This is a genomic window from Butyrivibrio fibrisolvens, from assembly GCF_023206215.1.
Lineage (GTDB): Bacteria > Bacillota > Clostridia > Lachnospirales > Lachnospiraceae > Butyrivibrio > Butyrivibrio fibrisolvens_C.
Genome location: NZ_CP065800.1, coordinates 57,672 through 288,357, shown reverse-complemented (window position 1 = coordinate 288,357; position 230,686 = coordinate 57,672). Strand labels below are relative to the sequence as shown.

Sequence of the window (230,686 nt, the reverse complement as noted above, 5' to 3'; positions counted from 1 at the left end):
TTCTCGTACACCTAAAAGCGCTCCGGGAGAAGTTATTTCAAGTCTGTCCGGAAAAATATTTATCTCAATTTGAGTACCATGCATATAGTAGTTTCTGTGTCCGATAGCATTGACTACACCTTCTGTGACAGCTCTGGCGGGATATGCTATATATGGCACAGTTTTGGTATCCACTTTTCTAAATCCATTTGCTGAATGTGAGTTAATGAAACTGATCGCTTTTTCAAGTACGGATAGTATATTGCCAGTGTACTCTTCTGAAGCTGTGACGATAGAGCCACCCTTGGTTAATCCGGGCCAGACAGTAGCAACAAGTTTTGTTCTTAAACCATCATAATCATCTGCAAAAAGTTGCATGCCTTTAGATACTATCTTGGTTTCTGTAATAGCACCTTTGGATATAAGCTCTTTTTCTGTAATCTTGGATTTTCGTTCCTCGGCAACTAAATGAAGCTTTTTATAATTGTTCTCAATATAAGGGATACCTGTTGAAGCAGTGTCGAAAGGGGTATTATCGCTCATAAGGATAAGATCTTTAATCTGCTCAGATGTGGCAATATCGGTGCGCCCATAATTTCGTACATATATACCAAGCAGTCCGTATTCGTGTAGTGACACTGGTAAATTCTTACTCTTTTCTACTGTCACTTCTATAATGTATCTTGGTTCGCTGCCAGTTACTGCATTGATTCCTTTTATATCATAAGGAATTTCCGGATCGATTCGTTCTTTTATCTGGCGATGTATCATCAAGATGATCTTATCAGCAGTTTTTTTGTCCAAGGCTACAATTTTATGTGTGTCATCCTCAACGCCAATGATTAATTTACCACCTTCAGTGTTTGCAAATGCCACAATTGTCTTGAGCCAACCTATTTCAAGATTTTTTCCTTTATCACTTTTTCCTTCTTTGATTATCCCTTTATATTCAGTATTTTTATCTTCTAAACCATATTCTGGAAATAGCTCTTCTATGCGCATATTGGAAGCCTCCCAAATGTCTTTATATCTAAATTATAAAAAAATACAGTGAAGTTGTAAACAAAAACTTCACAGCACTTCACTAAAAACTACACTATACTTCACTAAAAACTTCACAGTGCTTCACTACAAAATACACTACACTTCATTAGATAATTCACTTACTTCATTCCACAAATTGCAACTATACTTCTACAGAGTTATAATATAATTATACTTCCAGAGAAGTATAGGAGATGTTTATGGAAAAGATCATTTTATATCACGGTTCAGAGAAAATTATTAAAAAGCCCGTTTTAACAGGTGGGAAGATAAGCAATGATTATGGACAGGGTTTTTATTGCACAAAGCATTTAGAACTTGCCAAAGAATGGGCTGTAGATGATGAAAGGCCTGGTTTTGTCAATTCTTATGAAATAGATATTGATGGACTTAGGATTCTGGATCTTAACAGTAAGGATTATTCTATTTTGCATTGGCTGACTGTATTGTTGGAGCATCGTAACGTTAATATTAATAGTCCTATTGCTCAAGATGGTCTTGATTATTTAAAGAACCATTATCATGTGGATTTAGAAGATTATGATCTTATATTGGGATATAGGGCAGATGATTCTTATTTTTCTTTTGCCAGAGCATTCATCTCAAATACTATCAGTATAGCTCAGTTAGAAAAAGCAATGTACCTTGGCGAACTTGGAACACAATACTTTATTAAGAGTAAAAAAGCTTTTTCTAAATTAAAGTTTATTGAAGCTATTCAGGTTGATAATGCCTCTTATTATCCCAAGAAAATGTCCAGAGATAAAAGTGCTAGGGATAGTTTTTACAATATTTCAAATACTATTGATAGAGATGGCGTATATCTGGTAGATCTGATGAGAAGGGAGAAATAGATTTATGCATGCATATGATCAACTGTATCTAAGTGATGCGATGATGAATCTGGCAGATGCATTTGATGTAGCGGTGAATGATTACGGATTTGAGATCGATTTTTTCATGCATCTATTTATTAATTCAGGTATAGCGGCTCAGTTTGAAGTGGGTAATCCAAGGTATGTTGCAGGTAAATCAGGCACAGAGCTGGTTGAATGTGTTGTTTCAAAGATATATGGAGATGATAGTCTGAAAAAAATCGATCTGTCATATTCAGAACCAACAAAAGAATACTGGACGGGATGGGTGCTTGCTTATTATCAATGGGAATCTGGTAAAACATTTAAAGAAATCCAGAGAATCATTACGCCTGCGCAGCTGCGAATGAAATATCATCCCTATCATGAAATGGATGAGGAAAAAGTTGTTGAATATATAAACGAAAAGGCTAAAAATATGGCTTCGGTCAGACGGATTCAGGCATATAGAAAGCTTCTTGGGATGTCTCAAAGCCAGCTTGCAAGTGAATCCGGAGTTAATCTAAGGACTCTGCAGCAGTATGAGATAGGAGCAAAGGATATAAATAAGGCGTCCGTTGCAACTGTTTTAGCTCTTAGCAGAGTTTTGAAATGTGATGTGAAAGATTTGTGCGAGATGTAACCTTTACAAAAACATTTTAAAAAAATCGAAATCAGGTTGTTGACCTGATTTCTTTTTTGTGATAATATCCTACTAAGTCGATAGGAAATATAGTTTAAACATCAAAAAGCTATAAAACAGCCGTTAATAAAAGGAGGACAAATATTATGAAGAAGAATCTATTTAACAAAGTAACTGGACTTGCTCTTGTGAGCGCACTTGCAATGACAGGACTTACAGCTTGCTCATCTACAAGCGCAGCAGGTAGTGATGCAGCTAATAATACAGTTTCAGCAGATACAGATAATACAGAGAGTTCTTCAGATGGATATAGAACACTTGACCAGATCAAGGAGAGTGGTGTGATCAACATCGGTGTATTCTCAGACAAGAGCCCATTTGGATATGTTGATGAAAATGGTGATTATGCAGGCTATGATGTATACCTTGCAGAGAGACTGGGTCAGGATCTTGGAGTTGAGATTAATTATGTATCTACAGAAGCAGCTAACAGAATTGAGTATCTTCAGACAGGTAAGGTTGATATAATCCTTGCTAACTTCACTGTTACAGAAGAGAGAGCACAGGAAGTTGATTTTGCTCTTCCATACATGAATGTAGCTCTTGGTGTTGTATCACCTGAGGGTGCTGTAGTAGACAGTCTTGATAGTATAGGCGTTGATGATCAGGTTATCGTTATCTCCGGAACCACAGCAGAGACATATCTTACCAAGAACTATCCTGATATCAAGCTTCAGAAGTATGATGCATATGCAGAAGCTAAGACAGCATTTGAGAACGGCAACGGTGTTGCATGGGCTAATGATAATACAGAGGTTATAGCTTTTTCTCTTGAGAACGAAGGCTATGTTGTAGGTATACCTTCACTTGGTGATCAGGATACAATCGCACCTGCTGTTACTAAGGGTAATGAAACTCTCCTTGCATGGCTTAACGACGAGCTTGTAGCACTTGGCAGTGAGAACTTCTTCCATGCAGATTATGAAGCTACACTTCTTGATACATATGGCGCAGATTATGAAGATACACTCGTACTTGAACCTTCCAAACAATAATAGACATTTGCTTTAAAATATGAATTTTTGCATGACACTTTAAAATTAGTGATCAATAGTGCATTAGAACCAAAGATGAACGAAAAACCATAAAGGGAAACTGAGTAATGGACTATGCGGTTATAGAAAGCTATCTTCCTTTATATAAGGATGCGCTTCTCCTTACTCTTAAGATAGGATGGCAGGGCATCGCCTTGAGCCTTTTGATAGGCCTTGCGGGCGCTGCCATCTTACATTTTAAGGTGAGGATTTTAAAAAATATAATAGGAATATATATCGAGCTTTTTAGGAACACACCACTTCTGGTACAGCTTTTCTTCTTGTATTTTGCTCTGCCCAAGGTAGGAATAAAGATTACAGCCCAGACCTGCGGAGTTCTGGGACTTGGACTTTTGGGTGGTGCTTATATGATAGAAAGTTTTAGAAGCGGTCTTGAGTCGATCGCTGTTATCCAGACAGAGAGTGCACTTAGTCTTGGTATGTCCAAAGAGCAGACATTTTTCTATGTAATCCTGCCTCAGGCAGTATCCATAAGCATTCCCGGACTTCTTGCAAATGTCATCTTTTTGTTAAAAGAGACATCGGTTTTTTCAACCATAAGCCTTATGGACCTGATGTTTACAGCCAAGGACCTTATCGGAATGTATGCCAAAACTATAGAATGCTTATTCCTTCTGGTAGTCTTCTATCTGATAATGCTGCTTCCGGTATCCATTCTTGGTTCTGCTTTGGAAAGGAGGCTTCGCTATGCAGGATTTGGGGATTGATGTTTTATTTAAAGGAACCAACTTCCTTCGCCTTCTCCAGGGTTTGTGGGTATCAGCCAGGATCAGCCTTATATCAGTTGTGATCAGCATACTGCTTGGTCTATTAGTTGGAATTTTGATGACTTTAAAAAATCCTGTTCTTCGCGCAGTTTTAAAAGTTTATCTTGAGATAGTCAGGATCATGCCACAGATGGTTCTTTTGTTTATAGTATACTTTGGAACCACCAGAGTCTTTGGCTGGGACTTATCTGCAGAATCGTCAGCTATATTCGTGTTCTGCTTCTGGGGAACTGCAGAGATGGGTGATCTGGTACGAGGATCTATCAAAAGTATAAATAAGATACAATTCGAATCATCCTTTGCACTTGGTATGAGTAAGCTCCAGACATACCTATATGTAATACTGCCTCAGACGATCAGAAGGCTGATTCCTCTTTCTATAAATCTCATAACCAGAATGATCAAGACGACATCGCTTGTGATGATGATAGGAATCGTAGAGGTATTAAAGGTTGCCCAGCAGATAATCGAGGCCAACAGGAAGGCATCGCCAAATGCGGCATTTGGAGTATTTGCAGTTGTCTTTTTGCTTTATTTTCTTGTTTGCTGGCCTATCAGCAGACTGTCAGTATATTTAGAGAAGAGGTGGGCTCTGTGAGCGAAGTATTAAAGGTCAAGAATTTACATAAAGAGTTTGGCGCAAATGTTGTATTAAAAGATATAAATCTCTCGGTGGATAAGGGAGAGGTTGTCGTGATCATAGGCCCGAGCGGATGTGGTAAAAGTACCTTCCTGCGCTGCCTTAACGGCCTTGAAGAGATTCAGGGCGGCGTCATCACTGTGGACGGACTCCCTGTAGAATCCGGCAAAAAAGAGATCACGAAGCTTCGCCAGAAGATAGGAATGGTGTTTCAGTCCTATGAACTTTTTCCTCATCTGTCTGTGATCGATAACCTGACGCTGGCTCCTACCAAGGTTCAGAAGAGAAAAAAGGAAGATGTAGTCAAGGAAGCTACAGAGCTTTTAGACAGAGTTGGATTACTTGACAAAAAAGACTACTTCCCCCGCCAGTTATCAGGCGGTCAGAAACAGCGAGTTGCAATAGTCAGAGCGCTTCTTATGCATCCGGAAGTTCTGCTGTTTGACGAGGTTACAGCGGCTCTTGATCCTGAGATGGTTCACGAGGTACTTGAAACAATGCTAAGACTGGCCAAGTCAGGCTCTACAATGCTTATAGTAACTCATGAGATGAGCTTTGCAGAGGCTGTTGCAGACAGGATCCTTTTCTTCGATAACGGGGAGATCGTTGAAGAGGCAGAGGATGTTAAGGGATTTTTTAAAGAGCCTAAGACAGAGCGTGCAAGGAAGTTCTTAAGAACGTTTGAGTATGACAGCGCGCTTTATATATAAAAGACAATATATTTTAAGCGGCAGATGAACTGATCTGCCGCTTTGTTGTGGTGTGCAAATTCTTTGTGGATGCTGGTCCGTCCAAGCGGGGAGTTTTAGTATATAATTGATATTAATAACTCAAACATTACCGCAATGTTGCGAAGCTTGAGCAAAAAAGACTAGAATATGGGGGAGATCAAGATGGGTTTTATGTATGAGGTTCCGGATTATAAGAAGCTGAGAGTTATCGTGGATACAGATGCTGCTTGCGAAGCAGATGATCCTTTTGCTATAGCGCATGCGCTTATAAGCCCTAAGCTCATGGTCAAGGGGATCATAGCAGAGCACTTTAAGGAAGCAGGGTCTATGGAGCGCAGCTATAAGGAGATTGAGACAATTCTTGAAGCTATGGACCTTAACGTTCCGATATTTAAAGGTCAGGACGGACCATTATCTGAGGATGAGAGCGTATCAGATGCAGTAAGATTTATAATAGATGAAGCCTTAAAAGAGGATGACCATAAACTTTTCATACTCTGTCAGGGAGCTATAACCAATGTAGCCAAGGCTATAAGTGTAGAACCAAGGATCAAAGATAAGATCACCGTGATATGGATAGGAACACACGGTGAAGCTCCTTGCAAAGCGCCGTTTACAGAATTCAACTCAGTCAATGACATCCCAGCTGCTAACCTCGTACTTAGCAGCGGCATAGACCTATGGCTTGTACCATCACATGTATATATTACAGTTAATATAGGACTTGCAGAGATACAGCGTAGGATCAGACCCTGCGGCAAGATAGGAGAGCATTTGTTTAAAAATATGACAGATTATAACATCTCCCCCTACGCCTGCTGGACCCAGGGCGAAAGCTGGTCACTGGGAGACTCCCCAGCGATAGCTATTGCGATCAACCAAGGATGCGGTCACTATCACTACGCCAGGGCCCCATACGTAGCCGATGACACTTCATCTGTTATCAAAGAAGATAACCCTCAGATTCGCATATATACCGACATCGATTCACGATATGTACTGGAAGATTTTATATCCAAACTTGAGATTTCATACGGAGACAACTAATCCTTATCGATCTCCCACCTGCTACATTGCGTTTATGGAAGAACCGTAATCTCACATTCGATCTGGGGCAAACACGAATCAAAATGAATTATAATTAAACCAAACTTCCCACCCTAGTGGTGCAGTATTAAAAAAGGCTTTGACGGGGCTGGCAGAATATAAATCATTTCCGCGCTTTTTAATTGATTTATAAAATTCATGAGCGTGATAGATGGAGTTTTTTATTCTGCCCGGGGTCTGCATGTCTGAGCGAAGCGAGTTTCAGACCCCAGAATAAAAAGCTCCAGATATCATGCCATGAATTTATAAATCAATTAACAGCGCGGAAATGATTTATATTCTGCCAGACTCGCCAAAGCCTTTTTTAATACTGCACCGCTAGGGTGGGAAGATTCCGCGACACATAAACAGTAGGAGTTATCATGGATTATATTTTAAGCGATCTTAGGAATCACTTTAGTTATTCTTATATGACAAGTTCGGGATATATTGCCATATGTATTATGGTAGTATTTTTTCTTGCTGTGATACTCCTGATCCCCGGACGGAAGATGCATGACAGAGTACTGCTTGCACTATTTTTCGGATTCATGTTCGGAGTATATTCTCTTACAGTCCTCATGCGAGGTTCCAGAGCGATAGGAAGATCAGTTTCCCTTATGCCATTCAATTGGTATACTGTACTTAAGAATACAGGCAATCCCAATCTTGCCTGGCTTGCTCTTGAGAACTGCCTGATGCTCATGTTCCCGGCTTTTCTCCTAGGTATTATAATAAGAAACGTAAGACCTTTTAGAAGGATCATGATGGTCACACTTATCATGGCAGCTTTTTCACTTACTATAGAATACACTCAGCTGGGGCTGAATATCGGTGTATTTGAGATGGATGATTTCTTGTGCAATACATTGGGCGCTTTTGTAGGAGTACTTATAGCCATGTGCGTTACAGCTACACCTGCATTTAAAAGTATGGACAGAAGAGTTCCATTTCCAAGGTGATCTTTTTGTATGGCGGATAGCCCATTAAGTATACGAGGTTTATTATGAATATAGCACTTATCATAGCCGGTGGAAGCGGCGAGAGGATGCATCAGGATATCCCTAAGCAGTTCCTTTCTATAAACGACAGACCGGTAATAGTATATACACTTGAAGCTTTCGAGCATCATCCTGAGATAGATGAGATAGCAGTTGTCTGTATAGAAGGCTGGGAACAGGTTCTTATGGCCTATGCAAGGCAGTTTGGTATCACTAAGCTTAAAAGCGTGATCCCAGGCGGCGACTGCGGACAGGCATCTATAAGAAATGGCGTCTATGCTCTGGAGAAGAGCCATGCTAAGGATGACATAATCCTGATCCATGATGCCATAAGGCCTCTTGTATCAGCTGAGATAATATCAGACTGCATCAGAGTTACAAGCATGTATGGCAATGCTATAGCTGTTATCCCCTGTGCAGAAGCTATGCTCACAACTGACGATGAGAAGGTATCTACAGGTTCATATCCAAGGGATGGACTTAAGAGAACACAGACTCCTCAGGGCTTTAGGCTTGGAGATATATGCGATCTTCATAGAAGAGCTCTTGACAAGGGCATTACCGGTTCTATAGCATCATGTACCCTTATGATAGAAATGGGGCAGCAGGTTCATTTTTCCATAGGTTCTGAAAAAAATGTAAAGCTGACAACACTTGAAGATATAGATATATTCAAGGCTCTTTTGTCAGCAAAACGTAGTGAATGGCTCAAGCAGTGATAGCAGGGAATATTTATGAATCTATATAAAAGCGATCTATATATGTCAGATCTTGATCTTATCATAGAGCATACAGATGTGCTTAAGGATATGAAGGGAACATCTGTCCTTATCGTAGGTGCAAGAGGTATGGTATGCTCTGCTATAGCTGATCTTCTTTTTAGATATAATGAAAAAGAAAATGCAGGTATTCATATCTATCTTGCAGGGCGTGATGATAAGGCGCTGCTAGAGCGGTTTTCCAAATATGCAGAGTCTGAATACTGTACAGCTGTTGAGTTTGACAGTAGTAAGAAGGGGAGTCTTATAGATAAGCTTCCTGATAATATTTCTTATATCATAGATGGGATAGGACCGTCAGCTCCGTCGGATATTGGCACTCATCCAATTGATTCTTTGTATTATAATATGGGCCTTCTTAGAGAGCTTTTGGAATATGCAGATGCTAATAAGACTATCTCAACCTTATATATATCATCATCAGAAGTGTATGGCATAAGCGAAAAAGGCGGACCATTTAAAGAGGATGACTACGGTTACATTGATATATTAAATCCAAGATCTTCATATTCCTGCGGTAAAAGAAGCTGTGAGACACTTTGCGCATGCTATGCTTTTGATAGGAAAATAAAAACTGTAATAGCAAGACCCGGGCATGTATATGGGCCTACTGCAAGACCCGGAGATGATCATATCGCAGCGCAGTTTGCAATAGATGCTGCACATGGCCGTGAACTCAAGATGAAAAGCCAAGGCTTGCAACGAAGGTCATACTGTTATATGCTTGATTGTGCGTCTGCGATTCTGACGATACTACTTCGCGGTAATAGCGCAGATGCTTATAATATCTCAAATCCCGAGTCTGTGCTTACTCTTAGGAGTATGATGAGCCATATTGCAAGTGCAGGTGGTGTCAGATTATCTATAGCAGATAATGATATCTCACAGGATAGTAGCGAGGCTTTGGCTTTGGACAATACAATGTACGGTTCAAGTCTTAATGCGGGTAAGGTTTCTGATAATCCAATGCCTGATTCAAGTCTTGACTCTGATAAATTGTTGTCTCTTGGCTGGAGAGGACTATTTGATGCAAGACAAGGCGCCGATCACACGATCCGTATCATAAAACAGGCCGGTGATTAACGCAGGGGTTAATACATTTGTTAATGTAGTAAGTCTTTAACTGCTCTTATCTGCACCGGGACGCAGATAGAGAAGTTTAGGTATTAAGTTTTATTTAAGTGTTTTTGTTTTAGTATTTTAGTTAGAGGTTTTAGTTTTGGAATTACGTACAGATTTACATACGCATACTCTGTATTCAAGACATGCGTATTCGACCATTGAAGAGAATGTAAGAGCAGCATGTGCTCAGAATCTTGAGCTTTTAGGAGTTACAGATCATTTTAGTGCTATGCTTTTTCCTGATTATATGGAAAGCAAGCATTATCAGTATTTTTATAATCTGAACTGTCTTCCAAGACAGTGGTATGGTGTCAGGCTTCTTCGCGGATGCGAAGCTGACATAGTGGATCTTGAAGGTAATCTTTTTGGACACGATATAAATGCTGAAAAAGGAGTTATCGACAAGAATATAAGTGAAGCAGATTCTTTATACGGACGGGTTGCCAGAAGACTTGATTATATCATCGCATCTGTTCATAATAAGGATTTTACAGATAATGTTTCAAAGAGCCGGATCACAGATATGTATATCAAGGCTCTTTCCAATTCCAAGGTTATTATTCTTGGTCATATCGGAAGATCTGGTCTTGACTTTGATATAGACAGTGTTGTCAAAGCTGCTCGTGATATGCACAAGCTCATTGAGATCAATGAACACAGCTTTGGCTGGGATGATATGATTTACGATAGATGCAAACAAATACTTGTGCGCTGCGCGCAGCTGGGCGCTCCTATCTGCGTTTCAACAGATGCACATGTTTCATATGATGTTGGAAGATTTGATAATGTAGTTAAGCTCCTTGAAAGTGTAGATTTCCCGATGGAGCTTGTAGCTAACAGGGACGAGAAGTCATTTATGTCATATCTTCCTTCATAAGAGGATACATAAATGTCGTCACTTACGGACCTTTTATTTATTTTTAGATTCGTTCCGTGTTTTATTCTTATATATTATATAGTACCTGCTGCTATGCGCATGTGGGTACTATTTTTCGGAAGCTTTATTTTTTATACCCTTGGAGAACCAAAATGGTGCCTTGTGCTTTTGGGCGCTACTGTGATCAATTATCTGATCGCAGCTAAGACTAGTCTTGGTGATAAGAAGTTCCTTGCACTGGCTGTTTTATTGGATGCCGGTCTATTAATGTTATTCAAGATGCTGGGACTATTTATCTCCATGGATTATCTTCCTATTGGTATAAGCTTCTATGTCTTTAAGATGATATCTTATCAGGCAGATCTGTATACGGGCAAGCTTAAAGAGCGCCTTGATTTTAAGACAACTGCCTCCTACTTTTATTTTTTCCCACAGATATTGCAAGGGCCTATCATGCGTGCCGATGACATGTACAGTAGTGCGATTCTCATAGACAAGGACATATCATCAAGAAAAGAGAGGGTAGGCATATATCTAAGCAATATAGAAGATGGTCTTAAATACTTCATAGCAGGAATGTCTATGAAGATACTTATAGCTGACCATCTGGCTATACTTTGGAGAGATCTTAATACGATAGGATATGAGAGTATCTCGGCCCCTCTTTCCTGGATAGGAGCTTTTTCCTATTCACTTGACCTGTACTTTGATTTCTGGGGATATTCACTCATGGCAGCAGGTCTTGGCGTAGCTTTGGGATTTCCGTTTATTAAGAACTTTGATCACCCGTATGCTGCAAAAGGCGTCAGGGATTTTTACAGAAGATGGCACATGAGCCTTGGAACCTGGTTTAGGGACTATATCTATATACCCCTGGGAGGAAGCCGTAAGGGCGATATTCGCAGCATCGTCAACCTGTTTGTGGTATGGCTTGTGACAGGTATCTGGCATGGGGTTACTCCCAACTTTATTATCTGGGGGATGTTGTTATTCGTAATAATTCTTTCAGAAAAGTATATAATATCATTAAGTGATAAACTATTTAACGTAGTATCAAGGTTGAATGTAATCATACTGATCCCTGTTTCGTGGGTTATTTTTGCAATAAGTGATATGGACAGGCTCAAGGTATATATGACAAGGCTATTCCCGTTTTTTGGAAATAGTGCATATGTCAATTCCTCTGATTATATCAAGTATCTGGGCTTATATTGGCCGTATATATTGCCGGGACTTGTCCTTCTTATACCATGTGTATTTGATTTTTGTGAAAAGAAAAGAAAGCATCCGCTTTCTATTGTTGTCCTTTTTGCACTGTTCTGGCTTTGTATCTTTAGTATTGCAAATACAGCAGGTAATCCGCTTATGTATCTGAGATTCTAGTGTACTGACTCGTTCAAATTTAATCAAATATGAATGAGCCAGCATACTAGTGTTACTTGCTTATTTACATTTAATCCAATTACTTGTCTATGAATTTACATAACATGGGCTAATGATGATCATGAGGTCAAACATGAGCGAAGAAAACAAAAAATGGTATAACTTAATACATGCTCCACTCTTAACAGCAGTAGTTACATCGTCGCTTATCGTGACGTTTATTTCAGCATATCAAAAAGACGGTATATACTCATACTATAATTATGACTATAAGACCCCTTTGTTATCTCTTGCCATGAGAGGGATAGCTGATGGTGCCACACCATTTTATGTGACAGATGATTTTATAGAGATGACTCAGACTCACGATGCTGAGTATTATCTTGATGTTACAAGAGGTAGTATCAAGGACGGCGGCTCGGATTCTGCCGGATTGTCAAATGATAATGCAAATGGTGGTAGCGGCGGTAACAACAAGCTGGTACCTGGCAGCGGCAGTTCATCTGAAGATGATAAAAAGAATAGTGCAGATAAGGGTTCTTCCAAAGAAAATGCTGCAAATAATACAGTAGCTGGGGGATCTTCTGAAGCAGCTTCTAATACAGCTTCAAATGCAGCTTCTAATAAAGCTTCTGATGCAGGCACTGAAGGCCAGAGCCAAGATGATTCTTCTGAGGGTGATTTAAGTTCTGCTACAGGTAAGGCTGATGCTTCTACGAAAGATGCATCCGGAACTATGGATAGTAGTGAAGAAGCGCCTGTAGAGAAGTTTCCATATATGACTACTACAGGGACTGTCGATGCTGACTACTTTGCAGATGCCCTTTTTATAGGGGATTCAAGGACTGTGGGACTTTCTGAGTACTGCGAGGAGCTGGATGCACAGGCAACCTTCTATGGTAAGGTTTCACTTTCTATCTATGAAGCCAATAACAAAGCCTTTGTAAAGTCCGGTGGGAGCAAACTTACGCTTGATCAGGCTCTTGCAGGCAAGGACTTTAAGAAAGTCTATATCATGGTAGGTATCAATGAGATAGGATATGGATCAACAGATGGATGGCTCAATAATTATATAGAAGTTATCGGCAAGATACAGGCAGCATGTCCTGATGCTATTATCTATCTTCAGGCTATCATGCATGTTACGGCAGAGTATGATAACACCAAGGCACCGAATGACTCTATCAATGGAGTTATCAATACTCGAAGTGAAGCTCTAAAGACTTTGGCTGATAACAGACGGATCTTCTATCTTGATATCAATGAAGCATTTGATGATGAGTATGGCAATCTTCAGGCTGATATATCTTTTGACGGAGTCCATCTCAAAGCGGCTGCCTATACTATGTGGTATGAATATCTCAAGACCCATGCTGCTGTAGCTGCGCAGTAAAGTATATAGATTCAGAATAGAAGCGCCTCTGACAGGCCTTTATTATAATAATAAACAATGCAAATATGAACGATCGATTATAAAGATTTGACAAAAAATGTAATAACTATTATAATACGACGTTATGAAAGCAACGAAATTTAAAAAATGTTCCAAATTAAATAAAAAGGTTATCGTTATACCGGTTACAATACTTTCGGCTTTGACATTATCACTGATTTCTTATGGATCTTATGTATCTTATAAGGAATCTGCCAATGTAAGATATGCAGAAGCTGCTACTCTTGATCTGGCTTCTTATAAGGCATCTATCGAAGACTCATCAGCTGATGTGCTTTCTGAAGATAGTGCTGATAACGGCGAGCTTGAAGATACACTTCTTCTGTCAGGACGTGTAGACCAGGAAGAAGAGGAAGAGACTTATACTGTGACATGGTATGATGATGCGATACCGCTTTATGCCAACAATAATGTTAACGTAAGACTTGGCCCTGATACATCCTATGATGTAGTCACAACTCTAGCTTACGGCACACAGGTTGTTGCAACAGGTCAGACTGATAACGGCTGGTATGCACTTGATTATGACGGTCAGACTGTATATGTTATTGATGCATATATGCAGGATACAGAGCCGGAGCCGCTTGTTATAGACACAGCTCCTGTGGAATCTTCATCTGATATCATATTTGTAGGCGATTCCAGAACCGTAGGTATGGAATATGCAGTTAAGAATGGTGATTATACCTGGCTGTGCGAAGTCGGCAAGGGCTATTATTGGCTCAAGGACAATATAGATTCTATTGACGATTATGCACATGAAGGTACCAAAGTTATCATCAATCTTGGTGTCAACGATCTTGGCAATGCTTCTAAATATATAGAGCTTATCAATTCCTATATAGACCTTTGGGAAAGTAAAGGAATGGAAGTGTATTACTCAGCGGTAACACCTGTTGGCGATACAACAGTTACCAATGAGCAGATAGAGACATTTAACAGTGCACTTAAGTCGGGACTTGATTCCAGGATCAAATGGATAGACAGCTATAATTATCTTATGCAAAACGGCTTCTCATCTTCTGACGGCCTGCACTATAACAATGCTACATATACAAGCCTTTATAATTATTATATTTCAGTGATCGATTAAGATTATTTGATGGACGTATTAAGGACATGTATAGAAATACAAGGATGTATTTCTATGTCCCATTGTGTATAATAAAATATAAGAGTAAAAGTGCCACATGTTACTGCTGGCACTTTTTTTATGGCAACTCAGACTTGTTGCACAGCCTGGGGTACTGGCTTGTTCATTTTTGATCAAATAATAACAAGCCAGTACACTGGTGGTAAGTTTGAGCCTATAATAATACCGCAAGGCGGTAAATAAAAACGGGGGATATAGTTATGGCTAAGCTTTATTTCAGGTACGGCGCTATGGGCAGCTCCAAAACAGCTAATGCTCTCATGGTTCATCACAATTATCTTGAAAAAGGACAGAATGCAATCTTGTTAAAACCTAAAACCGATACTCGTGATGGCGAAAGAATCATAAAATCCAGAATGGGTCTTTCAAAAGAGTGTGATTTTGTGGAAGAGTTTTTAGAAGAAGCTGATAAATGGATAAAAGGAGAAAAAGACGACTGGAAGAATCTTGACTGTGTCATCATAGATGAAGCCCAGTTCCTTACCAAAGAGCAGGTGGACAAGTTCGCTCTTTTGGTTGATTCTTATGATCTTCCCGTTATGTGCTATGGCCTTAGAACAGATTTTATGAGCAATCTCTTCCCGGGATCTAAGCGTCTTATGGAGATAGCTGATAAGATCGAAGAGGTTCCTACTGTATGCTGGTGCGGAAGAAGAGCGCACTTTAATGCAAGAGTAGTAGGTGGCAGGATCGTAAGAGAAGGAGAGCAGGTCATGCTGGGCGGAGATGAAGCCTATGTATCAGTCTGCAGACGTCACTTTAGAAGCGGCGAAGTTACAGGCGCCAGAGAACGCGACATTGATTATAAAAAATAAAAATAAAAAATTATTATAAAATGAGATTTACACTAGAGATATTCATATTCAAAGTGGAAAGCATTTAAAGCAAACGAAACACAAAAGTACCCCCAGCGCAGAGTCTGTACTGAGGGTACCTTTTTTGTCGGATATAAAATCCTTGATCAAAATTCATCGCAGATAAGGTATATCACGGATGAATCTTAGTCTTTGATATTATTTGGACCATACGCTGAGCATCTTAACGAGCTTTTCTTTGTCCTTGTTGCTAAGTTTTGATACGATCGTGTTGATCTTCTTATCAATTGCGGACTGCTTGTAAGCGGGCTCAAGTTCACCAACAAGTGAATCAAGTGTCTGGCCTGTAAGCTGAGCGAAATAGATCAGGATATGGAGAGACATCGCTGTACGATTGTTCTCAACATTGCTGATATAGCCTGGAGTTACGCCAAGAGCCTTAGCAAGGTCACTCTGTGTAAGACCACAGGACTGACGCAGCTCTTTAACTCTCTTGCCGTACTGCTCTTTAGCCATCTTTCTGTCAGCTACGGATACGGACTTCAAAGGATCAGCTACAAGAACCTTCTTGTCGACAGCCTTCTTGGTAGCAGGCTTTTTAACAGTTGTAACCTTCTTAGCGGTAGCTTTCTTAGCTGCTGCGATCTTCTTTGCAGGAGCTTTCTTAGCAGCTGCAACCTTCTTGGTTACAGTCTTCTTAGCAGCCTTCTTGATAGAAGTTACTTTCTTAGCTACAGGCTTTTTAGCTACAGCCTTCTTAGCTGTTGTAACCTTCTTTGCAGGAGCTTTCTTAGCAGCTGCAACCTTCTTAGCTACAGTCTTCTTGGTAGCAGCCTTCTTGATAGCAGTCTTCTTAGCTACGGTCTTCTTGGTTGCGGGCTTTTTAGCTACTGTCTTTGTAGCGGCTTTCTTTGCTACAACCTTCTTAGCAGGTGTAGCCTTTGCAGCTGTCTTCTTAGTAGCAGTTTTCTTAGCTTCAGCTTTTTTTGCAGCGGGCTTCTTAGCTTCGGTCTTCTTAGCTTCAGCTTTTACTGCTGCAGTCTTTTTTGCAGCCGGCTTCTTGGCAGCTACTGCCTTTTTGGCCGTTACAGGTTTCTTTGCAGCTTTTGCTGCAGGACTTGCTTTTGCCATGATTTTTCTCCTTTTTTCAAAAAATCTTTAAGGCGCCCTGAAAAATCAGGACACAAAGTTAACGAAAAAACGGTTCCAAATCATATTTCGCCAAAAATATTAAAAATATTAGGGTTTACCAAAAAAATATTTAAAATAATATAAAAACAATGACTATTAAGATACTTTTTTACTAATTCTATGCTTTTGATAATACAGTATTATTCACGCTTTTTATGATGTATCTTCGAAAATCGAAAATAAATATTGGATTAGTAACAATATCTATCCAATTAATAATTATTATATTCTTTTGTTTACTAGCGGTAAACGATATAACGTATACACCTTTTAGCATGGGATACTACTATAATGTAACCGAACAATATATTAGATCAGTAAATCACTAAATGTATCAGATTAGTAAATCATAAAATGAGATATCGGATCAGTAAATTACAAAATAAGATAATGGATGAATGCCTTGTGGCAAAAGATGCTTTGATAATTGCAAAAAGAAACCAGTCATAGATATAACCTACATGTGGCAGTAGGGCCCGGGTTGAGTTTTTATAGGAATACAGTTATTATATGTAGGGTTTAGTTTTATTTTTGGATATTTAGGACTTGAATCAATATAGTCATAAGGAGTATGCAAGATGGTCCGGTGATTCTATTGATTCAGGCCCTAAACGAACTACAAAGGAGGAACAATCATGCCTTGTACTACAATACTTGTAGGTAAGAAAGCTTCTTACGATGGCTCGACTATGATGGCTAGAAACGATGATTCCGGTGCCGGTGGATACACTCCCAAGAAATTCACTGTAGTAAAGCCTAAGGAGCAGCCTAGAAAATATAAATCAGTTATTTCAAATGCCAAGATAGATCTTCCTGATGATCCTATGCAGTATACCTGCGTACCCAATGCTGTAGAAGGAGAAGGAATATGGGCAGCAAGTGGTATCAATGCCGCAGGAGTAGCTATGACAGCTACAGAGACTATAACTTCTAACGAGAGAGTTCAGGGACTTGATCCTTGTCTTGATGCGTCACTTAAAAAAGGCGGAATCGGTGAAGAGGATCTTGTGGTTCTGACACTGCCTTATATAAAGAGTGCAAGAGAAGGTGTAGTGCGTCTTGGATCACTTCTTGAAAAATATGGTACCTATGAGATGAACGGTATCGGATTTGCAGATAAGGATGAAGTGTGGTGGCTTGAGACAATAGGCGGACATCACTGGATCGCAAGAAGAGTTCCGGATGAAGCTTATGTTGTAATGCCCAACCAGATGGGTATAGATATGTTTGACCTTGATGATGCTCTCGGCGCTCAGAAAGAACATATGTGCTCATCTGATATGAGAGAATTTATAGAAAAAGGTCATCTTGATCTGTCGATTTCTGAAGGCTTTAATGCAAGATATGCTTTTGGTTCACATGAAGATGCAGATCATGTATATAACACACCAAGAGCATGGTATATGGAGAGATACTTAAATCCTCATACCTATTATTGGGACGGACCTACAGCAGACTATAGACCTGATTCTAATGATATACCATGGTCACTTATTCCTGAGAAGAAGATCACAGAAGAGGATGTTAAGTATCTTCTGTCAAGCCACTTCCAGGGAACACCGTATGATCCATATGCAAGTTACGGGGATCCTTCTATGAGAGGAGCATTCCGTTCTATAGGAGTTAACCGTACAGACTTTATGTCACTTCTTCAGATAAGACCTGATGCTCCTGCAATCCAGTGGGTTGCATTCGGATCCAATGTATTTAACGTAATGGTTCCTATGTACGTTAATATAAATGAAGTGCCCAAGTTCCTTGGAACCTGTGATGCGGACGTATCCACTGATTCTTTCTACTGGAACAGCAGACTTATAGGTGCTCTTGCCAATGCTTCATATAAGACAAGTCTTAATCTTATAGAGCGTTATCAGCTCAAGGTTCATGGAAAGTGTCATGAGATCATTAACCGTTATGATGAAGAGCTTAAAAATGCCAAAGCCGGAGCAGCTGTTAAGATAAGCGAGAAAGCCAATAATGAAACTGCTAAGATGGTTCAGGAAGAGACTCGCAAGGTTCTGAACCAGGTTCTCAAAGAAGCCAGCAATGTTATGAAGAATTCTTATGCCAGATCTGATGCATAAGTAAAAGAGGTTTATTATGAATATAGTTGTATTATGTGGAGGTCTTTCCACAGAACGTGAGATTTCTTTTATCTCAGGAACCAAGGTGTGTGGAGCACTCAGAAGAAAAGGTCACAGAGCAGTTCTTGTAGATATGTATATGGGTCTTGAAGAGATGGGAGAGGATGTTATTGCAGATCCCGGACAGCTCTTTGATAATCTTCCTGAGCTTAAGGAGGTGTCTTTTGACGGTCTTACACCTGATCTTGAGAGGGTAAGATCTGAGCGTAAGTTCAAGAGTCCTTCACTTTTTGGAAGAGGAGTTCTTGAAATATGTACTAAGGCAGATGTTGTATTTGTAGCTCTTCACGGACTTAATGGTGAAGACGGACGTCTTCAGGCAACTTTCGATCTTCTGGGAATACCTTATACAGGATCAGGACACCTTGGAGCAGCTATCGGTATGGACAAGATCATGACTAAACAGATGGTTGCGCCTCAGGGAGTTAATACTCCTAAGTGGAATTCCTACACAGGTGTAACAGAAGCAGACATCCCGCGTATGATGGAAGAGAACGATGTTCCATGCGTAGTTAAGACTCCTACCGGCGGATCGTCAGTTGGTGTATATATCATCAAAGATAAGAATGAGTTTGAGAGCGCACTTAGAAATGTTCTTGAATATGGCAGTGATGTTCTTATAGAGCAGTTCATCGAGGGAAGAGAATTTACCAATGCAGTACTTAAAGGAAAAGCACTTCCAAGCGTAGAGATCGTTCCTGTAGAAGGCGGATACGACTACAAGAATAAGTACAATGCTGACGGAGCTGATCATATATGTCCCGGCAGACTTTCAGATGATCTTGCAAAGAAGATGGGTGAGATGGCTCTTAAAGTTCATGAGACTCTTGAACTTAGGACCTATTCCCGTTCGGATTTTATAGTAGATGCTAATGACAATATATACTTCCTTGAAGTAAATACACTTCCCGGCATGACTCCTACAAGCCTTGTGCCTCAGGAAGCAGGTGTTGTAGGTATCGAATATGATGATCTGTGTCAGCTTATAGTTGAGGATGCGCTTGATAAGTGGCGCCGCAGATATACAACAGATAGTGATATACAAAGTACAAAATAAAAACATAGTAGGTGTCAAAAGAATCTTTTGGCGCCTTCTTTGTTTATATAACGATTAATAATAATCACAATTACCAATATTTCGTATATAATAAATGATATAGATAGTATTTGTATTGTTAGTGAAAGATGAGTATAAGTTTGAAAGTGTTTCACTTTCAAACCCAAATTGGTGTCGCGAGCTCCACCAATTTGAACCATTAGTCACTCGCTTTGCTCGCGACATGAGGTTAAGGATAAGCATGGAGAATATTACTCTTAAAGAAATTATTGAATCTACAAATGGTAAACTTTTAACTCCCGATATTCCGGAGGATACAATTGTAAGACGCGTCATATCCGATAACAGAAAGGCGCAGGCAGGTGATCTGTTTATAGCTATAGTTGGCGAAAAAATGGACGGTCACAAGTTTGTAAATCCGGCTCTTAATGCGGGAGCAGTCGGAGCTATAGTATCCAAAGAGCCTGAAGAGATGATCCCTGGCAAGTTCTATGTACTTGTTCCTGATACTCTTCTTGCAGTAGGAGATCTTGCAAGCTACTATCGCATGCAGTTCCAGATTCCTGTAATTGCAGTTACAGGCAGTGTTGGTAAGACAACAATGAAGGATATGATAGCATCCGTACTTTCAGAGAAGTACAAAGTAGTAGCTACTGAAGGTAACTATAATAATAATATAGGTGTTCCCAGAACTCTTTTTAGAATAGATAGAGATACTGAAGTGGCAGTAGTTGAGATGGGGATGAATCATGAAGGTGAGATCAGATATCTTACTCACATGGCGCATCCTACTATGGCTGTCATAACCAATATAGGTGATGCTCATATCGGTAATCTTGGATCAAGAGAGAACATCTTCAAGGCTAAGTGTGAGATATTTGAAGGACTGTCTCTTGGCGGTCTTGCTGTCATGAATGCTGACGACGAGTATCTTGTTAAACTCAAAGATGATGAGCAGATGATGTCTGATTATAAGTTCAAATGGGTCGGTGAAGATGAAGATGCAGACTTTGGTGCTCTGAGTATTGATGATACCATTCAGGACGGTCTTGAATTCACTATGATAGTCAGAAGAACCCGTTCAGGAATTGATGAAAGAGATACTATCAAGGTTCCTGCAAGAGGAAGACATATGATATATCCTGTTCTTACTGCGACAGCTATTGCTAAGAAGCTGGATATGTCTTATGAAGAGATATTCGCCGGAATAAAGCACTATAAGCCCACAGCCATGAGAATGGAGACCTGGAAACTCGGAAACGGTATCATAATCTATAATGATACCTATAATGCAAATCCTCAGTCTATGAAAGCAGGTCTTCATACACTTGCCAATACAGATGCAACGAAGCGCATAGCTGTTCTTGGAGATATGCTGGAACTTGGTGATCTCGAAGAAGATCTTCACAGAAGTGTTGGCAAAAAAGCTGCTGAGTTGTCTATAGATACTCTCATAACTATAGGTAAGAGAGCAAGGTATATAGCTGATGAAGCAAGGCGCGGCGGTCTTACGGATATTACAAGCTATGATGATGCCGAGAGCGCCAAGGATCAGTTAAATAACCTTCTTACTGATGGAGCAGTTCTTTATTTCAAGGCATCTCATGCCATGGCACTTGAGAAATTAGCCCAGTTTTGTAAAGATAATGCATAAATTTAACGCTTTGACTTGACAAAGTGTAAAAGTGTGACATAATAAAAAATAAGATTTTGAGTATATTGTATACAAGGATACAAGTCTTGTTTCGTTCCCATATACTAAAATTAAGGAGGATTTATTATGAAAAAGAAACTGTTAGGCATATCTATGTGCGCAGTTATGGCACTTTCACTTCTGTCAGGCTGCGGATCAAATTCAGGCTCTGGCTCCGGCTCAGAAGGCGGATCTTCGGATGTATTTAAGATTGGTGCTATAGGACCTCTTACAGGCGGCGCAGCAGCTTATGGTAATGCAGTTGCCTGGGGCGCACAGATCGCAGTAGATGAGATCAATGCCGAAGGTGGTATCAATGGATATAAGATTGAATACAAGGCCGAAGATGACGAGCTTGATAACCAGAAGTCAGTTAATGCTTACAATACATTAAAAGACTGGGGCGCTCAGTTTATAGTAGGTTCTACAACAAGTGGATGCTGTATTGCAGTTGCTGATGAGTCTCACAATGACAACCTTTTCCAGATAACTCCTTCAGGATCAGCAGTTGACTGTGTTAAATATGACAATGCATTCCGTGTATGTTTCTCAGATCCGGCACAGGGAACAGCTTCCGCTCAGTATATTGGAACCAACAAACTTGCTACTAAGATCGCGATCATCTATGACAGCTCTGATGTTTACTCATCAGGTATCACAGAGACTTTCGTAGCAGAAGCTGCTAACCAGGGTCTTGAGATCGTATCTCAGGAAGCTTTCACATCAGATTCCAAGACTGACTTCTCAGTTCAGATTCAGAAAGCAATCGATGGCAAGGCAGAGCTTATCTTCCTTCCTATCTATTATTCAGAGGCAGCACTTATCCTCCAGCAGGCATCCACTATGGGCGTAACTGCTACATTCTTTGGATGCGATGGTATGGATGGTATCCTTGGAGTTGAGAACTTTGATACATCTCTTGCAGAAGGACTTATGCTTCTTACTCCTTTCTCAGCAGATGCTACTGATGATCTGACACAGAGCTTTGTTAAGAAATTCCAGGAAGCACATAATATCGTTCCGAACCAGTTTGCAGCGGATGCTTATGACGCTGTATATGCTATCAAGGCAGCAGCTGAGAAGGCCGGTGTTACACCTTCTATGAGCGTATCTGATATCTGTGATGCTATGAAGACTGCAATGACACAGGTAACAGTTGATGGTCTTACATCTTCAGGTATGACATGGTCAGCAGAGGGCGAGCCTACCAAGGAGCCTAAGGCTGTTGTTATCAAAAACGGTGAGTATGTACTTGCAGAATAATTAATTGTATCCGTATATATACAGATAATATTGCAGGCAGTCCGGTTCGGGCATAGAAGTCCGTACCGGATGCCTTTTTTAAAATACTAAATCAAGTTGAAAACTTGATGTTTTTTAAGCTTTATTTGATGCATATCTCTAGAAAGAAGCGTTTTATTAAGGTAAAATTAATAGTACATAGAAGTGCATCCATGCACTTCTGGGCATGTACAGTAGAAGTGCATCCTAAATAAAAAAGGGGTTATAGTTATGAATTTCCTGACTTATCTTATCAGTGGCATAAGCCTTGGAAGTGTTTATGCTATCATAGCTCTTGGCTATACTATGGTATATGGAATTGCCAAGATGCTCAATTTCGCGCATGGCGATTTCATTATGGTTGGATGCTATGCTATCTTTACAATCGTTGGAGCTTTCAGTGGCTCAGGTCTTGGTATGGTGATAGGCGTGATAGCTGCTACAGTTATATGTACAGCTGTCGGTGTTCTTACAGAGCGTATTGCGTACAGACCTTTAAGGGAGGCCGGTTCGCCTCTTGCTGTTCTGATAACCGCTATCGGTGTCAGCTATCTTCTTGAAAATCTCGCTCTTCTTATATTTGGATCAGATCCTAAGTCCTTTTCATCGATCATTAAATGGGAAGGTATTACTATCGCATCTCTTAAGATTCCGGGCGTTACTATAGTTACTATATGTGTCAGTATCATTGTCCTTGTTTTATTACAACTTTTTATACATAAGACCAAAGACGGACAGGCAATGCTTGCTGCTTCTCAGGACAGAGGTGCTGCAACTCTTATGGGTATTAATGTTAATAGAACTATTTCTCTTACTTTTGCTATAGGTTCTTTCCTTGCGGCAATTGCAGGAGCGCTCCTTTGCTCAGCATATCCGACTCTTAATCCTTATACAGGTGCTATGCCGGGTATCAAGGCATTTGTAGCGGCAGTTCTTGGTGGTATCGGTTCTATTCCCGGAGCTATGATAGGTGGTATCGTGCTTGGAGTTATCGAGATCCTTGGAAGAAGCTATGTGTCATCACAGCTTTCTGATGCTATTGTATTTGCAGTACTTATCATAGTACTTCTGGTTAAGCCTACAGGTCTTCTTGGCAAGCAGATTCAGGAGAAGGTGTAAGGCGATAGAAAAAATATATTTTTTCTATCGCAGGGCATTGTGGCGAAGCCACAATGTCCGGGGGCTAAAACTTAGGGAAGGAAAGATTTATGAAGAAAATTTTAAAGCTAAATGGAGATCTTACTACATATCTTATAGTAATAGCAGCATATATTATTTTTGAGATTCTTATATTAACAGGATCTCTTTCAAGCCATATGCAGGGACTTTTGGTTCCTATGGTATACTATGCTATCGCAGCTGTTGGTCTTAATCTTTGTGTTGGTATACTTGGCGAGCTCTCTATAGGACATGCGGGTTTTATGTGTGTTGGAGCTTTTTCAAGTGCTATTTTTTCAAATACCTTTGCAGATACTATCCCAGGAGGGATCCGCTTCTTCCTTGCTTTTGTAGTAGGAATTTTAGTTTCTGCTTTATTTGGTTTTTTAATTGGTATACCTGTTCTTCGTCTTAACGGAGACTATCTTGCCATCGTAACTCTTGCATTCGGCGAGATCATAAAGACTATTATCAATGCTATGTATGTAGGCGTTGATGCAAATGGTCTTCATATGTCTCTTACAAGTGCAAGTGATATGAATATGGAAGCCGGCGGGCGGACTATCATTTCAGGACCTATGGGTATAACAGGTACACCTCGTGATGCGAACTTTACAATTGCTATAGTTGTTCTTCTGATATCCCTGTTCATAGTTCAGAATCTTGTAAAGTCCCGTGATGGACGTGCGATCATGGCTATAAGAGATAACCGTATCGCAGCAGAATCTGTAGGTATTAATATTACAAGGTTCAAGATCCTTGCTTTTACAATATCAGCCGCAATAGCAGGAGCAGCAGGTGTTCTTTTTGGTCATAACATATCATCACTTCAGGCTACCAGTGGCAACTTTGGTTATAATATCTCAATCCTTATACTTGTATATGTGGTTCTGGGCGGAATAGGCAATATCAAGGGAAGTGTCATCGCAGCAGCGATCCTGTATATGCTTCCTGAGATGCTCAGAGGACTTAATACATACAGAATGCTTATATACTCCATCGTTCTTATAGCGATGATGCTTTTTAACTGGGCACCATCTGCAAGAGACTGGCGTGCCAAGGTGTTATCAAAGTTTTCCGGTATGAGAAAAACAGGAAGGAGCAGTAAATAATGGCGCTTCTTGATGTAAATAATCTTTCAATTTCATTTGGCGGTCTTAGAGCAGTTGACGACCTTACTTTTTCTATAGAAAAGGGAGAACTTTATGGTCTCATAGGTCCTAACGGCGCAGGCAAGACTACGGTATTCAATCTTCTGACAGGTGTATATAAGCCTACAGAAGGTCTTATAAAGCTGGATGGCACGGATATAACAGGTCATACGACTATAGATATCAATCAGGTAGGAATAGCAAGAACATTTCAGAATATCCGCCTTTTTAAGAAGATGTCTGTGATAGACAATGTCAAAGTAGGTCTTCAGAATGATAAGGAGCTTTCATATTCTACTTTGGACGGCATCCTTCATACTCCCAAGTACAGGAGGATAGAGAAGGAGATAGAACAAAGAGCGCTGTCTCTTCTTGCAGTCTTCGGTCTTGATGAGGAAAAAGATGTTCTTGCATCCAATCTTCCTTATGGTAAGCAGAGAAAGCTTGAGATAGCAAGAGCGATGGCAACAAAGCCCAAACTCCTTCTACTGGACGAGCCTGCTGCAGGTATGAATCCAAATGAAACAGCTGAGCTTATGGAGACTATACAGCTAATAAGAGACAAGTTCGAAATGACTATACTTTTGATAGAGCATGATATGAAGCTTGTCGGAGGTATCTGCGAAAGGCTTACAGTTCTTAATTTCGGACGTGTATTAAGACAAGGAAGTACCAAAGAGGTATTAAGCGATCCGGAAGTTATCAAGGCGTATATCGGAGAATAATAATAAAAGGGCAGGTAAGATGAATATGGCACTTTTAGAAGTTAAGGATTTAAATGTATACTATGGAGTGATACAGGCCCTTAAAGGGATAAGTTTCCATGTAGATAAGGGTGAGATCGTTGCTTTGATAGGAGCTAACGGCGCAGGTAAGACCACTACGCTTCATACTATAGCAGGTCTTATAAAGGCAGGAAGCGGTGGTGTTTATTATAAAGGCAATGATATAACCACTATTCCCGGACATAAGATAGTTAAGATGGGTATGGCTCAGGTTCCGGAGGGCAGGAGAGTCTTTGCAGATATGACAGTTGCTCAGAACCTGGCACTTGGAGCTTATACAAGGAAGAATAAAGCTGAGGTAGAAGACACTATCGAAAAAGTATATGAACGCTTTCCAAGACTTCGTGAAAGGAAAGGGCAGTTTGCCGGAACCCTGTCAGGAGGAGAGCAGCAGATGCTGGCAATGGGAAGAGCACTTATGTCTCATCCTGATATCATACTTATGGATGAACCTTCCATGGGGCTGTCACCTCTTCTTGTAAATGAGATATTCGATATCATAAGAAGTGTACATGAAGACGGCGTAACAGTACTACTTGTAGAACAGAATGCCAAGAAGGCTCTTTCAATAGCTGACAGAGCCTACGTTCTGGAGACGGGAGAGATCAAGATGGAAGGAAAGGCATCAGACCTTCTCAATGATGAACGTGTACGTAAGGCATATCTTGGTGAATGACATGATGTAAGGGTCAAAAGAATCTTTTGACATCTACCTTATAACACATGATTGGAGGCTTTAAATGAAAAAAGTCGTAGTTACGATCGAAAGGCAATATGGCAGCGGCGGACGTACAGTCGGAGAGATGCTGGCAAATGAACTTGGCATACATTATTATGACAAGGAGCTTGTGAAGCTGGCGGCAGATGAAAGCGGTATAAGCGAAGCTCTTTTTGTAGAAGCAGATGAAAGTATACGTCAGGGAAGGGCTCCTCTTCTTCGCAGGATGAAAAAAAATGTCTATAAAGGAGAACTTATATCTCCCGGAGATAATGATTTTACTTCCATGCAGAACCTGTTTAATTATCAGGCAGACGTTATCAAAAAGCTGGCTGAGACAAAGCCTTGCGTTATAGTTGGAAGATGTGCCAATTATGTACTTAGAGATTATGATAACGTAGTGAGCGTCTTCGTGCATGCTCCTTCGGATTTCCTAATGGAGCAGGCAGCTCTTAAACAGCCTATGCGAGGCAAGGAACTTGAGAAGTTTATCAAAAATACTGATAAGTACAGAGCTGATTATTACAAATACTATACCGGTGAGAGATGGGAAGATGCTTATAACTATGATCTGTGTCTAAATTCAGGAAGGCTTGGATTTGAGAAGTGCGTAGAAGCTATCAAAGAGTATATGAAGGTTAGATTTGGAGAGGATGTATTTGAACAATAAAAAGGACATATAAAGTATCTTATGGCATAAGGGACAAAAGGAACTTTTGACACCTGCCTCAACTCATAAAAAAATCCAATTGGTAGAAGTTATATTCACAAAATCTTTATGAATATAGTTCTGACCAATTGGAAAGTTAAACATTCTAAATATGAATGAGCAGTTGTACTAGATCATTTGGTCTTTACAAATGTTCCGAATCCAAGATCTATAGAAGAGGCATCACTATAGTAGAAGTAGTTGTTCTCACAGTATGAGTTATAGAAACTTCCGGAGTACAGATCCAAGGTATAGAAAGTTACAAGTGTCTGTTCGCCGTCAAGATATATAACATATGGATAAGACTCGGTAGTATCACCATTTACATAAGTTGCAGTTCCATTATCAAAAGAAAGTGTTACATCAGGGTCTTCTTCATTTTGATAAGTTCCTGAAGGACCTGTAGAGTAATCTTCTGTTCTTTTGAAAATATACTCTTCATAAGTGACCCAGTCGAACTGTTCATTGTATTGGATCACGATATCTGAAGCGGATTCTTTTGTTTTTTCAAGCTGAGCATCGATATCGGCATCATCCGGGTTTTGAGATTTATATAAATCTACGAACTCGTCAGAGAAAGTGAGATTGTCTACATCGAGCTTAACATAGCCATCTTCAAGAGTGTAATTAAAAATCATTCCTGATATGTTAACTGTATCAGCTGTAAATATCATGGATTCGCTTCCGTTGGTATATACGCCTTCAGGCACAGATGTAAGTGTAGAATCTGTAGAGTCGCTGTCATCAGAAGAGATTGTTCCTGATATTTCATCTGTTATTATGGATGCAGCCAGGGAAGGATCAAGCTCGTTTGACGATTGCTCGGTCTGGGAATTGAATTTATAATAGGCAGAAGCTCCGATCAGTATGATGGATATGACTACTACTGATGCGATGATTATTATGTTTCTTTTCATTAAGAGTTGGCCTCCAAAAATTTAAAAATTAAAGCAAGTACATAATTAAAGCAGTTATAAAATAATTGCAAGTATAAATATAAAAAGACAGATTGCAATTATTAAATAGACTCACAAATATTTATACTATCACACTTTTTGGATGAAAATGTGATCAAAATGTTAATGTTATGTTATTATAAATAAAAAATCTAATATAGTAAACCAATAACCAAATTATCATAAATGACTTGTGTAAAGCCGCAAGGGAGGAAAAAATGTTACAACAGGTTTCAATCTATGCAGAAAACAAAAAAGGGGTGTACAGAGATATTACAGGACTGTTATCCAAAAACGATATCAATATCCTTGGCTCTGTAACCAATGACAGCGCAGAATACGGTATGGTACGAATGGTAGTATCTGATTCTGACAAGGCCATCAAAGTGCTTAGCGGTGCCGGATACATGTGCAAGACCACTCCTGTTCTTGGAATTGAGACAGAAGATAAGGTCGGAGCACTTAACAACCTTCTGGATGCTCTGTATGATGCCAACATTAATGTAGATTATATCTACCTTTCTTTTAACAGAGAATCAGGTAAGCCTATTATGGTACTTCATACAGAAGGAATCTACCAGGTTGAGAACATCCTTACCAATAAGGGATTTACTTCAGTCTAAAGCTTAAACAAAGCAGAGGCGTAGCCTTGTGACTATAGTATTGTGATGTCTGCTTATAAATCTATAATTGAATATAAATAGAGCCGGCTGATCTAAGCCGGCTCAACTTTTTGAAAACCTTTTGAGGATTATAGCAATGATGCATTAATCTTCTTACTCATTGACAGTAGTAAGATCGAAACCGAAGTAACGAACTGCGTTGTTGTAAGAAATGTCTCTTACTATGCTTCCAAGATATTCATAGTCTTCAGGAAGCTGTCCGTCATCAACCCAGCTGCCAAGGAGCCTGCAGAGGATCCTGCGGAAGTACTCGTGACGAGCATAGGAGATGAAGCTTCTGGAATCTGTAAGCATACCTACGAAGTTACCAAGAAGACCAAGGTTAGCAAGGTCTGTAAGCTGATCTGTCATTCCCTTGAAGTGATCATTGAACCACCATCCGGAACCAAGCTGGATCTTGCCTATAGCATCATCATTCTGGAAGCATCCAAGGATAGTTCCAAGTGCGGAATTATCGTTAGGATTAAGAGAATAAAGGATTGTCTTAGGTACGTCTCCTGTAGCACTAAGCGCATTGAAGAAGTTAGCAACAGCTGCTGTAGAAACCTGATCACCGATGCAGTCAAAACCTGTATCAGGACCGAGCTTTTTGAACATTGCAGCATTGTTGTCACGCTTGCATCCAAAGTGGAGCTGCATTACCCAGTTCTTTTTCTTATATTCCCTGGCAAGGAAAAGAAGGAACTCGTATTTGTACTTATCTACTTCAAGATCTGTAAGCTCTTCTCCTGCAAGTTTCTTGGACATGATCTGTTCGATCTCTTCGTCTGTAGAAGGAGCATATGGAACATAATCAATACCGTGATCAGATACGTTAGCACCATGCTGGATGAAGAATTCCATTCTGATCTTGATAGCTTCCTTAAGAGAAGCAAATGAATTTATAGTAACACCAGAAACCTTGGAAAGTGTCTCAAGATAATCTGCATAGTCAGGCTTGTTGATATTGGTAGCCTTGTCAGGTCTCCATGCTGGAAGAACCTTAACATCGAATGTAGGATCAGCTGCGATCTTCTCATGCCATTCAAGACTGTCAGCAGGATCATCTGTTGTGCAGATAAGAGTTACGCCTGAATCCTTGATGAGCTGTCTGCATGATGTATGTGCAAGCTTCTCATTACAGATATCCCATACCTCTTTACAGGTCTTAGAATTAAGAACGCCGTGATATCCAAAATATCTCTGAAGCTCAAGATGACTCCAGTGGTAAAGAGGGTTGCCGATTGCTCTTTCAAGAGTAGCTGCCCACTTTTCAAACTTCTCATAATCTGAAGCATCGCCTGTGATGTACTTCTCAGGTACGCCGTTAGAACGCATCTGTCTCCACTTGTAGTGATCTCCGCCGAGCCAGAGCTGTGTGATATTCTCGAATTTACGATCCTGTGCGATTTCCATCGGACTGATGTGGCAGTGATAATCAAGTATTGGCATCTTTTCAGCATAGCCATGGTATAACTTCTTGGCCGCGTCTGTGTTAAGAAGGAAATCTTCATCCATAAACTTTGTCATAGTTTCCTCATTTCTGCGCTTCAAATAAAGGTTGGTTTTAAAAAATAAAAAATATCTTCAATACTACAGCAGTGAGCGCTACTGCTATGGTATATTAAAACATATGTGACACACGAAGTGATTAAAGCCAAAACTTCTTTGCGATTATTGCAAAGTAAGTAATCAGTTTTGAAATGTGCAGTCTTTTTGATAAGAAATGCATACAAAAATGATTGATGGACAATGTGTCATATCGTTTTGACATAAGTGTAAGCGATGTAATGATATTTTGTGTAAGAGCTTACAAAAATACTATATTCGATTGGACAGATAATTTCAAGACATTGCATTGCCCAAATAAATTCGATTTTTATGGGCAAAATTAATAGAAAATAGTATATTTTTTTTTTGGTTGTACAGGTGTTTGATTTAATATATAATGTTAGCGATATGTAAGTATTTACAGACATGTAAATATTTATATATGACAAGTGGCCGTTAGAGTGATCCATAGGCCTTCTTGTGTCCAATGATGGGGTTATCCAGGAAATGAGGTTTTTGTAAATGGCAGTAACTATTTATGACATAGCAAGATTATCGGGGGTGTCAATAGCTACAATATCCCGTGTTGTTAACGGTAATCCAAGTGTCAGTGATAAGACCAGAGAGAAGGTTCTTGCTGTTATGAAGGAGTACGACTATACTCCCAATCCCTTTGCAAGAAGTCTTCAGTTCAATTCTATGAAAATGGTTGGAATATCATGCGCAGATATCAAAGATGATTATATGGCCCGCATGGTTTCTATCCTTGAGAAAAAGCTTCATGAATACGGCTATGATTACATGCTCCTGTGCAGTGGTTATGATCTTGAATCCAGAGAGCATGCAGTAGATCTTCTTCTTAAGAAGAAGGTAGATGCACTTATCCTTATAGGTTCGCAGTTCCTTGGTAATTGCGAGAAGGATGAGGTTGCATACCTTCACAGAGATGCTGAGCAGGTTCCGGTATTCATACTAAACGGATATCTTGAGAACGAGAATATATACGGAGTACTGGGAGATGATCGCAATGCCATGTACAATGCGACAGAATCCCTTATAAAGGCAGGAAGGAAGAAGATCCTCTTCCTCTATGATTCCGAGTCTTACTCTTCCAATCAGAAGATGGCAGGCTATGAAGATGCCCTTAGAGATAATGGAATCCCGGTAGATGGCAATCTCAAGCTCAAGATCACATGTTCACTTCATGAAGAAAGAGATCTCCTTCTTATGAGAAAAGATCTTGAGTTCGATGCAGCAGTCGCTACAACTGATGAACTCGCAGTAGGAGTACTTAAGTACGCTAAGGCAAGAATGCTCCAGGTTCCTAAGGATATAAGCGTAATCGGATATAATAACTCTCCACTTGCTGATTTCGTAGAACCTGAACTTACATCAGTAGATACCTCTATCAAGGACATGGCTCATGTCGCTGTAGACAAGATGATGGAATGTCTTCAGGGCAAGAAGGTTGAACACAAGACCGTGATAGAGTCAAGACTTGTAAAGCGCTGCACTACAGACTTTTAATATAAGATCCCGCTTACTTCCTTTATCTGGGAATAAGCGGGATTATTTATTGCGTACTGGTACATTCATATTTAATTATTTATCTATGAATTTATCTACTGTGACATAAAAGCGTGACAATGCTAGCGGCGAATGCTTGTAAATCTAGCAGTAGGCTCTAGTGTATGAATATCCTTCCATCCTGCAAAAAGATCTGGATGAATGTGAGGTCCAAAAGTACAGTTTTCAAAAACTGCTGCGCCGTCAGGGCGCCAGGGACGTGCAAGATATACAGATCCGTCTGGGCACCTGTCGGTTATAAAATTGCAATCTATAAAATGTAAACCGGATTCTCCATTTGGAGTATTGGGAGCACATACGAATCCCTGAACAGCCTGCTCAACATATGTAGCGGGCTGTTCTTTTGATATAGTAGTCATATCACGAAGAGGAGCCCTGTATAGTGATACTATAGTGCAGTTCTTAAAAGTGGCATTGGCTCCGCCGAATATAAAATCAACATCACCTTCTATAATACAGTCTTCGTAGTACTGGGTGGTCATAAGACGGGGGCAGTCCTTTCTTGGTCCTGTGAAGCCGCCCTTCTCCCTTTCTTCAAGAGGAAGAGGAGACATGAACAGAGTATCCTGATGCCCTTTTAAATGAACACGTCTGCATATAACATTCGTAGCATCTGCATAAAGGGCGATAGCTTGTCCTCTAAGACGTCCATCTCCCGCGGTATTCTCAATAGTAAGATCTTCGATGATAGCTTCCTTGCCCGATACGAACATGGTATAGCTTCTAAATGTGCCAAGCTTGATACTGCCATCATCCGGCGCCTTGTCAAATCCCCCATCAGACCATGATATAGTAGTAGCATCCATCCCAGCGCCCTTTATATGGAGCGATGCATCAGAGTCACCATTCTCCTTAAAATACTCCGAATCATAATATAGCTTCTTATAATATGTTCCCTTATCAAAAAAAATCTCTTTCATAGTGCCTCTTTTTCTTTTTGGTGATAGATTGATCGTTAGTTTTAAAGTTTGCGATATGTTTGTTATATACTCATGAAAAGAGTCTATATATTATTCTATTACAAAAGCTATATAGACAAAAGTCTGATTGCAACACAGGAGCCTTGTATAATAGGGCAGATTTCGAGAGGCAATGGTGTGGAGCGGGTTACAAAGGATTTCCGCGTTTTTTGAGCGTGTTATTAAATTCAAGAGCGTGATAGATGGCTCCTTCTATTCTGCATTGGGGGCCGCATGCCCCCGCGTAAGCGAGTTTCGGCCCCCAGAATAGAAGGAGCCAGATATCATGCCTTGAATTATAACACGCTCAATAACGCGGAAATCCTTTGTAACCCGCTCCACGCCAGTGCCTCTCGAAATCTGCCCTATTTTACAAGGCTCCGGCACAACCTATCGGCCCGATTTCTCGCATCATTTGACTACATGTCCGTTTTGTGGTAAGGTTCGAACGTATGTGGGTGTTTGCTACAATTATCCGATTGCAGCAAACCTAACAGGGAACCGGGCGAGCTTCCCGGACAGTGCCGCTACTGTGTTGGAACAAAGGCTGCGCTTAACTGCCGGATACAGTTAAGAGGGCGCCATCAAAATGTGTTCCTAAGCCAGATACCTGCCCTCATATTGGCACAGATTCTACGGGACCATAGATAAGTGCCGGTCAAATATTTTGCATTTATGCCCTTTTGTCCGGTGTTCTTATAAAATTCCCTATGTGTCAACATATGTGTTCCTGATAGCGAAGCACTATCAAGAATACAAATCTGATTCGATTTGCTTCAGAATGGAGAATATTATGAAAAAGAAACTGTTATCAGTAATGATGGCTACAACATTGTCATTTACAATGCTTGTAGGATGTGCATCTTCAGATTCCAAGAAAGAAGATGAAGCTGTATCAGAAAATTCAGATGATGCTGCCAGTAAGGCAAGCGATGAAGCAGATACTGCTGCATCGAACGCTCAAGAGGAGTCATCTGAGGAAGAGACTGCTGCAGTAGAAGCTATAGTACTGAGTGAAGCTCCTGCTACAGATCTTGCAGGCAATGAGATCACTGTACCTACAGAGATTGATGCTATCGTTAGTATGTCACCTTCATCAACACGCCTTCTTATCGACCTTGGACTTTCAGATTATATCGTAGCATGCGATACATATTCTTATGAATATTATGGCGATGATCTTGTAGCAGATGTTCCTCAGTATGATATGATGGCTCCTGATCAGGAATCAATCGTAGCTCTTAATCCTGATATCATATTCACAACAGGCATGAGCTATGCTACAGGTAGTGATGTATATGCCTCTGTTCGTGAAGCCGGCATCTGCGTTGCTGATATCCCAAGCGCATCATCACTTGATGAGATCGGTGAGAGCATCACATTCATCGGAGCATGCACAGGTACATCTGAAGAAGCAGAACTTATATTAGAGGAGATGAATGATACTCTTGCTCAGATTGAAGAGCTTGCATCTACAATCTCAGATGATGAGAAGAAGACAGTCCTTTATGAGACCAACACTCCTACAGCTGACTATCCTACAATCTATTCTGCAGGTTCAGACACATACATTGGCGAGATGATCGAGAAGCTGGGCGCTATCAATGCTACAGGAGATCAGGAAGGCTGGCCTTCACTTACAGAAGAGGATGCTATTGCTATAAATCCTGATGTTATCATCTCTACAGATATGTTCACTCCTGATGCAGTAGATACTCATCTTGCTCTTTCAGGTTGGGAGAATGTAACAGCTGTTGCTAACGGCGATGTATATCTTATGGAACTTTCAAATGAGCTCAATCAGCCCAACCAGCACGTAGTAAGTGCTATGGTAGAGATGGCTAAGTACATCTATCCTGATGTATTTGCAGATCTTGAAGATCCATTTGCAGTAATAGCTCGCTAATATATCATAGTAAACGACTTAAGAAAAGCACTTTGCCAGTCATCAGATGCCTTATATGCCAGCATTAGATAACTGGCATAAGGCATTTTATAAAGTCTTTTACTATAGATTTATATATGCAGTCGGGGACTTAACAATATCATTGATATGCGTAGTTTCCCGGCTGCTATTTTTTCACCAATTGAAACCATTAGCTATTAGTGACATGGGGTTAGTATATGAGTAAAGAAAAAAGCTTTGGAAAAAATACTCTTGAAGTCATAACGATTCTGGTATGTCTTATAATTCTCGGAATATGCATGGGAATAGGAAGTGTAGATATCCCTTTAAAGGATGCCATGACAATCCTTGGAGGTAAGATCTTCGGAACATATATTCCGGATGAACTTGCTGCAACTACGTCTATTCTGTGGACTATAAGACTTCCCAGAGCCATGACTGCATTCCTTGTAGGAGGAGCACTTGCCTTGTCAGGTGCCATCATGCAGTCTGTACTTCAGAACCCTCTTGCATCGTCGTATACTCTTGGCGTATCAAGTGGAGCATCCCTTGGAGCATCTATAATCATAGTGACCCAGTTCACTATTCCTGCACTTGGAAGCTTCCTTCTTCCGACCTTTGGATTTGCATTTGGTTTTGCTACAGTTCTTCTTGTAATAGCTATCGCTTCAAGATTTGATAATACACTTCATTCCAATACGGTTATACTTATTGGAATGGTTGTATCCCTTTTTACCAATGCGGTTATGACTCTTGTAAGCTCTTTTGCCAGAGCACATTCACAGCAGCTTCTGTTATGGACGATGGGGTCATTTTCAGGCAAAAGGTGGTATCACGTGCAGGTACTCCTTCCGCTGTGTATATTCGGAATGATCGTGACACTGTATCATGCAAGATCTATGGATATCATGTCATTTGGTGATGAGCAGGCATACGCAATGGGAGTTAATGTAAGAACAAGGAAAAAAATACTCCTTCTCCTTGCATCTCTTCTTACAGGAGCATCAGTCTGCTTTTCAGGAACGATAGGATTTGTGGATCTGATCGCTCCGCATGCAGTCAGGATTGTTTTTGGATCATCTCATAAGAGAGTCGTACCTATGTCATTTTTTGTAGGAGGCGCTTTTATGGCGTTTTGCGATATGGTCGCAAGAACAGCAGTAGAGTCAGAGCTTCCGGTAGGAGCAGTTACGGGAGTTATAGGTGCGCCATTTTTTGTATGGTTGTATCTTCGCGGTAGTAAAGAGTCATAGGTATGAAATAAAGAGTCATGAGGTTAACTATGAAAGCAATATCTGTTTCGAATCTGTCAGCCGGATATGGAAGTGATCCTGTAATAAGTGATATAAGTTTCGACCTTGAATGCGGGCATAATCTCTCTATTATGGGGGCTAACGGAAGCGGCAAGACTACCCTTCTAAGAAGTCTTACAGGACTTATTGGATATAAGGGCAATATCAGCATATTGGGTCAAGATCTTGGATCTTTAAAAAGGCGTCAGATAGCAGGTATGATGGCCATGATGTCACAGCTGTCTCCTGTATACTTTTCGTATAGTGTCAGAGAGACTGTAGAGCTTGGAAGATATGCAAGACGTGATAATGAAAGACATCAAAAGGGTGCTTCATTTCTGAATATGCAGCTAAGTCATCAAAGCCTTGTACATGACAGAGAAGTGGTTGATAAATGTCTAGAAATGACAGGTCTTAAGGATATTGAGAAAAAGCAGATAAGTGCTCTTTCGGGAGGCCAGCTTCAAAGAGTCTTTCTTGCAAGGTGTTTTGCACAGGAGACTCCCATAATACTTCTTGATGAACCGACTAATCACCTTGATCTTAAATACCAGGCAGAGCTTATGGAGCATCTTGAGACCTGGTCTAAGGGAGAGACAGCTTTATATGATGGAACTGTGGTTCCTAATACATTAATCGGAGTTTTTCATGATATAAGTCTTGCAGTGGAAGTATCAAGTGATATGATATTTATTAAAAGCGGTAAAGTGCTTTGCAAGGGGGAAAAAGACAAAGTTCTGACCGCAGACGTACTTGAAGAAGCGTATGGAATGGACGTTGCCGGGTATATGAACAGGCAGCGCAGAATATGGGGGACGCTTACATAATGTATTAAACAACATGATACATTGTCTAAAGTTGTTTGATACATGTTACGAAATATGTACACATGCTCCTTCCATATACTAAAAATGAGTATCTTAATGGGAGGACTAAATGAATACAGACAAGATAAGTATACTAAAAGACAACATTGGCAAAGTAATTGTGGGCAAGGACCGTGTAGTGGAACTTGCCCTTTGTGCATTAATTGCAAATGGGCATGTACTTCTTGAAGATGTGCCCGGAACCGGCAAGACTGTCCTTGCCAAGTCTATTGCTGCATCAGCAGGAATTGATTTTGAGAGGATTCAGTTCACTCCGGATCTTCTTCCGACAGATATCACAGGTCTAAATGTCGTAAATGTTCAAAACGGCGAATTTACTTTTCACAAAGGACCGGTATTCACATCTATACTTCTTGCAGATGAGATCAACAGGGCTACTCCAAGGACACAGGCAGGACTTCTTGAATGTATGGAAGAGCGCCAGGTGACAGTAGATGGTGTTACCAGAAAGCTTCCGGATCCCTTCTTCGTAATCGCAACCCAGAACCCTATAGAGACAGCAGGAACCTTCCCTCTTCCGGAGGCTCAGCTGGACAGATTCATGATGAAGCTCTCCATGGGCTTTCCTTCTCAGGATGAGGAGAAAAAAATCCTCGAAAGAGCTCTTACAGGTGACAGATTAAAGGTTCTTGAAGCTGTAGTAACAGGTGAAGATATCCTGGCATGGAGACAGGAAGCAAGTAGTGTCAGTGTCCACAAAGAGCTGATAGCTTATATAACTGATATAGTCAAAGCTACAAGAAACAGGTCAGATGTGGCGGCAGGAGTAAGCCCAAGAGGCAGTATAGCACTTCTTCGCTGCGCCCAGGCACTTGCCTTCATAAGAGGAAGAGAGTACGTGGTTCCTGAAGATATCAAGGAACTGGCTGTTCCTGTGCTTGCCCACAGACTTGTGATCCCCCACACTTTTGGAAAGAGCTCTTCTTGTGAAGATATAATCCTTAAGATCCTTGATGAAGTACCGGTCCCCACAGAAGAGTTCAGATGATGATCAAAGGATAACAACTTTAGATAAAATCAGGATGCTTCGGAGGGATGAAGTGCAGACAATACTGATAATACCTATAGCATTTTTTATATTCTATTTATATAGATCCTATTTTAAGATGAAGTGGTCTGAGAATCTAAGCGCTACACTGACATTTGGGAGTGACATAGTAGAGGGCGGAGATACAGTACTTAAGGAAGTTATATCTAATCGCAAGAGACTTGGTATCCCTTTTCTTGAAGTACGTTTTCAGGTCGGTAAGGGACTTGAAGTAGAAAACGGTCAGAACGTAACTGTATCTGACAGGACCAATATCACGGATATATTCAGCTTAAGACGCTATGAGAAGATAACAAGGACACTTCCTGTCCATGGAGCAAGGAGAGGATATTATGAAGTCTTGTCAACAAGCCTTGTAGGCTATGACATGATAGGAGCGGTAGAACATTATGCTCTTAGAGATCAGAATACCTCTTTGTATGTATATCCTATGGTACTTCCAAATGACAGATTCGATGTTTCTTTTTCTAAGATGCTGGGAGATGTAGTTACTAGAAGGTTCCTTCAGGAGGATGTCTTCACATTCAGGGGGATAAGAGATTATACAACGCAGGATACTGTATCTTCGATCAACTGGAAGGCGAGCGCGGCAAGTGCAGGTCTAAAGGTCAATCTTCATGATCCTACATCATCACAGGAGATAGTACTGCTTCTAAATGTTGAGGATCCGTCTGTATTGTATGATTCAGAGCTTTTGGAAGACAGTATCAGACTTGTCATGTCACTTACGACATTTTTCATCTCCAAACATATACCGATAAGACTCATATCCAATGCAAGAGATATAATATCCGGCGATGAGATAGAAGAAAACAGCGGTAACTCCGATGATCACAGGCACCGCATAGCTATGGATCTTGCAAGGATAGATCTGACCAGGGATGTGCGCCCTATGTCAGAGATACTCCTTGACAGAGTGATACCAAAGGCAAAGCTTGGATCTTCGCAAAGTGATGTGACGTATATGCTTATATCAAGCTGCCAGAGAGATGATATTATCAGGGCAGCAGGTGAACTTGCAGATATAAACGGAAGCCTTATATGGCTAAGCCCCCTTACTCCATCCATGGAAGTAAGAGTGCCTGAAGGCAGGATACAGTTCCATAAAGTCAAACACGAATGAGGAAAAGAAAGAGACTTAGTATGATAGCAGAAACTGAAGGAATGACTGTTATACGCATAATCAATAACTGCATGGTGGCACTTAGCATAGTGCTTCTGATTCAGGGGGTCTATGTAGATATGTCATATATGACGCTAATGGCTGATCTTATAATATGCGCGGATGTGGTTGTACTTCACTTTATACTTGCATACCTAAGAAGACTGGTGCCATTTGCTGCAGGAGGTCTTGGACTTATAGGACTTAATTATCTTGTCTTGATGCAGGGATTCAAGGCAGGGAATTATAGCTATGTACCGGTCTTGGTAGTACTTATAGGTGCACTCCTTGTGGCAACATATGCACATCTTAACGAAGTTTGTGTGATACAGCCTACCTACTGGATACTGGTGTACCTTGGAGGATATCTGCTTCTTGCAACATTTATGAAAAGTAATATGCCTCTGCAGTTTGGAGAACTATATACTATATGTATCATAGTATTCTCATTCATATACTCGGTTCTGCATAGGCAAGATAGAAGATTAAGGCTATCCAGTGACAGAACTTATGTACCTTCCGAGAGAATCAGATCTGCCAATTTCATACTTATGTCATTTGGAAGCGGTATAGTATTTTTTATAGGGATAGTATTCCTTATGATAGGGCATGGAGAGAAGATAATAAATGCAATATGGAATGCGATACTTGGATTCTTGAGATATCTGTTTGCAGGACTTGATTATGAAGCACAGGAAGAGGTGGCAGTAACCGGAAGTCAAGGCGCAGGCGCCATAGATTTTGGAGAACTTGCCCCGCAAGAAGAAAACCTATTCCTTGATAAGCTGTGGGAGATATTGTCATATGTAATGTCGATTGCTGTAATACTGCTGTGCATATATATCATTGTGTCACTTATAATAAGTTTCTATAAACGCTTTCAGCAAACAGCGGCGGTCAAAGAAAGAGACAAAGTCGAGTACCTAAAACCAAAGGAAAACATATCTTCTATTCATAAAGAAGATAGCAGTCATATAAGCTTCGCAGACCGCTCCCCTAAAGCAAAGATAAGAAGAAAGTACAAAAAGTTCATCAAAAAATCTCCCGGCTTTAATGACATAGAGGATGTCATGACTCCCGAAGAACTAGAAAATACCGCATATAAAGACACATATGAAAACAAGCAGAAAATCCACGAACTCTACGAAAAAGCCCGCTATAGTAATACACCTGTAAGTGGAAAAGACGTAGCAGAATTCGAAAGATTGTTTTTTTAAGTAATAGAGATTTCGCTTAAAGTTAAGCGTAGTTGGTACTTTGGCTTTATTCTGAATCCATGATTCGAAAATTTATACCTTCTGTAAACATAAAACTATCACCCCTTGCGGTCTATGTATATACAGACGCAAGGGGCGGCATATTTTTATCATATAGCGATTTTATGAAAAACCGAAGAATCTGTTGGCGGCGTTGTAGCACAGGATCTGGCATTTTCTTCCAAAGCGTGTATGAAGACAAAGCGCAGGGCCGAATATACCATGCATAAACTTTTTATAGAAATAGTTGTGGTTTTCTTTTAACCATGCAAAAAGCTCTTTTTTCTTGGCAAGGTTTTCAGGCGTACCTGACTTTATAAGAAGAATCGAGGATATTACAGTTATGATCTCAGCATAGTTGTACATGTACTTGCGAAGATGAGCATCCTCGACCTTTCTAAGATCAGTGCCATCGAGCATCATCTTGTTAACTCTTATCTGCTGATCGATCCTAGATATCATGACCTTCTCATTAACAGACTGATCTTCGCGGCCTATAAAATAGTGGTACAGATCTGTATCTGTATAGTAGAGCTTCTTGACATAGGGAAGAGGCTTATATACAAAGAGATTGTCTACATAGAATGTGTGCTCAGGAAGATCAAGACCACTGTCTCTAAGTACCTGAGTACGGTATATTGCAGAATGCATCAGTATGTACTGACCCTTTTTGAAATGTCTTGCATGATCCCAGCCTATTACCTGATCGGTGGGAAGAGCGTGTGTATAGCGGATAACCTTCTTCCTGCGTGATCCGACCTTATCATAGATATAGTTGGCAAGAAGGAGGTCAACTTCTTTACCGGTTGTTATAAAGCCGTCAAGCAGTTGTAATATGTGATGGAAGGCTTCTACTCCTACCCAGTCGTCAGAATCTACAACCTTAAAATATGGTGCAGTAGCTTCTCTTATTCCAGTCATGACAGCTCCGCCATGCCCCTTGTTTTCCTGATGTATTGCGCGGACAATCCCCGGATTGGCCTTTTCAAGTTCCTTGGCAATCTTGAGAGTATCATCTTTGGAACCATCATCTATTATAAGGATTTCTACTTTGTCCCCGCCAGACAGAAGAGTTTCAACGCAGTGACGCATATAGTCCTGAGAATTGTAGCAAGGTATTGCTACGCTCAATATCTTTTTCATGATTAGTTATTGTCCTTGGATTTACTTAAATAATAGGGAATTTCAAACCCTGTAAGACATTTTATCACATTAAGTCAAACGTTGCTAAAAATAGTGATAAAAGGTATATTATCAAGGATAAACTGCAAAAAAGCTGCCGCATGAGTCTGCGGCAGCACTAAAAGCTATTATTAGTAAAAGATATGCATATCTGGCGATCACATCTTAATGAACTGACGTGTATCTTCGTTAAGCTGTTCGGTTACGCCGTTATTGGTAGTCATAGCTTCGCTGATACCGGATATCTGATCTACGATATCCTGAGAATTCTCAGCTGAGAGGTTGATGGCATCGGAAGCTTCCTGAACAGAATCTGTGATGGATGATATGGAATCAGCCATCTCGTTCATGTAGCTGTTAAGATTCTGAGTCTGACCTTCCATGGAGCTTAGCATGTCGGTTAAGAATTCTGCGGTCTGCTCATACTTCTCACCTGTTTCTACGAAGGAATCATAGTCGCTTAGAACTGTAGTATTGATGAAGTCAAGAACCTGCATAGCATTGTCTGCAAGAGACTTAACTGCATCTGTAACTTCATTACTGATATTCTGGATATTGCCTGCTGTCTGACGGGAGTTCTCAGCAAGGGAGCTGATCTCTTCAGCAACGACTGCAAATCCTTTACCGGCTTCGCCTGCTCTTGCAGCTTCTATTGAGGCATTAAGTGCAAGGAGATTGGTCTGGGATGCTATATCAAGGATTACATTTGTAAGCTCATTGATCTGGGCAACCTTTTCACTATCCTTGACGGACTGCTCTAGTACACTGGAGAGTTCTTCCATACGGGAGCCTGTATTGTCTTTTTTGTTCTGGGCATCTTTCTTGATATCGATAGCTTCAGTCTTGATCTCGCCTGCTTTGGTGGTTCCATTCTTGATACCGTCATTGATGGTGCCTGTGGCACTCTTGACATCTTCAAGTTTGCCATTGATGGTGCTGGCAGTATCTGATACGTTCTGCATGCTGGCAGAGAGTTCTTCAAGGGCAGCAGATGTATTGGTAACATTGTCGCTTGCAAGCTGGATCTTGCCTGTTATGTTAGAGGATGAATCTGTAAGTGTATCAGTACTATTTTTGACATTTCTTAATATTCCCTGAAGTGATTCGATGAATTCGTTGAAGCCGTCTTTTATATATATAAGTTCAGAAGATGTATGAGTTGTGATCCTTGCAGTCAAGTCGCCTTTGCGATCTCTTATATCTGAGATTATAGAATTGATCTCGCTTGCAATCTGTTTAACTTTGCGTCCTACCAACATATAGTTGAACATAATGGATATAGCTACTGCAAAAAGGAATATAACAAACATTACATTGACTTTGGTGATAGCACTTTTTTCCTGAGACTCAACTACGTTTGTAAGGATCTCTCTTAGATGGAGAATCTGTTCATCGAGAATTGTGAGTTGCTCTTTCATTGTAGCAAGCTGAGTAGAAGCATCTCCGAATACTACTCCGGTTATAGTATCTACATCAGCATTCTTTGATGCGGCTATTATATTAGTATATCCTTCTTTGTAACCTGAATAGTTTTCTTTTAATATACTGACTGCATTATTGGCTTCGTCAGAACCCTGAGAACCATGTGATGCCATTGATGTAAATGTGCTTTCGATCGTTTCAAGAGCTGCATCCATCTCGCTTAGGCAAGTTTCCATCTCGGTGTTCTTGCTATCAACCTGACCTATAGAAACGAGGGTATCATACATAGTAGCAAGAGCAAATCCATCATTGTCAAGTATACGCATATCAACTTCAAATATACGCATGCTGTCCATGACATTTTCAGCCATAGCTGTAGTACCGGTTGATGTGGTAGCGATATTTATCATCTGAGAAGTTACTATAGCAATTGATATAATATATACGATAAGTAAGAAAAAATATGTGACACCGGACATTCCGGAGACAGTTTTTATAAATGGAACTTTTCTGGTATGTGATGATGAAGTCATATTACTACTGTTTTCCTTGGTTAGAACGTCCTTATTCTTGGCCATGATATCCTCGCTTTCTGATGCTAAGTCATCTTATAAAAATATTTTTGATTTACGTATTTGACGAATTGACTTTTTCACAAGTCCCTTACGTCATGAATGTAAAGTCAAAACAACTACTACGTATCTTATATCGTATATAACCATCAAATAGTTAATAGAAAGAATAAATGATGTTAAATAAATACATGTACGGTTATTGAAGCGCAAAAAATACTGCATAAGTTTTCCATTGGATAAACTTGAAAATCCCCGGCAATCGTAATGCCGAGGATTTTGCAGGTAGGATTACCTATGCAGTAGTCAACAATTGTCTGATATATGATATTATAGTATAGACGGATACGATTGTCCGTTTTGATTTCACTTATGTTCCTAATTTATGTACCAATATAGCACTATCAGGAATTAATAGCTCCTTTTATAGCTTTCATAAGATCATCATAGTTTTCAAAAGCTGGAAGATCAGGATTGTCAGCCTTGATCTTGTCTGTGGACTTGAACAGAAAGCCTGCTTTGCTTGCTTTGATCATCTCAAGGTCATTGTAGCTGTCGCCGCTTGCGATGGTCTCAAAACCGATGGACTGGAGGGCTTTGACAGTAGAGAGCTTACTATGATCACATCTCATCTTGAAGCCTGTAATCTCGCCATCTTCTGCAACTTCAAGGCTGTTACAGAAGATTGTAGGCATTCCAAGCTTTTTCATAAGAGGACTTGCAAATTCCTGGAAAGTATCAGATATGATGATAACCTGTGTAAAAGAGCGAAGTTCATCAAGGAACTCTTTGGCACCGGGCATGGGATCGATAGTTGCGATTGTTTCCTGGATCTCTTTAAGGCCAAGACCGTGTTCTTTTAGTATACCAAGTCTCCACTTCATGAGCTTGTCATAATCAGGCTCATCTCTGGTTGTTTTGGAAAGCTCCGGAATACCGCTTGCTTTAGAGAATGCGATCCAGATTTCGGGAACAAGAACACCTTCAAGATCTAAACATGTAACGAACATTTAAAATTCCTCCTGAAAAACTTTTACTATAGATTGCTGTAAACAGTATAACAGCTTTTGTATTTTTATACACTAAAATATTAACGCGATAATTTATAAAATTCCTAAGATAGGGAAATGAAACGGAGATTATCTAATGGTTTGGAATGTTTATTTTGAAATAGCAGCTCTTATGATATCGGTGGTACTCATGCTTTCGGATCTTTGGAAGAAGCATCTTCCTTTCAGATCCTGGAACTATTTTGCATGGATTTTGAGCTTGCAGATCATATGCTGTATATTTGATATTATTTCATGTGGTATGGCTATAAGACCGTACAGGTATTCAATACGAATACATTATCTTATCAACATCGTATATTATATTTCTTATATAATGGAGATATGGTCGTTTGCTATATTCACTATAGCTATGACAGGTAAGAGTAAGAGCATAAGAAGGACAACCTGGTTTGTAATTGCGCTTCCTTATCTTGTATCTTTTATATCTGTTCTGATCACGCCTTTTACCCATATGTTCTTCTATATAGACAGTGAAGGCGTATATCACAGAGGCTGGGCATATTACTATACCTGGCTTACATTCCTTGCCTTTTATATCCTGCTACCAGTGGCATATGCCTGGTTCTACAAGGTTCAAATGGCGCCTTACAGGATGATGTATACTATAGGCTTTTGGGCATTGTCACTTACTGGTATGCTGTTGCAGGGATTTATTTTTACAGACGTACTTCTGGAAGGATTATTCAATACGGCAGCTATACTTATAATATACCTAAATATCCAGAATCCATCCCAGTTTACTGATGCGGATACAGGTCTGTATAACCAGTGGGCACTTGGAGAAGTTATTGATGAAAAGCTTGAGTATGGTGATCCTATCGATATAAGCGTCATCGGCATTGAGAACTTCCCTGTACTAGAGAGTATATATGGTCGAAGGAAACTCATGAGAGTTCTTCATAGTATAGCAGACGAGATCACAGAACAGGTCAAGGGAGTCAACCTTTTCTATATGCACAGGGGAAGGTTTGCACTTCTTTTTAATAAAAATACCAATCATAAGCAGATAGAGCATGCTATAAGAAGGCGATTTGAGATGCCTTGGGGCGAAGAGGATGGCAAGGTTACTTTCAAAATACATATAACCCACCTCGATGAAGATGTGCCCAAGATGAGTATCCGCGAGATATTCGATTCACTTGAAGAGGGACTTCGTAATGCTGAGATGAAGGATAACGAAGTGACCGAGATCATCAGTGCGCAGAGGATAGAGGAGATAAGAGACGGTATCAAAGTAGAGCACGCTGTCAGCAAAGCTATCAGGGAGCGAAGGATACAAGTTGCCTTCCAGCCTATTTATTCTACCAAAAAAGAAAGGATCATATCAGTAGAAGCGCTGGCAAGACTTGTGGATGACGAGCTTGGGATAATAGAACCTGACGTATTTATTCCTATTGCAGAAAAGAACGGAACTATAGGATTTATAGGATCTCAGGTATTTGAGCAGGTATGCTCTTTTATCAGAGAAAGGGATATGGAGGACCTTGGCGTCAGATTCATAGAGGTCAATTTATCACCTATACAGTGTAAGTCGGGTGAACTTGTATCAGACCTTTTCAATCTTATGGACAGATACGAGATCGACCCCAGACAGATCAATTTCGAGATAACAGAATCAGCTATGACAGACGGCAAGATCCTCAACGAGATGATGACTAAGATCATCCAGAGGGGCAGCACCTTCTCTTTGGACGATTATGGAACTGGTTATTCCAATCTTGTTGAGCTTCTGGATCTTCCTTTTAAGATAGTCAAGATAGATAAGTCTCTTGTATGGTCTTATTTTAACGGGACTTCAGATGTACTTCCTGATATTGTCAAGACCTTTAGCAAAAGAGGTTATGAGATTGTAGCAGAGGGAGTTGAGACTCATAATATGGCAGAAAAGCTTCGTGACATGGGCTGTGATTATCTTCAGGGGTTCTATTTCTCCAAGGCTCTTCCTGCAGATCAGCTTGTATCATATGTATACAACAACCGTCGTCTTCGTATCATGGAGGAGATGAGGCTTTGATTTATAATTTGTGTATAAACAATCTGAAAAAAGTATAAAAACCGTATATTTGTGAAAAAAGTGTGTATACTTATAAAAGACTGATTTGGCTCTATTATATAGCGTCAAATAGTTAAAGGGTTTATCATGGGCAGATTGCGAAAAAGTCTGGCTAATTATTTGCTCTATGAAAGGATAAGTGACTAATGGGTGCTAAGATCAAAAAGAAGACTTGGAAGCGGTTTATCAAGTGGGGAGTTATTGCTGCCGTAATAGTGGCAGTTGTACTTTATTTTAGAAATGCTGCAGGCAATGTAGCGCAGTCTTTGTACAACGAAGATAAGGCCAGTCTTCGTGACATACAGACGTATCACACATTCACAGGTACTACAGAACCTGTAGATTCTCTGGATGTGATCCCTTCTGTGACAGGTGTTAAGGTTACTGAGGTTATGGTAGAAGTTGGCGATGAAGTTAAGTCCGGCGATGTACTGATGACCCTTGATACCTACAATATCCAGAATCAGATAGATCAGTTATCGGCCAGTATGGACGTATCTGATACTCAGAGTGCCATAAGTATAGCTCAGGCACAAAAATCCTATGATGATCTTAAATATGAAATAGATAACGGACTTAATACTCAGCTTCAGAATGCATTAAACGGCATAGATACAGCTTTTGCCAGTCTTGTGACAGCGCAGGAGAATTATAATAACGAAGTTGAGCTCAATAACAGGCAGCTGTCCGATAAGATAAGCACTGCTATCCATAATGTTGATACCGCATACAGCACTGTATCAAATGCTCAGACGTCTCTTTCAAGAGCCCAAGAAGATCTGTCCAAGGCTGAGGATAACGGCCTTAGCGGAGATTCTCTTACTCAGTATAAAAGAGCTGTTGAGGATGCGCAGACTTCTGTAGACAGCGCATGGGATAGTTATAATTATGCAGTTTCGATGTACGAAGCTGCCAAGATGAAGGAAGAGGATTCACTTACATCTCTATATGACAATCTCATAACAGCTCAGATAAATTATTTAAATGCAATAGATTCATATAATGCAGCTGTTTTGTCTGTCAATCAGGAGCTTGAAGGCTATCAGCTTACGATTCAGTCAGCAGTAGCCGGCAGCAATGACTCTGTCAATCAGCTTAAGCTTGCTGATCTTCAGAAGCAGCTTTCTGACTGTACTATAACTGCTCCTATGGATGGCATAGTTTCTAAACTTCCGGCAGAAGAAGGCTCATATGTTCAGGCGGCAGGAAGCGTTGCAACAGTAACTGATTATAGTCAGATGAAGATAGCAGTTAAGATAGGAGAGTACGATATCCTTGGCGTTGATGAAGGCGACAGTGTCATAGTATCAATAGATGCTCTTGATGCTACTTATGACGGCACTATCAAAAAGATCGCCAGAGATGCTACAGTTCAGGGCGGCGTATCATATTTTGAAGCTGAAGTTGAGATAGAGGCTGATGAAGTAGTAAGAAGCGGTATGAGCGCTGAAGTTAAGCTCATAATAGAAGATGTGAAGCAGGTTGTATCTGTGCCTAGCGCTGCTGTAGTAGCTGATTCAAATGGTGAATACTTTGTATATGTCAAAGACCCGGCTGACCCTAAGAATACTACTCCTGTCCAGATCCCTGTAACTATAGGCGTCACAGATGGATCATATACACAGATAACACAGGGACTTAGCGAAGGTGATGATATACTGGTTCCAAAAACTGACTCTATGGCACTTTTGATGCAGGAGATGTCAGACAGGAGGGATGGCGCATCTTCTAGTGATGGAGGCGCCAATGAGTGATAAGGTTACGGATAATATAGTTAATCCTAATGATATAGTTGATACTGATAATATAGTTGAAACTGATAGTTCTGATAAAAAAGTTGAACCTGATAATACAGTTGAAACTGAAAATACAGTTAATACTGAAAATACAGTTGATACTAATAATATTATTGTTCCTAATACTATAGAAAAACAGACTAATGATATAGCCAATGATAACGCTGATAAGATCCTTATCATGCGCGGTATCTGCAAAGATTATAAGATGGCAGGAGAGACTCTCCATGTACTTAAGAATATAGATCTGTCAGTTAAGAGAGGACAGTTCCTTGCAATACTGGGGCCATCAGGATCAGGTAAGTCTACTCTTATGAATATCATAGGTTGTCTTGACGTACCTACAAGCGGTGAATATGAGCTTTCAGGACGTGTTATAGCAGATGAAGATGAAGCGTCTCTTGCCAATATCAGAAACAAAGAGATTGGTTTTATCTTTCAGTCATTTTATCTATTGCAGAGACAGACAGCATTTGAGAATGTGGAACTTCCTCTTATATATGCAGGCATGCCGGAGAAAAGGCGCAGAGAAAGAGTAGAGGAAGTCCTTGAAAAAGTAGGCCTTGCCGACAAGATGTACAATCTTCCCAATCAGCTATCCGGTGGTCAGCAGCAAAGAGTAGCTATAGCAAGAGCTGTATCTACTAATCCGACTATCCTACTTGCAGATGAGCCAACAGGTGCTCTTGACCAAAAGACAGGAGCTGCTGTTATGGACCTGTTCCATTCCCTTAACGAAGAGGGAAGGACCATCATCATGATCACTCATGACAGGAAGATAGCAGGACATGCTAGACGTATTGTCAAGATCCTTGACGGAGTTATAAGTGAAGGAGATGTCGAAGATGCGTAAGTTTATAGGAATGATCAAAGAAAGCATCAAGATGTCTGTTCAGAATATCAAGAGCAATAAGATGCGTTCTTTTCTTACAATGCTTGGAATCATGATAGGTGTAGCATCTGTAATAGGACTTATCACGATAGTACAGACTGCGTCTGATTATGTTATGGGACAGTTCTCAGAACTTGGTGCAGGCACGATAACGGTTATGACTCCAGGAACAGCCCTAAAGAACGGCCTTACAGAAAAAGATGTAGAGGGACTTAGAAATATCGAGGGTGTAGACGGGATAGCACCGTCTGTATCAGCTACTGTAAGTGCTGTAAGCGAGGGCGAGATATATGATAATGTAACCATGGATGGGGTGGACGTTAGCTTTTTTGCCCATAATGATATCATCGAAGAAGGGAGATCCTTCAGAGAATTTGAAGCAGATGGCTATACGCAGGTATGCATTGTTGACAGGACTTTTATAAGTAAAGTCCTAAAAAGCGGTGATGTTATAGGACAGACTGTACATATCGGCGGATACGATTATCTTATTATCGGTATACAAGGAGAAAGTACTAATCTATCTGCTGCATATTCAGATACCAGTAACTCGGATGGCAATGTCATAGTTCCTTACAGGAATGTCATGAGGATGACGTTTGCAAGTAATATCACAAACTTTAATGTATATGTAAAAGACGGAACTTCGACAAGTGATGTTGAGACATCGCTCAGACAGGAACTTGATCGTATCTATAATGAAGCTGACAATGCCTTTTCTGTGATCAATCTGGAAGCCCTTGTTAATGTTATGGGATCTGTTCAGTCCATGCTGACATCTATGCTTGGAGGCATAGCATCTATAGCGCTTCTTGTAGGCGGAATAGGTATTATGAACATGATGCTGACTTCAGTATCAGAAAGAACCAGAGAGATAGGCCTTCGTAAAGCTCTTGGCGCCCAGCCGTCAAGGATACAGGTTCAGTTCCTGATGGAGTCCATAATACTTTCACTTATGGGCGGATTTATAGGAATAATCCTGGGACTTATCATAGCATATGTAGGATCGAATCTTATGGATGTTGCTTTCAAGATATCCTGGGGAGCTGTGGCTCTTGGCGTAGGATTCTCTGCAGCTGTTGGCATCATCTTTGGATGGATGCCTGCAAGACGTGCCAGCGAGCTCAATCCTATCGATGCACTTAGATCGGAATAATAGATTAGGAAAAGAGGTTGAAAATCATGAAAAGATTGTCTGTAAAGATGGTGTCAAAGACTTGTGCATTTGTACTTACAGGTTTTATCGCTGCATCAGTTCTATTTAGTCCTATCACTGCAAGCGCAGGACCTGCGTATGATAGTGATTTTACCAAGACATATGTATTTGAAACACTTATAAAACCTGCACTTACCAATCCTTATACAGATGATAACGGGATATATGAACAGCTGGAACTGTGTTTCCGTTATCGTGTTATGACTATGGGCGAAGTTCTGGATATGTATGATCATGGATATACGGTGCCTGTTACAGTCCTTGAAAGGCTCTATAAGGCTGGATGGATCAACAGCTACGTATATCACAGGGCAGCAGGACTTGTTCCTACACCTGAAGATATGAGCGATGTATTTGATTATGTATATTATTACAATGCTAATCCTGATCTTCAGGCAGTATTTGGACTTAACGAAGAGGCTCTTTTCCAGCACTTCCTTCTGTGTGGAATGGCTGAGGGGAGACGAGCAAGCGTTAACTTTGACCCTGTATATTTTAAGAACAGATATCCTGATATAGCGGCTGAACTTGGTGATGACATGGCCGAGTATTATATCCATTACATAATCCATGCAGTAGAGCAGGGAAGAGTGGGAAGCCCTGAGGATCAGGCCGAGAAGATAGACCATCTTAACGATTATGCCAACGAGAATGATCCAAGGTACTAATGGTGTTTTTGCTTATAAGTTTTTGGGTGAAGAAATCCTCTTTTTTTTCCGATAATATTCTAGAGCCTGTTTTGTTTGTGTTTTGGAGGATCTTCTGTATATGGCGCTTTTTGACTTTAAGTTTAAGCCCGGCAAAGCCTTAAAAAAGGGAATTCAATACAGATCTGTCTGGAAAGATTTTGAGGATGGTTCATCTGCGGCGCTTCTGTCATACGTCGGAGATATGTTTAAGTGCGACCGTGTGATAGTACTTCTAAGAACGCCTGAAGATACATATAGATGCACTGATGAGTGGTGCGGAGAAGGAATAAGCTCTGTACGAGATCAGCTTCAAGAACTGACCTGGCTGGATATGATGCCGTGGCTTGACGTCGTTGAAGACGGCAGAGTCACCATAATAGAAGATGTCAGCAGTATCAAAGATACTAATAATGAATTATATCTAAAGCTTGAGAAGTACGGATCCAAAGCTGTTATTATGGGTCAGCTCTCGCATATGGGCGAGGATCTGGGCTTTTGGCTTGTTGTAAATCCGACCTTGGAAAATATACAGAATATTTCTGCGATTTTCCAGGGCATTTTTTATCTGGTAGGGAATCTGTATCACAGTCAGGGTACAATCGAGCAGCTCAAGGATATAGGCTTTATGGACAAGCTGACAGGTGCTGCTAACCGTAATGCTCTTACAAGAGATATAGAGCAGTTCAGAGTGGGTGTGCCTCTTGCTATCCTGTTTGCAGATCTTAATGGCATGAAGGAGATCAATGATACAGAAGGTCACGAAGCAGGTGACAGACTCCTTATTAATGCCTGCGATGCTATAAGGGAGGTGTTCCCACCTGATAGCCTGTATAGAATAGGTGGTGACGAGTTCCTTGTTATTCTCTCTGACATTGATAAAAGAGAATTCGATGAAAAGACGCTGCAAGTTAGAGAAAGCTTCAAGAATAGAGAAGTTCAGGTTGCCATAGGCGCTGTATACGCAGAAAGCTACCAGAGGAATTTTGACGAGCTCAAATCTCAGGCTGATGACCTTATGTACAAGGACAAAAAGTCGTCTTATAAGACTTTTGAAGAAGGCGAAGAGACAAGCAGCAGGCCTGATGAAGTTATGGAAGTCTATCCTCAGGAAAATGGCTACAGAGTCATATACTGTGTGCCACATAAATATGAGGATAGAGGCGGACGTGAGAAGACAGGTATTTTTTCAGTCAAGCTTAATTCAATAGCGGATAATCAGATCCATCCAAGCGATAAGCTCAAGTATCTGGACTTTTGGAATGTGTCATCTCTTATTACTAATCTTGAAAAAAGGCACAGAGAAGATGCGGCTATCATCAAGTATCGTGCACGTACTGTGGACGGTTTCTGGTGCTGGGTAGAAGAGCAGATCACAATGCTAAGGCGAGATAACAATAAGATAGTCCTTATTAGCTCGCTTAGAGATATAAGTGATCAGCGTGAAAGAGAGCCGGTATCAGAGAATCTTACAAGTAGTTCTGAAGATTTCGTGGCTCAGAAGCAGCTCTATCTTAACAAGAAATTCACTGCTCAGGCAGAGGAGTGGCTTGCGGGACGCAAAGAAGGCGAGAATGTCTGCACTATAGCTATTAATCTGGGTCACCTAAGGCTTTATAATGATACTTTTGGAAGGAATGCCGGAGATCAGCTTATAACACTGGCTACAGATGTTGTATCTCAGGCTGCATTTATGCTGCACGGACTATCTGCGTATCTTGGCGGAGACAATTTCTGTGTTATAGGTCTTGCGGTTGATTTTAAAGATGCAGAGAATCTGGCAGATTATATCAGGAAGAATCTAAGAGATTATCATATGGACGGCGGCTTTGCTCCGGCTGTAGGAATCTATACTACTATTGACAGAAAAGAGACCTTTGCGACTATGCATGATAGAGCTCTGATAGCTCTGTCCAGTGTCAAAGACAATTATAATGAGCATGTACATGTGTATAGTACAGAAGACTTCAGGACTGAGACCGAGAGTAAAAGGCTCCATGTTCAGGAGATACAGCTTGCCCTTATACAGAATGAATTCAGATGCTATATGCAGCCTGCAGTAGAAGTTGATACAGGTAAGATAGTCGGTGCCGAGGCTCTTATCAGGTGGCAGAGAGGGATCAATCTGCTGCGTGCAGAGAGCTTTATCGATATCTTAGAAGAAAGCGGATATATCCTGTCTCTTGATATCAAGATGTGGAGACGACTGTTTGAATGGATGAGAGAGTCAAAAGAAAGGGGTATAACGCCTCTGCCATGCTCTATTAATATATCCCATGTGGATTTCCATTATATAAAAGTGGCTGAGACTTTAATAAAGCTCCTTAATGAATATTCTATCGAATCCAAGTACCTCATAATAGAACTTTCAGAACAGACATATGCAGATGATCCTGAGAATATCAGTAGACAGGTCGATGTCATGCGTAATGCTGGTATAAGGGTATTTATGGATGATAGCGGATGCGGGTTCGACAGCTTCAGGATGCTGTATGGAACTACTCTTGATGGCATCAAGATGAACCAGAGCTATCTAAGTATGCTGCCTATGGCAAGCAAGGCTTTTAATCCTGTTAAGATGATGCTGGATGTGGGTAGAGAAAGTGATATCCCGGTCATCTCAGAAGGAGCAGAGACACGTGAGCAGGTAGAGAACCTTAAACAGATAGGTTGCAGATTCATCCAGGGCAATTGCTACTATCGCCCTATGACGCTTGCGGATTATGAGAAGCTCCTTATCAAGAAAGGTTATGGCAGTTTGCCGCTGACCGTGTGAAAAAAAATTTGACAGATATATTTAAAACATCCCACTTGGATGGGGGCAGTATCGCCAAAGAATTTTCAGAGACGGGCAGTATATAGATTCTTGCCATGCTGTTAATCGTTTTAAACTTCATGGCACGATAGATGTCGCTTTTCATTCCGGGGTCCAAAACTCGCTTCGCTCAGACAGTTGGACCCCAGACAGAATGAAAGACTCCATCTATCATGCTCATGAAGTTAATAAAACGATTAAAAGCATGGCAAGAATCTATATACTGCCCGTCTCTGAAAATCCTTTTGCGATACTGCCTCGTTCAAGTGGGATGTTTGAGCTTGATATATTATATTGGCGTCTAGATGACCTTTTCTAATATATGTAATAACATAAAGATGGTAATATTACTTGGCGTATTGCTGGATGTCGATATCGCCGTATTCGTCTGCAAGATATTTGTCATAAAGTTGTTGGAGGTCTTCTACATTTTCTTCAGAGAGGTTCTCCTGAACATACTCGGCAGCGCTTTCCATGTCTCCGTTTGATACATAGGAGGTTATGGTTGATACGGCTTCTTGGTCGACATTTTCTTCTATTATGGTGTTGAGAGTTTCCTGATCTTCCGGGTCCATTGAATTAAGGACTTCTTCAACTTCCTTGGATGTTACAGATACGCCGGATGATGCGGCTACCTGTTCTATTACGTTGGATACGGCGTAGTTGACGGCTTTCTTCTTGAGCATGGAATCCCATACTGCGATTTTAAATATGAATATGACAAGGCCGAGTATTACCAGTATAAGCAGGAACTGAATAAGTTTTGCTCCTGTATTCTTCTTTCTTCTGCGATTAGACATTTTTGGGTCTCCTTCGGTTATATAGGTGGTTGTTTGGGGCGCCCTTGCATGACAGTATCCGTGCAGGGCGAGAAGTTTTAGTTAATTATAGAACAGATGATGGGGCGTGTACAAGATAGAGTAGAGGGAGCAGATATACATAATATAGAGGTGTATACTAAAGGTAGAGCTATTATCTAAGAGGCTGCGGGAGGAGGATTAAAACTATGAAGAGTAATACAAGTATTAAAAGTATTATAAGTATGATAATAGTAATATCAGTTCTTGCGACCGGATGTGGCAAAGGCAGTGAAAGCGTTTTAACAGATGATGGAAATACTTCAGAAAGCGTTGACACTAAGACTTATAAAGAGGATGAAATAGAAAGTACTACGCCGGGAAAGAGCGAATATTCGAATAATGAGTCTAATGAAGAAGCTGGTAATAAGGCTTCCTCAGAGGCATGGACTGATAGTTCTGAAGATAATAGCGTAGATACTGTATATGATTCAAGTTCTGCGGGTGTGTCTACAGATAATGACGATACTAAGGGCGCTTCTGATAATGATAAGATAGAAGATACTAACCAGAATAAAGAGGAAAAGGCAGATATGGATAGTACTATAAGCAGTGAAGATTTCTATATATCAGAAATCACTGATGAACTTTTTAACAGGATGAAGGGGAAGTCTTATAAGGATGACTGTAATGTTCCCAGAGAGGATCTTAGATATATCCATATACTTCATAAGGATCTTGAAGGGGATACCTGCGAAGGCGAGATGGTATGTCATAAGATCATAGCTCAGGACCTTTTGGAGATATTTGAAGAGCTATATCTTAACGACTATCCTATAGAACACATGGTACTTATAGATGAATACGGTGCTGATGACGAGACTTCTATGACAGCCAACAATTCATCCTGCTTTAACTATAGAGTTATATCTCATACTACCAAGATATCCAAGCACGGCCTTGGAATAGCTGTTGATATTAACCCTTTATACAATCCGTATACCAAGATAGTAGACGGAACGAGAATAGTCGAGCCGGCAGCAGGTGAGCCTTATCTTGACAGAGAAGCAGACTTTCCCTACAAGATAGATGAAGATGACCTGTGCTATAAACTCTTTATAGAACATGGATTTGAATGGGGAGGCAGTTGGACCAGTGCCAAAGACTACCAGCACTTCGAAATGCCTGATTCAGTTGCAGATGAGCTTCGTGCTATTTACTAAAGAGATTGATTATTGAAAAGACACTGTTTAAACTACCATCTCGGGAAGTGCGATATCCCCAAAAAACTTCAAGGATATCGCACTTCCCACGAGGGCAGCATGAATCTATATGTTAGCCTAATAGAGTTGATGCAATCAGTGAATAGGCCATGATGTATATGCAGACGATTGCAAACAGGATGGAACCGGAGTTCTTGAAGGCTGCGCCGGAGAGCATTTTGTGAGGTACTTCGTTTGGCGCTTTTTCAAAATGTACATCTTTTTTGATGATGGTATATATTATGGATACGATTCCAAGTCCTATCATCACATATATGAAATAGGTATATACTACCGGCATATAAGGTGCCATTATCGCTGATGATGAGTTTACTATCATATGCATCACAATTGTCATAAGGATATTACCTGTTCTGACATATACATATCCAAATATCAGGCCAAGTGCAAATGCATAGAAGAACTGGTATATATTGCAGTGGAACAGTCCAAATGCAAGTGCGGAGTAGGTAATAGCTGTAAGCTCGCCGTAACGCCTTGTCCTGTCTATTATTAGCTTTCTATAGATCAGCTCTTCAAATATAGGTGCGAGTACGGATACCATTATCATAGACAGGATGTTATCGCCTGATATAAGTGTATTGATCATGGAATTCTCAGCTTCACCACCTGACAGAAGCGCAGCAAGATAATTACTAAAGTTGGCGAGTAACACTGTCACAGGGAACATGATGCATATTGCTCTTATGTACTGATTCTTGGAGATAGTGCCTTTTACAACATATTTAGAACCATTGGAGAGCTTTGCAACAAGCGCGCATAAAGGGCAGGCTATACCATATATGCTGACGATATTAGTTAGTGCTAAAAATGTTGTATCAGTATATATATCTGTGAGTTCCAAGTGGCTTTTTGCAGAGATTATCTTGGCAAGGACATCTCCTATTATGCCTCCGATCGCATTAGCTGCGAGCATGAATGTAAGGATAGCAAAGCCTATGATTGTATAGGCTTTTTTGGCATTATCAAGGTTTCCATACATTAAGGCTTTAGAAGATCTGCTATCCTGAGATTCCAGGACTTCATTAAGACCATCTTCTTTGTTTTTGACTTTGCCTGTTATTGCACCAGCGATTTCTGCAAAGATTCCTTTTGTACCTTTTTTGAATAACCTGTTCTTATAAACTCTTCCAGTAAGGATTGCAAGTAGTACTGTAAAAAGAAGAAGGAGAGCCAGATACAATACAAACGGTATAAATCCTATCCTTGCAGATACTATATCACCAGGCAGGACAAAAGCTGATGTGAAAGGAATGATTCTGATGATAGTCATTCCGATAGGGTCATTCTCTGTAAAAAGAGGTACATACAAGGAAGCAAGGAACCCTACCAGCATAGTCATAACTGATATGGATGTTGTCTGTGATAACTCTTCTGCAGTTGCAGCAAATGATGCAAAAAGGGCTGATACAAAGCAGTAGAATAAAAACGCACATAACAGGGCTATAACAGCTAATACCAAAAGGACATAGAAGTTTGCAGATACACCATTTTCCGGTAACATATCCATAAATAAAGAGATGATGTCAACGCGGCTAATTCCGATGATGTCGGTTATAACAACATTACTTACCACAAGACCTGTGACAGCGCATGCTATCCATACGGCTGTCTGGATCACTGCTTCACAGAAGATAGCAGTAACTTTACCAAATATAATGGCAGAAGGACTTGAAAGTGTCAGGATATATTCCATGAGTTTGGAAGTTTTCTCCATACTTACTATCTGACCGATGCTCTGACCATAGAATATCACAAGGAAATATAAGACCATCATAACGAGCATGGGAGCAAAATAAGAAATAAAAGAATAATCCTCTTCTTCTGAAGGCTCGTTGATTGTGATCTCATTTATATTTAGATCACTTACTGCCATATTGATCTTATCTGCAGATACATCTGTGCTGCTTATCTTCGCATTCTTGACTGTTTCAGAAAAGTCTCTGGCAAAGTCCTTGGCATCGCCACTTCCTACTGTGCTTTCTTTTGGGATATAAATGGTTAGATCGCAGCTTTCTTCACTTTCTTTTATGTTAAGTACTATAGAAGTATCTTCGTTGTCTCCGAGTGCTGTGACATCCTTGGCAGCTTCTTCGGCGCTTAATCCGGATACTTCACTGATCGTAAGATATGGATAGTCTTTTTGATGTTTCTGTTCAAAACTATCTATATCCAAAGAAAGATCTGTCTCGTTAACTATATATACAGCTTTTAGGTCGCTTGCCTTATCCTTGTCATCAAGAGCTCCTGATATAAGGATGTTGGAAACAACAGCTATTATCAAAAATGCTATACCTACAAAGACTGTAGAGCCAATAAATTTTTTGCCTTTAATGGCTTGTTTTAGTGTGAATTTACATATTTTAAGCCAGTTTTTCATACAACCACCTGTTTTTTCATGAGTTTGATAACGTCTTTAGCTTTGAGTCTCTTGCCCTGGAACAGGAGCATGGATTCATAAACTGCCGAAGATAGAATGAAGATGATAACTGCGGCTATGACTATTACTATAAGAGCTATAAGTCCTGTCAGGATGCTGATCTTACCTGTAAGTATAAGGGCAGGTGTGATGAATGCACCGGTAAAAGGACATATTGCTATATAATTCTTAAAAGCTTCAGTTCCGCTCATGTTAAGCATCATGATAATAAGAGCCATGTCTGCATAAGTGCAGATGATAAGAAGGAAGCTGAATGTCTTATACGCATCCTGGAGCTCATCGAGCTTGGATACACTTGCACCTGTCAAAGCTCCTATTATTGAATACAGGCACAATCCTGCAAGGAAGTATAAAACAGTTATTACAAGCTTTGAAAGCGTGATATTCTCCCATATTGAAGAGACTACAACTACACTTCCTGAAGATGCGCTTGAAACTATGTTCTGCGCATTTATGATTATGCACAGAAGCTGTGATAGGAAGAAGCATCCGTAAGCAGCAAAAGTTGTGATCAAAGTCTCTAAAAGTCTTGCACAGATTTTGCCGGACAGTAGTGCAAGGGGCCTTGTTCCTGTAAGGAGATATTCGATAACCCTTGAAGACTTCTCTGTTGCTATAGAAGTTGCTACATTTCCAACAGACATGTTTATGAACATGAATACTATCATAAGACCTGCCAGCATTACGAAGTAATCGCCGGATGAGATACTTCCTGTATCTTCGAAGAAGTTACCCTCTTTATCAGTTTTCATAACTGTCACGTCGAATTCTTTGGACAGATATTCATAATCTTCTTCGCTTACGCCAAGGTTTTTAAGGACTCCTTCTCTGTAAAAAGATACATAGGCATCTTCAAAATCAGAAAGCTCAGAATCTTTTATCTTAGACCCTGGAGAACGTGTAATATAAACATCAAATCCTTTTTGCTTATCATACTCTGTTTTAATGATAAGACTATAAATGTCTGTGTCCTTATCAAAACTGTCTATAGCTTCATCGTATGACTTTTCGGAGTCTGTTATGAATGAAACATTCTTGTAGACTTCATTATCTATAAAAGAATCAAAGTCTATCTCAAGACCTGAATTATCATAAATATATACTGATTCAATAGAAGATATTGCCTGAGTATTCTTGCCTGAATCGTCACTATTTTTGATATTACTTATGATAAGCATTAAGGGCATATAACAGAAGGAAAGAGTGCATATTATAGCCAGGAATACCTTGAAGCCTGTTTTCTTGATGCCTGTCATGAATTCAAACATAAAGACTTGCTTGAATCCTCTTAGATCATTTTTATTCACTTATGTTTTCCTCCGCTTTGTTATCTGCGTTATTCTGATCGTTATCTAAAGCACTTTCTCCGACGCTTTCAATGAAGATCTCGTGAAGTGAAGGCTCTCTGAGTTCGAATCTTACGATGGTCCTTGATTCATCGCTAAGGCGCTTTAGAAGGGATTTGGCTTCAGATTCATCCTTGACCTTGAGCTGTATGCCGGCAGGTGTGTTATTAACGACCTTGATGCCGAGTGTGCTGATAGTATCTGAGATATCTTCATCACACTTAACAAAGAGATTGACACGACCGTAGGATTTTTTTATCTGGTTGAGATTGCCGGATACTACAGCTTTGCCCCTGTTAAGGATAGTGATATCTTCGCAGAACTCTTCAATAACAGGCATCTGGTGGGATGACATGATGATATATTTGTTCCTGGCGATCTCTTCACGGATAACGCTTTTGAAAAGGTCTGTATTAACCGGGTCAAGGCCTGAAAGCGGCTCGTCAAGAATCAGAAACTGAGGGTCTGATATAAGAGCAGCCATAAGCTGGATCTTCTGCTGGTTACCTTTGGACAGCTGATCTGCAAGAGTTGGTTTGAATTTCTTACCCTTTTTTCTCTCAGGAAAAAGATACTCTGTGACCTTGAGCCTGTCTCCCCAATACTTGATCCTGTCCATTGCGGTGTCTGCGGATAAGCCCTTTAAAGATGCGAAGTATAAGAGCTGATCCATGATAGGATATTTGGGATACAGACCTCTTTCTTCTGCAAGGTATCCGACGTTGACTTTACGTGTATCAAAGTTCTCTCCGCCAAAGAGAACTTCGCCGTTATCTCTTTCGAGTATTCCAAGCATCATACGAATGGAAGTTGACTTGCCTGCGCCATTGGTTCCAAGAAGCGCATATACTCCGGGCTCTTTAAGCTCAAATGAAAGATCTTCGACTGCCTGTTTATCTCCAAATTTTTTCTGCAAATGTTTAACTTCAAATGCCATGTGATATCTCCTCAATATATCAATTCAATAATTTTAACATCTTTAAAATTGTAACAAAAAAGATAAGAAACTCCAATATCCGAAGCTTAATTCAAGCTTAAAATAAGTCAAAATTAGGAGAAACTAATTCAGTGAAAAACAGTATTAGAGTTTTTTTATAAAAATAATTCAAAAAGTAAATATTGGTTACGGTATCGTTTGATTGTAATTTTGGGCGTTTAAAAGTGGATGAAATATGGTACAATAATTACACTTAAAAATATTAAACTATTGTAATTGGTAAAACCATACTATAAACTTAACTATAAGTTTTTTGTAATAAGATAAACGGTGTAATGGGCTTGGCATTGTACCTTGGCTGGTGTGGTCATAGCCTTATCATCGAAGGAGTTTTTATGGAATCAGGATATGTTATCAGTTGTTGTTCGACAGTAGATCTTCCAAAGGATTTTTTTGAAAAAAAGAATATCAGATATATTTGCTTTCATTATCAGCTGGATGGAGTAGACTATCTGGATGATCTGGGTCAGACGATACCTTTTGACGAGTTTTATAAGAAGATGGAGGACGGAGCTGATACCAAGACTTCACAGATCAATGTAGAAGAGTACGAAGAGTATTTTGAAAGTATAGTAAAGGAAGGTAAGGATATCATTCACCTGACTCTTTCTTCAGGAATATCAGGTACTATCAATTCTGCCAATATTGCCAAGGATATGGTGCTGGACAAATATCCTGACAGAAAGATAGAGATAATTGATTCACTTGCAGCTTCATCTGGATATGGACTTCTTATGGATATACTTGCAGATAAAAGAGATCAGGGACTTAGCTTTGAAGATCTTTGCGCATTTGCTCTTGATATAAGAAATAAAGTGCAGCACTGGTTCTTCTCAACCGATCTTACATTCTATATAAAAGGAGGCAGAGTATCCAAAACAGCAGGATTTGTAGGATCTATGCTCAATATCTGTCCTCTTCTTAATGTGAATATAGAAGGTAAGCTTATCCCGAGAGAGAAGATAAGAACCAAGAAGAAGGTATCACAAAGAGTTGTCGATATCATGGAAGAAAGGGCACTTGGCGGCAAAGACTATAGTGGCAAGTGCTTCATATCCCAGTCTGCATGCAGAGAAGATGCAGAGTATGTTGCAAGCCTTATAGAAGAGAGATTCCCTAAGCTTAAAGGCAAAGTGATGATCAACGATATAGGTACCACCATCGGAAGCCATACAGGCCCGGGAACTGTAGCGGTATTCTACATAGGCGATCAAAAAGATGATTAAAAAAGTCCCTTGATTCTTGGTACGAATGATATGCACCAGAATCAAGGGATTATTTTAGTAGTAGCTAATTCGTATATACCAAAAGGACTGTCAATTGATGAAATTAAGAACAATAGATCAAGGTGAATTGATTTTGGGGCTGTTTGCGCAACAGCCCCTTCTGCATCTTCTGAGGAAGTCTATCCGTGAATATTACTTTGACCTTAGTTTGTTTTGTCCATCTGTTCTAGCATAAATTCTTTTACTGCCTTGGTGACAAGCTCAAGATGGTGGTCATAGCAGTGAGTATCCCCGGGGATAGTTACCAATTTACAGTTCTTGTACAGCTTGGAGAACTTAACTGAAGAGTCATAAGGTACAGTTTCGTCCTGATCTCCGTGTACGATAAGCACAGGCTTTTGATATTTGTCTATATAGTCTTCAACTTTTATGGTCTGAGCAACTCTGACATAGTTACCCTTAAGCTTTCTGCCATCCCAGGCTTCCAATTCGTCAGGAATATTCTCAGGATCAAATTTAAGTCCGAGGAGTTCTCCGGTTCTGGCAATTTCAGGGATCATTGCAGCAGGTGATAATGGAATAAGCGCCTTGATAATATCTCTTTCCATTGCTGCAGCAAGCATTACAGAGAGTCCGCCCTGAGAATGTCCTGCCATGTAGATGTCTGTGACAAAGCTAAGCTTTTTGGCATAGTCAACTACTGCAAGAATATTTGTGAGCCACTTAAAAAGCGTGTGATTTTCAAACTTACCATCACTCTTGCCATGTCCGTACATATCAGCGCGAAGTGTTGCTACTCCGATTTCGTTTAGAGCTTCCTGAACAGCAACAATGTGCCTTTCCTCGCTATGACCTGTAAAACCATGGATTATGATGCACAATGGGCATTTTTCCGGATTTTCTTTTGGCATGTCCAGATATGCGTTTAATTTTATACCGTCACAATCAATATACATTTTGTCCCTCCCAATATTATTTAAAAATACATTAATTCTAAGCTGAGATGCTATAAACGGCGTGTTAAAGACTATTATAATCTATATGAGTATTATTGTGCACAAATTTGCAGCATCCTTATCGAGCGGTATATGGCCTATATCATAAAAAATGACCCGACGTGGTCCGCATCATAATGAGAGGCGTGTCGGGTTCTGTTGAAGAGATTATATGGTTAAAGTAAGTTTTCGTCAATAGATAGGCGTAATTGCTTGCATGAATGTTATTCTTTATTAAGACCTTTTTTTAGTACCATAAGACATATAAAGCACATCGTAATCTGGATGATTGTTGAGCAGGGGGTGGCCAGTCCTATGTGAAAAAGGGATACAGGATCCTGCTTACTCATGAAGTATGAAACAGGAATCCTGACCCAAAAAGCTCCAACAATGCCTTGTATCATCACAAATCTCGTATATTCCATACCATTAAAAAATCCAATAAAGCAGAATAGGAAACATGTGAAGAGGCAATCAATTGCATATGCCCTCAGATAATCCCATGATGCGGCTATGACATCTGCATCATTGGCAAAAATTCCTGATAGCATATCTCCATGGAAAAATGCTGAATAGAACATCAAAACTGCAAATATAAGCGAAACTCCAATCGCATATTTTAATCCTTTGAATGCCCTATCATATTTACAAGCTCCTCTATTCTGAGAAACAAAGGCTGACATAGATTGAGCAAAAGCTGATGGGATCAACATAATAAATCCACATACTTTTTCTGCAACGCCTACACCGGCAGAAGCTATAACCCCAAGACTATTAACAATAGCAAGAATTACAAGAAATGAGATTCCAACAAGCAGATCCTGAAGTGCTACAGGAGCGCCAATAAATATTATTTTTTTTATGATTTCTCTATTAAATTTAAAACAAGACTTATCAAGCTTAAATGGCAATGTCTTCTTACTGATCAGTACCAGAGATATTATGACGCTTATAAACTGTGCAGCAACAGTTGCAAGTGCAGCTCCAGTTGTGCCCATTTTGAATCCTGCAACCAGAGCAAGGTCGCCAATAATATTGAAAATACAAGCAATTAAAACTGTTACTAAAGGGGTGATTGAATCTCCAAGTCCTCTGAATATACTTCCAATAAGATTATAGGAAATTATAATAATAGCTCCAGTACCACATATTCTGACGTAAGAAACAGTCATATCATAAGCTTCTTCAGGAGCATTCATAATGCTGGCAAGTAATCCTGAGCAAGCTGATATAAAAATAGTTAATACAATGCCTATAATAAAAAATAAGATTATACCGTTTGCAACAATTTTGCCGCCTTCTGCCGCCTTATTTTCACCAATCTTTTGTCCTAGAAATACTGTCATTCCCATTGATAATGAACTGACAAGATTGGTCAAAGTCATCATTATCTGAGATCCTGTAGATACTCCTGACACATCTGCCGGTTCAGCAAATTTTCCAACAATCATAAGATCCACTGCACCATATAGTGATTGCAGAAACAGCGCAAATAGTACTGGTAGAGCAAATTGTAAAAGCGGTCCTAATATTTTCCCTTCAGTAAAATTCTTTTGAGCTTTCACAAGTCATATTTCCTTTCCCATCGAAAAAAGCTGGATAAGTATAACTGGTGTTTCAACCAGTCATCTTATCCAGCTTGTTATTTCAAGAATAACTCACCCTCCGATGAACATTCACATATTTGATTTACTAAATGGAATTCTACATCTTTATAGTTTGAAAATCAATAAGAGATTATTTTTCGACAATGTCAAAAATATTGTCAAAAAAACAGATAGTTTTAGACCTGTTTTGTCAAAAATACAAAAAATAGTGTGAGCATACGATTCGATAAAAAAAGAGATGATCATGTGATCATCTCTTTACGCGAGCGATAGACGGGTCGCACGAGGTCCGGGGGACCTCGGTCCTGCGACGACCGGAGCGAAGCGGAGATACGAATCCTGCACCACGTGTGAGCGGCTCCTCTGCCGCTCACTAAAACAAAAAGCACATCCTTTAGGATGTGCTTTTCGTTTTATGCGAGCGATAGACGGGGCTCGAACCCGCGGTCTCGACCTTGGCAAGGTCGCGCGTTACCAACTACGCCACTATCGCATTTATTAAGTTTTGTCGGCTGCGTGTTTCGCAGCGACAAAAAGTATATTACCGCAATTGGAATTGAGTGTCAACACTAAAATTTAAAAAATCCAGATTTTTTAAATTTTTTATCAGCCCCTTATGGAAGCCTGTAGCTTGCTGAAATGTCAAAAGAGTTTATGCTTAAAAGCCATCATCATTTCAGCAGTAAGACTTACGTGCTCTTTGTCTTCTTCAAGGTCATCCCTATGTACCCACTCGGCGGTCTTAAGTTCGGAAGCATCCATTGTAATAGTACCGTCGCCATCAAGCTGGCAGTAGTAGCCAAGCAGAAGATCTGATTCAAAGCCCCAGGGCTGACTTTTGTAATAGCGGATATTCTTGACTTTAAGTCCGACTTCTTCCATGACTTCACGAGCTACAGTTTCTTCTGCGGTCTCACCGATCTCGCAGAAACCTGCTATAAGAGCAAGGCCTTTATATTCACGTCCTGCATATCTTGTGACAACTATCTTGTCACCATCTGTTACAGCTATGATGACAGCAGGAGATATGCGGGGATATATGATGTTACCACAATCAGGGCATTTTAGAGCTCTTTCTTTGTTATATATAATAGTCTTAGAGCCGCATCTTCCGCAGAAGCGGTTATTGGTATACCAGGTATGAAGGTGATAAGCTGTCATGCCGGCGAAGGCAAGGAGCTTATTATCAGTACGCCTGAGGCTTTTTAAATCTGTATAGTAGAAGCCTTCCGGAGAGATATCTTCATCACCAAGATACAGGTAGTTGTATTTATTGTTGATAGTGAAGAGAAACTGAAGCTTGTCATTCCCGATATCGGATACTTTGGGGCATGTAATACTATCTCCATCATCTCTTACAAGGATCTGCCTGTTTTTGAAAATAAAGACGTAATCATCCGGCGAAGGTTCTCTAACTACATATTCATTATGAAAAATTGATGGTGCTATATCCTGTATCATATATTAACCTCATGTCGCGAGCATAGAAAGTGGCTGATAGTTCAAATTGGTGGAGCTCGCGGCGCCAATTCGTTTTGATAAGTTTGAAAATGGACTATCCGATAAAAAGTTAGTAGAATAGTTGTGTAAAAAAGAAGTTTGAGTATAGTATTATAGTCCAATTCTTTTGTTTAATATAGCACAGAAAGGTTTAACATGAGTAATACAATTTCCATATCAGATGCAAAGATTATTTTGAAAAAAGGCGAGGGCCGCACTATTAAAGCAGGAGGACTTTGGGTTTTTGATAATGAGATAGCCAAGGTTACAGGAAGCTATGAAAATGGTGATATTGTTGAAGTTCACGATTTTGATGATTTCTTCCTTGGATATGGTTTTATCAATGATATATCCAAGATAAGAGTCCGCCTGATGTCAAGAAAGAAGGACAACAAGGTTGATGAAGCTCTTATAAGAACCAGGGTTCAGAATGCATGGAATTATAGAAAGGCCATATACGGATTTGATGGCAAGCTCTTTAGATACGAAGGTGTGACTTCTGATTCCTGCCGTCTTATATTTGGCGAGGCAGATTTCCTTCCCGGGATCACAATTGATAAGTTTAACGATTGTCTTGTTATAGAGTCTCTTGCACTTGGTACTGACAAGATGAAAGATATGATAATAGATCTGTGCAAAGAAGTTCTTGAAAAAGACGGCATCAAGATCCGCGGAGTATATGAAAGAAGTGATGCCAAGGTTAGAGAACTTGAGGGACTTGAGCGTACCAAGGGTTTTATCGGAGCTGAGTTTGATACAAATGTTGAGATAGTAGAGAATGATATCAAATACATAGTTGATGTTAAAGACGGCCAGAAGACAGGATTTTTCCTTGACCAGAAGCTCAATCGTATGTCTATAAGAACTCTTTGTAAGAATGCAAGGGTTCTTGACTGCTTCACGCATACAGGTTCATTTGGCCTTAATGCTATGGCAGGAGGTGCTAAGTCTATATTATCAGTAGATGCCTCAGACCTTGCCATAGATCAGGCTATGGAGAATGCGCGTCTTAACGGATTTGATGCAAGAAAGTATGAAGGTGACAGCGTCCCTTTAGAAGACGAAAGCGGCGTTGCAGGATACAAGTGCGCAGATATATTTGACCTTCTGCCTTCTCTTGAAAGAAGCGGAGAGCTCTATGACGTAGTAATCCTTGATCCTCCTGCATTCACCAAGTCACGCGCTTCTATCAAAAAGGCTGTAACAGGATACAGAGAGATCAATATAAGAGGTATGCGCCTTGTAAGAAACGGTGGATATCTTGCAACATGTTCCTGTTCTCACTTCATGGACGAAGATCTATTCCTTAAGACTATCAAGGAAGCAGCAAGAGATGCTCACAAGCGCCTTCGCCAGATAGAGTTCCGCCAGCAGGGGCCTGACCATCCGATACTGTGGGCCAATGATACATCATATTATCTTAAGTTCGTGATCTTCCAGGTAGTAGACGAGATCTGATAGTGCCGTATAAATATAAAGTGAGTTTTTGAACACCAGATCAAACTTAAGGCAATTGTTATAAGAAAAATATATAACGGATATAATTTTTTAACAGGATAGATGCTGCAACCCCCGCATTTATCCTGTTTTTTAGCGTTTGGCGCTTTATCCGATAGGCGCGTTGATGCATAAATTGTTTAAAGTGATAAAGTTTTTGTTGACATATGTATGTTTATGCGCTTAGTATGATTAATAATCATCAATTGTATACATGTATATAATCTTAAAAGGGAGGAAGAATTATGAAAAAAAAGTTATTGTCTGTAGTTCTTGCGTCTACGCTTGCGCTTAGCATGATCGGATGCGGAAGCTCTGCAGTTAATGGCGTAACAGAATCAGAAAATTCAGGTAATACAGATGCAGCTCAGACTGGTGGTACAACAGCATCAGGAGATGGCTCATCAGATCTTAATATCATGCTGGAGACTCCTGTTGAATCACTGGATCCACAGCAGGCAACAGATGGTACTTCTTTTGAGGTTATTGCAGACTATACAGATGGTCTTATGCAGATGGATGCAGATGGACAGGCAGTTTATGCGATAGCTGAAAGCGTAGATGTATCTGATGATGGTCTTACATATACATTCCATCTTCGTGACGATGCAAACTGGAGCAATGGAGAGGCTGTAACTGCAGCAGATTTCGTATTTGCATGGCAAAGGGCCGTTGATCCTGAGATTGCTTCTGAATATTCTTATATGCTTAGCGATATCGGACAGATCGTTAATGCGCAGGATATCATTGACGGAACCAAGGACAAGTCAGAACTTGGCGTAACAGCTGTTGATGACAAGACTCTTGAAGTTAAACTCAATGTTCCTGTAAGTTATTTCCTTAGTCTTATGTATTTCCCAACATTCTATCCTATAAATCAGGCTTTCTTTGAAAGCTGTGCGGATACTTTTGCTACAAGCCCTGAGACAACACTCTCAAATGGTGCTTTCATTCTTGATGACTACCAGCCTGCAGCAACAACTATCCACCTTACCAAGAACCCTGATTATTACGGAGCAGACTCAGTTAAGCTTGCTGGTCTTAACTATCAGGTTATCCAGGATTCACAGCAGGCTCTTATGAGCTATCAGAGCGGCGACCTTGATACAACACTTGTTAACGGTGAGCAGGTTGATCAGGTCAAGGATGATCCTGCATTTACAGCAATCGGTGCCGGATACCTCTGGTATATCAGCCCTAACATTCAGGAAGTAAAAGAGCTTCAGAACGTAAATATCCGTTATGCATTCACAATGGCACTTAACCGTGAAGCTATCACAACAGACGTCCTTAAAGATGGATCGGCTCCAACTTATACAGCAGTTCCTATGGACTTCGCAGCAGGTCCTGATGGATCAGACTTCTCTGCTGATCAGGAGAAGTTCTCAGATGTCTGCAGATTTGATGCTGATGCAGCACTTGAGTACTGGAACAAGGGACTTGAGGAACTTGGCGTATCCGAGATTACTATCACATTGATCCACGATGCAGATGATGCTCCAATTAAGGTAGCACAGGTAGTAAAAGAGCAGCTTGAAACAACTCTTCCCGGTCTTACAGTTGAACTTCAGCAGATGCCTAAGAAGGAAAGAGTACAGCGTATGCAGGATGGCGACTTCGAACTTGGTCTTACACGTTGGGGGCCTGACTATGCAGATCCTATGACATACCTTGGAATGTGGGTTACTAACAACTCTAACAACTACGGTTTCTGGAGTAATTCAGAGTACGATGCAATAATCGCTGAGTGCACAACAGGTGAGACTGCTATGGATGCTGAGGCCCGCTGGGCAGCTCTTTACGATGCTGAGAAGATCGTAATGGATGAGGCAGTTATTTTCCCTCTTTATACACAGTGCAACGCAGAACTTATTTCTACTAATGTTTCAGGAATTGAGTTCCACCCTGTAGCTCTTAACAGAGTTTATAAGAACGCAACTAAAAACTAAAATATTAGATTAAAAAAATTGCTGCGCGAGGAAGGGTAGTGATTAATTACTTTTTCTCGCGCTTTTTATCTTATGGGACAACTATGAAAAAATACGTATTAAAACGAGTAATCACAGCAGTTTTCACATTGCTGGCCATAACACTTATTCTTTTCATACTGATGCAGCTTATGCCTGGCTCTCCATTTAATGATGAGAAGCTCAACGAATCACAAAGGGCTGCTCTATATGCAAAATATGGCCTGGATAAGCCCATTGTTATTCAGTTCTTTCAATATGTTATCAATATGTTTAAAGGCGACCTTGGGGTTAGTTATAAGATTTCCAAAAACACACCTATTACGCAGCTTATTGCGTCAAGACTTCCCATTTCAATTGGAGTTGGATTTGCTGCGGTTTTGATCGGTGCAGTTGTAGGTCTTTTATTGGGACTTCTGGCTGCATTTAAAAGAGATACAGTATGGGATACTCTTGCAACCGTTATTTCAGTAATCGGTGTATCAGTTCCTTCATATGTATTTGCCTTGGCGCTTTCCTATCAGTTTGGATTTAAGCTTGGATGGTTTCCAATGCTCTTTTCAGCAAAAGATGTTGTAGGCTCAAGCGTACTTCCTTCCGTATCACTTTCAATGTTTACCATGGCTTCCATAGCCAGATTCACAAGAGCGGAGATGATCGAAGTACTTGGTTCAGACTACATGCTTCTTGCAGAGTCCAAGGGTCTTTCTGGCAATAAGCTGGTATTTGCCCATGCCCTCAGAAATGCTCTTATTCCGATTATCACAGTATTAGCACCACTTGTTGTTGATCTTATGACAGGCTCACTTGTTGTAGAAAAGATTTTTTCAATACCTGGAGTTGGATCACTTCTTGTAAACGCAATCCAGTCTAATGACTATAACGTCGTTATAGCCCTTAGCTTTATATATTCAGCAATGTACATAGGTATCATGTTGGTTGTAGATATTCTCTACGGCGTAATAGATCCTAGAATCCGTGTGGCAAAGGAGGGCGACTGATATGTCAGAAATTTCAGCATTAAAAAAAGAGCCCTACGTATCAGAAGGACTTAAAGTGGTTGAAAATAAGCCCTACGTCCCAGTTGAATCTGATTTCAGATTAAAGGGAAAAACAGCAGATGATTTTGTGGATACAAACTTTGCATCACAGAATTTCTGGAAAGAAGTAGTTGCAAGATTCAAACGCAAAAAGAGCGCTGTATTTGGTCTTATCTTCGTTCTTGTTATTATCTTTTTTGCATTCGTAGGACCTGTAATGAATGAGTACACATACTCAGGACAGAATCTTGAACTCAAAAACCTTGCGCCAAGAATCCCTATTGTTGAGTACACAGGCTTTTTTGACGGACATGAGAATATCAAGACTACATCAGGAACCAAGACAGTTAACTACTATTTTGAAAAAAAGCTTCCGGATACTTTCTATTGGTTTGGAAGTGACAATTTCGGAAGAGATATCTGGACAAGGACATGGTCCGGTGCCCAGGTTTCACTCATAATCGCAGTAGCAGCTGCGATCATCGATATGATCATTGGAATGAGTTATGGCCTTATCTCAGGATACTTTGGCGGCAAAGTGGATATGGTGATGCAGAGAATACTTGAGATAGCCAATGGTATTCCAAGGCTGGTAATCGTAACACTTCTTCTTTTGGTATTTAAGCCAGGTATGATCACGATCATCGTAGCCTTGATGCTGACTGAATGGGTTGGCATGAGCCGAATTGCCAGAGCTGAGATGCTAAAACTCAAGGAGCAGGAGTTTGTACTGGCATCAAGAACCCTTGGAGCAGGTAACCTCCACATAATCTTTAGTGAGGTACTTCCTAACATAATCGGACCTATCATCACACAGGTTATGTTCTCAATTCCTACAGCTATTTTCACAGAGGCATTCCTGTCATTCGTCGGACTTGGAATTCCTGTACCAAGATGTTCACTGGGATCACTTATCTCTGAAGGATTCAACAGTTTTACAACTCATCCTTATCAGATCATCCCGCCTATTGTTGTGATGGCACTTCTGATGCTGAGCTTTAACCTGGTGGCTGATGGACTCAGAGAAGCTCTTGATCCTAAGTTAAAGGAGATGTAACTGCGACATGAGTGAAGAAAAGAAACGAGAAAAAATACTTGATGTCAAAAATCTTGACATCACCTTTAAGACAACCGCTGGAGATGTACATGCTATCCGCGGTGTGAATATAGATCTGTATCAGGGGGAGACTGTTGCTATCGTTGGTGAGTCGGGTTCTGGTAAGTCAGTAACCATGCGCGCTGCCATGGGAATCCTTGCCAAGAATGCAGTAGTTAACTCTGGAGAGATCATCTACAGATACCGCGATAATAAAGGCGGGATCGACTATAATCCTGACAAAGATGAGACAGCAAAGTGGATAGAAGCTGACATTCTTAAGAAGGATAAAAAGTGGATCAGAAAGCACATCAATGGCCGCAGGATAGCCATGGTATTCCAGGATCCTATGACCAGTCTTGATCCAACCATGACAATTGGTAAGCAGATCATGGAAGGAATGCTCTGGCACTACAAGATCGACAAGAAGGATGCTTATAAAAGAGCAGTTGAGCTTTTAAAAGAAGTTGGTATAGAAGATGCCGAAAAGAGAATGAAGCAGTATCCTCATCAGCTCTCCGGTGGTATGAGACAGAGGGTCGTTATTGCTATAGCGCTTTCCTGTAACCCGGATCTTCTTATCTGTGATGAGCCAACTACAGCTCTTGATGTTAATATTCAGGCCAAGATCCTTGAGCTTATCAAGAAGGTTCAAAAGGAGAGAGATATTGCAGTTATCTACATCACACATGACCTTGGCGTAGTAGCCAAAGTTGCTGATTATGTCAACGTTATGTATGCAGGTAAGATCGTAGAAGTTGGTAATATCAACGAGATCTTCTATGATCCAAGACACCCGTATACATGGGGACTCTTATCAGCTATGCCTGACCTTGGCACAGATGATGACAGACTTTATACAATTCCTGGTTCACCTCCAAATCTTCTTCATGAAAAAGAGGGTGATGCCTTTGCGCCAAGAAATGCCTATGCTCTTGAGATAGATGATAAGCTTGAGCCGCCTATGTTCAAGATTACAGAAACACATTCAGCAGCTACATGGCTTCTTGACAAGAGAGCTCCAAAGGTTGAGATGCCGCAGGAGCTTAAGGCTAGAATAGAAAGAATGAAAAAGGAGGCCAAGGCACATGTCAGCTAATTATAATGCAGCGCCTCTTCTTGAAGTAGAGGGACTTAGACAGTATTTCCCCGTAAGCTCTACATATACAGTCAAGGCTGTTGAGAATGTAAGCTTTAAGGTATATCCTGGCGAAACATATGGACTTGTTGGTGAGTCAGGTTCAGGTAAGTCTACAATAGGAAGAAGTATCATAAGGCTATATGATCCCACAGAAGGTAAGATAAACTTCTGCGGAATGGATATATCCGGAAAGATGAATAGGCATACCAAAGAAAATCTCCGTGTTCAGATGCAGATGATCTTCCAGGATCCTATGGCTTCTCTTAATCCAAGAAAGAAGATCAAGGACATCATCGGTGAAGCTCTTGATATTCATCACGTATGTAAGAGTAAGTTAGAAAGAGATAAGAAAGTAGAAGCGATCCTTCAAAAGGTAGGCCTTGCCAAAGAACATGCAGACCGCTACCCTCATCAGTTTTCTGGTGGTCAGAGACAAAGAGTTGGAATTGCAAGAGCACTTATCTTAAATCCAAAGCTTGTAATTGCGGATGAGTGTATATCAGCTCTTGACGTATCTATCCAGGCTCAGGTTGTAAACCTTATGAAAGATATTCAGGAAGAGCTCGGAACAGCATATCTGTTCATAGCTCATGACCTTTCAATGGTTAAGTATATATCTGACAGGATAGGAGTACTGCATCTGGGACACCTCTTAGAGACAGGTACTACTGACGAGATATTTAATAACCCTGTTCACCCTTATACAAAGAGTCTTCTGTCTGCGATTCCTATTCCAAACCCTGAGCTTGAAAAGAACCGCGAAGCTATAAGCTATGACTACAAGACATCGGGAATAGATTATAACAAGGGTACAGAGCATCTGGTAAGCGGAACTCACTTTGTTAAGTGTACGGATGATGAGTTTAAGGCATGGACTAAGGGATAATAGTGCATATTCGTAGTTTATGACATAATATCATCAATAAGCTTATCAAAAAGTGGATATAAGATCATGACCCACAATCATATGATTTTCAGAAGATTTTATATCCACTTTTACTAAAAAAGTGCTTGACACTGCATACATACTTGTTGTATGATTCTAAATGCTGTTGAGATGGATGTTTTTTGAATTGTCTATGATTTTTATTTGATTTATTGATGTCTCAGCAATACCGAAAGGATTTCAAAGCGGGCTTCATGTACTTCGGATGATTTACAGATGCGCTGCAGCACGATTTATATTGTTCCACCCTTTCAGTGCAGTATCCTTTCGTTTATATATAGCGTGGTATCGCTCGTATATCAGAGCGTTGTATATAAATCTATATTTTATCTATCGGGGTGTGGCTCAGTTTGGTAGAGCGCTACGTTCGGGACGTAGAGGCCGCAGGTTCGAATCCTGTCACCCCGATTTTTTCATGCTCAAATTTCTCTTTTTTATCCACGGATTGATTTAAGCCTTAGATCGCTGACATATTGATAAAGACTGTAATATGTACATTGTAGGTATATATTACAGTCTTTTGTGTTTCTTACATTTTCTTTACAGTTGAGCTATATACAATTTTGAAAAATACCAAAGATAAGATAAATGAGACTACTTCAGATATAGGGAAGGCGAGCCATACTGCATTAAGATTGCCTGTAAGTGATAGCAGATATGCAACAGGTATAAGTACCACCAGCTGTCTGCCTATGGATACGAACAGTGAATAAATGCTCTTGGCAAAGGCCTGGAATATGGAGCCCATAACAATTGAGGCAGCAGCAACCGGGAAGTGTACGGCTATGATCCTAAGTGCCGGTATTCCTATTGCAAGCATATCATCTGATGCATCAAACATTTTTAGTAGTGCCCCCGGGATGAGCTCAAATACTATGGTTCCGACAATCATGATAGTAATAGCAAGAGCAAATGCAAATTTTAAAGAATCATCAATTCTCTTTTTGTTTTTGGCTCCATAGTTGTAAGCAAGAACAGGTATGACACCATTGTTCATACCAAAGATAGGCATGAAGAAGAAACTCTGAAGTTTGAAATATACGCCAAATACAGCAGCTGCTGTTGTTGAAAATGCAATCAGAATCTGATTCATAAGATAAGTCATGATTGATCCTATTGACATCATGAGGATGGAAGGAACTCCTACCATATAAATCTGTCCTATGATTTCAGCTTTGGGTTTAAATATATTAGAAAGTTTGATCTTGATATCATGGTTGTATTTGATATTAAGTATAAGTCCTACAACAGCTGCTATGCTTTGACCCAGTACTGTTGCATATGCTGCACCTGCAACTCCGAGCTTGGGACATCCAAGAAGACCGAAGATCATGATAGGGTCGAAGATGATGTTGATAACAGCGCCTGTCAGCTGAGAGATCATACTATATACTGTTCTTCCTGTTGATTGAAGGAGCCTTTCAAATGTAACCTGACAGAAGAGTCCAAGTGACAGGGTAGCAACTATTCCAAGGTATGCTGCGCCGTCTTCGATGATGGCAGTGTCGCTTGTCTGTGAAGCGATAAAAGCTCTGGAACCGAAAATACCTATAATAAGGAATACAACGAAGTTCATGATAGTAAGTAGTATTCCGGTATTAGCGGCAGCATCAGATCTGTCATATTTTTTTTCACCAAGTGATCTTGATAATAATGAATTGATACCAACACCTGTTCCTGATGCAAGTGCTATCATCAGGTTCTGCATAGGGAATGCAAGTGTTACAGCTGTAAGAGCATTCTCACTGATCTTAGCAACGAAGATGCTGTCTACAACATTGTAAAGAGCCTGCACCAGCATAGATACCATCATGGGCAGGGACATTGAGATAATGAGCTGTTTGACAGGCATTACGCCCATCTTGTTTTCTTTTCTTTGTTCTGACATGTTTTTTACTCTCCTTAATAACCTAGACAGTATAACATGATTTTGTTCAGATGGCATATAAAGAATCGATATAAAACCCAAAACATTCTTAGTGGAAATAATAAAAGGACGGAGTTAGCGGATTTCTTGCATTGCAAGAAATGAACCGCTGACTCCGTCCCTTGGTGTTATTTTAGTGTACAGAAGTTTCTATTGTTGTTCCGATTGATCCGCTACCCTGAACGCCGAATTCTATGCTACTTCCTTCCGGAATAGTGGAGTTCCATTCTACGGGAGTGATCACATAGTAGTCACCCTGTTCTTCGATATTAACATTCCAGCTTGCTGTGATATTAACATCGCTCTTTTTTACAACTACTGTCCATGTATTAACTGTGCTTCCTGTGTTAGATACCTTGAAGTTGACCTGGTATCCGCTGCCCCAGTTGTTGATGGAATATTCAACGCTAAGGCCTGTAGCTGCAGGCTGTTCCTGCTCCGGAACTGCAGGAGTTTCGGAAGGAGTTTCTGCAGGAGTTTCTGAAGGTGTTTCGGCTGGTGTCTGAGAGCTGCCGTTATTTACCTTCTCAAACTGCCACTGCTGATTGGATCCGCCGTTGTATGTCCACTGGCATACATTTGTGCCATCATCTGTTTTCTTTTCGTATACATCAAGATATTTTGCAGCATCAGAACACTTGGTTCCGATTGTATATACGCCGCTTACATCAGTGTTCTTGACTATAAACTGCTGAGCTGTTCCGCCGTATGCACTGTAGATACCTACATTGGTTCCGTCATCGTTCTCACCGTTAGCTACGTCGAGCATTACATTGCCAAGCTTGTTTGTAAGAGTGATATATCCGTCTGAAGTATTAGTAACATACCATTTCTGACCATCAACTCCTGAACCTGTCTTGATGACAACGTTCTTCCAACCATCTGCGTTATCAGCATCTACTGTAAGATATTTCTGGGAAAGTGTGTTTTTGATATAGTACCATCCGTCTTCAATAGTAGCTGTCTGGTTGTTATTTGAAGGTGTAGGTGTTGGAGTAGGGGATGGCGTTGAAGATCCCTGTCCTATTACTTCTTTGTATGCCTGGATAACCTTGGAGTATGCAGGCTTAGCATTACCTGGTGTGTAGAAAAGAAGAGGAGCTGCATTGCTTATCCATGTTGTCTTGTCGGAAAGTCCCCACCATGTAACACCGGAGATATTACCACCGCTTTTCTTGATGCTGTTGATGTTCTTGAAAAGGTTGTATGCGTAGTTTGCAAGATCTGTATCACCTTTGTTGGTGATATCAAGCTCTGTTATCTGAACTTCAAAACCTGCATTTACAAAAGACTTAAGTGCAGCTGTATAGTAATCAACTGATGGGAAATTAGTTCCCAGGTGAGACTGCATTCCGACACCTGCGCAGACTTTTCTGCCATCATTGATATAGTTAACAAGTTTGATTACGTCGTTGACTTCCATGTACGTATTGTAATCATTATAAAAAAGCTTAACTGAATCTGTAAGTTTGAAGTATGAAAGTGTGTCATAAGCATAATTGAAAGCTTTCTTGACATAAGAAGCGTTGGTCTTGTTGCTGCCATAGACTGCTTCCCATCCTGAGTTAGAAGCGTGAAGGATCTCGTTGGCAACGTCCCATGCATATACAACGCTTCCGTACTGGTTTGTATATACGTGATTCATTACTGTCTTAACATACATCTCAAGACGGGCATCCATTGTGGATGAGTTAACAAAACCAGATCCTGCATTGAAACCATTCCTGAAGAACCATGAAGGAGTCTGGGAGTGCCATACAAGAGTATGAGCTCTCATCTTAAGACCATTGTTGTAGCAGATCTTCATAACTTCATCTACTGTATTGAAGTTGATCCTTGGAACATAGCTTTCTTTGTAGTTGTCAGGGATGTAGTAACCTTGGCTTTTGGCCTGTGATACTGAGATAAGAGTAGGTGATCCGCCAAGAAGAGCATCCGGCTTCATCTCGTTTTCAAGAGTGATACTGTTATAATCTTTTTTTAATGTAGCAAGTGTATTCGCATCTTTGAGCTGGTAGAGATTGATACATGTTCCGGAATAACCGTAAGTGGCTCCGTAAGTGCTTAAAAGAGAATCCTGTGCTGCATATGCACTTATCGTGGATACAGAAGCTGTCGCACATACCAGAATCAGCATGAGCATGATCTTTGCAACGATGCTGTATAACTTATTAGCTGCTTTTTGCATTTTGTAATCCCCCTCCTGTTTGATTTGGAGTTGTAAAAAGAAGTGTCAGGCGTATATAACAGATGCATCTGTAATAAGGCCTGAATTTAGAATGTTACTGTGCTCGAGCACCCTCATTCTAGCAACAATCAATGCTTCGAACTTCCTAAAAATTGCGCTCTTGTTTCTACATATTGCGATTAATGTAATATAGATATTGACAATTTGAACATTTGCAACAAAACGTGTAATATGATTTTGAATATGTTGCACAAAAGCATTTGAGAATATGGGGTAAAACGGCGTGAAATAAGGGATTTTGCGCTATTGTGGAAGTATACTAAAAATATACATGGTTGTTTGTGAAAAAACGACAATATTAAGAACAATGTAAAAGTTTGTAAAAACAAATCGATTTATGTATGGTTGCAAGAGCAAAATGATCTTTGGGTGCGAAGAAATGCCCTCTGGTGACGGAGGTAAGGAACCATTTTTGTGTCCTAAAATGGTCTCTTACCTCCGTCACCAGGGGGCATCGTAGCTTAAGAGAACTCTTTTCTTAGCCACAGATCTGCAGGACCTGCGGTCATAAGTATTATAAGATAACCTTCACTTAGATGAGTTTTGATATTTGCTGACAGGTCATCATCAAGCTCGGCTATTTGTGCTTTATCTTTGACGTTAAGATCATCTATGAATTCGCTTGGGGTTATTATCCTTAAGGATTCATCCTCTCTTGTGAGATATGTGGGGAGCCAGTAAACTTTATCTGCCCCGTCAAAAGCGTCCTTGTACAGATGGCGAACTTCATGCTGACGGGTATTCTGGTGAGGCTGATATACTACTACAACGCCTTTTTTGCCGGTTTTAGCAGCTTCCTCTATGGCTATCTGAATTGTTGACTTAACTTCTTCAGGATGATGAGCATAGTCTGTATATACACCATCTGTAATACGTTCGAAACGTCTTCCAACGCCCGGGAAGCTGTTTAGTACATCAGCAATCTTCTCATCAGGAACATTTTTGCCAGTAGCTTTAAGCATTCTCTTTATTGCTTCAAAAGCTGTTGTAGCATCCTCACGTCTTGCATTTCCAGAAATAGTTATATTTTTATTAATGCCTTTGATGATATTTAATGCCTTGCTAGCTTTCTCAAAATGATCAATAGCATGTCTTGCAGCATCCGGCGTTCCAAAGATGACTTCAGATGACTGATCTTCAAATCTTAAAAAAGCATCTTCGTAGTCTTCTCTTGTCTTGTAGATGTCAGGATGATCATATGAAACGAATGTTATAAGAGACAGCCATGGATCAAAGTTAAGGAAATTCCTGTCATATTCATCAGCTTCATAGATAAAGAATTCATCCCCTTCCTTATAAGAACCAGAGGGAGCAAATCCCAGTGTTGTTCCCACAAGGTATGAAGATGGAAGGATAGGGTGGTTATTGTCATCTACAAGCTTATTAACAGCCCATACAAGCATTGATGTAGTAGTAGTTTTGCCATGTGTTCCGGCAACGGCTACCATTTTAAGACCAAGGTCATTGACGAGTTTTGCGATAAGTTCATCTCTTTTGGATACTTTTATGCCGCTTTCTATAGCAGCAACAAGTTCTGGGTGATCTTTTGGAAGTGCAGAAGTATAGATGAACCAGTCGATTCCCACTTCATTCATCTTTTGCTTAAAATATGTTCCATCCTGCTCACCGACATAGTATTCTATGTTTGCTTTTTCAAGTTCGGGTGCAATAGCACCATAGCTTCTATCTGAGCCATAGACATTAATACCGGCTCTGCGGGCCATAAGTGCAAGAGGCCCCATGCCTGTTCCGGAGATTCCGGCTATATATATATTCATAAAGATATCCTTCTTTCGAAATATTATTGCGTATATGAAAATATCGCTTCAAAAATCATATCATATCTGGAAAGTTTGTCCACCATCTGACCTGATACGTATCATAACGCCGGTAAGTCTATCACCTGGAAAACGCTAGTTGCATCAGAACTTTATAAGGCAAAAAATTTGAAGCAAGCTTGAATTAAAGAATAGAGTCTTTTATGATAAGAAGAAAAAGATTAATAAAGGAGTGTATAACCTTGGCTTTTTTAACATTTGTCGATGGCAGTGCCAATCTTCCTAAGGAATTACTTGAGGGCATAAATGTCCTGCCCTGTGACTATCTTGTTAACGGAGAATCCAAAACATATACAGGAGATCTGGAATCTTTTGATGCACATGCATACTATGAGGGATTAAAAAAAGGCGATAAGATTCAGACCAGCCTTCTAAATACAGCAACTTTCCTTGAGCACTTCACACCTCTTGTCAAAGAGGGCCACGATATCATATATATAAGCATGAGCTCCGGAATAAGCGGAACTTATAACGCTGCTATAAATGCCGCTGATGAACTTATGGAGGAGTATCCGGAGAGATTTGTTCATATTGTTGACTCCCAGGGATGCGGTTTTGGTAGTGGAATTCTAGCCATGAAAGCGGCAGATTTGAGCCGTCAGGGCGTGGATGTAAGGGAAGCTGCCAGGATAGTTGACGAGGCAGTGCCTCATGCCTGTCAGTATTTTACTGTGGATGATCTTAACTTCCTCAAAAATACCGGACGTGTCAGCGGTGTAACAGCAAGTATCGGAACTGTTCTTAATATCAAGCCTATCCTCTTTGGAGACAAGACAGGACATATCATATCCTGTTCCAAAGTTCGAGGTCGCAACAGTTCTATATCTGCAATTGCAAAAAAATATCAGGAAAAGAGAATGGATACTCCCGATCAGACTGTATGTATCTCTCATGGTGACTGCCTTGAAGATGCCAAGACTCTCGAAAGACTTGTTAAGGAAATAAATCCTGCTGCAAAAGTTACTATAGCATCACACGAACCATTCTCAGGCGCTCATGTAGGCCCGGGAATGCTGGGACTTTTCTTCTGGGGTACAGAGAGATAAGGTGACGGAGTTGCCAAAGGACAGCAAAACCTTAAAAAGCCGTCCAAGTGGGAAGTCTGAGTTAGAACTTATAAAAACATAGTATAAAAAACTCTTGTATTAATTAACGAATTGTTGTAGAATACAATCCGCAACAACGACAGTTCATTTGTACCTTCCTGTCGATAAACAAAACCAGGACTACGTTAGGATAAGTTGGAAATAAAGCCGTTTTTATAGCATGTTTTAATAAGAGTTATGACATACTCTTATATTAGAACAAAGATGCGATAATATATGTCCTATAAGTGGTTCTGCATATATGCAGGGCCACTTTTTTAGTGCGCCTAGCGGCGCACGCTTTTTTTCCAAAAAAGTTTTATGCGTTATCCAAGCGCGATGAGAGGTTTATTTTGAAGAAGATTATTATTGACTGCGATCCCGGAATTGATGATTCACTTGCTATAATGTTGGCTTTGCAAAGCCCTGAGGTAGAAGTTGTCGGTATTACGATAGTTGCCGGTAACGCTCCTTCAAAGATGGGATTTGAGAATGCCAAGAAAGTATTGAACTTCCTTGGAAGGCTGGATGTGCCTGTGTATGTAGGCGCCGACAAGCCTAGAGTCAGAGACTATGTCAATGCTCTTGATACTCACGGAAGTGACGGACTTGGCGAGAGTTTCCTGCCGGAAGTTGAAGGACAGTCTATTCCTTCTAAGAGCGCAGTAGATTTTCTTAAAGAGACCTTGAGAAAAGGGAATGTATCTGTTGTGGCACTTGGTCCTTTGACCAATCTGGCACAGCTGATCGATGAAGATCTTGATGCTTTTCTTGCTATAGAAAGACTTGTGTCTATGGGAGGCAATTTTAGAAGCCATGGCAATTGCTCTCCTGTTGCAGAGTACAACTATTGGGAAGACCCTGACAGTGCTAAGGTTGTGTATAACACTCTCTATGAAAATGGACGCATGATCGAAATGGTCGGTCTTGATGTTACAAGGAAGATAGTGCTTACACCAAATATCCTTGAAGATATGAAAAAGGCAAATCCTAAAGTCGGAGACTTTATAGAGAAGATTACCTGGTTTTATTTTAAATTCCACTGGGAATGGGAGCACATTAGGGGATGTGTGATAAATGATCCTTTGGCTGTTGCGCAGTTTATAGATCCCGGAATTTTAAAAGGTATTGAAGCTTATACAGATGTAGAGACCGGTGGCATAAGCCTTGGACAGACCGTAGTGGATTCTATGGGCTTTTATCGTAAGACAAGCAATGCACTTGTCTATACAGATGTGGACGTTGATGCTTTCTGGGATATGTTTCTTAACAGGATACTTTCTTTATATTAAAGTTTGAAAGTGTTCCACTTTCAAACCCAAATTGATGGCGCGAGCTCCATCAATTTGAACCATTAGCCACTCGCTTAGCTCGTGACATGAGGTTAAAAATGGAGCGTATGAAAATGAAATACAACGTAAAAAAACTGACAATTATCGCTGCAGCTGTAGCGATCAACATCGTAGGAAGCAAGATAGCTCTTGTGCTAAGCCTTCCTATATTCCTTGACAGCATAGGAACAATGCTTGCAGCATTTACACTTGGACCAGTAGCAGGCGGTCTTACAGCACTTGTAGGAGGACTTATATGCGGCGTTACAGGAGATGTATATGCTATATACTTCTCACTTAGCGGTGTGCTTATGGGTGTGATCGCAGGATTTTTGTTCAGAAACAAGAAAAAAGATCCGGTTTCGATTCTTTGGAAGACTTTTTTTGTAGTGCTGCCTGCATCTATGCTTTCAGCATGCATTGAGACATTTCTTTTTGGAATTACATCAGCTGTATTCACTACATTTGTAGTACAGGCTCTGTCACAGACAGCACTCAAACTATTTGGAGGTGCATTCCTTACACAGCTTGTAACTGACTATGTAGATAAACTTGTTGCTAATTTCCTTGTAGCTGCATGTGTAAAAGTACTCCCAAGCGGATTTATAGATTACAAAACAAGAACAGCAGAATAAGAGAAGGTTTTTATAAGTATATCGGCACATCCATAAATGTAGATGGATGTGCCGATTTTTTTACCAGATAAAATTAGATTTTAGCTGTTCACCGTTGTCGATAAGAAGGTCCTGACCTGTCATACTTTTGTTGACATTGGTGAGATAGTAAGCAAGTTCTGCGATCTCGTCAGCCGATGCCCAGCGGTGCAGGAGAGTCTCATTAAGGCACTGCTCCATAAGATCCGGATCATCCATGATATGAGAATTGAGTGGAGTATATACTCCTCCTGCGGATATACTGTTAGATGTAGCTCCGTACTTGGCCAGCCTTAGTGCGGTATTTTTCATGTAAGTAACCACGCCGCCTTTACTGGCAGCATATTCAGGGAATTCCGCACCGTTTGATGCACTTGACGAAGCCATGAATAGGACAGAATGTATGCTGTTTGTAAAAGCATATTTTTCTGTAACTGCTATCGTAGCTTTTAGATTGGTATCAATCACACCTGGGCCGTCCTGAATTCCAGCGTTATTGATAAGAACCTCCACATTGTCTATGTCAGGAAGTTCGCTTGTGATATCAACTATCATATGAGTATAATAGCTGTCCTTAAAATCTGTATCCTGTATGTCAAAACCTATAACTTCATGTCCCATTGAAACATACTTCCTGGCACATGCAAGGCCTATTCCCTGACTGGTTCCCGTAATCAGTATTCTCATAAATTAACCTCATGTCGCGAGCAAAGCAAGTGACTGATTTGCTTCTATTATTACAATCTTTGTCTTCTTGACTTATAAGCAGGAAGACTGAGTTATATATTTTATAATAAGTAAAAAATGATCCGGAAGCAATTGCTATAAGATATCAGGAAGTTTCAAACTGATAGGTATACTATTTTTGGCTAAAAAATTGTATGGGTATATAATGAGGTAGGTGTCAAAAGTTCCTTTGGACCCTTACAAATACTTTAATATAGAAAGGATGGAATAGTATATGAAAAAGAAAATGTTAAGTAGTATTGCAATGTGTCTGTCAGTGGCACTCGTCCTTCCGGGGTGCTCTGGTTCTAAAGGTCAAGAGGATGCTGGTGTTTTGGCTTCTGAAAATGCCGTGACTGATAATTCTGCTGAAGATAATAATTCATCTGCAAGCGACGCTACTAATGAAACTGATGATAGCTCTTATGATCCTTCATCGTTCAATGTATCTGATGTATATGAGGCTCCATCACAGGAATCTTCCGTGGATATATCAGGCTGTGATACCTTCACTCAGATAGTAGATAAGCTTGAAGATGGTAAGGGATATGCTAATGTAACTATAGGTGATGCTGATGTACTACTTGTGTCGAGCGGAACTTATGAATGGGAAGAGGGAATTTATGCGGCTATAGACGCAGACATTTTTATCTATAAAGATGGAGCCCCTCAATATCTTGGAAGTGTATGCGCAGGTGGAACTGCATATCCGTTAGAAGTAGCGGATGGCAATCTGTACGTTGGCGGCAACCATTTTATGACCAAGTATACAATTGATAGCGAAAATATGGTCGAGCTTGAAGAGACATATGTCAGCTATGACACAGATGGCAACGACACATATTATTATAAGACCTGCAACAGTCAGTTTGAGGATTATGATGAGGAAACTGCTAAGAGCCGCTTTGACGAGCTTTTTGCAGAACTTGATAATGTAGAGGTTATAGAATTCCAGCCTGTAGGAGGCGCGTCTTCAAGCAGCCAAGTGCCGGCTTATGAATATCCGGGACCGGAACTTTTTTATACTGTACTGTATGATTATATGATCGATGAACTGTCTAAGGGCTATTCAGATTATGACGTATGCATCCCTTGCCCTGTTATCATATCAGAAGATGAATCTGATAAGGATGATATCAAGGTTTATGGCAACTTCTGGATCTTCAATTATAATCTTAATGGAGACGTGCTTGAGTGTACATCAGGTGGTTCATATCCGGGATGTATACATCTTAAGAGCACCGATGAAGGTTATGAAGTTATATCTATGGATATAGTAGAAGATGGCGCTGACTTTGATGAGAGTGCCAAGAAGATATTTGGCGATCTGTATGATACATTTATAAAAGACGGCGAAGATGAAAATGTAAGAGAAGAGATAAGAGCTCAGATAATCGCTAACTATGTGGCTGCAAATGGCCTTAATATCACATCTTATCAGGATTACGGATGGGATCCGGTAGCGCTTCCTGAAGAAAACATAGATTCATTTTATAGTACTCTGGACTAAGCTTTGATAAAGAAATAAAAACTTCTCACTTGCCAAACTGACTCCATCTTCTGGAGCTGTTTTTGTCATAGTGGGAAGTTTTTGATTTAGGAAAAATATTTATGGCTTAATGAACTTATGCAGCATTATCTGTAGCTTTTTTCTGAAGAAAAGCCTCTGTACGCTTTTGGACATTCTCCTGAAGATTTACAAAAAACAGGAAATTGTCATATAGGTGAAGACTTCCTTCCGGGAAAATAGAAAGTACCGGAGGATATTCATTTACATCTATATCAGTTACAATAAGAGTCCCCCTTACAGGATCGATGTAGGCCCCGTATCTGCCTTGATCTACTGAGAGGATAGCACCTGTTTTACTGTCCTGAGTTACGCTGCCCTTATTGAGTGACCTGTCGGCAGGAGCTGTATCTGTGCTCCAGGTAAGAGGATTTATAGAGATCGCTTTTGTGCCATTAGGGACTATTATCGTATCTGTAACGCCGAATGCTTCGCAGTCATAGCTTACTACAACGCCGGTATCTGTCTCGCCTGTAGCGGGGACTATCTGAGGATACTTCAAGATCATATCCTCTGTCATGCACCAGCCGATAGCGTATACAGCTATAAGGTTATCTCTAAGATAGGATGCTCTTTCACCTGATCCGCCGTAATACTCTTCAAGTATCCTGTAACACATGTCTGCACCTTGAGAGAAACCGGCCAGAATCAGTGGACGTCCGTTGTTTTTGTGCTCCAGATAGTATCTGAATGCTGCAGAGACATCCATGTAAGCATTGTTCATAACTGTATCTCTTGCAGCGCTATCCTCCATAGAATATACATTTATAGAAGCCTGCCTGTAATAAGGAGCATAGATTCTTGCAGTATTAGCATATATGGCTTGTTGCTGATTCATTGCATTTCTGAAGATCTTTTTAAAAGCCGGAGTGATCGCAGAATTGGTCTCACTTTTGGTATCAACAGTAGGAGCAACTATGAATACATCTACGCTGTTTTCGGGATAGGCTCCATCGTATAGCCAGTTATCCTGTCTGGAATAGTCAAGAGAACTTGTAAATGGAAGGACATTGACGGCATATGCGTTGATAGCTATGTGCGGATAGATAGTAAATAATACGATCAGTGATAACAGAATCAGTGATATTTTTTTCTTCATAAAATACCTGCCTTTCGTATATTTGAAAAAAGTCATACTAACTAAATACATGGTAGTGGTTTTAGTACTAATAATAAAAAATATACTGATAATATAAAGTGTACCATATTTTGGATATAAAATATCAATAAACAAACAATATAATGACAACTATTTAGATGCCGATAATCATTGCATTATGATATCATTAGCAGTAGTGAGTTGTTGATGAATTGCGAGGAAAGATAATGATTAAAGTTGATCTCATAACCGGATTCCTTGGTTCGGGCAAAACAACATTTATAAAAAAGTATGTCAGATTTTTGAATGATCAGGGGATCAAGATATGCATACTTGAAAATGATTACGGTGCTGTTAATGTAGATGTAGCGCTGCTTGAAGACATAAGAAGCGACATGTGCGGCGTTGAGATGATAGTCGGAGGTGACGGACGAGAAGCTCACCAAAGAAGACTTAAGACCAAGCTCATAACGCTTGCTATGTCAGGATATCAAAGAGTTATCATTGAGCCTTCCGGGATATTTGATATGGATGAATTTTTTGATACCCTTTATGAATCTCCCCTTGATAACTGGTATGAGATAGGCAGTGTCATAGCGATAGCATCTGCAGATCTTGAAGATAACCTCTCTGAAGATGCAGATTATGTCCTTGCATCTGAAATAGCTGATGCGGGAATAGTAGTATTGTCCAAAACAGAAGATGTATCGGATGAGCAGATCACAAAAGTCAAAGAGCATATCAGAACTGCCTTACTTGGAATAGGCGTTAAGAGGCAGGATATATTCAGATCAGCTGAAGCTTTTGATAACTTTTTTATTAATAAAAAGGCAGATGGGCTATCAGATGATGACTTTAGAAGGATAGCTTCGGCAGGCTATGTACATGGAGATTATGAAAAAAAGCAGCTGTCCATGACAGGCTCCGGTGCTTTAGGAAATGATGGCGGTTCATTTTCAAATCTGTATCTGTTTGGAGTCACGCTTACAAAAGATGAGCTTATAAGTAGTATTGATAAAGCTATTAATGATCCCAAATGCGGACACATCATCAGGATCAAAGGCTTCGCCAAAGATGGTGCTGAAGGATATATAGAAGTTAATGCAACAAGAGAAAAGCTAAGTATAAATCATATCTCTAATGCCCAGGAAGTAATCATAGTCATAGGAGAGAATCTAAGCTCTGATAAGATAAACAATTACTTTCCTACAGCAGATTTTGAAAATTTGCTAAAATAAGTGCGAAGTTTGATGTCTAATTTAATAATCGCTTCTTCTACTTACAAAAAATACACCAGCCCTTGCGGCCTTGGAGATTCAGAAAAAACTATTTTTTTTGAATCGCCATGGCTGCAAGGGTTTCTACACATTTTTTATGAAATTTTGGCCTATATAGCAGATGTGATACAATATAATATAGGATTTTGACATAAATGCAAGTTGCACATGTCGGCTCTATCCTAAATACAACTTGGGAGACGCTCTATATATTATGAAATTCCTATTTGTTTCGAATTATATCAATCATCACCAGATCCCTCTGTGCGAAGCTATTATGAGGATAATTGGTGATGAGAATTTTATATTTGTTCAGACCCAGCCTATGGAAGAGGAAAGAGTTCGCATGGGATGGGGTGTTGATGTGTCATCTCTGACTTATCTTAAGATCTATGATAATGACAAGATATTCACTCTTAATGCAATTAATGATTTTGATGTAGTAATGCTTGGATGGACTGAGAATGATGAAGTAAGGGAAGCTTGTCTTAAAAGAGCTGATAGCGGAAAACTCCTACTTCGGATGAGCGAAAGGATATATAGAGAAGGTCAGTGGAAGGCAATATCCCCTAAAGGCCTTATCTCAAAATACAAAGAACATATCAGATTTAGAAATAAAAAAGTATATATGCTTTGTAACGGAGCCTATGTTGCCTCTGATTTTGCTCTTATAGGTGCATATCCTAATAAAATGTTTAGATGGGGATATTTTCCTGAATACAGAGAATATACCAAAGAGCAGATGAGGAATATGAAAAGGATGGAGGACAACAAGACACCACGTATCCTGTGGGCCGGAAGGTTCATGGACGGTGTCAAGCATCCGGAATTTGCCCTTGAACTTGCTGCATATTTAAAGGAGAAAAACTATTCATTTCATATAGATGTGGTTGGAGACGGAGAGATGGGGGATGATCTTCACTACTATGTCGATGAGAACAGACTTACTGATGTTGTGACCTTCCACGGCTTTCTCCCTCCGGGCAGAGTAAGACAGATGATGGAAGAGGCTCATATATATCTGTTTACAAGTAACAACCTTGAGGGCTGGGGCGCTGTTGTTAATGAAGCTATGAATGCAGGCTGTGCTGTTGTAGCAGGCTCCATGGCAGGCGCAGTCCCATATCTTATCAAAGATGGAGAGAACGGCTACATCTACAATGCAGAAGACCTCCAAAGCTTCCTGAATAAGGCAGAAGATCTGGTCAGACACCCATCCAAACAACAGAAGTTTGGCAATAACGCCTACAATACGATCAAGGACCTGTGGAATAGCAACATTGCCGCCAGACGCCTTATAGACTTCTGCACAGCAATTCTCAAAGATAAAGAATACATAGCCCCAAACGAAGGCCCCATGAGCTACGCCCCAATAATAAAACCATACATCAATCCCGAAAAATAGATATAGCTACTATCTACCTTGACGGTTCAGCACACCCATGTAAAGACCTTGTGTATGCTGAACCGTCTATGCGGCTCTTATCGTGCTCCCTGCCTTACTGATGGAGGAACCATCCAGCCGGCAAACTTCATGATGGAACGGCTCTGAGTTGCAACAACTTTCTTGCGCCAGTCTCTTGGCGCTTCTCCAAAATCTTCCAGAAAATGACGATTAAAACTTGATAATGAGTGAAAACCTACTTCATCAGAAATGTTGAGAATAGGCATCTCTGTTGTGCGTAGAAGAACAGATGCCTTCTGAACTCTGATGTGATTAAGGTATCTAAGTGGTCCGTCCCCGACTATAGCAGTGAACAAGCGCCTGAAGTGAGTTGGTGACAAGGAACACATGGCTGCCAGATCTTCCATTACAAAATCTTCCATGTAATGCTCCTGGATATAGTCGATAGCAGGTGCGATAACAAGGGCATTCTCGTGAGGATGCTCGCTTGCTGTTAGTTCATACTCTTTGTATATAGGGAAAAGCTTGACTATGAGCGCCATAAGTAAACCTCTTACTGAGAACTCATAGTTGCTGCCTTTTCTTCTAAGTTCGCAGATCGCGGCTGTTACAAGGTTGTAGATATCGGGATATTCTGACCTTGGAAGTATCCCATAATAGTTGTGGATCATCTTGTTGAGCTCTGCTGAGTGCTCCAGAGCGCTTAAAGGGAATAAAGGCTCAAGAAGAGACTGTATATCAACAAATATATAGGACCATTTGCTGGCACATCCCGGATCTGAATATGTGGTATGGGATATGTTGTTGGCTACGATGGTGACATCTCCCGCGTGAAATGAACGCTTCTCACCCATAAATTCCATGGTACCGCTGTCTGTCTCGCATAGTCCTATTTCAAGGCAGTTATGAAAATGAAGAGTACCTGAAGGAATATCAGAGATCCTCCACTGTTCTCCTGAAAGAAGTAATACCGGAAAATATTCCGGTAGATCATAGCTTCTGAATTCTATTGTTTGCTGCTTTGATTTGGGCATATTGTCTAATACCTCCATGTGAATTCACTATCAAGTATATAATATGACGGAAAATAAAGTAAAGTTTCGATAATGCATTTCTGACCGAAAAAATGAACGAAAATCAAAATAATTTATTGTATATTAAATTAAAAATGCAGGTAAAAACATGATAATCAACAAAAATCACTAACAAATTTAGTAAATAATAGACAATGGTTGGTGATTTTGATTTTATTATGGTTGAAAATGCATAGTTTTTGTGGATGAAATGAAGTGAATAAATGACCATATAACCATACAATTGAAAATGTAATAAATGTTCGTCTGATCCAGCATGATCTAGCTGGAATGATATAATAGCTATTTGATATAAAATTATACAATTAGTATATTGGTTTCTGATATTCTTGGAGGAGGTTTCATAATGGGTAAAGGTAATAAGGCGGTAGCAAAGACTGTACCGCAAGTAAAGACAAGCTGGAAAAAAGCGTTTAAAAGAGACTGGCAGCTATATCTGCTATTGATTTTTCCGCTTGCCATGGTTTTTCTATTCAACTATGCAGCGTATCCGGGACTGAGAATGGTATTCATGAACTATAAAGTCATGAAGGGATACAGCGGAAGTGACTGGGTAGGCATGAAGAACTTCGTGGATCTGTTCACCGGAACTTCAAGTGCAAGGTTCTTCATGGCTCTTAGGAATTCAATAGTATTTAACCTTCTGGATCTTGCTCTTGGATTCCCGATGCCAATAATACTTGCAGTCATGCTCAATGAGCTAAGATTTCCAAAATACAAAAAGGTAACACAGACAATTCTCTATCTGCCACATTTCCTTTCATGGGCAGTTATCGGTTCCATCGCACTTACGATGTTCCGTACCAATACCGGTCTTATCAACATGACACTTACAAGTCTTGGTTGGATAGACCAGGGTATTCCTTTCCTTACTGAGAAGTTTCACTGGGCTGTAACTTATCTGCTCATCGGTGTATGGCAGGGAATGGGATGGGGATCTATCCTGTATCTTGCAGCAATAACAGGTATAAGCGGTGACTTGTATGAAGCAGCTATGATCGATGGCGCAAACCGCTGGCAGAGAATATGGCATATCACACTTCCCGGAATCCGTCCTACAATCGTAACTCTTCTTATCATGAACCTTGGACGTCTTATGGGATCGAACCTTGAAAGACTTGTAGCACTTGACAATGCTCTTGTAAGAGATTTCCAGTATCAGCTGGCGGTATACATATATGATTACGGTTTTTCCGGTCAGCACTATTCTATAGGTACTGCAGCTAATCTGTTCCAGTCACTTGTCGGTCTTGCAATGGTACTGATCGCAGACAGAGTTGCCAAAGCTCTTGGCGAAACAGGACTTTTATAAAGGAGGACCAAGATGGATACAGCGGTTTTTAAGGGAGGCAAGGTAATGGCCGGCAAAAGAAAAGATAAAGAAAATGATATCTCTGCAGGTGGAAGCAGGGCTATCAGCAAGCTTCACATAAGTGATGTTGTAATAGTACTGATAATAGGAATCTTATCACTCACATGTCTGCTTCCATTCTGGCATGTAGCAGTAAAGTCTATATCATCCAATGCTGCAGTTGCTGCAAAGTCTGTATATCTGTGGCCCATAGATGTAACTTTAGATGCATACAGATCCATCGTTGAAGATGGAAGTATGACTCATTCAATGATCTATAGTGTAGAAGTTACTGCAATCTTCACATTGCTTGGTATGATCGTATGTACCTGCGCAGCATATCCTCTTTCCAAGAAGAGACTTAAGGGAAGAGCAGTTATAACATTTTTACTGATGGTTCCTATGTACTTTGGTGCAGGTAATCTTCCTACATACCTTTTGTATAGTGACCTTCATCTTCTTAACACAATGTGGGTTCTTATATGGCCACTTATATACTCAGCTTACAATATGCTGATCATGAAGAACTATTTTATATCAAATATACCGGATGAGCTTGAGGAGTCAGCATTCCTGGATGGAGCTTCAAACTTACAGATCCTGTTCAAGATAGTGCTTCCTCTTTCTAAGCCAATCCTTGCAACACTGACTCTCTTCTATGCAGTAGGTCGTTGGAATGCTTACGGCGACAACATGTACTATATCAGAAGTAATGAACTTAAGATGGCTCAGTACAAGCTCTACGAGATGATCTTAAATGCTCAGGAAGCAGCTTCTACAGCTCTTACAGAGGCAACCAATGTGACATCTACACCTGAAGTACTTCAGGCAGCATCGGTTATGTTCGTAACAATACCGATCATCATTATCTATCCTTTCGTTCAGAAATACTTCGTAAAAGGAACTATGGTTGGTGCGGTAAAAGGTTGATTTTTAATGGCATAATCACCATCCATGGTGATTATGTACAGCCATTAAAAAGTCAACTGTGCTCCAAGCACGAAGGTTAAAAAGTAAATAATAAAGTCTTTATTAAAAGGAGGATTTTATATGAAAAAGAAAATGCTAAACAGAAGCCTTGCTATTGCAATGAGTAGTGCAATGGTAATGGGCGCACTTGTTGGATGTTCCAGTTCAACAGGGGAGAGCGGAACAGACACACAGACATCACAGGACACGACTCAGAAGGAAGCTGATAACTCAGCTACTACAGCTGAAGGCGGAGAGCAGGCAGCAGAAGGCTCAGGTATTGACTCCTGGCAGCCATTTGCAGATAACGTAACTATTCAGATCCCTGTATATGACAGAGGCGGAGAAGTAGATGTTACTAACAACTACTGGACACAGTGGGTACAGACCAATTTTGGTGACAAGTACAACATCACAGTTGAGTTCGTAGCAATCCCTCGTGGAGACGTTCTCAATGCATATGCTAACCTTGCTAACGCTCAGGATCTTCCTACAATCCTTATGGAATACGACTTCCCTAAGCAGGCACAGTGGGCTGATGACGGATATCTTCAGGAACTTGATCTTGAGAAGTTCAAGACTGTAGCTCCTAATTACTATGCAATGATGGAAGAGCAGGGCAACCTTGACTACACAGATCTTAACGACACAACATATTTTGCCCTTGCAGAAAGACCTTATTCACAGAACACATACAACTATGTAACATTCTATCGTCAGGACTGGCTTGATCAGATCGGCATGGAATATCCTACAACTTGGGATGATACTCTTAAAGTTTACGAAGCTATCAAGGAAGCAGGACTTTCTGAATATCCTGCAGGTGGAACCAAGATCTCTGGTGCAGGTGTAGACCAGAACTATGGCTATAGAAAGAACCCTCAGGATGAATATGAGTGGGCTACAACAGGTGATTATGCTATCCCTGCTCTTTCTACAGAGGCTCAGAAGAACCTTCTTAAGAGAAGAAACGAACTTTACAACCTTGGATATTTCAATCCTGACTTTACACAGAGAGAAGCTACAGATGGCGAAGCTGACTTCATCGCAGGCAATGCATTTACATACTCAGCTTATATCGCTCCTTCAATCTCAGTTCTTGATTCCTTCTATGAGACCAATCCTGACGCACACCTTTCAATCGCTGTATGTCCTGGTCTTGTTGAGGATACAGGTTCTGATGGAATCTCAACAACCAATGCATATCGTCCTAACAACAACTTCGGTATGATGATCGGCTTCTCAGCCCTTGCTTCTGAAGATCAGATCACAGCAGCTATGATGTACATGGAATGGATGCTCGCAGGTGAAGTTGATGGAACAAGTGCTCTTTTCACAATGCAGTATGGTATCGAAGGTGAGACTTTCGAATATGATGAGAACGGATATCCTGTAATTACTAACAACACAGAAGGCGAGTATGCTATGGCCAATAACAACAAGGATTACTGGTGCGTAGCAGTTGAGTCCAAGACACTTGGTTCTATCGAAGATGATATCAAGCTCAACATGCCAGTTAACTATCCTGATTCTGATGAGTGGTATCAGCAGATCCTTGATAACTACAACGGAATGGAAGCAATGGTTGATAGCGGTGTCATCCAGCCTGACTGTAACTTCGCTGTAACTCTTACATCTGTAACAGATAACCAGGAGACACTCCTTGGCCTTTATGAAGAGTTTGCTTCTAAGCTTGTAGTTGCATCAGAAGATGAGTTCGATACTCTCTATGAGCAGTTCAAGCAGGAGTACCTTGATGCCGGATATCAGGCTATCATCGATGAAAGAGGTGAAGCTTACAATAACGGCATGACCTCCAAGATGAAATAATATGTTTTCATACTTACCCTTTCTTAAATAAATAAACAGCTCCATCTTTGTGACAATCACATTTCTAAAAAGAAGATCCTCGGGCTAAATCTTGGAGCGGCCCGGGGATCACTTTAAAAAGAGTAAACGAAGTGTAAATGCTAAGTGTGTGAATTTAATTGTTATGATATATCTTTTCTTTATGTTTTAAATAATGACTATAAATACAAAATCAAATAATAGCGTTAAGTAATAAGTGTAAAGTTTGAAAGTGTTCCACTTTCAAACCCAAATTGATGACGCGAGCTCCATCAATTTGAAACATTAGTCACTCGCTTTGCTCGCGACATGAGGTTAATGATGAATAAAAACAGTGATTTTCAGCTGGTTAATGGAACCTACAGCTGAATGTGCTGTAAAAGGTAACTTTCGGAATCTTCTTTTTTATAGTCATTATTTAAAAAATAAAAAATGATATTTGATTCAGAATTACATATAGCGGTATTACTACCTGAGAGGAGAATGATGACATCACTTGAATTCGACCAAAAGATCGTAGAGGATACGATCGATCATATAGTTGACAAAACAATGAGCATGGACCTTACATGGGACTGGCCCTGCGGAGTAGCATATTACGGAATTGCCAAAGCCTATGAAGTTACTAAGAAAAAAGAATATCTTGATGTATTAAAAGACAGAATAGATGAATATGTAGATGAGCTTGGACTTCCTAAGGTATGGACAGTCAATACCTGTGCTATGGGACACTGCCTTATAACGTTATACGATGCGACAGGTGACGAGAGATACTGGGACATCGTAATGAGTAAGGTAGATTATCTCGAAAATGAAGCTCTTAGATTTGGTGATAATGTTCTTCAGCATACAGTATCAGCCAATAATGATTTCCCGGAGCAGTGCTGGGCAGATACTCTTTTCATGGCAGCTTTTTTCTTATTAAGAGTCGGAGTTCATGAAAAGGATGAAGATCTTATAAATGATGCGCTGAATCAGTACTACTGGCATATAAAGTATCTGCAGGACAAGGATACAGGCTTTTATTATCACGGATATAACAATATCACCAAGGATCATATGTCAGGATTCTATTGGGGAAGAGCCAATGCTTGGGCTGCATTTACTATGTCGCAGGTAGGTCACATCCTTCCGGAAGCATATCTGTATCCGCAGTTTCTGGACATAGTAGGATCACTCAATGAACAGTTATCAGCTCTTAAAACGGTTCAGACTGAGAACGGTCTATGGCGTACTATCTTGGATGATCCTGAGTCATATGAAGAGATATCAGCATCTGCTGGAATAGCTGCAGCAATGCTTTCTAAAGGTAATCCACTTCATATCAAATATATAAATAAATCGATCAAAGGTATACTTGCAAACATATCACCTCAGGGCCGTGTTATGAATGTGTCCGGTGGAACAGCTGTGATGAAAGACAGGGATGGATATAGGAATATAAGCCGCGACTGGATGCAGGGATGGGGACAGGGACTTGCACTTGCATTTCTGGCAGGCCTTTTGGAATACGGCAATCTTAGAAGTGACGGAGCACTTTGATCTTAAAACCGGAAGTTTCTGCTGCAAGGGAGAGACTTATCATCATAAAACGACGAGGATAGATAGTTATGACCAATAAGCTGAAGGGGAGTTTTACATTACCGGGTGAATCCGGATACGAAGATCTTACTCTTAAGATGGCACAAAAATGGGGAGCAGATGTTATAAGAGACAGTGATGGAACGCAGCTGTCCCCGGAAATATTAGAAGCAGGATATGACATATATTCTACAGTTTGTATCATAAGAGACCATAACGACTGGATCAGAAAACATCCATCCAACATGCAGCAGACTTTTTTGCAGAGTATGCCCAAGATCGCCGAGGGTGATTTTCTGTCAATACATCTTCTTGACGGCTATTTTACACAGCAGTTTGAAGTCAACCAGAGTAAGGAATCTGTAGAGCTGTGGCAGGTTTTTGACAGGACTACGAATATGGAAGTTCCAAAGCGGTTGTGGAATTATGAGAAGGAGCTTGATCATGTGGTGATCAAGACTACAGAGCCTTTTCATGAATATACAGTTAACTTCCTTGCATATCGTAAGTGGGAAGAGATCAACATGTACAATCATGTGACCAATAACTGGACATCAGATCATCTTATACCTGTTGACCCAAGATCTGATGAAGCGCAGGAATACCTCTACAAGTGGATGGACAACTGGTGCAAAGAGCATCCTCTTACCAATGTAGTCCGCTTCACCTCTATGTTCTATAACTTTGTATGGATCTGGGGATCTGATGAAAGAGACAGAAACCTCTATACTGACTGGGGCAGCTATGACTTCACTGTAAGCCCCCTTGCACTTGAGCAGTTCAAGAAGCAGTACGGATATGAACTTACATCAGAAGATTTTATAAATAAGGGAAGCAATCATCCGACTCACATGCCGCCTACAAAAAAGCTTCTCGACTACATGGATTTTACCAATCAGTTTGTAGTATCTTATGGCAAAAAACTCGTAGACCTGGTTCACTCTTATGGCAAAAAAGCCTATGTCTTTTATGATGACAGCTGGATAGGAGTTGAACCCTATTCTAAGAGATTTGAAGAATTCGGATTTGACGGACTTATCAAGTGTGTCTTTAACGGATATGAGGCAAGACTTTGTGCAGGAGCTAAGGCTAATACTCATGAGCTTCGCCTGCATCCATATCTTTTCCCGACAGGTCTTGGCGGAGCACCTACATTCTCAGAAGGCGGTGATCCTGCAAGGGATGCTGCAGTGTACTGGAACAGGGTAAGGCGTGCACTTCTACGTGAACCTGTAGACAGGATAGGTCTTGGAGGGTACCTGCATCTTGTAGAAGATCAGCCTGAGTTTAATGATTACATAGAGAAGGTTGCAGATGAATTCAGACTTATAAAGTCTTTCCATGCAGAGGGAAAACCTTATACTCTTCCCTACAAGGTTGCTGTGCTTCATAGCTGGGGACATCTTCGCAGCTGGACTTTGTCAGGACATTTCCATGAGACATATATGCATGACCTTATCCATATCAATGAGGCCTTAGCGGGGCTTCCTGTGGATGTTAAGTTTATAAACTTTGATGATGTCATTGATGGAGCTTTAGATGATGTTGATATCCTTATCAATGCAGGTCGGGCCGGAGATGCCTGGAGCGGTGGTGACAACTGGGAAGATGACAGAGTGATATCACTTATATTCAGATGGGCAGGCGAAGGCGGAATTCTTATTGGTGTCAATGAGCCTTCTGCGCTTAATGGATACAAGAATTTCCTAAGGCTTGCTCCTGTTCTTGGAATCGATATAGACAGAGGCTCCAAGGTATGTCACGGAAGGTGGCAGTTTACTGTAGAGACAGTGGATGGGCTTATCCCTGAAGGCGCAGGAGTCAAAGGCAAGGATCATGTCTTTATCACAGATGGTAAGGCTCATATTCTTGCAGAAGAAGGCGGACTTCCCACTATATCAATACATGATTTTGGTAAAGGAAAAGGCATCTACCTTTCAAGTTTCCAGGTAAATAATGAAAATACAAGGCTTCTTCTAAATCTCATGCTCTATGCCAAGGGAGATCTTGGAAAAGCTCTGTATCTTACAGATAATGCAGATACAGAATGCGCATACTATCCAAATGCTAAGAGACTTGTAGTAATGAATGAGACTGACAGGGATGCCGAAACCAGTATTAAGACAAGTGATGGCGATATCCATGTGGCTTTAAAGCCTTTTGAAACACAGATACATGAGCTTTCTTGATGAAGTTAAAGTTTTAATAGCCAGCCCGGCAGTGGTATATGTAGTAAACGATTTAAGAAAATCCACGCTTGAGGCTGGCTTTTTTTCATGAAAATAATAGGAGGCGGGTATGGAAAGACATAGTTTTTCTTTTGAGATCAAAGAAGGCAAGGTTGGAGACTTCCTTAAAATATTTGGAAGTAACTGGGACAGCGTGCGCGCAGAAATTAAAGAAAGCGGAGTAACTAATTTTAGTCTATGGAACTGTGATACTTTTTTCTTTGGGTATTATGAGTCTGGTGACAAAGAGCCTTCAACTTCGAAAATCCTGGGGCCTGTGCTTGATACCTTAGAAGATCTTATTAAGTGGAAGAGTGATTTTGAAAAAGGTATGGCTCTTATGTATGAAGATTTTGGCATTGTAAGAGAAGATAAATCCATGATAAGGCACAGGGTCTTTATGACTCACCTGTTAAAAGGAGATACAGCAGAATACAAGCGCCGCCATGATGAACTTGCAAGTGCCAGAACTAGTGTTACAAAAGGCCCTGATTCCAATTTTTCAATATGGAACGCAGGAGACTTCATCTTTGGCTATGACGAGATAGATACCTCTATGGAACATGAGATGACAGCAGAAGAAAAGGAGTCTACAATTAGATGGGAAAAGCATATGCTGGATATCATGGAATGGATAACAGATGATGTAGACTGGATCACGGATATGCATCACAGCCATGTTAAGAGAATCGCATATAAATGAAGGAATAAGTTTGAAAGTGTTCCACTTTCAAAACCAAATTGATGGCGCGAGCTCCATCAATTTGAACCATTAGCCACTCGCATAGCTCGTGACATGAGGTTATAAAATGAAAACAATTTTTACAGCAGTTGGTGGAACAAAGCATGGAATGGAGGCTATACTGCATATTCACTTGCAGGATCTTAGCGACAATTTTGCCTGGAGAGTAAGACCTATGGTAATAGTATGTCCCGGCGGGGCATATGCTTATACTTCAGACAGAGAGGCAGATCCTGTAGCTATGCAGTTTCTGGCTATGGGATATAATGCAGCGGTTCTTCGCTATTCATGTGCACCTGCAAGATATCCTGATGCTCTGATACAGCTTGGAAGAGCTTATCTGTATCTTAGAAGACATGCTAAGGAGTTCAAGATAGATCCTGATGCTATATATACAGTAGGATTCTCTGCAGGTGGTCACCTTGTATGTAATTATTGCGAGAGATGGTCGGAAGACTTTGTAAGGCAACAGCTTGAATATGATATAGCTCATAGTATGGCCAAGGAAGATAAGCATGTTGATGTAGAAGAGCTTCGCCCAAACGGAATGATGCTGGGCTATCCTGTTATCACATCCGGTGAATATGCACACACTGGATCTATTGAAAATCTCATAGGGACTGCAGCAGATTATGAATCAGAAGATAGGTACAGGCAGATGCTTGATGATATATCTTTGGAGAAACATGTTAATAAGGATGTCCCACCTGCATTTATCTGGGGGACTGCAGAAGATGGTAGTGTTCACCCTATGAACTCGGTGCTTCTTGTAGAGGCTTTGATGAGGGAAAATATCCCCGTAGAATATCATCTCTTCCGTAAGGGAGGGCATGGACTTTCACTTGGAGATGAGAGGACTATATCGGCGATGCCGGAAAGTGCTCTAAATGACGGCGGCAATATCAATTTTCAGGCAGCCAAGGAATACGTGCCCTCGACATCGGCATGGGTATCCATGGCAGCTACATGGATACGCGGACTCCACTGAAAACATAAAATAAGTAGAGAGGATAAAGGTGATATGGAATTGCATAGTCTGGTTACAGATAGTGATATAACCATATGGTGGGATAAGGAGGGTGTGAACGTCTCTGAATACGAAGTCAGTATAAATGGGGAGACTTCTAATACAGCTAAGACTCATTATACATGGGAGGATTTAGAACCTGATACAGAATACCATGTTGAAGTTAAAGCTTTATTGGCGGATAGCAATATAGTAGACACAGCAAATGAAGAAAACAAAGCAAAAACCTCTATAGCTAAAGTCAGAACACTTAAGACCAAACGAAGAATTGATGTTACCAAAGCTCCATACAATGCCGTTGGCGATGGTAAGACCATGAATACATCAGTGATCCAGAAGGCTTTCGATGACTGCGGTAAAGGCGATCAGATCTTTTTCCCAAAAGGGGATTATATGACTGGGGCACTGCGTCTTCATTCGGATATGGAGATATATCTTGATGAGGGTGCTATACTCCATGGAACAGCAGACTTTCATGACTATCTTCCTATTATAAAAAGCAGGTTCGAAGGAATTGAGAATATGAGCTATTCATCACTTCTAAATGCCGGAGAGCTCGATCATAACAGCGGGCCTAACTGTAGTAATATCCTCATAAGAGGTAAGGGCGAGATACGATCCGGTGGTCAGAAGCTGGGAATGGCCATTATAGAAGATGAAACTCATAAACAGAAAGAATATCTTGAATCTCTTGGAGATAAGATCAAGGAATATGAGACAGATCATACTATTCAGGGAAGAGTACGTCCGCGTCTTATAAATCTTAGTAACTGTTCTAATGTAAGAATCACAGGAGTGACCCTAAGTGATGGTGCATGCTGGAATGTACACATGATATATTGCGATGATATAGTCACAGATCATGTTACTATTAATTCATATGGCGTGTGGAATGGAGATGGCTGGGATCCTGACTCATCTACTAACTGCACGCTTTTTGCTACTGTATTTAATACAGGGGATGACGGCGTTGCCATAAAATCCGGCAAAAATCCTGAGGGTAATATAGTGAATCGTCCCTCGGAGCATATCAGAGTATTTGACTGCGTATCCAAGATGGGACACGGCATATGTATAGGTTCTGAGATGAGCGGCGGCGTATCTGATGTCAGGATATGGGACTGCGACCTGTCAGATTCATGGTGCGGAATTGAGATCAAGGGTACTAAGAAAAGAGGCGCATATGTAAGAGATATTCATGTATCAGACTGCCATACTTCCAGAATCCTTATGCATTCTGTACTCTACAATGATGATGGAGAGAGGGTATCACCTCATCCTCCTGTTTTTGAAAACTGCTTATTTGAAAGAGTATACATTCAGGGACATTATACAGATCAGCATGATTTTGAAGGTGGCGGTATCAAGGAATCACCTGCAATAGAACTGTATGGATTCGATGAAGAGGGATATGAGATCAAGAATCTTAAATTCAAGGATATAGTGATAGAAGACCGTAAGGTTCAGTCGATCTGCATGCAGCACTGCAAGGGCATCAGTTTTGAGAATATAAGTTTTGGATGATTGACAGACTTTGCATATGAACTATTGACCGTCTATGTATTTTGCATGGGGGTGAAAAAAAGTTGTACTGTCATTTCAGAAAAATATACAAGGGCTGAATTCTGACAGAACGCCATTTTTGTACGATGAAACGTCAAAATGACGGGTTTTCAATATTATATTACTATGATATAATGTCAAGCGTCTGTGGATAACAAGGATATTCAGTAACTTTTTATTACAGAGTATAAACTATTTAACGTAGCATTTTAGGGAGGGAATTTTTATGAAATGCACTAATTGCGGCGCAGAGATACAAGAGGGTACTCTCTTTTGTAGCGAATGCGGAACCAAAGTAATTCTTCCTGAAAGCCAGGCTCCTGCAGCAAATGAATTTGCGCAGAACGGTGCTCAGGATAATTTCCAGAACAATTTTGGACAGCCGGCAGACGGCGCACAGTTCCAGAACGCTAATTTCCAGCAGTCTGAGAACATCTATGCAGGAGTACCTGATCCGGCAGCTTCTGTAAACGATGGCAAAAAGGGTGGAAAGGGTGTTAAGAAGATCCTTATTCCTATCATCATCCTTCTTGTTTTAGTAGTAGCTGCTGTAGGTGGAGTAGTATTCTACCTTAAGTCTCGTCCTATCGAAGTAGACCTTAACGAATATGTAAAGGTTACATTTGATGGTTATGACACACTTGGTACAGCTACTGTTGATTTTGATGAAAAAAAGTTCAAAAAAGACTATGGCGACAAGATCAAGTATCACGGCGATGACAAGGATATGAAGGACGAGAGCTCTAAGAAGCTCATCGCTGAGTACCTTGACGAAGCTGTATCTCTTGATAAGACAGAGAAGCTTACTAACGGTGATAAGGTTACTGTTAAGTTCAAATATGATGCTGATGCTCTTTTAGAAGATCTCAACATCAAGACAACAACAGACGGTATGTCATTTAGCGTAAAGGGTCTTGAGGAAGTTCCTACATTCGATCCTTTCGAAGGTCTTGAGATCACATATTCTGGTACAGCACCTAATGCATATGCATCACTTGATGATACTAATGTTAATAATGAGTATTTTGATGAGTCTGCTTATTGGTTTGATTATGATTATGAACAGCTTCAGGATCTTTCAAACGGAGATGTGATCACTATCACAATCAAATATGATGATACTCAGTCTGACGAAGAGTACATTGCATACTTTGTAGAGACCTATGGTGCTATGCCTACTCAGATTACTAAGGATTTCACAGTAGAAGGTCTTCAGGTATCTATTACTACTAAGGACCAGATTACAGATGACGTTCTTAGCCAGATGCAGAGCTTCCTTGAGGACGAGGGTAGCATCTATACTAAAGATGATATCGGAACAAGCGTTCTTGATGATGGTTCTGTAACAATCTCTAATGTTGAGTACTATGGAATGTACATTGGAGAGCCTAAGAAAGATAGCTACTATGATAGTGTTCAGGCTTATATGACATATAAGTTAACACTTAAGTACAAGAAGGAAGAGTATTCTTACTATTTCGTAGTAGAAATGAGTGATCTTGTACTTGATGGAGAAGGCAATCTTGTTACAGAAAAGGTAAGCACAGATTATTACAACTATGATTATCTTACACATGATTTCAAGGATGGCATGACCATCTATGGAATGCATGGATTTGAAACAACAGCTGATATTGAGGATGATGTATCTTACTATTCTTCATACTTTAACTTCAGCTGGGTTCTTGCAGGTGAGACTGGATCAAGCGATTCTTCTACAAGCGATTCTTCTTCAAGCGACTCTTCTACAACAGAGACTTCTACAGATGAAGAGAGCACTGATACAGAAGAGACAACAGATACAGAGGAAACTTCAGAAGAAGAGTCTGATTCAGCTTCTGAAGAGGCAAGCGAAGAGTAATCTTTACTACAGTATCACTTAAGCCCTTGACAATTTATGTCATATGGTTTTATAGTAATTGCAAATGAATATTAAAAGCTATGACGAAGACAGTAGCGATTCGCTCAAAGATTCAGAGAGCTGCCGGTTGGTGCAAGGCAGATCGAGTAGGCAATTTGTGAAAATCACTTCCAAGCTGCGAGGCTGAAGGTTATATCAGTAGGCCGAGCCGGTATCTTACCGTTATTAAGAGCCATATTCAACTGTGTTTTTTAACGCGGCGCGTATGTGTAAACAGGTGGTACAACGAGATTTTAATGCTCTCGTCCTTTTTACAGGGACGAGAGCTTATTTTTTTATCAAGAAAGAAGGAGCAAGCAGATGTATAAGAAGGTTGATAACAGCATGAACTTCGTAGAACGTGAAGCACAGGTTGTTGATTTCTGGAAAGACAATGACATCTTTAATAAGAGTGTTTCAGGTAAAGACGGAAACGAGATCTACATGTTCTATGATGGCCCCCCAACAGCTAATGGTAAGCCTCATATCGGACACGTTCTGACACGTGCCATCAAGGATATGATCCCTCGTTACAGAACTATGAAAGGATATCAGGTTCCTCGTAAAGCGGGCTGGGATACTCATGGTCTTCCGGTTGAGCTTGAAGTTGAGAAGGAGATAGGTATCGAAGGCAAGGACCAGATCGAAGAGTATGGTATCGAGCCTTTCATCAAGAAGTGTAAAGAGTCTGTATGGACATACAAGGGAATGTGGGAGCAGTTCTCCGGCAAAGTCGGATTCTGGGCTGACATGGATAACCCGTATGTAACATATTATGATGATTATATCGAGTCTGAGTGGTGGGCTCTTAAAGAGATCTGGAACAAGGGTCTTCTTTATAAGGGATTCAAGGTTGTTCCTTACTGTCCTTCATGCGGAACACCTCTTTCATCTCACGAGGTTGCTCAGGGATATAAGGTTATCAAGGATCGCACAGCTGTTGTTCGCTTCAAGGTTGCAAATGAAGATGCATATTTCCTTGCATGGACAACAACACCATGGACACTTCCATCTAATATCGGTCTGTGTGTGAACCCTGATGAAGAGTACGCTAAGGTTAAGTGCGTAGATGGCAATACATATTACATGGCATCAGCTCTTCTTGATAAGGTTATAGGACCTCTTGCTAAGGATGAGAAGGTTAATCCTGATGGAAAGCCAGCTTATGAAGTCCTTGAAACCTATAAGGGCAAAGACCTTGAGTACAAGGAATATGAGCCTCTCTATGAGTGTGCTAAGGCAGAAGCAGACAAGCAGCACAAGAAGGCATTCTTCGTGTATTGCGATAACTATGTAACTATGGAAGATGGTACTGGTATCGTACATATCGCTCCTGCATTTGGTGATGATGATGCCAGAGTTGGTCGTAAGTATGATGCTCCATTTGTACAGATGGTAGATGCAAGCGGTCGTCTTAAGCCTGAGACAGGCAAGTTTGCAGGTATGCGCTGCAAGCCTACAGCCAAGGAAGTAGAGCAGGGTGCTGTATCAGCAGATCCGGAAGTACTTAAAGATCTTGCAGAAAGAGGAATCCTCTTCTCATCACCTAAGGCTGAGCATGACTATCCTCACTGCTGGAGATGTGATACTCCTCTTATCTACTATGCTCGTGAGTCATGGTTTATCAAAGTTACAGATATCAAGGATGACCTTGTAAGAAATAATAAAGAGATCAACTGGATCCCTGAGTCAATCGGTGAAGGTAGATTCGGTAAGTGGCTTGAGAACATTCAGGACTGGGCTGTATCTCGTGACAGATATTGGGGAACTCCTCTTAACATCTGGGAATGCCCTGACTGTGGCAAGAAGATCGCCGTAGGTTCTAAGAAAGAGCTTGCTGAGCTTTCAGGAGACGAGTCAGCTCTTACATCTGAGCTTCATCGTCCTTATGTTGATAAGTATCTTATCAAGTGTTCAGAATGCGGCGGCTCTATGAAGCGTGTTCCTGAAGTTATCGACTGCTGGTTTGATTCAGGTGCTGCTCCATATGCTGAGCTTCACTATCCTTTTGAGAACAAGGAGCTTTTTGAAAAACAGTTCCCTGCACAGTTCATCTCAGAAGCAGTAGACCAGACTCGTGGATGGTTCTATTCACTTCATGCAGAGGCTACTCTTCTTTTCAATAAGCCTGCATTTAAGAATGTTATCGTTCTGGGTCTTGTACAGGATGAGAACGGACAGAAGATGAGTAAGTCCAAGGGCAATGCTGTAGATCCTATGGAAGCACTTAATCAGTATGGCGCAGATGCTATCAGATGGTACTTCTATACAAACTCAGCACCATGGCTTCCTTCAAGATTCTATGGCAAGGCAGTTCAGGAAGGACAGCGTAAGTTCCTTGGAACACTTTGGAACACATATGCATTCTTCGTACTGTATGCTAATATTGATGGATTTGATGCTTCTAACTACAAGCTTGAGAAAGATAAGCTTACAGTAATGGATAAGTGGATTCTGTCACGTCTGTATTCAACAATTGCAGAAGCTGACAAGAATCTTGAGAATTATAAGATCCCTGAAGCAGCTAAGGCTCTGGACAAGTTCGTTGACGATCTGTCCAACTGGTATGTTCGTCGTAGCCGTGAGCGTTTCTGGGCTAAGGGCATGGAACAGGACAAGATCTCTGCATATATGACACTTTATACATGTCTTGTTGAGATCTGTAAGGCAGCAGCTCCTATGGTTCCTTTCATGACAGAAGAGATCTATCAGAATCTTGTCAGAGAGAACTTTAAGGATGCACCTGAGTCAATCCACCTGTGCGACTATCCTGTAGTTAATGCAGAGTATGTTGATAAGCAGCTTGAAGAGGATATGGAAGAGGTTCTTGATATAGTAGTACTCGGCCGTGCTTGCAGAAACGCCTGCAACATGAAGAACCGTCAGCCTCTCGGACAGATGTATGTCAAGAATGATAAGGCAGAAGGTAAGACTCTTAGTGATTTCTATCAGGATATCGTAAGAGACGAGCTCAATGTTAAGTCTGTTACATTCACAGATGATGTACGTGACTTCACAAGCTACACATTCAAGCCACAGCTCAAGACAGTAGGTCCTAAGTATGGTAAGATGCTTGGTGGTATCAAGCAGTATCTTGCAGAACTTGATGGCAATGCTGCTATGGATACACTTAATGCAGAAGGATCTATCAAGTTTGAAGTTTCAGGTGAAGCTGTAGAGCTTACCAAGGAAGATCTCCTTATCGACATGACTCAGAAGGAAGGCTTCATGAGCCAGGAAGACTGGGGTATCACAGTAGTCCTTGATACTAACCTTACAGAGGAACTTGTAAACGAAGGTCTCGTAGCAGAAGTTATCTCTAAGATCCAGACAATGCGTAAGGATTCAGGATTCGAAGTTATGGACAGAATCGTAGTATCTCTTACAGGATCTGAGAAGGTAGCTGCAGCTGTTAAGGCTGACGAAGTTGCTCTTTCAACCAAGGTACTTGCTGATTCACTTTCCTATGATCAGGATCTTGATAGTGCCAAGGAGTGGGATATCAACGGCGAAAGCTGCAAGATTGGTGTTAAGAAGGTCTGATGTCATTGACAATTAAAATGATATAGATATTGATAATAATGATAGCTTTAGGATATAACATCTTTTACTAAAAAGAGAAAAGTTATACTAAAGCTATCATTTTTTTATAAATGAGGTGCCGTAAGGTATAGCTTTCGTAATATAAAGATATTGTGATAAAGTAGTTACAAGTAAGGAGATAATAAAGGAAAAATAGAATGAATATAGTCAGAAAAGGTACTACCCAAGTAGTACAACAAAATAAACATGAAAACGAAATGGAATATCTCACATTCCCGTCTATAACTGCTACCGGGATAGTAAGCCATGCGTTCAGTACCAGGATAGGCGGAGCTTCTAAGGGATATTTTGGTGAAGCTAATTATAGCTTTACAAGAGGCGATGTTAGAGAAGATGTGGAAGAGAATTACAGGCGCATGGCTCAGATACTGGGATATGGAAGAAGTCTTGAGCATTTCGTTACAACTTTTCAGACACATACAAGTAATGTCAGGGTCATTACAGCTGATGATATGGGCAAAGGGGTGATCAAAGAAAGAGACTATGTAGATGTAGACGGTATGATCACGAATATTCCGGGTATCATACTTACAACATTCCATGCAGATTGCCCTCCCATATATTTCGTAGATCCTGTCAAGAGGGCTATAGGACTGTCTCATTCCGGATGGAAGGGAACAGTCAGCCGTATAGGTAGGAGCACTGTAGAAGCTATGACCAGAGAATATGGAAGCAATCCTTCAGACATTATCTGCGCTGTAGGTCCTTCCATATGCGTAGACTGTTATGAAGTAAGTAGCGATGTTGCTGATAAATGCATAGATGAATTTGGTATAAAAGACGTGCCGGAGTATATACCAGATGGCGATAGCGCAGGGCATATCGTCTATAGAAAAGCAGGCGGCAAATACCAGCTTAATTTGTGGGAAGCAATAAGGCATACCTTGATAGAAGCCGGAGTTAAACCGGAGAATATCGAGATCACGGACATCTGTACCCATTGTAATCCTGATTATCTCTTCTCTCATAGAACCACCGGAGAGAAGCGAGGGAATCTTGCGGCATTTCTGGTTTTGAATTAAAAATTTAACACGCCGTGAGCAAGTGCAAAGGTTGAGTTAAAATATTATGAGGTAGGTGTCAAAAGTCCCTTTTGACACCTTATGACTAACGGATTGTTCCGTTTCTTCGAAACTCTCACATCTACGTTCCACTCCGGTCGGCGCAAAGCAGACATCCCCCGGATGTCTTGCGCCCTAAAACATTCGCAAATCCGCACTACGTGCTACTTTGCTCATGTTTTGCGGGTCATAAATTCATATTCGATTTCGAGCAAGCTCGAATCGAAATGACTTTTGACCCTTACGTCATATTATGCTACCTAAATGAAATATATAATATATCCGATATAACTGTTGGTATGTGCGTTTGGCTTTGTTCAGCCATACCTCAAACTAATAGAAGGTACGGTATATGAAAAAAAGAATAATAGACTTTTTGCTTGTTCTTAACATGGTAGTATGTATGGCTGGCTTTGGCGTACAGAAAGCTTATGCAGGATCTGTACCTCATAATGGTAATACTGAAGGCCCAGCATCTATAGATGATGTGGCTACTGTATTTTATAATACCAGCCTCTACGAAGAAGAGTGGTACATAGAGGCTCTTAAGGCAGGAACTCTTTCGACAGGTACCAATGGAAGATTTGAATACTTCATAAGAAAACTTCAAAAGGGCAAAAAAGTTACTATAGCATTTATAGGCGGCTCTGTAACAGAGGGCGGCGGAGTCCTTGATCCTGCCCAGTCTTATGGTGATCAGTTTATAGCTTCTCTTGGGGAGAAATATCCTAAAGCCAAGATAGAGTATGTCAATGCCGGAGTAGGCGGGACATCCTCTGCTATCGGAGCCCTAAGATATGACAGGGACGTTACTAAAAAGTGCTCCAAGACTCCTGATCTTGTAGTTGTAGAATTTTCTGTCAATGACCAGGAGGATCCTACAAACGGCCGTGCATATGAAAGCCTTATAAGACAGATCCTTGAAACAGATGATGAGACTGCAGTAGTGCAGATGTTTGCTGTATTTAAGTCAAGGTGGAATACGGAAGATCTCTACAAACCAGTTGGTAATCTGTACGGAACACCTATGGTAAGTGTTAAGGACGGTACTGCAGCAGCCTTTGAAGCAGGGTATCTTAATAATGAATTATACTTTAGTGATGATTATCATCCGACAGCCCTTGGTCATAAGATCATGGCTGATACACTGATGAATCTTGTGAATGAAGTTGATGACGCTGTTGCAGCAGGAACTGCATCAAAGTCTATAGCTCCTGTACCTGCCACATACTTCTATTCACCTGACTTCCTTAATATGAAGCTTGTAAGCAGCAAGGATTCAAATGGTGCCAAGGTTACAAAGGGGAGCTTCTCACAGACTGATACTCAGGTTCATGCTCTCGTTAGAAACGGTGAAGTTACATTCCCTTATAACTGGTCGCATGATGTAAGTAGTAATGAGCCATTTGTATTAGAAGTTACCTGCAAGAATATTCTCTTTGATTATAAGAGATCAATCAGTGATGAATATGGTAAAGCAGAAATCTATGTAGATGGCGAACTTGTGGCTGTCCTTGATGGATACAAGTCAGACGCCTGGAATAACAGCTATATTGAACTGGTTTATGATTCACAGGAAGTAGCCAAGCATAAGCTGGAAGTCAGGATGGCTGAAGAAGACAAGGACAAGAAATTTACAATCCTTGGTATAGCTTATTCTGATAAGAAGATGACCTATACTCAGGATCCGATCGTCCTGGAATATACTACAGGAAGTGAGGATACTGCTTCTTACAACTAGAAATTTGCTATTTTTAACAAAAATAAAGTACAATATATATGTAATTTGTACTATAATCTGTATTATCTATATATATGTGTATGTCGCTATCAGCATCCGCGGCTTAAGTATTCTACTTGTATTGTTTACTTTTTGGAGGTATACATATGGCTAAGACTACTAAGACCAGAGAATCTTTTGACAAAGAATTATTCAAGCGTAGCGTTTTATATAATATCAAAACTCTCTACAGAAGAACTCTCGAAGAAGCAACTCCCCAGCAGATATATCAGGCGGCAAGCCTTGCCATCAAGGATCAGATCATCGATCAGTGGATGGACACGCAGAAAGCCATGGAAGAGCAGGATCCCAAGATCGTGTATTATATGTCCATGGAATTCCTGATGGGGCGAGCATTTGGCAATAACCTCATAAACCTTCGTGCATATGAGGGCGTAGGAGAGGTTATGGATGAACTTGGCGTTGATCTAAACCTCATAGAAGATCAGGAACCGGATCCTGCCCTTGGTAACGGAGGTCTTGGAAGACTTGCTGCATGCTTCCTTGATTCACTTGCATCTCTTAATTATGTGGCATACGGATGCGGAATCCGTTACAAATACGGCATGTTCCGTCAGGAGATACATGACGGATATCAGGTTGAAAAGCCCGATGACTGGCTTGTTAACGGCAATCCATTTGAACTTCGCCGTCAGGAATATGCCAAGGAGATAAAGTTCGGCGGATATGTCAGAATGTATCAGGATGAGAACGGCAGGACTATGTTCAAGCAGGAGGATTATCAGGCTGTAAGAGCTGTTCCTTACGACCTTCCTGTTCTTGGCTATGGCAATGGTGTTGTAGATACTCTGCGTATCTGGGATGCTGAGCCTATTAACAATTTCCAGCTTGACTCTTTTGATAAGGGTGATTATCAGAAGGCTGTAGAGCAGGAGAACCTTGCCAAGCAGATATGTGAAGTATTATATCCCAATGATAATCATATAGCGGGCAAAGAGCTAAGACTCAAACAGCAGTATTTCTTCATCTCCGCTTCAGTTCAGACTGCTGTTCAGAAATACCTTAAGAATCATGATGACATCAAAAAGTTCTACGAGAAGAATGTATTCCAGCTCAATGATACTCATCCTACAGTTGCTGTAGCTGAGCTCATGAGAGTTCTTATGGATGACTATTATCTTGAATGGGATGAAGCATGGGATGTTACTACCAAGACCTGCTGTTATACCAACCATACTATCATGGCAGAAGCTCTTGAGAAGTGGCCTCAGGATTTGTTCCAGAGACTTCTTCCTCGTATATATCAGATAGTTGAGGAGATCAATAGAAGATTTAATATAGAAATAGTAAACAGATATTCAAACGATCATAATGCAAGTGTTGACGAGAAGCTTCGTAAGATGGCTATCCTCTATGATAATCAGGTACGTATGGCTCATCTTGCAATAGTTGGAAGCCACTCAGTTAACGGTGTCGCCAAACTTCATACAGAGATCCTTGAAAAGAGAGAACTTAAGGATTTCTATGAGATGATGCCAGAGAAGTTCAACAATAAGACCAATGGTATCACTCAGAGAAGATTCCTGATGCATGCTAATCCTCTTCTTGCAGACTGGTGTACCAAGAAGGTTGGAGACGGCTGGATAACAGATCTTACAGTATTAAAGGGACTTAAGAAGACTGCTGCTACAGCTAAGGCCGGCAAGGAATTCATGGCTATCAAGAAAAAGAATAAAGAAAGACTTGCCAAATATATCCTGCAGCATAACGGCATCCAGATCGATCCTGATTCTATCTATGACTGCCAGGTAAAAAGACTTCATGAGTATAAAAGGCAGCTCCTTAATATACTCCATGTAATATACCTGTATGACAAGATCAAGTCAGATCCTAAGTTCGATATGCCTAAGGAGACCTTTATCTTTGGTGCTAAAGCTGCGGCAGGATACAGGATTGCAAAGCTTACAATTAAGCTCATCAATTCAGTAGCAGATGTAGTTAATAATGATCCTGATGTTAACGGTCGTATCAAGGTAGTATTCATAGAAGATTACAGGGTATCCAATGCTGAGCTTATCTTTGCGGCAGCAGATGTATCAGAGCAGATATCTACCGCAAGCCGTGAAGCGTCCGGAACAGGTAACATGAAGATGATGCTTAACGGTGCTGTTACCATCGGCACCATGGACGGAGCTAACGTAGAGATAGTAGGAGAAGTTGGCAAGGACAATGCCTTCATTTTCGGTATGTCATCTGATGAAGTCATAGAGCATGAGAGAAAAAATGACTATGATCCTATGAGCATCTATAATAGCGATGCTGTTATAAAAAAGACAGTGGACCATCTCATCGACGGAACCTTCAGTAAGGACAAGGAACTGTTCAGACCACTTTGGAACTCTCTTCTTAATACTAAGGATACAAGTAAGGCAGACACTTATTTTATCCTTAAAGACTTCCATTCCTATGCCGAGGCTCAGGCAAAGGTCAGAAAGGCTTATGAGGACAAGGCCGGCTGGGCCAAGATGGCTATGCTTCAGACAGCATGCTGTGGCAAGTTCTCATCAGACAGGACTATAGAAGAGTATGTTAAGGATATATGGCATCTGGATAAGATCAAGATCTAAGTGATTATGGCATAGTAAGTTTAGGTATTTACAACCTGATCTATATGAATTAGTTTCCCCTTCGCGTTTGCGGAGGGGATTTTTACATAAAATCGCTACATTAGGGATATTAATTTAGTAACTTGATTATATATAGATAAAATTGTATATTTATAAAAGTAAGATTGTATACACGTATATCACAACTTGGAATTATATAATTTCTTTAATGTTTCTTTTATAATTACGCATATAGCCGGCTATGATTTTTTTATCAAGTATAAGAACAAAGGTTTATGATACGGTGATGTCATTAAGTGATTATATGTTCCTTATATTATTGGCAGGAGGTTCAGATGATAACTACTACAAAAACAGGCGCTTATCTTGTAAACGGCACAGATCTTATAGAAGACAGCGCAGATGCTTTAGAGGCCGTAGCAGCTAAAACAGGCAAGACCCCGGATAAGGAAGAAGCTAAAAAGGGTACTATAGCCTATAGCATTCTCAAAGCCCACAATACATCGGGCAATATGGATGATCTTCAGATCAAATTCGATAAACTCACTTCCCATGACATTACATATGTTGGTATCATTCAGACAGCACGTGCGTCAGGTCTTACCAAGTTCCCGATTCCTTATGTTCTGACCAACTGCCATAACTCTCTGTGCGCAGTAGGTGGAACTATCAATGAAGATGATCATATGTTCGGTCTTACTGCAGCCAAGAAATACGGCGGAATGTATGTTCCACCTCACCAGGCTGTAATCCATCAGTTTGCAAGAGAGGTTCTTGCTACAGGTGGTGGCATGATCCTTGGATCTGATTCTCATACAAGGTACGGCGCTCTTGGAACCATGGCAATGGGAGAAGGCGGACCTGAGCTTGTTAAGCAGCTTCTGTCTCAGACTTATGATATCAAGATGCCGGGCGTTATAGCTATATATATGACAGGAGAGCCTGTTAAGGGCGTAGGACCTCAGGACGTAGCTCTTGCTATTATCGGTGAAGTATTCAAGTCAGGATATGTCAAGAACAAGGTTATGGAGTTCGTAGGTCCCGGCGTTGCAAGCCTTTCTGCAGACTTCCGTATAGGCGTTGACGTTATGACTACAGAGACCACCTGTCTTTCATCTATCTGGCAGACAGATGATGAGATAGAGTCCTTCTATGAGATCCATGGAAGAAAAGAAGACTATAAGAAGCTCTCACCTTCTGATGTTGCATATTATGACGGCGTAGTTAAGGTGGATCTTAGCACTATAAGACCTATGATCGCTATGCCTTTCCATCCTTCTATGGCATATGAGATTGATTTTGTAAATGCTAACCTTGAGCAGATGCTCCATGAGACAGAAGAAAGAGCCAAGGTTTCATTTGGAGATAAGATAGAGTACTCTCTTAAGGACAAGATAGTAGATGGTAAGTTCCTTGTAGATCAGGGTATCATCGCAGGCTGCGCCGGAGGCGGATTTGAGAATATCTGCGCCGCAGCTGATATCATGAAGGGCCGCTACATAGGAGCTGATAAGTTCACTATGTCTGTATATCCTGCATCTACACCTATTTATATGGAACTTCTCAAAAACGGCGTTGCAGCTTCACTCCTTGAGACAGGAACAGTCCTTAAGACCGCCTTCTGTGGACCATGTTTTGGCGCAGGAGATACACCTGCCAACAATGCATTCTCTATCCGTCACTCAACACGTAACTTCCCTAACAGAGAAGGTTCCAAGGTTCAGAACGGACAGATATCTTCAGTTGCACTTATGGATGCAAGATCTATCGCAGCTACAGCTGCCAATAAGGGCTTCCTTACACCTGCAACTGAGTTTGATGGAGAATACAATCAGTATACATATCATTTTGATGCCAATATTTATAAGAACAGAGTATTTGATTCACACGGCGTTGCTGATCCGGATGCTCAGATTCAGTTCGGACCTAACATCAAAGACTGGCCTAAGATGGAGGCACTTCCCAAGGATCTTGTACTTAAGGTTGTATCTGAGATCCATGATCCTGTTACAACAACTGACGAGCTTATACCTTCCGGTGAGACATCATCTTACAGATCTAATCCTCAGGGACTTGCAGAGTTTACTCTTTCAAGAAAAGATCCTGAGTATGTAGGTCGTGCCAAGGAGATCCAGAAAGCTGAGACAGCCCTTGTTGCAGGAGATGATCCTTTCAAGGCAGTACCGGAACTTGAAAATGTGGTAGATACTATCAAAAAGTCCGGTGCAGATGTCACAATAGATGTTGAAAGCGTTGGATTTGGTTCAACTATTTTTGCAGTTAAGCCGGGCGATGGATCAGCCCGTGAGCAGGCAGCCTCCTGCCAGAAGGTTCTTGGAGGATGGGCTAATGTAGCCAATGAATATGCTACTAAGCGTTATCGTTCCAATCTCATAAACTGGGGTATGCTTCCGCTTATAATCGAGCAGGGCGACCTTCCATTTAAGAACCTTGATTACATCTTCCTTCCTGATATAAGAAAAGAAGTTGAGGACAAGGCTGATACTATCAAAGCGGTAGCTGTAAGTGGTGACCAGACCAAAGAGTTTACTATGACTCTTGGTGATCTTACAGATCATGAAAGACAGATCATTCTTGATGGATGTCTTATCAATTTCAACAGACAGTAATATAATATAAGTAACATCATAGGTTTTAAAGTCATAATGCCAGGCTCTATACGGCTGGCATTATGGCTTTATGTATTTCTATATATCAATCTACTGAAATTGGGGGACTTCTTTCGTTATGCTATCACATAAGATAAGAGCTACCAGTATTTTGCTATTGACCTGTGTTTTACTCGTTTCAGGGTGCGCAGAATCTGCGCCTTCTATCAATCCCATCACAGATACTATACAAGAGGATTCGCTTACTACGCCGGATCCGGCCCTTTCTACGGCTATAGCTCTTGAAAGCATATCTCCTAAAATTCTGACCGATCAAAACGGCTATAGAACGGGAGCTTCCAAGACAGTTCTTTTTATAAACAAAGATTTAGATACTTCTAAGCTTCCATCAACATTTGAGATCAGAAAAGTAGCGGATGATGCTGCCGTTTTTACAGCTTCAATCACATGGTCTTTGGATAAGGCCGGTGATACAGGCGAATGCATTGGAAGCGGAACATTTACAGACTATCAGACAGATGGTGACTATTATATCTACGCAGAAGGACTGGGGGACTCCTGCTCTTTTTCCATAGGAGATGGTGTATATGACATGCTGTATGAAAGTGCGCTGAGGCAGTACTACCTTAACAGGTGCGGTGTTGCGCTGACGCAGGAATACGCAGGTGACGATGCCAGAGGTATATGCCACTCTGATCTTGCAACTTATAAAAGTGACAGTTCTAAAACCCTTGATATAACAGGCGGATGGCACCTTGATTCTAATGCGGACAGAGACGTTGAGACGGGATGCCTTATAATAGATAACCTTCTGCTTTCGTATGAGATGAATCCTGAGGTATTTACTAAAGATTGCGGGATTCCAGAAAGCGGGGATGATGTTCCGGATGTCCTTGATGAGATAAGATATGAGGCAGACTGGCTTTTGAAGATGCAGGATAAGAGTACAGGAGGAGTATATGCATCTGCTCTGACCAATGCCAAAGCAGGACAGAACCTGTCTATGGCCCAGGTTATAGTAACAGATGTTACGCCTCAGGCTACTATCAGCTTTGCGGCAACCCTTGGCTGGTGCAGTTATGTTTATGGGAATATCGATCCTGATTTTTCCAAAAAGTGTCTGGAAGCTTCCAAGAAGGCTTATGAAGCAGCTTCTTCAATGGGAGCTTTGGGAAGCTGTGATGCTTCGTTTCTTGCAGCTGCGCAGCTTTACAGATTGACGGGGGACAAGACTTATGAGAATTGTCTTTCGACATATTTTAAGAGTAGCTCATTCGAATCAGATTTTATCATGAATGACTGTATCTTCATGGGAGGCATATGCTATCTTAAGACTACTCAGCCTGTTAACAGAGATGTGTGTTCTAAGATAATGGGAGCGCTGATAGGCGAGGCTGAGACCATAAGTGTTGCATCCAAGAAATCAGATTATATGATATCTACAGGAAGTTATGATGATATCACGACGATCCTTCGTAATATGCGCTGCCTTACAGTGACCAACCATATAATATACAGTCAGGAATATGTTGAGATAATAGAAAATCATGCACATTTTCTTCTGGGAAGAGGGCCTTCCGGAGCCAATCTGGCTACAGATACCACAGAATATACCTACAAACAAAACGGCACCAAAACAGGGATCCTGTACGATCCCATCCTGGATGCCGAGTTCCTGATACTGCTTAGTGCGATAATGTAGAGCTTGTATAGAGTCCAACATGATCAGTGAGATCCCCTTAGGATTTGAAGGCGGTGGACATTTATAAATAGTTTTCACATCTTGATAGTTTTATATAATTCAAGGCACAATAGCTGTAGCTTTATATTCTATGGTCCGAAACTCGCTTCGCTCAGACATGCGGACCATAAGAAGAATATAAATCTCCATCTATTATGCTCTTGAATTATTATAAAACTCTCAAAGATGCGAAAACTATTTATAAATGTCCACCGTCTGCAAATCCTAAGGGAATCTCACTAATCATGTGCTAGCTGCTAGCTATTAAAAAGGACACCGCCTGTAAAAGCGATGTCCTTATTTTTTAGTTCTCGTTAAGATTTCTGGTATAAGCTTCCTGCATCATGTTCCTGAAGTACTCATGAACCTGCTTTTGATCTTCCTTAGAGAGGTCGCTGAAGCGAACTGGGGGAAGGTATTCGAGGACTACATGCGTTGACTTAAGGAATGGAAGGTGGTTCTCAAAGATGTCACGTGTATGTGTGACAATCATTGGAACGATAGGGCAGTTGGTACGCTGCGCAGGTTTGAAACTTCCCTTGTGGAATTCCTGAATTGTAACTTCGTCCTTGTTTCTGGTGCCTTCCGGATATATGCAGATGGAGATGCCGCTTTTGATCTTATCAATTGCTGAGAAGATGATCTGAGCGCTCTGCTTGACATCGCTTCTATCCATGAAGAGGCAGTCGAGGAATAGCATCCACCAGGACAGGAACGGAACCTTTAAGAATTCCTTCTTGGCTATATAACCTGTAGGTCTTGGAACTCTGCAATAGGTAAGCACTACGTCGAAGTAGCTTAAGTGGTTACCGATATACAGAACAGCTTCGTCCTTAGGAACATTCTCTTCACCCTTAACAGTGAGCTTGACACCTGATAGGAATGCTACAACTCTAAATGCCCAGGATACGATAGCAAGTGAACTTCTCCTTGATAGATCTTTATTGATAAGACCTATTATAAGTTCGATGATATAGAGCGGAATTGATACTATAAAAAATACAAGTAAAAATATTGCAGTAAGAATGAATCTTATCATTTTGTCTCCTTGTGCTGCGAGTTTTAGTTAGTAATAATTAAGTGGTTTTGCAATATATATTGGACAAAACCACAGATGCAGATTTATTATAATTTAGATGTATATTGTAGGTCAAATCCTTTTGGGACGATGATAATACCTTGGTTTTAAAAGGTAAAGGATTCAATTCTTTTCTCACGAAGAGTTTATTAGCATAAAGATACAAAGGTATAAGGGAGAGCACGATGCTATTAATAAAAAACGGATATGTGATAGACCCTGAATCCGGCAGGGAAGGTAAAGCTGATATCCTTATTAGCGACGATGGCATTATATCTAAGATAAGCGATGCTACCAATGAAAGTAGTACCAATGAATGTGATATCACTGAATGTAGTGGTATAGAAGGCAGTAATGACACAGCTTCTGGTCTTCAGGTTATTGATGCAGACGGACTTATAGTGACAGCAGGTCTTATAGATGGTCATGTACACTTTAGAGATCCCGGCCAGACTTACAAGGAAGATATAATAACAGGGGCCAGTGCTGCAGCAAAGGGCGGATATACAAGTGTCATCATGATGGGCAATACTATCCCTCATATGGACAATCCCGAGACTCTTAAATATGCTCTTGAAAAAGGTGCTACAACAGGAATCCATACCTACGTATGTGCCAACGTGACTATGGGTATGGAAGGGCGAGAGCTTACTGATATGTCTGCGCTTATAAAGGCAGGGGCAGTTCTATTTACAGATGATGGAAAACCTGTAATCGAAGAAAGCCTTATGAAGATTGCGTGTGAGAATGCAGCAAGGCTTAATAAAGTGATAAGTCTTCACGAAGAAAATCCCAAATATATAAAAGAAAATGGAGTAAATTCTGGAAGCGCGGCAGAAAGCCTTGGACTTACAGGATCTGATCGCATGGCAGAAATATCTATGGTTGAACGAGATATAAGGATCGCTGAGGAGACAGGATGCGCGCTTACAATACAGCATATCAGTACTAAAGAGGCAGTCGAACTTATAAGACAGGCAAGGAAAAATGGAGCTAATATCCATGCAGAGGCTACTCCTCATCACTTCACTCTTACAGATGAAGCAGTAAAAAAGCATGGAACCCTTGCCAAGATGAATCCTCCTCTTAGAAAAGAAGATGACAGACTTGCAATAATCAAGGGACTTCAAGATGGGACTATAGATATGATCGCAACAGATCATGCTCCTCATAGTAAGGAAGAAAAGGACAGAGATTTTAAGGATGCTCCAAGTGGAATAATAGGGCTTGAAACAGCTTTTTCCTTAGGACTTAGAGAACTTGTGGAGCCGGGATATCTGACGATAAGAGAACTTCTTGATCGTATGAGCACAGCTACGGCAAGGCTATACGAACTTCCGGGAGGAGCTGTTAAAGAGGGAGCACCGGCGGATCTTATGATATTTGATAAAAATGAAAAGTGGGTTGTTCCGGACAAGTTTGCATCAAAAGCTGTAAATTCTCCATTTATTGGAGAGACAATGCCGGGGGTAATCAAGTATACTATAGCAAGTGGTAAGGTTGTATATAAAACATTCTAAAGGTAGGTAAGTTTGAAAATGTTCCATTTTCAAACCCAAATTGGTGTCGCGAGCTCCACCAATTTGAACCATTAGTCGCTCGTTTCACTCGCGACATGAGGTTATTTATGGCAAAGAAGAAAGTAAGTGCAAAAGTTATATCTCAGAAGATCATTGCTGATGGGATATATGATCTAAGACTTGAAACAGAGATTACAGAGGATGCAGTTCCCGGTCAGTTCGTTGGAGTTTATACAGATGATAAGTCTTCTCTCCTTCCTCGTCCTATCAGTATCTGCGGTGTAGATAAGGAAAAAAATGAATTAAGGCTCGTTTACAGAGTTGTGGGCAAGGGAACAGATCTTTTTTCAAAACTATCAGAGGGTGATCAGGTGGATGTACTGGGACCTCTGGGGAATGGCTATCCTATGGAAGAAGCTGCAGGTAAGACTGCAATCCTTATGGGCGGCGGAATCGGTGTTCCTCCGCTTTTGGAGCTTGCAAAAAGGCTCACAAGACTTTCGGAAGATAAGCGTCCTAAAGATATCAAGATAGTAATGGGATACAGGAATGATCAGACTTTCCTTGCTGATGAATTCAGAAAATATGCTGAGCTGTATATAGCTACAGACGATGGAAGTCTTGGTACGCACGGAACTGTAATAGATGCCCTTAATGAGCAGAACATCGAGGGCGATGTTATCTATACCTGCGGACCTATGCCGATGCTTAGAGGAATCAAAAAGTATGCCGCAGAGCATAACATGAAGGCATATCTGTCTCTTGAAGAGAGGATGGCATGCGGCGTTGGAGCCTGCCTTGGATGCGTTGTAAAAACAAGAGATGTAGATGCACATTCACATGTTAATAACGCAAGGATCTGTACAGATGGGCCTGTATTTGATGCAGAGGATGTAGATATCTGATATTGATTAATTCATGTAAAAATAATGATATCAGTATTTGGATATAAATATCTAAATACTACCTATGTAAGGTCAAGGTATATATAGGCATATAATCATAAAGACTATTGTTATTAAAAGTCATGTAGAGCATGAAATAGGAGATAATGTGAATACTAAGATAAATATCGCAGGTGTAGAATTCAAAAATCCGGTAATGGTTGCATCAGGAACCTTTGGATCTGGCCAGGAGTACGGAGAATTTGTAGATCTTAATAAGCTTGGAGCTGTTGTTACTAAGGGTGTTGCAGACAAGCCCTGGCCTGGCAATCCTGTCCCAAGAGTAGCAGAGACAGCAAGCGGAATGCTCAATGCAATAGGCCTTCAGAATCCGGGAATAGATGTTTTTATAGAAAGAGATCTTCCGTTCCTTCAGAAGTATGACACGAGGATCATCGTCAATGTATGCGGACATTCTGAAGAAGAGTATCTGAATGTAGTAGACAGACTCTCTGATGAGAAAGTTGATATGCTTGAGATCAACGTATCCTGTCCTAATGTCAAGGAAGGTGGTATAGCATTTGGAACCAGGCCTGATGCTCTCTACAATATAACAAATGAGATCAAAAAGCATGCTAAGCAGCCTGTAATCATGAAGCTATCACCTAATGTAACAGATATAGCTGAGATGGCAAGGGCAGCAGAGAGCGCAGGAGCTGATGCTATATCACTTATAAATACCATCACAGGCATGAAGATAGATATTAACAAGAGGAAGTTCGTCCTTGCAAATAAGACAGGCGGACTTTCAGGTCCTGCTATAAAGCCTGTTGCTGTGCGCATGGTATATCAGTGCGCTCAGGCAGTTAAGATCCCGATCATAGGAATGGGCGGAATCGCAACAGGTGAGGATGCAATAGAGTTCATGCTGGCAGGAGCTACAGGTGTTGCTGTAGGCATGATGAACTTCCATGATCCATATGCTACTGAGAAGGTTGTAGATGGAATAGAGAAGTATATGCAGGATCAGAAGCTTGATGATATTGGTGAGATCATCGGCGCTGTGCATGAATGATTGCTTTGTAGTTGTTTGAGTGTATATTATTTGTATATAAAGTCACATTTTTGTCGGTGAAAATCCAATAAATTACCGGAAAAAATGTGACTTGGTTATTTTAAAGGGGGAACACATAATGAAGACAAAAATGAGTTTGATAACGATGGGGTGGCGGGGGTGATAAGATCCCTGGATTCCAGAGCATTGTTTTACAGGGGGAATGGTGCGGCGAAGGAATTCAGAAGAATAGACTTAAACTGAAGAAGCCTGAGTGGTTTGTATTTATTGCAAGAGTGGATGACAAGACAATAATAAGTATCTAATTAAGAATGAGGATTGACTTTGGGGATATTAGACTTTGTGGTCGCCCCAATTGTGACAATGGTAATTTTAATACGAGTGTATTTAGAGAAAAAAGGCGTTTCGTAGCATAATTACGAAATGCCTTTAATATTTTCGGACAAAATAAAAAACGTAAATATTATTGATGAATAGTAAAAAAAAAGAATAAAATAGTAAAAAAGCGTAAATAGTAATATACAAGCGTAAAAAATAGTAAAAAAGCGTAAATATTAATATATAAGCGTAAAAAATAGTAAAAACAAATAAAAAGCGTAAAAAGAAATGCTATAAAATAATAGTAAAAGAGAGGAGCTGTTATGAATGTTAGGATTGATCCCTTTACTCTTACACCAGGAGTGGCAGGTAAACCATATATTGATTGTGGTATAGCAGATGAAATAATTACAAATTTTAAAAGCAGTGAATCGTCAAAATATGTATATAAAATAACAGGACTTAGAGGCTCCGGGAAATCTGTGGAATATGGTAAGGTGTTACAGGCACTTGAGAAAGATAAAAACTGGCTTGTGTATCCATTAGCGGCAGAGGGCAGTGGAGTAACAGCACTTATATCATATCTTAGTCAAGAAGATTTTATTAACGAACAAAAGACAGAAACTTCAGTAAAAACTAATGCAACTGCTGAAGGCGGAATTCCAATTATATCTGGTAAGGGAAGCATAGAAATAACAAAAACCTATGCTGAGAATAATAACTTTTATGATAAAGAGGCTGTATTGGCAAGTATGATTGCTAAAGCGAACAAGAAAAATCTCAATGTCCTTGTTATGATAGATGATATTTCCAGAACGGATAGTACAGTAGAACTCCTTTCTATATTGGGGACTATGTTTAACCGAGGTAAACGCGTATATCTAGTTGTGAGTGGACTTTCAAAAAATATAGAAGAATTTTTTACAACTAGCAGGAACAATCCAAGTAATCAGGCGATTTCCAAAAGTCTGTCATTTTTTAGGCGTGGAGACACGAGAGAAGTGAAGCCACTAGATAAATTTGATATTGCAAATAACTATGAAAAATATCTTGGTGTGGATGCTGCAGAAGCAAAAAAATTATACGACATGACATTGGGCTATGCGTATGCATATCAGGTGCTAGGTTCATTATATTTTAATAAAAAGGAAACAGAAACACTTGAAGATTTGATTCCTGACTATGAGAGAACACTGTTTAAATCTTATAATCTCGATTGGCCTGAGCTGACTGACAAGGAACAGGAATTCATACGAAGTTTTTATAAGGGTAAGACTGGAAAGGCAAAAGATACTAAAGCAAATATGTCTAATCCAGACACTTATAACATGTACAGAGATCGTCTTATTGAAAAGCACTTCTTTTCTGCAAATCAAAGAGGCTACCTTGAAGCACGGCTTCCAAGATTTGATAGATTTATAGAAATATGGTGTAATGATTAACGTATATAAAGGTTAGATTTTGTACTCGCTCCAATTGTGACGATTGTTATTATTACAATGGTGTATCTATAAAAAAGGCGTTTCGTAGCATGACCACGAAACGCCTTTATTAATATTCAGTTATGCCTGTTCTGATACAGACTTCCAGTCTTCGATGCCATATTCTTTGGCTTTTTCATCAAATCCTTTTAGTACTGCATCATAGGTCTTCTGGGAGATCTCAGGGAGTTTGCCGCCCCAAGTCTCTTCGGCCTGTTTGTATCCCTTAAGGAATGCATCACGCATATTTTCAAGCTTAGAAGGATCGCCGCCGGTGATAGCTGTTGCAAAGTCAAGGATTCTCTTGGAAGTCTCTTCTACGCTCCAATAACCACCTTCTGCAATATCAGCCTGAGCCTGTGCCTTGGTCTCTGGATCAACTGTGAAGTCACCCTTTGCAAGGAACTTCCAGATATCATCAGAATCACTTCCAAATACAGAAGTTGCATAAGCTCCGGTCTGTTTACTCATCATCTTGTTGACAATATTGATGAGATTCTGCTTCTGAGCTTCCTGATCAGCCTTTAACTGCTGAACAAGAGCTGTGTTGGGTTTGTAGGTCTTCTTGGAATCATCGACTTTGGCACTATCTGATTTTTCATATACAACGCCGCTGTTTTCAGAAGAAGATTTTACTTCCTCTGCATTCTCCTTTTTAGCTGCAACGGGGGGCGCTTGATAGTTGCCGGTGTTAATAGAAGATACGCTGTTAATTGATTCTACACTCATAATTGGACTCCTTTCCACGAACTCATTGCACCTGCCTGTGCATTACGAGTGCGTATTTTAGATAATACATCTATTCTCTTTGGCATATGCTCTTCCAGCATAGAACATAATACTGCCAAAAAAGGTTATACTCCTACATTCTCATTATCGGATGCAAAAGACTAAAACTTTATAGCTTTTGAGGAAAAATTCAGGCATGGAAGCCGAACTGCGATATTTGTGTTAGAATTGAGGTTGAAAGAAGTATTATTATTCTGTCCTACGGGGTCTATGTACCGCTGTAGAGCCTTCGAGGATACTGCAGTAATCAAGTAGACAGTTAAAGTGGATAATACTAAGTGAAAGTGAGGAAATATGATCACAAGAAAAGCATATGCAAAGATAAATTTAGGTCTTGATGTTACAGGAAGAAGAGAGGATGGATATCATATTGTCCGCATGATAATGCAGAATGTTGATATCTACGACACACTTACGTTTGAAAAAAACGACCTTGGCAAAATAAGACTTACAGCTAATAAAGACACAATCCCAACAGATGAGCACAATCTTATCTATAAGGTATGCGCCCTTTTGATGGAGAAGTATGATATCAAGGAAGGCGTGGATGTGCACCTTGAAAAAAGAATCCCTGTTGCAGCAGGAATGGCTGGCGGAAGTACAGACGGGGCAGCTGCTTTCTATGGTATGAAGGAACTTTTTGATCTTCCTATTACCAAGGAAGAGATGTGCGAGATGGCTGTAAAGCTAGGCGCAGATATTCCATATTGCATCATGGGAGGGACCATGCTCTCTGAAGGTATCGGAGAAGTTCTTACAGCTCTTCCTGATATGCCTGATTGCTACATCCTTGTAGGTAAGCCGGATATTAACGTATCAACCGGTTGGGTATATACAGAGCTTGACAGCAAAGAGATTGAATTCCATCCGGACATAGACGGAATGTGCGATGCTATAGGAAGTGGCGATCTTGGCGGCGTATGCCAGCGACTTTCCAATGTACTTGAACCTGTTACTAAGAGTAAATATGACATTATAGGGAAGATCGAAGCACTTATGGAAGACGGCGGCGCAGTCAGATCCATTATGACAGGAAGCGGCCCTACAGTATTTGGAATCTTCGATGATGAAGCTAAGCTTAAACAAGCTTATGACAAAGTAAAAGAAAGCGGCTATTGCCCGGAACTGTTCATGTCAAAGCCGGTAAATCCCAAATATTAATACTTATTAACTCAAACTACCCCCTTGTAAAGACTTTGTGAATGCTAGTCTGTTCAAGTGGGTAGTTTTGGTTAGTATCTGGAAATTTAGATTGCTGTAAATAATCTATTAAAGATTTCAGGCGTTATCTTATTGGCATTTTCATGCTTGGAAGTGTCCTTTACATAACTTAATAAACTTTTATGAAGGGCATATGCTTCCTTAACATTAGAAGTTATAAGCCTTGGAATATCGGAGGTGCAGACGAGTATATAAGCGTTTGTACCTTCTATTTGTATCTCGTATAATAGTCCTAAGCGGTGACTTCTGCTGGCATTGTCTATAGTAGCGACTATAGGTTCTATGCTTGTATCATCAAGAATAGTAGATCTTGACGCTGTCACGATCTCATACCAGTTAGGCTCAGAGTAGGTGCGTGTATTAAAGGTTTTAAGGGCAGGACTTGTATCATCTATACATAGGCCAAGTGTTCCTACAGCTGCGGGCTTATTCATTCTCTCTGAGATACTCTTGAACATAGGATAGCACCAAAAGTCAGTGCAGTATGTACCGGCAATTGAATTGGTATTTTCCTTATCCTGTAGATATAGAAGGATACTATGACCTTCTCTTACCTTGTTTATAGCAGCTGTCGCGCTGGTTGTAACATATGGGTCATCTGCAAAATCTGTGGCAGCAGATGATATGACGCTTTCCGGTATCTTTGGATATGAATAGAGCGTATATGTATTAGTAGCAAGTATATTATTACTATTATTACAACTTGAGCTGTCTATAAGATATAGTTTGAGTTCATATCTTTCAGGAGTAGAGCTTTCAGGGAAGTTCAATGTGACTTCCGGAAGTGTGATCCTTCCCTGTGAATCAATATGCGGAATCTCAACAATACTACTGTCAATAATTGTGCAGTCAAGAATAGAACTGTCGATAATAGTGTTGTTAATAATAGTACTATTATTGATAGTATTTTTAACAATAGCACTGTCAGAAGTAGTATTATCAATAGTCTTAGTATTTGTTTCGCTTTCATTAGGACAGGAGATGAGTAATACTTTGAGCATCATATCAGGATGTATGTTCTTATCATAATAGGCTATCATCGGCTCGAAGGTGAAGCTTTCATCGGGGGTATGGATATAGCTTCTAAACCTTGCCATCACTACGATATCGTCCCATGACTGTCTGAACTTTTCAGGGGATATAAGGCCTTTATTTTCCATAAGAGAATTAAGGATTCCTATAAGGGCTGTTCCCTGTCCCGTATAGTCCTGAAGATCCAGAAGCTGGGTTCCTGCAAGGTATCTTGATGCAAGTGCATCCTCCATCTCATGCTTATAGCATTGCATAGCAAGTGCTCCGGAATTTTTGAAAAACTTCCCGGCATTTGAAAAAAGCCCCATCCTAATGGCATTATCTTTGAGAGCGGCGATATTGTAGGCTTTGAGAACTCCTGTGTAGTGATCTATCTCATCGTAGTCAGGATAGGTCTCGAACTGACCTGTTTCATGGGAGATGACAGGTATGTGAGGGATCAGTTCCTCCTTTGATGTAAGAGCAACTTCCTTGACAGTAGTACCAAACTGGATGGTGGTTGTAGATGCAGGTTCTGAAATATCAGATTTACCAGTTTCATTGTTTATATTATTTTGGTAAGTGATAAGATCAGGTCTTATATTGGCATCATAAGTATAGTCTGCTCTTGGAGGCATAGTCTGGATATGTCCAGAAGGCCCGTCGCATAGGGCATAGGAACCTCGTATGAGTCTGTCTGTGGAGAAGCGTACTCCTACGAAGAAGTCATCTTCCGGCTGTATGTTGGGTGAGAACTGGAAAGTATTGGAGCCCTGAGTATACAGAAGGTCTGGATTGATCATCTTAAATCCTGCAAGGAGCTTACCAAGAGCCTTTGGATTACCCCAAAGTTCGTTGCCACATCCAAACATGCAAAAAGAAGGGTGGGACGCAAATAAAGATATCATGCGATATCCTTCCATGGTAAGGTACTGCTGCATTGTAGCATCATATCCCTCTTCATCTTCCATGAGCCAGGAACCCCATATCTCCATCTCACTCTGTATCACGATTCCAAGTAGATCGGCAGCAAGAAAGGCTGCATCAGGCGGTGTACAAGAATGGAATCTGTAATGATTGATCCCCCACCTTCTTGATATCATCATGTCATATAGCCATCCACATGCGTTCATAGGAGCAAAACCTGTCATTGGAAAGAGAAGACCGCAGTGCCTTCCTCTTAGGAAAATAGGACGGTTATTTAATAGAAGATCATTGCCATCTGCTTTCAGACTTCTAAGTCCGCATACAGCTTTGGTGCTGTCAAGGACAGATCCGCTTTCATCGCATAGATCTATATCAAAAACATACAGGTAAGGAGTGAATGTATCCCATTCAAATACACCCTTATCTGAAGCAGTAAGGTCAAGCTCATAGGTAAAAGAACATATGTTATCATCTGAGCAATTATCAGAAATACCATCATGGGTATTACCAGAATAATTATCAGAAATACTATCATTGTTATTATCTGAATAAGTTTTTATATAGCTGGTATTTGCATATTTGGCATTTATATACTTAGTATCTGCAAGGCCAAAAGATTTAGAATCAGTATTGGAAGACTCTGTAAATTCCTGAGGTTTAAGAATATCTTCTGTTATCTCAAGATATTCTTTTAATATATCATAATTTGTTCCCTTGGCGGCAATGCTTATATCATCTCTGAACTTCTTAAACTCAGACGGATCAGCGTCCTTATTTAGATACTTGTCCAGAAGCTTACATAAAGAAGTGCGGACTTTGATATTAACCTTATCTGAAGGGAAGTTTTTAGCTACATTTATAGTGAGATATGTTGACTTCTTGTCATAGTCAGTTTTTACGCTTGCAGATACAATATGTGCCTTCCTGGTGCACTTAATATACACATCTCCAAGGATACCGCTCCAGTTGGTCTGAGTATCTTTGGATGTCAGGTGCCCGCCTGGGCATGGATAGTTCTTGTTATCTATTTCTATCTGTATGAGGGTATCTTCTCTTGTGATATATGAAGTGATGTCATATACGTGAGGTGCTATAAGAGAGTCGCGCCTTCCTACAGGCTGTCCGTCTATATAGAGCTTGGTGATACGGCTTCTTTCTATACTAAGAATATATGAATCATATCCTTGTGGTATAGTCATCTGTCTGCTTAGCATTACTGTGCCGCTGTATTCATGCTCATCTGTAAGATTACCTGTATCACGTTCTTGTGTATGCGGCGCTATTTTTGATGCCTGAATTGTCCCCGGAACAGACAGATTGGATGAAGAAATATCTGTTCCTTCAAAAGAGCAGTTAAAGCTGCCATTTAATGAGATTATCATGTTAATGCTCCCCCTGAATGCAATTAGTCTTTGTATGCTGTACCCGCTTCATTTATAATATCATCATGATGTTTAAGATACTATTACTAATAATTCTTTGTACTTAGCAAAAATGACCATTTATGTTAGTGACATGATTTAAACTCGGGAGGAACTTATGGTAGCAAATGAAAACTGGGAAAATGTAAGGATACTTGGAAGGACTCCGGTGACAGATACTGGGCTTGAGCTTATCTGGTCAGGAAGCGGCGTCGAATTTATATTTAGAGGTTTAGAACTTGGGATCGAGATAACAGGAGGAGATTCTGTCTATCAGCCGTGGATAAGCCTTATTATGGACGGTGCCTGGATCATGCATATGCCGGTTCAGGAGGGGACTAATAAAGTCATAATGCTAAAGGGACTGGATCCATCTACAAGCCACAACATCAGAATTATAAAAGAGACGCAGGCAATGCCTGATGATCCTGACTCTTTTGTCATATTAAATTCTCTGTTATATGACGGCGAGGTATTAAAGACACCGGATTATAAGTACAGGATCGAATTTGTCGGAGACAGTATTACAAGTGGCGAAGGCCTTATTGGAGCCCATGATGCTATGGACTGGATAAGTCCTTATTTTAGCACCATCAATCATTACGGTGTTAAGACAGCACATAACCTTAATGCTGAGTACAGGCTTATATCACAGAGCGGATGGGGAGTTTCCTGCGGCTGGGACAATAATATATATAGTACACTTCCTCTTGTATATGAAAGCGACAGGTGTCAAAGGGGCGTATCAGATCATGACTTTAATTCCTGGAAAGCGGACGCTGTAGTTATTAACTTAGGAACCAATGATGAAGGCGCTTTTAGAAGCCCTGAATATACAGACCCTGAGACGCTTGCAGTTTATAAGAAGACACTTAATGATGATGGAAGCTATAGAGATAGTGATATAGATGTTATCAAAAAAAGCGTTATATCTTTTCTCAAAACGCTAAGAAAGGATAATCCGGATGCGCAGCTTGTCTGGGTATACGGGATGATAGGATATGGTCTTGGACAGTATCTTGAAGAAGCAGTAAATGAATATGTAGATGAGACTGGAGATACCAAAGCTTCCTATCTGGCGCTTCCGGATACTGAAGGTGAAGGATTTGGTTCAAGACAACATCCCGGCGCCATTAGTCATGCAAAATCTGCAGAAATAATATCTGCTTATCTCAAGGAAAAAATTTAAAAACCGATATAAGTAGATATAGAGTATTTCTGTATTTGATCATGGCAATTATTTAGCCATATGGTGTCAAAAGGAACTTTTGACACCTACCTCATTTGTATGAATTAAACGGATTTAGAATTCCTTGAAGGAGCTATAATGCCTGATATTAAATGCGTTACAGATAGGAACAATTTTGATTATGATTTCTATACCAAGATATACAAAAGCAGTGAGACTGATCCTTTGACCGGTCTTCTTAGCATCTCATCTTTTAGAAAAATCTCTAAAATTATACTTGGAGAGGTCAGAGAACACGATTCAAGGACTATTGTATTTATATATATAGATATCAGGGATTTTAAGGGCATTAATGAAGAGTTTGGATTTGAACAAGGCGATGAAGTATTAAAGAGCTTTGGAACTATAATAAAAGAAGTTTTCTATGGAAGAACCTGTGGCTATTTTTTTGCCGATCATTTCGTTGTTATGTGCTTTGAGGATGAAGCGCTCAGAGGTATCGAAGAAGTTCAAAGAGTACTTCATGAGATGTACACTTTTAGGGAGATCATGTTCGATGCCGGAATATACAGACTTGAAGATGTTCACGAAAGTGTCATGAATGCCTGTGACAGAGCCAAAGATGCCATGGACGCCATTAAAGGCGTATATTCTCAGAATGTCCGTTTCTATGATGATGAACTGGGATTTAAGATCCGTAGAAAAAGATATATCATAAATGAACTTGATAATGCCATAGCAAATGGCAATATTCAGGCCTGGATTCAACCTATAATGAGAACATTGTCAGGAAGGCTGGCTGGAGTTGAAGTCCTTGCAAGATGGAATGATCCTATATATGGATTTATGAATCCTGCAGAATTCATAGGTATTTTGGAGGAATGCAAGCAGATCTATAAACTTGATATTGCTATTGTAAGAGCTGCCTGCAGGAATTTTAACAGATGGTATTCCCAGTATGGGACTGCGGTGCCTTTTTCAGTTAATCTTAGCAGGATAGATTTCGAGATGTGCGATATCTTCTCTGAGATCAAGAAGGCTGCTTCTGAATATGATGTGGATCCAAAGTACATACGTATAGAGATAACCGAGTCTGTTCTTATGCGCGAACCTGAGTTCATGAAAGAAGTTATAGCCAAATTTCATGAAGCAGGTTATGAAGTGTGGATGGATGATTTTGGAAGCGGCTTCTCTTCATTGAATGTTATGAAGGAGTTTGATTTTGATCTTATCAAGATCGATATGACTTTCCTTCGTACATTTGATGATAAGTCCCATATTATCATCCCGGCTATTATCAACATATCTAAAAAGCTCGGCAAGAAGACCCTTGCAGAAGGTGTTGAGACCAATGAGCATGTAGATGCTCTCCGCGAGTGGGGATGCGACATGATGCAGGGATATCTGTATCATAAGCCTGTACCGCCTGATGATGAATATATTCATATATTCGGCCAGAAGCCTGAGACTGCAGAAACGGATCATGACAGAAAGTTCTATGGTGAAGTCAGCTATGCTAATGTGCTCGACTCGTCTATTTTTTCTAAGATAGTAAGACCTGATGGAACTAAGATGAGGACTTCACGAGCTGTTGCTATCGTAGAACTTAAAGATGATATGTTTAAGCTCATGTATACCAATGAGGCATTTCGATATACGATCAGTCAGGTTGATATAGACAGCGTAGAACTTGCCCAGAAGTATCTTAATGATAACAGAAGACAGTACTATCATAAGATGCGTGAGCTCTTCCACTCACTGTCTCATGATAATGATGTTGTTGCACAGGATTTTATATTATGCGGAGAACTGTTTGTTATCAGAGCCAAATTCATTGCCAGAGACACTGAAGAGGGCAATGACAGAATGATGGGTATCATAACCCTTGAGAATATATCGAGATCTCCTTACCTCAAAGAGCAGAAGATGGTAGACTATGCACTTCGTGATATCGTTAAGATCTTCGAAAGGATAGATCTGTGGCATATAGATGAGAACTATGCAGAGGTCGTATATAACAGTGCGAATTTCTTTGTAGAAGCCGGAAAACCTGCACTTGACTACGGAATGGAGATGTTCATTCAAAAAGAGGTATATCCCAAGGATAGTGCCAGATACAGACAGTTCATGAATTATAAGACCATATTGGACAGGATACATTCAAGCGGGATGGGATTTGTGTCAGAGAACTTCAGGTTCCGTGATAAAAACGACCGTGACAAGTTCATCTGGAAGACCTTCATAATGGTGGATGCCTCTACTACTGATGAAAGAAGGGTCTATGCCTGCATAAGGCCTAGCGATTCACCTGCACGTATGAATGGCTACCAAAGCTTCCTTGAAAATAAGGGCGATACATTGTCATGACCTCATACTTTAGTCCGTGAGCTTTGCTCAAATGAAAGTACCATTACGGACTGATATGTATTACAATAAGATTAAATTTTGGAGATACCCCATTGCCTAAGGTAATGGGGCATTAGCTGTGGATAAAAGTTGGATTTGTAGAAGAATTACCTGTTTACACTAATACTTATAATGGAGTTTATTATGACAAAAGAATCTGTGCTGGATACAAGAGTCAGCATCATAGTCCCTGTTCACAATGCAAGTGATTATATAGAAAGCACTATCAAAATGGTGGAGGCGCAGACCTATACCAACTGGGAGCTTATACTTGTTGATGATGCATCAACAGATGACAGCGTTGAAAAGATAACTAGTGCTATTGAAGAAAGCTCCTTTTCCCAAGAGCATTTTGTACTTATATTAAAAAACAAGAATGAGAAGGCAGCAGCTGCCAGAAATACAGGACTTGACGCAGCTTCAGGACGATATATAGCTTTCCTTGATGCCGATGATGTGTGGCTGCCTGAAAAGCTTGAAAGAGAACTTGAGTTCATGGAAAAAGAAGGTGCCTCTTTTGTATTCATGTCCTATGAATTCGGAGATGAGAATGCAAAGCCTACAGGTAAGATAGTTCATGTTCCTGACAGACTTGATTATAAGCATGCCCTTTCCAGAACTGTTATCTTTACATCAACGACGCTTTTTGATACAAGACACCTTGATAAAAAGCTTATATACATGCCCCTGATAGAAAGCGAAGATACAGCAACCTGGTGGAGTATATTAAAAACGGGTGTTATTGCAAGAGGCCTTGACATGCCACTTATAATATACAGAAGACCGGCCAATTCCCTTTCATCCAACAAGTTTGTGGCGATAAAACGTATATGGGGACTTTATAGAAAGATAGCTCATCTTAATGTGATATCGTCATTTGTACATCTTGTAGGATGGGCTTACAGAGCTACAGTCAGAAGGCTGTGATCTTATAGGTATATGGGAAGATTAGAATTATTGCTTGAGGTTAAAATATGCTTGAATATATCATTAAAATTTTTAACACTATAAAAGATAAAGAGAAAGAGAGTAACGAAGAAGTGGTAATTATTGCAGGACTTGGAAATCCGGAAAAGAAGTATATTGGAACCAGACATAATGTTGGTTTTGCTACAATAGATGCCTTGTGTGACAAGTACGGGATCGAACTTACAGAGACTAAATTTAATGCTGCATATGGTAAAGGTATGATAGAAGGTCATAAAGTCATTCTTATGAAGCCTCTTACATATATGAACAGAAGCGGTGAAGCTATAGGACCTATGTGTCATTTTTATAAAGTAGAACCTGAAAATGATCTCATTGTAATATCAGATGATATCGATCAGAATGTAGGTAATATCAGGGTTCGCCCCAAGGGAAGTGCTGGTGGACACAACGGTCTTAAATCCATAATCGCACATTGCCAGACAGATGGTTTTACCAGAATAAGAGTTGGCGTAGGTCGTAAGCCTGAGGGTATGGACCTTGCTGATCACGTACTTAGCCATTTTAACTCTGAAGAAGAAGTTAATCTCAAAAATGCCATAGATAACGCGATTGCAGCTATACCTGTAATCCTTGATGAAGGATGCGATATAGCTATGACCAGATTTAACCGCAAGGTTGTCTGATATCACGTTTTGAATCATAGATAATGTCGGCATCGTAAAAACGGTATTTAGTATATCCTTTGTTGTTTTATATATAGAGAAAGAGGAATGATATGCGTGCTATAGAGGCGCCACTGCAGGAACTGCCTGCTTTTACCGAACTTGATAAATATCTTGATAATCCATTTGCCTGCGCTGAAGTCATAGGATGCCTTGATTCTGAGAAGCTCCATATGATCAACGGACTTGGAAGCCAGGTCCGCTATCGCATAATTGTGACAGATTCTGATCTTAGAGCCAAAGAGATCTTCGAAGATTATAAGTTCTATGACAGGAATGTTACAGTATATCCTGCCAAGGATCTCATATTCTATCAGGCAGATATCCATTCCAATGATCTTACACGCCAGCGTATAAGGACCATGCGCCGTCTTATAGAAGGCCGCCCTGTTACGGTGGTGACAACCTTTGCTGCTCTTATGAGCCCTCAGATCCCAGCTGAAGTTATCAAAAGCAATATCCTTGCACTTGATAAAAGAAAGCCTGTAGATGAGCAGGATATAGCCAGAAAACTTGTAAACATGGGCTATGAGAAGGTATATCAGGTAGAAGGCCCCGGTCAGTTCTCCGTTAGAGGCGATATCATCGATGTATTCGACCTTACAGAAGAGAATCCTTACAGAATAGAGCTTTTTGGTGATGATATAGAATCCATGAGATCTTTTGACATAATGTCCCAAAGATCTCTTGAAAAGCTTGAATCAATTGAGATATATCCTGCTTCTGAGCTTATCCTTACAAGAGACAGGCTTGAAGAAGGTTTTGATAAAATAACAGCCGAATTCGAATCAAGATATGATCAGCTAAGGAAGGCCTTTAAGACAGAAGAGTCTGCAAGGCTTAAAAAGTATATAGAAGAAAAGAAGGAAGAAGCTTTAGAATATGACAATATGTCAGGTCTTGAGAGCTTCCTTAGATACTTTGTAGATAACCCGTCTACATTCCTTGAACTGTTTAATAGCGGAAGCACTATGATCTTCATAGATGAGCCTTCTCATGTGCAGGCTCAGGCCAAGGCTGTATTTGATGAGTTCAGGGAAAGTATGATAAATAGAGCCGAGCAAGGCTACATACTCCCCGGGCAGATGGATCTTCTTTTTTCAGAAGAAGAGATAATAGCCAGGATGGGCAATGTCAGAAGAGTCCTTCTTGAAGCAATCCCGCTTCCTGCATCCCAGAATCATTATGAGCCCGGAAAGAGCTTTGAGATCCATACTCAGACTATTGCTCCCTATAATAACAGCTTCGATCTTCTGGTCAAAGATCTAAAGAGTTATAAAAAGAGAGGCTACAGAGTCCTCATCCTCTCCGGATCAAGAACAAGAGCTAAGAGAATCGTAGAAGATCTTAGGGACAATGAAGTCAGCGCTTCATATAGTGAGGATCCCGGGCGTGTACTGCAGCCTGGCGAGATCATGACCTATTATGGCCGTATATTAAAGGGATTTGAATATCCTGATATTAAGTTTGCTGTTATATCAGAAAGTGATATCTTCACAGAGCACAAGAAGAAAAAGAGAAAGAAAAAGAAGGGCATGTCCGGAGAGACTATATCCTCAATGGCAGACCTTCATCCGGGCGATTATGTAGTTCATGAAAGCCACGGACTTGGTATCTACAGAGGTATCGAGAAGATAGAGACTGATCACGTAGTCAAGGACTATATCAAGGTCGAGTATGCTGGCGGCGGCAATCTGTACGTGCTGGCTACAGGTCTTGATGTACTTCAAAAGTATGCCTCATCGTCAGAAGATACTACGCATAAGCCCAAGCTCAACAAGCTTGGAAGCCCTGAGTGGAACAGGACCAAGGCCAAAGTTAGAAGCGCAGTTGATGAAGTTGCACAGGATCTGGTGGAACTCTATGCCAAGAGACAGCAGACCAAGGGGTATGAATTTGGACCTGATACTGTATGGCAGCAGGAATTTGAAGATGCATTCCCTTATCAGGAGACTGAGGATCAGGAAGCTGCGATAGAAGCGGTCAAGGCAGATATGAGATCTCCTCGTATCATGGAGAGACTTATCTGCGGAGACGTAGGATTTGGTAAGACTGAGATTGCTATAAGAGCTGCCTTTAAGGCTGTTCAGGACAGCAAGCAGGTAGCAGTACTGGTGCCTACGACTATCCTTGCTCAGCAGCACTATAATACTTTTTCTGAGAGAATGAAGGACTTCCCTGTAAGAGTGGACATGTTGTCCAGATTCAGGACAGCCCGTGAACAGAAGAAGACCGTAGAAGATCTTCGTAAAGGCCTTGTAGATATCGTTATAGGAACACATAGACTGTTGTCCAAGGATGTCCAGTACAAAGACCTTGGACTTCTCATTGTAGATGAGGAGCAGAGATTCGGTGTAACTCATAAAGAGAAGATCAAGAAGATCAAAGAAAGTGTAGACGTACTGACCCTGTCAGCTACGCCTATTCCCCGTACTCTTCACATGAGCCTTGTGGGTATCAGGGATATGAGCATCCTTGAAGAAGCTCCCAATGACCGCCAGCCTATACAGACCTTTGTATGTGAATATAACGAAGAGATGGTAAGAGAAGCTATCGTAAGAGAACTTTCAAGACAAGGCCAGGTATACTATGTCTATAACAGAGTCAATGATATAGCGGATGTAGCTGCAAGGATACAAAAACTGGTACCGGAAGCAAGCGTGGCCTTTGCCCACGGCCAGATGTCTGAGCAGGAACTTGAGAAGATCATGTACGACTTCATAGACGGAGATATAGATGTACTAGTATCTACTACTATCATAGAAACAGGACTTGATATATCCAATGTTAATACAATGATCATCTCTGATGCTGATAAAATGGGTCTGTCACAGCTCTATCAGTTAAGAGGACGAGTAGGAAGATCCAACAGGAATGCCTATGCATTCCTTATGTACAAAAAGAACAAGATGCTCAAGGAAGTTGCAGAAAAAAGACTCTCTGCCATAAGAGAATTCACAGACCTTGGTTCAGGATTTAAGATCGCTATGCGTGATCTCGAGATAAGAGGGGCAGGTTCACTTCTTGGAAGGAAGCAGTCCGGACATATGATGGCAGTAGGCTATGATATGTACTGTAAGATGCTCAATGAAGCCGTTCGCAAGAAGAAGGGTCTTGAGTCAGCATATCCTGAAGACTTTGATACATCAATAGATCTTGACGTAGATGCTTATATTCCTACTAAGTATATCCTTAATGAAGAGCAGAAACTTGAGATATATAAGAGGATCGCTAGTATCGAAAACCTTGGCGAAGCTGATGATATGAGAGATGAGCTTCGTGACAGATTTGGAGAAGTTCCGGACAGCGTAGATAACCTTCTTAGAGTTGCTCTTATGAGAGTTAAAGCTCACAGCCTTTATATGCGCGAAGTTAAAGGCGGAAGTGGTGAGATAACCTTTGAGATACTTAGAGAAGCTAAGATAAAGAGCGAGAATATACCGCTTCTATTAAAACATTACAAAGGGAATCTATCATTTAAGTCTAAAGGTAAGGTTATGTTCATCTATACATATAAAAAAGATGAAAACCAGAAAAAAGCAGAGCAAAATCTGCTATGCGATACAGAAAAGCTCCTGACGGATATGGAGCATGCACTTTTAAATATTTAAATCAGGAGATGAATTAATAGCTCTACAACTGACTGTACCCACGGGCTTGCCCGTGGGTACAGTCAGATTGTTCTACGCCATAGCTACAGACCGTAGCTTTGTTGCCTGCTTCTGTATATACGATAGCGGTATATTATCTGTTCCGAGATTATCAAGATCTGCGCTCAGCTGCGTCAGAAGACCTCGTGCAGCTGTAAGATCATAGTTTTCGATTGAAAGTCCTGCCATAGCAAACATAAGTGTAAGTACGAATACATTTCTTATCTTCTTGTCACGTATGAAGACAATATCAAAGGGAATCTCTCCCAGATCATCACATATGGTATACGTATATTCTCCTTTAATATCTTCAATATCTGTTTCTGACTCAAGTATCATGTACTGATCATATCCTGAAAACAGGATAGTAGAATAAGTCTGAGCATCCTGCTCACCTAAAAAGGCGATAATGTCCATCTGACCATCCAGAGATACTCTGTAAAGAGTTATTGTCTGACCCATGCCTAACCTCCTAACAAAATAAAAAAGCTCTATATTTTAAATCGGCATTTGGTTATGAAAAGTTTATTGTTTTTTGAGAGGATGTAAGCAATAATTAAATAGCAATTACTGCTTTTGAATAATAAAATGTAAAAGCAGAATCGATCATGTGGGAGGAAATCTAACAAATGAGCTATTCTAATCTTCAAAATGGTAGCGATATCCGTGGTATTGCTATGGACAACGAAACAGGTGCTTCTGTAAATCTTACCAACAAGGCTTCCAAAGACCTTGCTGGAGCTTTTGCCAAGTGGCTTTCTAAAAGGAACGATAATAAGAAAGTAAAAATTGCTCTTGGAAGAGATTCAAGACTTACCGGAGAGGCTCTTTTAAAGGCAGCTGCAGCAGGAATTATCGCACAAGGTCACGAGGTATGTGATTTTGGTATAGCATCAACACCTGCTATGTTCATGTCAACGGTTCTTGCTTCCGATGAAGATGATGCAGCTACTTTTGATGGAAGTATCATGATAACTGCAAGTCACCTTCCTTATTATAGGAATGGTCTTAAGTTCTTCACTAAAGAAGGGGGACTTGAAAAGGGTGATATCAAGGAGCTTACAGAGCTTGCTGATAAGATCCTTGCGGAAAATCCCGAAAAGTCCGTAGATACAAGTAGTGCAGATATTAAGAGCATAAACTTTATGGATACATACGCATCCTATCTTCAGAAGAAGATCAGAGACGGCGTAGGTAAGGGCGATAAGCCTCTTGAAGGACTTCATATCATAGTAGATGCAGGTAATGGTGCTGGCGGATTCTATGTTACCAAGGTTTTGGAGCCTCTTGGAGCAGATACGTCGGGAAGCCAGTTCCTTACACCTGACGGAAGATTCCCTAACCACATTCCAAATCCAGAGAACAAAGAGGCAGCAGAGTCTATCAAGAAGGCAACTCTTGATTCAAAGGCAGATCTTGGAATCATATTCGATACAGATGTAGACAGAGCAGGTGCTGTACTTCCAAGCGGCAAGACTCTTACAAGAAACGATCTTATAGCAGTCCTTTCTATGATCGCTCTTTCAGAGCATCCCGGAACTACAATCGTTACTGACTCTGTTACTTCAGACGGTCTTCATGACTTCATCGAAGCACATGGTGGCAAGCACAAGAGATTTAAGCGTGGCTACCGCAATGTTATAGATGAATCCATAAGACTCAACAATGAAGGGATCGATTCTCAGCTTGCTATAGAGACAAGCGGACATGGCGCTTTTAAAGAAAACTACTTCCTTGATGACGGTGCATATCTTATGGTCAAGCTCCTTATCGAGATGGGTAAGGGCAAAAAGCTCGAAGAGATGATCAAAGATCTTTCAGAGCCTTGCGAAAGTGATGAAATAAGATTCCCTGTATATGCAGACAAGATCGAAGGAGGCGACCTTCAGTCCAATGGTGACCGTATTCTTAAAATGCTGGAAGAAGCTGCAGGCAAGGTAGAAGGCTGGTCACTTCCTGAAAGTAACTACGAAGGCGTCAGAGTTAATACTGATAAGGACCACGGCGATGGATGGCTTCTTCTTAGAAAGTCACTTCATGAGCCTATCATGCCCCTTAATATCGAGAGTAACACAAAGGGCGGAAACCTTATTATGGCAACTAAGCTAAAAGAGATATTGGCAGGTGAAGATACACTTGATCAGTCACCTCTTGATGCTTTTATTGGCAAATAAAAACGAAAGGGTCAGATTTTTTTAGGCAATGATCAGGAATGTCCTAAAACGTATTACTGACCCGGCATTATTCAATTTTTGGAGGGAAAAATGCTTTACATTGGAGTTGATTTAGGTACATCTGCAGTTAAGCTTCTGCTGATGGACGAAAAGGGAGACATTAAGAACATAGTTTCAAAAGAGTATGAACTTCTCTTTCCGCATCCGGGCTGGTCTGAGCAGAGACCTCAGGACTGGGTTGGCGCTGTAAAAGAAGGCATTAAGGAACTTGTTAAGGATGCTGACAAGAGTCAGGTTGCAGGTATCGGTGCAGGCGGACAGATGCACGGACTTGTAGTTCTTGATAAGGATGATAACGTACTTAGACCAGCAATTCTTTGGAATGATGGCAGAACTCAGGGCGAGACAGACTATCTTAATAATGAGATCGGTAAGGATAAGCTTTCTGAGTATACAGGCAATATCGCATTTGCAGGCTTCACAGCACCTAAGATCCTGTGGATGAAGAACAATGAGCCTGAGCTTTTTAACAAAATTGCTAAGATCATGCTTCCTAAAGACTATATCAATTATGTACTTACAGGCGTTCACTGCACAGATTATTCTGATGCTTCAGGTATGCTCCTTCTTGATGTTAAGAACAAGAAGTGGAGTAAGGAGATGCTTGATATCTGCAGCGTTACAGAAGATCAGATGCCAAAGCTCTTCGAAAGTTATGAAGTAGTTGGCACTCTTAAAAAAGATGTTGCCGACGAGCTCGGACTTTCTGAGAATGTTAAGGTATGCGCAGGTGCAGGTGATAATGCAGCAGCTGCTATCGGAACAGCTACTGTTGGAGCAGGTGCTTGTAACATATCTCTTGGTACATCAGGAACTATCTTCATCTCATCAGATAAGTTCAGCGTAGATGACGGTAACTCACTCCATGCATTTGACCATGCAGATGGTAAGTTCCACCTTATGGGATGTATGCTCTCAGCTGCTTCCTGCAACAAGTGGTGGATGGAAGAAATCCTTAAGACTCAGGATTTTGCAGGCGAGCAGGCTCCTATCTCTGATGATAAGCTTGGTCACAACCATGTATATTATCTTCCATATCTTATGGGTGAGCGTGCTCCTCACAATGATCCATATGCAAGAAGCTGCTTCCTTGGTATGACTATGGATTCCAGCCGTGCTGATATGACACAGGCAGTTCTTGAAGGCGTTGCATTTGGTATGAGAGATTCTCTTGAAGCTGCCAAAGCTATGGGCATCAAGGTTGAAAAGAGTATGATCTGCGGCGGCGGAGCAAAGAGCCCTCTTTGGAGAAAGATCTTTGCTAACGTTATGAACATAGAACTCACAATTCCTGAAACAGAGCAGGGACCGGGATACGGCGGAGCTATCCTTGCAGCAGTAGGATGCGGCGAGTACGCAAGCGTAGATGAAGCTGTTAAGAAGCTTATCAAAGTTACAGGTTCTACAAAGCCTGAACCAGAGCTTGCAGCTCTTTACGAAGAGAGATATCAGACATATAGAAAACTGTATCCAGCACTTAAGAACCTTTTTACAGAGATGAAGGGATGATTGGAGGTATTGTATGAAGATTTACAGCGTAACAGACAAAGAATTTGCAAAATACGGCAGAATCGTAAACGGAGTAGAGGTAGATCAGATCCTCAAAACTCTTACAGAGAAGACTCCATGTCCTGAGAATGCTCCTGACTATGTAGCAGAAGAGCCCGAGCTTCAGTCTCTTCCTCAGGCCAAGGTACTTGCTGATACACTCTTTGGCGGTATGCCTGCTCAGTTTGGCTGGTGCAACGGCCATAATACTAAGCTTAACTGCTTCGAGTATCACAGAAGCAGTGAGTTCAATCTTGGAACAGAGGATTTCATACTCCTTGTAGCTACAGAGTCTGATATCGATGAGAACTTCCACATCGATTCTGCAAAGACTATGGCATTCAAGGTTCCTGCAGGAGTACTTGTAGAAGTATATGCAACAACACTTCACTATGCACCTTGCCAGGCATACAAGGACAAGGGCTTTAAGGTTCTTGTAGCTCTTCCTCAGATGACCAATGTTGGAAATGCTATACCTAAGGCAGGATGCCCTGAAGACAGACTCCTTTTTGCCCGCAACAAGTGGCTTATCGCTCATCCTGAAGCTGGAGAAGTTAAGGACGGAGCATTTGCTGGTATCGACGGCGAGAACGTTGATATCAAAGATCTTATTGACTAAAAATATAAAAAAACTTGCGCAAATATACTCTATATAAGTTCAATAAGACATTAAGGCCTTCGGTTTTCCGAAGGCCTTTTTTATGATTGGATGTATCGTCTTTTACAATTAAAAGCCTGCCATTCTAAATTTTTTTAGAATGGCAGGTCTAAAAATGTTTTTGTATTTTTTAGCGAAGCTTAAACTTAGCAACAACACCTGCAAGGTTCCTGGCGATAACTGACTGCTTGCTGGACATATCGGTTACATTATCAACAACTTCGGATACTGTGTTGACAGTATCTGTGATCTCAGATGATCTGGATGCTGTATCCTGAGTAGATTCTGTGATATTCTGGATAGCTGAGCTTACTTCGCTCATAGCACCGTGTATAGTTCCGACCATCTCAGCGATGGATGTTGATGTCTGTCCGAAGGAATCAGCATCAGCGCCGTACTGCTGAGCTACATTAACGAAGTTATCATAGTCAGGTGTAACAGTCTCTTTCAGGAAAGTAAGAAGCTCATTGGTTGCACTAAGAAGATTGGAGAAGGCTTCCTGAACACCTGCTACAGTATTCTGGATCTCACCTACAGCTGCGCCTGTATCACCTGCAAGTTTATTGATCTCTGTTGCAACAACTGCAAATCCTTTACCATGTTCACCTGCACGGGCAGCTTCAATAGAAGCATTGAGCGACAGGAGGTTGATCTGATCAGCTATCTCAGCGATAGAGTCAGCAAGTGATCCGATCTGCTGTACGACATCTGCCTGAGAGTTAGCTGTCTCGATATCTGCTTCACGTTCCTGAGCGATCTGGATAGCATGGTCATAAGCTGATTTTGAGCTCTCTTCAATATCTTTGGCTCTCTTCTGGATATCCTCAGCAAGACCTCTGGATTCATCAGCCTGACTTGCAAGAAGCTGAACTGATGCATTTACTTCTTCGACAGAAGCATTAACCTGCTCTGTGGCAGCTGATGCGCTCATCATAGCATCATTAACGCCTGTCATATTGGACTGGATATTCTGGAATTCATTAGTAAGCTGACTAGCCATGCCTTCAAGAGTAGCACTTGCTTCATCAATTTTTTCAGATTCATCCGATACCTGAGTGATGACGCCCTTGTTGCTTTCATACATCGCATTGAGTGATTCTGCCATCTGACCAAGTTCATCGCCGCTCTTATTATTGATCTTACTAACTGTAAAGTCGCCTTCTGCAAGATGACCTGCAAATGTCTTAACATTATTGACACTCTTGGCAATTATATTAACCAGAAGGAGGATAGCAACAGCACAGAAGATTACTGATACTGCACATATAGCCATAAGAAGATTTCTAGTCTCGATTCTGGATGCGTCAAGTTCTGACTGAGCCAAAGTGATACAAAGCTTCCAGTTAACTTCTGGAATAGTATCGTAGAAGTATATATATTCGCCGTCAGATCCTTCAAATCCGCCTACGCCGCTTTCGTTAGCAAGCAAACTTTCTGCAAGATGTGACATTGAAGGATCATCAGCTATATTAAAAGAAGTTGCAGTTTTGGATTCATCAACATCATATAGATATACGCCCTGTGATGACAGGAGTATAGGATGTGATAATGTACCAAGGGACATGGAAGATACCATGTCCTGGATAGAATTAAGAACTGTATCAACTGTAATACATCCTATGCATTCTCCGCTTGCACTGAATATAGGAGCAGAGCATGTAGCCATGATAGTGCCGCTTGCTTCATCATAGTAAGGATCCGTGATCGATGCATCAAGTGTAGTCATGGATACAGCATTTGTATAATATTCCTGGGTAAAATAATCATACTCCGCATTGGAATATTCATCTGTATATACGATGGTATCTCCATCTTTGTACCAGTAGGGGCCGGCATATTCCTGATTTTTATATACGCCTCTTGCAAACCATATACCGGCACCGGATATTACATCATTGCCCTTTATTACATTACCAAAGATTTCTTCATATTGATCAAGATCTGTATATTCGTAGCTTGTACCAACTTCATTGGACAGAACTGTTGCAGTATTGCGCAGAGTTTCCAATGTTACATTTACAGAATTGGCATTGGCTTTAAGTGTCTGCATAGCCTTGTCTGTAGTCAGATTCTGATATGCGGAAGTGAATCTGGTTACACTAATATAAGTTACAAGTATTAGCGCGATCGCAACAATGGGAAGGATTCCGAGAAGCATTTTCATTCTGAGATTCATTTTTCTAAGCATACATACTCCTTTTGCTCGAATAATCAGAGCTTTTAATAAATATTGGATCCGTGTTTCTGATAAAAAATCGTTTCTGAAAAAAACAGTTATGAAAATAAACAATTGGTATTGGCTAAGGAAAACATGACTTATTCCTCGTAACAATACTTTTTCCATAGATGAAAGATTACATCTACAGAAGATTTGGGATCATAAATAGATGGGTGGTCACACCTACAGAATATTCCAGCTATAGATGAAGCGATTATTTTTGATCATGAATATAGCAAATTTATAAACCAAGTCACTAGTTGTATCGGCATAAAAATATCTTTTAATAAGTTTTTTTTTTTTAAAATATATATGTTAATAAATGCTGATTATAGCCGATAAAAATGATGTATGGATTCTTTAGTTCTTTATATTTCAATCTTTTCTATTCCAGGCAAAAAGGAGCCGGAGGTACATTATGAATATCAAAGGATTAATTGCAGCTGACAAAAATAAACTAAAAAATCAGTCAGTAGCTAGCAAAGTATCAGGGATTTTCAGAAATGCAAGTATAAGATTTGCACTTGTAATTGCTTTTATGGTAGTTACAATAGTTACTGCTGTATGGGGAGTCTATTCTATCTATTCAAGAGATCTTGCAGCTGATAATATTCAGGGTGAGATAAGAATAGATATACAGGCTTTGTCCAAACATTTCCTATGGGCATTGTCCGCAACAACAGATGAAGTAAGAACGTCGGAGCTTGAGAAGATATCAGAAGCGTTCTCTGATTTTAACGGATATAAGGAAGAACTATCCAAGGTTTACGATAATGAGACCATGATCAATCAGTTCTATGAGCATCTTGCGGTAGTAGAATCCAATGGTAAGACACTTGAAGGTATGTTCTCGGACGGACATTCTACCAATGAAGATATCTTCGAGTATTTTGACGGAACTTTATATCCTTCTATTAATGATGTAGCATCTGATCTTAAGACTGTATCCAAAGAGATAGCAGAGCATGGTCAGGCTGTATATACAAGGACACTTATTACCACAGGCGTTTCAGCAGCTCTGTCTTTACTTATAATCCTTACAACTGTTCTATTCATTGCAAGCGGTGGAAGTGCTCTTGCAAAGAGTATAGTAGAACCTGTTGATGAAGTAAGGACTGCTGCTCGTGATATGTCAGAAGGTAAACTTGATATCAACATTGAATACAGGGCTGAAGATGAACTTGGAGAACTTGCTCATGATCTTAGAAAGTCTACCAGATACACTGCTTCTATTGTAACAGATATCAGTGAATCCCTTGGCAGGATGGCAACGGGTGATTTTACCAAAGGAACAGATAATCCCAAGCTTTATATAGGCGATTATACTGCTATCAAGGATGCACTGGAGGATATAGCTGACAGACTATCTACCACGTTAACACAGGTAAGAGAGTCCTCTTCACAGGTATCTGCAGGTGCTCAGAATATGTCAGAAGGCGCTACAGCCCTTGCGGAAGGTGCAACTGACCAGGCAGCAGCGATCCAGCAGCTAACAGCATCTGTTTCGACAGTAACTGAGCAGACGAGAAACGTAGCAGATGCAGCTGAGCAGTCCAATGAGATGGCTCAGAAGGTTAAAGAAGATGTTGATACATCTGCACGTAAGATGCATCTTGTTACAGATGCAATGACCAGGATCACAGAAGCTTCCAAGGAGATAGAGCTTGTTACTAATTCTATAGAAGCTATTGCCAAGCAGACACAGCTCCTTGCACTTAACGCTTCTATCGAAGCTGCCCGTGCAGGTGATGCAGGTAAAGGCTTTGCAGTTGTTGCTGGCGAGATAAGTCAGCTGGCCAACCAGTCATCAGAAGCTGCCAAGAACACGCATCAGCTTATAAGCGATACTATGGATGAGATATCCAATGGTAATGAAGTTGTTGATGAGACCAAGGCTGCCCTTGAACTTGTTGTAGAATCTGTAAATCATGTATCAGAGATGATGACAACATCCGGCAACATGGCCAAGGATCAGGTTACAAGCATGGAGCAGATAACAGAAGGTATCGAGCAGATATCCAATGTTGTATCCAGTAACTCTGCTACCGCCGAAGAGTCCAGTGCTGTATCACAGCAGCTCTCCGAAGAGTCCAGTATGCTCAATGATCTTATTGATAAGTTCAAGGTTAAGAACGGATAAGATACAGATTGATACTTCGCACTTGGACGGTGCAGTATCACTGAAGGCTTTGCAGTAACAGGCAGTATATAGATAATTGCCATGCTGTTAATCGTTTTATAATTCATGGCATGATATCTGGAAATTCCCATTCTGGGGTCCAAACTCGCTTCGCTCAGACATGTGGACCCCGGGCAGAATGGAAATCTCCATCTATCACGCTCATGAATTTAATAAAACGATTAAAAAGCATGGCAATTATCTATATACTGCCTGTTCCTGCAAAGCCTTCAGTGATACTGCACCGTCCAAGTGCGAAGTTTAAGTTGCTAAATAATTCCCCTCTTTACATCTGCGCATTAGAGGCAGCTGCAAGGGGCGGCGTTTTTATTTCTTGAAATATAGCAATATTACCTGTGCTTCGTCCTTTTTATTGTTCGCATAGCAGCTTTTTATGAATACATAGTCGTTTTTGAAAACACATATCAAATTATAGTGCATTTATCTACTAAAAAAGCAAAATACAACTTGTTATTCTTCTGCTATCAGCCTTTTTATAATTTTGGAAAGTGATATTATGGTTTTATACTAAAAATATAAGGGGTATCTCTATGACTATAATTTTAAAAATTCTAAGATGGATAATGGCAGCAGTAATGTGGTTTATGGCTTTGGGATCATTAATAAACGGCGGGCTTGGCATAATAGGAGCGATTCTTTTTGTTATCGTTGGCATTTTGATTTCACCTTTGAGCTCAAAGTACATTTTTCCAAAGTTGCCTAATTTGAAAAAATCACACAAGATAACCGGTGTTGCCGTAATATGGCTTGCTGCAAATGTTTTTCTGGGATTGTCACCAGCAGCAACAAAAACAAATAATGCTGACAAAGCAATGTCCACGGCTGCCGTTTCTGAGGCATCTGTAGAGAGTGTCGACAGGTCGATGGCAGATGTTTCAACCGTAGAAGCATCTGAAGAAGATATAGTAGTAGCTGAGGCATCAACAGATGCATCAATTGAGACATCATCAAATAGCTCTATTGAAGAAAAATCTGTAGAATCAGCTGATAAGAATAAGAAGTCTACAGCATCTTCAACTGTAACAACTGCAAAGAGTACGAAAACTACATCTGTTGCTTCAACTGGCTCTACTACTGAAAGTGCAACCACGGAAACGAAAGCCAATTCAGATGCGGAGAAAACGGTTGCAGAACAAAAAGCAGCAGAAGAAGCGGCAGCTCAGCAAGCAGCAGAAGAAGCGGCAGCAGCACAGCAACCTGATAGTTCTACCGTTGCAAATGGAACAGAAAGTGCTAATGCACTAGAAGTGTTACAAATGGGACCAACGACTGGAGATGTTTGCTGGGTTCCAAGAAATGGTGGGACAAAGTATCATACTAAGTCAACTTGCTCGGGTATGGATGATCCAATATGTACAACCGTTGACACAGCAGAGGCGTGTGGGTTTGAACCATGTAAACATTGCCATTAAAATGTTGAGGAAAGAATATGGTAAGACATAAAAAATGGTCTTTTCTTTTTTTAATATTATCTGCATTTGTATTGTTATTACTAGTTGTATTTATATCCTTGAACTCCGGAGCATCGTTTAACGATATAAATGCCATGGCAGCTTCTTCGGATACTAGTGGTTTTACAGCTACCTTTATTGATGTCGGTCAAGGTGATTCTTCGCTGATAACATGTGATGGTCATTCGATGCTTATTGATGGCGGAACATCAGATCAGTCACAAAAACTATACAGTATTCTGAAATCCCAAAATATAAATCAGCTAGATTATGTTGTTTGTACTCATCCTCATGCGGACCATGCGGGAGGCCTTCCTGGAGCACTTGCTTACGCTAAAGTTGGGACTGCTTTTGCTCCAGTGACAACATATGACAACTCATCATTTAATAAATATGTCAAAGCAGTTGAGAAGCAAGGGAAAAGTATTATTGTTCCTGAAGTTGGGAGTATGTATCCTTTAGGTAATGCAATTATTACTGTTCTCGGACCTACAGATGTTGAGCCATCAATGGATCCTAACGATATATCATTGGTACTACGTATCGATTATGGACAAAATTCATTTCTGTTTTCTGGCGATGCCGAACAGGAAGAGCAGCAGCTTCTTATGTGGAATGAATATGATTTGCTGAATGTTGATGTACTCAAAGCTGCACATCATGGAAGCTCTAACGGGGCTTCTTACGCATTCATCAAAGCAGTATCACCTAGTGTAACTGTTATTTCATGTGGAGTAGGAAACAGTTATGGGCATCCGCATGCAGAAGCACTCGAATTACTGCAACAGTATAATAGTGCATTATATAGGACAGACCTGCAGGGAGACATAGTTATATCCAGTGATGGAACGAATATATCCGTGGCAGTATCAAAAAATGAACTTGCAGCTGTTTGGACTCCAGGCGTGGGAGAAACAGCTTCTGATACGACTACAAGGCAAACACCAGTAGTAGAAGATAACTCAGCTACTACTCAGACAGACTCTGGAGCAACGTATATTGTTAATATCAACACGAAAAAATTCCATCTACCTACATGTCCTTCTGTGAAGAAAATGAAGGAATCCAATAAGATGACATTTACTGGAAGTAGAGAAGATCTTATAAATCAAGGATATGATCCTTGTCAAAATTGTAATCCATAACAAATATTTAAATTTAATCTGCCTCTTGCTATTGTGCCTTAATAGGTAATTGCAAGGGGCAGCGTTTGTTCACGACTGTGAAGATTTATGGTATTATCAAAAGATAATAAGCCAAAAGAGGTATGAATAAATGGATAAAAGGGAAAGAGAAAAATTGGAAGATGTTTTGAATAAGATTCAGAATACGCAAAGCGGTATGCTTGGGGGGCTGTACGGGGATTTTTTTGGAAGTGGGAGTAATACAGGATCGAAAAGCTCTTTTGATAGCAGATTAGATTCTTCGCCCGTAAAGACTCAGGGAGGAATGAACATTTCTTCTGGTACTGAGGATCCTCTTGCGGATGCAAAGAACGCACTTAATGAATTCAATACCAAAGTAAATGAAGCCAGTGCTAATGGGGTAAGGCCTGCTACCAAGGACAAGGTTTCTGATTCAGAAGAAGCGGATGTTAAGAACGAAGAGCCCAAAGAGCCTGAAGAAGATCCAATGGAGACTCTTGATAAGCTTATAGGTCTTGATACTATAAAATCAGATGTCAAGGAACTTACTAACTTCGTTAAGATCCAGAAGACAAGAAAAGATGCCGGTCTTAAATCAGTTCCTGTATCTCTCCATCTTGTTTTTACAGGTAATCCCGGAACTGGTAAGACTACTGTTGCCCGTATTATATCAAAACTATATAAGAATATCGGTGTTCTGTCTAAGGGCCAGCTTGTTGAGACAGACCGTTCCGGACTTGTAGCAGGATATGTAGGTCAGACTGCTATTAAGACTCAGGAGCTTATCAAGAAGGCTATGGGCGGAGTCTTGTTTATAGATGAAGCCTATGCTCTGTCACAAAAAGATGACGCCTTCGGCCAGGAAGCTATAGATACTATACTTAAGGCAATGGAAGATCACAGAGATGATCTTGTTGTCATTGTTGCAGGCTATACAGAGCCTATGGAGAAATTCATAAACTCCAACCCGGGTCTTAAGAGCAGGTTCAATAAATATATCGAGTTCCCTGATTATACAATAGATGAGCTTATGGATATATTCGATATGAACTGCAAGAAATATGACTATGTCATAGAAGATGATACCAAGCAGCATGTCAAGGAGCTTATCTCCCAGAGAAAGCTTGCCTCTAACGGTAACTTTGCTAATGCCCGTGAGATACGAAATCTCTTCGAGGAGATCATAACTAATCAGGCATCAAGGATTGCAGGGATAGAAGACCTTAAGCCGGAAGATATGATGAAGATCACTAATGATGATCTTTTTGATAAAACAGGTGATGCCGATAAAAAAGATGAGCCTGCGCCCAGTAAGTCTAATGATGTAAATGATGATATTGATGAAAAAAATGGAAATAATGAAAATAGTAAATGACTTTGAAATGGAGCTGTTTACATGTGGTTTGCGATATTTATTGTTACTATAGTTATCAGTATTGTAGGTGCTGTTTATCTTATTAATGCAGTCAGTAGATTTAGAGCTTTTACAAGATTTGACAGGAAGTGGCAGCAAAAGCTCAATGCTACGCTTGTTGTTATATTGTGTTTTGCGGGATTTGCAGCCTTCATGGGGATGGTTAATGCTATAACTATTCTTATATACGTGATATTCTTTTTCCTGATATCAGGTCTTATAGTAAGAATTGTAGATAAGGTACACGGTACTAAGAGTAGTAGCGTATCTACTGGCAGATCTAAGGTATATCTTCAAGGGTGGCTTGCAATAGCAGTATCCATCGTCTATCTGTCGGGGGCATATTATATGTGCCACAACGTATGGAGGACTGATTATAACCTAAAAACGGACAAGGATATACAGGATCTTCATATTGCGCTTATCGCAGACTCTCATCTTGGAACCACTTTTGACGGAGAGGGATTTGCTGCTTGGCTTGAAGAGATAGAACAGGCATCTCCTGATATGCTCCTTATAGCAGGAGACTTCGTTGACAATGACTCTGTGCGGGCAGATATGGTCAGAGCATGTGAAGCTTTGGGAACGCTTGATCTTAGATATGGTGTGTTCTTCGTATATGGCAATCATGACAAGCATACATTTGGTGGCAGAGATTTTACCGCACAGGATCTTGAAGATGAGCTTATCAAAAATAATGTACAGATTCTGGAAGATGAGATCGTAACTATTGATAATATATGTATTGCAGGCAGGAAAGACTATATTACAGAGCCAAGACTTGATATTGATGACCTGTTACAGGATGTGAGCGATGATAAGTACATAATAGTACTGGATCATGAGCCTACAGATTATGAGAATGAAAGTGCTAGCGCATCGGACCTTGTAGTATCGGGTCATACTCATGGAGGACAGCTTCTTGCCATTAAATATGTAGGCGAACTTACAGGAGTCAATGACAGGACGTATGGATATGAGAGAATCAGCGATACAGATTTCATAGTAACCTCAGGAATATCAGACTGGGCTCTTGATTTTAAAACAGGCACAAGATCTGAATATGTAATGATCAATGTGAATTAGATTAGAAACATCCCACTTGAGTAGACTGCATGCCCTTGTAAAGACTTTGGGGATGCCGGTCCATTCAAGTGGGATGTTTTAGTTATGAATTGTCAGAATATAACGATTCCTCAGATAGGGCTTTGGAGATATTATATCCACGGTCTTGTTTGGGGGATTTTTTTATATGGAGGCATTGTAAAAGAGTTTCTTAGATAATAAGCGGAAATGGCATAAAAGCCATATAACGTTTATAAAAATACGATAACAAGACTATATTTTGTATAAAATGCACTGATGATGTACGATTAACTATTTCTAACTATTATACAAAATCATACAGAAGCTGTTTTGTTCAAGATTAAAAATATAGAAGTAATAATTTACAGAATATCATAAAAACATAACGAAATTGTATAAAAAAATTGTAAAAGAATTAAAGGAAAAACTCATAAATACAAGGATTTGAGTAAATGTTTAAAAATCTTTGTGCAAAACAGCAGAAAAATATAAAAAAACAGTAAAATGTTGTCTATGTTCTTGATTGACATGTAAATAACAAACATGTTAAAATCACGCCGTTGGTTAAAAATATAACAAATAATTCAGCATGGAAATTTCCATGCATGACGGCACTAGAAGGAGTACCTTTATGCGAGAAGAATGGAGAAGTTTCAAAGGAACACACTGGATTGGAGATATCAATGTACGTGACTTCATCCAGAACAACTACACCCAGTATGATGGCGACGAGTCTTTCCTTGCAGGACCGACTCAGGCTACAGATACATTATGGGGCAAGCTTCAGGAGCTTCAGAAGAAAGAACGTGAGAACGGTGGCGTTCTTGAGTGTGAGACAGAAGTAGTTTCTAGTCTTACCGCTTATGGCCCTGGCTACATCGATGAGCAGACTAAGGATCTTGAGCAGATCGTAGGTCTTCAGACAGATAAGCCTCTTAAGAGAGCATTCATGCCATTCGGTGGAATCAAGATGGCAGAGGAAGCTGCTTCAACATATGGTTTTGAAGTAAATCCTAAATTCCACAAGATCTTCACAGAGTATCACAAGACACACAACCAGGCTGTATTTGATGCTTATACACCTGAGATGAGAGCTGCTCGTCACAGCCACATCGTAACAGGTCTTCCGGATACATATGGTCGTGGACGTATCGTAGGCGACTACAGAAGAGTTGCTCTTTACGGTATTGATCACCTCATCGCTAAGAAGATGGAAGATTTTGACAACTGCGGCGATGGTACAATGACAGATAACGTTATCCGTCAGAGAGAAGAGATCTCTGAGCAGGTTCGTGCTCTTAAGGGCATGAAGGCTATGGCTGCTTCTTACGGTTATGATATTTCACAGCCTGCTAAGAACGCTAAGGAAGCTGTTCAGTGGTTATACTTCGGTTACCTTGCAGCTATCAAGACTCAGAATGGTGCTGCTATGTCAGTTGGCCGTGTATCAACATTCCTTGATATCTACATCAACCGTGATCTCGAAGAGGGAACTCTTACAGAGGAGCAGGCACAGGAACTTATCGACCACTTCACAATGAAGCTTCGTATGGTTAAGTTTGCTCGTATCCCTTCATACAACAACCTCTTCTCTGGTGACCCTGTATGGGCTACTCTTGAAGTTGGTGGACTTGGCGGAGACGGACGTCACATGGTTACAAAGAATGACTATCGTTTCCTTCATACTCTTGAGAACATGGGACCTGCTCCGGAGCCGAACCTTACAGTTCTTTACTCCAAGAGACTTCCTGAGAACTTCAAGAAGTATGCAGCTCACATTTCAGTTGTAACATCTTCTATCCAGTATGAGAACGATGATGTTATGCGTCCTATCTGGGGCGATGACTACTCAATCTGCTGCTGCGTATCAGCTACACAGACAGGTAAGGAGATGCAGTTCTTCGGAGCTCGTGCTAACCTTGCTAAGGCTCTTCTGTACGCTATCAACGGCGGTGTTGATGAGAAGTTCACAGATAAGAACGGTAAGCACATGCAGGTAGGTCCTGCTTATGCACCTATCACATCTGAGTACCTTGACTTCGACGAAGTTATGGCTAAATATGACAAGATGCTTGACTGGCTTGCAGGTCTTTATGTAAATATCCTCAACCTCATCCAGTACATGCACGACAAGTACTACTATGAAGCAGCTGAAATGGCTCTTATCGATACAGATGTACGTCGTACATTTGCTACAGGTATTGCTGGTTTCTCACACGTTATCGATTCACTTTCAGCTATCAAGTATGCTAAGGTTAAGACAATCCGTGATGAGAACGGTCTTGTTATCGACTACAAGGTAGAAGGCGACTTCCCTAAGTATGGTAACGATGATGACAGAGCAGACCAGATTGGTGTAGATCTTCTTAAGTCATTCATGACAAAGATCAGAAAGCACCACACATATCGTGATTCTGAGCCTACAACTTCTATCCTTACTATCACATCTAACGTTGTTTATGGTAAGGCAACAGGTGCTACACCTGACGGAAGAGCAGCTTACACATCATTCGCTCCTGGAGCATCACCATCTTACGGTGCTGAGCAGAACGGACTTCTTGCATCTCTTAACTCAGTTGCAAAGGTTCCTTATGAGTGGTCACTTGACGGTATTTCTAATACTCAGACAATGAACCCTTCAGCTCTTGGACATGATGATGAGGAGAGAGCTAAGAAGCTTGTTGGTGTTCTTGATGGATACTTCGAGCAGGGTGCTCACCACCTCAACGTTAACGTATTCGGTAAGGACAAGCTCATCGACGCTATGGAGCATCCTGAAAAGCCTGAGTATGCTAACTTCACAATTCGTGTATCAGGTTATGCTGTTAAGTTCATCAACCTGACAAAGGAGCAGCAGCTCGACGTTATTGCTCGTACATGTCACGAATCACTCTAATGTGTCGTTATAATAGACTTTAAGAGCGTAAGCTTATAAGAAAAGGACTGCAAGGAAACATAATATCTTTGCAGTCCTTTTTTAAAAACTGAAGGTTCCCACTTGATTTGGGAATAGGATGCGGTATAATTTATTTTCACTGATTAAGTGGGAAGTTTGAGTACAAAGGAGACTAAATGAAAGGCGCAGTACATTCAATTGAAACATTTGGATCTGTAGATGGTCCGGGCATTAGATATATTATTTTCCTTCAGGGCTGCAATATGAGATGCAGATACTGCCACAATGTTGATACATGGGCACCAAAGCGTGAAGACACACAGTTTCTTGATGCAGATGAGCTCTTAGACAAGGCAGAGCGCTACAAGACTTATTGGGGCAATGATGGCGGCATAACAGTAAGCGGTGGAGAGGCTCTTTTACAGATAGATTTTCTTTTAGAGCTTTTTACTAAGGCCAAAAAGCGTGGAATCAATACTTGCATTGATACAGCTCTTCAGCCATTTACAAGACAGGAGCCTTTCTTTTCTAAATTTGAAGAGCTCATGAAGGTTACAGACCTCCTTCTTGTAGATATCAAGCATATTGACCCCGAGGCTCATAAGGATCTTACAGCCAATGATAATGCTAATATCCTTGATGGAATGAGATATCTCTCTGATATTAATAAGCCTATCTGGATCAGACACGTGCTGGTTCCAGGTATCACAGATGATGATGAAGCACTTAGAAAGACAAGAGCCTTCATCGAGACACTTGGTAATGTCCAGAAGATTGAAGTTCTGCCTTATCATAATCTTGGCGTATATAAGTTCAAGGAACTTGGAATCAAGTATACACTTGAAGGTACTCCGGCTCCTTCTAAAGAGCGTGTCGAGAATGCAGAGAAGATCCTTCGCGGACAGATCTGATATTATTAGGCAGTCTGGCTGTATTTGGTAGGGATTTTTTGGTCATAACGAATATAAAAAAAAATTGGGCAGTTCCGATATAAGATATGTAACGATGGAATTATGTTACAGTATTCGAATTGTTGTTGTGGTAATAATTTTTACTAAGGACATCAACGGGTATCTTTGACGGGACGGAGTTCCAGAAGCTAAGGATAGCGTCTTTCACGGAAGATTGTAACTTAAATTTTTGTGGAGGCGCTTTTTTGATGCGTTCAATTAGAAAGCACATCCCTGTACTTCTAAGAATGCGCTTATTACATCCTTGTAAATGGCGCATAGAAGTACATCCCTGTACTTCTGAGAATGCGCTTATTACATCCCTGTAAATGGTGCATAGAAGTACATCCTTGTACTTCTGAGAATGCGCTTATTACATCCTTGTAAAGCACCTCCGGAAAGACATGAGGCGTTATTATGAGAATTGCAGCAAGTAGTATTGAACTAAGTAGTAAGCATGAGCATACTACTTACAGATCTCAGGATGTGATGAAGCCCTTTGGACTATCATCAGGTCTTAATCTGACGAGTAAGGAGGAAAAAGCTGAAAAGATCAGGGATACGTATGTAAGGTCTGACGAAGATAAGAAGCTTTTAGACGTGGACAATTCAGGACGTTATATGAATCCGGGAGCTTATCATGACATTGAAGTTAAAGATCCTATAGTCAAAACTAAGGAGGATAATCTTAGTTCAATGGATATGATCCATGTTCATCTTCTTAGGATCATACTTCAGCTCGTCCAGAATCTTGGCGGGAAAGGCTGGGATTCTTTTTCCAGAAATATATCTAATCAGTTAAATGCGATATCTGATGGCAATGCGGGGCTTTTTAGAAGTGCAAGCTCGTATTCTCTTACAAGCTATGAAGCAGAAGCTACCGAGTTTAGTGCTGCAGGAAGAGCAGTAACAGAAGATGGAAGGATCATAGATTTTGATGTTAACTTTGGAATGTCCAGAGAGTTTATAAGCTATTCTGAGCTTAATCTTGGAGCTATGCAGGGATTTTTAATGGATCCTTTGGTAATACATGTAGGAAACGATGTCAGTGAGATATCAGATCAGTCGTTTTATTTTGACCTAGACTTTGATGGCAAGAAGGAGAACGTCAAGATGCCGGGGCAGGGCTCAGGATTTCTGGCAATGGATAGAAACGGCGACGGCGTAATAGGTGATGGAAGCGAACTGTTTGGAGCAGCGACAGGTGACGGCTTTGGCGAACTTCGCGAGCTTGACGAGGATCATAACGGCTGGATAGATGAAAATGACGAGAATACCTGGGCAGCCCTTAAAGTCTGGATCAAAGATGATAGCGGAAGAGATGAACTTCTAACATTGAAAGAAGCAGACGTAGGAGCTATATACCTTGGCGAAGTCGGAACAGAGTTTTCTACATATTCTAAAGATATGTTAAGCAGCGGCATTAATGGCGTAGTAAGATCATCGGGTGTATTCCTTCATGAAGACGGACAGGCAGGCATCATACAGCACGTGGATCTGGCATATTCCTGATACTGACTGATATTAAGAATAACAACTAATAGTATAAGAAAGATAGAGATCCGGGCAGGTTCGATAGTTTTGAATCTGCTCGGATTTTTTTAAAAAAACTTCCCACTTTGCTGGTGATATATTCTGTTTGCCTTGGCGAGATTTTCTCGGATATGTCACCGGCAAAGTGGGAAGTAAACTTGATAAAATTTAAGTTGAAATTATAAAAATGTCCGTTATAATATATTTGAGTTTGAACAAGTAGTCAAACATTATTCAACAAATATAGGGAGGATAAATATGGGTAAAAATACCAAAACCTTTGACGAGCCCATCTATGACGCTCGTACGCTGGGAACCGGGCGAATGCTGGTTCTGGGAATTCAGCACATGTTCGCGATGTTCGGAGCAACAGTTCTTGTTCCTATTATTACCGGTCTTGATGTATCGACAACACTTCTATTTGCAGGTCTTGGTACACTTCTTTTTCATCTTATTACAGGACGTAAGGTTCCTGCTTTTCTTGGTTCTTCATTTGCTTTCCTTGGTGGTTATGCCGCAGTAGCACCGCTTCTTAGCGATGGTTCTTCTAATAAAGAGTTACTTCCGTACGCATGTTTTGGTGTTGCTGTTTCCGGTCTTTTATATTTAGTTCTTGCATTTCTCTTTAGGACTTTTGGTGCAGGAAGAGTCATGAAGTTCTTCCCTCCTGTTGTTACAGGTCCTATCATCATTGCTATTGGTCTTAATCTTGCCCCATCTGCTATTAACAACTGTGCTGATAACTGGAACTGGATCCCTGCTATAACAGCTATTGCAATAGTTATCTGCTGCAATATCTGGGGTAAAGGTCTTGTAAGAATAGTTCCTATCCTTTTGGGAGTTCTCGGTTCATATCTTGTATCAGCTATAATGGATGCTCTTGGAGTTGAGATGATCGACTATTCACAGGTTGCAAGTGCTGCATGGATTGGCTTCCCTGTTCATTTTGACAATACAGTATTTTCACTCTTTGCTAAGGGCTTTGATTCAGGCGTTCTTATCACAGCAGTTATCACTATCGTACCGATCGCGTTTGCTACTATGATGGAGCATATCGGTGATATCTCAGCTATATCATCAACAACAGGTCGCAATTATATCAAGGATCCTGGGCTTCACAGAACACTTATAGGTGACGGTCTTGCTACAACTATTGCATCACTTTTCGGAGCCCCTGCCAATACAACTTATGGAGAGAACACAGGAGTTCTTACTCTTACTAAGGTTTATGATCCGCTTGTAATAAGAATTGCAGCTGGATTTGCTGTACTTATGAGCTTTTGCCCTAAGTTTGCAGCTATCATCGAGACAATGCCAAGCGGCACAATAGGTGGTATCTCACTTGTTCTGTATGGTATGATCTCTGCAGTTGGTATCAGAAACCTTGTTGAGACACATGTAGATTTCTCTAAGAGTAGAAACGTACTTGTAGCTGCTATGATCATGGTTCTTACAATCGGAATCAGCTATTCATCAGCAGGATCACTTCCGCTTCCTTTTGGCGGAGTATCACTTTCAGGTCTTGCAACAGGTTCACTTGTAGGTATCCTTCTTAATGCAGTACTTCCGGGCAAGGACTACAAGTTCGAAGATGAGCTTCCTAATCCAACAGGTGTAGACTTTGAGATGACTCAGGGTGAATCTGATAATATGGGCAAAGCTCAGTAATGATTTTTGGGATTTTTAATATAGGCTTCCTGCTTTTAAAGTAGGAAGCTTTATTTTTTAAAAAATTTCAAAAAGGGGTTAAGTATTTTCAAAATCATCCGATAATCTTTCTGTATAGGGGTTTTATGGAACGACTGTAAAAAGGGTAATATCAGTTGCTGATAATAAGTGGCAGTAAGAGTTCGAATACAGACTGTTACATGACAAAAGCATCTGATTGCAGTCGGACTATGCCGGGGGACTGGGATCAGGAGGATCCTGCCGGCGGGAAGGGTGAAAACCGGTATGGAAGAGAATTATTATTATGTCATATTCCGTCTGTTCGGAATAGGACTGTCTGCGATGATTCTGGCTAATATCAAAAGAAATCACTCCAACAAAAGAAAAGCAAGAAACTACCTAAAGATTCTGATTCTATGCCTTTTTCTCCTGGGAACAGATCTGATAGGTCATTTTTTTGAAGATGCGGATAAAGCCTTTTTCAGGATACTTGATAAGGCATTTAGTGGACTGTATATTGTGGTGTTTGCGGTAATAGCGGTGTATATGATAGTCTATGCCTACAGTTTTCTGGATATAGAAATACACCTGCGAAACAGGACTTTGAAGAAAATTCTGGAAGACGGAGTATGTCTTATTCCATCTGCGGTTCTGGGTATTATAGCTTATATTGATAAGACGCAGTCACTTACAATAGCAACACTCCTTTTATACATGGTGGCACTTTATAACGATAATCAGAATGAGCTTATATCACTTGATCCTCTTACCAGGCTTAATAACCGAAATGAGCTTACAGGATATCTGTGGTACAAACTTTCGACTCCTATGAGGGGGAGAATCTGTATCCTGATGATGGATATGAACAGATTCAAGTCTATCAATGATACCTACGGACATGTAGAAGGTGATCGGGCTCTTATCGCTGTAGCTTCCTGTCTTAAGAAAGCCTGCGGAGGTGTCCCCGGAAGACCATTTATAGCCAGATACGGCGGAGATGAGTTTATAGTTGTAATGGAGACAGAATCTGATCTTGATGCAGAGCATCTGTGTGATTATATCCATATGACTCTGGCTGTTGAGAATCATAGGCTTAAAAAGCCATACAATCTTAGTATATCCATCGGCTGGGTGCGCAATGAACAGAACAATCGTTCTATCAAAAAGCTCCTTCGCCGTGCAGATATAGAGCTTTATGAAAAGAAGCGTCAGTTCAAAGAAAGAGAACGTACTGCATGATCGTTGATGAAAAAGATATCTTTTTTATCAGGGAAATAATATTTCCTAAAGGAGGAGGTTATGCAGTATCAAGGGGAAAGGAGGATTAGCCGTAATCGGCGAACGTATAGCCTATAAGACAAAAATAGCAAGGAAACGATCACGAAAATGTAGCGTTTCCCTATGGTTTGAATAGGGAGGAAACCGAAGGCTATTAAAAGTGTAGTATTTAGGGACCGTAATCCAGCGCGGAAATGTTCAAATGTAACAAACTTGCCTAAATGCACTAAAATAATACCTTCACAGTCTAAAGTTAATTGGGGTTCGACCGATAAATGTAGTAGAAATAGAAGTAGGGTTCGCGTTGGAGACAAGGAGGTCAGCGAGCTACCGGCCGGGCGCAAAGCCAGGCACACAATGAGGTCCAAAAGAACTCCCCAGAAAGGAGAAAGCAATGCGTATTGAAGCTTACAACCAGATACAACAGGTTTATAACACAAAAAAGGTACAGCACACTGGAAAGACCGAGAAGGCAACAAAGACAGATAATGTCCAGATTTCTTCATTAGGTAAAGATATCCAGGTTGCTAAGCAGGCAGTGAAGAATGCACCTGACATTAGAGAAGACATCGTTGCTCCTCTAAAACAGCAGGTACAAAACGGCACATACGATGTCAGCGCAGATGATTTTGCTGATAAGATGCTTGCAGAATTTGCATAAAGATTAAAAAAGCGTAAGGAGATAACCCCATGGCTAGTCTGATGGAAGATCTGATAGAGGTTTTGAATCAGGAATGTACAGCATATGACGAGCTTTTGGGATTATCGAGTAAGAAGACACCGGTAATTGCAGCCGGAGATCTCGAGAAACTTTCGCAAATCACGGATGAGGAGCAGATCGCCGTTGGTAAGATCCAGAAGCTGGAAAAGCGCAGGGTCGAAGTAATGACGGATATTGCTAATGTATTGAACAAGGATGTCAAGACATTGAAACTGACCGAATTGGTTCGTATGCTGGATAAACGGCCATCGGAGCAAAAACAACTGGCACAGGTAAGAGATAAGCTTAAGAGTATCTCACAACATGTCAGGATTGTTAACAGCCAGAATCAGGAACTTCTAGAAGGGTCTCTTGAAATGGTTCAGTTCGAAATGAACATCCTGCAACAGGCAGGCAGTGCTCCTGAAACCGCTAATTATGACAAAACAGCAGGAACCATGGGTTCCCTTATAGGAACAAACTCGGGCAGATTCGATGCCAGGCAGTGACCACCACTTAATGTGATCAGTGCCGGACGTTTCACTCGGTAGTTCACAAAAGCAGACAACACTTCGGTGTGTCTGCTTTTTTTTACCAAAGTCAAAGAAGATTAACTGGAGATAAGACCTATGTTAATGGCAAACCTTTATGTCGGTGTATCCGGCCTTCAAACTTCACAGAATGCTCTTAATACAACAGCACATAACCTTGCGAATATCGGTACAGAAGGCTATACACGTCAGCAGGTATCACAAGGTGACAGAAAATATCAGCTTATAGATATAAAACCTGCCATATCCCATAAACAGACAGGTCTTGGTGTTGCATATGTTAACTGTAAGCAGGTCAGGAGCGTATTCCTTGATGCTTCTTACAGACTTGAAAGCGGACGTAGCGAGTTTTATGACATATCTTATGAAACACTTGAACAGATGGAAGATCTTCTTCAGGAGATGAACGGTGCTGAATTTGTAGACAATCTTAATAATCTATGGCAGCAGGTGCAGGAGCTTGCAAAAGATCCCACCAGCGCAGTAAACCAGGCTGCTTTCGTGAACAGGTGTTCAGAATTTGTTGAAAGTGCAAAAGCGGTTTACAAAGGGTTCGTAGAATATCAGGAGAATCTCAACAGTCAGGTCAAAAAACTTGTTGATGAAATAAATGATATAGGTGATGGAATAAGAGAACTTAATCAGAAGATCGTAGCCATAGAATCAGGTTATGTAGAGCATGCCAACGATCTTCGTGATGCCAGAAACAGTCTTCTTGACAGACTTGGAGAACTTGGAAATATAACTTACGAAGAAGATATTTTTGGAAATGTTCTTGTTAACTTCGAAGGAACACAGTTTGTTCTTTCTGATAATGTACATCACCTTGGATGTGACATTGAAGAAAGCCCATGTAACTACAATACAGTTTATTGGGAATATGCAGCCAAAAAATATGAAGATGAAGAAGGGAATACTGTTCTTGACATAAGCGGAGCTCATGTATACGACCTCACAAGAACTGTATCAACTCAGCTCAATACTGATGTTGGACAGCTAAGATCCACACTCCTTGCAAGGGGTGACCACAATGCGACCTATCATGATATTACAGATGATGAGACCGGAGTTTATTATAACAAGAATATAGCTCAGTCAGTTGTAATGAATATAGAAGCAGAATTCGACCAGATGTTCAATAACATAGTAACAGCCATCAATGATGTGTATGAGAATGCAGCCAGCAATCCTGCTACACTTCAGAACCTAAGAGATGGCAAGGGCAAGGCTAATCCTGCAGATTATGTGATGTTCAACATGATAGATGATGACGATGCCCTTATCTATGATATTGATGATTTTCATAAGGCAGGCAATAACCTTACAGGTTTTACTATCGTTAATACCGAGGTTAATGAAAAACTCCTTCAGACGCCAACCCAGAATACTTTCGTAACCATCGAGGGAGAAGAAGATACTGCTGCTGCAACAGCATTAAAAGAAGTATTTACAGATCCACGTTACAAGCTTAATCCCAATGTAGCTACCCAGATAGACCTCATGGAATATTACAGCGCTCTTGTATCTCAGGTTGCCAATACGGGAAGTATCAATAAAGCTCTTTCTGAGAATCAGACCATCACAGTTAATACTATCTCTTCAGCAAGAGAGCAGATAGTAGGAGTATCAAGTGATGAAGAGCTGGAATTCATGATAGAGTTTCAGAATGCTTACAATGCAGCAAGCAGATTTATCAATGTAGTAAGTGAGATGCTTGAACATGTAGTTACATCTCTTGGTAGCTGATTTAAGGAGATTTATAATATGCCATCTCAATTTTTCGGACTTAATATTGCAGCATCAGGCCTAAGGGCAGCAAATGCGGCAATGAATACGACAGCCAATAACATATCGAATACCAATACTGATGGATATTCAAGGCAGAAGGTTGATCAGGAAGCTGCTGATGCTCTTAGGGTATTTACCACATACGGCTGCGCCGGAGCAGGCGTTGATACGGTAGCTATAGAGAGAATAAGAGACGAATTCTATGACAGAAGATACCGTGACAATGAAAAGCTCTACGGTGAGTATTCTCAGAAAAATTACTATCAAAGCCTTGTAGAGCAGTATCTTGACGACAATGGAGAGACGGGCTTTTCAACTCTTTTTTCAAGAATGCAGGCCAATCTTCAGTCAGTAATGACTGCCGCAGGAACTACAACAACCAAGGCTACATATGTAGCTTCCATGACAGCTATCACAGATTACTTCAATACAATGTCCATAAATCTTCAGAATCTTCAAAATGATATCAATCTGGAGATAAAATCCACCTGTGATGCTATTAACTCTATAGCAGAAGAAGTTGCAAGTCTTAATGAGCAGATCAATATCGTCGAGATGACAGGAACTACTGCCAATGATCTTCGAGATACAAGAGATCTTCTTATAGATCATCTTTCTGAATATATATCTGTCAATGTCAGAGAGACTGATGTTATAGATGAAAATGATCCTGAAAGAGATACCGGTGCCACAAGATATGAGATCTGGGTCGCAGGCGGTCAGTGCCTTGTAGATACCTATAGCTATAACAAGCTTGTGTGCGTTGCCAGAGATGAAGATGAATCCATAAACCAAAACGATATTACAGGTCTTTATAACATTAAGGTTGCAAGAAGTAACTATGAAGAAGGAAGCGGCAAGTTCATATCTAACTTTGATCTGGATAATGCCAATATAGGCGGCAAGTTATACGGCCTTCTTCAGATGAGAGATGGCAATAATCAGAAATTCTTCAACGGTACAAGCGGTGCCTGGAATCCTCTTACTCATACTATGACAGTATCTGTATCAAATGATTATCTTAAGGATATGGCACAGTGTACACTCCCTGCTCAGGGTGTGATCCAGATTGGTGCAAGAAGCTATGAATATACAGGCTGGACCTATGATGGAGACAGTAATTATACATTTACCCTGGATGACACTGATGATGAGACAGGACGCGCAGTAGATTTTTCCAGACTTCAGTCAAGAACTTATGATACAGTCAATATCGGAAAGTCTATAGACTATCAGGGTGTTCCGTATTATCAGGCTCAGATGAATGAGTGGATCAGGAACTTCGCAAGAGAAGTCAATAACATAACTACTACAGGATACACATCAACAGGAGAAGATGGATGCTACATGCTAACAGGTGACAGAACAGTATCCAGTAATACATCACCTGCCCAGTATACATTCGAAGAACTGACTACGACCAACTACGGATATTACTATCTTACAGCTGATAACTTTGCAGTATATTCGGCAATGGAACACAATGCCAATATTCTTGCAACCAAGGCTGATATCACAGAAGGTGATGATGAGTTTGGTAATATCAAAAAGCTTGGTAACATGTTCAATTCCAAAGAGATATTCAGAGGAGCAACTTCAGGAGAGTTCCTTGATAAGATACTGGCTGATGCATCGCTTAATACAAGTAATGCAGATACTATGGAAAAAACATATTCGGGTCTTAGAAATACGATCGGAAATCAGAGGCTATCAACATCGGGCGTTGACGAAGATGAAGAAGCAGCTAACCTTGTAAAGTTCCAGAATGCTTATACGCTAAGCTCGAAAGTGGTACAGACACTGACAGAGATGTACGATCAGCTGATACTAAATACTGGGGTATAAGGGAGATTAAAATCACTGCGTGATTTTAACTCCGGGAAATAAATATCACATGGTGATATTTATTTCCGTAATAGGGAGATTAATTTCACTTCGTGAAATTAACTCCATTCGTGGAGGTTTTATATGCGAATTACTAACAAGATAATGCACAATAACTCAATCTATAATATCAATAATAATAAGGTGGCAGAGGATGATCTTAATACTCAGATAGCTACAGGCAAGAAGCTTACAAGACCATCTGATGATCCTGTTATTGCAATAAGAGCGCTTCGCCTTCGCAGCAATGTTACAGAACTGTCCCAGTATTATGAGAAGAATGCAAATGATGCAGAAAGCTGGCTGAGCGTAACTGAAGATGCCCTTTCTACTATCACAGATGTACTGACATCTATGATCCAGCAGTGCAATAAGGGTGTAAACCAGTACGAGACACTTGATGATATAGACACTATCCTTACAGAGATGAGTGCTCTTTCTGATGAGTATTATTCTACAGGTAATGAAGATTATGCCGGGAGATATATTTTCACAGGATACAGAACCCAGCAGTCACTTACATTTAAGGATGATGAGAGTACACAGTATATAAAGCTTCACGATGAATTTAATGAAAATAATATAGATACATCTCAAAGGGTAATAGGAGCATATAGTCTTGGAGCTAGTGATACATCATATCCTGCAGAAAGTGATATGTCTGCTTCATATGTAGGTCGTATACGACTTTCATATGACAATATCGATCCTGATACAGGTAACGTGTCTGTAAGATATCGTGAGAATTTTACAGTTCCTGCTACATCTATTTTGTCAACATCATCAGATGAAGATACTGTATATCTTGCTTTTAAAGACAGGGACGGAATAACTCGTAAAGTTAATATTTCGACTTATAAGGATAATGCTGTAACAGTCACAGAAGCTGATGGTTCTGTGACAACATATACTGCTTCAAGAAATGATGATTATGGATATACCATAAAGGGTGAGAATTCATCTTTTGGACCTTTCTCAATGACCCTTAATCAAAACGGCGTTGCTACAGCAACTGATATAGATGTAGATATCAATGGAACAGACCTTATGATAAGCTATACAGATGCAGCAGGAAGCCCGAGGAAGGCTCAGGTCAGCATACTTCAGTCTACAACAGTTACAGAATCCAATGGATCGACTACTACATATTCCATCACACCGGAAGCTGACGAAGGCTATACTATAAAGGCAGTAAACTCACAGTCAGGTACAAGTCTTTTTACAGTAGATCACAATGGTGAAGTCAAGGCGTATGATATTACAGCTACTGTTGCAGATGCAGCGCTCTCTACCTTCAATTTTACTATTAACGGTGATCAGACAACCATTCAGGTCCCTCTTACAGGTGCATCGGATGCCCCTTATGAAGTTGATGTATATGACCTTGCAGGTAATGCATACTCTATGACAGTCAATACTGACGGCACATATCAGATAAGCAACGAAAGCTCTCTTATAGATTCAGGAGAGAGTATCAATGTTGTAAACTTATCTTCTAACGGAAGTGTATACAGCTCCTACTGCGAGACAGTTATAAAGCCGGGTGTCTTAAATGCACCAAGTCTTCCCAAGGTTATAGACTCAACTACTACAGAAGATATTATTGACGATATATATGTAGCACTGGAAAAAGATACTGAGAATGAGTGCTTCTGCCTTAATGCTTATACAGGAGAGATCCTGCTGTCAGCAAAGCTTAAAGAAAAACTTGAATCTCTTACTGATATAACCAATGCCAATAATATAAACGTATTGTATGATAAGTCATCCTGGCTCTCCGGCGATACAAGACCTGAAAATCTTATGAAGTGCACCAACATAGATGACGGCGTGACAGTAGTCTATAATGGCGGCAATTCAAGTCATATCATGCAGTATGACGTAGGATACGGACAGACTATAGAAGTTAATACAACCGCAGATGAAGTCTTCACTACAACTGTAAAAAGGGATGTTCAGGACATAAGAAGACTTGTTGATCAGATGAAGAATATCAAGACTATGATGGGTACTATGAACAGTACTCTATCTGTAACAACAGATGAAAATGCGATTGCAAGTATCAAGAGAGAAATCGCTGCTTCCCAGAAGTCGTATGACTACATGAAGGAAGAATTAAAGGATATGTTTGGCAAGAAGATCACTTCGATGCAGGCTGCACTTGATAAAGCCAATGTTGCGGTTACAGAAAATGGTACCAGATCAAGCCGACTTTCTATGACACAGGACAGACTTAAAAACCAGCTGACAACTTTTAAGACTCTTCAGAGCAATAACGAAGATATCGATCTTGCTGAGACAGCAACCAACCTCTCAACAGCAGAGCTTATATATCAGTCATCACTTATGGCAACAAGCAAGATAATGAAGGAATCGCTGATGAACTATATATAATAATCTTGGCCTAGCCACCCGGGCGGTGCCGTGTCCGCGAAGTCCTCACCATGTCAGGCAGAATATAAATCTATATAATGACCAGTACTGATAATGATGAAACATGCATTTTAGGGTTATGAATATCACTAAACAATCCGAAAAATGTTTTGGATTAGTATTTTTGTATTGAATTAATAAACATGTTTTGGTGCTAAGTGATACTATGTGGAGGATAGCATGAAAATTGCAACTAAGATTTTTGGTGAGATTGAAATTGCGGATGACAAGATAATTGTTTTTCCAAATGGAATCATTGGATTTCCTGATCTTAACAGGTTTTCACTTATGTATGACAAGGATAAGGGAAGTCATAATATTCAGTGGCTTCAATCATTGGATGAACCTGCATTTGCAATGCCTGTGATGGATCCGCTTCATGTTCAGGAAGATTATAATCCTGAAGTTGAAGATGACGTGCTTGAGGATGTAAAGCCTATCACTGATGATAATATGCTTGTTCTTGTAACATTAACAGTTCCGCATGATCTTACTAAGATGACTGCTAATCTTAAGGGACCTTTTATCATTAACGCCGACACTCGTAAGGGCTGTCAGGTTATACTTGACGATGATAAATATCAGATCAAATATCCGATATATGACATTCTCAAGAAGATGAAAGATAATAATGAGAAAAAGGCCTAAAATACAGGATATCTGACTTTTTTGATTTACTGTGTAAAAATAATCATTGCACACAAAGTCTGCCCGTGTTAAGATTAAGCGGGTATGGGAAGAGTAATTAATAATCTTACTCAAGACATGAGGACAATTATACATCAAGAAAAAAGTCAGAGGTCATGGAGGGACGTCATATGTTAGCTTTATCCAGAAAAAAGAACGAAGCAATTATCGTCAACAACAATATAGAGATCACCGTTCTCGAGATTCGCGGAGATCAGGTTAAGCTCGGAATCGCAGCTCCAAAAGAAATTCCGATCTATCGTCAGGAAGTATATGCACAGATTCAGGCCGAGAATAAGAAGGCTACTGAAGCTGCAGGCGCTAATCTTGATGAACTCAACAAACTTATGTGATTACGTGTAATGCAAAGCTGTTGCCAATATGAGGCAGCAGCTTTTTTGTTTTGATTCATAATTTTCGCCAGGACAATGCAGTATCACCAAAGGATTTTCAGGGACGGGCAGTATATAAATCATTGCCACACTATTACTCGCTTTATAAATTCATGGCATGATATCTGGAGTTTTTTATTCTGGGGTCCGAAACTCGCTGACGCTCAGACATGCGGACCCCTGGCAGAATAAAAAACTTCATCTATCACGCTCATGAATTTTATAAAACGAGTAAAAAGTGTGGCAATGATTTATATACTGCCCGTCCCTGAAAATCCTTTGGTGATACTGCATTGTCCAAGTGAAAAGATTGAAGCTTAAATATATTCTCTAATCTAGCGGTGTGTAATAAGGATGGAAGTTTATTTTCAAAAAGTAATCATTATAACTAATATGCCATTATAATATATATGTATGTAATTGATGTATATATTGTTACATAGTTATTTGCGTGAAAGGGGCACTTGAATGAAAGAACCTGTGATAGATAAAAGAGCTTATATAGCTAGTTCTGCTGATGTAATAGGAGATGTGACCATAGGGCCTATGTGCAGCGTATGGAATCATGCAACCATAAGAGCAGATAGAGATACCATAACTATAGGTGAAGGGTCTAATATACAGGACAATGCAGTCATACATGAAGAAAAAGGCCTTCCTGTTACAATAGGTAAATATGTAACAGTAGGCCATAGTGCTATAGTCCACGGATCATATGTTGATGATTATAGTCTTATAGGCATGCATGCAACTATAATGAACGGCTGCCATATAGGCAAGAACTGCATCATAGGCGCAGGAGCACTTGTTACAGAGAACACAGTCATTCCCGATGACAGCCTTGTAATGGGCGTACCAGCCAAGGTAGTCAAAAAAGTATCTCCTTCTCAAAAAGCTCACTTTAAAGAAAATGCCATGCGCTATGTTAATGAAGCCATGGAGCTTCTAGGCGATTAATAATATACCTATACTACGACTTGGACCAGTCAGCATCCCCAAAGCCTTTACAGGGTGCAGATAGTACATAAATCATTACCACGCTTATAATCGTTTTATTAAATTTATGAGCATGATAGATGGAGAATTTCATTCTGTTCGGGGTCCACATGTCTGAGCGAAGCGAGTTTGGACCCCAGAATGAAAAGCTCCAGATATCGTGCCATAAATTATAAAACGATTAGTAGCGTGGTAATGATTTATGTACTATCTGCACCCTGTAAAGGCTTTGGGGATGCTGACTGGTCGTGCGGCGAAGTATTGGATTTCTTACTTATTGCTTTTTGCAAATGTGTGGCCGAATATGAAGCGGACAACAGAGCCTGCTACGAAGATCTGCCAGCAAAGAGCCATAGGGAAGTTGGTCACAGTGAGCTGGATCCATTTAGCGATGATCTGAGAATCGATTCCCTTAAAAAGACATGTAGCTACAAGGCTCATCATGGGGCACATGCACATAACTGTCATAGTAGATATTGCAAGTATTATCATGATAGGCTTGTCCTGACCTGGTGTTACGATCTTGAACGCCATCTTCTGTGCAAGCCTTCCTGCAATAAGGAATTCAATAATGAAACCGATCACGCCCATAATAGGAAGCTCAAAAAGAGCAATGTAAAATACATCGTTAGTAAGTGCACCTCTATCCAAAGTGATGTTGTATACGACCATACCGTATACCATTACAAGCACCATCATGATAGTGAATATAACGTTCTGAAGTTTTGTCTGTGGCATAATAATCCTCCTTTTAAAACAAATGGTACATATGCTTAGTGCCAAATAAACATAAAAAAAAGACATCGATAAAATTGTGGTCACCTGCAATTATAACTTTCGCGGGGGACACAGAATAAGAAGTCATTCTCATTCTGTAAGGCTGCATAACAGCCTTTTGGTTTTATCAAAGTCTCGCTACCATTTTCATCTGGGTATTAAATTTTTCAACAGGGATTACTTTATCATATGAATTTTCAAAAGTCAATTAACAAAATAACGTGTAGCTATATATTATTACTTTTTCATGGATTCACGTATGACTTTTTTCATGCTCAGGTCAGTCAGAATCTCATGATAATAGCCGTTGCTCTATCTATTTGCCCCTGTCAGGCTTGGTAAAGCGCCAGCTTTAGGAATATAATAGACATAGGTATAAAACTAAATACTTGCCAAACATCCGTATTGGAGCAGCTGCAAAAGGCGACGAATGTTTGACAAGTGCGAAGTTTGAAAAGAAAAACAGGGTTAAAAGTGGAGGAATGTTATGCAGATTGGAATAATGGGAACGGGTAGAACTGCGGATATTATTGCACAGGTAGTAGCAAAGAGCAGAGAATATGATCTTACATGCATCTATGATACAAGAATTGATAAGGCGCAGAACTTTGCAAAAAAATACCACTGCGGGACATCAACCTTTGATCCTGAAGTTGTATCCGGAAGCTGTGACATGGTCTATATATCTGCAGAGAACAGCTGCAGAGAAGAACTTGTCAAAAAGATGCTTGATGAAGGTAAACATGTACTGTGTCAGGCTCCTATATCTATGTCCGGAAAGACAGCAGAAGACCTTTATGATATGGCCTCTAACAAAGGACTTGTCCTTATGGAGGCAACCGGAAGCCTTAATACGCCCGGTTTTATGAAACTAACAGAGGTTCTTAAAAGTGGAGTTATAGGAAGCATTGTGGATATAGAAGCTTCTTTTTCCAGACTTATTCCTACCAATGAGAGAGAGCATTCATTCCCTGAAGGTGGTTGTTTTGAAACTTTTGGTAATTTTGTATTGGCTCCTGTTCTAAGACTGCTTGGAACCTCGTACAAGGATATAAACATAAATGCCGTATACGGATTAAATGGTATTGATACATATACTAAAGTAACTCTAAAGTACGATCATGCACAGGCAACGGTCAAGACTGCTACGGCGGTACTAAGCGATGATGCTCTTACCATCACGGGTTCCATGGGCTGTATCAATGTTGAGTCGCCCTGGTATCTTATGCGCAAATTTACTATCAAGTCCTATGACGATAAGAACAATGACATCATCTACTGCGATAGCAACAGTAACGGCTTTACGTATGATCTTGCAGAGTTTAGAAGAAGAGTTGCTTCTATTGGCAGGAACAATCTGACTGATCATATGTCCGAGAATACTTATGAGAAGATCAGAAATCAGGTAGTAAGCAGTGATCCTGTAACGATTCTTTCTACCAAAGAGAGTATCGCCGCAGCCTCTGTCATAGAAGCTTTTGTAAAGCAAAGACCAAAACAGGGCGAAAGAAAAGAGGTTAAGATCTGGGCTCACAGAGGATGCAGCATGGCATATCCTGAGAATACGCTGGAAGCTTTCGAGGCAGCAGCCAAAATCCCGGGCATCACAGGTATAGAAACTGATGTGCAGCTTACCAAGGACGGAGAGGTTGTTGTATTCCATGATGAGCATACAGGAAGGGTTACTGATGGAACAAGGTATGTAAGAGACTATACACTTGATCAGCTAAAAAAACTCCATATACAGATGGCGGGCGGTGAGACTACGACTATACCTACCTTGAAGCAGATGCTAGAGCTCCTCAAGCCCTACTGCGAAGAAAATGGTCTTCTTATTAACATAGAGCTTAAAACAAGCGTTGTGAGATATCCAGGAATTGAGCAGAAGGTTCTTGATATTGTAAGCGAATTTGAGATGGAGAAATATATAGTATATTCATCATTCCTTGCAGAATCTATCAAGATAATCAAAGAGCTCCTTCCTTCTGCAAAGACAGGCATGCTTTCAGGTACCATGGAAGGCTGTATACAAGGGGCTGTTTATGCAGGCGCCGATGCTCTTCATCCATGGATAGGAGGAATGAATGCAAGAGGAGAAGGAAGGCTTAAAGATGTGCCGATCCGCGCCTGGAATATGGAAGAGCCCTTCTTTAATGATGGTAGGATGCTTGAAGAAAGAGACATGGGCAAGTATTCAGAATTCGGTGTGACTGATATTATTACTAATGTCCCTGAAATATATCTCAAAAACTAAAATATGTAAATTATTATCTTCTTTAAAAAATATAGAAAGTCTGATATCATAAATTCTGTTGTCGGAAAATTTTCGTAACTTTTTCGCTTTCCGGATTACAGTATCCACAAAGACTGTCATCCGTACTGCGGTTATACGGAGTATTCCTTCAGCAGAATTTTTTTCCAGGGGAGAATTATTATGAATTATGACTATCTTGTAGTAGGTGCAGGCCTCTATGGCTGTGTATTTGCACATGAAGCCGCTAAGGCGGGCAAAAAGTGCCTTGTCATTGATAAAAGGGACACTATTGCCGGTAATGTCCATACCAGTGAGAATATGGGAATCCAGGTTCACGATTATGGTGCACATATCTTCCATACATCAGATGAGGAAGTATGGCAGTATGTTCAGAAGTTTGCTCATTTTAACAACTATGTGAATTCTCCGATGGCTGTTTACAAGGATGAGCTTTACAATCTTCCGTTTAATATGAACACTTTTTCCAAGATGTGGGGTATCAGAACACCCGAGCAGGCTCAGGAAATAATTGGTAAGCAGAGCCGTGAAGCTGTGATAGAGATCCTCAAAAATCGCGGAGTATCAGAGCCGACTGATTACGATATCAGTAATTTTGAAGCTGATAATCTTGAAGAGCAGGGACTTTCTCTTGCAGGCAAGGATATCTTTGAGAAGCTCATAAAAGGATATACAGAGAAGCAGTGGGGCAGAAGCTGCAGCGAGCTGCCTGCATTTATCATAAAGCGTCTTCCTTTCAGATTCATATATGATAACAATTACTTCAACGATCCATATCAGGGAATCCCTGTAGGCGGATATACTGCAATGTGTGAGAGACTTCTGGGAATGCGTGATGATATGGGCGGCCAGATCTGCGGTATTCAGGCTCATAACAATATCACAGTACAGCTCTCAACAGATTTCTTTGAATTTGTAGATATGAAAAAGCAAAGACCGGGACGCGAGATCACATCCAAAGACGGAGATACATTTGCTAAGGTCGTATATACAGGTATGATCGATGAGTTCTTTGGTTATGAACTTGGTAATCTTGAGTATCGTTCTCTAAGATTCGAGACAACAAGCATGCCTGAAGTTGATAACTATCAGGGCAATGCTGTTGTTAACTATACAGAAAGAGAAGTTCCTTATACAAGGATCATCGAACACAAGCATTTTGAGTTTGGTAAGGGTAGAGGAACTGTGATCACCAAGGAATATCCTTCAGAGTGGAAGCCTGGTGATGAACCTTATTATCCTATGAACAATGACAGGAACAATATCCTTTTTGCCAGATACCAAAGAGAAGCTGAAAGCTGGACACAGGTTATCTTCGGCGGTCGTCTTGGTCAGTACAAATATTACAATATGGATCAGGTCATCAGACAGGCACTTGATGCTGTCAAAAGGAACTTTTGACACCTGCCTCATAATATTAAAATCTTAATTAGATCCAAAAAGCCGGAGCATTATAAAAAACATGCTTCGGCTTTTTATACATCTTTATTGATACGCTTATGATCAGCAATAGTTGTTGAACATCATACCTGAGTATTCGCTGGTCATATATGGGTTAGCATATTCATGACCCGGGTTCTTGTAATTAACTATAGGCCTATGCGTGAACTTCATAGGATCCAGCATTATCTCTTTACTGATACTCTTAAGATGATCTGCAAACTCTTTGACAGGAACCATGAGTTCTGAAGGATCCTGTGCCTGTGATTGCATCTGCCTTAGTGATTCTTCATTTAGTTCTATATGTCCGTTTTCAAGCTGACCTATTCCTATCTGTCCAAGACTTCCTATATGCTGCGATGCAACAGACTTTATTGAGGTCTGCATCTTGGTCCTTGCAGGCATGTTTTCATCTGATGATGAGACGCTGTCAAGGAAGGTGTTATAACTTGATACAAGATTCTTGACGTTTTCTACAAGAGCATCATTGTCGGATTTGACGCCGATGTGTACAGGTTCTTGTCCATTTGTGGGTTCTTTTAATTCTATTTCATATACAGAAGCAACCGTGAAGTGATTGGACTGCGATGTGTGAGTCTCTCCGCCTATAGTAAACTGTGCAGTGGTCGGTTCTATACTTGTGTTGCCAAGGCCAAAATATGGAACGATGCCGTGTCTGGGACTGTTTAGGGCATCCATTATATCAAATTGTCTTGTCTGTCCCTGTTTTAGAGACTGCTTGGAAGCCTTGACTTCTATGGCATTCTCGCCGTTTTCGTTACTTATAACTTCTGCTTCCAATGTAACACCGGCTTTGTTGATAAGCCTTGAAATTCTCTGCTGGATATCAAGATTTGTATCATTCGCTCCGATAGAGAATTGGAACTCGAAACTCTGTTCGCCTATCTTGGCATCAAAGAAGTAACTTCCTTCTTCCAGAGCTGACTTTTCATTTGGAAGGAAATTGCCGGTATTGACCTGTGACTGTGCAAGCCTTTCTACAGTTATATCAAATGAAGGAGGATCGGCTGACGCCTGGCCTATATAGGTAGCGGATACCGCTTCTGTATCGGATGAAAATGCGACTTTGTTATTAAAATCACCACTGTCGCCGTCACCTTTGAGCATAGCAAGATCACCCTGCAATTTACGTGCAGATTCTTTGAATGCAATAGCGGTTTCCTCATTAACACTATCCTGTTTAAGAAGATAAAGAGGGGAATCTTTGTTAATACGGACTATCGATTTGTAGATATCTTTAAGCTCATCTTTTTTGTGAGAATCGGCTTTAGTGATATCATTCGATGCATATGACGTTAGAAAATGGTTGTAGATACCATTTGACATGATGTTGTTAGCCATGTATGATGCCCTCCTTTCTTCCTTGATTGATGCAAGGTAGATTCTTTCGAATCTTCAGCTTTTCCTTTCATTTGCTGATACGTCTCGCTCTTCCTTAAGCGATTTCCTTGCGGGGCAAGCCACTTTTGGCTATAAATATATTTATACTTACTATGATACTATCATAAAAAACATTATTAATCAACTAAATTTCGTTAAAAATGACAAAATTTTATTATTTTTAATTATATGTTAACGGTTAAATGCACTTTTTACCACTTGCTCCGGTTCCAAAAACAGGCTCCAAACGTGCATAAAATAAACACCTTTGTATAATATTGATATTCAAATTATAATGGTATATAAAGAGTGGTTAATTTTTTCGCAGTCCTGCCGAGGAGGTTGAGTCTTATGTACGAGAATATCAGATCGCTGGTAGAAAACGGAGAATATCAAAAAGCTGCACAGAAGATCAGGGAGCTTAAAAACTCTGAAGATCAAAAGAGTCTTCTTTCCGGCGATGATGAAAATCCTGAACAGCTCTATCTTCTTGAAGCCACTGTGTGTGAAGCACTCGGGGATCTGCGGGGAGAATTTCTTGCTATTGGGAAAGGTCTTTCCAAAAATCAGCGCAATTATGAACTTTATTATATGCTTGGTCTTATCTACAAAAGGATGAACAATGACCAGGCTTATCTTTGCTTTGAGCAGGCTTCAAGGTTTTGCACACTTGAAGAAGATATTGCGCCTATCAGGGATGAGATCAATGAGTGCAGGAAAAAACCATATTTCAGAGTCAGGAATATTTCTTTTATCATATTGTCTTACAATGATGAATGGCTTATGAAAAAGTGCATTAAGGCAATAAAAGATGAATGCTTTGAAGGCGATGAGATAATCGTTGTAGACAATGCTTCTACCGATGGCATTGCCAAATGGCTAAGGCAGCAGACTGGGATAAGGCTTATAGAAAATGGAGACAATGTCGGTTTTTCGATAGGTTGTAATATAGGAATCATAGCAAGTCAGGAAGAAAATGATGTACTGCTTATCAATAATGATGCGGTCCTTACTCCCGGAGCCTTGTTCTGGATGAGGATGGGATTATATGAAGATTCTAATGTTGGCGCGGTTGGAGCAGTATCCAATAATGCTACAGAACAAAGTGTAGAGGTCTACCTTGGCACGACAGATCAGATAGATGCAGCTATCAAGTACGGATCTGCTCATAACATCCCTATGGAGCATCCTTATGAAAACAAGGTCAGACTTACGGGATTTTGCGAGCTTATAAAAAGAGAAGCGATAAATAGTGTCTTTATAGAACATACCAGTGAGGATGAAGCTCATTTTCCTGAGTCTGTTCAGAATGCTCTAAAGAGCATGAGAGAACGTAAACTTCTTTTTGATCCAAGATTTACTCCTGCATATTTTGAGGATGATGATCTTGGGATAAGGATATCTGAAGCTGGCTTTAGGCAGATCTTGTGTCATAATGCATTTGTATATCATCAGGGCGGAGATACAGAAGATGAGAAGGGCGCAGAATACAGAAAAAATCTCATGCTAAAAAACCGCAGATTATTTGAGGAAAAATGGGGATTCGATATCTGGAAGTTTGAAGCAGTATCGGATGATCTTATAAATGCTGTTGGTGATATAGTAAAAGGCAAGCTTGGAGGAAAGCCTATATATCCCTGGTTCAGATTTCTTGAGATAGGGTGCGGATTCGGAGTTAATATGTCTGCACTCAAATACAGATTTAATGACTGTTACGTGGCAGGAACGGAAGGGTATGGCAAGGTTGCAGCTCTTGGTAAATACATGGGAGACATAATTGCAGGTAATATAGAGGTGACAGATCTTCCTTTTACTGATCACTCTTTTGACATAATATGTATCTATGATGCACTAAACTATGCTGAGAATCAGGATGAGTTACTTATGAAGCTCCTTCGCCTTTTGAAAAAAGACGGATATGTCATAGTTTCAAAAGGCTGCAAAAATACGATTCCAAAGAGCATACATGTAGTAGAGATCTAGCTTAGAGCTGCTATCCTTTTAATTGCAGGAGCGTAAGATCCGCACTGTTTATAAAATGAGATAGCTTCATCCGGTTTTCCGAGGCTTTCGTATATCAGACCTATGTTGTATCTTGGAGCATAGGTATTGACACCTTCTATGGAGTAGTTCTTGATGCCGATGGCCTTTTTGAACTGAGCGATAGCTTCGTCATATCTTGCATTGTTCATATAAATAAGTCCCATGAGATATACGTAGTCTGCACGGCTTGAAAAATTATCATAGTACTGCTCAAGAGACAGCGCTTTATCATATTGCTTGAGCTCTAAAAGGCAGAAACCATAGCTTTCTACCATGTCATGGACATAGGTGTGAACAGGATTTGGATTAAGGGAGATTCCGCTATAGTAGTAGTGGGCAGCAAGCGCGGGATCTTTCATGGCAACATAGCATTTGCCAAGCTGGTAATAGGTATAAGCTGAAGGGCCTTCTGTTCTTAAAATGTCCTGAAGCATGGTGAGATCTCGTTCAGCTTTTTTGCGCCTGTTGTTGATAGTTTCAAAACCGGCATGATAGAAAGTGAGAGGTATCTCGAAATATTTTGGACTGTCATAATCCATAGGAACAAGCTCTTCATTGATAGGTTCAATAGTTTCCTGAATTGTCCCCTTGTAGGTATAAAGGTTTCTGTTGTAGAGCCTTGCAACAAAATCGTGCCTTGACTGCTGGGCTTCATCTCCCGGGTAAGGGCTTATCCTGTTGACCATTCCAATCTCAAGAGGGTGTTCATTTATTATCTCATTAAGACGCAGAATATCAGCAAGAACCAGATATTCATCGCAGTCTATAAAAAGAATCCAGTCATTGGAGGCACGGGCAGCACAATAGTTCCTGGCAGCGCTGAAATCATCGCACCAGTCAAAGTGAAAGATGTTTTTAGTATACTTTTTGGCGATTTCAACTGTCCTGTCACTGCTTCCGGTATCCGTAAGGATGATCTCGCTCTGAAGCGGGGTGATCGCTCTAAGGCATTTTTCTATATTCTCCTCTTCATTTTTAGAAATAATGCATACGGATAATTCCGGCATGGTGTTCTCCTTTGACAAAAAAATAACTATCTTTAATTACATTATATTCTATTTTGCATCTATAAGCTATAGTAAACGACTTAATAAAGGCGCTTACAAAAGGTAATGAATAGCGATTAAAAAATGTGATAAGCTTCTTAAATAACCTTATGTAAAAAGAGTATGTTTTCTTGAACGTAAATATGATTCAATGAATCTGTTGGCAATAGAGCCTTCACCGAAGGTGAACTCAACCTGCTCTATTGCTGCATTTTTGAATCTTTGATTCAAAAATGTATGAGGTTTTCGAAGATGCTGATCACAAAAACAGAGGACAAAGATATGGCTGATAAAAATAAAAATGTGATAGTAACAGGTGCTGCAGGCTTTGCCGGAGCAAACCTTGTTATGGAACTTCTTGATAATGAAACGGATGTCTATGCAGTAGTCAGACCGGGATCAAGTCATAATGCAAGACTTGAAGAGATAGATTCGGATAATCTTCATATCATCCCTCTTGAAATGGATGAACTTGAAAGACTCCCATCAGAGATATTCGAAAGGTTCCCTGAACTTAGCGATGAAGATGCCTATTTCGATTCATTCTTCCATCTTATGTGGGGTGGTGACAGGAATGACTTTGAGGTCCAAAAGGTCAATGTAGAAGGATCACTCCATGCAGTAAGAGCTGCTTTTATAATGGGTTGTAGACGCTTCATCGGTATAGGATCCCAGGCAGAATACGGCGCTACCGACAAGATAATGACAGAAACTCTTGCCCCTGACCCTGTCACAGCTTATGGAGCATGCAAGACTGCGGCCTGCTATATGACAAAAAGCTTATGCGCATCACTTGGAATTGAATGGGTATGGGGGAGAATATTCAGTCTTATAGGAAGATTTGAACCAAGAGGCAGGATGATACCTGATCTTATGGACAGGGCCCAAAGCGGTATGAAGATGAATCTCTCATCCTGCAGGCAGAGCTGGAACTATCTGGATGCAAGAGACTGCGCCAGGGCCCTTATAGCTATTTCCACTAAAGGCGTAAGCGGAGAAATCTATAACATTACAGACGGAAGCTGCTTGACCCTAAGACAATATGTAGAAAGAGCTAACAGATGGATGCTGGCAAGGTCCGGCCATATGGCAGAACTAACCTACGGAGACGACCCGGATCCATTCATATCCCTAAACCCCGATGGCAACAAGCTCTATACAGATACAGGCTGGCAACCGGAGGTGGAATTTGAGACTAGCCTAAAAGACTACTGTGATAATCTTTAATAAACTATCTCAAAGGGCGGCATATGTTTGGCGTTAGCGAAGTCTAAAATCTACATCATAATACACAAAACAAGTCCCCTTTTGCTTCCTTTTTTTATCCTGTAAGTACAAATTTTAAAAAGATGGTAATTTACGTTTGTTTCGTACTTGCAATAACGGTTTTATGTGCTATAATTTCAATGCAAAAAAAACGGCAAGGTTATACATGACTATATAACGATAAAATACTGATTGTTTTATAAGATAACGCACGTTTCTGAAAAAATAACCAAAAATTTTATATAAAAAATGCCTGATTTGTGTGAATAATTCATGGTGGCTTTTGAAATGCCGCATAAAAGCCATATTATGAAATGGAAAACACCAATTGGGCATTTTTAAATTTTTACCAAAAAAACGTATAAAAATTCTATATAGATTCACAGAATTTTTACACAAAAAGGGGTTGTCGTAAAACAGTTTATGTTTTATACTTTGTAGCTGATGTAAAAGTAACCGGGAGATTATTTCGCAGTTATTGCATATCACATATCAGACACAGCTGATGTGTTTTGGTTCAACAGGAAAAATTACCATTACCAGGAGGTGGACAACAATGACAAAGGCACAGATTTTAAAGAAAGAGATTTTATCACAGTATAAGAGCGTAAGACAGTTCGCTATCGAAATGTCTATTCCATACAGCACACTTGTAACTGCTCTTGACCGTGGTATTGAGGGTATGGCATATGGTACTGTAATTCGTATGTGTGACAGACTTAACCTTAACCCTGTAGATTTTTCTCCCCTTGAAAGAGGACAGGATCTTGGAAACAGCATCGTTGAGAATCGCGTAATGAAGCAGTACATCAAGCTTAACAAGCCGGGACGTAAGAAGATTCTTGACATCATGACTGATTTCTCTGAGCTTGAGAAGTATCAGGCTTAATATCTTTTGCCGGGATAATATTTAAGTAATATTTAAGTATAAGAAGGTAAGATCTGTACAGGAACATGTATCCTTTGTACAGGTCTTTTTTTCTTTGCCTTTTTATGAGTCATAGAGTGTAGCGTTCGTGACATTGTAGTTTCTATCTGATAAAATAAGAAGGATATGGGAGGATTTAGCCGTGGCTTTGATCAAACTTTCTGATTATGTAGCAGAATTCCTTGTGCAGCATGGGATAAGCCAGGTGTTCATGGTCGTCGGAGGAGGCGCTATGCATCTGGATGACAGTCTTGCAAAATGTGATGGCCTTTCACTTATGTTTAATCATCATGAGCAGGCCTGTAGTATGGCTGCAGAGAGTTATGCAAGGATCAGTAAGAATCCTGCATGTGTATGTGTTACCACAGGACCTGGTGGTATTAATGCGATGACAGGCGTGGCCGGGGCGTATCTTGATTCTATCCCTATGATAGTTATAAGTGGTCAGGTCAGATATGATACAACTGTAAGAAGTACGGGACTTGATCTGCGTTCTATGGGAGATCAGGAGTTTGATATAACATTATCTGCGAAGAATATGACAAAATATGCGCAGATGGTTACTTGTGCTTCTGATATAAAAAAAGTAATGGAAAAAGCTTATCATCTTGCAGTAACGGGGAGGCCGGGACCTGTATGGATCGATATACCGGTTGACATTCAGGCAAGGATGATCGATCCGGATAGTTTGGAAGCTTATGACTTAGCAGAAGATGACAGGGATATCCCTGGTGCTGTATCTAAAGAGACAGTTTCAAGTATTATTTCCAGGATTAGAAATTCAAAAAGACCTGTATTATATGCAGGAAGCGGTATCAGAGCAGCCGGAGCTTTTGAGATATTTGAAAGGCTTGTGCCAAAGCTGGGTATACCTGTTGTCACCGGATGGAACTCTATAGATCTTATAGATGACGATAATCCTCTCTATGTAGGCCGCGGTGGGATAATGGGAGATCGGGCAGGCAATTATGCAGTTCAAAATGCTGATCTTGTCCTTGCAGTAGGAAGCAGGCTTTCTATAAGACAGGTTGGATATAATTATAGAAACTGGGCCAAAGGCGCCTATGTCATAGATGTAGACGTTGACCGTAATGAACTTGTAAAGCCTACTATACATGTTGATATGCCTGTATGGGCAGATGCTGCTGATTTTCTTAATAAGATGGAGGATGCCCTGGCACAGGAAGAAGTCCTATATAGGTCTATGCCTGTAAGTATGCAGGGATCATCTGGCGATATAGAAGAATCTGCCGGAGAATTACGAAGAAGTGTAAGACCATCTGATTGGACAAGCCTTTGTGATTTTTGGAAAAAAGCGTATCCGGTTATCACAAAAGATAAGTATACAGATACAAGAAAGACCAATGTTTATGCCTTCTTTGGGAAGTTGTCCCAGAGGCTTTCCGAAGATAGTACAGTAGTTGTAGGTAACGGCTCTGCCTGCGTTGTAGGAAGTCATTCTTTTCACATCAAAAAAGGTCAGAGATTTATAATCAATTCTGCGATCGCATCCATGGGATACTGTCTTCCGGCAGCAATCGGAGCCTGCGTTGCAGATGGATATAAGGATGTAACTCTTGTAACAGGAGATGGAAGTATCCAGATGAATCTTCAGGAGCTTCAGACTATTGTTACAGGAAGGCTCCCTATACATATATTTGTTATAAACAATGAAGGATATCACTCCATAAGACAGACCCAGACCAATCTTTTTGGAAGGCATTATGTTGGAATAGGACCTGAAAGTGGTGGCTTATCATTTCCTGATCTTTCAAAACTTGCATATGCTTACGGGTATCCTTATTATGCATGCCACAGTAATGAAGAGCTTGAAGATAGCATTGCGAAGACTCTTTCAGAAGATTCTTTTTCTATATGTGAGGTGTTCTGCTCGCCAGAGCAGTTCTTTGAGCCTAAGTCAGCTACCAAAAAGCTTGCCGACGGAAGTCTTGTATCTCCGCCACTTGATGATCTTGCACCTTTTCTTTCAAGAGCAGAGTTACTTGCTAATACTGTAAAAATATAAAGGCCATAAAGGAACCTATGAAAAAAATAAGTATACTAATTCCATGTTTTAATGAAGTAGAAAATGTCGGACCTATAAGCACTGCTGTAGAAGATGTTCTGAAAAAAGACCTTTCTTCATATGATTATGAGATTGTTTTTATAGATAATGCATCCACTGACGGAACAAGAGATAAAATAGAAGAGCTGTGCAGGAATAATTCAAAGATCAAAGCTATATTTAACGTAACTAATTTTGGACAGTTCAATTCGCCGTTCCACGGGATATGCAGTCTTGACGGAGATTGTGTGATACCTGTATGTGCGGATTTTCAGGATCCTGTTGAACTTATCCCTGTATTTGTACATGAATGGGAGAAAGGGCACAGGATAGTATCAGGAGTTAAATCAAAGAGCCGTGAGAATGGGATAATCTATTTTCTGAGAACTATATACTATAAGCTTATCAAAGGGATGTCTCAGGTTCATATGATCGAGCATTTTACAGGCTTTGGTCTGTATGATAAGACTTTTGTGGCGCTTCTTAGAAAGCTGGATGACCCGGTCCCTTTTATCAGAGGTATTGTTGCTGAGTACGGAGCAGGATTTAATCTAAAGCTTGTAGAGTATGAGCAGCCTAGAAGACGTGCCGGCAAGACCCACAACAATTTCTATACCTTATATGATGCAGCGATGCTGAGCATTACTTCATATACCAAGGTAGGACTTCGCGTGGCTACTATTTTTGGTTTTATCTGTTCGATCTTATCACTACTTGTAGCATTTATATATCTTGTGCTCAAGCTAACTAACTGGTACGGCTTTGATGCAGGACAGGCGCCGCTTATCGTAGGACTTTTCTTCTTTATGTCTATAGAGCTGTTTTTCATAGGACTTATGGGAGAATATATCCTTAATATCAATACAAGAGTTATTCACAGGCCTATTGTAGTTGAGGAAAGACGCATAGGATTTGATACAGATGCAGATATAGAAAAAGAAGCAGATGCTAAGAGGTGACCTTTGAAAGACAGAAGCTTTTCACTTAGAGAATTTTATAAAGACAAAAGAGTTCTGGTAACAGGCCATACAGGCTTTAAAGGAAGCTGGATGATGAGGACGCTTATCCTTTTGGGAGCGCAGGTTACCGGGTATTCTTTGGATGCACCAACAGATCCATCTCTATTTGAAATGGCAGATATCAAAGATCATATCTGCCATCTAAAAGGCGATATAAGAGATCTTGAGTCTCTCAAAAAAGCTTTTGATAAGGCAAAACCGGAGATTGTCATTCATATGGCAGCGCAGCCTATCGTCAGAACTTCTTATGAAGAGCCTGTCTATACCTATGAGACCAATGTCATGGGAACTGTCAATGTGCTCGAATGCGTGAGGCAGTGCAGCTGTGTAAGATCTGTAGTTAATGTGACAACAGATAAGGTATATAAGAATAATGAATGGGAGTGGGGCTACAGGGAAAGTGACGTGCTTGGAGGATATGATCCCTATTCAAGCTCAAAGTCCTGCAGCGAACTTGTTACAGATTCATATAGGAATTCTTTTTTTGGACAAGATAAAAGAAGCTGTGCCATCTCTACGGTAAGAGCAGGCAATGTTATAGGCGGAGGAGATTTTGCAAGGGATCGTATAATACCTGACTGTATCAGGGCAGTTCTTGATAACAGGCAGATAATAGTAAGGAATCCTCATTCAATACGTCCGTATCAGTTTGTAATGGAGCCGGTATATGCCTATCTGTATCTTGCTGCAAGGCAGTATGAGGATATGACACTTGAAGGAAGTTATAATGTAGGACCGGATGACAATGATATACTTACTACCGGCGATATAACAGACATGTTCTGTCATAAATGGAACATGATATATAGCGGGGCTTCATGGCAGAATGTATCTGATAAGGGGCCTCATGAAGCTGGCTTTTTAAAACTTGATACCTCCAAGATAAGACAGAAGCTTGGATATAAGAGAAGAACCAATGTAAGTGATGCTCTGGACAGGATCATTGAATTTACCAAAGTCCTGATAGACAAGGGAGATATACCTTCCTGTATGGATGAGCAGATCAAAGAATTTATAGACTGAAAGTGACGGATTACAATGGGAACAATTTATACACTTATAATGCTGATATTATGGCTTATCCTTATTCCTACTTTGATAGGGATAATACCGGCCTGTATACTTCCTGAAAGAAGGCGGTCATGGGCGGTTACTTTTATTGCAGGGTATCTTATGTCAATGGCTGTGTTTGAACTGGTGGCTATTCCATGTATGCTTCTTATCACATATAGTGCCTTTTCCACGTGCGTTAAGATCTATGCAGGAGCAGAGATAGGTCTTGCTGTTATAGGATTTATCATAGGTATAATCCTTATTAACAAGAAGAAACAAGAAGACCTTGCATCAGGAGAACTAAACTCTATCACCTATAGAGGCATTAAGCATAGGCTCGAAGCGGTATTTCCGGGAGAACAGCATGTTCTTGCAGAAGACTATATGGATCCAAGAGGAGACGTATATGGAAGACGTGTAAGATATTCTTTTGAAGGCAAGGTTTTATGGGGTTTATTCGGTATACTGCTTCTTGTTCAGCTGTACATGGCATTTTTCTATGCCTCATTTGATGGTGATGATGCATATTATGTTGTAGAATCTGTCCTTGCGGTTCAGACAGATACTATGAATACTATACTTCCCTATACAGGAGGATCCACAACACTTGATATAAGGCATGCTCTTGCTGTTATTACGATGTGGATTGCCTTTATTGCAAAGATATCAGGAGTACATGCGACGATTCTGGCACATACGCTTCTTCCTATGTTCCTGATACCTTTTACTTACATGATCTATATTGAGATAGGGCGCATGCTTTTTAGAAAAGACCCCAATAAGCTTCCTATGTTCATGATCATAATGGCTGTCTTTCAATTATTTGGTCATACATCTATCTCGACGACAGAGACTTTTTTCCTTACAAGGACATGGCAGGGCAAATCAATGCTTGCCAATGTTGCCATACCTCTTATAATATGGCTGTTCTTGTGGATTGGAGAGGATCTGGAACGTGAGGGCAGACAGAAACTGTCTGGTATCAACAAACTCTCCCCATGGATACTCATGATCCTTGTGAATATGGCTTCCGGAATTTATTCTTCTATGGGAGTAATGCTTGGGACTATACTTATAGGCGCATGCTCACTTATTCTTATGATCAGATACAAGAAGCTGTCAATTGCTTTTATGGGTGCTGCAACCTGTATCCCAAATGTTATCTATCTTCTTATGTATCTGAGTATGTAATGAATTAAAAATATTAAGAAATACTGATTAAAAAATACTGATTAAGAAATACTGATAATTAGAAAGGTTTTGTATGGTTCAATATTTTTTGGCAAATATAGATACGTTCAAAGCTTATTGCGGGAGTGGCATACTGCCTCTTTTGTTTATAGCATGTGCTATATATATCCTGGTTACTGAGAAGATCGTCTGGAAGAAGATGATACTGGGCGTTGTGCCACTTTTTATAATAGTCATGTTCTTTATGCCTTTTACAAGAGCAGTTTATGAGAAAGTTGGTATGGAAGACGGAACGTACTACCGCGTACTATGGCTTGTCCCTATGGGAGTAGACGTTGCATATGCTTTTTGCAGGCTCTTTGAAAGAAGGAGGAAGCTTGGACTTGTAGTAGCGACTTTGATTGTTGTAGTCTTGAGCGGCTTTAACCTTGTCTACAGAAGTCAGTATATCACTAAGGCTGAGAACAGATTCCACATACCGACTGCTGCTATTGATATCTGCAATCTCATCGCTCCTAAAGAAGGTGAAGCCAGAGTAAGAGCTGCATGCCCTCCGGAGCTTGTATATTTTATAAGGCAGTATAATACGGATATTATGCTTCCGTATGGACGAGATTATGTTGAAGCACAGTGGGATTACTGGAATGCTGTTTATGAACAGATGAATATAGAACCGGGTGGAAGCTATAATATAGAGGCGCTTTTAGAAACTACAAGGCAGCAGAAATGCACCTATGTGGTCCTTAATATGAGTGTTCCTGCTGATATAGATCCTACGACTCAGGGACTTGTCCTTCTGGCTCAGATGGATGGTTACAGCATTTATATGGATCCACTTGTTGTAGAAGAAAGCTGATGTAGTTGTTTACTAAAAATATTTAGTATAGAGAATTATTATAGGGATTTATTATAGAGAATTACTATAGATAATTATTATAGAAATTTACTATAGATATTTAATATAGGAATTTACTGACAAAAGAACCAAATATAATATACAAAGAGGTTTTTATGAGTAACAGAAGTGATTTTGATAATAGAAGTAATTTTAATAATAGAAGCGACGGTGGCAGTAGGAATAATGCCGGCAGTAGAAGCGGCGCAGGTTATAGAGGAAGTGTAAATAATAACAGCAGTAGAGGCAACAGGAAAAGAAATGGTAGTTCTAACAGTGGTAAGATAAGTCTTCCTGTTATATTACTTATAGTTATTCTGTGTTTTGTAGTACTGTTTCTTGGAGTTATCTGGAAATTCCAGTTCGGAGGTATAACAGTAGAATACGATCCTGATTATGTACCTGATATAAGTCTTAATGCCGAAGATAATATCCTGTATCCTTTAGACGCTGATCTTGAGGGATATGAAGATGATGGAACAGATACGATCCTATGCCTTGGCAATGATGTCTTCTCCTATGACAGAGATGAAGAAACAGGTCTTGCCAATATGATCGCTGATAAGACCGGAGCTACAGTTTATAATGTATCTTTTCCCGGAACGACTGTTGCATATGCTCCTCTTGGAATGGGAACCGAGATAGATACTTTCAGCTTCGTAGGCGTAGCTAAAGCTATAGGAAGCGGAGACTATTCCGAGCTTTCTAATAAGGCAGGAGATATGGGAGTAGACTATGTCTCAAGCGTTGATGTTCTTAAAGGTATTGATTTTAACAAAGTAGATACTCTTTGCATCATGTATGATGGCAATGATTATATTCAGAAGAGGACACTTTATAATCCTACAGATGTAGATAACCTTCTGACACCCGGATATGAGTTTGATGAATATACTTATATGGGCGGATTTGTAGCAGGAGTTAAGGCTATCCACGAAGCTTATCCTCATATAAGGATAGTTGTAAACACCTTCACTTATTGCCTTGCTCCTAACGATACAGGTGCTATGCAGCCCGGAGATGCGCTCAATTATGGCAACGGAACACTGACCGATTATTATGGAAGATTATTCCAGGCTACAGAGAGTCTTAATGTGTCATTTATTGATGACTACATGGGCTTTATCACGGAGTCTAATTCTGAGGAATACCTTAATGACAATATTCATCTTAATGTAAGCGCAAGACAGTATGTCGCTTACCACTTTGCACTTCTTATATATCCTCAGTCGGTGGCTGGCAAAGAGTGAGTTCTATAGATTCTTTTCAACGCAGATAAAGGAAGCACGACAAAAGAAGTAGGAAAAGAAGTAAAACAGAAAAAGTATAAGAAGTAAAAAAGATAAATAAGTAAAAAGGATTTTATAAATGAAAAGGAAAGTAGCATTAAAAGATATATTACTCCTGCAGCTTGCTGTTGGAATATATAGTATAAATACTGTTGTAGGCGGTTTTGTTGGTAATTCCCTTAATGAAAACGGCGCATTATCGGTTAAGACAATAGGACTTTTGTTTCTGGAAGTATTCGTCCTTGGCGTGTATGCGGTACTGTGGCAGCAGCTTATAGGAAGGTTTCAGCTCTCAATAGCTTATGCCAACAAGGCAATGACACTTTTATGGTCACTTATGTGGAGTATCATCCTGTTTCATGAGGACGTGACAGCATTTAAGGTGATTGGAGTTCTTATGGTGATGGCTGGAACAGTGATACTCAACACGGATCCTACAGCTTCTGAAGCTGCTATGGCAGATAATAAGAAGGAGGATGAAAGATGAGCTTCTACCTTCTTCTTGCGATCCTGGGACAGATAATTGCATCTTTTTCCCAGATATTACTTAAAAAAAGTTCCGGTAAAGAGTATCCCTCTTTTATAAGACAGTATCTTAATGTGCTGGTTATATCAGGGTACGGAATGCTTGGAATCTCAATGCTTATATCTGTTGTATGCTATTCAGGACTTGAATACATGCAGGTTGTTATTATTGAGCCTATTGGCTACGTTATCGTAATGTTTCTATCAAGATTTTTCTTTGGAGAGAAGATTACTGCAAGGAAACTTATAGGAATGGCAATTCTTCTTGCAGGAATTATAGTATTTTATTTGAATTAAATATATGAAAATAGTATAAAGGTATACAGGATTTTTGATCTTCACTGATCAGGATGGGACTGATCAGTGAACATAGCCAAGGATGGGAAGCTATAGTTTTGTAATGTTATGAAAGACATCGAAGGAGTTTACTTATGAAAAAGCACCATAGCATTTTTGGAACAAAGAGTATTCCTGATTATAGAAAAAAAGAGTTTAGAAAAGGAAGAAATCGTCGCCATGCAGACAATAGTAGGAATATTGACGAATATTCCCGTGACGATTATGAAGCATGGAATGACGAGAATTCATATGGCGAAGGATCATATAGCGAAGAGCCATATAGCGAAGAATCATATAATGAAGAATCTTATAATTCAGAATCATATGATGAAGCAGCATATAATAAAGAATCTTATGATGGAGATTCATATTATGATGACTCCTATAATGAAGTGACTGATGAAGATGATATGCACAGAAAGTCGTTAGAATCTGATGCTGATGATCCTGTAGAAGCAGGAACAGATAGCAGTGATAGAGCTTCTGAAAAGCATGATACCGAAGATCTTGAGGAGGCTATCTATAATGCTGCAGAAGAAAACTCCGGAGCTTATCAGAATCTTGATGATACAGTTCTTTTAAAATCTGTAGTCAATATTAAAAATAAACCTTCTGCTAATGCAGAGGCTTTGTCATCACATGATGCTTTGGGAAATGCCTCAAATGATGGGGATGAACTTCTGTTCCCGATAGATTTTATGGATGATGGAATATCTGATGACGCTAGGAATTTTGATTCAGAGTATGCTGAAGACGGTATGATAAGCGAATCTGAAGAGGAATCCGAATATGGCAGCGATGACGCATACGAATCAGAAAGGCAGTATGATTCAGAGGATCAGTATGGATCAGAAGACCAGTATGAATCAGAAGATCAGTATGGCCTAGACGATTATGCTCCCGATGAATATGAAGAATATCTCGAAGAAAGAGAAGATGCAGCATATGACGAATATAACAATATTCGTGAGATATCAGCGCCGGAAGAGATGACAGATGCTATTGCTGACGACTTTGCTGATGATCTGAAGGAAGAAGCTGAAAAAGAAGGAAGGAAAAAAGCTCCTTCAAAAGCCTCTTATACATCATCCGGACAAGGTCGTAGAAGTACAGACGGTGCTCGAGGCGCTGTAGGAACTTCTCGTGGTAAAGGTTCTAATAAAGGCGCTGTGAAAGGCAAGGGCAGAAGGCATAAGTCAGGATATATCGCTTCATCAGGAAGACGGAATGTGAATTCAGCTTCTAAAAGAAGACCTTCTTCAAAGAGAAATAAGAAGAAAAGTGGTATTATTTTCTTTTTGGGTAATTCAAGTACGCTTGAAAAGATATCACTGGTAATAGGACTTGTTGTGATAATCACAGGTGCTACTCTTGGAGGATTTATACTTCGTGCCAGATCTAAGGCCAATGAGATATCTTCTTTTAGCAATGTGGGCAGTGAGATCTCTGAAATGCAGGTTCCGGGAAGCTCAGGACTTGTTGCAGTAGCAGATGCTCAGGCTGCCAAAAAGGCAGCTGCAGAAGCTGTGTCAGATGCAGCAGAGGCAGAAAGTTCACAGGAAGAAGAGAATGAGGGCATTAAGATCAATCTGTCCATGGCATCCATCAAGCAGGATCTTAAGATCAAGTTCCTAAACAGCCAGTCAGCTAGACTTGTATCAGGTATCCCTTTTGAAGTGGAGATCAAAAAGCCTGATGGAAGTACGACTACCTGGAAGGATGAAGATAAGGATGGAATCATCTACCACTATGATATTCCTGCAGGAACATACACAGTTACAATGAAGGCATTAGAAGGCGATGAGTATGCAGACTATACCTTCAATACTACAAGTCAGTCTATAGAAGTCAAAGAGAATATTGAATATAAACCTGTTGATATAAGTGATGAAGTCAAGGATGAATCCCAGGTCAATGTTGCAGCAGAAGATACTGCTGTTGCAGAGACAGTAGTAGAATCTGAGAACAAGGATACCGTTGAATGGGTTGAGTCTACTAAGACAGAAGTCGGTTCAAGCGGAGAAGTATCATATGAACAGATCAAAAAGGATACTATTGTTAACCCCTACTCTGCAAAAGGCATTAAAGATCCGGATAGTCTTCAGCTTATAGATGAGAATGATTCTGGTAATGGAAATTCCGGAAATGGAAACAGCTCATCATCAGGAGAAACAAGTACATCAGCTCCTAACGGTTCTTCTGAAGCATCTACTGCTTCAAATAATACAGGAAGCGGCAATGCCAGCACTCAGAACACCGGAAACTCAGGAAGTACATCAGGATCCGGTGAATCAAATACCGGTTCAGGAAGTTCTGGTAGCGGCAATTCCTCTGCGGGCACTACAGGTGGTAACGGATCTAATACAGGAGGCTCAACAGAGCAGCCCAAAACATATACATATGAACTTACACCTACATCTGCAACTATAAAAGTTGGAGATACTATAGTACTTACAGCTAAGACAAGTCACGAAGGCTGCCAGATTACATGGAAGAGTAACAATGAAGCTGTTGCTACTGTGTCCGGCGGAACAGTTACAGGTAAAAGCGAAGGCGTAGCTACTATAACAGCAGATTTTAATAATGGTGAAAAGAAATTAACTGCGCAGATCACTGTTCAGAAAAAAGAATACACTTATTCTATTTCCAAAGAGACACTTACACTTAAAGTTGGTGCTACTGAAAAGATAACTACAGATACGAGTCTTGAGGATAAGACTGTAACCTGGTCAAGCGCGGATGAGAAGATAGCCAAGGTTGCTGCAGATGGAACAGTTACAGCAGTAGCTGCAGGAACTGTTGTGATCACGGCGACATTTAAAGACGGAACCAAGAAAAACTGCACTGTAACAGTTTCAAAAGGTGATGGCAAGATAGAACTTAGCTCATCAAAAGCTACTATAATAGCAGGCGGTACAGCTATCACTCTTACCGCCAAGGTTACAGGTCTTAAAGATACAACAGTGATATGGAAATCTTCAGATGAGAGTATCGCAGTTGTTGATAAGGGTAAGGTAACAGGCAAGAAGGCAGGAACTGTTAAGATAACAGCTACAAGCAAAGCTGATGCGAACGTTACAGCTACCTGCGAAGTTACAGTCAAGGACGGTGCAGGTGATCTCAAGGATAAAAACGGCAATATCGTATATGTAGCTGAAAATGGAACATACAGGAAAGCTACGATTGCAGATTATGATAAAGCAGATAAGTTTTTTATCCAGAAAGAAGGAAAACTTTACAGGTATACCGGCTGGCAGACAATCGAAGGTTATACATACTACTATGACAAGAATGGTAATTTTGTAACAGGTGATCAGGTAATACAGGGAGCCAAGTATTCATTTGGGGCTGACGGCCGCTTATCAACTGGATCCGGAGTACTGGGTATTGACGTTTCCAAATGGAATGGTAGTATAGATTGGTCACAGGTGAAGAATTCCGGAGTATCTTATGTTATAATCAGATGCGGTTATAGAGGATCATCTACAGGAGCACTTATAGAAGATCCTAAGTTCAGGGCTAATATCAAAGGAGCTACCGGAGCAGGCCTTAAGGTCGGAGTATATTTCTTCACTCAGGCTGTGACTGATGTAGAAGCTGTAGAGGAAGCTTCGATGGTAATATCTCTTATAAAGGGGTACAATATTAGCTGTCCTGTATTCCTTGACGTTGAATCTGCCCACGGAAGAGCAGACGGAATCAGCGTTTCAACAAGGACTGCCGTATGTAAGGCATTTTGTGCTACAATAAAGAATGCAGGATACACTGCCGGAATATATGCCAACAAAACCTGGCTCAACAGTTATATCGATGCACCGGCTCTTACCGGCTATAAGATATGGCTTGCACAGTATTCGGCGGCGCCCACATATTCAAGGACTCGTTATGATATGTGGCAGTATTCTTCAAAAGGCTCTGTTGCCGGAATATCCGGAAGAGTCGATATGAATATCTCGTACATGGGATTTTAAGTACATAAGGGGCTATATTTGTCCTATCGCTCTATAAATGAGTGATCGTTGGCACCCATTATAATAAAAAGATGAAAATCGAAAGGAACTTTTAAAATGAGAACTTATCTTGTAACAGGCGGAGCCGGATTCATCGGATCAAACTATATTCACTACATGTTCAAGAAGTATGGCGATACAATCCGTATCATCAATGTTGATGCACTTACCTATGCAGGTAACCTTGAGAATCTTAGTGATCTTGAATCCAACGATAACTATACATTCGTAAAGGCTAACATCTGCGATAGAGAAGCTATTACTAAGATCTTTGAGGAAAATGATATTGATCGTGTTGTACACTTTGCTGCAGAAAGCCACGTTGACCGTTCAATCGTAAATCCTGAGATCTTTGTTGAGACCAACGTACTTGGAACAGCTACTATGCTCAATGCTGCAAAGAAGGCATGGGAGCTTCCTGACGGAACATACAAGGAAGGCAAGAAATTCCTTCATGTATCAACTGATGAAGTATATGGTTCACTTCCTGAGGACGGCGGATATTTCTATGAGACAACACCTTATGCTCCTCATAGCCCATATTCTGCTTCAAAGGCAAGCTCTGATATGCTTGTAAAAGCTTATATGGATACATATCACTTCCCTGCTAATATTACTAACTGCTCCAATAACTATGGACCTTACCAGTTCCCTGAAAAGCTCATACCTCTTATCATTCACAATGCACTTGAAGGCAAGAAGCTTCCTGTATACGGAGATGGTAAGAACGTTCGTGACTGGCTTTATGTAGAAGATCACGCCAAGGCTATCGATATGGTTCAGGAACAGGGAAGACTCTTTGAGACATACAATATCGGCGGACACAATGAGAAGCAGAACATTGAGATCGTTAAGACAATCATCGATATTTTAAGAGAAGAGCTTACAGATGATGATCCTAGAAAGGCTCACCTTTCATATGATCTCATCACATATGTAGAAGATCGTAAGGGTCACGACAGAAGATATGCTATCGCACCTGATAAGATCAAGGCTGAGATCGGCTGGGAGCCTGAGACAATGTTCAAGGAAGGCATCCGCAAGACTATTAAGTGGTACTTCGAGCATCAGGAGTGGATGGAGCACATCACTTCAGGTGATTACGAAAAATATTATGATGGTATGTACAGCAAGAAGCTTGCAGACTGATCGTCATAAATAAAAGGGGATCCAAAATGAAAGGTATTATTCTCGCCGGAGGTTCCGGCACACGTCTTTATCCATTGACCAAGGCTGTATCCAAGCAGATCATGCCTGTTTATGATAAGCCGATGATCTATTATCCGTTATCAACTCTTATGCTTGCAGGTATCAGAGATATTCTCATCATCTCTACACCTAGAGATCTTCCTGCATTCAAAGAGCTTTTCGGTGATGGATCACAGCTTGGACTTAATATGAATTATGCTGTTCAGGAGCAGCCAAGAGGACTTGCAGATGCATTTATAATTGGAGCTGATTTTATCGGCAACGATTCTGCAGCGCTTGTTCTTGGTGACAATATTTTCTATGGACAGAGTTTCTCCAAGGTTCTTAGAAATGTATTTGAAAGACATAATACACCCGGATCTGGAGCTACAATCTTCGGTTACTATGTAAGAGATCCAAGAGAATACGGCGTAGTTGAGTTTGATGAAAACGGTAAGGCTATTTCAATTGAAGAAAAGCCTGAAAATCCTAAGTCTAACTATGCTGTTCCCGGTCTTTACTTCTATGACAATGATGTTGTAGAGATTGCAAAGAATGTTAAGCCTAGCGCAAGAGGTGAGATTGAGATCACAAGTATCAATAACGAGTATCTTAATCGTGGAAATCTCTATGTTGAGACACTTGGAAGAGGTTTTGCATGGCTTGATACAGGCAATCATGATGCACTTCTTGATGCAGCAGACTTTGTTGCAACATTCCAGAAGAGACAGGGCCTTTACATCTCTTGTATAGAAGAAATCGCATATAAGAGAGGCTTTATCGATAAAGAGCAGCTCTTAAATCTTGCACAGCCGCTTTTGAAAACCAATTATGGTAAATATCTCATCGAGGTAGCTAATGGACTCTAAAGTCATGAAGCTCGCAGTAGCGGTCTTTGCAGCACTGATTGCAGTTATACTTATCATCGTATATGCGTCCAATGCTGACAAGATCAATAGTTTTCTGAAAGGTTCCGCTGTAGATTCAAGTAATGAATCTATGGCAGAACTTTCTGCGGTTTCAAACGGGCAGATAGGAAACAACTTGCAAGGATTTATGGCACAAAAGGATTTTTTTGATGATCCTGATTATCTGGCCAGCATCTATGAGGCTGATGTTACAGCCCTTACCATGGAATTAAAACCTGGCGAAGGGCTTATACAAGTCAGCATCAAAAATGGACGCGGAGGCCTTGAGACCGGCGAGAAATTCGCCGTTACAGTCACCAACATGGATGACGAAGAAGACGAACAGGTCTATCTTGATGAAGACAGGAACGGTCAGATTCTTATTGAGGATCTGGAGATAGGTTCTTATATAGTCAGACTTAATGACAAAGAAGGCTACCATGTTCCTGCAAACGGAACAGTAGTACGTGTTACCAAAGAGAGCGTTGATATCATAGAGATAAATGGTACTAGAGCCGGTACATCAGATGAAGGAAGCAGTGGATATAGTAGTACTACAGGCTTAGAAAGCACAACTTCAATGGATGGCATATCATCAGATAATGCTGCGCCTACACCGGTAAGTCCTGATGGTCAGACGCCTAGCTTGACCAATGATTCAGGTCTTGATGATACGGCATCAGCTATGAGATCAGGAACGCTTGATAATAACTGATTTTTGACACTTACATCATTTATATATAAAATAGATAGCTGATTTAATATAAATATATCAAATTTAAATTTTTAGTAGTAAGGGGAACATTTAAATGGGACAGATCAAAGTTGAAAATTGCGGAGATATAGAAGGCCTTAAGATAATCACACCTACAGTTCATGGTGATAACAGAGGCTATTTTATGGAGACTTACAATAAACGTGAGTTTTTTGAAGCAGGAATAGACGTTGAATTCGTACAGGACAATCAGTCTGCAAGTAAGAAGGGCGTTCTTAGAGGACTTCATTTTCAGAAGAATTTCCCACAGGATAAGCTCGTAAGAGTAATAAAGGGTGAGGTATTCGATGTTGCAGTAGACCTTCGTGAAGGTTCCAAGACTTTCGGAAAGTGGTTTGGAGTGGTTCTTTCTGAAGAGAATAAGAAGCAGTTCTTCATTCCTAAGAACTTTGCACATGGATTTTTAGTTCTTTCAGATTATGCTGAGTTCTGCTATAAATGTTCAGATTTCTGGCATCCAAATGATGAGGGCGGTCTTTTATGGAACGATCCTGAGATCGGAATCGAGTGGCCTTTATGGGAAGGTGCCGAGCTTATTTTCTCAGAAAAAGATCCTAAATGGGGCGGAATCGCTGAGTACAAAAAAGAAAGAAATCTTTAATAAAAATACACTTATTTGAGGACCTTGGTTTGAACAATAAAGATAAGACAACGATGAAGAAGCGCTGTCTGCCCGGAATCGGAAACCTGCCTAAATGGGCAGGTATCTCCATATTCCTGGCGGGTGCGATCGTTTTGGCACTGATAATAGTACTACATTATAATCCCGGAGCTGATCAGGAGACTGAGAGGCTGAAGAAAATCTGCGCCTGTACGCTGATAGCGCTCAGTTGCGCGGTTTTTTCGGTTTATTATGACAGGGTTACAGTTGTACCCTTGGAATTATGGGATAACAGACAGCTTATATGGCAGATGGCTGTCAATGACTTTAAAAAGAGATATGCAGGATCATACCTTGGCGCTGTATGGGCATTTACTCAGCCTGTTGTTACAGTCCTTATGTACTGGTTCGTATTCGAAAAGATATTCGGACTTAAATCGGAAATAGCCGGAAGAGGACTTGATGTTCCATATGTTGTATTTTTAATGGCAGGTCTTGTGCCATGGTTTTATTTTACCGAAGGCTTATCAAACGGAACCACATCACTTCTTGAATATACATATCTTGTCAAAAAAGTAGTATTCAAGATCAGTATTCTTCCACTTATTAAGATAATAGCTGCAACTTTTACTCACATGTTTTTCTGTCTTCTCCTTGTAGGGGCAGGATGGATAGCAGGTTTTACTCCTAGCGTGTATACTCTGCAGATCTTTTATTATATGTTCTGTGAGTTTATGTTAATGCTTGCGATATCTTTTGCTACAAGTGCTATACAGGTCTTCTTCCGTGATCTGATGCAGATTATCAATATTGGACTTCAGCTTGGCCAGTGGGCTACTCCTATTCTGTGGAACCTTGATACGGTTGTTCCTGATTGGCGTATGCAGTGGATCATCAAGCTCAATCCTATGACATATATAGTAGGCGGTTACAGAAGCTGTATCTATGAAGAGAGATGGTTCTTTGAACACTTCTATTCATCAACATATTTCTGGATCGTTGTTGTTGGATTATTCTGTATGGGTTCGCTTATATTTAAGCGTTCCAAGATTCACTTTGCGGATGTATTGTGATAATGACTCTTTGAGGGACTGTGACCGGATTACTATGCTTATTTGGTGACAGTAACTAAGTTTAGTATTACTTGAATGGAGATTGGTATGTCAGAACAAAGAGAGGTCGCGATAGAGGTCAAGAATATCACAAAGCTCTATAAGCTTTATGATAAGAACTCCGACCGGCTCAAAGAAGCGCTTGGACTTACTAAGCAGAAAAAGTATCATGAGAAGCTTGCACTTAATAATATAGATCTTACAGTACACAGAGGTGAGACAGTCGGAATCATTGGAACCAATGGATCCGGTAAGTCTACTCTTTTAAAGATCATTACAGGTGTACTTACACCTACAAACGGAACTGTAAATGTTAATGGCCGTATCTCTGCTCTTCTTGAGCTTGGAGCAGGCTTTAACATGGAATATAACGGAATTGAAAATATCTATTTAAACGGTATGATGATCGGCTTTACCAGAGAAGAGATCAAGAACCGTATGAATGCTATTTTGGATTTTGCAGATATCGGAGAATACGTATACCAGCCTGTTAAGACTTATTCAAGCGGTATGTTTGTACGCCTTGCCTTTGCTCTTAATATCAACATCGATCCTGAGATACTTATAGTAGATGAGGCGCTTTCTGTAGGAGATGTTTTCTTCCAGGCTAAGTGTTATCACAAATTTGAAGAGTTCAAGAAGCAGGGTAAGACTATACTTTTTGTATCCCATGATCTTTCAAGTATCAGCAAATACTGTGATAGAGCTGTTCTTATCAATCAGGGTGTCAAGATTGGAGAAGGCTCTCCTAAGGAAATGATAGATATCTACAAGCAGGTTCTTGTGGGTCAGTATGTGGCTCCCAAGGAAAATGCCGAAGTGGCTCTAAACCTTCTTGAAGATGAAGATATAAGAAAACGTGCCGGAGAAGATGCTGACGAAGCTGATTCCAAAGTTGGCACACCGATGGAAAAAAGAAACAGTAAGGGCAAAAATGCTGCTAAGGCTGAGCCATCACAATCTGAGATGGTAGGCAAGAATCCTAACGTACTTGAGTATGGCGATGGAGCAGCAAGAATTCAGGATTATTATATTACTGACAATACAGGACGCAGGGTATCATCTGTGCAAAAAGGTGATGAGTGTACTATTCATATGTCAGTAGAATTTATGAGAGATTGTCCGGCTCCGATTTTTGCATTTACACTTAAGAATATTCTCGGTATAGAGATAACCGGTACCAATACAATGTTTGAAAAGGCTTTCCTGTCTCCTGTGAAGAAGGGGGATCGAAAGAAAATCACATTCACTCAGAAGATTGATCTTCAGGGTGGTGAGTACCTGATTTCTTTTGGTGTAACAGGATATGAACAGGAAAACTTTACTGTATACCATAGGCTATATGATGCACTCAATCTTACAGTGATCTCGGATAAGAATACAGTCGGTTATTATGACATGAATTCCAAAGTAAGGGTTGAGTAATGTTTGATCGGGAGGAATGGGTATGGCGCAGACGACCAAAATCGGTAATGTAACACTAAATTTTGACCGCTATAAGGGAATGGATCTCTACTGCGACGGGCAGATAGAGGATGAACTTCTTGACATAGTTATGAACAATGATCCGTCCAAGTTCCCTGAGATAATAGAAAAAAAAGGCAGCTGGCCTGTTCTGTACCATCTTTCAGAGCAGCGTAGCAACATAATAGAGTGGATACCTATGTCCGGATCTGAAAAAGTATTGGAGGTAGGATCCGGCTGTGGTGCAATTACCGGTAAGCTATCCCAAAAATCCGGATCTGTTACCTGTGTTGATCTTTCCAAGAAAAGAAGTGAGATCAATGCATACAGAAATAAAAATTGTGACAATGTAACTATTCATGTCGGTAATTTTAAGGATATAGAGCCGGATCTTCCAAATGACTTTGACTATATTTTCCTTATAGGTGTATTTGAATATGGCCAGGGATATATAGGCGGAGAGTATCCTTACGATAACTTCCTTAAAATGCTCAAAAAGCACCTTCATGCAGGGGGAAGGATCGTTATAGCGATTGAGAACCGTATGGGTCTTAAGTATCTGGCAGGATGCAGAGAAGATCATCTTGGAACTTACTTCTCAGGAATAGAAGGCTATAATTCTGAAAGTGTTGCAAGAACATTTACCAGAAACGGTCTTATACAGATCTTCAAAAGATGTGGTATCAATAATTACCATTTCTATTATCCATATCCTGATTATAAGTTCATGACCATGATGCACTCGGATTATTATCTGCCGGGACTTGGTGAGCTTAATGATAATGTGCGCAATTTTGATAATTCCCGCATGATACTTTTTAATGAAAAATATGCCTTTGACGGGCTTGTCAAAGATGGAATGTATCAGGATTTTGCAAACTCTTTTGAAGTAATAATCGGTAATGAATTCCCTACCGTATTTTCAAAATATTCTAATGATAGAGCTGCGGAATTTAAGATCCGTACAGATATCTGCGTGGACAGAGCCGGCAGAAGGATCATCACCAAGGCTCCTCTATGTGCAGAAGCAGTTGATCATATAAATAGTATCAGAGATGCTTATGAAGCTTTGAAAGAGCGTTACAGAGGCGGAGATCTCGAGATCAATGATTGTCAGATAGATGAAAAGACAGGTGTTGCTTCTTTTTCTTTTGTTAACGGAGAGCCGCTTTCATCACTTATGGATAAGTGTCTTGCAGGAGATGATATTGAAGGTTTTGAAAAGCTCTTCAGAGAATATCTTCGCAGGATCTCTTATAATGAGGAGATGGCGGTTGCTGACTATGATCTTATATTCAACAACATCCTGGTTAACGGTCCTATCTGGACAGTTATAGATTATGAGTGGACTTATGGCAAGCAGATTCCTACTAAAGAGATAGCTTTCAGAGCACTTTACTGCTACCTTGAAGAAGATGAAAAGAGAAGAAAGATAGGAATAGATAAGTTCTATAAGGAGCTGGGGCTGTCTGAAGAAGAAGCCAAAGACCTTCTTGAAGAAGAAGCAGGATTCCAGAAATATGTGACAGGCAATCGAATGTCCATGGTAGAAATCTGGAAGAAGATTGGCAAGAAGGCAACTGTTCCTGCAGAGCTTCTTCCGCCACCGGAAGTTCCGGTATTTAATCCGGAAGCGATCAAGCTGTATTATGACTATGGCGAGGGATTTTCTGAAGAGAATTCCAAAGAGCTTGATACAGAATATGATAAGAATGGCAAAGCCATGATAGAGCTAGAGCTTGATGATAATGTCATGAAGCTGCGACTTGATCCTGTATCACATCCATGTATCGTATCTCTTACAAGCGTTAAGTGGAATGATGAGAGGATAAGTGATGATAATAGTGCACTTGGAATACATCCAAATGGTGCATGGCTTTCTGATGAAAGCATTGTATTTGATTCAGATGATCCTTGGATTGAATTTGATTTTACCAGCGATGAGCTCAAAAAGAGGGCTGTAAATCGTATAAATATAAGGCTTACAGTGTCTTCGATTCAGAAGAAGCAGGCTCAGGACCTGGTTTCATATCAGTACGCCGGATCTGATGAATCTGATGATGAGGGGCTTAGATTTAGTAAGCTGAAAGGTTTGTTTAAAAATGGGCTTAAAAAAGGCAGTACGGGCGTATCTGACCGCAAACGCAAAGCGTAAACATGAGAAGGCTGTTCGCAGTATGACTTTTCATTATGATCTCCATATTGAGGAGTTTGAAAATGAGAAGCCTCAGACTTTATGCGATCATAAGATAATAACTATTTTTTTGATGATATAATAACTCAGAATTCAGGTCAGAATACCTCACATAATAAAGCAATAGACAAAGCAGGCGAAGAGGACATAATCATCTTTTGCCGCAAAAAAGGCAAAACTATCAGATATGCAAAAGAGTACATAGGAAATGCATTTGAAGAAAATAAGAATATAAATCTTCTGTATGCAGATGAGGATGAACTTGATGAAAACGAAAGGCCATCTGCCCCTTATTTTAAGCCGGACTGGTCACCTGATTCATATCTGAATGCTTTTTATATTGGAAGTATATATGCAGCCAGGGCAGGACTTGTTAAGAAGGCTATAAATAATATCGATGAGCCTTTGATCATGCCATGGGGTAAGGTATCTTCTTTGGATTATGAGAATATGCCTGTATGTGATAAGCTTTTTGGTCATATGGCTTTGATCGAAGGTGGATTTAATAAAAGGGATGGAATGAATTTCCCTGTTTATCACCTTGATAAGGTGCTTTTTCACAGAGCACATGGAGAAGATCTTTTTCTTGGAAGATCTTTTCATAAAGAAAATCATACAATTGAATCTCCTGTCAAAGTCTCTGTTGTCATTCCGTCTAAAGATCATCCTGAGGTACTAAAGCAGTGTCTTGTATCGCTTACTCATTATGGGAGCGGATCTGAGAATGTAAGCTATGAGATAATAGTTGTTGATAACGGAAGCTGTGAAGACAAGAAGAAACAGTATGAGGAACTTCTTGATAAGATAAGAACTGAGAATAGTGCATCTATATCATATATTTATGAGCCTAGAGATTTCAATTTCTCATACATGTGTAATCTTGGTGCCAAGAATGCTACAGGAGATCTGATCCTGTTTCTTAATGATGATATAGAGATTGTAAGCGGTGAGTGGCTTAGAGAGCTCTCCTTTTATGCAAGGCTTCCTCATGTGGGTGCTGTAGGATGTAAGCTGTTATATCCTGCTGATCCTGTGCTCAATCCTGATGGAAGTCTTATACAACATGCAGGTCTTACTGCGATTCATATAGGACCTATGCACAAGCTTCAGAGACTTTCTGATAATAAGGTATGGTATTTTGGAGCCAACGAAGGAACCCATGATATGTGCGGAGTTACAGCAGCATGCCTTATGGTAAGCAGAGACAAGTTTGAAGCACTTGGCGGATATTATGAAGGTCTTGCTGTTGCCTTCAATGATGTAGATCTTAACTGGAGACTTCTTGAAGAGGGATATTACAACGTCTGCTGTAACTATTTTAATCTGGTACATCATGAATCTCTAAGCAGAGGTGATGATAATGCAGATGCCAAAAAGACAGACCGTCTTATGAGAGAAAACAACACTCTTATGAAGCGTCACATGAATATGTATACCAAAGATCCATTCTATCATCAGGCTTTAGTCAACGATGATGTGGCGCAGGATTATATCATGGCCAATCCCAAAATTCCTCATCCGGACGAGATAGAAAGCTCAAATGCGCAGCTTGTATCCAGGGGATATCCGGATAGCTGGACGAATGAATGCGTGTGGTTTAGGACAGATTACATCGGTTCATTGAATAAATGGAACAAGATGTATTATAAGGGAAGAAAAGAAAAGCCTGTTAATGATACCGGCTATTTTATCAAAGGATACAGCTTTGTAGTTGGTTCTGATAATGCTATATATAACAGAACACTTCTCCTTAGGAGGGTAAAGAGTTCTGAAGATCTTACTCCTGTAGAACCTTGTGTATATTCGTTTAAAGTACATGATATGCTAAGAGAGGATGTTGAGAAGAACCTTAAGGATCAGCAAAGTGTTGAGATAACAGGCTACAGATCCAGGATAGAAGAGGGTGTTCTTCCTAAGGGAACATATCAGGCCGGAATGCTCTATAAAGATACGACTTCACGTACCAGGGTCATGAACTGGGGCACTAAGACCATGGATGTTATATAAAAAATAAGCAGTAAAGAGGCGCGATAATTGGAAGATAAACAATTTGATTATAAAAGTGCATATGAAAAAGAGCGCTTAAAGACCGCAGATCTTTCTGAAAGAATTGCAAAACTTGAAGAAGAAAGAGATGAAGCCATAAGAAAGCTCGATAAGATCAAAACAAGTAAGCTCTGGGCCATCTCAGGACCTTTCAGACGTTTCTACCATTATGTGAAGCGTCAGAATAACAGGATCAGAAATCTTGGATCTATAAGAGGAATTATTGCAAAGATCGGATATAAGAAAAGGGAAAAGAAGGCTATGAGCCATTTTGGAACAGCAAGTTTTCCGGATGAAGCTAAAAGGCTTGAAGAGTCACAGGCTGTTTTCCCAAATATGGTCAAGATCAGCATCCTGACTCCTGTATATAATACTCCTGAGAAGTTCCTTAGAGATATGATCGAATCTGTAACAAGTCAGACTTATCAGAACTGGCAGCTGTGTCTTGCCGATGGATCTGATGATGAACATGCATATGTAGGTCAGATCATCAAAGAGTATCAGGAAAAAGACGGTAAGGGACGTATCTGCTATCAAAAGCTCAAGGTCAATGCAGGAATATCCGGCAATACCAATGAATGTCTTAAGATGGCTGATGGCGAATATATAGGCCTTTTTGATCATGATGATATCCTTCATCCTGAAGCTTTGTATGTATATGTCAAAGCTATAAATGAACAGGGTGCAGATTATATCTACTGTGATGAGACTACTTTCCATGGCAATAGCATTGACCATATGGAAACAATGCATTTTAAGCCTGACTATGCGGTAGATACGTTAAGAGCCAATAACTATATCTGTCATTTCAGTGTGTTTAAGAGAACGCTTCTTGATGGTACAGAACTTTTCCGTAAGGAATTTGACGGAAGCCAGGATCATGATATGATACTTCGCCTTACAGACGAAGCAAAGAATATCGTACATATACCAAGAATCCTGTATTATTGGAGATCTCATGCAGGTTCTGTTGCATCAGGAATTGAAGCTAAGACTTATGCTATAGAAGCAGCAAGAGGTGCTGTTGCAGATCATTTAAAAAGACACGGCTATAAACACTTTAAGATCACAAGTACCAAGGCTTTTGAAACTATCTTCAAGATCTCATATGAGATCGAGGGAAGGCCTAAGATTTCAATTGTGATCCCTAACTGTGATCATGCAGATGATCTTAGAAGGTGTATTACATCTATCAAAGAAAAGTCTACATGGGACAACTATGAGATAATCGTAGTTGAGAATAACTCAAAGACAGATGAAATAAGGCAGTATTACAAGGAACTTACCAAAGAGCCTTGGGCATCGCTTGTTAAGGTCGTGGACTTTGGAAGCCAGGACAAGTTCAATTATTCAGATGTCATGAACTTTGGAATAAAGCACAGCGAGGGCGATTATATTGTCCTTCTTAACAACGATATTCAGATAATAACTGTTAACTGGATGGAAGAGATGCTCATGTATGCCCAGAGATCAGATGTAGGTGCAGTAGGAGCTAAGCTGTATTTCCCTGACAGGAAGATTCAGCATGCAGGTGTTATCTTAGGACTTGGCGCTCACAGGACAGCAGGACATTCCCATTATGGCATGGAAGGAACTAACCTTGGATATATGGGGCGCCTTTGCTACGCGCAGGATATGAGCGCAGTTACAGGTGCCTGCCTTATGATATCAAGAGCTAAGTATGATGAAGTGGGAGGTCTTGATCCATCTTTTGCCATATCACTTAATGATGTTGATCTGTGCCTTAAGCTCAGAAAGAAGGGATACCTTAACGTATTTACACCATTCGCAGAAGCTTACCATCACGAGTCTGCATCAAGAGGTCTTGATGATTCGGGAGAAAAGGCAGAACGTTATAACAGAGAATCTGAGCAGTTCAGAAATAAATGGAAGGACATCCTTGAAAAAGGAGATCCTTATTACAACAAGAACTTTACGCTTGATCGAAGCGATTTTTCAGTAAATGTGGATGGTCTTGGGGATACAGTTCTTGGAGATCATTGAGATTTTATTGTAAATATGTCTTTATTTTGAAATAGTCTTGTATGTATAATTAAATGTGCTTGATAATAGATGCATATATAGGATAAGAGGAGGAATAATTATGAGCGAAGCAACAAAGCAGTTCGAGTACTGGTTGAATGATCCTTATTTTGATGATACAACCAAGCAGGAACTTCTTGCTATTCGTAACAACGAAAGTGAAGTGGAAGATCGTTTCTACAAGGAACTTGAGTTCGGTACAGGTGGACTTCGAGGTGTTATCGGAGCCGGAACCAACCGCATGAATATCTATACCGTACGTAAGGCTACACAGGGCCTTGCAAACTATATCCTTAAAACAGCAGGAGAAGAGGGCAAGAAAAAGGGTGTTGCTATTTCTTATGACTGCCGTCGCTTCTCTCCTGAATTTGCAGATGAGACAGCAAGATGCCTTGCCGCTAACGGAATTAAGGCATATGTATTTGATGAACTTCGTCCTACACCTGAGCTTTCATTTGCTTTAAGAAAACTTGGATGTATCGCAGGCGTTATGGTTACAGCCAGCCACAATCCGCCGGAATACAACGGATATAAGGCATATTGGGAAGATGGTGCACAGGTTACACCTCCTCACGATACAGGAATCATGGATGCTGTTAAAGCTATCACAGATTATCATGAAGTTAAGACTATGTCGGCAGATGAAGCTAAGGCAGCAGGTCTTTACGAGACAATCGGCAAAGAGATGGATGATGCTTACATGGTAGAACTTAAGAAGCAGATCCTTCATCCTGAAGCTATCAAGGCTATGGCTGACAAGCTTACTATCGTATATACACCATTCCATGGAACAGGTAATAAGCCGGTTCAGAGAATCCTTAAGGAGCTTGGATTCAACAAGGTATATATCGTACCTGAGCAGGAGCTTCCTGATCCTGATTTTACAACTCTTGAGTATCCTAATCCGGAAGATCCTAAGGCATTCAAGCTTGCTCTTGAACTTGCAAAAGAGAAGGATGCAGACATCGTCCTTGCAACAGATCCTGATGCTGACAGACTTGGAATCTATGCTAAGGATACTAAGACAGGCGAATACAAGCAGTTCACAGGTAACATGTCTGGTATGCTCATAGGAGAGTATATCCTTCGCGAGCGTACAAAGCTTGGACTTATGCCTGAGCGTCCTGCATTTGTAACAACTATCGTTACAACCAATATGGCTAAGAGAATCGCTGACAAGTACGGCCTTCACTACATCGAAGTATTAACAGGCTTTAAGTACATCGGTGAGCAGATCAAGTGGTTTGAAGAAAGAAATAACGAGTACAACTATGTATTCGGTCTTGAAGAGTCATATGGATGTCTTGCAGGTACACATGCCCGTGATAAGGATGCTATCGTAGCAGTTATGATGCTCTGCGAACTTGCTGCATTCTACAAGAATGAAGGCAAGACAGCATGGGATGCAATGGTAGATATCTACAATGAATATGGCTATTACAAGGAAGGCCAGTATTCTATCACTATGAAGGGTATCGAGGGAGCAAAAGAGATTGCAGCTCTTATGGACAAGCTCAGAAGCAATCCTCCTAAGAAGTTTGGTGACTGGACTGTAGAAGAGTTCCGTGATTACAAGACAGGTGAGACACTTGATCTTGCTACAGGAGCTAAGGGCAAGACAGGACTTCCTACATCCAACGTTCTGTACTTTGCACTTGATAATGATTCATGGTGCTGTGCACGTCCTTCCGGAACAGAGCCTAAGATCAAGTTCTATATGGGCGTTAAGGGAACTAGCCTTGAAGATGCCGCAGAACTTGAGGATAAACTTACAGCTGCTGTTAAGGAAGTTATCGGACAGTAATAAGATATTAAATATTTAAGCTATTATTCAGCCCGGGGGCGTATGCTCTCGGGCTGTAACTGTGTTATACTAAGTGAAGATTACAAGTTTTTACATCATTTGTAATCTGAACAAATATCGTGATCACTAAGAGGTTGTATGTTAGGTTCTATAAAAAAGACAATAGCATATGCAAAGAGAAACGGAATAGCTGCAGCATATTATGCTGCCAAAGAAAGACTTGAAGATCAGAAGAAGGAGTATAATTTTATACCTGCATCTGATAAGGAGCTTTCCAGACAGAAAGAAGAGACAAAGAGCGTTTGGGAATCTGATATAGCACCTCTTTTTAGTATACTTGTTCCGTGCTACAATACAGATTCTAAATTCTTTATAGAAATGGTAGAGTCTGTCGTATGTCAGACTTACCCTAAATGGGAGCTTATATTAGCAGATGCTTCTACAGATGAGAGATTGAAGAATCTGCTTTTGGATAGATTTAAAGATGATAACAGGATAATTTATATCCATCTTAAAAGTAATGGCGGGATTTCAGATAATACCAATGAAGCATTAAAGGCTGCAAAGGGAGATTATGTATGCCTTCTTGATCATGATGATGTTATAACGCCTGATGCTTTATATTATTTTGCCAAAGAAATACTTGATGAAATGGAAAGCTCTAAGCCGGATAAGCTGTCTGATTGTCCTATAGGGCTTATCTATTCTGATGAAGATAAGTGTGATACAGATATGACAAGGTTCTATGAGCCTAATATCAAGCCTTGTTATAACCTTGATTATCTTTTATCCAACAACTATATATGCCACTTTACTTCTATCAGAGCTGATATTATCCAAAAGGAAATGTTTAGAAAAGAATATGATGGTGCTCAGGACTTTGATCTTATCCTTAGAACCTGTCTTTCACTTTCAATGGATGATAATGATAGAGATATAAGGCATATAGATAAGGTACTGTATCATTGGAGATGTCACGAAGCATCAACTGCAGCCAATCCTGCAAGTAAGAAATATGCTTACGATGCAGGTAAAAGAGCTGTATATGATATTCTTAAGGCTAAAGGAATTAATGCAAACGTAAGTGAACTTATGCATGTGGGGTTCTACAGAGTTGAATATCCGGATGGAATATTCAGAGCCAGGAAGGATATCGGCGTAATCGGCGGCAAGCTTGTAGATAAAAAAGGCACATTGGTAGGCGGAATCTATAAAGAAGACGGAAGCATTGTATATTATGGTCTTCCTAAAGGCTACAGCGGCGGATTCACGCATATAGCTGCCTGCCAGCAGGATGCAGATGCAGTGGATCTTAGATGCATGCGCATAAGGAAGAAACTAAGACCGTTATTAAAAGAAGTTACAGGTCTTACTTATCATAGCAATAACGAGATGCTGAAGCAGAAAGATACATTTACTGATCCGGAGGATGAGACTGTTCTCGAATCTAAGGTAGGGCATATCATAATTCCTGATAACTGGGACGATGACAAGATCAAAAAAGAAAGTATCAGATTCTGCAGGGCAGTAAGACATCTTGGCTACAGGGTGGTATGGGATCCTAAGATGGTTCAGAAAAAGACTGATATGAAAGACTGATATAAAAACTGTATTGAAATTAAAGGATATATGCTTGTATGTCAAAAACAACAGTTGTCATTCCGAATTACAATGGAATGAAATATTTAAAGGACTGCATAGAATCACTTCTTGTGCAGACCTTGCCTTCGGATATTATAATCATAGATAATGCATCGACAGATGGAAGTATAGATTATATTAAAGAAAATTATGAGGGAGAACTTACCTGCAAGGATGGTTCCAAGATTAGTTGCAAACTGGTAAGTCTTTCTTCCAATACAGGCTTTTCAAACGCAGTGAACAAGGGGATAGAACTTGCTAGTACTGAGTATATATTTCTTCTTAACAATGATACTGTCTGCAGGAATGACTGCATAGAAAAACTTGAAAATGCAATAGATCATAAGAAAAAAGCTTTCTCTGTACAGGCACTTATGGTATCTTTAAATAACCCATACATAGTTGATGACAGCGGAGATTATTACAGCGCGATGGGATGGGCATTTACTGATGGTAAAGCCAAGCCTGCATCACTTTTTTCGAATAGGAAGAGTATTACATCCTCCTGCGCCGGCGCGGCTATATACAGGAAAAGTGTCTTTGACAAGATCGGCGGATTTGACGTTTTGCATTTCTGCTATCTTGAGGATGTGGACATAGGAATAAGAGCCAGAGTTTATGGATATATAAACTTTTTAGAGCCGGCAGCTGTAGTACTTCATGCAGGAAGTGCAACCTCGGGTTCAAGATATAATGAGTTCAAGCAAAAGCTTACAGCGGGCAACAATCTGTATCTTATATATAAGAATTTTCCTTTTTTGCAGATTGTATTAAATCTTCCTCTTATTCTTGCAGGAATAGTGATAAAGGGAGTATTCTTTGCAAGAAAAGGCCTTGGCAGAGCTTATATGCAGGGACTTATGCAGGGAATATCCAAAATACATAAAGGATCAGACAAAAAAGTCAGATTCCAACGAAAGAATCTGAAAAGTCTTGCAATCCTTCAGATTGAAATGTGGATAAATACAATAAAAAGATTTATATGATCAAAATATAAGCGGCCGTATATATGCCGGATATAGGCAGGATGCCTTAAGGTAACTTAAGGCAACTTAAGGCAAAAGTGCGGTCAGGGGACGGAGTGTTATGATAAAGAACAATCAGAAACAGCTCAACAGGATACAGGTCCTGGTGGATGCGGTGACAATTGTTGTCGCATACGTGCTGTCATATTATATAAGGTTTTATTCCATATTTGTTGATAGCTATGAGCTTGAAGTTGCGCTTCCAAGAGAAGTCTATTTTAGCGTACTTTATCTACTGGTACCTGCTTATCTTGTCCTTTATAATATCACTAATCTGTATACGCCAAGAAGATCCGGTAAGGTTGGAAGTGAGATCCGTAACATAATAGAAGCCAATGTTATCGGTGTTGCAGTATTTGTAGGCGGTCTGTACCTGGTTCACCAGGATCACTTCTCCAGAAAACTCATTGCAGTATTTTTTGTAGTTAATATAATCGTTATGTCCTTGTCCCGATATGCAGTTCGAAGAGTTCTACGCTTTATGAGGAAAAAAGGATATAACTTAAAGCACGTACTCCTTGTTGGATATTCAAGATCTGCAGAAGCATACATCAGCAGAGTAGAAGAAAATCCTCAGTGGGGCTATGCGATAAACGGAATACTTGATAACAGGATACCTGTTGGAACTGCTTATCATGGCGTCAGAGTCATAGGAACCATCGATCAGCTTAGCGAGCTTATAAGCGCTAATTCGTACGATGAGATAGCGATAACTCTTTCACTTGATCACTACGATATGCTTGAAGAGCTTGTAGCCTGCTGTGAAAAGTCCGGAGTCCACACCAAGTTCATACCTGACTATACATCTTTATTCCCAAGCAGTCCTTATACAGAGGACGTAGAGGGACTTCCTGTTATCAATATAAGGTATGTGCCTCTTACAGATACCGGTAATAGAATAGTAAAAAGGATCATTGATATAATAGGCGCTCTTGTAGCTATCATATGCTACAGCCCTGTAATGCTCTTTGCAGTTATAGGTATTAAGCTTACTTCAAAGGGACCCATTATATTTAAACAGGAAAGAGTCGGGCTTAACGGCAAGAACTTCATGATGTACAAATTCCGTACTATGGAAGTACAGACAACCAAAGAAGAAGCTAAGGGCTGGACAACCAAAAATGATCCTAGAGTAACTAAGATAGGCAGATATCTAAGAAGTCATAACCTTGATGAAACTCCGCAGTTTTTTAATGTTCTGTTTGGATCTATGTCACTTGTGGGGCCAAGACCGGAGCGTCCGCAGTTTGTTGAGAAGTTTAGGGAAGAGATACCAAGATATATGGTCAAACACCAGGTCCGCCCAGGCATAACAGGATGGGCTCAGGTCAATGGCTATAGAGGAGATACATCAATCCGTAAGCGTATAGATTATGATATCTATTATATAGAGAACTGGTCTGTTGGCTTTGATCTCAAGATTCTTTTTGGAACTTTCTTCCATGGCAAAAAGAATGCCTATTAAGTCCTGAGAACATAAAGTATACAAAAAGTATATAATTTAAAAAAGCATTTAAGCTACGTTTAAGTTGCAATACTTGTATAAAAAAGCATTTTGTGGCAAAATAGACAGGTGGTCAAGGGAGAAATGTTTTATTGGTAACCGCAGTATGACCATACATTATCTGACTGGATTGCGGTAAAGGAGAATGGCATGTCTAATTTCGATAATCATGACGGAAGAGGAAATTATAACAGATCATCAAATAATGGCAGACCTTCAGGAAGGACTGTATCAAACGGGCAGGGAAGACCTTCGAATAATGGAAACGGAAGACCGGTTCAGGGTTCAAGAGCACCTCAGGGCAGAGCCCCCCAGGGAAGATATACGCAGCAGGGAGCAAGACCTCAGGGCGGATATTCTCAGGGTAGAGCACCTCAGGGACACGGTTATTCACAGGGAAATGGATATCAAAATGGTGGATATTCTCAGGGCAGAGCACCTCAGGGAAGATACCCACAGCAGGGAGCTAGACCTCAAGGCGGATATTCTCAGAATGGAAGACCTTCTTCACAGGGACGCGGAAGAAAGAAGAATAATAACAAAACTATAGCTATCATCATAGCTGAGATTCTTATAATAGCTATTCTTGGTGTAACTGCTTATTTTGTATTTATCAAAGCAGGTATTACCAACGTAACAGAAGTTAAGGTTGACGAGGAAGAGCTTGATCAGAATATCGCTGAATCAGTTAAGAACAACGAGTCGATGAAAGGCTACTGGAACATAGCACTTTTTGGTGTTGACTCAACCAAAGGAATCCTCTCATCAGGAACACGTTCTGACTGTATCATAATAGCTTCTATTAATCAGGATACAGGCGAGATCAAGCTTTGCTCAGTATATCGTGATACATATCTTAACCAGCAGAATGACAAGGGTTATGGTAAGTGTAATGCAGCATATGCTTATGGCGGACCTCAGCAGGCTATAAACATGCTCAATACTAACCTCGACCTTGATATCACAGACTTTATCACTATAGGATTTGGTGGTCTTACAGATATCATCAATGATCTGGGCGGTGTAGAAATAGAAGTTGATGATGCAGAGATACTTCATATCAACAACTATCAGCAGACAATGGCTAAAGAGCTTGGAATCTCCTACAAAGAAGTAACAACAACAGGAATGCAGACTCTAGATGGACTTCAGGCTACAGCTTACTGCCGTATCAGATATACAGCAGGTAACGACTTTGCACGTGCTGCACGTCAGAGAGAAGTTATCCAGGCTATCATGGACAAGGCTAAGACTGCAGATACAGATACTCTTACTAATATTGCCAACAAGGTATTTGATGAGATGGCAACATCACTTGAGCTTTCCAAGATAGTCGAGCTTCTTGGTAAGATAAGCAGTTATTCAATTGTTGCAGAGGACGGATTCCCTCAGGAATCAATGCGTGCAACCGGTAAAGTTGGAGAAGCAAGTGTTGTAGCACCTATCTCACTTGAATCCAATGTTGTATGGCTTCATGAATTCCTCTTTGGAGAAGAGGGCTATACCTGTTCTGACACTGTCAAGGAATATAGTGAATATATATCAGGTAAGACAGCAGGAATGTCTAACTAAGACTATTACACAGGTAAGACTGTTGATTAAAATATTGATCTAAAATATTGATCTAAAATCTTGATCATAAATATAATAATCATTAAAGCCTTAAAGGCTTTTTGCATAATCGAGCCGGGGATATACTCCGGCTCGTGGCATGTAGATTAACAGGCTACATGTGATGAGCATAAAATGTGGCTATAGTATAGAGCCTGATGGGAGATACCAGCATGTATGATATTGATGTGATAATACCTACATATAAACCTAATAAAGAACTATTTACTCTCTTGGACAGGCTGAACGAGCAGACCATAAAGCCTTCAAAGATCATCCTAATGAATACGCAGGCACAGGAACTTGCAAAGCTTATAAGTGACGAGCAGCTAACGCTTAGATATCCAAATGTGACTGTTTTTCATCTGTCCAAACAGGAATTTGATCATGGACGCACAAGACATGAGGGCGTTTTGTTTTCAGATGCAGAGTACTTTATGTGTATGACACAGGATGCTATCCCTGCAGATAGAAATCTTATAGAGGAGCTTGTGAAGGCATTTGACGGTGATGATCAGCTGGCTGTCTCATATGCAAGGCAGATTCCCAGACCTGATTGTAATCCAGAAGAGCTTTATGCCAGAAAGTTCAACTATTCAGTAACCTCAATAAGGAAAACACTAGCTGATGTAGAAAAACTGGGAATCAAAACATATTTTTGCTCTAATGTATGTGCCATGTATAAGCGCAGCATATATGACAAGCTTGGAGGATTCATAAGAAAAGCTATCTTCAATGAAGATATGGTATATGCGGGAACAGCTATAAAGGCAGGATATGCGACAAGATATGTTCCTCGCGCTGGAGTTGTACATTCTCATAACTATACATGTATGCAGCAGTTCCACAGGAATTTTGACATAGGTGTATCTCAAAAAGATCATCCGGAGATATTTGAAGGATTGTCCAATGAGTCTGAAGGCATGAAAATGGTCAAAGGTACGATCAGATATCTTCAGGATATGCATAAAACTTATAGGATACCGCACTATATACTCCTTGTAGGCAGCAGGTATGTGGGATTTAGACTTGGTAAAATGTATAACAGGCTCCCCAAGAGCATTGTAAGGGCTTGTAGTCTTAATAAAGAGTACTGGAACAATTAGCCACTTTCTTTGCTCGTGATATAGGGTTATAAAGTTATGTAATATTTGCCAAATATACCCATTTGAATGTAAGATATAAGAGGGATAGAATTCAAAACATCTTTTTAATAAGAAGAGATTTCTGATCATGTTAGGGGTGAAATGGTCGGATAATGCGGGCTCCCGGCTACCTTTGGGGGCTATGGATTGCAAAAAATAATTTATAATTGAGGGAAAAATCTTGGAGCTTAAAATAGGGAACGAGCAGGATATTCATACCTGGGAGCAGGTTACACTCGTCTATCATTCAGCACTTAAACAGATCAATACTAAGATAGAGATTATAAATGATGAATTTCAACAGGTTCATCGTTATAATCCTATTGAGCATATCAAGGCAAGGATCAAGACATCAGAAAGTATAGTCAAAAAATTAAAACGCCATGGCTATGAATCTACCATTGAAAATATGGTAAAATATGTCAATGATATTGCCGGCATAAGAGTAATATGCTCTTTTACAAACGATATTTATACAATCGCCGATATCATCAGCAATCAAAGCGATATAAGGATAATAGCAGTCAAGGATTATATTATGAATCCCAAGGCAAGTGGCTACAGATCCTATCATATGGTAGTCACTGTTCCGGTATACCTGTCTGATCGTATCATCGATACTAAAGTCGAAATTCAGATTAGAACAGTAGCAATGGATTTCTGGGCTTCACTTGAACACAAGATTCAGTACAAGTTTGAAGGCAACGCCCCAACTCATATTAATACAGAGCTTTTAGAATGTGCACATATGGTATCGGAGCTTGATGCCCGTATGCTTTCTCTTAACAACGAGATTTTGGAGATTGCTGAAAAGATCAAGAACCAGAAAGAGGAATAAAGCTTCAAGAAAAGCCATTAATGAGGAGTGCCCGAGCACCTTTCGGCACCCGGGCTATTATGAAAAAATATCTATCTGTTTGTCTGAATCATTTATATATTTAATATAGACATGTTTTATGTATAAAATATGAACAAGTAGTAAAGACTCAGTTAACGTGCACAAAAAATAGTCGCATCTTTAGAAAGTACTGTGCAATATTCACAAAAATCTACACTTGTTTTTGGAGGTACAGCATTGAAAAAAGACAGCAGGACATGGGGAGAAAGGATAGTGGATAATATAATGGATAAGCTTGCAGATAAGATAAGCGCAGCAGAAATGATCAAGGCTAATGCAGCAGCTGAAGCTGCTGAAACACAAAGGCTTCGTACACAGACCCTGCAGTATCAGGAGGAGATGGAAGCAATTCATAAAACTGCGGATGAACTTACAGCTTTAATGAACAAAATATCCTCGAAGCTTGATGATAATACAAAAGATACAGATAATGCCGAGAACAAAAAGCTTCTTGAAAATATAAGTCAGAATATAACTGACGGTAATAAGACACTTTTAGAGTCCCTTAGCGGCGGATTTGAAGACAGCAACAGAGCGCTACTTGATGCTCTTGGAAGAGGAATAGAAGATAATAACAAGAGTCTTTATGATGCCTTTAATAATGGTATAGAAGATAAGAATAAGGCATTTATTGAATCTCTTTATAAGAGGCTTGATGAAGAACACAAATATACTCATGATATTGGTGTTCAGGTCTACAGGAATGTTCAGGCATCATCACAGGATGAGAATAAGAAACTCACAGAAGATATTATAAAGCGTATCCTGGATGAGAATGATCATCTTGCAGTGAGCGTTGCAGATGAGACTTCAGGTCAGCTTCAAAGAGCATTTGAAGGCCTTTCTGAGAAGCAGAAAGAACTGTCACACAAGATAGAAGAACTTCAGCTTGCAATAGACAAAAATCATGCATGTACAACTGTCAGCGTCATCACACTGATTGCTGTGCTGATCGGTATAGGCATTAATGTATTAAATATTATGGGGTTTTTACATTTTTAAATGAAACATATTACCAAACATTACAGAAAAATAGGATATTGGTTTATAAGAGCATCACTTTTCTTTGCATTTGTATGGCTGTTTTTTATACCTAGTTTTATCAGAGCTGATTTTTCGGAAGATAATATTTTTTATGTTACTCTCAATGGTGAAAATGTAGGAATGGTTTCATCAGAAGATCAGGCTTATGAATATTTAAGGGAAGCAAGAAGACTTTTACAGCTTGATAATACTGAGCTTGTGCTTGCTAAGGCAGATATTGAGATAACAGGTGATCATGTCGTATGGCAGAAGATGGATAGTTCAGATGATGTCATAAACAGGATGAAAAATGCTTTGGTGCAAAATGAAAAGGATACGCTTAAAAGGTGCTATACGATTAAGATCAACGATTTCTATGTTAATGTAGCATCCAAGGAAGAAGTATTAAAAATCCTTAATGCAGCACTTGATAAGTATGATTATGACGATGAGTTCGAAGCTACACTGATACTTGACCCTGACAGAGAGGTCAATGTCCTTACTACTGAAGTTGTTTCTTCTGTAGATAACTATTTTGATGTATCAGGTTCTATAAGTGAATTTAAATCTTATGGAATAGCAGCTTATCTTGATGAAGTATTCATGGAAGATACAGAGCTTTCATCAGATGATATGGATTTTGATGATTATGATCTTGGTGTTAAGACTCTTGATTTTGGTGACAAAGTAGAGGTTGTAGAAGCATATCTTCCTGAGAATGAGCTTACTGATCTTGCATCTGCCATAGAAGAAGTAACCAAAGATCAGGAAACTAACCAGATATATGAGGTTCAGAGCGGAGATACACTGGGATCTATCGCAGCCAAATTCAATCTGACTGTAGATGATCTTGTTGCAATGAATCCGACTATTGAAAATGAAAACTCAATCATAAGAGTTGAAGATGAGATCATCGTAACAGTTCCGGAACCGGAGCTTACAGTTGTAAGAACTGAGCTTGAATATCTGGAAGAGGACTATCAGGCTGAGGTTCAGTATGTGGACAATGATTCATGGTATACAACCAAATCTGTTGTCTTGCAGGAACCTTCAGATGGACGTCACAATGCCATAGTTCTTAATTATTACGAGAATGACAAAGAGGTGTCTCAGGAGACTATCAAAGAAGAGGTAATCTACGAGGCTGTTGCCAAAATAGTCGAAAGAGGAACAATAGTACCTCCTACATATATCAAGCCTATTTCTGGCGGAAGACTTAGTTCGGGATTTGGTTATAGATCAAGACCTACTAAAGGCGCCAGCACTTACCATAAAGGTGTAGACTGGGCAACTCCTGTTGGAACAGCAGTTATGGCTTCTTCAGGAGGCGTTGTCTCAAGAGCGGGATGGGGATCAGGATATGGATATGTTATCTATATAGATCATCCCGATGGAAGACAGACAAGATATGGACATTTGTCCAAGATTTTAGTATCTGTCGGAGATCATGTATCCCAGGGACAGAAGATAGCTCTTAGTGGTAATACGGGTGTAAGTACCGGTGCACATCTTCACTTTGAGATTTTAATTAATGGAGTTCAGGTCAACCCGCTCAATTACTTGTATTGATAAGGGTGATGCCCCTTTAACCATGATAAAAACAAAGTTTAGTGTATGTGCTGTATGAGTTGCAAAAAGTGCTATTCGTTGCTATAATACTTTTTTGTGCGAGTAGTTGTTGAAAGCATAGTATCATAGTATCAGGCAGAAGTGGCAAAGACGCCATGTATGCAGATGAGAGAGAATTATGGAAAGATATGTCATTAAAGGTGGTAATCCGCTTGCAGGTGAAGTTGAGATAGGCGGTGCTAAGAATGCAGCGCTGGCTATTTTGGCTGCAGCGATCATGACTGATGATACAGTATATATTGACAATATGCCTGATGAAAGGGATACCAACATTCTCCTTCAGGCTATGGAGAGCATTGGTGTTTTTGTTGAGCGCATAGACAGACATAGTGTTAAGATCAATGCTTCCCATGTATGTAATCATACGATTGAGAATGAGTTCATTAAGAAGATGAGGGCATCATATTATCTTATAGGAGCTCTTTTGGGCAAGTATAAACATGCACAGGTTGTTCTCCCGGGTGGATGCGATATAGGACTTCGCCCTATTGACCAGCATATTAAGGGCTTTAATGCACTTGGCGCAACTGTTAATATCGAGCATGCTATTATCAATGCAGAGGCAGAGCAGCTTGTCGGTAGCCATATATATCTGGATATGGTATCTGTGGGAGCTACTATCAATATAATGCTTGCAGCTTCTATGGCCAATGGACAGACTATTATTGAGAATGCTGCCAAGGAGCCTCATGTTGTTGACGTAGCCAACTTCCTTAACAGTATGGGAGCTAATATCAAGGGCGCAGGTACAGATGTTATACGTATAAAAGGTGTTCAGAAGCTTCATGGTAGCGAATATACTATTATTCCTGATCAGATAGAGGCAGGAACATTTATGGTAGCTGCCGCTGCTACAAGAGGCGATGTTATAGTCAAGAATGTTATACCTAAGCACCTTGAGTCTATTTCGGCTAAGCTTATCGAAATGGGATGCGTGATTCATGAATCTGATGATGCAGTAAGAGTAGAGGCAAGAAGACGTCCTATAGCTACACATGTTAAGACTCTTCCTTATCCGGGATTTCCTACAGATATGCAGCCTCAGATAACTGTAGCTTTAGGTCTTGCAAGTGGCATCAGTATTGTTACAGAGAGTATTTTTGAGAATCGTTTCAAGTATGTTGATCAGCTCATGAGAATGGGTGCCAATATTAAGGTTGAGGGAAGCGCAGCAATTGTCAATGGCGTAGAGAGATACTCCGGTGCGGATGTATCAGCTCCGGATCTTCGTGCCGGAGCAGCACTTGTAATCGCCGGACTTACAGCTGATGGTTTTACTACTATAGACAATATTCATTATATCGAAAGAGGATATGAAGACTTCGATATCAAGTTGAGAGAACTTGGTGCCCAGATTGAGAAAGTTAATACTGACGAGGAAGTCAGGAAATTCGAACTTAAAATGGCATAAAATTAGTAAACAGCTTTAAAGCATCACATGATTGATAGCTTTAAAGCTGTTTTTTTTACTGTCAGCAATGTGACTTGCTATATCACCCAAGCAGATAGTTTTAGTTACTTTATTTTCCTGGCCGGACTCCCAATGTTACAGGGAGAAATTTTTTCTGAATTTTGCCAGCAAGCAGACATAGGATGATCACAAGGATGGCGGGGACGACAGCTGCAATAAGTGCTGCCGGAGTATCAGGATGATCAAGTATATTAGAGAACTTACCTATTAGTGTCTGAAATACTATAACAGGATACTTGTTCCATAAAAGTATAGGGAGAGTATTCATTCCTGTATATGTTATCGCAGAAAGCTTTGATCCAATTAGGCTTCCGGCATACAGATAGCTAATAGCATAGCATATAGCACTTAGGAAATATAGTATAAAGCTAATGCCGTATTCATCAGTTCTGGCGCTTGTCTCTCCGTTGAGATATGAAAAAACTAATGCAAGAACAAAAAAGAATATAGCCCTTATGGCTTTGCATGTTAATAGTCTATTTATCAGTCTTTGTATAGCATTATGGCAGGTATGATCTGAAAATATTGTAGCAGATAATACTGAAGGTGCTATGACGATACCTATCTCGGTAAATATCACGTTGCATAGCGCAGTTTCTATATGCCAGCAAAGTGCGATGCCATTTAATTTCCTTGTAAGATACAATCCTATATATAGACAAAAAAGACTAAGAATGATCCTAATAATAAGGCTGTGGAAACGGCTCTTTTTTAATTTGGCTACGATTGTCTCTATCAGATAGACAAGTAGCATGATCACCATAAGGCAAGGAAGGAACCATAGTGAATTATTCCATTTCATATGGCCGGATTTACCACTGCCATAGAGCAAGAAGAGAATATTAGGAAGGACTTTGGTTGTTGATATATCTTCATGAAGAAGATTAGACGCGTATCTTCCCAAAAATGCAAATATAATGATACTTATGACTCCGGCAAACAGGTAAGGTACAACGATGGTTTTTATTTTCTTTAAAATGAAGTTCAAAAAAGATGAACTATGATGGTAGGTGATTCCTGAAAGAAGGAAAAAGACCGGTACTGAAGCAGGAACAAAATAAGTAAAATAGCGGCCGTCCCTAAGCACGTGTGCCAGAACGACCACAAAAATAGCAAAAGCTTTAGCGTTATCAAGTGTATAATTTCTAGTTTTCATATTATTTCTTCGATGTATAGATCTGGTGTCTGTGTAAGGTCTATATACTTGTCACCAATACGGATAGTAGGCCGTGAAAGATGGTTTCTGTTAATAAATACGATATCGCCTTCAAGCCTGTTATTAAGACGGACACGGTTCAAAAGGTAAGTATTAACAATGTTACTGAGGAAGGTCATGATAGCGTTGGTATCGTATTTCTGAAGTCCTTCACTTTCAAAAAGTGATATTGCAACAAAAGGACACAAAGGACCGCGGTATACTCTTGCACTTGTCATAGCATCATAGACATCAGCGATAGCAACGATCTTGGCAAAAGGATCTATCTGAGGTCCCTGAAGATGAAGGGGATATCCTGAACCATCGCAGCGCTCATGATGCATAAGAGCGGCGTTCTTGATATGAGGATCAAGATTGGATTTCTTTAATATCTTATAGCCTTCCTGTGGATGAGTCTGTACAATTGTATACTCATAATCTGTAAGTTTAGCCGGTTTGGTAATGATCTGCTCGGGGATGACAAGTTTGCCTATATCATGAAGAAGACCTGCGGTAGTCAGAGTCATTATATCTTCTTCAGACATCTTGAGCCACTGGCCGGTGATATTACTAATAAGCGCAACATTAATACAATGAGTATATGTTGCGTCATCGTATTGACGCAGTGAATGCATCATATCAAAAACATTCGAAGGACCATTGGTGGAATTTATAAGATCCATTACTGGAGCTGTAAGAGCATCAACGTCAATAGGTTTGTCGTTATGAACAACATTATTGATATTCTTTTCAAAATCAGATGCAGCAGCCTCAAAGTCCTGCTTGAACTGTTTGAACTCCGTTGTTTGCTGGAGCCTTTGGGCATAAGAAAGAGTCTGGAGTTCATCAATAGATGGCTGGGATACTTCTTCTATTTCATCTTCAACAAGTACATTGACAGTAGAATAGAACTCCAGCTTGGCAATTGACTTATCATCCAGGACAGCGCCCTTTGGAAGAATAAGCTGGTCATTATTGTACGTGTAAACATTTTCTGCAAGGACCATGCCCGGCAGCAGATTAGAGGTCATAGTACGCTTCATAAAAAAGTGTATCCTCCTAAAGATGGAAATGTACACAAAACCACAATTTAATTATAGATTCACGTATCTCAAAAGTCAAAACTGTAAATAGTATACAAAAATCAAAAGATACATTGACCAAAAGGCAGAAAAACAGTAAAAACATTACCAAGCTGTTGATAACTGTAAGATATGTGGGATATACTTATTACGTACGTTTAGGGGATGTAGAAAGGTACATTACATGAAAAATAGTAAAGATAGTCGCAGTGCGGCTGATGTTCTAGACCAACTTAGAAAAGAGCATTTTTCTTTTTCCCAGGTCAATCCGGATATATTTCCTGACTTTCAGGCAAATGACAGATCCATTATGTTTTTAAAGGCCAAATGGGAGAAATCCGACAAAGCGGAGCGTGTTATGATACTACAGTCTCTTTTGGAGAATGAGAAGGCCAAACAGAGAAGGTTGGAGGAGCTTATAGAAGAAGCTCAAAGATGCCTTGATGACAATGAGAAGAAGATTGTAAATGAGAGGAAAAAGCATCTTCGTACTCTAAGGTATGGCAGGATACCTGCTATTTTTATAAAAGATAATGATCAGAAAATGGAAGCTGCAGACTGATAGCATTATGCAATCAGTTGCAGCTTTTTTTGTTGTAATCTGTATAGCTGCCGGATTATAGCGCAATGAGTTGCGCGCAGATTTGGGGATTTTTGAGAATTAAATTAACGAAAAATTGCTGTATCATAGAATCTGAGAGGTCATTTATGAGAGTACGCTCGTAAAGCAAAATATAAGGTATATAAGACCGGCAAGGGGGCTCTAATGAAAAATAAGTTCAGTAAAAATCTGATAAGGACAACGTCAGTATCTATGGCTGTTTGCTTATCATTATCTGTGTCTGGATGTGGTGCTATGTCACAAAGTGATGATCAAAATGCCAGTGTAAGCACCGGTGAAGCTTCAGGGACTGCTGATATTGAAACTTCTGGTGTTGGTGCTTTTGATACAGCTACGGTATCAGATACAGCCGAGAATACGGCAGAAGGCAAGGAGGAACATGTGGACGATTCCAAGGCTATAGAACTTAAAACTGTAGATACAGATGGTAACAGCTACAAGGACAGTAGGGTATATGTACAGAAGATTGACGGATTGTCTGATGATTTTATGCGCGGAGTAGATATATCTTCATATCTTTCTGAAGAAGAAAGCGGTGTGGTATTCAAAGATTATGATGGGAATGATATTGATAGCCAGGGATTCTTTGATCTATTAAGTGATAGCGGAGTCAATTATATAAGAATCCGGGTCTGGAATGATCCTTACGATGAAGATGGCAATGGTTATGGCGGCGGTAACTGTGATATAGACAGGGCTGTTGTTATGGGACAATATGCTACAAATGCGGGCATGAAAGTGTATATAGATTTTCACTATTCTGATTTTTGGGCAGATCCCAATAAACAGATGTCGCCAAAAGCATGGGATGGCATGAGCATATCAGAAAGAGAAACAGCACTTTATGACTATACCAAAGAAAGTCTCCAAAAGCTTAAAGATGCAGGAATAGATGTTGGACTTGTAGCTATTGGTAATGAGACAGATCCCGGAATGGCAGGTGTCACATCGAATCATGAAAAATGCAGACTGTATAGCGCGGGAAGCAGAGCTGTACGTGAAGTGATACCTGATGCTTATGTTGCGGTTCACTATTCCAATCCTCAGCGTGATTATATGGAAATAGCTAAAATGCTGTCTGATGAGGATGTTGACTATGACGTATTTGCAACATCATATTATCCGTATTGGCATGGAACGCTTGATAATCTTACACAAACTCTTAAAAACGTTGCTGATACTTATGATAAAAAAGTCATGGTTGCCGAGACTTCATGGGCTTACACACTGGATGACGGAGACGGATCAGGTAATACAGTTGCCAAGGGAAGTAATGATGATGATAGTGAGTACTCGATCTCAGTCCAAGGACAAAGTGAAGTGATAAGAAACGTTATAAAAGCAGTAGCCGATGTAGGCGAAGCCGGAATTGGAATGTTCTACTGGGAACCTGCATGGATACCTGTTAACGTATATGCAGATACTACAGACAATGCAGAGCAGATATTGAAAGAAAATACCATTGCCTGGGAAAAATATGGATCAGGCTGGGCTTCAAGCTATGCAGGAGGTTATGATCCTGATGATGCAGGAAAGTATTACGGAGGAAGCTCATGGGACAATCAGGCACTTTTTGACTTTGCAGGATATCCTCTTGATTCTTTAAAAACATTTGAATATGTATATACAGGTAATGAGATAGAAGGAATGGAATTTGAAGGCGCGATAACACCTGCCGGAGTAACAGTAAGCCTTGGAGAAGATATCGCATCATATCTTCCTTCCACCGTCAAAGGAGAATATACAGGCGGTGCAAGACTTGATCTTCCTGTAGAATGGGATGACTGCTCTGACATTTCAGAATTTGGTGAATACAAAGTATTTGGTACAGTTACAGATATCCTGTCGCAGGATGAGAATAATACGTCAAGAGTCATCATTAAAGTCAATGTACTCCCGGACAGTCTTCTTATTAACAGCGATTTTGAAACAGGAGACGATAGCGGCTGGGAGTTTTCCGGAAACGGTGCCTGGGTAGATTCTGAGGATGTATTTCGAGGAGAGTATGGACTTCATTTCTGGTCTGAAGCTGAAGTTATGTTCACAGCATCACAGAACTATATTGCAGCAAAGTCCGGCAATTATACAGCATCTATGATGATCCAGGGAGGAGATGCCGGAGATGACCAGGAGATTACGATCACTATAACCAATAACACAAAGGGCACATCAGTAACGGCAGATACTACAGTAACTGGATGGCTTGAATGGACCAATCCTACAACAGATACGCTGGAAGTAGAAGAAGGAGATGAGCTTACAGTAACAATTTCCGTAAAAACAGCTCCTGGCGGCTGGGGTACAATTGATGATGCTTATCTGTACATGGTCAAATAGAATAAAGCCAATACTATTTGCCTAAAAACTATCATAATGCTATATTTAACTCAGCGAAGGAGTCATCTTTCGCTGAGATTTTTATTTTGGGGTTACATAATGAGGTGTGTGTCAAAATAATATGTGATCATCTTTAAGGAGGCCCGATGTCAGGCACAAAACTTCTCATGGATTATAATATTGATCTTGATCTTGTAGGCGCATTTCTTCTTGCCTTTATATATACTGTCATGAAGGTGCGTTATTCAGAAACTCCTGAGAATCAGAAGTATAGAAGATTTATTGTTTGTTCATTTCTTACAGCAGTATTTGATATGCTCAATGCTCTTTGCATCAGCAACGCAAGTACGTTCCCTATCATTGTATGTAAAATTAATTATTTTATCTATTACATGTGTCAGATAATGATGGCATATTATATCTGCTCGTATATAGCAAGTCTTATCGATCTTCGTACAGGTAATCATGACTATAAGTCCAAGATGATACCTTCAAAGATTCTGGTTTTTGTAGCCGGCATTACTATGTCATTTAATCTTTTCTATGGATTTTTTAATGATTTTGATCATCAAAACGGATACACACATGGACCTTTTTTCTTCATAATGTTTGCAATGCCGGTTTGTATGACTTTGTACTCACTTGTGCTTGTGGCACTTGGCAATCTGGTATTATCTATTCTCGAAATACATATCATGGTCTTTTTCTATTCATTTGTAATTGGAGGAGTTGCATTAAGAAGTTTTATACTTGTTAATTATATGCTTGATGAGTTGTTTGTAGCATTTGGCGCACTTGGAGTTCTGTTTCTGTTAGAGACGCCTGATTATCGAAAGCTCATGGAGACGATGAACAGTCTTGACAAGGCCAGAAGAGATGCTGAAAATGAAAAAAATATCTCGAACAAATACAGAATTGAAGCAGAAAAACAGCGCGATATAGCTCAAAGCGCAACTAAAGCCAAGGATAATTTCATCATATCTATGAGCCATGAGATAAGGACACCTATCAATGCAGTTCTGGGAATGAATGAGATAATATATAGAAATGAAAAGGATCCTGAGCTCAAATCCTGCGCAGAGTCAGCAATTATGTCAGGCAATACGCTCTTGTCGCTTATAAATGATATTTTAGATCTGTCCAGGATCGAGTCCGGCAATATGGAACTTATTGAAGAAAAATATGATGTAGCTTCACTTATACAAGACAGTTGTAATATAATACGCGACAGAGCAGAGAAAAAGAATCTTAAGTTCTATCTTGAATGCAATGAGAATGTCCCTGGAAGCCTTATAGGAGACATGGTCCGTATCAGACAGGTCATAGTCAACATGCTGACCAATGCTGTTAAATACACCGACGAAGGCAGTGTTACCATGAAGGTTGCCTGTTATAATGAAGACTCCAGAGCGAATCTCATAGTCAGAGTGATCGACACAGGAATAGGTATAAAAAAAGAAGATATAAATAAGGTGTTTGAAAAATTCGGCCGTGCTGAAATGACCAGGAATGCCAAGGTAGAAGGAACCGGTCTAGGCATGCCACTTAGCCGTGATATCTGTAAAGCTATGGGCGGAGATATAGAAGTAGAGAGCACATATGGAAGCGGATCTGTTTTCACAGCATTTTTCCCCCAGAAGATTGCAGATTCAAGGCCTATCGGTAAATTGAGCGTTGATAACAGAGGAAAAGCAAGTATCAGAGAAAGATATCATCTTTTTGAAGCTCCGGATGCAAGATTATTAGTAGTAGATGATACTAAGGTTAACCTAAAGCTCTTTAAGAAACTTATAGAGCCTTCTCGCATTCAGGTTGATACAGCTCAAAGCGGTGATGAAGCTTTGCAGCTGATAAGTAGATTCAAATATGACATTATCTTCATGGATCATCTCATGCCTGTAAAGGACGGAGTTGAGACCTTCAAAGAGATGCAAGATCTTCCTGATAGTCTTAATAAGGATACTCCTGTTATCATGCTCACTGCCAATGTTATGACAGGTATGAGAGAAGAATATCTTGAAATTGGATTTAAAGATTATCTTCCAAAACCCGTAAAAGGGGAGAAGCTTGAACTTATGATCATGCAGTACCTTCCCAAGGACAAAGTTACTGTGATACAGGAAGTATAAGTTAAGAATAAATAAAAAAGCCGAAATGACTGGTGCATCGACCGGTTCATTTCGGCTTATATCTTTTTTGACGATCAAATCTGGAGCTCGGGTTCTTCAACATCTAGATCTTCAATCTCATAAGACAGTGTGCAGATCTTACTGAATTCATCAAACCAGTTCTTCATAACACGTTCTGCAGCAATCTTGCCATTGTCAGTGTTAGTTCCCGACAAGAGCACCAGATACTGGTTTCTGCCATACTGGGCGGCAACATCACCTACCCTGAGTGTATGACCTATGAGACGCCCGAGCTGACGCTCTAAGTTTATGATACTGATGCTTGGTGTATTTCTGCTTATAGAAAGAGTAAAAAGAACCAACTGATAATCAGTGTCTATTCTCTTTAGATTACGTGTAAGGAATCTATACAGACTCTTGAAGGATGCATAATCTACAAGATAAGCACCTCTGTCGAATCCATCCTCATCTATCATAGACCTGATGGAAGAGATGTTAACAATTCCATGATGTTTAGAAACTTCATGGATACTGCTAACACCATCCTCATAGATGAGGAAACCATGCTTGGTATGCTGCTTTACATAATAAAGGGCTTTGTCCGCATGGCCCATAAGAGTTTTCAGGTCATCGCCATTTATACCCGAAATAGCAATGCCTATGGAAGCTGAAATAGTCTGACCCATCCTTTCATCAACCATGTCGCTAAGAAGATATTCAACCTTCTCGATAATCCTGCGGCTTCTTTCAGAAAGAGAATCGGGATCCGTAAAATTACGGTAAAATATAATAAATTCATCTCCTCCGAGCCTCATCAGAACATCACCGTATCTGACAAAACTCTTAAGTATTTCAGCAAAGCGCTTAAGAATACTATCACCCATGGCATGACCATAAGTGTCATTAACGCATTTGAAATGATCAATATCGATCATTAGAAGAGCACCAGACGGATCGTCGCTTTTTAAAATATTGTCGATCTGCTGTTCCCCACTTGCTCTATTAATCAATCCCGTTAACGAATCAATGTAAGAATAAACTGCCATTTCCTGATTTTTCATCTCCTGAGCAGGAGGTTCGTTCTTCCTTCTCATGCGCATTCTCCTGACGTATATGCCATCTGCCGTGCAGATGGCATAACAATCGAAATATAATAAAAACCCCTACTACAATTATAATAAATTAGCCTAATATATATTTCTATATTCCTTGTTTAAAAAAGCATTGAACGGTAATGAAAAAAATACTGCATAGCTATATAATTACCTAAGTAGTATTGATCAGTAACTAAAACACTCCACTTGGATGGTGCAGTAATAGCAAAAGAGGTTATACATGGACATAAACAAAATAATATCTCAGATAAAAGAAATAGAAGGAACAGACATAGAAACAGCGCTTTCATACTGCGCAGATGATGAAGAAATCTATGTGGAGACAGTGCAGGATTTTATTGAAGATGACAGAGGAAGTGCAGTCAATGAGGCTTTTATACAAGAAGATATAGATTCATATCATATCAACACACATGCACTTAAGAACCTGTGTTACACAATAGGCCTTGTCCCTCTTGGAGACAAAGCCAAAGAACTTGATGATGCAGCTAAGGCCGGAGACTTTGGATATATCAAAGCTCACAATGATGAGCTTATGAAAGCGTACACGGATACGGTAAGCCGCCTTACGGCAATACTTAATAAATAGCTGTAGATGATGTTATATGTCCCGAAGTATCTGTATCAAAACTCCATATAGCATGGTCTGTAAGTCTATGCTCTGTAAGATACCATGTATCATTGATCAGTCCCATGTAGTATGGAGTTCCGCCGCCTACAAAGTACTTGTCATAGACAGTTTCGTAGTTGCCGCTTGATATATCCTCAATAGAAGGAGCACAGATCATAGTGGCAGCGTCCTGATTTCCATATATATCCGTTGATACAGTTATGTAGAACATGTCACCTATATGCTCCAGCTGAACCATACCGGCTATATTGTCAGGGACATTATAACTATCCTTTCTGGAAAAAGAATAAAGATCGTATTTTAAGATCTGCGATGCATAGTTACTGCTACCGTCTGCAGGAAGTCCTGATACAAAATACAGATCCCCATCATTAATTGTAAATGACCTGACATAAGTATCACTTAGTCTTTGTATAGTAATGACATTTGTAAGATACATACGAGTGTCATTTTCTTTGTGCCTGAATATATACATCTCGCCTGAATAAGAACTCCAGCAGTAGAATGCATCTGTATCCTTGTTGTAGACAATATAGTGGGGCTTATTACCAATTTCATTAAAAATCTGTGTAAGAGTATATCCATCATTTCTTTTTTCAAAGACAAGAACCCGGTTATTCTCTGTGTCATCAGCAAGCATTACAGAACCGTCAGATACAATGGTATGCCCCAGAGAATATCCACTTGAAGCATTGTCTGTAAGTACAGACCAGTCTGTAAGAGGAGATGTAAGATCATCATTGTAGATTATCTGTGAGTGATAGCAGTCTACGATATAATAATTCCCATCTATAAAAGTGATATCCGTGGGAACTGACAAGGTTGGATATATATTAATTGAATTAGAAACAGAAGAACCTTCTACAAGCTCCGACATTCTTATATAGTCTGATCCGTCGAAATTATCATTAAGGATAACTGATCCGTCAAAAGGCTCTCCATTATTTAATATAGTAGTATTATCAGCTTCTTCGTAAGTATCATTATTAGAAACTTTTGTTCCTGATTTTGTTATATCATCCTCTGAAGCAGTATCAGCCTGGCCGGAGGATGTAACTGTGTCTGAGCTATACTTGCATCCTGAAAGGGTTATTGTTACAAGAAGTAAAGCCGATAATAGATGTGAAAATGTATGTCGGCTTTTATTATATGTATTTAAAAAGTATATCATTACTAACCTCATGCCTTAAGCAAAGTAAGCAGTTAATGGTTCAAATTGATGTCACTTACTTTGTCAGGGATTTATCTTATTGAATTGTTTTTTGATCCATACGTCATTATATGACGTAAGGGTCAAAAGTCATTTCGATTCGAGCTTGCTCGAAATCGAATATGAATTTATGACCCGCCAAACATGAGCAAAGTAGCACGTAGTGCGGATTTGTGAATGTTTGAGGATTGTGAGAGTTTCGAAGAAACGGAACAATCCGGTAGTCATATGGTGTCAAAAGGAACTTTTGACACCTACCTCATTATATAACGAAAAGGCAATTCCTAAACAGTCCTATTTTCCAGATCTTAATAAATGGTCAGAAAGGATGATCATGGTTACATTTAGTTTATGCATGATAGTCAGAGATGAAGAGAAGAATCTTAGAAGGTGCCTTGACTGCCTTAAAGATCTTATGGATGAAATGATCATAGTCGATACTGGTTCTACCGATAAGACAATAGAGATTGCAAAGTCATATGGAGCAAGCGTTTATAATTTTAAGTGGATAGATGATTTTGCTGCAGCAAGGAACTATGCCTTTTCCAAGGCGACCTGTGATTATATCTACAGCGCAGATGCAGATGAAGTGCTAAATAAAAAAGACATAGAACAGTTCAAAAAGCTAAAGGAGGTTATGGACATCTCTGATGATGAGCCTTCGATAGACATAGTACAGATGTACTACTGCGGGCAGACCAGTGGAAAGGGCAGAAGTGTATACAATTTTGACAGAGAGTTAAGACCTAAGCTTTTCAGACGTTTAAGAACATTTATTTGGGAAAATCCTATTCACGAACAGATAAGAACTGAGCCTTTAGTATTTGATTCAGACATTGAAATTCAGCACATGCAGTCAGAAGATCATGCTTCCCGTGATCTTGCCATATTCAGAAAGGCGATTGATAACGGATATGTAGTCTCATCCAAATTACTGGATTTTTATGCCAGAGAACTCTATATGGCGGGAACGACAGAAGATCTAAAGGCAGCAGAAGAGTTTATGATAGCGGTTACAGAAAGTGAAAATGCAAGCGTTGAAGACATAAGGAAAGCCTGTTTGATCCTTGCAAAGAGCGCAAGGATTTCAGGAGATGTAAGTAAGCTTATGAAGTTTGCTCTTAAAGAAGTATCTTCCGGCTGTGCCAGCGAGATGTGCTGTGAACTTGGGGATTACTACCTTGATAACGGGGATCCGTCAGAAGCAAGCCTATGGTTTTATAATGCCGTATACGAGCAGACTCCAATGCTGGATATACGAGCAGGAGGAGACAGACCGCTCTTATCACTTTCAAAGTGTTATAAACTCATGGGCAATCAGGAACTTTCTGATGAGTATGTAAGGAAAGC

At 40.2% G+C, this 230,686-nt stretch carries 170 protein-coding genes, 2 tRNA genes, 1 riboswitch and 1 other annotated feature (2 of these 174 only partly in view); of the genes, 138 read left to right on the top strand and 34 right to left on the bottom strand.

The window, feature by feature from the left end:
- A protein-coding gene (locus I7804_RS01115) for an ATP-binding protein (RefSeq protein WP_248404518.1) crosses the window boundary here: on the bottom strand, window positions 1-981 show its 5' portion. 483 nt of this gene lie to the left of the window's left edge; 981 of the gene's 1,464 nt are visible here — the first part of the coding sequence; its start codon is at window positions 979-981; the stop codon falls past the left edge of the window.
- 242 nt (window positions 982-1,223) lie between these two features.
- On the opposite strand from I7804_RS01115, the gene I7804_RS01110 reads away from it, so the two are divergent.
- From I7804_RS01110 to I7804_RS01040, 15 genes are all read left to right on the top strand, one after another.
- On the top strand, window positions 1,224-1,877 hold the full coding sequence (locus I7804_RS01110; RefSeq protein WP_248404516.1) for a DUF3990 domain-containing protein: 654 nt from the start codon (window positions 1,224-1,226) through the stop codon (window positions 1,875-1,877).
- 4 nt (window positions 1,878-1,881) lie between these two features.
- Window positions 1,882-2,520, top strand: coding sequence for a helix-turn-helix domain-containing protein (locus I7804_RS01105; protein WP_022756449.1), 639 nt, complete (start codon window positions 1,882-1,884; stop codon window positions 2,518-2,520).
- A 146-nt stretch (window positions 2,521-2,666) separates the two neighbouring features.
- The gene (locus tag I7804_RS01100) at window positions 2,667-3,575 is read left to right on the top strand and encodes a transporter substrate-binding domain-containing protein (RefSeq protein WP_248404514.1); all 909 of its coding nucleotides are present in this window, start codon (window positions 2,667-2,669) and stop codon (window positions 3,573-3,575) included.
- Between the two features lie 107 nt (window positions 3,576-3,682).
- The gene (locus I7804_RS01095; RefSeq protein WP_248404512.1) at window positions 3,683-4,342 is read left to right on the top strand and encodes an amino acid ABC transporter permease; all 660 of its coding nucleotides are present in this window, start codon (window positions 3,683-3,685) and stop codon (window positions 4,340-4,342) included.
- A complete protein-coding gene (locus I7804_RS01090) occupies window positions 4,323-5,000 on the top strand; it encodes an amino acid ABC transporter permease (protein ID WP_248404510.1) in 678 nt (225 codons plus the stop codon). The genes I7804_RS01095 and I7804_RS01090 overlap by 20 nt, the downstream gene beginning before the upstream one ends.
- A complete protein-coding gene (locus tag I7804_RS01085) occupies window positions 4,997-5,752 on the top strand; it encodes an amino acid ABC transporter ATP-binding protein (protein ID WP_027218965.1) in 756 nt (251 codons plus the stop codon). The genes I7804_RS01090 and I7804_RS01085 overlap by 4 nt, the downstream gene beginning before the upstream one ends.
- A 183-nt stretch (window positions 5,753-5,935) precedes the next feature.
- Entirely contained in the window at window positions 5,936-6,820 is an 885-nt protein-coding gene (locus tag I7804_RS01080; protein ID WP_248404508.1) for a nucleoside hydrolase, read from the top strand.
- 422 nt (window positions 6,821-7,242) lie between these two features.
- Window positions 7,243-7,821, top strand: coding sequence for a VanZ family protein (locus tag I7804_RS01075; protein WP_022753774.1), 579 nt, complete (start codon window positions 7,243-7,245; stop codon window positions 7,819-7,821).
- Window positions 7,822-7,865: 44 nt separating this feature from the next.
- Window positions 7,866-8,579 carry an IspD/TarI family cytidylyltransferase gene (locus tag I7804_RS01070; protein ID WP_022753775.1) on the top strand — a complete coding sequence of 238 codons (714 nt, stop codon included), beginning with the start codon at window positions 7,866-7,868 and terminating at the stop codon, window positions 8,577-8,579.
- 15 nt (window positions 8,580-8,594) lie between these two features.
- Window positions 8,595-9,722: an NAD-dependent epimerase/dehydratase family protein gene (locus I7804_RS01065; protein WP_248404507.1), complete on the top strand. Its 1,128-nt coding sequence runs from the start codon at window positions 8,595-8,597 to the stop codon at window positions 9,720-9,722.
- Window positions 9,723-9,858: 136 nt separating this feature from the next.
- Window positions 9,859-10,638: a phosphatase gene (locus I7804_RS01060; RefSeq protein WP_248404505.1), complete on the top strand. Its 780-nt coding sequence runs from the start codon at window positions 9,859-9,861 to the stop codon at window positions 10,636-10,638.
- A gap of 12 nt (window positions 10,639-10,650) precedes the next feature.
- The gene (locus tag I7804_RS01055; protein ID WP_248404504.1) at window positions 10,651-12,021 is read left to right on the top strand and encodes an MBOAT family O-acyltransferase; all 1,371 of its coding nucleotides are present in this window, start codon (window positions 10,651-10,653) and stop codon (window positions 12,019-12,021) included.
- 133 nt (window positions 12,022-12,154) lie between these two features.
- Entirely contained in the window at window positions 12,155-13,414 is a 1,260-nt protein-coding gene (locus I7804_RS01050) for a GDSL-type esterase/lipase family protein (protein WP_248404503.1), read from the top strand.
- Between the two features lie 124 nt (window positions 13,415-13,538).
- The gene (locus I7804_RS01045; RefSeq protein WP_248404502.1) at window positions 13,539-14,567 is read left to right on the top strand and encodes an SH3 domain-containing protein; all 1,029 of its coding nucleotides are present in this window, start codon (window positions 13,539-13,541) and stop codon (window positions 14,565-14,567) included.
- Between the two features lie 260 nt (window positions 14,568-14,827).
- Window positions 14,828-15,442: a thymidine kinase gene (locus I7804_RS01040; protein WP_022756468.1), complete on the top strand. Its 615-nt coding sequence runs from the start codon at window positions 14,828-14,830 to the stop codon at window positions 15,440-15,442.
- Window positions 15,443-15,640: 198 nt separating this feature from the next.
- Here I7804_RS01040 and I7804_RS19040 read toward each other — a convergent pair whose 3' ends face one another.
- A complete protein-coding gene (locus I7804_RS19040; RefSeq protein WP_331477836.1) occupies window positions 15,641-16,573 on the bottom strand; it encodes a helix-turn-helix transcriptional regulator in 933 nt (310 codons plus the stop codon).
- Between the two features lie 695 nt (window positions 16,574-17,268).
- Here I7804_RS19040 and I7804_RS01025 point away from each other — a divergent pair.
- From I7804_RS01025 to I7804_RS00985, 9 genes are all read left to right on the top strand, one after another.
- Complete coding sequence (locus I7804_RS01025) at window positions 17,269-18,717, top strand: C69 family dipeptidase (RefSeq protein WP_092040656.1); 1,449 nt, start codon at window positions 17,269-17,271, stop codon at window positions 18,715-18,717.
- A gap of 16 nt (window positions 18,718-18,733) precedes the next feature.
- Window positions 18,734-19,834, top strand: a complete 1,101-nt coding sequence (locus tag I7804_RS01020; protein ID WP_248404501.1) for a D-alanine--D-alanine ligase family protein — start codon at window positions 18,734-18,736, stop codon at window positions 19,832-19,834.
- 223 nt (window positions 19,835-20,057) lie between these two features.
- Window positions 20,058-21,488, top strand: coding sequence for a UDP-N-acetylmuramoyl-tripeptide--D-alanyl-D-alanine ligase (locus I7804_RS01015; protein ID WP_248404500.1), 1,431 nt, complete (start codon window positions 20,058-20,060; stop codon window positions 21,486-21,488).
- Window positions 21,489-21,614: 126 nt separating this feature from the next.
- Window positions 21,615-22,790 carry an ABC transporter substrate-binding protein gene (locus I7804_RS01010; RefSeq protein ID WP_248404499.1) on the top strand — a complete coding sequence of 392 codons (1,176 nt, stop codon included), beginning with the start codon at window positions 21,615-21,617 and terminating at the stop codon, window positions 22,788-22,790.
- A gap of 249 nt (window positions 22,791-23,039) precedes the next feature.
- Window positions 23,040-23,927 (top strand): branched-chain amino acid ABC transporter permease, encoded by an 888-nt coding sequence (locus I7804_RS01005; protein ID WP_022753787.1) that lies wholly within the window; start codon window positions 23,040-23,042, stop codon window positions 23,925-23,927.
- An 89-nt stretch (window positions 23,928-24,016) separates the two neighbouring features.
- The gene (locus tag I7804_RS01000; protein WP_027203783.1) at window positions 24,017-25,078 is read left to right on the top strand and encodes a branched-chain amino acid ABC transporter permease; all 1,062 of its coding nucleotides are present in this window, start codon (window positions 24,017-24,019) and stop codon (window positions 25,076-25,078) included.
- The gene (locus I7804_RS00995; RefSeq protein ID WP_022753789.1) at window positions 25,078-25,842 is read left to right on the top strand and encodes an ABC transporter ATP-binding protein; all 765 of its coding nucleotides are present in this window, start codon (window positions 25,078-25,080) and stop codon (window positions 25,840-25,842) included. The genes I7804_RS01000 and I7804_RS00995 overlap by 1 nt, the downstream gene beginning before the upstream one ends.
- A 25-nt stretch (window positions 25,843-25,867) precedes the next feature.
- A complete protein-coding gene (locus tag I7804_RS00990; protein WP_248404497.1) occupies window positions 25,868-26,578 on the top strand; it encodes an ABC transporter ATP-binding protein in 711 nt (236 codons plus the stop codon).
- 64 nt (window positions 26,579-26,642) lie between these two features.
- The gene (locus tag I7804_RS00985; protein ID WP_027218883.1) at window positions 26,643-27,290 is read left to right on the top strand and encodes an AAA family ATPase; all 648 of its coding nucleotides are present in this window, start codon (window positions 26,643-26,645) and stop codon (window positions 27,288-27,290) included.
- A 173-nt stretch (window positions 27,291-27,463) separates the two neighbouring features.
- On the opposite strand, the gene I7804_RS00980 is transcribed toward I7804_RS00985, so the two are convergent.
- Window positions 27,464-28,246, bottom strand: coding sequence for a hypothetical protein (locus I7804_RS00980; RefSeq protein WP_248404495.1), 783 nt, complete (start codon window positions 28,244-28,246; stop codon window positions 27,464-27,466).
- Window positions 28,247-28,503: 257 nt separating this feature from the next.
- On the opposite strand from I7804_RS00980, the gene I7804_RS00975 reads away from it, so the two are divergent.
- Window positions 28,504-28,908 carry an amino acid-binding protein gene (locus tag I7804_RS00975; protein ID WP_074756338.1) on the top strand — a complete coding sequence of 135 codons (405 nt, stop codon included), beginning with the start codon at window positions 28,504-28,506 and terminating at the stop codon, window positions 28,906-28,908.
- A 153-nt stretch (window positions 28,909-29,061) separates the two neighbouring features.
- Here the strand turns inward: I7804_RS00975 and uxaC are convergent, their stop codons facing one another.
- Complete coding sequence (gene uxaC / locus I7804_RS00970; protein ID WP_248404493.1) at window positions 29,062-30,477, bottom strand: glucuronate isomerase; 1,416 nt, start codon at window positions 30,475-30,477, stop codon at window positions 29,062-29,064.
- Between the two features lie 543 nt (window positions 30,478-31,020).
- Here uxaC and I7804_RS00965 point away from each other — a divergent pair.
- On the top strand, window positions 31,021-32,025 hold the full coding sequence (locus tag I7804_RS00965; RefSeq protein WP_248404491.1) for a LacI family DNA-binding transcriptional regulator: 1,005 nt from the start codon (window positions 31,021-31,023) through the stop codon (window positions 32,023-32,025).
- A 122-nt stretch (window positions 32,026-32,147) separates the two neighbouring features.
- Here the strand turns inward: I7804_RS00965 and I7804_RS00960 are convergent, their stop codons facing one another.
- A complete protein-coding gene (locus I7804_RS00960; RefSeq protein ID WP_248404489.1) occupies window positions 32,148-33,005 on the bottom strand; it encodes a pectinesterase family protein in 858 nt (285 codons plus the stop codon).
- Window positions 33,006-33,483: 478 nt separating this feature from the next.
- A riboswitch (cobalamin riboswitch) is annotated at window positions 33,484-33,677 on the top strand.
- A 160-nt stretch (window positions 33,678-33,837) separates the two neighbouring features.
- On the opposite strand from I7804_RS00960, the gene I7804_RS00955 reads away from it, so the two are divergent.
- The 6 genes from I7804_RS00955 (at window position 33,838) to I7804_RS00930 (ending at window position 40,556) form a co-directional block, all read left to right on the top strand.
- On the top strand, window positions 33,838-34,950 hold the full coding sequence (locus I7804_RS00955) for an ABC transporter substrate-binding protein (RefSeq protein ID WP_248404487.1): 1,113 nt from the start codon (window positions 33,838-33,840) through the stop codon (window positions 34,948-34,950).
- A gap of 218 nt (window positions 34,951-35,168) precedes the next feature.
- Complete coding sequence (locus I7804_RS00950; protein ID WP_248404485.1) at window positions 35,169-36,203, top strand: FecCD family ABC transporter permease; 1,035 nt, start codon at window positions 35,169-35,171, stop codon at window positions 36,201-36,203.
- A gap of 29 nt (window positions 36,204-36,232) precedes the next feature.
- Entirely contained in the window at window positions 36,233-37,069 is an 837-nt protein-coding gene (locus tag I7804_RS00945; protein ID WP_022754954.1) for an ABC transporter ATP-binding protein, read from the top strand.
- 109 nt (window positions 37,070-37,178) lie between these two features.
- Window positions 37,179-38,117 carry an AAA family ATPase gene (locus I7804_RS00940; protein ID WP_248404483.1) on the top strand — a complete coding sequence of 313 codons (939 nt, stop codon included), beginning with the start codon at window positions 37,179-37,181 and terminating at the stop codon, window positions 38,115-38,117.
- Window positions 38,118-38,169: 52 nt separating this feature from the next.
- The gene (locus I7804_RS00935) at window positions 38,170-39,300 is read left to right on the top strand and encodes a DUF58 domain-containing protein (RefSeq protein ID WP_248404481.1); all 1,131 of its coding nucleotides are present in this window, start codon (window positions 38,170-38,172) and stop codon (window positions 39,298-39,300) included.
- 20 nt (window positions 39,301-39,320) lie between these two features.
- Window positions 39,321-40,556: a hypothetical protein gene (locus I7804_RS00930; RefSeq protein ID WP_248404479.1), complete on the top strand. Its 1,236-nt coding sequence runs from the start codon at window positions 39,321-39,323 to the stop codon at window positions 40,554-40,556.
- 162 nt (window positions 40,557-40,718) lie between these two features.
- Here I7804_RS00930 and I7804_RS00925 read toward each other — a convergent pair whose 3' ends face one another.
- From I7804_RS00925 to thrH, 3 genes are all read right to left on the bottom strand, one after another.
- Entirely contained in the window at window positions 40,719-41,738 is a 1,020-nt protein-coding gene (locus I7804_RS00925) for a glycosyltransferase family 2 protein (protein WP_092040695.1), read from the bottom strand.
- Between the two features lie 197 nt (window positions 41,739-41,935).
- Window positions 41,936-43,777 (bottom strand): methyl-accepting chemotaxis protein, encoded by a 1,842-nt coding sequence (locus tag I7804_RS00920; protein WP_248404477.1) that lies wholly within the window; start codon window positions 43,775-43,777, stop codon window positions 41,936-41,938.
- Window positions 43,778-44,175: 398 nt separating this feature from the next.
- Window positions 44,176-44,781 carry a bifunctional phosphoserine phosphatase/homoserine phosphotransferase ThrH gene (gene thrH, locus I7804_RS00915; RefSeq protein ID WP_022756775.1) on the bottom strand — a complete coding sequence of 202 codons (606 nt, stop codon included), beginning with the start codon at window positions 44,779-44,781 and terminating at the stop codon, window positions 44,176-44,178.
- 136 nt (window positions 44,782-44,917) lie between these two features.
- Between thrH and I7804_RS00910 the strand changes: the two genes are divergently transcribed.
- From I7804_RS00910 to I7804_RS00885, 6 genes are all read left to right on the top strand, one after another.
- Window positions 44,918-46,858: an EAL domain-containing protein gene (locus I7804_RS00910; RefSeq protein WP_248404475.1), complete on the top strand. Its 1,941-nt coding sequence runs from the start codon at window positions 44,918-44,920 to the stop codon at window positions 46,856-46,858.
- A gap of 185 nt (window positions 46,859-47,043) precedes the next feature.
- Window positions 47,044-48,651, top strand: coding sequence for an efflux RND transporter periplasmic adaptor subunit (locus I7804_RS00905; RefSeq protein ID WP_027215090.1), 1,608 nt, complete (start codon window positions 47,044-47,046; stop codon window positions 48,649-48,651).
- 223 nt (window positions 48,652-48,874) lie between these two features.
- Window positions 48,875-49,546 (top strand): ABC transporter ATP-binding protein, encoded by a 672-nt coding sequence (locus tag I7804_RS00900; RefSeq protein WP_034453690.1) that lies wholly within the window; start codon window positions 48,875-48,877, stop codon window positions 49,544-49,546.
- Entirely contained in the window at window positions 49,539-50,741 is a 1,203-nt protein-coding gene (locus tag I7804_RS00895) for an ABC transporter permease (RefSeq protein WP_248404473.1), read from the top strand. Before I7804_RS00900 ends, I7804_RS00895 begins: the two co-directional genes overlap by 8 nt.
- 26 nt (window positions 50,742-50,767) lie before the next feature.
- Entirely contained in the window at window positions 50,768-51,469 is a 702-nt protein-coding gene (locus I7804_RS00890) for a hypothetical protein (protein ID WP_022754943.1), read from the top strand.
- A 100-nt stretch (window positions 51,470-51,569) separates the two neighbouring features.
- Entirely contained in the window at window positions 51,570-54,263 is a 2,694-nt protein-coding gene (locus I7804_RS00885) for a GGDEF domain-containing protein (protein ID WP_248404471.1), read from the top strand.
- Between the two features lie 386 nt (window positions 54,264-54,649).
- On the opposite strand, the gene I7804_RS00880 is transcribed toward I7804_RS00885, so the two are convergent.
- On the bottom strand, window positions 54,650-55,102 hold the full coding sequence (locus I7804_RS00880) for a hypothetical protein (RefSeq protein ID WP_022754941.1): 453 nt from the start codon (window positions 55,100-55,102) through the stop codon (window positions 54,650-54,652).
- A 206-nt stretch (window positions 55,103-55,308) separates the two neighbouring features.
- Here I7804_RS00880 and I7804_RS00875 point away from each other — a divergent pair, with 206 nt between their 5' ends.
- On the top strand, window positions 55,309-56,322 hold the full coding sequence (locus I7804_RS00875; RefSeq protein WP_248404469.1) for a M15 family metallopeptidase: 1,014 nt from the start codon (window positions 55,309-55,311) through the stop codon (window positions 56,320-56,322).
- A 112-nt stretch (window positions 56,323-56,434) separates the two neighbouring features.
- On the opposite strand, the gene I7804_RS00870 is transcribed toward I7804_RS00875, so the two are convergent.
- The 3 genes from I7804_RS00870 to I7804_RS00860 are packed head-to-tail and all read right to left on the bottom strand — an operon-like array spanning window position 56,435 to window position 61,105.
- Window positions 56,435-58,762: a type II CAAX prenyl endopeptidase Rce1 family protein gene (locus I7804_RS00870; RefSeq protein ID WP_248404467.1), complete on the bottom strand. Its 2,328-nt coding sequence runs from the start codon at window positions 58,760-58,762 to the stop codon at window positions 56,435-56,437.
- Entirely contained in the window at window positions 58,759-60,129 is a 1,371-nt protein-coding gene (locus I7804_RS00865; RefSeq protein ID WP_248404465.1) for an ABC transporter permease, read from the bottom strand. The genes I7804_RS00870 and I7804_RS00865 overlap by 4 nt, the downstream gene beginning before the upstream one ends.
- Window positions 60,122-61,105, bottom strand: a complete 984-nt coding sequence (locus tag I7804_RS00860) for an ABC transporter ATP-binding protein (RefSeq protein ID WP_248404464.1) — start codon at window positions 61,103-61,105, stop codon at window positions 60,122-60,124. Before I7804_RS00860 ends, I7804_RS00865 begins: the two co-directional genes overlap by 8 nt.
- 395 nt (window positions 61,106-61,500) lie before the next feature.
- On the opposite strand from I7804_RS00860, the gene I7804_RS00855 reads away from it, so the two are divergent.
- The gene (locus I7804_RS00855) at window positions 61,501-62,391 is read left to right on the top strand and encodes a DegV family protein (protein WP_248405925.1); all 891 of its coding nucleotides are present in this window, start codon (window positions 61,501-61,503) and stop codon (window positions 62,389-62,391) included.
- A 203-nt stretch (window positions 62,392-62,594) separates the two neighbouring features.
- Here the strand turns inward: I7804_RS00855 and I7804_RS00850 are convergent, their stop codons facing one another.
- The 4 genes from I7804_RS00850 to nudC form a co-directional block, all read right to left on the bottom strand.
- On the bottom strand, window positions 62,595-63,347 hold the full coding sequence (locus I7804_RS00850; RefSeq protein WP_248404462.1) for an alpha/beta hydrolase family protein: 753 nt from the start codon (window positions 63,345-63,347) through the stop codon (window positions 62,595-62,597).
- Window positions 63,348-63,610: 263 nt separating this feature from the next.
- Entirely contained in the window at window positions 63,611-64,951 is a 1,341-nt protein-coding gene (locus I7804_RS00845; RefSeq protein WP_282570448.1) for an MATE family efflux transporter, read from the bottom strand.
- Window positions 64,952-65,413: 462 nt separating this feature from the next.
- Window positions 65,414-65,486, bottom strand: a tRNA-Gly gene (locus I7804_RS00840).
- Window positions 65,487-65,635: 149 nt separating this feature from the next.
- Complete coding sequence (gene nudC / locus I7804_RS00835; RefSeq protein WP_022755550.1) at window positions 65,636-66,454, bottom strand: NAD(+) diphosphatase; 819 nt, start codon at window positions 66,452-66,454, stop codon at window positions 65,636-65,638.
- Window positions 66,455-66,649: 195 nt separating this feature from the next.
- Between nudC and I7804_RS00830 the strand changes: the two genes are divergently transcribed.
- The 7 genes from I7804_RS00830 (at window position 66,650) to I7804_RS00800 (ending at window position 74,588) form a co-directional block, all read left to right on the top strand.
- Entirely contained in the window at window positions 66,650-67,951 is a 1,302-nt protein-coding gene (locus tag I7804_RS00830) for a class I SAM-dependent rRNA methyltransferase (protein WP_248404458.1), read from the top strand.
- A gap of 284 nt (window positions 67,952-68,235) precedes the next feature.
- Complete coding sequence (locus I7804_RS00825; RefSeq protein WP_110072638.1) at window positions 68,236-69,939, top strand: peptide ABC transporter substrate-binding protein; 1,704 nt, start codon at window positions 68,236-68,238, stop codon at window positions 69,937-69,939.
- An 83-nt stretch (window positions 69,940-70,022) separates the two neighbouring features.
- Window positions 70,023-70,958, top strand: coding sequence for an ABC transporter permease (locus tag I7804_RS00820; RefSeq protein WP_248404456.1), 936 nt, complete (start codon window positions 70,023-70,025; stop codon window positions 70,956-70,958).
- Between the two features lies 1 nt (window position 70,959).
- Window positions 70,960-72,054, top strand: coding sequence for an ABC transporter permease (locus I7804_RS00815; protein WP_110072640.1), 1,095 nt, complete (start codon window positions 70,960-70,962; stop codon window positions 72,052-72,054).
- 7 nt (window positions 72,055-72,061) lie between these two features.
- Entirely contained in the window at window positions 72,062-73,192 is a 1,131-nt protein-coding gene (locus I7804_RS00810) for an ABC transporter ATP-binding protein (protein WP_027207162.1), read from the top strand.
- Complete coding sequence (locus tag I7804_RS00805; RefSeq protein WP_027207161.1) at window positions 73,182-74,120, top strand: ABC transporter ATP-binding protein; 939 nt, start codon at window positions 73,182-73,184, stop codon at window positions 74,118-74,120. The genes I7804_RS00810 and I7804_RS00805 overlap by 11 nt, the downstream gene beginning before the upstream one ends.
- A gap of 394 nt (window positions 74,121-74,514) precedes the next feature.
- Window positions 74,515-74,588: transfer RNA gene (locus I7804_RS00800), tRNA-Pro, on the top strand.
- A gap of 121 nt (window positions 74,589-74,709) precedes the next feature.
- Here the strand turns inward: I7804_RS00800 and I7804_RS00795 are convergent.
- The 3 genes from I7804_RS00795 to I7804_RS00785 form a co-directional block, all read right to left on the bottom strand.
- Window positions 74,710-76,068 carry an MATE family efflux transporter gene (locus tag I7804_RS00795; protein WP_248404454.1) on the bottom strand — a complete coding sequence of 453 codons (1,359 nt, stop codon included), beginning with the start codon at window positions 76,066-76,068 and terminating at the stop codon, window positions 74,710-74,712.
- 172 nt (window positions 76,069-76,240) lie between these two features.
- Entirely contained in the window at window positions 76,241-78,295 is a 2,055-nt protein-coding gene (locus I7804_RS00790; RefSeq protein ID WP_248404452.1) for an endo-1,4-beta-xylanase, read from the bottom strand.
- 521 nt (window positions 78,296-78,816) lie between these two features.
- Complete coding sequence (locus tag I7804_RS00785; protein WP_248404450.1) at window positions 78,817-80,133, bottom strand: Mur ligase domain-containing protein; 1,317 nt, start codon at window positions 80,131-80,133, stop codon at window positions 78,817-78,819.
- A gap of 242 nt (window positions 80,134-80,375) precedes the next feature.
- On the opposite strand from I7804_RS00785, the gene I7804_RS00780 reads away from it, so the two are divergent.
- The 3 genes from I7804_RS00780 (at window position 80,376) to I7804_RS00770 (ending at window position 83,244) form a co-directional block, all read left to right on the top strand.
- Window positions 80,376-81,239, top strand: a complete 864-nt coding sequence (locus tag I7804_RS00780) for a DegV family protein (RefSeq protein ID WP_248404448.1) — start codon at window positions 80,376-80,378, stop codon at window positions 81,237-81,239.
- A 392-nt stretch (window positions 81,240-81,631) separates the two neighbouring features.
- The gene (locus I7804_RS00775; protein WP_278246774.1) at window positions 81,632-82,570 is read left to right on the top strand and encodes a nucleoside hydrolase; all 939 of its coding nucleotides are present in this window, start codon (window positions 81,632-81,634) and stop codon (window positions 82,568-82,570) included.
- Window positions 82,571-82,656: 86 nt separating this feature from the next.
- Entirely contained in the window at window positions 82,657-83,244 is a 588-nt protein-coding gene (locus tag I7804_RS00770) for an LPXTG cell wall anchor domain-containing protein (RefSeq protein ID WP_248404446.1), read from the top strand.
- Window positions 83,245-83,304: 60 nt separating this feature from the next.
- On the opposite strand, the gene I7804_RS00765 is transcribed toward I7804_RS00770, so the two are convergent.
- Entirely contained in the window at window positions 83,305-83,949 is a 645-nt protein-coding gene (locus I7804_RS00765; RefSeq protein WP_248404444.1) for an SDR family NAD(P)-dependent oxidoreductase, read from the bottom strand.
- Window positions 83,950-84,223: 274 nt separating this feature from the next.
- Between I7804_RS00765 and I7804_RS00760 the strand changes: the two genes are divergently transcribed.
- Entirely contained in the window at window positions 84,224-85,498 is a 1,275-nt protein-coding gene (locus I7804_RS00760; RefSeq protein ID WP_248404442.1) for a hypothetical protein, read from the top strand.
- A gap of 115 nt (window positions 85,499-85,613) precedes the next feature.
- Here the strand turns inward: I7804_RS00760 and I7804_RS00755 are convergent, their stop codons facing one another.
- The gene (locus I7804_RS00755; protein ID WP_022755540.1) at window positions 85,614-86,654 is read right to left on the bottom strand and encodes a DUF3089 domain-containing protein; all 1,041 of its coding nucleotides are present in this window, start codon (window positions 86,652-86,654) and stop codon (window positions 85,614-85,616) included.
- 227 nt (window positions 86,655-86,881) lie between these two features.
- Here I7804_RS00755 and I7804_RS00750 point away from each other — a divergent pair, with 227 nt between their 5' ends.
- Both I7804_RS00750 and I7804_RS00745 read left to right on the top strand, forming a co-directional pair.
- Window positions 86,882-87,892 carry a GTP-binding protein gene (locus I7804_RS00750; RefSeq protein WP_248404440.1) on the top strand — a complete coding sequence of 337 codons (1,011 nt, stop codon included), beginning with the start codon at window positions 86,882-86,884 and terminating at the stop codon, window positions 87,890-87,892.
- A 253-nt stretch (window positions 87,893-88,145) separates the two neighbouring features.
- Entirely contained in the window at window positions 88,146-89,336 is a 1,191-nt protein-coding gene (locus I7804_RS00745; protein WP_248404438.1) for a glycosyltransferase family 4 protein, read from the top strand.
- 77 nt (window positions 89,337-89,413) lie between these two features.
- Here the strand turns inward: I7804_RS00745 and I7804_RS00740 are convergent, their stop codons facing one another.
- Window positions 89,414-90,370: a helix-turn-helix domain-containing protein gene (locus I7804_RS00740; RefSeq protein ID WP_022756816.1), complete on the bottom strand. Its 957-nt coding sequence runs from the start codon at window positions 90,368-90,370 to the stop codon at window positions 89,414-89,416.
- 406 nt (window positions 90,371-90,776) lie between these two features.
- Between I7804_RS00740 and I7804_RS00735 the strand changes: the two genes are divergently transcribed.
- From I7804_RS00735 to I7804_RS00665, 15 genes are all read left to right on the top strand, one after another.
- Complete coding sequence (locus I7804_RS00735; RefSeq protein WP_092040802.1) at window positions 90,777-91,742, top strand: ABC transporter permease; 966 nt, start codon at window positions 90,777-90,779, stop codon at window positions 91,740-91,742.
- 12 nt (window positions 91,743-91,754) lie between these two features.
- Complete coding sequence (locus I7804_RS00730) at window positions 91,755-92,711, top strand: carbohydrate ABC transporter permease (protein ID WP_248404436.1); 957 nt, start codon at window positions 91,755-91,757, stop codon at window positions 92,709-92,711.
- A 120-nt stretch (window positions 92,712-92,831) separates the two neighbouring features.
- Window positions 92,832-94,580: an extracellular solute-binding protein gene (locus I7804_RS00725; RefSeq protein WP_248404434.1), complete on the top strand. Its 1,749-nt coding sequence runs from the start codon at window positions 92,832-92,834 to the stop codon at window positions 94,578-94,580.
- A gap of 504 nt (window positions 94,581-95,084) precedes the next feature.
- The gene (locus tag I7804_RS00720; RefSeq protein ID WP_248404432.1) at window positions 95,085-96,140 is read left to right on the top strand and encodes a glycoside hydrolase family 88 protein; all 1,056 of its coding nucleotides are present in this window, start codon (window positions 95,085-95,087) and stop codon (window positions 96,138-96,140) included.
- Window positions 96,141-96,208: 68 nt separating this feature from the next.
- Window positions 96,209-98,368, top strand: coding sequence for a 1,3-beta-galactosyl-N-acetylhexosamine phosphorylase (gene gnpA, locus I7804_RS00715; protein WP_248404430.1), 2,160 nt, complete (start codon window positions 96,209-96,211; stop codon window positions 98,366-98,368).
- A 109-nt stretch (window positions 98,369-98,477) separates the two neighbouring features.
- Entirely contained in the window at window positions 98,478-99,110 is a 633-nt protein-coding gene (locus I7804_RS00710) for an L-rhamnose mutarotase (RefSeq protein ID WP_248404428.1), read from the top strand.
- A 106-nt stretch (window positions 99,111-99,216) separates the two neighbouring features.
- Window positions 99,217-100,137 carry an alpha/beta hydrolase gene (locus I7804_RS00705; protein WP_248404426.1) on the top strand — a complete coding sequence of 307 codons (921 nt, stop codon included), beginning with the start codon at window positions 99,217-99,219 and terminating at the stop codon, window positions 100,135-100,137.
- 33 nt (window positions 100,138-100,170) lie between these two features.
- Window positions 100,171-101,700, top strand: a complete 1,530-nt coding sequence (locus tag I7804_RS00700; RefSeq protein ID WP_248404424.1) for a glycosyl hydrolase family 28 protein — start codon at window positions 100,171-100,173, stop codon at window positions 101,698-101,700.
- A 265-nt stretch (window positions 101,701-101,965) separates the two neighbouring features.
- Window positions 101,966-103,600 carry a zinc ribbon domain-containing protein gene (locus tag I7804_RS00695; protein ID WP_248404422.1) on the top strand — a complete coding sequence of 545 codons (1,635 nt, stop codon included), beginning with the start codon at window positions 101,966-101,968 and terminating at the stop codon, window positions 103,598-103,600.
- A 71-nt stretch (window positions 103,601-103,671) separates the two neighbouring features.
- Window positions 103,672-103,913: a binding site (T-box leader), on the top strand.
- Window positions 103,914-103,960: 47 nt separating this feature from the next.
- Window positions 103,961-107,182, top strand: coding sequence for an isoleucine--tRNA ligase (ileS, locus tag I7804_RS00690; protein WP_248404420.1), 3,222 nt, complete (start codon window positions 103,961-103,963; stop codon window positions 107,180-107,182).
- 257 nt (window positions 107,183-107,439) lie between these two features.
- Entirely contained in the window at window positions 107,440-108,264 is an 825-nt protein-coding gene (gene pgeF, locus I7804_RS00685; RefSeq protein ID WP_248404418.1) for a peptidoglycan editing factor PgeF, read from the top strand.
- 391 nt (window positions 108,265-108,655) lie between these two features.
- Window positions 108,656-110,044 (top strand): SGNH/GDSL hydrolase family protein, encoded by a 1,389-nt coding sequence (locus tag I7804_RS00680; RefSeq protein WP_248404416.1) that lies wholly within the window; start codon window positions 108,656-108,658, stop codon window positions 110,042-110,044.
- Window positions 110,045-110,190: 146 nt separating this feature from the next.
- On the top strand, window positions 110,191-112,671 hold the full coding sequence (locus I7804_RS00675; protein ID WP_022753722.1) for a glycogen/starch/alpha-glucan phosphorylase: 2,481 nt from the start codon (window positions 110,191-110,193) through the stop codon (window positions 112,669-112,671).
- Between the two features lie 335 nt (window positions 112,672-113,006).
- Window positions 113,007-115,301, top strand: coding sequence for a hydratase (locus tag I7804_RS00670; protein ID WP_248404414.1), 2,295 nt, complete (start codon window positions 113,007-113,009; stop codon window positions 115,299-115,301).
- Window positions 115,302-115,419: 118 nt separating this feature from the next.
- Entirely contained in the window at window positions 115,420-117,003 is a 1,584-nt protein-coding gene (locus I7804_RS00665; protein ID WP_248404412.1) for a glycoside hydrolase family 9 protein, read from the top strand.
- A gap of 343 nt (window positions 117,004-117,346) precedes the next feature.
- On the opposite strand, the gene I7804_RS00660 is transcribed toward I7804_RS00665, so the two are convergent.
- Window positions 117,347-118,081 carry a lysophospholipid acyltransferase family protein gene (locus I7804_RS00660; RefSeq protein ID WP_248404410.1) on the bottom strand — a complete coding sequence of 245 codons (735 nt, stop codon included), beginning with the start codon at window positions 118,079-118,081 and terminating at the stop codon, window positions 117,347-117,349.
- A gap of 224 nt (window positions 118,082-118,305) precedes the next feature.
- Here I7804_RS00660 and I7804_RS00655 point away from each other — a divergent pair, with 224 nt between their 5' ends.
- From I7804_RS00655 to I7804_RS00640, 4 genes are all read left to right on the top strand, one after another.
- Window positions 118,306-119,640, top strand: a complete 1,335-nt coding sequence (locus I7804_RS00655) for a dihydroorotase (RefSeq protein WP_248404408.1) — start codon at window positions 118,306-118,308, stop codon at window positions 119,638-119,640.
- A gap of 107 nt (window positions 119,641-119,747) precedes the next feature.
- Window positions 119,748-120,545, top strand: coding sequence for a dihydroorotate dehydrogenase electron transfer subunit (locus tag I7804_RS00650; protein WP_248405924.1), 798 nt, complete (start codon window positions 119,748-119,750; stop codon window positions 120,543-120,545).
- 148 nt (window positions 120,546-120,693) lie between these two features.
- Complete coding sequence (locus tag I7804_RS00645; protein ID WP_248404406.1) at window positions 120,694-121,599, top strand: dihydroorotate dehydrogenase; 906 nt, start codon at window positions 120,694-120,696, stop codon at window positions 121,597-121,599.
- Window positions 121,600-122,240: 641 nt separating this feature from the next.
- On the top strand, window positions 122,241-123,359 hold the full coding sequence (locus I7804_RS00640) for an ATP-binding protein (protein WP_248404404.1): 1,119 nt from the start codon (window positions 122,241-122,243) through the stop codon (window positions 123,357-123,359).
- A 120-nt stretch (window positions 123,360-123,479) separates the two neighbouring features.
- On the opposite strand, the gene I7804_RS00635 is transcribed toward I7804_RS00640, so the two are convergent.
- On the bottom strand, window positions 123,480-124,127 hold the full coding sequence (locus I7804_RS00635; protein WP_022753714.1) for a hypothetical protein: 648 nt from the start codon (window positions 124,125-124,127) through the stop codon (window positions 123,480-123,482).
- Between the two features lie 354 nt (window positions 124,128-124,481).
- Between I7804_RS00635 and ispE the strand changes: the two genes are divergently transcribed.
- Window positions 124,482-125,348, top strand: a complete 867-nt coding sequence (gene ispE, locus I7804_RS00630) for a 4-(cytidine 5'-diphospho)-2-C-methyl-D-erythritol kinase (protein WP_027218995.1) — start codon at window positions 124,482-124,484, stop codon at window positions 125,346-125,348.
- A gap of 86 nt (window positions 125,349-125,434) precedes the next feature.
- Here ispE and I7804_RS00625 read toward each other — a convergent pair whose 3' ends face one another.
- Window positions 125,435-128,728, bottom strand: a complete 3,294-nt coding sequence (locus I7804_RS00625; RefSeq protein WP_248404402.1) for a hypothetical protein — start codon at window positions 128,726-128,728, stop codon at window positions 125,435-125,437.
- Between the two features lie 157 nt (window positions 128,729-128,885).
- On the opposite strand from I7804_RS00625, the gene I7804_RS00620 reads away from it, so the two are divergent.
- The 5 genes from I7804_RS00620 (at window position 128,886) to mfd (ending at window position 137,625) form a co-directional block, all read left to right on the top strand.
- Entirely contained in the window at window positions 128,886-129,956 is a 1,071-nt protein-coding gene (locus I7804_RS00620; RefSeq protein ID WP_248404400.1) for a GDSL-type esterase/lipase family protein, read from the top strand.
- A 138-nt stretch (window positions 129,957-130,094) separates the two neighbouring features.
- On the top strand, window positions 130,095-132,323 hold the full coding sequence (locus I7804_RS00615; protein WP_248404399.1) for a GGDEF domain-containing phosphodiesterase: 2,229 nt from the start codon (window positions 130,095-130,097) through the stop codon (window positions 132,321-132,323).
- A gap of 183 nt (window positions 132,324-132,506) precedes the next feature.
- Window positions 132,507-133,289: a glycosyltransferase family 2 protein gene (locus I7804_RS00610; RefSeq protein ID WP_248404397.1), complete on the top strand. Its 783-nt coding sequence runs from the start codon at window positions 132,507-132,509 to the stop codon at window positions 133,287-133,289.
- A gap of 113 nt (window positions 133,290-133,402) precedes the next feature.
- The gene (pth, locus tag I7804_RS00605) at window positions 133,403-133,975 is read left to right on the top strand and encodes an aminoacyl-tRNA hydrolase (RefSeq protein ID WP_027203243.1); all 573 of its coding nucleotides are present in this window, start codon (window positions 133,403-133,405) and stop codon (window positions 133,973-133,975) included.
- Between the two features lie 92 nt (window positions 133,976-134,067).
- Complete coding sequence (mfd, locus tag I7804_RS00600; RefSeq protein ID WP_248404395.1) at window positions 134,068-137,625, top strand: transcription-repair coupling factor; 3,558 nt, start codon at window positions 134,068-134,070, stop codon at window positions 137,623-137,625.
- A gap of 72 nt (window positions 137,626-137,697) precedes the next feature.
- On the opposite strand, the gene I7804_RS00595 is transcribed toward mfd, so the two are convergent.
- Window positions 137,698-138,126, bottom strand: a complete 429-nt coding sequence (locus I7804_RS00595) for a hypothetical protein (RefSeq protein ID WP_248404393.1) — start codon at window positions 138,124-138,126, stop codon at window positions 137,698-137,700.
- 167 nt (window positions 138,127-138,293) lie between these two features.
- Between I7804_RS00595 and I7804_RS00590 the strand changes: the two genes are divergently transcribed.
- From I7804_RS00590 to I7804_RS00580, 3 genes are all read left to right on the top strand, one after another.
- Window positions 138,294-139,838: a phosphoglucomutase gene (locus I7804_RS00590; RefSeq protein WP_027203240.1), complete on the top strand. Its 1,545-nt coding sequence runs from the start codon at window positions 138,294-138,296 to the stop codon at window positions 139,836-139,838.
- 90 nt (window positions 139,839-139,928) lie between these two features.
- Window positions 139,929-141,407, top strand: coding sequence for a xylulokinase (xylB, locus tag I7804_RS00585; RefSeq protein WP_248404391.1), 1,479 nt, complete (start codon window positions 139,929-139,931; stop codon window positions 141,405-141,407).
- 13 nt (window positions 141,408-141,420) lie between these two features.
- Window positions 141,421-142,065: a DUF4867 family protein gene (locus I7804_RS00580; protein ID WP_248404389.1), complete on the top strand. Its 645-nt coding sequence runs from the start codon at window positions 141,421-141,423 to the stop codon at window positions 142,063-142,065.
- Window positions 142,066-142,234: 169 nt separating this feature from the next.
- Here I7804_RS00580 and I7804_RS00575 read toward each other — a convergent pair whose 3' ends face one another.
- Window positions 142,235-144,292 (bottom strand): methyl-accepting chemotaxis protein, encoded by a 2,058-nt coding sequence (locus I7804_RS00575; RefSeq protein ID WP_248404387.1) that lies wholly within the window; start codon window positions 144,290-144,292, stop codon window positions 142,235-142,237.
- Between the two features lie 448 nt (window positions 144,293-144,740).
- Between I7804_RS00575 and I7804_RS00570 the strand changes: the two genes are divergently transcribed.
- The 19 genes from I7804_RS00570 (at window position 144,741) to I7804_RS00480 (ending at window position 169,335) form a co-directional block, all read left to right on the top strand.
- On the top strand, window positions 144,741-146,462 hold the full coding sequence (locus I7804_RS00570; RefSeq protein WP_248404385.1) for a methyl-accepting chemotaxis protein: 1,722 nt from the start codon (window positions 144,741-144,743) through the stop codon (window positions 146,460-146,462).
- Between the two features lie 230 nt (window positions 146,463-146,692).
- A complete protein-coding gene (locus I7804_RS00565) occupies window positions 146,693-146,839 on the top strand; it encodes a hypothetical protein (RefSeq protein WP_248404383.1) in 147 nt (48 codons plus the stop codon).
- A 213-nt stretch (window positions 146,840-147,052) separates the two neighbouring features.
- Window positions 147,053-147,934: a hypothetical protein gene (locus tag I7804_RS00560; RefSeq protein WP_248404381.1), complete on the top strand. Its 882-nt coding sequence runs from the start codon at window positions 147,053-147,055 to the stop codon at window positions 147,932-147,934.
- Window positions 147,935-147,951: 17 nt separating this feature from the next.
- A complete protein-coding gene (locus I7804_RS00555) occupies window positions 147,952-149,118 on the top strand; it encodes a ComEC/Rec2 family competence protein (RefSeq protein ID WP_248404371.1) in 1,167 nt (388 codons plus the stop codon).
- A gap of 130 nt (window positions 149,119-149,248) precedes the next feature.
- The gene (locus I7804_RS00550; protein WP_248404370.1) at window positions 149,249-150,493 is read left to right on the top strand and encodes an AAA family ATPase; all 1,245 of its coding nucleotides are present in this window, start codon (window positions 149,249-149,251) and stop codon (window positions 150,491-150,493) included.
- Between the two features lie 21 nt (window positions 150,494-150,514).
- Window positions 150,515-151,618, top strand: coding sequence for a metallophosphoesterase (locus I7804_RS00545; RefSeq protein ID WP_248404369.1), 1,104 nt, complete (start codon window positions 150,515-150,517; stop codon window positions 151,616-151,618).
- A 631-nt stretch (window positions 151,619-152,249) separates the two neighbouring features.
- Complete coding sequence (gene pflB / locus I7804_RS00540) at window positions 152,250-154,514, top strand: formate C-acetyltransferase (RefSeq protein ID WP_248404368.1); 2,265 nt, start codon at window positions 152,250-152,252, stop codon at window positions 154,512-154,514.
- Window positions 154,515-154,690: 176 nt separating this feature from the next.
- Complete coding sequence (gene pflA / locus I7804_RS00535) at window positions 154,691-155,425, top strand: pyruvate formate-lyase-activating protein (RefSeq protein WP_110072679.1); 735 nt, start codon at window positions 154,691-154,693, stop codon at window positions 155,423-155,425.
- 456 nt (window positions 155,426-155,881) lie between these two features.
- Complete coding sequence (locus tag I7804_RS00530) at window positions 155,882-156,976, top strand: hypothetical protein (protein WP_248404367.1); 1,095 nt, start codon at window positions 155,882-155,884, stop codon at window positions 156,974-156,976.
- 279 nt (window positions 156,977-157,255) lie between these two features.
- Window positions 157,256-158,665, top strand: a complete 1,410-nt coding sequence (locus I7804_RS00525) for a uracil-xanthine permease family protein (RefSeq protein WP_022753696.1) — start codon at window positions 157,256-157,258, stop codon at window positions 158,663-158,665.
- A gap of 285 nt (window positions 158,666-158,950) precedes the next feature.
- Window positions 158,951-159,904: a GGDEF domain-containing protein gene (locus I7804_RS00520; RefSeq protein ID WP_092044571.1), complete on the top strand. Its 954-nt coding sequence runs from the start codon at window positions 158,951-158,953 to the stop codon at window positions 159,902-159,904.
- 433 nt (window positions 159,905-160,337) lie between these two features.
- Window positions 160,338-160,604 carry a flagellar biosynthesis anti-sigma factor FlgM gene (gene flgM / locus I7804_RS00515; protein ID WP_022753693.1) on the top strand — a complete coding sequence of 89 codons (267 nt, stop codon included), beginning with the start codon at window positions 160,338-160,340 and terminating at the stop codon, window positions 160,602-160,604.
- Window positions 160,605-160,633: 29 nt separating this feature from the next.
- Window positions 160,634-161,152, top strand: a complete 519-nt coding sequence (locus I7804_RS00510) for a flagellar protein FlgN (RefSeq protein WP_242829804.1) — start codon at window positions 160,634-160,636, stop codon at window positions 161,150-161,152.
- Window positions 161,153-161,272: 120 nt separating this feature from the next.
- Window positions 161,273-162,940, top strand: a complete 1,668-nt coding sequence (flgK, locus tag I7804_RS00505; RefSeq protein WP_022753691.1) for a flagellar hook-associated protein FlgK — start codon at window positions 161,273-161,275, stop codon at window positions 162,938-162,940.
- Window positions 162,941-162,958: 18 nt separating this feature from the next.
- Window positions 162,959-164,827, top strand: a complete 1,869-nt coding sequence (gene flgK, locus I7804_RS00500) for a flagellar hook-associated protein FlgK (protein WP_248404366.1) — start codon at window positions 162,959-162,961, stop codon at window positions 164,825-164,827.
- Window positions 164,828-164,950: 123 nt separating this feature from the next.
- Complete coding sequence (locus I7804_RS00495; protein WP_248404365.1) at window positions 164,951-167,260, top strand: flagellin; 2,310 nt, start codon at window positions 164,951-164,953, stop codon at window positions 167,258-167,260.
- Window positions 167,261-167,479: 219 nt separating this feature from the next.
- Window positions 167,480-167,947 (top strand): flagellar assembly protein FliW, encoded by a 468-nt coding sequence (gene fliW / locus I7804_RS00490; RefSeq protein ID WP_022753688.1) that lies wholly within the window; start codon window positions 167,480-167,482, stop codon window positions 167,945-167,947.
- Between the two features lie 170 nt (window positions 167,948-168,117).
- Window positions 168,118-168,339 carry a carbon storage regulator CsrA gene (gene csrA / locus I7804_RS00485; protein WP_022753687.1) on the top strand — a complete coding sequence of 74 codons (222 nt, stop codon included), beginning with the start codon at window positions 168,118-168,120 and terminating at the stop codon, window positions 168,337-168,339.
- A gap of 507 nt (window positions 168,340-168,846) precedes the next feature.
- Complete coding sequence (locus I7804_RS00480; protein ID WP_248404364.1) at window positions 168,847-169,335, top strand: gamma carbonic anhydrase family protein; 489 nt, start codon at window positions 168,847-168,849, stop codon at window positions 169,333-169,335.
- 309 nt (window positions 169,336-169,644) lie between these two features.
- On the opposite strand, the gene I7804_RS00475 is transcribed toward I7804_RS00480, so the two are convergent.
- Entirely contained in the window at window positions 169,645-170,112 is a 468-nt protein-coding gene (locus tag I7804_RS00475; RefSeq protein ID WP_248404363.1) for a DUF2798 domain-containing protein, read from the bottom strand.
- A 526-nt stretch (window positions 170,113-170,638) separates the two neighbouring features.
- On the opposite strand from I7804_RS00475, the gene I7804_RS00470 reads away from it, so the two are divergent.
- Both I7804_RS00470 and glf read left to right on the top strand, forming a co-directional pair.
- Window positions 170,639-172,405 carry a glycerophosphodiester phosphodiesterase family protein gene (locus I7804_RS00470; RefSeq protein WP_248404362.1) on the top strand — a complete coding sequence of 589 codons (1,767 nt, stop codon included), beginning with the start codon at window positions 170,639-170,641 and terminating at the stop codon, window positions 172,403-172,405.
- 180 nt (window positions 172,406-172,585) lie between these two features.
- Window positions 172,586-173,824, top strand: coding sequence for a UDP-galactopyranose mutase (gene glf / locus I7804_RS00465; RefSeq protein WP_022753683.1), 1,239 nt, complete (start codon window positions 172,586-172,588; stop codon window positions 173,822-173,824).
- Window positions 173,825-173,926: 102 nt separating this feature from the next.
- Here the strand turns inward: glf and fliD are convergent, their stop codons facing one another.
- Window positions 173,927-175,225 (bottom strand): flagellar filament capping protein FliD, encoded by a 1,299-nt coding sequence (fliD, locus tag I7804_RS00460; protein WP_248404361.1) that lies wholly within the window; start codon window positions 175,223-175,225, stop codon window positions 173,927-173,929.
- 390 nt (window positions 175,226-175,615) lie between these two features.
- Here fliD and I7804_RS00455 point away from each other — a divergent pair, with 390 nt between their 5' ends.
- On the top strand, window positions 175,616-177,247 hold the full coding sequence (locus tag I7804_RS00455; RefSeq protein WP_248404360.1) for a glycosyltransferase: 1,632 nt from the start codon (window positions 175,616-175,618) through the stop codon (window positions 177,245-177,247).
- Here the strand turns inward: I7804_RS00455 and I7804_RS00450 are convergent.
- Window positions 177,244-178,314, bottom strand: coding sequence for a glycosyltransferase (locus I7804_RS00450; RefSeq protein WP_092044537.1), 1,071 nt, complete (start codon window positions 178,312-178,314; stop codon window positions 177,244-177,246). The two genes, I7804_RS00455 and I7804_RS00450, sit on opposite strands and share 4 nt — an antisense overlap.
- A 291-nt stretch (window positions 178,315-178,605) precedes the next feature.
- Between I7804_RS00450 and I7804_RS00445 the strand changes: the two genes are divergently transcribed.
- From I7804_RS00445 to I7804_RS00300, 30 genes are all read left to right on the top strand, one after another.
- Entirely contained in the window at window positions 178,606-179,580 is a 975-nt protein-coding gene (locus I7804_RS00445; protein WP_248404359.1) for an NAD-dependent epimerase/dehydratase family protein, read from the top strand.
- 595 nt (window positions 179,581-180,175) lie between these two features.
- Entirely contained in the window at window positions 180,176-180,508 is a 333-nt protein-coding gene (locus I7804_RS00440) for a transcriptional regulator (protein ID WP_022753678.1), read from the top strand.
- A 181-nt stretch (window positions 180,509-180,689) separates the two neighbouring features.
- Complete coding sequence (locus I7804_RS00435; RefSeq protein ID WP_248404358.1) at window positions 180,690-182,573, top strand: thiamine pyrophosphate-binding protein; 1,884 nt, start codon at window positions 180,690-180,692, stop codon at window positions 182,571-182,573.
- A 17-nt stretch (window positions 182,574-182,590) separates the two neighbouring features.
- Window positions 182,591-183,571: a glycosyltransferase family 2 protein gene (locus tag I7804_RS00430; RefSeq protein WP_022759126.1), complete on the top strand. Its 981-nt coding sequence runs from the start codon at window positions 182,591-182,593 to the stop codon at window positions 183,569-183,571.
- 3 nt (window positions 183,572-183,574) lie between these two features.
- Entirely contained in the window at window positions 183,575-184,654 is a 1,080-nt protein-coding gene (gene rfbG, locus I7804_RS00425; protein ID WP_074756518.1) for a CDP-glucose 4,6-dehydratase, read from the top strand.
- Between the two features lie 15 nt (window positions 184,655-184,669).
- Window positions 184,670-185,875 carry a DUF6077 domain-containing protein gene (locus I7804_RS00420; RefSeq protein WP_248404357.1) on the top strand — a complete coding sequence of 402 codons (1,206 nt, stop codon included), beginning with the start codon at window positions 184,670-184,672 and terminating at the stop codon, window positions 185,873-185,875.
- Window positions 185,876-185,948: 73 nt separating this feature from the next.
- Complete coding sequence (locus I7804_RS00415; protein WP_248404356.1) at window positions 185,949-186,731, top strand: hypothetical protein; 783 nt, start codon at window positions 185,949-185,951, stop codon at window positions 186,729-186,731.
- A gap of 155 nt (window positions 186,732-186,886) precedes the next feature.
- A complete protein-coding gene (locus tag I7804_RS00410) occupies window positions 186,887-188,020 on the top strand; it encodes a hypothetical protein (protein ID WP_027203223.1) in 1,134 nt (377 codons plus the stop codon).
- A 118-nt stretch (window positions 188,021-188,138) separates the two neighbouring features.
- The gene (locus tag I7804_RS00405; protein WP_022753671.1) at window positions 188,139-188,546 is read left to right on the top strand and encodes a transporter; all 408 of its coding nucleotides are present in this window, start codon (window positions 188,139-188,141) and stop codon (window positions 188,544-188,546) included.
- The gene (locus tag I7804_RS00400; protein WP_022753670.1) at window positions 188,543-188,881 is read left to right on the top strand and encodes a multidrug ABC transporter; all 339 of its coding nucleotides are present in this window, start codon (window positions 188,543-188,545) and stop codon (window positions 188,879-188,881) included. The genes I7804_RS00405 and I7804_RS00400 overlap by 4 nt, the downstream gene beginning before the upstream one ends.
- A gap of 134 nt (window positions 188,882-189,015) precedes the next feature.
- A complete protein-coding gene (locus I7804_RS00395; protein ID WP_248404355.1) occupies window positions 189,016-192,894 on the top strand; it encodes a GH25 family lysozyme in 3,879 nt (1,292 codons plus the stop codon).
- A gap of 96 nt (window positions 192,895-192,990) precedes the next feature.
- On the top strand, window positions 192,991-194,082 hold the full coding sequence (gene rfbB, locus I7804_RS00390) for a dTDP-glucose 4,6-dehydratase (protein WP_022758331.1): 1,092 nt from the start codon (window positions 192,991-192,993) through the stop codon (window positions 194,080-194,082).
- Window positions 194,083-194,108: 26 nt separating this feature from the next.
- Entirely contained in the window at window positions 194,109-194,990 is an 882-nt protein-coding gene (gene rfbA, locus I7804_RS00385; protein ID WP_022755355.1) for a glucose-1-phosphate thymidylyltransferase RfbA, read from the top strand.
- Window positions 194,980-195,744, top strand: coding sequence for a hypothetical protein (locus I7804_RS00380; protein ID WP_248404354.1), 765 nt, complete (start codon window positions 194,980-194,982; stop codon window positions 195,742-195,744). Before rfbA ends, I7804_RS00380 begins: the two co-directional genes overlap by 11 nt.
- A gap of 94 nt (window positions 195,745-195,838) precedes the next feature.
- Entirely contained in the window at window positions 195,839-196,405 is a 567-nt protein-coding gene (gene rfbC / locus I7804_RS00375; RefSeq protein ID WP_022755357.1) for a dTDP-4-dehydrorhamnose 3,5-epimerase, read from the top strand.
- A gap of 29 nt (window positions 196,406-196,434) precedes the next feature.
- Window positions 196,435-197,478, top strand: coding sequence for an ABC transporter permease (locus I7804_RS00370; RefSeq protein ID WP_248404353.1), 1,044 nt, complete (start codon window positions 196,435-196,437; stop codon window positions 197,476-197,478).
- 87 nt (window positions 197,479-197,565) lie between these two features.
- Window positions 197,566-198,942, top strand: a complete 1,377-nt coding sequence (locus I7804_RS00365) for an ABC transporter ATP-binding protein (protein WP_092044507.1) — start codon at window positions 197,566-197,568, stop codon at window positions 198,940-198,942.
- A gap of 22 nt (window positions 198,943-198,964) precedes the next feature.
- The gene (locus I7804_RS00360; RefSeq protein ID WP_080655923.1) at window positions 198,965-201,136 is read left to right on the top strand and encodes a class I SAM-dependent methyltransferase; all 2,172 of its coding nucleotides are present in this window, start codon (window positions 198,965-198,967) and stop codon (window positions 201,134-201,136) included.
- Between the two features lie 450 nt (window positions 201,137-201,586).
- Window positions 201,587-203,182, top strand: a complete 1,596-nt coding sequence (locus I7804_RS00355; protein WP_248404352.1) for a glycosyltransferase family 2 protein — start codon at window positions 201,587-201,589, stop codon at window positions 203,180-203,182.
- Between the two features lie 27 nt (window positions 203,183-203,209).
- Window positions 203,210-205,225, top strand: a complete 2,016-nt coding sequence (locus tag I7804_RS00350) for a glycosyltransferase family 2 protein (protein ID WP_248404351.1) — start codon at window positions 203,210-203,212, stop codon at window positions 205,223-205,225.
- Window positions 205,226-205,325: 100 nt separating this feature from the next.
- Window positions 205,326-207,068, top strand: coding sequence for a phospho-sugar mutase (locus tag I7804_RS00345; RefSeq protein WP_027203215.1), 1,743 nt, complete (start codon window positions 205,326-205,328; stop codon window positions 207,066-207,068).
- Window positions 207,069-207,206: 138 nt separating this feature from the next.
- The gene (locus I7804_RS00340) at window positions 207,207-208,667 is read left to right on the top strand and encodes a glycosyltransferase (RefSeq protein ID WP_248404350.1); all 1,461 of its coding nucleotides are present in this window, start codon (window positions 207,207-207,209) and stop codon (window positions 208,665-208,667) included.
- A gap of 38 nt (window positions 208,668-208,705) precedes the next feature.
- Window positions 208,706-209,695, top strand: coding sequence for a glycosyltransferase family 2 protein (locus tag I7804_RS00335; RefSeq protein WP_282570444.1), 990 nt, complete (start codon window positions 208,706-208,708; stop codon window positions 209,693-209,695).
- Window positions 209,696-209,795: 100 nt separating this feature from the next.
- Window positions 209,796-211,199 carry an undecaprenyl-phosphate glucose phosphotransferase gene (locus I7804_RS00330; protein WP_022758342.1) on the top strand — a complete coding sequence of 468 codons (1,404 nt, stop codon included), beginning with the start codon at window positions 209,796-209,798 and terminating at the stop codon, window positions 211,197-211,199.
- A 189-nt stretch (window positions 211,200-211,388) separates the two neighbouring features.
- On the top strand, window positions 211,389-212,810 hold the full coding sequence (locus I7804_RS00325; RefSeq protein WP_248404348.1) for an LCP family protein: 1,422 nt from the start codon (window positions 211,389-211,391) through the stop codon (window positions 212,808-212,810).
- A 212-nt stretch (window positions 212,811-213,022) separates the two neighbouring features.
- On the top strand, window positions 213,023-213,955 hold the full coding sequence (locus I7804_RS00320; RefSeq protein WP_081357075.1) for a glycosyltransferase family 2 protein: 933 nt from the start codon (window positions 213,023-213,025) through the stop codon (window positions 213,953-213,955).
- A gap of 220 nt (window positions 213,956-214,175) precedes the next feature.
- Complete coding sequence (locus I7804_RS00315) at window positions 214,176-214,832, top strand: GTP pyrophosphokinase (RefSeq protein ID WP_022755369.1); 657 nt, start codon at window positions 214,176-214,178, stop codon at window positions 214,830-214,832.
- 273 nt (window positions 214,833-215,105) lie between these two features.
- Window positions 215,106-215,894 carry a hypothetical protein gene (locus tag I7804_RS00310; RefSeq protein ID WP_143057250.1) on the top strand — a complete coding sequence of 263 codons (789 nt, stop codon included), beginning with the start codon at window positions 215,106-215,108 and terminating at the stop codon, window positions 215,892-215,894.
- Complete coding sequence (locus tag I7804_RS00305) at window positions 215,895-217,484, top strand: M23 family metallopeptidase (protein ID WP_248404347.1); 1,590 nt, start codon at window positions 215,895-215,897, stop codon at window positions 217,482-217,484. It begins immediately after the preceding gene.
- Window positions 217,485-217,662: 178 nt separating this feature from the next.
- Complete coding sequence (locus tag I7804_RS00300; RefSeq protein ID WP_022755372.1) at window positions 217,663-218,955, top strand: UDP-N-acetylglucosamine 1-carboxyvinyltransferase; 1,293 nt, start codon at window positions 217,663-217,665, stop codon at window positions 218,953-218,955.
- Between the two features lie 109 nt (window positions 218,956-219,064).
- Here I7804_RS00300 and I7804_RS00295 read toward each other — a convergent pair whose 3' ends face one another.
- Window positions 219,065-220,171 (bottom strand): acyltransferase family protein, encoded by a 1,107-nt coding sequence (locus tag I7804_RS00295; RefSeq protein ID WP_248404346.1) that lies wholly within the window; start codon window positions 220,169-220,171, stop codon window positions 219,065-219,067.
- Complete coding sequence (locus I7804_RS00290) at window positions 220,168-221,253, bottom strand: HD-GYP domain-containing protein (RefSeq protein ID WP_248404345.1); 1,086 nt, start codon at window positions 221,251-221,253, stop codon at window positions 220,168-220,170. The genes I7804_RS00295 and I7804_RS00290 overlap by 4 nt, the downstream gene beginning before the upstream one ends.
- 223 nt (window positions 221,254-221,476) lie before the next feature.
- Between I7804_RS00290 and I7804_RS00285 the strand changes: the two genes are divergently transcribed.
- The 3 genes from I7804_RS00285 (at window position 221,477) to I7804_RS00275 (ending at window position 226,380) form a co-directional block, all read left to right on the top strand.
- Complete coding sequence (locus I7804_RS00285; RefSeq protein ID WP_022758349.1) at window positions 221,477-221,854, top strand: hypothetical protein; 378 nt, start codon at window positions 221,477-221,479, stop codon at window positions 221,852-221,854.
- 204 nt (window positions 221,855-222,058) lie between these two features.
- A complete protein-coding gene (locus I7804_RS00280) occupies window positions 222,059-224,251 on the top strand; it encodes a glycosyl hydrolase 53 family protein (protein ID WP_248404344.1) in 2,193 nt (730 codons plus the stop codon).
- 146 nt (window positions 224,252-224,397) lie between these two features.
- Window positions 224,398-226,380 (top strand): ATP-binding protein, encoded by a 1,983-nt coding sequence (locus I7804_RS00275; protein WP_248404343.1) that lies wholly within the window; start codon window positions 224,398-224,400, stop codon window positions 226,378-226,380.
- Between the two features lie 74 nt (window positions 226,381-226,454).
- Here the strand turns inward: I7804_RS00275 and I7804_RS00270 are convergent, their stop codons facing one another.
- The gene (locus tag I7804_RS00270) at window positions 226,455-227,474 is read right to left on the bottom strand and encodes a diguanylate cyclase domain-containing protein (RefSeq protein ID WP_248404342.1); all 1,020 of its coding nucleotides are present in this window, start codon (window positions 227,472-227,474) and stop codon (window positions 226,455-226,457) included.
- A 241-nt stretch (window positions 227,475-227,715) separates the two neighbouring features.
- On the opposite strand from I7804_RS00270, the gene I7804_RS00265 reads away from it, so the two are divergent.
- A complete protein-coding gene (locus I7804_RS00265; protein WP_110072710.1) occupies window positions 227,716-228,084 on the top strand; it encodes an Hpt domain-containing protein in 369 nt (122 codons plus the stop codon).
- Here the strand turns inward: I7804_RS00265 and I7804_RS00260 are convergent.
- Window positions 228,074-229,309 carry a hypothetical protein gene (locus tag I7804_RS00260; RefSeq protein WP_248404341.1) on the bottom strand — a complete coding sequence of 412 codons (1,236 nt, stop codon included), beginning with the start codon at window positions 229,307-229,309 and terminating at the stop codon, window positions 228,074-228,076. The genes I7804_RS00265 and I7804_RS00260 overlap by 11 nt on opposite strands.
- 361 nt (window positions 229,310-229,670) lie before the next feature.
- Here I7804_RS00260 and I7804_RS00255 point away from each other — a divergent pair, with 361 nt between their 5' ends.
- Window positions 229,671-230,686 carry the 5' portion of a glycosyltransferase family 2 protein gene (locus I7804_RS00255; RefSeq protein ID WP_248404340.1) on the top strand. 19 nt of this gene lie beyond the right edge of the window, so 1,016 of the gene's 1,035 nt are visible here — the first part of the coding sequence; its start codon is at window positions 229,671-229,673; its stop codon lies beyond the right edge, outside the window.

Excerpts from the sequence above, each read along its gene's own strand:
- I7804_RS01110 (WP_248404516.1), top strand. The coding sequence starts at position 1,224 with ATGGAAAAGATCATTTTATATCACGGTTCAGAGAAAATTATTAAAAAG.
- I7804_RS01105 (WP_022756449.1), top strand. The coding sequence starts at position 1,882 with ATGCATGCATATGATCAACTGTATCTAAGTGATGCGATGATGAATCTG.
- I7804_RS01100 (WP_248404514.1), top strand. The coding sequence starts at position 2,667 with ATGAAGAAGAATCTATTTAACAAAGTAACTGGACTTGCTCTTGTGAGC.
- I7804_RS01095 (WP_248404512.1), top strand. The coding sequence starts at position 3,683 with ATGGACTATGCGGTTATAGAAAGCTATCTTCCTTTATATAAGGATGCG.
- I7804_RS01090 (WP_248404510.1), top strand. The coding sequence starts at position 4,323 with ATGCAGGATTTGGGGATTGATGTTTTATTTAAAGGAACCAACTTCCTT.
- I7804_RS01080 (WP_248404508.1), top strand. The coding sequence starts at position 5,936 with ATGGGTTTTATGTATGAGGTTCCGGATTATAAGAAGCTGAGAGTTATC.
- I7804_RS01075 (WP_022753774.1), top strand. The coding sequence starts at position 7,243 with ATGGATTATATTTTAAGCGATCTTAGGAATCACTTTAGTTATTCTTAT.
- I7804_RS01070 (WP_022753775.1), top strand. The coding sequence starts at position 7,866 with ATGAATATAGCACTTATCATAGCCGGTGGAAGCGGCGAGAGGATGCAT.
- I7804_RS01065 (WP_248404507.1), top strand. The coding sequence starts at position 8,595 with ATGAATCTATATAAAAGCGATCTATATATGTCAGATCTTGATCTTATC.
- I7804_RS01055 (WP_248404504.1), top strand. The coding sequence starts at position 10,651 with ATGTCGTCACTTACGGACCTTTTATTTATTTTTAGATTCGTTCCGTGT.
- I7804_RS01050 (WP_248404503.1), top strand. The coding sequence starts at position 12,155 with ATGAGCGAAGAAAACAAAAAATGGTATAACTTAATACATGCTCCACTC.
- I7804_RS01045 (WP_248404502.1), top strand. The coding sequence starts at position 13,539 with ATGAAAGCAACGAAATTTAAAAAATGTTCCAAATTAAATAAAAAGGTT.
- I7804_RS01040 (WP_022756468.1), top strand. The coding sequence starts at position 14,828 with ATGGCTAAGCTTTATTTCAGGTACGGCGCTATGGGCAGCTCCAAAACA.
- I7804_RS19040 (WP_331477836.1), bottom strand. The coding sequence starts at position 16,573 with ATGGCAAAAGCAAGTCCTGCAGCAAAAGCTGCAAAGAAACCTGTAACG.
- I7804_RS01025 (WP_092040656.1), top strand. The coding sequence starts at position 17,269 with ATGCCTTGTACTACAATACTTGTAGGTAAGAAAGCTTCTTACGATGGC.
- I7804_RS01020 (WP_248404501.1), top strand. The coding sequence starts at position 18,734 with ATGAATATAGTTGTATTATGTGGAGGTCTTTCCACAGAACGTGAGATT.
- I7804_RS01015 (WP_248404500.1), top strand. The coding sequence starts at position 20,058 with ATGAGGTTAAGGATAAGCATGGAGAATATTACTCTTAAAGAAATTATT.
- I7804_RS01010 (WP_248404499.1), top strand. The coding sequence starts at position 21,615 with ATGAAAAAGAAACTGTTAGGCATATCTATGTGCGCAGTTATGGCACTT.
- I7804_RS01005 (WP_022753787.1), top strand. The coding sequence starts at position 23,040 with ATGAATTTCCTGACTTATCTTATCAGTGGCATAAGCCTTGGAAGTGTT.
- I7804_RS01000 (WP_027203783.1), top strand. The coding sequence starts at position 24,017 with ATGAAGAAAATTTTAAAGCTAAATGGAGATCTTACTACATATCTTATA.
- I7804_RS00995 (WP_022753789.1), top strand. The coding sequence starts at position 25,078 with ATGGCGCTTCTTGATGTAAATAATCTTTCAATTTCATTTGGCGGTCTT.
- I7804_RS00990 (WP_248404497.1), top strand. The coding sequence starts at position 25,868 with ATGGCACTTTTAGAAGTTAAGGATTTAAATGTATACTATGGAGTGATA.
- I7804_RS00985 (WP_027218883.1), top strand. The coding sequence starts at position 26,643 with ATGAAAAAAGTCGTAGTTACGATCGAAAGGCAATATGGCAGCGGCGGA.
- I7804_RS00980 (WP_248404495.1), bottom strand. The coding sequence starts at position 28,246 with ATGAAAAGAAACATAATAATCATCGCATCAGTAGTAGTCATATCCATC.
- I7804_RS00975 (WP_074756338.1), top strand. The coding sequence starts at position 28,504 with ATGTTACAACAGGTTTCAATCTATGCAGAAAACAAAAAAGGGGTGTAC.
- uxaC (WP_248404493.1), bottom strand. The coding sequence starts at position 30,477 with ATGACAAAGTTTATGGATGAAGATTTCCTTCTTAACACAGACGCGGCC.
- I7804_RS00965 (WP_248404491.1), top strand. The coding sequence starts at position 31,021 with ATGGCAGTAACTATTTATGACATAGCAAGATTATCGGGGGTGTCAATA.
- I7804_RS00960 (WP_248404489.1), bottom strand. The coding sequence starts at position 33,005 with ATGAAAGAGATTTTTTTTGATAAGGGAACATATTATAAGAAGCTATAT.
- I7804_RS00955 (WP_248404487.1), top strand. The coding sequence starts at position 33,838 with ATGAAAAAGAAACTGTTATCAGTAATGATGGCTACAACATTGTCATTT.
- I7804_RS00950 (WP_248404485.1), top strand. The coding sequence starts at position 35,169 with ATGAGTAAAGAAAAAAGCTTTGGAAAAAATACTCTTGAAGTCATAACG.
- I7804_RS00945 (WP_022754954.1), top strand. The coding sequence starts at position 36,233 with ATGAAAGCAATATCTGTTTCGAATCTGTCAGCCGGATATGGAAGTGAT.
- I7804_RS00940 (WP_248404483.1), top strand. The coding sequence starts at position 37,179 with ATGAATACAGACAAGATAAGTATACTAAAAGACAACATTGGCAAAGTA.
- I7804_RS00930 (WP_248404479.1), top strand. The coding sequence starts at position 39,321 with ATGATAGCAGAAACTGAAGGAATGACTGTTATACGCATAATCAATAAC.
- I7804_RS00925 (WP_092040695.1), bottom strand. The coding sequence starts at position 41,738 with ATGAAAAAGATATTGAGCGTAGCAATACCTTGCTACAATTCTCAGGAC.
- I7804_RS00920 (WP_248404477.1), bottom strand. The coding sequence starts at position 43,777 with ATGGCCAAGAATAAGGACGTTCTAACCAAGGAAAACAGTAGTAATATG.
- thrH (WP_022756775.1), bottom strand. The coding sequence starts at position 44,781 with ATGTTCGTTACATGTTTAGATCTTGAAGGTGTTCTTGTTCCCGAAATC.
- I7804_RS00910 (WP_248404475.1), top strand. The coding sequence starts at position 44,918 with ATGGTTTGGAATGTTTATTTTGAAATAGCAGCTCTTATGATATCGGTG.
- I7804_RS00905 (WP_027215090.1), top strand. The coding sequence starts at position 47,044 with ATGGGTGCTAAGATCAAAAAGAAGACTTGGAAGCGGTTTATCAAGTGG.
- I7804_RS00900 (WP_034453690.1), top strand. The coding sequence starts at position 48,875 with ATGCGCGGTATCTGCAAAGATTATAAGATGGCAGGAGAGACTCTCCAT.
- I7804_RS00895 (WP_248404473.1), top strand. The coding sequence starts at position 49,539 with ATGCGTAAGTTTATAGGAATGATCAAAGAAAGCATCAAGATGTCTGTT.
- I7804_RS00890 (WP_022754943.1), top strand. The coding sequence starts at position 50,768 with ATGAAAAGATTGTCTGTAAAGATGGTGTCAAAGACTTGTGCATTTGTA.
- I7804_RS00885 (WP_248404471.1), top strand. The coding sequence starts at position 51,570 with ATGGCGCTTTTTGACTTTAAGTTTAAGCCCGGCAAAGCCTTAAAAAAG.
- I7804_RS00880 (WP_022754941.1), bottom strand. The coding sequence starts at position 55,102 with ATGTCTAATCGCAGAAGAAAGAAGAATACAGGAGCAAAACTTATTCAG.
- I7804_RS00875 (WP_248404469.1), top strand. The coding sequence starts at position 55,309 with ATGAAGAGTAATACAAGTATTAAAAGTATTATAAGTATGATAATAGTA.
- I7804_RS00870 (WP_248404467.1), bottom strand. The coding sequence starts at position 58,762 with ATGAAAAACTGGCTTAAAATATGTAAATTCACACTAAAACAAGCCATT.
- I7804_RS00860 (WP_248404464.1), bottom strand. The coding sequence starts at position 61,105 with ATGGCATTTGAAGTTAAACATTTGCAGAAAAAATTTGGAGATAAACAG.
- I7804_RS00855 (WP_248405925.1), top strand. The coding sequence starts at position 61,501 with ATGGAATCAGGATATGTTATCAGTTGTTGTTCGACAGTAGATCTTCCA.
- I7804_RS00850 (WP_248404462.1), bottom strand. The coding sequence starts at position 63,347 with ATGTATATTGATTGTGACGGTATAAAATTAAACGCATATCTGGACATG.
- nudC (WP_022755550.1), bottom strand. The coding sequence starts at position 66,454 with ATGATACAGGATATAGCACCATCAATTTTTCATAATGAATATGTAGTT.
- I7804_RS00830 (WP_248404458.1), top strand. The coding sequence starts at position 66,650 with ATGAGTAATACAATTTCCATATCAGATGCAAAGATTATTTTGAAAAAA.
- I7804_RS00825 (WP_110072638.1), top strand. The coding sequence starts at position 68,236 with ATGAAAAAAAAGTTATTGTCTGTAGTTCTTGCGTCTACGCTTGCGCTT.
- I7804_RS00820 (WP_248404456.1), top strand. The coding sequence starts at position 70,023 with ATGAAAAAATACGTATTAAAACGAGTAATCACAGCAGTTTTCACATTG.
- I7804_RS00815 (WP_110072640.1), top strand. The coding sequence starts at position 70,960 with ATGTCAGAAATTTCAGCATTAAAAAAAGAGCCCTACGTATCAGAAGGA.
- I7804_RS00810 (WP_027207162.1), top strand. The coding sequence starts at position 72,062 with ATGAGTGAAGAAAAGAAACGAGAAAAAATACTTGATGTCAAAAATCTT.
- I7804_RS00805 (WP_027207161.1), top strand. The coding sequence starts at position 73,182 with ATGTCAGCTAATTATAATGCAGCGCCTCTTCTTGAAGTAGAGGGACTT.
- I7804_RS00795 (WP_248404454.1), bottom strand. The coding sequence starts at position 76,068 with ATGTCAGAACAAAGAAAAGAAAACAAGATGGGCGTAATGCCTGTCAAA.
- I7804_RS00790 (WP_248404452.1), bottom strand. The coding sequence starts at position 78,295 with ATGCAAAAAGCAGCTAATAAGTTATACAGCATCGTTGCAAAGATCATG.
- I7804_RS00785 (WP_248404450.1), bottom strand. The coding sequence starts at position 80,133 with ATGAATATATATATAGCCGGAATCTCCGGAACAGGCATGGGGCCTCTT.
- I7804_RS00770 (WP_248404446.1), top strand. The coding sequence starts at position 82,657 with ATGAGGTTAAAAATGGAGCGTATGAAAATGAAATACAACGTAAAAAAA.
- I7804_RS00765 (WP_248404444.1), bottom strand. The coding sequence starts at position 83,949 with ATGAGAATACTGATTACGGGAACCAGTCAGGGAATAGGCCTTGCATGT.
- I7804_RS00760 (WP_248404442.1), top strand. The coding sequence starts at position 84,224 with ATGAAAAAGAAAATGTTAAGTAGTATTGCAATGTGTCTGTCAGTGGCA.
- I7804_RS00755 (WP_022755540.1), bottom strand. The coding sequence starts at position 86,654 with ATGAAGAAAAAAATATCACTGATTCTGTTATCACTGATCGTATTATTT.
- I7804_RS00750 (WP_248404440.1), top strand. The coding sequence starts at position 86,882 with ATGATTAAAGTTGATCTCATAACCGGATTCCTTGGTTCGGGCAAAACA.
- I7804_RS00745 (WP_248404438.1), top strand. The coding sequence starts at position 88,146 with ATGAAATTCCTATTTGTTTCGAATTATATCAATCATCACCAGATCCCT.
- I7804_RS00740 (WP_022756816.1), bottom strand. The coding sequence starts at position 90,370 with ATGCCCAAATCAAAGCAGCAAACAATAGAATTCAGAAGCTATGATCTA.
- I7804_RS00735 (WP_092040802.1), top strand. The coding sequence starts at position 90,777 with ATGGGTAAAGGTAATAAGGCGGTAGCAAAGACTGTACCGCAAGTAAAG.
- I7804_RS00730 (WP_248404436.1), top strand. The coding sequence starts at position 91,755 with ATGGATACAGCGGTTTTTAAGGGAGGCAAGGTAATGGCCGGCAAAAGA.
- I7804_RS00725 (WP_248404434.1), top strand. The coding sequence starts at position 92,832 with ATGAAAAAGAAAATGCTAAACAGAAGCCTTGCTATTGCAATGAGTAGT.
- I7804_RS00720 (WP_248404432.1), top strand. The coding sequence starts at position 95,085 with ATGACATCACTTGAATTCGACCAAAAGATCGTAGAGGATACGATCGAT.
- gnpA (WP_248404430.1), top strand. The coding sequence starts at position 96,209 with ATGACCAATAAGCTGAAGGGGAGTTTTACATTACCGGGTGAATCCGGA.
- I7804_RS00710 (WP_248404428.1), top strand. The coding sequence starts at position 98,478 with ATGGAAAGACATAGTTTTTCTTTTGAGATCAAAGAAGGCAAGGTTGGA.
- I7804_RS00705 (WP_248404426.1), top strand. The coding sequence starts at position 99,217 with ATGAAAACAATTTTTACAGCAGTTGGTGGAACAAAGCATGGAATGGAG.
- I7804_RS00700 (WP_248404424.1), top strand. The coding sequence starts at position 100,171 with ATGGAATTGCATAGTCTGGTTACAGATAGTGATATAACCATATGGTGG.
- I7804_RS00695 (WP_248404422.1), top strand. The coding sequence starts at position 101,966 with ATGAAATGCACTAATTGCGGCGCAGAGATACAAGAGGGTACTCTCTTT.
- ileS (WP_248404420.1), top strand. The coding sequence starts at position 103,961 with ATGTATAAGAAGGTTGATAACAGCATGAACTTCGTAGAACGTGAAGCA.
- pgeF (WP_248404418.1), top strand. The coding sequence starts at position 107,440 with ATGGAATATCTCACATTCCCGTCTATAACTGCTACCGGGATAGTAAGC.
- I7804_RS00680 (WP_248404416.1), top strand. The coding sequence starts at position 108,656 with ATGAAAAAAAGAATAATAGACTTTTTGCTTGTTCTTAACATGGTAGTA.
- I7804_RS00675 (WP_022753722.1), top strand. The coding sequence starts at position 110,191 with ATGGCTAAGACTACTAAGACCAGAGAATCTTTTGACAAAGAATTATTC.
- I7804_RS00670 (WP_248404414.1), top strand. The coding sequence starts at position 113,007 with ATGATAACTACTACAAAAACAGGCGCTTATCTTGTAAACGGCACAGAT.
- I7804_RS00665 (WP_248404412.1), top strand. The coding sequence starts at position 115,420 with ATGCTATCACATAAGATAAGAGCTACCAGTATTTTGCTATTGACCTGT.
- I7804_RS00660 (WP_248404410.1), bottom strand. The coding sequence starts at position 118,081 with ATGATAAGATTCATTCTTACTGCAATATTTTTACTTGTATTTTTTATA.
- I7804_RS00655 (WP_248404408.1), top strand. The coding sequence starts at position 118,306 with ATGCTATTAATAAAAAACGGATATGTGATAGACCCTGAATCCGGCAGG.
- I7804_RS00650 (WP_248405924.1), top strand. The coding sequence starts at position 119,748 with ATGGCAAAGAAGAAAGTAAGTGCAAAAGTTATATCTCAGAAGATCATT.
- I7804_RS00640 (WP_248404404.1), top strand. The coding sequence starts at position 122,241 with ATGAATGTTAGGATTGATCCCTTTACTCTTACACCAGGAGTGGCAGGT.
- I7804_RS00635 (WP_022753714.1), bottom strand. The coding sequence starts at position 124,127 with ATGAGTGTAGAATCAATTAACAGCGTATCTTCTATTAACACCGGCAAC.
- ispE (WP_027218995.1), top strand. The coding sequence starts at position 124,482 with ATGATCACAAGAAAAGCATATGCAAAGATAAATTTAGGTCTTGATGTT.
- I7804_RS00625 (WP_248404402.1), bottom strand. The coding sequence starts at position 128,728 with ATGATAATCTCATTAAATGGCAGCTTTAACTGCTCTTTTGAAGGAACA.
- I7804_RS00620 (WP_248404400.1), top strand. The coding sequence starts at position 128,886 with ATGGTAGCAAATGAAAACTGGGAAAATGTAAGGATACTTGGAAGGACT.
- I7804_RS00615 (WP_248404399.1), top strand. The coding sequence starts at position 130,095 with ATGCCTGATATTAAATGCGTTACAGATAGGAACAATTTTGATTATGAT.
- I7804_RS00610 (WP_248404397.1), top strand. The coding sequence starts at position 132,507 with ATGACAAAAGAATCTGTGCTGGATACAAGAGTCAGCATCATAGTCCCT.
- mfd (WP_248404395.1), top strand. The coding sequence starts at position 134,068 with ATGCGTGCTATAGAGGCGCCACTGCAGGAACTGCCTGCTTTTACCGAA.
- I7804_RS00595 (WP_248404393.1), bottom strand. The coding sequence starts at position 138,126 with ATGGGTCAGACAATAACTCTTTACAGAGTATCTCTGGATGGTCAGATG.
- I7804_RS00590 (WP_027203240.1), top strand. The coding sequence starts at position 138,294 with ATGAGCTATTCTAATCTTCAAAATGGTAGCGATATCCGTGGTATTGCT.
- xylB (WP_248404391.1), top strand. The coding sequence starts at position 139,929 with ATGCTTTACATTGGAGTTGATTTAGGTACATCTGCAGTTAAGCTTCTG.
- I7804_RS00580 (WP_248404389.1), top strand. The coding sequence starts at position 141,421 with ATGAAGATTTACAGCGTAACAGACAAAGAATTTGCAAAATACGGCAGA.
- I7804_RS00575 (WP_248404387.1), bottom strand. The coding sequence starts at position 144,292 with ATGCTTAGAAAAATGAATCTCAGAATGAAAATGCTTCTCGGAATCCTT.
- I7804_RS00570 (WP_248404385.1), top strand. The coding sequence starts at position 144,741 with ATGAATATCAAAGGATTAATTGCAGCTGACAAAAATAAACTAAAAAAT.
- I7804_RS00565 (WP_248404383.1), top strand. The coding sequence starts at position 146,693 with ATGGCAATTATCTATATACTGCCTGTTCCTGCAAAGCCTTCAGTGATA.
- I7804_RS00560 (WP_248404381.1), top strand. The coding sequence starts at position 147,053 with ATGACTATAATTTTAAAAATTCTAAGATGGATAATGGCAGCAGTAATG.
- I7804_RS00555 (WP_248404371.1), top strand. The coding sequence starts at position 147,952 with ATGGTAAGACATAAAAAATGGTCTTTTCTTTTTTTAATATTATCTGCA.
- I7804_RS00550 (WP_248404370.1), top strand. The coding sequence starts at position 149,249 with ATGGATAAAAGGGAAAGAGAAAAATTGGAAGATGTTTTGAATAAGATT.
- I7804_RS00545 (WP_248404369.1), top strand. The coding sequence starts at position 150,515 with ATGTGGTTTGCGATATTTATTGTTACTATAGTTATCAGTATTGTAGGT.
- pflB (WP_248404368.1), top strand. The coding sequence starts at position 152,250 with ATGCGAGAAGAATGGAGAAGTTTCAAAGGAACACACTGGATTGGAGAT.
- pflA (WP_110072679.1), top strand. The coding sequence starts at position 154,691 with ATGAAAGGCGCAGTACATTCAATTGAAACATTTGGATCTGTAGATGGT.
- I7804_RS00530 (WP_248404367.1), top strand. The coding sequence starts at position 155,882 with ATGAGAATTGCAGCAAGTAGTATTGAACTAAGTAGTAAGCATGAGCAT.
- I7804_RS00525 (WP_022753696.1), top strand. The coding sequence starts at position 157,256 with ATGGGTAAAAATACCAAAACCTTTGACGAGCCCATCTATGACGCTCGT.
- I7804_RS00520 (WP_092044571.1), top strand. The coding sequence starts at position 158,951 with ATGGAAGAGAATTATTATTATGTCATATTCCGTCTGTTCGGAATAGGA.
- flgM (WP_022753693.1), top strand. The coding sequence starts at position 160,338 with ATGCGTATTGAAGCTTACAACCAGATACAACAGGTTTATAACACAAAA.
- I7804_RS00510 (WP_242829804.1), top strand. The coding sequence starts at position 160,634 with ATGGCTAGTCTGATGGAAGATCTGATAGAGGTTTTGAATCAGGAATGT.
- flgK (WP_022753691.1), top strand. The coding sequence starts at position 161,273 with ATGTTAATGGCAAACCTTTATGTCGGTGTATCCGGCCTTCAAACTTCA.
- flgK (WP_248404366.1), top strand. The coding sequence starts at position 162,959 with ATGCCATCTCAATTTTTCGGACTTAATATTGCAGCATCAGGCCTAAGG.
- I7804_RS00495 (WP_248404365.1), top strand. The coding sequence starts at position 164,951 with ATGCGAATTACTAACAAGATAATGCACAATAACTCAATCTATAATATC.
- fliW (WP_022753688.1), top strand. The coding sequence starts at position 167,480 with ATGAAAATTGCAACTAAGATTTTTGGTGAGATTGAAATTGCGGATGAC.
- csrA (WP_022753687.1), top strand. The coding sequence starts at position 168,118 with ATGTTAGCTTTATCCAGAAAAAAGAACGAAGCAATTATCGTCAACAAC.
- I7804_RS00480 (WP_248404364.1), top strand. The coding sequence starts at position 168,847 with ATGAAAGAACCTGTGATAGATAAAAGAGCTTATATAGCTAGTTCTGCT.
- I7804_RS00475 (WP_248404363.1), bottom strand. The coding sequence starts at position 170,112 with ATGCCACAGACAAAACTTCAGAACGTTATATTCACTATCATGATGGTG.
- I7804_RS00470 (WP_248404362.1), top strand. The coding sequence starts at position 170,639 with ATGCAGATTGGAATAATGGGAACGGGTAGAACTGCGGATATTATTGCA.
- glf (WP_022753683.1), top strand. The coding sequence starts at position 172,586 with ATGAATTATGACTATCTTGTAGTAGGTGCAGGCCTCTATGGCTGTGTA.
- fliD (WP_248404361.1), bottom strand. The coding sequence starts at position 175,225 with ATGGCTAACAACATCATGTCAAATGGTATCTACAACCATTTTCTAACG.
- I7804_RS00455 (WP_248404360.1), top strand. The coding sequence starts at position 175,616 with ATGTACGAGAATATCAGATCGCTGGTAGAAAACGGAGAATATCAAAAA.
- I7804_RS00450 (WP_092044537.1), bottom strand. The coding sequence starts at position 178,314 with ATGCCGGAATTATCCGTATGCATTATTTCTAAAAATGAAGAGGAGAAT.
- I7804_RS00445 (WP_248404359.1), top strand. The coding sequence starts at position 178,606 with ATGCTGATCACAAAAACAGAGGACAAAGATATGGCTGATAAAAATAAA.
- I7804_RS00440 (WP_022753678.1), top strand. The coding sequence starts at position 180,176 with ATGACAAAGGCACAGATTTTAAAGAAAGAGATTTTATCACAGTATAAG.
- I7804_RS00430 (WP_022759126.1), top strand. The coding sequence starts at position 182,591 with ATGAAAAAAATAAGTATACTAATTCCATGTTTTAATGAAGTAGAAAAT.
- I7804_RS00420 (WP_248404357.1), top strand. The coding sequence starts at position 184,670 with ATGGGAACAATTTATACACTTATAATGCTGATATTATGGCTTATCCTT.
- I7804_RS00415 (WP_248404356.1), top strand. The coding sequence starts at position 185,949 with ATGGTTCAATATTTTTTGGCAAATATAGATACGTTCAAAGCTTATTGC.
- I7804_RS00410 (WP_027203223.1), top strand. The coding sequence starts at position 186,887 with ATGAGTAACAGAAGTGATTTTGATAATAGAAGTAATTTTAATAATAGA.
- I7804_RS00405 (WP_022753671.1), top strand. The coding sequence starts at position 188,139 with ATGAAAAGGAAAGTAGCATTAAAAGATATATTACTCCTGCAGCTTGCT.
- I7804_RS00400 (WP_022753670.1), top strand. The coding sequence starts at position 188,543 with ATGAGCTTCTACCTTCTTCTTGCGATCCTGGGACAGATAATTGCATCT.
- I7804_RS00395 (WP_248404355.1), top strand. The coding sequence starts at position 189,016 with ATGAAAAAGCACCATAGCATTTTTGGAACAAAGAGTATTCCTGATTAT.
- rfbB (WP_022758331.1), top strand. The coding sequence starts at position 192,991 with ATGAGAACTTATCTTGTAACAGGCGGAGCCGGATTCATCGGATCAAAC.
- rfbA (WP_022755355.1), top strand. The coding sequence starts at position 194,109 with ATGAAAGGTATTATTCTCGCCGGAGGTTCCGGCACACGTCTTTATCCA.
- I7804_RS00380 (WP_248404354.1), top strand. The coding sequence starts at position 194,980 with ATGGACTCTAAAGTCATGAAGCTCGCAGTAGCGGTCTTTGCAGCACTG.
- rfbC (WP_022755357.1), top strand. The coding sequence starts at position 195,839 with ATGGGACAGATCAAAGTTGAAAATTGCGGAGATATAGAAGGCCTTAAG.
- I7804_RS00365 (WP_092044507.1), top strand. The coding sequence starts at position 197,566 with ATGTCAGAACAAAGAGAGGTCGCGATAGAGGTCAAGAATATCACAAAG.
- I7804_RS00360 (WP_080655923.1), top strand. The coding sequence starts at position 198,965 with ATGGCGCAGACGACCAAAATCGGTAATGTAACACTAAATTTTGACCGC.
- I7804_RS00355 (WP_248404352.1), top strand. The coding sequence starts at position 201,587 with ATGCCATGGGGTAAGGTATCTTCTTTGGATTATGAGAATATGCCTGTA.
- I7804_RS00345 (WP_027203215.1), top strand. The coding sequence starts at position 205,326 with ATGAGCGAAGCAACAAAGCAGTTCGAGTACTGGTTGAATGATCCTTAT.
- I7804_RS00340 (WP_248404350.1), top strand. The coding sequence starts at position 207,207 with ATGTTAGGTTCTATAAAAAAGACAATAGCATATGCAAAGAGAAACGGA.
- I7804_RS00335 (WP_282570444.1), top strand. The coding sequence starts at position 208,706 with ATGTCAAAAACAACAGTTGTCATTCCGAATTACAATGGAATGAAATAT.
- I7804_RS00330 (WP_022758342.1), top strand. The coding sequence starts at position 209,796 with ATGATAAAGAACAATCAGAAACAGCTCAACAGGATACAGGTCCTGGTG.
- I7804_RS00325 (WP_248404348.1), top strand. The coding sequence starts at position 211,389 with ATGTCTAATTTCGATAATCATGACGGAAGAGGAAATTATAACAGATCA.
- I7804_RS00320 (WP_081357075.1), top strand. The coding sequence starts at position 213,023 with ATGTATGATATTGATGTGATAATACCTACATATAAACCTAATAAAGAA.
- I7804_RS00305 (WP_248404347.1), top strand. The coding sequence starts at position 215,895 with ATGAAACATATTACCAAACATTACAGAAAAATAGGATATTGGTTTATA.
- I7804_RS00300 (WP_022755372.1), top strand. The coding sequence starts at position 217,663 with ATGGAAAGATATGTCATTAAAGGTGGTAATCCGCTTGCAGGTGAAGTT.
- I7804_RS00295 (WP_248404346.1), bottom strand. The coding sequence starts at position 220,171 with ATGAAAACTAGAAATTATACACTTGATAACGCTAAAGCTTTTGCTATT.
- I7804_RS00290 (WP_248404345.1), bottom strand. The coding sequence starts at position 221,253 with ATGAAGCGTACTATGACCTCTAATCTGCTGCCGGGCATGGTCCTTGCA.
- I7804_RS00285 (WP_022758349.1), top strand. The coding sequence starts at position 221,477 with ATGAAAAATAGTAAAGATAGTCGCAGTGCGGCTGATGTTCTAGACCAA.
- I7804_RS00280 (WP_248404344.1), top strand. The coding sequence starts at position 222,059 with ATGAAAAATAAGTTCAGTAAAAATCTGATAAGGACAACGTCAGTATCT.
- I7804_RS00275 (WP_248404343.1), top strand. The coding sequence starts at position 224,398 with ATGTCAGGCACAAAACTTCTCATGGATTATAATATTGATCTTGATCTT.
- I7804_RS00270 (WP_248404342.1), bottom strand. The coding sequence starts at position 227,474 with ATGAGAAGGAAGAACGAACCTCCTGCTCAGGAGATGAAAAATCAGGAA.
- I7804_RS00265 (WP_110072710.1), top strand. The coding sequence starts at position 227,716 with ATGGACATAAACAAAATAATATCTCAGATAAAAGAAATAGAAGGAACA.
- I7804_RS00260 (WP_248404341.1), bottom strand. The coding sequence starts at position 229,309 with ATGAGGTTAGTAATGATATACTTTTTAAATACATATAATAAAAGCCGA.